This window comes from Wolbachia endosymbiont (group A) of Hylaeus communis (assembly GCF_947251915.1).
Classification (GTDB): domain Bacteria; phylum Pseudomonadota; class Alphaproteobacteria; order Rickettsiales; family Anaplasmataceae; genus Wolbachia; species Wolbachia pipientis.
In genome coordinates this window covers 519,043-749,728 of sequence record NZ_OX366396.1, presented here as the reverse complement: position 1 = coordinate 749,728, position 230,686 = coordinate 519,043, and the positions used below count along the sequence as shown (strand labels likewise).

Sequence of the window (230,686 nt, the reverse complement as noted above, 5' to 3'; positions counted from 1 at the left end):
CAATATTGTACAATATATTATGTTCTTCTTGTTTTTTTCTTCTTCTTTCGGTCTCTCTTAATGCACGGTCCAGAGAACCAGTGATTTTATCTGCATACAAAATTACTCTACCTTCAGCATTACGCGCAGCACGACCAATCGTTTGAATTAATGAAGTTTCCGATCGCAAAAATCCTTCTTTATCAGCATCCAAAATTGCAACCAACCCACACTCTGGAATATCAAGACCTTCCCTCAGCAAGTTAACACCTACTAAAACATCGATTTCTTTAGATCTCAATTTGTATATAATTTCTATTCTCTCCAGCGCAGCAATATCAGAATGCAAATAACTCACTCTCATATTCAATTCACTCATATATTCAGCTAAATTTTCAGCCATTTTTTTCGTCAATGTAGTGATTAAAACACAAAATCCCTTCCCTATTGTCACTTGTGCCTCGTGAATTACATCATCAATTTGACTCTCTATTGGTTTTACAATGCAGATTGGGTCTGTAAGCCCTGTTGGACGGATAACTTGCTCTATAAATACATTATTGGTCTTTGCCAACTCATACTTTCCTGGAGTGGCTGAAATGTAAACAGTCTGCGGCCTAACTCCCTCCCACTCTTCAAATTTTAATGGACGATTATCAAAAGCGGAAGGGAGCCTGAAGCCATAGTCGATCAATTTCTTTTTACGCGCCTCATTACCACTGTACATCGCACCAACCTGAGGAACGGTGACATGACTCTCATCAACAAATAAAATTACGTCTTTAGGTAAATATTCAAACAAAGTAGGTGGTGGATCCCCAGCTTCCATTCCATAGAGATACCGCGAATAATTTTCAATACCTTTACATATTCCTGTTGTTCTCATCATTTCGATATCAAAATTAGTGCGTTGCTCGAGGCGCTTTGCTTCAACAATCTTGTTTCGCGAGTAGTAATAATCCAAGCGTTCATGCAGCTCTTTTTTGACTAGTTCAATTGCCTGCAACAAAGCCTCACGTGGGGTTATGTAATAGCTATTTGGAAAAATGGTGATTTTATTTACGCCTTTGGTAACATTGCCCGTTATAGCATCAACATCAAAAATTTCTTCTATTTCATCGCCAAATAACGATAAACGCCAAGCTTTATTTTCATAATGGGAAGGAAATATATCAATAATATCGCCGCGCACTCTGAAATATCCTCTCTCAAACCTGGCATCAGAGCGCTTGTATTGAAGATCAGTTAAGTTGCTCAGGAAATCATTAATACGAATTTTATTTCCAACACTAAGCGGTATGATCATGCTGCGGTAGCTCTCAGGCGAACCAAGACCGTATATGCAGGAAACACTGGCAACTACGATCGTATCCCTGCGCTCCAAAAGGGAGCAGACGGTGGAATAACGCAGCATCTCAATTCTTTCGTTAATTGCAGAATCTTTTTCGATATAAGTATCAGTTTGTGGTAAATAGGCTTCAGGTTGATAATAATCATAATAAGAAATGAAGTATTCAACAGCATTATGGGGAAACAATCCTTTCATTTCCTCATAAAGCTGTGCTGCTAAAGTTTTATTGTGTGCCATAATTAATGCAGGCCTGTTTGTCCTTGCAATAACATTTGCCATAGTAAAAGTTTTCCCAGAACCAGTAACTCCAAGCAAAACCTGATCTCTTTTATTGCTATTTAGCCCTGCAATTAAGCTATCGATTGCCTGTGGTTGATCCCCAGCCGGTTGAAAATGTGTAGCGATTTGAAATTCCATAGACTTTACTTACTATCTTTGATTCATTGTATAGTAAACACTATATTGCTTTTAAGATAAGTTGTATAGCTATCGTAAAGCCATAAAACATTAACCAACAATGTCATGCAAGTAGCTGACACTGGAATCTTGTTTCAATGTTAAACAAAATACCATAGAATTCAAGAAGACAATTCCTAAAAAATCCCTACATCCAAAAAAAGGCAAAATGCTGCTTGAATAAGCTAAATTTTTTTAGATGCAAAAACAATAAAACATAGTTGATACTAAAGTTATAGTACTCCTATGACAACGTTACAAAAATTAAGGAAATGGATAGCTCTGATCAATTGGAATAGTATTTTCAGGTACCGGTGGTCAATATGACATTTTTAAAATAAAGATTTAGAACCTGCTTAAAATCTTCTCAATAGAAGAGAAATGAAGGAAAGAACGACCATTTGTAGGCTAGTGTTAAGTTTTCGCTCGCAATTTTTCCACAATCGTCTGCATTTTTCTAACCAAGCGAAAGATCGCTCTACAACCCATCTTTGTGGCAATACAGCAAAGGAATGTAATTCACTTCGTTTTATTACTTCTACAGTTGCTCCAATAATCGTTTTTATTTTAGTTGCAAAATTTTCTCCTGTATAACCTGCATCGACCAGTATATTTTTAACTTCCGAGAGGTTTTCTTTTGCGCTTTCAACCATTCTCACAGCACTGCTAACCCCAGTTGTAAATTAGAAAAAATAGAAAAGGTAAGGAAATAGGGTAAACTCCGAGGTATTTGATATTCATTCCTAAAATAGGAGGTTACCAATGAAAGAAAAAGTAACAGAAATCTTTTGTATAGTCGATGATTTTTGCAATACAGTCGATGAAAATTTTGCAGAAAAACTTCTACCAAGTGGCAAAAAACCAACCAGGACGCCAGAGATTACGCATTCAGAGATTTTTACCATAATATTGCTATATCAAGTGCGACAATTTAAAAATTTTCTATGTGCATTATTTGAAATTATTATACGAATCAGCGTTTCCAAAATTGCCATCCTATAGTAGGTTTATCAGGCTAAAATCGCGGGTTTTATGGTATTTAGCGCTCTTAATGCAATGGTTTTGCGAACAGTCAAAAGTGACAGGGATTTCGTACATAGATGCAACATCTATCGCTGTTTGCCATCCAAAAAGGACCTCGAGAAACAAAGTTTTCAAAGGGTTGGCAAAGATTGGAAAGACTACTTATGGGTGGTTTTTCGGTACATCTAGTAATCAATGAAACTGGCGAAATTCAAGGGGTTACGGTGATAAAAGGCAACGTTGATACCTGTGCCAAATTTAACTAAGAAATTGACTGGATTATTGTTTGGAGATAAAGGATATATCAAAAAAGATCTTTTTCACGAATTATTCGATAGAGGGTTAGAGGTTGTCCGGAAACAAGTAAAAGGCTATAATATCTGAAATTTTAGTACGGGGTAAAGATGAGAAAAAAGTATCCAACAGATCTAAGCGAAAGGGAATGGGCAAGAATAGAAAAACACTTCAGAGTATCATACAAGAAAGGAGGAAGGCCGCCAAAGTATAGCAAAAGAGAAATATTAGAAGCAATTTTCTATGTATTGCGTACAGGGTGTCAATGGCGGTATTTACCAAATGATTTTCCGCTATGGAAGACTGTGTATGAGCAGTTCAGGCAATGGAAGAAGCAGGGAATTTTTGAGAAAATGAATTATGAAATTACAAAATATAGTAGAAGAAAAATAGGAAGGAATGAGCAGCCGAGTGCCTGTATAGTAGATAGTCAATCTGTAAAGACTACAGAAAAGGGGGGATCAAAGGCTATGATGGAAGTAAAAAAGTAAAGGGTAGAAAAAGGCATATAATTACAGACACTCAGGGTTTTATACTAGGTTGTTACGTAGGCGCTGCTAACGAAAATGATAGAGATGGTATTAAAATAGCATTAAACAATATGAGAACAAAATATACTAAAGTTAAAAAAATGTGGGCTGACATGGGATACCAAGGAAGAAATTTAAAGAATCACATAAAGGAAGAATATGACATAGATATTGAAATTGTTAAAAGGCCTACATGTAGATTTTGGGTGCACAAAGATACGCCACCTGAGCTACTACCAACAAGAGAACAAGGGTTTAAAGTACAGCCAAGAAGATGGGTTGTAGAAAGGACTTTTGCTTGGGTTAATAGGAATAGAAGGCTATCGAAGGAGTATGATTTACTCACAACATCCACTGAGAATTTCATATACCTAGCTATGAGTAGGGTTATGTTAAAGAGGGAATATGCTTGAATTTACTTGTTTCCGGACAACCTCTAAAGCTTGTAACCAGTATAAAAAAGGGTATGAAAAACTCATTAATGGCGCTAAATGAGAAGATTTTGTTAAGAAAAAGATCGATTATTGAGACAGTTTTTGGCTCTCTGAAAAACAAATTTGAGATTGAGCATACTCGCCACAGATCACCGATAAATTTTTTGGTACACATTTTTTCCACGCTTGTTTCATATTCCATGCAGCCGCTGCATTTCTAAGCTTTACTTCGTTGGCTAATCCGCAACTGGGGTATATAGGGTTGACACCAAGGCAATATTCTTCTGGAGAAGTTGATCGGCATGGCAGCATATCAAAGATGGGACCAGCGGAATGTAGAAGTATGTTATATGAAGCTGCACAAACAATGCTTACAGTGACCAAGAGGACATTTAAATTAAAAAACTGGGGTTGCGAAGAAAAAAGGAATGAAAAAAGCAATTGTAGCAGTAGCAAGAAAATTAGCTGTAATTATGCATAGGATGTTGGTTGATAAAACAGAATTTTATTATCAATAAACATCAAAAGAGCATAGGACAATAATTTTATTGAAAATAAAGATAGCAATGCCGATGGAAGGGACAAGCAAGAACTTAGTTAGACTTCGTGGTAAATATGTTGCCGTCCACTTCCGCCTAACAAGTATAATGCGGCTTGACAAATTTATTGTCATCTCAGACCGCGGAGAGAACCATATGCTACTTTTAACTTATGTAAAATTACCAAGGATTATGGAGAAGATATGCTGTTTTGATTTGTGTGAAAATTATTGTTGACTTATGTGCAATTAGAGAACCTAAGTCACTTTAGCTATATATAAAAGGTTTAAGTGGTTGTATTGATGTATCTTTGTATTAAAAAACACCCAATAAGCAGAGTTGTAAGTGGAATAAACCACAAAATGTAAGTGCTAGATTTTATAGGCGGTACGATTATAATTGAATTGCCGTAAGAATTTTTTAACTCTGAGATTATCTCTTCATCTGTGTATCCATCATTGATTTTTTTACGAATTGCTTCTCGCATATCATACGCGATCTGAGATCCAGATTCAGACAATGATTCGCCAGAACATATTGGACACCTTATTATTTCAAATAAACTTGTTGCTCGTTTTTCCATGCTTTTATCTCTGAGTTTATTATCCAGAGTAAAAGCGTTTACGCCTGAGTGGAATATCAATATGAAAAGTAAACTAACTACTGCTCTCATCCTTGGTTAATTGGGTTATTTTACTGAGCTGGTTCATAAAATCAGTGGTGGATAACTTTCCAATAAAACTTGACCCTACATCATCATCGTACTTTATTGAAAATTGAATGCCATCATCAGTTGTTTTTTCTGATAAGGAAGACATTAATTTTTCAAACGCATCTGAAGTTTTTGAGTCACCAATCATAAACGAGATTAATTCTTTATAATTTGATATAGCCACGTTGATTTTGTCTTTAAATGAATATGTAACTAAGTTGTAATTGTTTACCCCACCATCTGCAGCAAAAGAAAAATTATTACTTTGAATCAAAAATTTCTCTATATTGAAATTAATTCTGGAAGCCGAGATGTCGTTTACAAATTCATAATCAAATTTAGTGTCGATACTAAGGTAACTTTCAGGACTTGCAGTATTTTTATACCGATAAGTATACAAATCAAATCCTAGCTTAGCATTTCCACTCAGTTCTTTATCGAGGTAAAATTGAATGTAATTACTTTTATCATTCACTTCAGTTATAACACTTTGCTGATTTTCTGAAACATCACATTTTAATTCATAATCTTCGTAACGAAGTGTATCTATATAGTCTATCACGGTACTATTTTTGTTGAATCGCAATGAAGATGGTAAATCGTTTAGTCTAACAACAAAGTGGCTGCTATCGTTTGTGTGGCATTTTATATTCTTTTTCTCATCACCATGAACAGCAATATTGACTTCATTGCTTGGTATGTAGATATATACTGATTTATCAAACAATCTATTTTTTATCAATAAAGCATCAGATGAGATGGTTAATTGCTCATTGGAAAATTTTGGGTTTGTCACACGGAAAATTAGGTTAGAAGGAAATCCACTAAAATCATGTGAAATATCAAATTTTTCGTCGTTAATGTATAGTATTGTTTCAGCTAAAAGATTTTTTACCTTACATGCAGAAAAATACCAAAAACCACTATACGCTACAGGAATAAACAAAAGTAAAGAGACGATAATATAGATAAAAATCTTACGCATGATTCCCCTGTTTATCTAATGATATGTTTCTTGTACCCCTTGGTATGGTTACACACAAGCCGTCGATATCTTTTGTGATTTTTATTTGGCATCCAAGCCTCGACGTCTCTGTTAAGCCGAAAGCTAGGTCTAACATATCATTTTCCTCATCAGATATAGGGTTATGTATTTCTACAGCATTATAAAACTTTGGATCAACAATTACATGGCATGTAGAGCAAGCAAGAGAACCTTCACATGCACCTTCAAGCAGATCTGGAGCACTTCTATGGGCTAAATTGAGCAGAGTTTCTCCCTCTGCAGCTTCATAGCTTTTCTTACTCCCATCAGGTAAAATAAAAGTAACAGATGGCATATTATTCCTATTAAAATCCTTACTAATTTCTCTATATCCTACAGGTAATAACTAATATTTGCAAACTCTTTGCAATTCCAGTGCCTATATTTCTTGTTATCCAAGTAGCTCTTTGTTGTCATCCGAGTAGCTGACACTGGTTCCTTTATGACAGCAGTGCCCTCTTCTTGTCATCCCAGTGCCCTGATTACTTGGATCCAGAAAAAAGAATGGTGTCATGCAAGTAGCCTCCTTCTCCTGTCATCCGAGTAGCTGACACTGGGATGACACCCCACTTAACCGTCATACTGCCGCGGTATCTCTTAGCCGCTAACAAGCAGCGGGATGACGATTGTCGTTTAGCCATAAATATTAAGAAATTTACCAAATGAAAAAAAAAGGCAAAAGAAACCCCGTGGTGGTTGGCTATTTACCATGTACTAAAATATCGGCGTTTTTTTATTCTAAAACGCTTGATTAAGAGCGATTTAGCTGCTTTTAACTTGCAACTAACCTACACCGCAAGTGTTTAAGAAATTTACTAAGTAGGAAAAAAGGCAAAGAAACCCCGTAGTAGCTAGCATTCAAATTCTCCCTTGTCAATTTGACGTTTTTTGCTGTCTTAAACGCTTTGTAAGCGCGTTTCGGCTTATATAGGTAAAAACCCAGAAATTTTTAAAGACATGCGATGCACGTAGTGCGAAAAATTAAACATGAGACGCCAAATACCCTAAGTTTTTGTCATTAACCTGCACAGATTGCGAAGATAAATAAATAGCTTCAGTTTCATGATAAGGGGGCTGGCGGAGTTTGTCAAGGAAGTTTTTTGTTTCTATTGAATGACAGTTGTAACCTACGAAAGAAGTCTGTTGTAATTTGTACGATATCTTTATAAAATGGTTCGCATAAGTTATCTAGCAGTGCAACTAAACAAATACAAAAATCAAAACGTCGCGGTTTTTGGTCTTGGTAAAACTGGTTTATCCGCCATTAACGCTCTAACAAAGGGTGGTGCAAGAATATATGCATGGGATGATCATGAAGAGCAAATAGCAAATGCAAAAATGATGTATAAAAAATGTAATTTTATTCATCCCAAGGAATACAATTGGCATGAGATCAGTGCATTGGTTTTAAGCCCTGGAGTGCCAACAGAGCCACATTGGATAGTAAAACTTGCAAGGAGATTTGATTGCAAAATAAAATCAGACATTGAGCTATTTCTTGAAGCTAAAACTACGAACCAGAAGGTAATAGGCGTCACAGGAACAAATGGTAAATCAACCACTACATCACTAATAGGGCACATATTAAAATCTGCAGGGAAAAAAGTAGCTATTGGTGGAAATTTAGGCGTTCCTGTTTTGGATCTAGAAAGAGATGCAGAAATTTATGTAATCGAACTCTCCTCTTTTCAATTGGAGTTGATGAATGAAATTAACGTGGACATTTCAGCACTGCTCAATATTACACCAGATCACATAGATAGGCATGGAAGTATGGAGAACTACATAGCAACTAAATTAAAACTGATAAACGGTAGTGAGGTTGCCGTAATAGGATGTGACAATGAGATTACTGCTGATATATTCAACAAATTCACTGGAGACAAAATTCCAATCTCAGTAACATATTCCCCGATGTCATTCCAGCGCGTGACGCTGGAATCCAGAAAAGAAAAACCATTGCCAACTACTCAGATGACAGAGGGTGGTGCAAGAGATCTAATATCATTGGCAGGTAACAATTTGCTTGATTATAGTGAACAGATTACTGGTATAGATCGAAATTATCTGGATCCCAGTGTCAGCTACTTGGATGACAAAAGGGGCACTGGGATCCAGAAGATCTCGTTAAAACTAGAGAATCATAGCTTATCAGTAAGCGACGTGAAAATAAACCTAATATCCAACGCAGAAAACATAGCAGCCACATATGCCGTATGTAAGGTACTTGGAGTAGATAGCAACACTATTATCAATGGAATCAAGTCCTTTTCAGGACTGAGGCATAGGAATGAACTGCTTGGCAAAATAAGAAATGTGTTTTTCGTGAACGATAGCAAAGCAACTAATGCAAAATCGAGCGAAAAGGCGATCTTATCTTATGAAAACATAAATTGGATCGCTGGTGGAAGAAGCAAAAAAGGTGGAATAGAATCATTAAGCAAGCATTTTACAAGGGTTAGAAAAGCTTTTCTTATTGGAGAATCAACCGAAGCTTTTGCAAATGTTATGGAGAATAAAGTAGATTATGTTAAATGTTGCAATCTAGAAGATGCATTCAGATTGGCTTTTGAAGAGGCCTTAAATAGCGCAGAAGAAGTAACAATATTACTTTCTCCCGCGTGTGCTTCTTTTGATCAATGGAAAAATTTCGAGGAACGTGGTGAAGCATTTTGTAGAATGTTTGAAAATCTCAGGTACAATCACACATGCTGTTTAGTATGATGTTGCGTGGAACAAAAGTTAATAATAGATAAGCTAATTAGGGTTATTCCATTTGAAGGGATAAGCGATGAAACCCTATTAAAGGTGTGCACTGACCTTAATCTAGCTAATAGCTTTTGCAAATTTCAGAATGGAATATATAGCGCTTTGGAGCACATAGCAGAGGACTTAAATAGCTCAATGGAAGCTGAACTAAGGAATTCTAATTTAGAAGATATGAAAGTGCGAGAGCGAGTAAAGTTAGCCATTCAAATACACCTTTCAAACTATGCTAAGCTACCGAATTATAGAGAACTTTTAAAAAATGTTTTATCATTCTCCGTATCACCAAAAAATACATATTTTTCTAGTAAACTTTTATACAGAACTATTAGTGCGATTTGGTATGGCATTCATGACCAATCAACAGATTTTAACTACTATACAAAAAGAGCAATATTAGCTGGAGTGTACTTAAGTACGATACTTTTTTTTATCAATGATTATTCAGAAGATTTTGCGGATACTTTATCGTTTCTTGATAACCGTATCAACAATGTCATGACATTTCAAAAATTCAAAACTCGCTTAAAAGGAATCATAGGAAATTTCTTATAAGCTATTGATTGTTGGTAGAAAAGTATAGCATTTCTCATAATAGTCCGAACAGGTCATAGGAAGGCAGAATCAACAGCACGACGAAAGGATTCGAATAGAGGAATGTTTTTCCTGGCTCTGTTTTTTATAGCAAACCAATGATGCTCAATTTTGTTGAAATCTGGAGAATAAGGCGGCAGATACAAAATTTCTGCACCAACCCCTTTAGCAAGCTCGATAATCTTATCAGACTTATGAAAAGTAGCATTGTCAAGAATGACAGTCTGTCCAGGTTCCAAGATCGGTGTCAAAAATTGCTCAAACCATCCATTAAAAACATCCATATTACAGTGGCCTTCAAAGGTTAACGGAACAACTATCTTTCTTCCACTTAAGGCTGCAACCATACTGATTCGTTGAGTTTTCTTTCCAGATTTTAAGGCATAAAACCGCTGTCCTTTCTGGCAATATCCGTAGGGGTAGTCTTCGGTGTTATCAATGCCAGACTCATCTATATACACTAAGTTTTTAGGTTCTTTTGTCGCTATAATTTTCAAAAATTCAGCACGTTTTTCTTCGTTTCTTTCCTTGTATCCATATGTCTTTTTTTGCGCGTAAATTCAATTTTTTTAAGGGCTCGATAGATCGTTTGGATACTAACGTTGTTCCAAAGTTTAGCCATTTCCGATAGAGTCTTTCCTCCGTGTTCTCTGGCAAATTTGGCAAAGGTATCCCAGTCGGTAATTTTGTGATTGTAACCCCCATTTCCAAGTTTTTTTGATTGAAAGTCTCCTGTTTCTTTTCTTCTTTGCTGCCACTCCCATAAAGTAGTTCGTCCAATCTTAAATCTTGCTGCCACTGTTTCTCTGCTTTCTCCTTCGTCTAGCGCTTCCATTGCTTTTTTTCTTAAATCATAACTATATGCTGCTGGCATTCAACCTCCTTATCATCATCTACCCTTATCCTATCACATCCGGACTTTTATGGAAAGAGCTATACTATATTTGCTTGTGGTGGAGGTGAATGTTCTATCAATACTCCATTTTCAATATTGTAAATTGGGTAAAATTCGCCATTTGTAGAGTTAACAGTAACACTTTCTACTTGGTATCCCCAAATGGTGGAAACTTTAAGCCTTACAGCTCCAATTTCCTGATAGTTTCTTGTACCAACAGCAGGATCACGAAGATTTTCATCCTCAAGCTCTGTAATGGTAGACTCTAGATAATAAACACCTATACGCACTGTGGTACTCAGTGGAATAATAAATTCTTCTTTTTCGACTTTTCTAACTGCTCCACGAAGATAGATTTTTCCTCCCTCAAGTGTAGCTTTACCAGTTTTTGCATCTATAATACAATTGCTTCCCGTTATAACATCACCATCACGAAATATTGCATCACCTATGCCTTTAAGCTTAGAAAGAGCATACTCCTGAGTCTCGTTTAATTCTGCAGATTGCAAACCTCTTCCAGCAAGAAACAAGCTTTTTTCGTATTCTTTGTCAGGATTAAAGCGGTTATAATAGGCGTTTAAAGTCATTTTATGCTAGAAAAATTCAAAAAGTTACAACAAATGAAAAAGTTTCCCGGGTGGCAGCAGTTCTGATAAGCGGCACTGTATGCTCAAGGACCAATAAAATTCCAGGATCTTCTATATCTTGTGGTTCAAAATATCTCTGTCCTTCAGGTAATCCTTCTTTTATTTTAGTACCAACCATAACCCCTAATTCCCGTATAACTTGATTTGCTGCGTCCGTGAAATCGAAAGTAAATTTAAGGTAGAGATTGTTGGTTGGTACAGCGGAAGATTTAAACCTTCCAGAAGGAGTTATAAGTTCGCCGTTTTCATCACCTTTGCAGAAGAGAACTTCGTCTGCAGTACGTCTGCCAAGTTCATTGAGTAGTTTTTGAGAAGTAATAGGCTCCGGTGGTGTGCTTTGAACGTACTCTATAGTAACTGTACTATTCTCTACAATAGAGCTATTTTCTGTGCGCTGAATAACACCAGTACTACTCTCAACTATATAATCAATACTTGGCTGATAAGTTGTTTGTCCTGTAAAAACCCTTACATCTTTAATAGTATGGTGATCTAGAGCTATTTCATCCTCAACAAAAACTTTTTCGACTTGATGACTACTTTCCCAATTGGCATCACCACTGCCCCAAGCAAGATGTAGAGATTGCTTTTTTATGCTTGCTGCTATTGCTGCTCTTCCTGACTCTGTGAGTATTGACATTTCCCTTTTTACGCAGACCTATTACTTAATATATACATTTTTCATTGTTGTATGTTTAAGTGAAAGAAAAATATTTTTATCGATTTGTTTTCTTAAATCTTTGTTATAATTTTTACCGTTGACTAGTTTTTGAATTATGTTAAATGTAGCGTATTATATTACACATAATATATGGTTAATCTTTATCCTAGTAGAGAATTCTGGGAGAGTAGTTTGGAAATGCCAGTAGATCATTGGCTGCCTAGCTTTCAAGATGAAGAAATACGTAAAAATTGGCTTAATTCTCTTTCAGGTAGACAACTAAATGTTATTTTTCAGTATTCCTTTACACATAAGCAAAATGGCCAATTATTTGAATTTCAGAAACATGACGATATTTCAGTTCAAGAACAACGCAAAATTCTTATAGGTTGCTCAGACTCTTTGTTCAACTATTATCTACTTAGCCACTTCAACCATTCTAAACTTGAGTCTGCTGTTGTTGAAGTAGCAAGGTCTGTTTTGACTGAAGAGTTGATCACAAACTTTCTATGTAAAAATAACAAACATGATAAAAAATCCTTAATTTTTGTTTTATTCCATAGTGACCCAGAATTAATCAAATGTGTTTACCACTTTGATAAAGTACAAAAGAGAGGATTTTCATCTTTTACTTTACAGAACTCTCCAAGGCAGATGAAAACTCCATTTAAAAACTTTATATCAAAAGAAGTTACTTACCGATTACTAAAAGAATACGATGCTGAAAAAGATGATGGCTTTGAAACTCAACTACAAGGTTTTTTCTATCATCAAAATCGTATATATGTGTTTATACGTCGAGCTAGCGATAAGGACTTACTTTTTAATTCAAATCGTATTATCCATGGATATAGACCAAGTTGGATTATTCTGGATTTTTCACTTCATGGTAATCAAGTAAACCTGTGTGCTAAGAATTTTAATGAAAGCCTAAAAATAGCAAATAGTATCGTAAGTAATTATTTTGAATGTGAATGCTTATTTATCGACATGAAAGACCAGAATTGTACACTTCTTGTTGCAACATTCTTGAAATCTTCCATAGAAGGTACTGATCCTAATATTTGTCTATTTGAGGTAAAGTTTCGTTCGACTCAGCTCAAGAAAGACACGTACTTAGTTGTAGTCACCAATCCAGTTAACTCAATTGCTCGGGAATTACAAATGCTAAAACTAACAATCGAGCAAGATAATTCACTTGTTGAATCTATTCGTATTGTATTTCAAGAGAAGAAAGTGACTCTGTTCTTTAAAAGGAATCAACATTATACTACTATTTATTACTCAGAGCACATACTCAATAAAAACGGGCGAGAAGATTTTAAATCATTAATGAAAGAGACCTATGGACTTACAATTCTCCCAAAAGCAAGCTGTTGCAGATATTCTGAGATCTCATGACTCCTGGATTGATCCTAGTAAAGCTTATTTAGAAACTGCATTGTGGTTGTCTGGCCTTGGTTTTATTAAATTAAAAGAAGTTGATTTTGTTATTTGCTCTCGCGAAGAAGATCATCTAGATTGGCCTCACGTATTTTACCCAGATTGTAATAATGAAATTCCTATTAGTCCAGATTTTGATGAAGAGTGTGATGACATGCTTTGTGAAGATTGTTGTCGCTATATTTTACCCAACACTCATCAAAAGCAACGATTTCACCTACTATCAACCAATCTTAACCTAGAAAAAATTGCACATTGGTTTGAGAGTCTATTGAACAACTCAAAGTTCATCTGGCAAAAAGCAACAGAAGGAGTTTACCACGTAAGTAGCCAAGGTAGCATCGTAAGCCTAATTATTCTCGACCTTTGCACTGATGCAGTACATTTCACCATAGATAAACTTAGAATTCAGCCCACTACCCTTATTACCGTAAGAGAAAATGTACCAAACTTGCCACTTGTTTTGCCTATCGTAAAAATGTCTGATCTTTTTTGTGAGAATAAGAGTTTACATGAAATAATTCTTGAAGCAGCTATACCAGAGTTAATTGCTAATGTTTCTACGCAAATCTTTCCCATTATTTCACTAAAGGAAGTTAAACCTAAATTACCAAAAAAGGTTCTACAACTAAAGTTTTCGCATGGTGTGGTTTATATTAATGATATTAAAGTAGTAAATAAACGAGCTACATTATGTGTTAGTATTTTTCGTGTTTTATTCAAACAATTCCTTAATGATTTTGAAAATGATGTACCGTTAGAGAAACATATACCCCTTAGCATTGAAAAAATAGCAGACCGTTTAACTTTTCATTCAGAAATCACAGATTTAGAACAACAAATAAGATATCCTCTGAATAAAATGCAAAGAACGATAAAAGAAAAACTAGCCAATCAATTGGGATTAAACATTAAACGTGATGATGTTATTCAAACCATTGGTTGGCCAGAATTAACTTGTAAAGAACACGGTTATCGTCTTAATCCCTTTACTCTTATGTTAAAAAGGTAAATTTCTGCTTCGCCTCTTGTATTTCCTTATTCTCAGTTAAACACACAAATGTATCTGGTTCATTCATTACACCAAACTCCGAAAAACCTTCTTCTTTAAACCCTATTCTTTTGCATACTAAATACCGCAAACTTGTGAATACCAACTGCATTAACCTTACTGATAAACTTTGTTGGCAAGGACTGACCATTTTTTGACTCAAACATTAACTGGCGAATATTTTCCTCTTCGATTGGTTTTAACATGAGCATACCAGAAGTATAAACATTTCTTAAACTGCTTGCACCACTTAAACTTTGAAAAGGATTTTCCTTAGGAAGCTTTTTATTAACATTGTGAGTTAAGATAACTCCTGCACTTGGATTAATTGTAGAACGTAACTTTTCGACTTTTTCCTGCAAAAAGGAATACATAACATTATTGTCATTTTCATTTTTATAGTTAAAGACATTGCGTAAAGAGTCAATAACGATAACATCTACCTCTGCTGGGTTGAAAAATTGTTTCACGGTATTATAAACTTTACTCTCGTCAAGTAGTAAATTAGTATCAGATGTAATAGCAAAGTTATTGACAACTAAGTTCAAAAGTTTGCTGTCAATCTTAAGTTGTTGTAGTCTCTCACGCATATAGTGATAGCCAACATCAGTTTGTAGATAAAAGATTTTTAGAGGTTTTACTGGTACCATATCAAAAAATGGAACACCTGCTGACATATTAGCGAGCCAAGAAATCAAAAAATCAGTTTTTCCCACTTTAGGAGTACCACCAAATACTAATAATCCACCTGGTATTAAGATTCTTGGGGAAATTATATCTTTTGGTATTGGTGACTTATCGTTTAAATACTGCTTTACAGAAAAAGCTGAGATGTTTTCTTTAACTACTGGATTGGCTGATATTAACAGCCGGTTTATATCTATTTCTTCTGCAATAGCATCAAGAGCACTCCATCCACTCTTTTTACCTTCTGGAATGTTGAGAATAGAGCACTTTAGGTTACTCAGCTTATTAGCTATTTTTTCAGCATACTGCTTACCTACTTCATTATTGTCTGGCCAAATGATGATCTGCTTTCCATTAAGAGGTGAAAAGTCTGTCTGATCAATTGAGTCAAACATTACTGTTGTTGCTGTGATACCATGATTTGTTAATTTTTCAGCACATTTTTCGCCTTTTACTATAACTACTCTGTCTGATTTTATGATTTCAGGAATGTTGAAAAGTGGCTTTGAATTACTACTGCGCGTTTTAGTATTCCAAGCATAACAACTGTTATCATTATAAAGATAGACATAAATAATGTCTTTGCCGTTTTCATCACGGTAAATGAATCTTTCAGCATTGAGCCATTTTGATATTAAGCCAATAACGTCAAAAAGTTTAGTTTTACCAGTAACAAATGCCCAAAGACTGATGATATCTCCACTTTTACCGGTAACTAGGCTAGACCAATTTCCTGCCTTCATGTCGACTACGATTTGGTCCTTTTGTAGATCAGCAATACAAAACTTCTTTTTATAGAATTTGCCATTAGGAAAAAGATGAGAAATGCATGCTTTAATATTATGAAGTAGCAGTGATCTAATTCCTAAAACATCTTCAGAATCTTTCCACAAAAAGTTTTCTGTAATACTCCAAAAATCCATATATCCCCCATATTTACTATTTTTTTTACTTTTAAATTTTTTAATTCCAATTAACTGTTGCCTTCATAAAACTCGCGTAACTACCATATTCTGGAGTAATCACTGAGATAATCTTATTTTTTTCACCATATCCACTAGTTTCTGTGCCAATCTTAACTAAACATTCCAGGCCATTTAGTTCCGAAATAGATTTAATTTTACGGGCAAGATTTGCTTCTTCTCGATCATCATGAGGATAGATATTGCGAGCTGACTCCAAAATACTCCTAATCATCGAACGACCCATTTCTCCCCAGACATCTTCTCCATTTTCGTTGAGTTTACTCCCTTGAATACCAAAGATTTGATAGATCTTACGTTTTGAGTATGATCCTTCTACCACAGTAAATTCGAGATTTAAGTAAATGCTGCCAGTATTTTTACTTTTCGTCAGTAAGCCATTTGGTTCATAGCCTCCAGGACAAATTTTAACCAATACTTTTGCTATGGTACCCGCTGGTATTAAGCTACTCCTTGGTTTCGCAGTATTAAAATCAGTTAAAAAATCTGTTAGCATATTGTTCCCCATAAATTAAGTAAAAAAAAGAATCAGCTGCTCCATTGGTCTACAAGCTCCCAACGACCATTTATCTTATCGACAAGCTTGCTTGCCACACGTTCACCATTACGCAGTTCAAATACTATTTGACGGGTAGTACTTTCTTCATCATGAGCAAACATTACCATGCCAGTACTATAAAATCCCCTCAAAGAACCAGCTCCGCTTAAACCCTGAAATGGATCTTCTTCCAGCATCTTTTTCGATAATTTTTTTGTATGATGAGTGAGTACAATACAAGCATCTGGATTGACAGCACTGTGTAGCTTTTCAAGAGTCTTTTGCAGAAAAAACAGCATAGCACTATTATCATTTTCATTTCCATACTCGCTGCTAAAGATGTTACGTAATGGATCTATGGCCAAAACATCAGGTTTAAAGAGTTCATTCACAATTTCCTTAATTTCACTTATTTCATCATGATTAAATGATAAGTGCACCTTTGGCGTAATGATTAAGTTGTTAGCAGCTATATCCAAAGGTTCGTTATCAAGTTGAAGTTGTTGCAAACGTTCTTTCATATATTCATATTCAATTTCAGTTTGCATGTAGAAAATTTTCAAAGGTCTATTTGGTGTCATGCCAAGAAATGATCTACCAGCAGCCATGTGGACAAGCCAAGAGATCAAAAAGTCACTCTTGCCAATTTTAGGTGGGCCACCTAGTACTAACAAACCTCTTTTAGTTAGAATTCTAGGGGAAATTATATCTTCTGGTATTGGCGATTGATCATTCAAGTATTCTTTCACACTGAAAAAGGGAATTTTTTGACCGATATTGAAAAAGCTTTGTTCCATAATAATTTCTCCAATTTTTAATTAAATAATAGAAGCCAAGGTTTTGGCTTTAATTTTCGCAAGTAATTTACCTAAATGCGGTTCTTCAACCATATTCAGGCAGCCACTGCGATCTTTAGCAGGGTATCCCCAAGTATTAATAGTCTGACAGACAAATGAGCGAACCTCTGTGCCATCATCTTTCTTGATTCCAACCATGCTAATTACTTCATCAACTATCCCTGGAATCTCACTAGCAGTTTTAGCCCCTTCACATTGAGGTAGCCAGGTTGAACGATTACAGTCATCGAGATATTGACCTAGTGTGCCAACTATGATGATGTCTTTATCTCTGATGTGTTGAAATTGATTGAGCCAAGCCATCATTTCTTGAGCAAGCATTCCGTAAGCAGCTCTCATGTCTTGCTTTCCACTTCTTTCAGAAAAAGCTTCAGGTTGCATTTTTGCCCATAATAGACATAAACGTGAAGCAACAGTTATACTATCTACAAAGATGCATCGGTATTTAGAAACTTCAGAAAGAAGATCTTTATACTTGCTAGATACATGTTCATGGTGTCTTTGGCTGTATGCTTGATCAGATTTTAGTGCAGGGTTTGGCCCACCAATAAGACAAGCAATATCTCTGGCCTCATTCCAAGTGCGCATATTGATAGAATCCCCTTTCCAGTCTTGTACAGCTAAAAGTCCTGCTTCAAAATCAAGACAAAGTGTTGGTTCATTCAAAGTTTTAAGCAGACTGGTTTTGCCGATTCCATAAGGTCCAAAGATTACTACCTTTACACCTGTTACTATTTTTACCCTTTCTTTGCTGTTTATTATTTTTAAAGTCATATATCGCGGCCCTCCTATAAGAGTTATACTAGAACTGTTACTTGTTGTTTGATTTGCTAAAAAAAATTTTTTATGTGCCGTCTTATTCGTTGCAAAGTGTTATAAACTGTTGTGCGTGGTATTCCATTTATTTCAGCTATTTCTGGAACACTGAAAAATTCCAGTTGTCTGCATAGTACTTGCCATTCTTGGGGTAGTGTTGAGATAACATCGTTCACATCAATACGAGTTGTTATTTCAGTGATAGAACGACATTTATCATCAACCACTTCATGTAGATCATCAGGATCAACATAGAATATACCCTGTCTGCCACCGCGTTTTTTACAGATTTGCTTATTGATTAAATTAATAGCTCGACACTTGGTAAGTTGACATACAAAGGTAGAAAAAGAGCTTCTACTTTCATCATATTTCTCAATAGCAGGCCAAATCATACAGAAAAGTTCTTGCTCAATATCTTCAAGACTTTCATGAACAAAACACTTTAAGTTTTTTATACATTTTGCGTAATGTCTAACGTACTTGACAATTATGGGATCAATTCCTGAGTAAGAATTCTTTGATTTCATTGGAGCTCCTTGAATAATTAACTATCAAGGATGACCTTTATAGACGGTTAATTGCAGGTTCGGAGAAATTTAAATAATTGCGGTGCGATTTTTAACCTATTGATATTCGCTTGCTTTTTTCTGAGAATAATTACGGTAGGATTTAAAATAATGTCGATGTAAACATTAGCCTTCAAAACTTGAATAACCCTTATATAAGGTTGTTTATGGTTTTATTATGAATATCGATTCTAAATCTTTAAATGATAAAGCAGAACTATTGCTTAACATAAGATCTTGTCTTTTTTACCTTTTACCAAGAGGAACTTTTCGTGGTGATAAGTTTTACGTAGGTGATGTGCATGGTAATAAAGGAAAAAGTCTGGTAGTAGAATTAAGTGGCAGTAGAGCTGGGTTATGGAATGATTTTGCAACTGGAGAAGGTGGTGACATTATCGACCTTTGGGCAGCTGTGCATAGAAAGAATGCAAGGACAGAGTTTCCTGAGGTAATAGCTTCAATAAGTGAATGGCTCGGAAATAATAAAAAATACAGAGAGAAACAATATGTTGATGAAGACTTCGAGAAATTTATTACCCACAGTTGGAATTATTATGATGAAAATGGCCAGGTAATTGTAAAAGTTTACCGTTCTGATCCTCCAGGAAAGAAAAAAGTATACAAGCCTTTTGATGTTAAACAATCTAAGTTTGCAGCACCAGAGATGAGGCCACTCTATAACATTCCAGAAATCTTAAAGTCTGATAAAGTTGTTCTAGTTGAAGGAGAAAAATGTGCAGAAGTGCTGATAGAGCAAGGTATCACAGCTACAACAACAATGTCTGGAGCAAATGCACCTATTGAGAAAACAGATTGGACTCCACTTAAAGGTAAACACATTATTATATGGCCAGATAATGATGAAGCAGGTAATAAATACGCAAAAAATGCTGAAAAAAAGCTTTTAGAGATCGGAGTTGCATCACTTGTTAAGCTTAAGATACCACAAGATAAGCCAAAAGGTTGGGATGCTGCAGATTGTGTACAAGGAGGTATAAATGTCAAAGAATTTTTAGCTTCAACTACGCTTACTACTAATACTCTAAGCACAAAAAGTTTGATTTCATTTTCTGCAAGGCAATATTTTAACGATAAATCACCGATGCCGGAAGATATAGTTGCTCCTCGAATTTTAACTCCAAGTGGACTTTTAGTGTTTGCTGGAGCACCTAAAGTAGGAAAAAGTGACTTTTTAATTTCTTGGCTAATTTACATGGCAGCAGGAGTTCAATTTCTTGATATGGTACCTAAAAGGCCTTTAAGGATCTTTTATCTTCAAACCGAAATTGGCTACCACTATATGCGTGAACGTCTACAGCAACTAAAAATCAACGAAGAAATGCTTGAGATTGCTTTGGATAACTTAGTCATTACACCGCAAACGAAATTACTCTTAAATGATGACAGTATAGATGAAGTTCTTGATGAAATAAAAAAATCATTTGGTTCAAATACCGTTGATGTTATAGCTATTGATCCACTACGTAACGTTTTTGATGCCGGAGAGAACAGTAGTGAAAATGATAATAATGCTATGCTATTTTTCCTGCAAGAAAGAGTTGAAAAATTGAGAGCATTAGTTAACCAGAATGCAGGAGTTATTTTAGTACATCACACGAAAAAGATGCAAAAGAAATCATTGGAAGAAGACCCATTTCAGAGTTTTAGTGGTGCAAGCAGCTTAAGGGGATTTTATAGTACAGGAATAATTATGTACAGACCAGATGAACAACAAAGTAAACGTCAGCTAATCTTTGAGTTACGTAATGGCCATGCTATTGCATCAAAATGTGTCGATAAAATCAATAACTGCTGGCAAATACTTGATTATGATTCACAGAGACTGATACATAAAGATTATGGCCAAAAATTAGATGCAGAGCGTTCTCGTAGATATGATATTATACTGCAATTGATTTACGATGAGGCGAGAAATAGAGGAAAAGTATATACAATCAATACATTCTGTGAGGTATTTGAAAATAAAGCAGGTCTTGGTAGTAAAAACTCTATTCGTGAACGCATAGATGTGCTTGCTGCAAAAGGTTACATTAAGTTTAACAGGAATGATAAAAATGCTGAAAGAAGTAAATATGGAATACTTTGTGTTGAGGATATGGAAAAGAAAGTTACAAACCAACTAAATAAGGATATTACGGTATATGAGAAGATTTTACCAACCGATTACAAATCGCCAGAATATGGAAGTATTATGCCAGTTGAAGATTCAAATATTTGGCTTTACTATAATTAGATCTCAGCTACGATATCAGACTCCAGAACTCTTCAGTCTTGGCAGAATCTGGTGCAGTTTATGAGATCTGGTACTTTCTGGTAGCAAAGAAATGCTAGATTTTCAATGATTTAATGGTTGACAGATTTCTGAGCTGTAATCTGGTTTAGATGGGAAAAAGCTTAAGATTATTGCGGGTTTTTGACCAGTTTCCAGTTTCCAAAATTTTCTATTATTATATAATAATAAGTAGTATGAATTAACACATACTACTTTCTTCACTGTCATCTTGCTACTTAAAAAACTTAACTTCCGCAAAAAGGTAAAAGCCATTATAATCAAGTTTTAAAGCGACCTTACGACTTTAGAGTAGTTTGTTATAGTACTAACCTAAGAAACACTTATAATAGCCCTTAAAACTCGATTATGATGCGCCTCTAAGTCATCCACTACTCCTAACTTAGTCTATCACGGTTTTTATTCGTTGTAAAATATTTTTTCAAAGTAGTCGTCAACTGATGTTTGAATTACGTATGCTATTCCATCAAAATATATAGATAAAATCAATAACTGCTGGCATATCAGAGGCTTATAAATATGGTCAGAAGTTAGATGCAGAACGTTCGCGTAGGTATTCTACAATTGATTTATACGGAAGGGACGTCTATATACAATAAATTCGTTCTGTCAGGCATTTGAGAATAAAGCAGGTCTTGGTAGTCAACATTAGATCCGTGAACGATTGATACTTTAGCTACAAAAGGCTATATAAAATTTAATAGAGAAGGTAAAAATGGAGCAAGAACTAGATATGGGGTGCTTTGTGTTGCAGGCATGGAAAAGAAAAGTAAGGTAAGGTAAGGTAAGGTATTTGATCATCAACTGAATAAAGAAGTGATAATTTATGAAAGGATTTTACCGACCGACTATAAATCACTGGAGAATGGTAGCATCTTACCAGTTGAAAATCCGAATACTTGGGTTTATCATAGCATCTGCAATTAATAAAGTTTTCATAGAAACTATGAGTTACTTCAGTCTTCGGATTTGCTCAGTTTGTCTTTAGAATTTGCTTAGTCTATGCAGACTGAATTTAGTGAAGGCAAAAGAAATGCGAGATTTTCAATAACTTAGAGGGATTATCGAATTTTACAGCCGCAGACTGAATAATAGGGAAAAAAGCCAGGATTATAGAGGGTTTTGTTCAATTCTCAGTTTTCAGAATAACTCCTATTATTATACAATAATAATATAGTAGTATAACCTTAAAGCATACTACTTGTACCTAACCTTTGCAACTAAAATAAATATAATTTCTTAAAATTAAAGGAAGTCAGAAAAATAGGTGCAAATAACTTAATCAACAAAAACTCTATGTGCAATTGAAGTGTATAACTTTGAGTTTTCGTAGTTAAACTAGAAATTTGAGTCTAATGCTTTAAATTTTTTTAGAGAAGGTAAAAACACATTTTTAAGCTAGGTGTAATTTAGGATAGGGTTTTATCTAAGCTTATAACAGACCTTAAAGCTCAAATAAAAGCTATTCTTAAATCACCGTAGAAGAAAGAAATTTTTTCAAAAAAACTGTTAACGCAAAGAGGAGACGAAGATTTAAATTTTGGGTTTTATGTCTCCATGTTGATGGGCAAAACTAGAGCTGTACCTTTTAACGTTTATACTCTGGCTTTAAAAAATAGTGCCTTTTACCCCAAACTTTTATTTATTAAAAAACTGTAGTTGCAAAGAAAATTTCTGAAACCTAAAGAACAAATAGATTTTTTTATGATTTCTTTACCTTTACAAGATTCAGCCCTAAGCTTTTACACTTTTTTGATCAAGACTTTTCTTTTCTTCTACCAATTTATCAAAGTCTGACTTGTATGACTTATCCTGTGTTTTTCTAAACACCTCATATTCTTTTGTAGCTAGGGCAATTGCTACTTCATGAGAGGTTTTGCCATAATTCTGTAATATATCTTGCTCATTAAATCTTAAAAATGCATCGAGTTTCTCTTTCCAATCCTTCATATACATTACTTTACCCCTGGCAGCTTGAAACTCTGCGTAATCTATATACATATTTACTATTCTGTTTAGCTGAGCAATTTCATTTTTATCTAAATAGTTTTTTGCTACTTGCGTGTCAGAAAGAAAGATTTTTCCCTTAGGTGCCTTACGCCAATTTGTTAATCCCATATTAGGTTTACTTCTATCCACTCTGTTTGCAATAATTTCTGCTGCTGTATTTCCAGTAAATGCAATTTATTCTGCACTATAGCAAAGAAATTTTTCGTTTCGGTTGAACAACTTACATAGTCTACTGAAGTTGCATAAATGTCTGTGATTTTCTGATAAGCCACACGTTCACTTGCACGAATTTCTCTAATTTCTTCAAGTAACTCATCAAAAAATCGAGTATCAAATCTAGAGCCATTTTTAAATCTATTGCTATCAATCACGAAACCTTTGAAAATATACTTCTTTAGCTTATCAGTTGCCCATGTATGAAATCACGCTCTGAATTGACACGATAACCAACTGATATCACAGCCTCTAAATTGTAGAAAATCACATCACGTTTTACTTCTCTTTCTCCCTCTTTTTGAACTATCGAGGATTCCTCGGTAGTTGAGTTTTTATCTAGTTCTTTACATAGATAAATGTTCTTTAGATGCAATGAAATATTATCAATTGAACAGCCAAATAACTCAGCCATATGTTTCTGAGTAAGCCATAGATTTTCATTTTCAAATCTAACTTCAATACATACCTTTTCGTCATCTGTTTCATAGAACAAAATTTCATTATGATTATTTCTGTTCATACACTTCCTTTAACACCCTTTAAAAAGCAAATAAAAAGTACTACTAATGATTGGATTGATATAAATAAACTTACAAGTAAGTTTAACATCGTTTTTATTCATTGTAAAGAAAAAATTTGTATGAAGGAGAAAACTCATTTTGCAATAGCTTTCATAAGTTCCTTGTATCTCTCATCTTTTTTTATTGAGTGTTCCCAGAAAGCCTTTAAATTAGCTGATAGCAAGAGAAACAAAGTGTTTGCTAAGTTGCGTAATTGAGAAGAAATAACTTAACTCAAACAAAAAAAATTTAGTGCAAATCAAATTTCCAACCTCATTTCTAGTATATATCTGTTAAGAGGTAGTTGAAAGAGCTACTATAACGTAGACAACATTAATCCATATACTTCTTAGGAGTAGCACATGATTCTCGAATTTCCGTTGTTGGCCAACAAAAAAACTATAAACCGCTTTTTGATAGTACGTTCGAGGAACCAAACGATATTTTGGAATCAGTGCTACTTATAGTTTTAAATAATGTCAATCCTAACACTGGACCTCGGTAAACAGACAGGCTGGGCAATTCTAACAGATGGAGTAATTGAAAGTGGCAGCAAAAGCTTTCATGGTAGCCGTTTCAGTGGAGGTGGAATGTGTTTCTTAAACTTTCGTAATTGGCTTAATTCTTTGAAACATGAGTTCACTGCAGTGTATTTTGAAGAAGTGAGAAGACATCTAGGAACTGATGCAGCTCATTGCTATGGTGGTTTTCTTGCAGTGCTGTCTGCTTGGTGTGAAGAGAACAATATTCCTTACCAAGGTGTTAATGTTAAAACTATCAAACGCTTTATAACGGGCAAAGGCAATGCAAGTAAGAGTGAAATTATTGAAGCTGTAAAGGAAAAAGGATTTTCACCTAGAGATGATAATGAGGGGGATGCTTTAGCTTTGATGTTCTATGTTATGAATTTTAGTAAAGATATTAATAAGACGGAAAATCGATAAAAAGTGGGTCCTTTCAGCCATACTGGCGGGTTTAGTGGTGCTAACCTCAGGCCTTTTCTAGTGTTAGACATATTTTGAATATTAACTTTTTAATTATTAAGAATTTAAACATATATGAATTTAGCAATCCACTACTATCCTACTCGAGATCTAGTCGAATATGAGCGTAACCCACGTAAAAATGATGACGTAGTAAATAGAATGTGTGCTTCTATTCGGGAGTTTGGTTTTCGTATACCAATAGTTGCAAAAAGCGATGGGACTGTGGTTGATGGCCATTTAAGACTTAAAGCAGCAAGAAAACTTGGTATGGAGAGTATTCCAGTGGTCTTAAGTGATAATTTAAATGAACCACAAACCAAAGCTTTTCGGTTACTGGCAAATCAATCAGCTAATTGGGCAAAGTGGGATGATGATCTTTTGAAGGTGGAAATTCAAGAGTTAGAAGATTTACAATTTGATCTTAAAATGACTGGATTTGAGCTAGAAAAAGTTCAACATTTCCTTGATGACTTAGATGGTGAAAAAGAAGATTTTTCTGACTTGGTTGGTGATGAAAAAAGGGTAGAAATAACAAAACCAGGGGATTTATGGATTTTAGGTGATCATAGAATCTATTGTGGTGATAGCTCTGTAGTTGAATCATATAAAGCGCTGTTAGATGATAAAATGGCAGACATTACTGTTTGTGATCCTCCATATAACGTTGATTATGGTAGCAGTCAAGAAAGAGAGGATAAAAAGATACTAAACGATAATCAAGGTGAAAAGTATGAGCTTTTTCTCTATGACATCTGTTCCCATATTTTAGCATATACGAAGGGAGCAATTTACATTTGCATATCATCATCAGAGTTTTCAACGTTGAAAAAAGCATTTGAGGAGGCAGGAGGAAAATGGTCAACATTTATCATTTGGGCAAAGAGTCACTTTACGCTAGGAAGATCAGATTATCAAAGACAATACGAAGCAATGCTCTATGGATGGAAAAGCGGTAATAAACGTGAGTGGCATGGAGGAAGAAATCAAAGTGATCTGTGGTTTTATGATAAGCCAACACATAACTCATTACATCCAACAATGAAGCCAGTAGAGCTAATGGAGAGAGCAATAGTTAATAGCAGTAGACCTGGAGATATAGTATTTGATCCATTTAGTGGTTCTGGAAGTACACTGATTGCATGTGAGAGAACAGGAAGAATCTGTAGGACAATAGAGCTAGATTCAAAATTTGTAGATGTAACCATAAAACGTTGGCAAATATATACCGGAAGAGATGCCCTTTTAGCCAGTACTGGTAAAACTTTTGCGGAAATTCAAGAAGAAAATTCGTAAAAAGGAGCGAAAAGAGAGGAGGAAAAGAGTGGAAAAAATCACACAAACAGAATGGGCAAGAGAGATAGGAGTATCAAAGCAATATGTCTGTTCTTTAGTAAAAAAAGGAATAGTTGAGCTGGAAGATGGACTCATTGACCGAGAACAAGCAAACAGGGCTATAGAAACAATCAGAGATCCAAGTCAACCACTGAGAAGAAAAAACTATTCAGAAAGCGGAGAAAAACTTTCAACGATATTGCTAAAAACGCGAATAAAAAATGAAATGGAGCGAGGTAAACTTCTTGAGGCGAAAGCTAAGGCTGAGATAGGAGAACTTGTAGCAGTAGAAGAAGTAAAGCGCGATGCGTTTAATGTAGCAAGAGTTGTCCGTAATAATTTGCTTAATATTCCAAATAGAGTTTCAGCACTGCTGGCATCACTGAGCGACACTGAAAAGATTCATATGGCGCTAACCGAAGAGATTACAAACTCATTACAAGAATTATCTAATACTAAATTTCAAATATAAAAAAGATTTTGAATATAAAATGGCTGATAACTTAAGTTTAGAGTTAATAAAATGCCTCATTAATCAACCTGGATTAGATGTTAATGTCAGAGGGTTAAACGGAAAAACTCCACTGCATTGCGCTATAGAGTTTGATGAATTAAGTATGGTAGATCTGTTACTCACGAAAAAGAACATTAATCCTTTTGTTGAGGACAATGAAGGCAAAACCTCCTTAGATTATGCCAAAGAAGGTAAAAAAGCAGAAATATTACAAGCATTAATCAATCACAAATACGGATCAGAACAAGATAGCTTACTTCATTTAGCTGCAATGATAGGTGAAATTAATGCAGTTAGATATTTGATCAGAAAAGGTATTGACGTTAATGTACGAAATGCTCTGCATCATACTCCATTACATCTAGCAGCAGGCATAGGACATGAAAATGTTGTCAAAATTTTAGTGGAAGAAGGAAGCGCTGAAATAGATGTCTTTGATGCACGAAATCAGACACCAATGCACTATGCAGTTAATAACAAGAAGTTGGAGATAGTAAAGTTATTACTGGAGCTAGGAGCAGATGTAAATAGCGCACGTGTAGGACAAAACTCGATGAAATTATCACCTGTGCATATAGCTGTAAGTAATACTAATTACGATGAAAGGGATTTATGTCTTGATATTCTCAAATGCTTAATAAAGGAGCCTAATGCTCAAGTCAATTTGCAGGACTACGAAAATAGAACACCTCTACATTACGCTGAAAGACTTAAAACAATAGAGGTCTTACTAACGCGAGAAGATATAGACCCTCTGGTAAAAGACGATAGGGGCAAGACACCATTTGATTACGCTAAACCTGAGATAAAGAAGGCTTTGATGAGTAATAAATACGGTTCTGAAAAGAATAGTCTACTCCATTTAGCTGCACAAAGAGGAGAAATTGAGCTTGTAGATGCAATCTTAAAGGAAGAAATTGATATTGATATTGTAAATAATAAAGGTTTATCACCTATTTACCTTGCTGCAGAAAAAGGACATTTAGAGGTTGTCCGGAAACTAGTAAATTCAAGCATATTCCCTCTTTAACATAACCCTACTCATAGCTAGGTATATGAAATTCTCAGTGGATGTTGTGAGTAAATCATACTCCTTCGATAGCCTTCTATTCCTATTAACCCAAGCAAAAGTCCTTTCTACAACCCATCTTCTTGGCTGTACTTTAAACCCTTGTTCTCTTGTTGGTAGTAGCTCAGGTGGCGTATCTTTGTGCACCCAAAATCTACATGTAGGCCTTTTAACAATTTCAATATCTATGTCATATTCTTCCTTTATGTGATTCTTTAAATTTCTTCCTTGGTATCCCATGTCAGCCCACATTTTTTTAACTTTAGTATATTTTGTTCTCATATTGTTTAATGCTATTTTAATACCATCTCTATCATTTTCGTTAGCAGCGCCTACGTAACAACCTAGTATAAAACCCTGAGTGTCTGTAATTATATGCCTTTTTCTACCCTTTACTTTTTTACTTCCATCATAGCCTTTGATCCCCCCTTTTCTGTAGTCTTTACAGATTGACTATCTACTATACAGGCACTCGGCTGCTCATTCCTTCCTATTTTTCTTCTACTATATTTTGTAATTTCATAATTCATTTTCTCAAAAATTCCCTGCTTCTTCCATTGCCTGAACTGCTCATACACAGTCTTCCATAGCGGAAAATCATTTGGTAAATACCGCCATTGACACCCTGTACGCAATACATAGAAAATTGCTTCTAATATTTCTCTTTTGCTATACTTTGGCGGCCTTCCTCCTTTCTTGTATGATACTCTGAAGTGTTTTTCTATTCTTGCCCATTCCCTTTCGCTTAGATCTGTTGGATACTTTTTTCTCATCTTTACCCCGTACTAAAATTTCAGATATTATAGCCTTTTACTTGTTTCCGGACAACCTCTTATAGCATTTCTCATAATAGTCCGAACAGGTCATAGGAAGGCAGAATCAACAGCACGACGAAAGGATTCGAATAGAGGAATGTTTTTCCTGGCTCTGTTTTTTATAGCAAACCAATGATGCTCAATTTTGTTGAAATCTGGAGAATAAGGCGGCAGATACAAAATTTCTGCACCAACCCCTTTAGCAAGCTCGATAATCTTATCAGACTTATGAAAAGTAGCATTGTCAAGAATGACAGTCTGTCCAGGTTCCAAGATCGGTGTCAAAAATTGCTCAAACCATCCATTAAAAACATCCATATTACAGTGGCCTTCAAAGGTTAACGGAACAACTATCTTTCTTCCACTTAAGGCTGCAACCATACTGATTCGTTGAGTTTTCTTTCCAGATTTTAAGGCATAAAACCGCTGTCCTTTCTGGCAATATCCGTAGGGGTAGTCTTCGGTGTTATCAATGCCAGACTCATCTATATACACTAAGTTTTTAGGTTCTTTTGTCGCTATAATTTTCAAAAATTCAGCACGTTTTTCTTCGTTTCTTTCCTTGTATCCATATGTCTTTTTTTGCGCGTAAATTCAATTTTTTTAAGGGCTCGATAGATCGTTTGGATACTAACGTTGTTCCAAAGTTTAGCCATTTCCGATAGAGTCTTTCCTCCGTGTTCTCTGGCAAATTTGGCAAAGGTATCCCAGTCGGTAATTTTGTGATTGTAACCCCCATTTCCAAGTTTTTTTGATTGAAAGTCTCCTGTTTCTTTTCTTCTTTGCTGCCACTCCCATAAAGTAGTTCGTCCAATCTTAAATCTTGCTGCCACTGTTTCTCTGCTTTCTCCTTCGTCTAGCGCTTCCATTGCTTTTTTTCTTAAATCATAACTATATGCTGCTGGCATTCAACCTCCTTATCATCATCTACCCTTATCCTATCACATCCGGACTTTTATGGAAAGAGCTATACATGTAGTAAAATTACTACTGAAAAAAGGAGCAAACTATACACCTGTTTTGCACTTAGCAATCAAGTCAAATAATTTAGAGTTACTTAAAGTTTTATTTACTGAAAAAAATGGAGCGTTACTCTGCAGAGATACCGTTGTTAATTTTCCAACCCTTCATAATAAATATATAGCACAGAGAGAAATAGCAGATAAAAGGATGAAAAAACATAATAATATTATCTGCATCTGTATTACAGTTAGCGCAGTAGCAATGGCAGCATATATAGGTTTAACAGCAACAACAATAAGCAGTACAATCATTTTTGCAACAACAACAGGAATACTTGCGCTTATTATAGCAATAATGATAAGTGAGATGAGCAAAAGATACATAGAAAAGGAATTTCAGAAAAAGATGTTTATGGAACTGGAAGAGTGTAGTTCTACTGTTAATGATGTTGAGATAGAGTCAATTATGAGTAGATGCAGACAATGATATACGCTAGAGCTTTTTCTGAAGGTTTAAGACCAGATCCAGAGCTTAAAGTATCAGAGTGGGCAAATGAGTATCGAGTTCTAGCACCAACTGCAGCATCAGAGCCAGGGAAATGGAGAACAGAAAGAACTCCTTATTTAAAAGAAATAATGGATTCACTTTCTCCTTCTTCACCTGCAGAAAAAGTAGTATTCATGAAAGGAGCGCAGATTGGGGGAACAGAAGCTGGTAACAATTGGATAGGCTATATCATCGATCAAACACCAGGGCCAATGCTAGTAGTACAGCCAACAGTTGAAATGGGAAAACGTTGGTCAAAAGGAAGATTTGCGCCACTGATTGAAAGTACACCATGTTTAAAAAGTAAAGTAAAAGACCCAAGATCAAGAGATTCAGGGAATACTGTACAAAGTAAGGAATTTCCAGGTGGAATAGTAGTAATAACCGGAGCAAATAGCAGTGTAGGTCTCCGATCTATGCCAGTAAAATATCTCTTTCTTGATGAAATAGATGCCTATCCAGGAGATTCGGGAGGTGAAGGAGATCCAGTTTTACTCAGCATAGCCCGTACTAATACATTTGCACGGCGAAAGATTTTTTTAGTATCAACGCCAACGATTCATGGAATAAGCAGAATTGAGAAGGAATTTGAAGCTACAGACAAGAGATATTTTTTTGTACCATGTCCGCATTGTAATTATTACCAAATTTTAAAGTGGTCACAAATAAAATGGGAAGATAAAAATCCAAATACAGCACACTATATGTGTATAGAATGTGGTGAAAAGATAGAAAATCATCAAAAGACAGAGATGCTAGACCGTGGAGAATGGAGAGCTACAGGGGCAAAAGAAGGGGAGAAAAAAGGATTTCATCTTTCAAGTCTTTATAGTCCAGTAGGCTGGTATAGTTGGCAACAAGCAGTAGAGGACTTTCTCCATGCAAAGGAAAGCGAACAATTACTGAAGGTTTGGATAAATACTACGCTTGGAGAAACCTGGGTAGATAAAGGAGAAGTACCAGATTGGAAGCAATTATTTAACAGGAGAGAATTTTTTCCCGTAGGCACAGTACCAAAAGGTGAAGTGGTTCTCACAGCAGGAGTAGATGTCCAAAAAGATCGGTTAGAAGTAGAAGTTGTAGCATGGGGAAAAAGCCGTGAAAGTTGGTCAATAGACTACCGAGTATTTGAAGGAGATACAGGAGGAGGAGAAGTATGGGGAAAGCTTTCGGAGCTCCTCAATCATCATTTTATTGGTGAAAATGGTCTTGAATATATGATAAGTATGATGGCGGTTGATGCAGGGTATGCAACGCAGGAAGTGTATAATTGGGTAAGGAGTCATCAAGGCTCTGGAAGAGTAATGGCAGTAAAAGGTGTAAATAAAGCACTAGTGCCACTTAGCAGCCCAAGTAGAGTAGATATAACAGTTGGTGGTCAAAAGCTAAAGAGAGGAATAAAGCTATGGCCAGTAGGAGTATCGATATTAAAGTCAGAGCTTTTTCAATTACTTAATGTTTTAAAAGAAGGTGAAGAAGCTCCAGCAGGATATTGTCATTTTCCCGAATATGCACCTGAATATTTTAAGCAGCTAACAGCAGAGCAATTAGTCAGCAAAGTGGTAAAAGGATACACCAAACAAGAGTGGCAGAAGGTAAGAGAAAGAAATGAAGTACTGGATTGCCGAATTTATGCGAGAGCAGCATCTATTGCGCTTGGAATTGATCGTTGGCCAGAGAGTAAATGGAATAGTTTGAGTGGAAAAATGGAAAGCAAAAAGCCTAAAAAAGTAAGGCAAAGCCAATGGTTGAATGAGAAGTGAAATGTATAACGAAGAATATTTAATTCAAGTCGAAGAAGCGATAAAGAAACTACAAAATGGAGAGAGAGTAGTATCAATTGCATATGGTGACCATATTGTACGGTACGGGGAAGTTCAAATAAAGGATTTATTGGAGCTCAGGCAACGAATAAAAGCGGGGTTAAAAGTTGCGGGCATGAAGCCAAAGAGGAAAATTGTTTTTTCAACGAGTAAGGGGATCATATAATGATGAAAATCGTTGAAAGGAACCGTATGACAAAAATTATAGCAAAAGAATATACAGAATTTTTAGAGCAGCTGAAAGAACAGATTGCTATTAGTCGTTATAAAGCAGCAAGAACAGTAAATAAAGAGCTACTACTACTTTATCATTATATTGGAACACAGATTCTAGAAAAACAAAAGAGCCAAGGTTGGGGATCCAAAGTAATTGAGCAGTTAAGTAGAGACTTAAAGGCTGAGTTTCCAGAAATGAAAGGTTTTAGCACAAGAAATCTAAAATATATGAGGCAGTTTGCAGGGGAATATCAAGATATTGAATTTGTGCAACAACTTGTTGCCCAATTGCCATGGGGACATAATGTATTTCTGATGGACTTAGTTCGGGACAAAGAAGCGAGGCTATTCTACATAAAAGAAGCTATAGAACATGGCTGGTCAAGAAACATCATGGTAATGCAGATTGAACTTGGGTTACATAAACGTCAAGGAAAGGCTATCACTAATTTTAAAGAGAAGTTACCTTCACCTCAATCAGATCTAGCGCATTACACGTTAAAAGATCCATATATTTTTGATTTTTTAAGTATAGGAAAGGATGCTCATGAAAGAGAAGTAGAAAAAGGTCTTGTAGGACATATGGAGAAGTTTTTGTTAGAACTTGGTGAAGGCTTTGCATTTGTAGGTAGACAATTTCATTTAGATGTTGGTGATGAAGACTTCTTTGTCGATCTATTATTCTACCATCTAAAATTACGTTGTTTTATAGTAATTGAATTGAAAGATAATAAGTTTAAACCAGAATACGCCGGTAAAATGAATTTCTACCTTTCAGCAGTAGATGACTTGCTAAAACACGAGACAGATCAACCATCTGTAGGGTTGATTTTATGTAAATCTAAAAATGATGTACTAGCAAAATACACTCTAAAAGATATGACAAAACCAATAGGACTAGCAGAATATCGAATAACTGAAAGTCTACCAGAGAATATAAAGACAGCTTTACCAACGATAGAGGAATTAGAAGCTGAGTTATCTAAAGTTTCAGATAAAGAGAAGTAATGCTACTCAAATCATTCAAACAACTATTTAGTAAGCCAAAAATCAAAAGCTCAGCCTGGGATGCAGCAGGCTCAGGAAGAAGATTTTTTCACTTTCAACCAGAGTTAGGAAGTATAAACAATTTGCTGTCTCAAAGCCTTGAAACTTTACGTAGTAGATCACGTGATATGGTGAGAAAAAATCCATATGCAGCAAATATTATTGATACAATAGTAAGTAACTCTATTGGAACAGGAATAAAGCCGCAATCAAAAGCAAAGAATGCAGAATTTCGAAAGAAGGTGCAAGAATTATGGCTAAAATGGACAGATGAAGCAGACAGTAACGGAGTAAGTGATTTTTATGGATTGCAAGCTCTAGTGTGCAGAAGTATGATAGAGGGAGGAGAATGTTTTGTACGTTTAAGAACGAGAAAGCTGGAAGATAGATTTTCTGTACCATTACAACTACAAGTACTTGAGTCTGAACATTTAGATAATAAAACAAATCAAACTTTAGGAAATGGTAATGTAATAAGAAACGGGATTGAGTTTAACAGGCTTGGGCAAAGAGAAGCATACTACCTATTTAAAGAACACCCTGGTGAAAGTATGTTTGGAGAATCAGTGAGAGTGCCAGCAAATGATGTTTTACATATTTATAGACCATTAAGACCTGGGCAAATCAGAGGGGAGCCTTGGCTTTCTAATATACTGCTGAAGCTTTATGAGCTTGATCAATATGATGATGCAGAGCTGGTGAGAAAGAAAACTGCAGCAATGTTTGCTGGATTTATTACGAGACTCGATCCAGAAGCAAATATCATGGGAGAAAGTGAAAGTAATGAGCAAGGAGTGGCACTATCAGGTTTAGAGCCAGGAACAATGCAGCTTTTAGACCCAGGAGAAGACATAAAATTTTCAGAACCGTCAGATGTTGGAGGAAGTTATGAAGCGTTTATAAGACAGCAACTCAGGGCAATAGCGATTGGTACAGGGATAACATATGAGCAACTAACAGGAGATTTAACCGGTGTTAATTATTCATCAATTAGAGCAGGATTAATAGAGTTTCGTAGGAGATGTACAATGTTACAGCATAACATAATGGTATTTCAGTTTTGCCGTCCTGTATGGGATAGGTGGTTAGAGTTAGCACTACTTTCTGGAGAGCTAGACATAGGTGAAGAATGGACAAAGGGAAAAGAAGGAGCAAAAAAAGAAGTAAAATGGATACCACAGGGATTTGATTGGGTCGATCCGCTAAAAGATCAGCAAGCACAGCAAATGGCAGTAAGAAATGGATTCAAGAGTCGAGCGGAAGTAGTATCAGAAATGGGTTACGATGTAGAAGAAATTGACCAAGAAATAGCAGAAGATCAAAGACGTGCAAGTGAACTGGGCTTAAGTTTTGATTCTGACGTTACGGCCAATCAAGAGGTGATATGAAACAACAATGGCTAAACAGATGTGTAATGGTAGAACCAAGGAGTTTTGAGTTACTGTCACTACAAACAGGAAAGCAGCCTATCTTTAAAAATATAAAACATGCAGTAAGAAATAGTGAAAGAGGAATAATACCGATACATGGCATTTTAACTAAAAAACCTGGTGCATTTGATGAAATGCTCGGAATGACATCATATGAGCAAATAGAAGAACAAATTACACAAGCATTAGCAGATAGTAGCATAGAGACAATTATACTGGAAATAGATAGCCCCGGAGGAGAGGTAAACGGTATATTTGACCTAGCTGACTTTATTTATGAATCAAGAGGAAAAAAGAGGATAATAGCGATAGCAAATGATGATGCATATTCTGCTGCGTACGCTATAGCTTCTAGCGCTGAAAAGGTATTTGTGAGTAGAACTTCAGGAGTAGGAAGCATAGGAGTAATAGCAAGTCATATAGATCAAAGTGGGTTTGATGAAAAACAGGGAATAAAATATACGACAGTATTTGCAGGAAGTAGAAAAAATGATTTAAATCCACATGAGCCAATAACTTCTGAGAGTTTAGAAAACCTAAAAAGCGAAGTGAATCGTTTATATGGAATGCTGGTTGAGCTAATAGCACGCAATAGAAACCTTTCTGTAGAAGCAATCAAATCAACAGAAGCAGGGCTATATTTTGGCGAGAAAGCAGTAGAGATAGGTCTTGCAGATGGAATTACAATTCTTTCATCTATTAATCAAAACAGGAGTATTATTATGAATGAACAAACTACAAATGACCTAAAAACTAATAATTTAACTAAGTATCGTACTGAAGTTGTTGAATTAATACGTTTGTGTAACTTATCACGAATGCCAGAGAAAATAGGAGAATTTATTGAGCAGGGTGTAAGTGTTGAGCAAGCAAGGGAGGTTTTAATGGAATTACTTGCAGAAAGAACAAAGAAGACAGAGATAATAAGTACAATACCACAGAATTCAGGAGAAGAGTTGATGATGCAGGTAGCGAAAAGTCGTAGGCATTTAAAATATATAACAAAAGGAGAAAAGCAAAATGAGTACTATAACCGAACAAAATAATCTGAGTGACTTATTAAAGTATGAGGCATCAAGCCTGTATTCAAGAGATCAAATAACAGTAGCAAAAGGGCAGAACCTAAAGCTTGGTACAGTAGTGGCTCTCGATAAAGATAGCATGGTTAAGATAATAAATCCAACTGCCACAGATGGTACACAAACAGCGATAGGTGCAATAGTAAGTGATGTAAATGCGACAGAAAATGCCAAAGCAGTAATCATTACACGTATAGCAATGCTAGCAGATCATGCAGTTGTATGGCCAGCAAATATCACTGAAGAGCAGAAAGCTGCAGCAATAAAGCAACTTGAAGGACGAGGGATCATTGTCCGCAAGGGAGTGTAACTTAAATTAATAAGGGGGAAAAAGAATGCAAAATCCATTTACAAATACAGCATTTAGTATGACGGCACTAACAAATGCGATGAATATATTGCCGATAAATTATGGACGAGTTGAAAATTTAAATTTGTTTCCAAGTAGGTCAGTAAGATTTAGACATATTACCATAGAAGAGCAAAACGGAGTATTAAGTTTACTACCAACGCAGTTACCCGGAGCACCAGCAACAGTAGGAAAAAGAGGAAAAAGAAAGGTAAGAACATTTACGATTCCACATATTCCACATGATGATGTAGTGTTACCAGAGGAAGTACAGGGAATAAGGGCATTTGGATCAGAGAGTGAACTTAAAGCGCTGGCAGATGTAATAACCGATCATTTGCAATTGATGAGGAACAAACATGCAATAACATTAGAGCATTTGCGAATGGGAGCGCTGAAAGGAATAATTTTAGATGCTGATGGGTCAGAATTATTAAATCTGTACAACGAATTTGAAATCACGCCAAAAGTAGTAAATTTTGCACTGGGAACAGCAACAACAGATGTAAAACGTAAGTGTCTGGAAGTATTGCGGCACATAGAAGATAATCTAAGTGGTGAATATATGACCGGAATTCATGCCTTGGTAAGCCCTGAGTTTTTTGATGCACTAACTTCACATACTAAAGTGAAAGAAGCATACGAGAGATGGCAAGAAGGAGCAGCGCTTCGAAATGATATGAGGTCAGGATTTACGTTTTGTGGTATAACATTTGAGGAATATAGAGGGCAAGCAACTGACCCTGAAGGAACCGTGAGAAGATTTATTGAGAAAGATACAGGGCACTGTTTTCCACTAGGAACAGCAAGCACATTTACGACATATTTTGCACCAGCAGATTTTAATGAAACGGTAAACACACTAGGACAACCACTTTATGCAAAACAAGAGCCAAGAAGATTTGATAGAGGAACAGATTTACATACGCAGTCAAATCCATTGCCAATGTGCCATAGACCTGGCGTATTAGTAAAAGTCGCTATAGCATAACATACTGGTAGAGTAACTACAAGGTGGTGAGGCACAGAACGACTCTACCGGTATGCGCTTTCTTAGCATGTAAAGGTTAGAGGTTGTCCGGAAACAAGTAAATTCAAGCATATTCCCTCTTTAACATAACCCTACTCATAGCTAGGTATATGAAATTCTCAGTGGATGTTGTGAGTAAATCATACTCCTTCGATAGCCTTCTATTCCTATTAACCCAAGCAAAAGTCCTTTCTACAACCCATCTTCTTGGCTGTACTTTAAACCCTTGTTCTCTTGTTGGTAGTAGCTCAGGTGGCGTATCTTTGTGCACCCAAAATCTACATGGAGGCCTTTTAACAATTTCAATATCTATGTCATATTCTTCCTTTATGTGATTCTTTAAATTTCTTCCTTGGTATCCCATGTCAGCCCACATTTTTTTAACTTTAGTATATTTTGTTCTCATATTGTTTAATGCTATTTTAATACCATCTCTATCATTTTCGTTAGCAGCGCCTACGTAACAACCTAGTATAAAACCCTGAGTGTCTGTAATTATATGCCTTTTTCTACCCTTTACTTTTTTACTTCCATCATAGCCTTTGATCCCCCCTTTTCTGTAGTCTTTACAGATTGACTATCTACTATACAGGCACTCGGCTGCTCATTCCTTCCTATTTTTCTTCTACTATATTTTGTAATTTCATAATTCATTTTCTCAAAAATTCCCTGCTTCTTCCATTGCCTGAACTGCTCATACACAGTCTTCCATAGCGGAAAATCATTTGGTAAATACCGCCATTGACACCCTGTACGCAATACATAGAAAATTGCTTCTAATATTTCTCTTTTGCTATACTTTGGCGGCCTTCCTCCTTTCTTGTATGATACTCTGAAGTGTTTTTCTATTCTTGCCCATTCCCTTTCGCTTAGATCTGTTGGATACTTTTTTCTCATCTTTACCCCGTACTAAAATTTCAGATATTATAGCCTTTTACTTGTTTCCGGACAACCTCTAAGTATGTATTTACTGCCTACCTTATTTTGATTAACATATGCATAAGACTTTGGGCTTAATATGTATCACATTTTAAAATACAAAGATTATGAACCAAAAATAGACGAAAGTGCTTTCATCGCAGGTGGTTCGCATATCATAGGCAAGGTTGAAATAGGAAGAGATGCAAGCATCTGGTTTAATTGTGTGGTCAGAGGGGACGTTGGATCAATAAAAATAGGTAATGGAACAAATATTCAAGATGGAACGGTAATTCATGTGGATAGAAACCCAGGTGGTGACACAATTATTGGCAGCATGGTAACAGTGGGACATTTTTGTGTGTTGCACGCATGCACGGTGCATGATAAGGCGTTTATTGGTATGGGCTCTACCGTGATGGACCATGCAGTTGTGGAGCCTGAAGCTATGGTAGCTGCTGGCTCACTGGTAACACACGGAAAAGTGATAAAAAGTGGTGAAATATGGGCTGGTAGGCCAGCAAAATTCTTCAAAAAAATGTCGAATGAAGAAATTAAACATATTGCACAATCAGCACAAAATTATATTATGCTAATAAAAGAATACAAAAACTGAAGTTCGCGTCAAGTGTTTTACTTGACACGTACATTTCGGCTTAACCCTTGTTACTTCTTTTTCCCATTCTCATTTACTTCTTGTGCTTTTGCCCCATCTACTTAAGTACTAGGTAATACTGCATATGTAATACCACCGGCTACGAGTGCAGATGCTACTGCTATACCAATCATTACTAACATCTCTAACTTAACTGTACGTTCAAGTGCAGTAAATGCTATCAGTCCAGCAGCAAGACCCATACCAACAGTAGCAGTGTACCGTGCTCCATTGCCTTGTTTTAGTTGTTGAATTTTTTTGTTTTCAGCTTCTAATTCTTTATTTTCCTTCTTTAGCTTGTCAACTTCTTTCTCTTTAGCTGTTAAGTCTGCCTTCAGTTTGTCAACTTCAGCATTTGGCTGTTGTTGTTTTAGTTGTGCTATTTCTTTCTCTTTATCTGCTAATTGTTGCTTTAAGTCTGTAACTTCTTGTGTATTTTGTTGAGCTTTTAATGCTGTTATTTCCTCGTCTTTAGCTTGTAACTGTTGCTGTAAGTCCGCAACTTCTTGTGTATTTTGTTGAGCTTTTAATGCTATTATTTCCTCGTCTTTCTCTTTTAACTGCTGCTTACTCCGTTGTCGTCTTTCACTTATTGATCCTTTTCCTTTTTTTGACTTAGTAACACCTTCTTGCTCATTAACAGAACCTTCACTTAATGTCGTGCTATCACTAGAAACAACACTTCGATTACCTTTATTGCCCGACGTAACCTCATTATCACCGGCAACCTGCATTGTATCATTAATCCCTTCAGACACAGGCGTGCTACTCGCATCAACATAATCATTTAAAGAATCTTGATTACCAACTGAAGAACCTTGTAACGACTGCTCTGTTCCTGATTCAATAGAGTTTTTATTTATAGTTCCTTCTTGATCAGATGTTATATCAGTTGGTGAAGTTGCTCCAGGTGAAAGATTTTGATTTGAATTATGCATATTTAACCTCAATATATATAATTAACATTACATAATACCCTTAGAACCTAAGGTCAAGTAATATTTTTATCATAGCATAGAAAATTTATGTTCGTAAACAAAAAATTTTGGCGTAAAATTGCCGTATTTACTTAATTGTGCTATAGCTAAAGTAATTTAGGTTTACCGACCATCGTCATTCCGCTGCTTGTTAGCGGGATCTAGAGATACCGCGGCGGTATAACGTTGCTAGCTTAAGGTTTAAAATTGAGAAATATTTATGTTAAAAGAAAAATACGGCTTTAAAGAAGTTGAAGACAAATACAACATATTATGGGAAGGCAGTAAAGTTTATAAATGGAATGGTGAAAAGGATAACACTTTCACTATAGACACACCTCCACCGACAATATCGGGTAAATTGCATATTGGCCATATATTTAGCTATTGCCACACGGACTTTATTGCAAGGTTTCAACGCATGCTGGGAAAAGATGTTTTCTATCCGATTGGGTTTGATGATAACGGGCTTCCCACCGAAAGATTGGTTGAACAAACCTATAAAACCCGTGCAAAAGAAGTTGGCAGAGAAAAATTTATAGAGATGTGCCATGAGGTTATTGAGAAATCAAAGCAAGAATTCAAGGAATTATTTAAATCAGTTGGCATTAGTTATGACTGGGATTTGGAATATCACACGATCAGCAAGGAAACTGTGACGCTTTCACAGATGTCGTTTATTGATCTATATAATAAAGGGTATGCATATAGAAAAATGCAGCCCATCCTTTGGGACCCGGTTGATAAAACAGCAATTGCGCAAGCAGAAATAGAAGATAAAGTTTTTGAGTCATCCTTAAACACGATAGTTTTCTCTACTCAAGAAAATGAGCAGATCAATATTGCAACTACGCGACCTGAACTACTTCCAGCATGCGTTGCAGTTTTTTGTCATCCAGAGGATACGCGCTACACTCATCTGATCGGAAAAACAGCGGTAGTGCCAATAACAGAGGAGAAAGTTCCAATAATAGCAGATGATAAGGTTAAAATAGATAAAGGCACCGGGCTTGTTATGTGTTGTACATTCGGTGATGAACTCGACATATATTGGCAGCAAAAGCATAATCTACCGATGAAAATTATCATCGATCAGGATGGAAGGATGGACCTAGATGATGTCATTCCAGTGCTTGACACTGGAATCCAGGAAAAAGAGCCAATGCCAGCGATGACAGAGGAAGATATCATGTCAGCGTATGGTCAGAAAAAAGAAGAATGGATCCCAGTGTCTGGGCACTGGGATGACACCATAGGGGCTACTGGGATGACAGGAGAAAGGGCTACTCAGATGACAAAGGAAGGTGGGTGTGATCAGAAAGAAGAATGGATCCCAGTGTCAGCTACTCGGATGACAGACGATATACTAAATGAAATAAATGGATTGAAAGTTACAGCAGCAAGAAAGAGGATGATCGAAATCCTAACTAAAAAAGGACTTTTGATAGAAAGCACTAGCATTTCTCATTCTGTTAAGTGCGCAGAAAGATCTGGTGCACCACTTGAGATATTACCTACTTATCAATGGTTTATCAAGACCTTAGAGCAAAAAACTCAAGTATTAGATAAAGTAAAAGAATGCAATTGGCACCCAAGCAATATGCGTAAACGTATGGAAGTGTGGATAGAAGGGCTAAATTGGGACTGGTGCATTTCAAGGCAGCGCTATTTTGGTGTGCCATTTCCAGCATGGTATTCCAAACGTAAGGGAGAAGAAGGTAAAATTATTCTAGCTGAGATAAAGGACCTACCTATAGATCCACTCAAAGATTTGCCAAAAGGGTATAGCAAAGAAGAGGTTATCCCAGATCAAGATGTAATGGATACCTGGGCCACAAGTTCAATTACTCCTCAACTGAGTGCACTGGCAGTAAACAGTGAGTTTAGTTTACCAAATCATCGCTATGATACGATATTTCCTGCAGATCTGCGCAGCCAGAGCCATGAGATAATCAGAACTTGGGCTTTTTATACTATTTTAAAGGCACATTATCATGCAAATTCTTTACCTTGGAAAAACATTATGATCAGCGGTTGGTGTTTAGCAGATGATAAGAAAAAGATGAGTAAATCAAAGGGTAACATCATCACTCCTCATGTAATACTTGAAACTTATGGAGCTGATGTAGTGCGCTATTGGGCAGCGAACTCAAGGCTTGGAGTTGATACAGTCTACTCTGAAAATACATTCAAAATTGGCAAGCGCCTCGTTACAAAACTTTGGAACGCTAGCAAGTTCGTTTCCATGTTCATGGAAAAGCATCAAGTGATGAGCATAAATTCTGCTCACGAGACAATGGATAAGTGGATATTGTCTAAGTTATACAAAGTTATAGAAAGAGCAACGAACAACCTATTACAATTTGAATACTGCGAAGCTTTGGGCGTAATAGAGGAATTTTTTTGGAAGGATTTTTGTGATAGTTACTTGGAGTTAGTAAAAAAACGTGCGTACGGAAGCAGTTTAAGTGCAAAACAAAGCTTGGCGTATGTACTGAATATTATTTTGCGGTTATTTGCACCTTTCTTGCCTTACATTACAGAAGAGATATACCACCAGTTTTATAGTTATAATTCTGTACACAATCAAAGTAATTGGCCGAGCAAAGAAGAACTTATCTACGATAAATATTCAGAGGAAATGGGAGATAATGTTATTCAGATATTAAACATTATCAGAAAGATAAAGGCAGATAATAATGTATCAGTTAAGCATTTGATAAAAAAATTGGTGATAAAAGCGAGCGTACAAGAGGATAAATTGAATCAATCCGCACAGAATGATTTGCAGGCAGTTTGCAATGCGGAAACGATAGAGTGGATGCAGTCTGAGCTTGAAACTGAAGACGGAAAATACATAGTGAATATAGACTTATACTGATTTTTATAGCTTTACTTCCTTTAATATCCATGCTATTGTAATCATTATTAGTATGAGGGAATAATGAGAGATTTGTATAGTAAAACCAATGCACCATATCTTATAGCTGGTGCTCTTGCTACTTTGGTATTGCTTGCGTCTGGGACACTTGCTGTTGCCCCTTATGTTAAGTTCTTGTCTTCAGTTGCAGCTTTTAATGTAGCTCTTCCTGTTGCTTTGAGTTTGTCTATACTTTCTGTTCTGGTGCTTGTACTTTCATGTAAAATGATCAGCCAGAATAAAAAGCTTGATGCACAAAAAGCAGAACCTAATGAAAAAAATGGATTAGCTAAAGAGCAAGAAAATATAATACAAAGCTTAGAGCCTCAAATCAAAGAGCTAAATAAGAGGCTTAGTAGTCAATACAATGAAATTGTAAAGCTAATTGGTAGTGCTGCAAAAAAAGATGAAGTGGAAGAGCTAATTAGTAGTTTCACGGCAAAATTAGATGAAATTTCAAAGCAAGCTAATAATGCTACAACAAAAGGTGAAATGGAAGAGCTAAGTAAGAAGCTTAGCGATGAAATGGAAAAGCTAATTGGTAGTCTCATAACAAAAGAGGAAGCTGCGGATGAAGTTTTATGGAAAAGATGAAGAAAGAGGAAAGATAACATTTGATGATGTTATACTTCAAAACGATATAAAACAAAAGTTGATAAGGATTTGTGAACCAAATGCTCTAGAAAAAGGAGAAGGATACATTTTGTATGGTCCACCAGGAACTGGTAAGACTATGACTGCTAAGGCGATTGCAAGTGAAACTAGATTCAAATCTGCATTTATAAGTGTTTCAGGATCTGATTTGCTTAATGTGTCAAATATAAATAAGGTTTTTGAGAAAGCAAAAAAAAACACTCCTTGTATAATTTTTATAGATGAAATTGATAGCATTGGCAAAATACGCAGTGATAATAATGTAGAATCTTTAAATAATTTATTAGCTGAATTGGATGGATTTGAATTTAGAAAAGGTGTGACGGTGATTGCTGCAACTAATCGTATAGAAGAGTTAGATGAAGCAAATGGTTTAATTAAAAATCAATCTTTTGAGTTAGATGGGATAAGAAAAGATTGTAATAATGAAGTAAAAAGTTTAAGAAATTCACTTTTAGAACGAGACAGTCAAATAGAAGATTTTTTGAAAGAGAAAGAAAAACAAGTGAATTTTGCGCAACTGTTGATAAGATGCGTAACAGACAATATAGAAGAACCAATAAGAAATAATGATGGAAAAGCAATATTAGATACGATTCAAATATTAAAGTCTGCGTTACAAGGAGAAATTGCACGGCTTTTGCCAGACGAAACGCCTTCTTCTTCGCTGGAAGATCTTGGATATGAATCATTATTTGTCAGTCGCTCATCCACCCCGACCAAGTTGCCAAATTCACTATTGACAGAATCTTATGAACGCAGTCAGTTCAATCAGAGTGAAAGTATTTGCAAAACACAACAATGAGTCTTATTATAAGATAAATCATGCAAGATAATGAACCAATAATATGCGCACTGGATACACAAGACTTAAATAAGGCTATTTCTCTAGCTAATGCTCTGCGTGGTAAAGTTGGCATGGTAAAGCTGGGATTAGAATTTTTTGCTGCTCAAGGTCTTTCTGGAGTGCAAGAAGTTGCAAAATGCAATGTACCAATTTTTTTAGATCTGAAATTGCATGACATTCCAAACACTGTAGCCAAAACAGTTGAAGTAATAAAAGTTCTGAACATTGAAATGTTAACTCTGCACATCAGCGGTGGAACAAAAATGCTTGAAGAAGCGCTAAGTGTAGTGCAAGGCACAAAAATAAAGCTGATTGGAGTGACAGTGCTAACTAGTATGAGCAATGAGGATTTAAACGAGCTTGGAGTAGCAAGAGAGGCAAAATCACAGGTAATTTTGCTTGCAAAGCTTGCAAAAAAGATTGGACTCCATGGAGTAGTCTGTTCTGCACTAGAAGCTCAAGAAGTGCGCCGAGAATGCGGTGAAGACTTTAAAATTATTACTCCAGGAATTCGTATAGATCCAGGTCATGACGACCAAAAAAGAACAGCAACACCAAAAGAAGCAATAAATTCAGGAGCTGATTATATCGTCATTGGCAGACCCATTACAAAAACTACAAGTAGTGCGGAGCTAATATTGAAATCCATGAAAGAATTTTAATATAATAACTTAATTTATAAAAATACTAACATATTAATTAGGAATAAGCATGAGTAATATCAATAGAATAATACGCGAAGTAATGTTCGGTAGAAGCTGTAGCTTTACTCCTCTCGTTTGAGTTTTATTACTACAACTCCCCCTAAAGAACCGTGCTTGCAGATTTCCCGCACACGGCTCATCAATATTAGTTTTCACAGTCGTCCCTCTTATGCATATAAAGAAAAATGTATTTTTGGCTTTGGTAATGGATTTACTTCTACGTAGTGTACAAACTGTTCCCAGGTCATACTCTTTTTCTGACTACGCCGATTTATCCATTTAAATGCTAGCTTTCTTACTGATGTGTAAAATTGTTTCAAACACCAATAATTTCCGCTAATACCAAAGTAGTTATAGTGTCCTGTTAATTTAGCCTTCAGTACTTGCCACCAATCTTTAAGTCGAATACTTCCGCGGACTATTTTCAACCACTCCTTGATTTCTTTTAGTTTTCTGGCTAGATTTAACTTAGAGGTTTTATGTCCCATCATTAATCTACCACGACGACTTTTTGCACCATAGTGCGTAAACCCCAGAAAATTGAAACTTTCCGTCCTTCGTTTCTCTCTTATCGCTCGTTGCCACTCCCTCTTGCCAAACTTTACTACTCTGGTCTTGTTTTCAGATACTTCCAACCCAAATTTATTTAGCCTTTGTTTCAGTAATTCCAGAAATTCTTCCGCGTCTACCTTACTTTCGCAACAAACCACAAAATCATCGCAAAACCTTATTTGTTGTATATATCCTCTGGATCTTGATTTAAATTTCTTTTCTATCCATAAATCCAACACATAATGTAAGTATATATTTGCTAATACAGGACTTACTATACCGCCTTGTGGTGTACCTTGTTTTGTTGCTTCATAATTTCCAGCTTCGACTATCCCTGCCTTGAGAAACCGCTTTACTAACCACAGCAAATTTGGGTCAGTTATTCGTTCCCTTAGACACCTCATTAGCCATTTATGCTGTATATTATCGTAGAACTTCTTGATATCCACTTCTACAATGTAGTTTATTGGCTTGTACTTAACTGCTTTATCTAGTGCATTTACCGCTTGATGACAGTTTCTTCCAGGTCGAAATCCATATGAGCTGTCCAGAAAGTTTGCCTCGTAAATATTTTCTAATATCTTCTTCAGCATAATCTGTACTAATTTATCCTCGGTCGATGGTATTCCGAGTCCGCGTTTCTCTTTACTTCCAGCTTTCGGTATATATACCCTCTTTACTGGTTGTGGTTGATATTGCTTCCTCTTCATACTTTCTACTAGCACTTCGAGTTTCTCATTCAGATTTTCTCCGTATGATTCCACTGTTATCTGGTCTACTCCACAAGCCTTGTTACGCTTCAGTTCTTTATAACATCTCGCAAGATTCTCTGTATTTATCAGATGGACTAACGATGTGAATTTTAGTCGCTTATCTTGCTTTGCTCTTACTGCTATCTGGTTTAGTTTATATCGCATGTTATTCCTACCTCCGTTGTATTGGCATAGCAATCCCTATTCCAGTTACTATATTGCTGATCGCTTCCCCTTGTACGTGGCTTTCCCACATTCTGAGTACTATCAATCAGTCCGACTTCCCCTGCATCTTCCGCTAGTTCTTGCCTTTGTTGACTTGTTCCAACGTACCTTAATAGGAATGCATGGGATCTCCCAAGTTCACTTGAAGTCCATTTCAATACATGGCACGGTCTCAGATCCCGATAGAGTGAGTGATAACTTGCCTTTACGTTATCCTTCATGCTGTCTTCCATGGCCATGAACATGTCGACCTCTATGTCTTCAGGTATTTCGGGACTCCACTCCTTCACTTCCGTTGTGCCCTGCATTGTCCATCCCACTAGCTCTATTACACTCGTTACCTCATGCAACATAGTGGTCTGTTCCAAACTTTTGGCTAGACTTTGTTTGTGTTGGATTTTCACCAACTGTTCTCCAAGCACTTCTTGGCGCACCATGCATACGCCCATCAATTCCTTTTCTGCATTATTGATCTTTATTCATAAATTGTCAATAAAATACTTCTTCAGGGATGAATAGAATATTTTTTCTTTTTGAATTGCTATTGATAGTTTAATTTTTATATGTATTCCATTTCACAACCGTTTGTCATCCCAGTGTCACGTGCTGGGATGACAGTAGGAGAGCTGCTTGCATGACAAGAGGAGGGTACTGGAATGACAAGAGGAAGACACTGGGGTGACATCAACTAAACTTGTCCAAATATGAGCGATGCATTAGTGCCACCAAAACCAAACGAATTAGAAAGTGCATATTGAATTTTATGCTCCTGAGCTTTAAACGGTACAAAATTTAAATCACATCCTTCTGAAGGCTTGTGTAAATTTAAGGTTGGCGGAATAATTCCATTATTTAACGCAAGAATACTGAATATTGCTTCAACGCTCCCTGCAGCACCAAGTAAATGTCCTATAGAAGATTTAGTTGAAGAAACAGGTGTTTTATAAACGTAGTCACCGAATAACTGTTTCATTGCTATTACTTCAATTTTATCTCCAAGTGGCGTTGAAGTTCCATGTGCATTGATATACCCTACTTGATTGGGATTAATTTGTGCGCTCTTTAAAGCAAGCTGCATTGCCTTAAATGCGCCTCTTCCTTCTGGATGTGGTGCTGTAATGTGGTGCGCATCTCCTGTGAGTCCGTACCCAACCAGTTCAGCATGTATTTTTGCCCCCCTTTTTTTCGCATGTTCGTATTCCTCCAGCACCAATATACCTGCTCCTTCACCCATAACAAAACCATCGCGTTCTTCATCCCATGGCCTTGAAGCTTCTTCCGGTTTATCGTTAAATTTAGTTGATAACGCCTTCATAGATGCAAAACCTGCAATTCCAACTCTACACAGTGCACTTTCTGCTCCACCTGCAATCATAACATCCGCTTCACCAAGTTTTATAGTTCTTGCTGAGTTTATGATTGCATGCGCACCTGTTGCACATGCGGTTACTGCTGAATCGTTTGGACCTGTAAATTCGTATTTAATAGAAATATGGCCAGATATCAAATTTATTAGACTTGCAGGGACAAAAAATGGACTGACACGTCTGGGCCCTTTTTCCTGCATGGTAATAACATTTTCCTGAATTGACGGAAGACCACCTATACCAGAGCCAATAGTCACACCAACACGTTCCCGATTGATATTTTGGCTTTCCAAAATTAATGAATCATCTACTGCCTGAATAGCTGCTGCAATACCGTAATGGATAAAACGATCTGTCCTTTTTGAGTCTTTCTCAGAAATATAATCTAGTGGATTGAAATGGTGCTCAATGTTGTCTGATTGCAACGGCACCTGCCCTGCAATTTTGCAAGCAAGATCAGAAGAGTCAAATCTATCCGTATTGATTGCTTTTATGCCAGACTCACTTTTTATTAGCCTTGACCAAGTGTTGTCAACATCTGCCGCTAGTGGAGTGATTAAACCAACACCAGTGACTACTACTCTTCTGCTCATTTAACACTAACTATTAGCCTTTTTTATTATTAATGTACTCAACTATTTGCTCCATAGTTTCCATTTTTTGTGCGTCTTCATCTGGAATTTCTATTCCAAACTCTTCTTCTGCTGCCATGATGATTTCAACTGCATCTAAGCTGTCTGTACCATGCTCCGAAAGCTTTGAAGAGCTGTTGAATTTCTCTACATCCTTACTAATATGCTCTAGTATAATCTTTTTCACTTTTTCTTCTATGTCTTCTCTAGTGCTCTTTGCTAGTTCGCTATTCACATTTCTTACCAAAAAAATAACCTATTCTTTGATGTTATAAAAAATTTTTATGTTTGCAATATCTTTTATAACTGGTAAACTACAGTAAAGTTTTCTACTGCCCTAGCTGGCTAGCGTTACGTGCTAAACAATTAACAATTCAAAAATGCTAGACGAAACAACAAAAAATTTGCTTATTGTAGAAGTAAATAAACTCTTACCCGAAAATAGCGAGAATAAGCTTATATCAGCTATGCGTTATATACTCCTTGCTCCTGCAAAACATATACGCTCCTTTTTAGTCGTAGCTTCATCGCGAGTGTTTAACGCGGAAGCTAAAAAAGTAATATCAGTTGCTGCAGCAATTGAATTTGTTCATGCTTACTCTCTAATTCACGATGATTTACCGTGCATGGACAACAGTGATACTCGCAGAAGCCAGCTAAGCTGCCATAAAAAATTTGATGAAGCAACAGCAGTGCTTGCCGGAGATGCACTACTTACTCTGGCTTTTGAGGTATTATCTTCGTTAAATGAGAAACGCTGTGAGATCATAAAAGTTCTTTCTCAGGCAATAGGAATTAGGGGAATGGTGGGAGGACAGGCTTTAGATATTAACAGTGAGCATATAGATTTTAGCCCCCAACCCTCTGTCATTCAAGTAGCGGACACTGGGATCCAGAAGGCTTTGCCTACAAGCATTTCGTGCAAAAAGCCATGCGATAGTGGAGCTGAACATGAAATGGATTCCAGTGTCAGCTACTTGCATGACACCCTTTCTACCTTAAAACTACAACATTCGTACGGCTGTATGTATGACGCTGGAATGACGTCGGGCCAAGCTGATAAAATAAAAGAAATTCATTTGATGAAAACCGCAAAACTATTTGCAGCTTCATGTGAAATAGGTGCTATAATCGGGGGTGCTACAGACAAGCAACGTAAAGCGTTATATAACTATGGAATAAATCTAGGGCTTATCTTTCAAGCTAAGGATGATATTGAAGACTACGAACAAGATAAAACAAATAATCTTATGTCTGTGCTTGGTAAAAGTGAAGTAGAGGACTATATAGACGGCCTCTTTAAACAAGGCTTGGATAATTTGAGTGCGCTTTCAGGGGATACTAATTATTTATATGATTTATTGAATCAAGTAAAGAAAGATGGTTAGAAAAATTATATTACAAATGCTTATTTCCGTAGTAATGATTCTCACTTTAACTTCTGCTTTTGTGTTTACTATTGTCTATATAAACAAAGGTAAACCGGAAAAAAAGGACAAGCTTTATGAGATAAATGCCACGCATGGTGGTTTGATACAGACGATAGCACATTACCTAGTGAAGCCAATACTTGAATCAGCACTTGACCGCTATATTGAAAAGCATGGGCTGACAGAATATTTAGAAGAAATAACGCAGCAAAAGGAAGAAGATTCAATAAATTTTTATGAAATTACTGAAGGCAGTGGCAGCAAGGCTTTTTGTGGCCTGGAAGTCCTATTGCAAATATATAAAATTTCTAATAATAACTCAGCAACACTCCCTAGCAAAGTTTCTGATGTTACTTTGAAAATAGGTCAAGATGACCTAAAAGAAGTGAGTTTAGGGGTAATAGGTATGAAAGAAGGCGGAGAGCGTGTAGTTACTATTGCCAATGAGAACAAAATGAATTTTAATTCTTATTACGTCAAACTGATCGAAGTAAAGGATAAATATCCCGACTCAGTAAATAATCTGATGGTTTTTAATGACTTAATTAACAAGACTGGAAAACAAGTAAGGTGCGGTGATGAGATATCGGTTAAATATAGCGTAAAGGAGCATAATGGGGAATATATAGTCAAAGATCAAACAGTGCAATTTAGGGTTGGCGATAAAAAAATACCACTTGCTATAGAGCTTGGAGTTGTGGGAATGAGAGCTGGTAATAAAAGAACTATTCTTTCTCCGCCTGACCTTTTGACTATTACTGACGATATGTTAATAAAAGACATAGATTATGATGAAGAAAATATCTCAATAATTGACTTAAGCTTAGATGTTAAGCAAGAGGTCGCAGCACACCATTCTACTGTTGAAAAACAGCCTAAAGAATATAGCTGAAATTTTAGGTCTACTGGCTAATCTTCTGAACACTCTCTATACTACTTAAAGTAGGCTTTTCGTTTTTCCTAAAGTATAAACTTAGATAAATCAAGCTGCTTCGAAATTGACTCAAGTTTATCTTTTACATACTTGCTGTCTATAATGAATTTTTCGCTATTTTTCTCAGAAGCAATGAAACTTATTTCATCTAAAAGCTTCTCCATGACAGTGTGAAGCCTTCTTGCGCCTATATTTTCCACTTGCCTATTAACTGTAAACGCTATTTCAGCTATGGTTTTTATACCATCATCAGTGAACTCAAGTGTCACATTTTCTGTTTTCATTAAAGCTATGTACTGCTTTAACAAACTAGATTCTGGTTCCTTTAATATTCTTATTAAATCCTCTTGAGTAAGTGCCTTAAGTTCTACCCTGATCGGTAATCTGCCCTGCAATTCCGGTAAGAGGTCAGATGGTTTAGACTGATGAAAAGCACCAGATGCAATAAATAATATATAGTCTGTTTTTACATGGCCATACTTAGTTGTAGCAGTTGTTCCTTCAAGTAATGGTAACAGATCGCGTTGCACTCCTTCTCTGTTTACTTCACCTTTTACTTCTGTACGCGCTGCAATTTTGTCTATTTCATCCAAAAATACTATACCGTCATTACTAACAAGATCAATGGCTTCTTTGATTATCTTATCTTCATCCATTAGCCTTTCACTTTCTTCATTAATTAATATTTCACGCGCTTCTTTTACCTTCACCGTAATAGTTTTTGTTTTTTTGCTCCCGTTAAACATCTTGCCCATTATTTCTGTTACATTCATCACACCAACTTGCCCACCTGGCATGCCTGGTATATCGAAAGTAGGTAACATACTCTTGCTCTCTCTGACGTTAATAGAAACTTCTCCGTCCTCAAACTCTTTATTCCTCAACCTTTCTCTAAAATTTTTTTTACTCTCTTCGGTTGCATTTTCGCCTACCATAGAGTTTACTATTGTTTTCTCAGCTAAAATTAAAGCCTTTTTAGCTAAGGCTTTACGGGCTTTCTCTTTAACTAAAACTATTGCTGCATCAACTAAATCGCGTATTATCGAATCAACGTCACGTCCAACGTACCCTATTTCAGTAAACTTCGTTGCCTCAATTTTTATGAACGGTGCACCGGCAAGTTTTGCTAAGCGACGAGCTATTTCAGTTTTACCAACCCCTGTATGACCGATCATCAATATATTCTTAGGTATGATTTCATCACGCAATGGAAATGGAACCTGATTGCGACGCCAACGATTTCTGAGCGCAATAGCAACAGCACGCTTTGCATCATCCTGTCCGATTATGAATCTGTCCAATTCTTTAACTATCTTCTGTGGTGGCAGGTCATCTAACAAAACTTGAGTGCTGTCATTAACTTGAACATCGCTGTCATTTGAATCAAAACCACTCTTAGTATCTTTATAGAGGTTATCTTTTTCATCGTAGGTGTCACTACTACAAGACCGCCCTTCTGAAAGGGTTATGGGCTGATTGGAAAAATTGGTGCATAAAGTTTTTTGCTTGGAAGACATATCACTCCTCTATCTTTTCAATAACTACATTATGATTTGTATAAACACATATATCGCCAGCTATCTTCATAGCCTTTTTCGCAATTTCCTCTATTGATATTCCTTTAATGTCAATTAAAGCTCTTGCTGCAGATAGAGCAAAATTTCCCCCAGAGCCAATAGCTGCGACTCCATCTTCAGGTTCAAGAACATCACCTGTTCCCGTAATTACTAATGAAATAGATTTATCTGCAACGATCATCATAGCTTCTAATTTCCTCAGATATTTATCCATTCTCCAGTCTTTTGCAAGTTCAACACATGCTCTCATTAATTGCCCTGGGTGCTTGTCAAGTTTAGATTCTAATCTTTCAAAAAGAGTAAATGCGTCGGCTGTTGCCCCGGCAAATCCAGCAATTACGGAATCACCAGAAAGACGCCTAACTTTTTTTGCTCCAGATTTTATAACAGTGTGGCCCAGTGAAACTTGTCCGTCACCTATTACTACTACACTTTTATCTTTTCTAATTGATAATATAGTAGTGCCATACATTTTATTGTTATCGTGTTGAATCATTTTTCTATCACTTTAAATAAGAATCTCATTATACTTTAATCTTTAGTCAAATTTACTAAATATGTTCAACTATAGCTTATAATATAATACCTTCCTTATAACATTTAAAGTGCAGATGCAAAACATAATTCACCCAGATTTGGAAAAAAGTATAAATAATTGGTTCGAAGCAAAATTTAATGGCCTTACATCGCCATTTTATAGCTCTATAGATCTTAGAAACTCTGGCTATAAAATCGTTCCAGTAGACGCTAATTTATTTCCTGCGGGGTTCAATAACTTAAGTGAAGAATCAAGAACGATGGCAGCAAGATTGATAAAAAGCTATTTTAAAAGACATCAATACAAAAAGGTTCTTATAATACCGGAAAATTATACACGCAATAAAATGTATATAGAAAACGTATTTGTTATAGAGAAAATACTACAACTCGCAGGTTTTGAGACTAGAATTGGCCTTTTATATAATGAAGTATACAATTTAATAGAACAGTATGAAACTGTTGTGAAAGAAAACTCTCTGCTAAAGACAACTTCAGGATTTGTGCCTGATGTTATTATACTGAACCGTGATATGACGAGCCACATTCCAGACACGCTGAAAGACGTAAAGCAAGATATAGTACCAAGCCCACTATACGGTTGGCATAGCAGGCAGAAATTTAAGTATTTTGAAATCTATCAAGAATTAGCATCTGAGTTTTGTGGCAAATTTAAAATAGACCCATGGCTAATTTCTGTGCTTACAGAGAGCCGTGATGGAGTTGATTTTGATGATGATTTGTCACTAGGAGCAGTAGCAACTAAAGTTGACCAAATATTATCTCTAGTGCAAAAAAAATATGAGGAATATGAAATAAAAACACAACCTTACGTTTTTATCAAAGCAAGCAATGGCACATATGGGATGGGCATTATAACAGCAACAAGTGGAGAGGAAATATTAAACCTCAATAAAAAAAAGCGTCATAAAATGAAAAAGATAAAAGAAGGAATAGCAATCAATAGCGTTATTATACAAGAAGGTGTACCAACCATTGACATGTTTAAAAGCAGTTCTGCAGAACCGCTAATATACTATATAGGAGATACTCCAACATGTTACTTATACCGATGTAATAGCAGAAAAGATGTATATTCTAGCTTGAATGCCACTGACTGTGAGTTTCATGATGTTAGCCAGGTTGTAGAAGGTAAAATTCTATCACTTTGGAGTATTGTTAGCAAATTAGCAGTACTAGCGTTGGCAGTAGAAATAAAATCTTTTCATCCCTAATTCTTATACCTCTACAGTGCTGTCATTAGAATGACCGTTTATATTATGAACATCATCAAGTTCAGTGGAAGGATCATCATTGACAGGTTGTTGAAACAATTTGTCAAGCTGAACTGCAAGAAATACTGCACTATATATTATGCTGACTGTTACGCTTAAGTTGAAATTATAGATTATACCATTACCTAAGTTTATTGGTATAGTTGGAGTCTCTATCCTTCTTAATATGAAGTTTAATAAACCTAACGACAAAGTTAATGTGCTAATAATAAGGTTCTTCTTACACTCAGCAGACTTTTCAGGATCCTTATTATCCAGATATTCCTTGCATGTATAATAATAGCTTATAGGTTCTGAAATGAACAAAAATAGGATCGTTGAGGTTAAGTTAATATAACTTATTATGTCTGTATTGCTTCCAGTGCAAAAATGGATGATTTTCAACATCATTAGCGCTTCTATGGTGCTGCTTGCAAGATTAGCCGATTTACCCACAATTTTTGCCAGCTCTTTTTTACTCTCAGGGTTTCTGTAATCCTTAATTAGATCCTGTAGAGTAAATGCAGAATGGGCAATGTATAGAATAGATGTCGGAAACTTTACTAGTCGAGCAACATTCCGTATAAGAAAGATATTGGATCTATTATTGTCAATGAACTCGCAGCAAAATTGCAGTGAAATCTTACACAATAGGGCTGTTAAACCTGTTGTGATGCAGATTACCTTCCTGAAATCATGATCATAAATATCATGCACCCTTTGTGCGAGTATGTTAGATTTCTTTTTTAGCTTGTTTGGCATGAAATAGTTAATAACTTCCTGTTATTCTATCACATAAAATCCTAAAAGAAAAGCCCTATGAATCAGGACTTTAAGGGAGATTTATGCACAAATCGGCTAAGCATTTTATAAACAAGGGATCGGTACTGAGAGTTGGCACACGAAAGTAATATCCATCCTTGATAATTGCTTTATATTCTATATCAAGTTCAACTAGAGTTTCTGAATGCTCAGAAACAAAAGATATAGGTGATAGAACTACAGGTACACCATCAGCTTTTGCGCGTAATAGCTCACTTTCAGTGCTTGGCTCTAGCCATTTTACAGGACCAATCTTACTCTGATAACATATTGACCAATCTAAGTTATTGATAGCTAACTTTTCTACTATTAACTCTACGCTTCTTTCTACCTGTGAAGCGTAAGGGTCGCCCTTTTTAATGATACTAAGAGGTAAGCTATGTGCTGAAAATAGGACTCTTGGTTTACCGATTTTTCTAGCCAATTTATAGTACTTAGCTATCAGATTAGTGTGAGCTTCAATAAAATCTTGGTTATCATAATAACGGTGAATCATTTTTGTATTGCATTTTAGGCCATACCGTTTAGCATTTTTTTGCCAATTCTCGATGGATGACAGAGTTGTGGTAGTTGAATATTGTGGATACAGTGGCAGCAGAATTACTTCGTCAGGATCAAACTGTTTTACACTTTCAATAACTTCGTCAGCAAATGGACGCCAATAGCGCATGCAGATGAATACCTTGTGTACATGGTTTCTATTTTCGTTTAATTTTAGTTCTAAAGCATTAGCTTGCATTTTTGTATTCTCTAGAATTGGCGATTTACCTCCAATTTCCTCGTATATTTTTCGTGCAGTATTTTCTCGTTTCGCAGATATAAACTTTGCTAAAAGAAACCGAAAGGGATTCGGTAGATTGATTATTCTCCTGTCATAAAAAAGGTTGAATAAAAAAGGACGGACCGCATTTAGTGAATCAGGCCCGCCAAGATTAAATAAGATAACTGCCTTTTTCACCTACGCACTACTACAACAAGTTACTTCTGGGGTGCCTATAAAATTAGCTACACACTCATCAAATTTAGTTATAGGCACTAAATTTCTTACACTGGCATACAATAAGTGGCCTGATCTCTTCAGGTTACTCTTGGTGGATGTGAAGTTCCAATCGAAAAATGTATCGACAAAAAGACTTGGTACCGTTTCAAGAAGTTCAACAGCAGCTAAAGATAGCATTATACAACTTTGCAGGACATTCAGAAGAACCTTGAGGGGAAAAAGTAAAACTTTAACGAAAAGAGAGGTGCTACTTGTTTCATCCAGTAGTCGCCCTGAGTTAGGCGAATTATACTCGGTGTGTTTTCTATTTTGATCAAAGATAGGAAATTTTATAGTATCTTTCTTAAATTCCGCGTCTATTTCTTTTCTACTATGGTTAGTGATTTTTTCCATTAACTTCTCACGCAGATGAAAAGTTCTGACAATAAAACATGTGGCAATCATTAAGGAAGCACATAAAAGTGCGCATTGCATGAGGCTCATACTGCCTAGCATAGCTGGCAGTGCAAAACAAACAAATGGCACTATGATAGCCATTTCAAGCAATGGAATAGTATTCCTTTTCATTGCAAAGGCAGCACCTTTTTTTAATTCTGTATTATGATGTGAACTATATTCCAAATAACTTAAAAAGGCCAAATTAAAAGTTAAAAATCCTTTTGTTCCACAAAAAAGTGATGACTTAAAGTTACTTACTAATTTTTTAGTAGTAGATTTAGCTTGTTTTTTAGTGGTAGGCTCAGCTTGTTTAGTAGTGTTATTTTTACAACATTCACCCATACAATACCTCCTTGATGGTTTATTCTTAACTATAAATAAAAAACTGCTTTTATCAAATCAAAATTTACAATAAAATAAATCTATAAATATACTATTTTATATAAGGAAATAATATGGCAATTGAGAAGACACTTTCAATCTTAAAACCTGATGCAGTAAAAAATAATATTACAGGCAATATAAATTCCTACATCGAACAATCTGGGCTGAAAATCACAGCACAAAAAATGATGTTACTAACAAAAAAACAAGCAGAGCTGTTTTATGAAATTCATAAAGATAGGCCTTTTTTTGGGGAATTAGTAGAGTTTATGACCTCTGGTTCTGTGGTAGTTCAAGTTTTAGTTGGTGAAAATGCAGTAAGTAAATACAGACAAATCATGGGAGCTACCAATCCAAAGCAGGCAGATAAAGGCACAATCAGGGGTGATTTTGCTGATGATATTAGTGAAAATAGAGTCCACGGCTCGGATAGTCTAGAAAATGCTCGTAAGGAGATAGCTTTCTTTTTTGCTGAATGTGAGTTGGTGTAGTTAGAGGTTGTCCGGAAACAAGTAAAAGGCTATAATATCTGAAATTTTAGTACGGGGTAAAGATGAGAAAAAAGTATCCAACAGATCTAAGCGAAAGGGAATGGGCAAGAATAGAAAAACACTTCAGAGTATCATACAAGAAAGGAGGAAGGCCGCCAAAGTATAGCAAAAGAGAAATATTAGAAGCAATTTTCTATGTATTGCGTACAGGGTGTCAATGGCGGTATTTACCAAATGATTTCCCGCTATGGAAGACTGTGTATGAGCAGTTCAGGCAATGGAAGAAGCAGGGAATTTTTGAGAAAATGAATTATGAAATTACAAAATATAGTAGAAGAAAAATAGGAAGGAATGAGCAGCCGAGTGCCTGTATAGTAGATAGTCAATCTGTAAAGACTACAGAAAAGGGGGGATCAAAGGCTATGATGGAAGTAAAAAAGTAAAGGGTAGAAAAAGGCATATAATTACAGACACTCAGGGTTTTATACTAGGTTGTTACGTAGGCGCTGCTAACGAAAATGATAGAGATGGTATTAAAATAGCATTAAACAATATGAGAACAAAATATACTAAAGTTAAAAAAATGTGGGCTGACATGGGATACCAAGGAAGAAATTTAAAGAATCACATAAAGGAAGAATATGACATAGATATTGAAATTGTTAAAAGGCCTACATGTAGATTTTGGGTGCACAAAGATACGCCACCTGAGCTACTACCAACAAGAGAACAAGGGTTTAAAGTACAGCCAAGAAGATGGGTTGTAGAAAGGACTTTTGCTTGGGTTAATAGGAATAGAAGGCTATCGAAGGAGTATGATTTACTCACAACATCCACTGAGAATTTCATATACCTAGCTATGAGTAGGGTTATGTTAAAGAGGGAATATGCTTGAATTTACTAGTTTCCGGACAACCTCTTATAGCTCTTTCCATAAAAGTCCGGATGTGATAGGATAAGGGTAGATGATGATAAGGAGGTTGAATGCCAGCAGCATATAGTTATGATTTAAGAAAAAAAGCAATGGAAGCGCTAGACGAAGGAGAAAGCAGAGAAACAGTGGCAGCAAGATTTAAGATTGGACGAACTACTTTATGGGAGTGGCAGCAAAGAAGAAAAGAAACAGGAGACTTTCAATCAAAAAAACTTGGAAATGGGGGTTACAATCACAAAATTACCGACTGGGATACCTTTGCCAAATTTGCCAGAGAACACGGAGGAAAGACTCTATCGGAAATGGCTAAACTTTGGAACAACGTTAGTATCCAAACGATCTATCGAGCCCTTAAAAAAATTGAATTTACGCGCAAAAAAAGACATATGGATACAAGGAAAGAAACGAAGAAAAACGTGCTGAATTTTTGAAAATTATAGCGACAAAAGAACCTAAAAACTTAGTGTATATAGATGAGTCTGGCATTGATAACACCGAAGACTACCCCTACGGATATTGCCAGAAAGGACAGCGGTTTTATGCCTTAAAATCTGGAAAGAAAACTCAACGAATCAGTATGGTTGCAGCCTTAAGTGGAAGAAAGATAGTTGTTCCGTTAACCTTTGAAGGCCACTGTAATATGGATGTTTTTAATGGATGGTTTGAGCAATTTTTGACACCGATCTTGGAACCTGGACAGACTGTCATTCTTGACAATGCTACTTTTCATAAGTCTGATAAGATTATCGAGCTTGCTAAAGGGGTTGGTGCAGAAATTTTGTATCTGCCGCCTTATTCTCCAGATTTCAACAAAATTGAGCATCATTGGTTTGCTATAAAAAACAGAGCCAGGAAAAACATTCCTCTATTCGAATCCTTTCGTCGTGCTGTTGATTCTGCCTTCCTATGACCTGTTCGGACTATTATGAGAAATGCTATATGAGGTTGTCCGGAAACAAGTAAATTCAAGCATATTCCCTCTTTAACATAACCCTACTCATAGCTAGGTATATGAAATTCTCAGTGGATGTTGTGAGTAAATCATACTCCTTCGATAGCCTTCTATTCCTATTAACCCAAGCAAAAGTCCTTTCTACAACCCATCTTCTTGGCTGTACTTTAAACCCTTGTTCTCTTGTTGGTAGTAGCTCAGGTGGCGTATCTTTGTGCACCCAAAATCTACATGTAGGCCTTTTAACAATTTCAATATCTATGTCATATTCTTCCTTTATGTGATTCTTTAAATTTCTTCCTTGGTATCCCATGTCAGCCCACATTTTTTTAACTTTAGTATATTTTGTTCTCATATTGTTTAATGCTATTTTAATACCATCTCTATCATTTTCGTTAGCAGCGCCTACGTAACAACCTAGTATAAAACCCTGAGTGTCTGTAATTATATGCCTTTTTCTACCCTTTACTTTTTTACTTCCATCATAGCCTTTGATCCCCCCTTTTCTGTAGTCTTTACAGATTGACTATCTACTATACAGGCACTCGGCTGCTCATTCCTTCCTATTTTTCTTCTACTATATTTTGTAATTTCATAATTCATTTTCTCAAAAATTCCCTGCTTCTTCCATTGCCTGAACTGCTCATACACAGTCTTCCATAGCGGAAAATCATTTGGTAAATACCGCCATTGACACCCTGTACGCAATACATAGAAAATTGCTTCTAATATTTCTCTTTTGCTATACTTTGGCGGCCTTCCTCCTTTCTTGTATGATACTCTGAAGTGTTTTTCTATTCTTGCCCATTCCCTTTCGCTTAGATCTGTTGGATACTTTTTTCTCATCTTTACCCCGTACTAAAATTTCAGATATTATAGCCTTTTACTTGTTTCCGGACAACCTCTAACTCAGATTGGCGTCATCCAAGTAGCTGACAACATAGAAACGAAAAAACTTACTTGACACCCTTCGCCAGCGCCCTTATCATGATAGTGAAGCTATTGTATTTGCTTTCGCCAATCTGCAGATTAAAAGGTAAGGATTACTTAATGTATCGGCGTCTTATGTTCAATTTTTTGCAGTATATAGATACTGTATGTCTTTACAAAACTTCATCTACATCTAGATTTTTATCTAAATAAGCTGAACGCGCTTATAAAGCGTTACAAGACATCAAAAAATGCCAATACTCGACAGAGATAGTAAAAGACTAGCTAACTCGGGGGTTCTTTGTCTTTTTTTCTGCTTAGTAAATTTCTTAAACATTTGCAGCGTAAGTTAGTTGCAATTAAAAGCAGCTGAATTTCGCTTGTCAAGCGTTTAAAACATAAAAAACGCCAATATTTTAAAGCGGATAATAACCCCAGGGCTTCTTTTGCCTTTTTTTTCATTTAGTAAATTTCTTAATATTTATAGCTAAAGTAATTTAAAAGTCCGTGAAGGGTGTCATGCCAGTGCTTGACACTGGCATCCAGTTTTCCATATAATCTCATCAAAAATGTTTATTTTCTAGCTACTTTTATACTTATCAACCCAGTATGCTTACTTACAATTAAAATTTCTGGATCCCAGTGTCTGGGCACTGGGATGACAGCTAGCCTGACAACCGTCATCCCGCTACTTGTTAGCGGGATCTAGAGATACCGAGAATGAATCGCGGTATGACGTAGGACTGCTGTCATTCCAGTCTGGAATCTAGTTCTTATTGTACATTTACTTGGTAGAGTTAAATTTCCTGGATCCAAGTAGTCGGCTACTCGGATGACAGGAGAAGGTACTGCCGTCATAAAGGAACCAGTGTCAGCTACTTGGATGATATAGCATTTCTCATAATAGTCCGAACAGGTCATAGGAAGGCAGAATCAACAGCACGACGAAAGGATTCGAATAGAGGAATGTTTTTCCTGGCTCTGTTTTTTATAGCAAACCAATGATGCTCAATTTTGTTGAAATCTGGAGAATAAGGCGGCAGATACAAAATTTCTGCACCAACCCCTTTAGCAAGCTCGATAATCTTATCAGACTTATGAAAAGTAGCATTGTCAAGAATGACAGTCTGTCCAGGTTCCAAGATCGGTGTCAAAAATTGCTCAAACCATCCATTAAAAACATCCATATTACAGTGGCCTTCAAAGGTTAACGGAACAACTATCTTTCTTCCACTTAAGGCTGCAACCATACTGATTCGTTGAGTTTTCTTTCCAGATTTTAAGGCATAAAACCGCTGTCCTTTCTGGCAATATCCGTAGGGGTAGTCTTCGGTGTTATCAATGCCAGACTCATCTATATACACTAAGTTTTTAGGTTCTTTTGTCGCTATAATTTTCAAAAATTCAGCACGTTTTTCTTCGTTTCTTTCCTTGTATCCATATGTCTTTTTTTGCGCGTAAATTCAATTTTTTTAAGGGCTCGATAGATCGTTTGGATACTAACGTTGTTCCAAAGTTTAGCCATTTCCGATAGAGTCTTTCCTCCGTGTTCTCTGGCAAATTTGGCAAAGGTATCCCAGTCGGTAATTTTGTGATTGTAACCCCCATTTCCAAGTTTTTTTGATTGAAAGTCTCCTGTTTCTTTTCTTCTTTGCTGCCACTCCCATAAAGTAGTTCGTCCAATCTTAAATCTTGCTGCCACTGTTTCTCTGCTTTCTCCTTCGTCTAGCGCTTCCATTGCTTTTTTTCTTAAATCATAACTATATGCTGCTGGCATTCAACCTCCTTATCATCATCTACCCTTATCCTATCACATCCGGACTTTTATGGAAAGAGCTATACCTTTTTTCTACTTAGTTTGGGTTATGCAAGAAGTCTATTATAATCAGGCTTTAAGTGTGCGGAAGTAATTTTTTTCGTTAAAGTAAAAAATTTTTTCTATAGCTGATCAAAGTGGGATCAAGAGAAACTTACCACTTTCTTTACAAAGGGTTTGATGTTACCATTTGACTACCTATTCTGAATTTATTGGATGAACATTAACATAAAAAATCTAGTTCATGCTTTCTCTAAATTGCCAAGTTTAGGGCCATCATCATCACGCAGGTTAGTTATACATTTACTCCAAAACAAAGAAAAAGTTATGCTACCACTTGCATCTTTGATTAAAGAGCTAGCAGATCTTATAATAGAGTGTGAAGTTTGCGGAAATCTAGATACTAAGTCACCTTGTTCTATTTGTACTAACCCAAAACGTGACACTAAGTTACTGTGTGTAGTAGAAGAATTAGGTGATCTATGGGCGTTTGAAAAAGGAAATATATATTCAGGTTTATACCATGTTTTGGGTGGCAGATTGTCTGCAATAAATGGCATAGGTCCAAAAGAACTCAACCTTGACACTATTCTGAAAAGAGTGACAGAGTCTAAAATTGAAGAGATAATTATCGCAATTAATCCGACATTAGAGGGCCAAGTTACTGCACAATATATAATTGAATTGCTAAAAAATTTGGATGTGAAAATATCACGCCTTGCTTGCGGCATACCAATGGGCGGAGAAATTGACTATCTTGCTGAAGGAACGCTGAGGATAGCACTTACTTCAAGACAAGAATATGAGTTAAATATAAAATAAGACATGTGCTTAAAAAAACTTATATCGCTCATAACATTCAAAAAGAAAAAAATAGTGCCACCACTTAAAGTGGTGGCTTGGGAAAATGACCGCCTAAACTATAAGCAATTTTCAGGTAAATTCAACACTATAATTAAAACAATTGATCAGTCTTTTACAATAATATCTTTAGAAGGATATGATGGATGGGGCAAGACGTTTTTTTTGAAAGAATGGGTAAAAGAGTTAAAACAGCAAAATGAAATTGTAGCTTATTATAGTGCATGGGATATCAATGCATTGGACCAACCACTTCCTTCTTTTTTAAATTTTCTATTTGAAGATTTATTTGCATCGTATGAAGTAAAAAGAAGCGTTATACAACAGTTCAAGAACATAAACCAAGAGCTATTTTCTCTAAACACACTAGGAAAGCTGATCAGTAAATCTCCACTTGCTATGCTTTCAGTATTTCTTGATGCTGCAAAAGAGGCTGATAAAAAAGACATAGGTTTTGTCTTGAGTGAATTAAGTCTTCTCCAAAGAAGAAAAGAGAGTACTAGAGATTTCAAAATACAGTTAGCGGATGTGGTTAATAAAATCAGAAAAGACAAAAACATTTATATAATGGTGGATAATCTTGATGTGTGCCGTCCTAAATTCGTTGTCGATTTTTTGGAATCTATAAAGTATATGCTTGATGTGGAGGGGCTGGTTTTCATTATTTCTGTAAGTAAAGATAAGAGTAATGTACAAAGAGCAATCAGCACAATACTTGGACCAAATTTTGACCTAAAATCTTTTACTGATCTCTCTTTACATTTGCCAAAACAACCGATAGAAAAATTTACAAAAGAACTATTTGAAAATATTAAATTACCGAAAAAGTCAAAAAATTTGATTGTAGATAGTTTTATATTTTATGCAGAAAGCCTGTCACTATCGTTAAAAACAATAGAATACTGCGTAAAAAAAATAAAGCTGTGTCTTCTGAATCACACAAGAGAAGAATTACCTGATCCGAATTTGTTTGCATTTTTGGTAATACTGCAATCAATAAATATTGATATATATGAGGAACTAGATTCCTCATGTCAAAGATCCTTGGAAAAAATTGAAAATGAATATAAATCTTTAGTTCTAAATGGTCAAGAAGAATGGGAAAAACTTAAAACCTCTCTAGAAACTGCTTTTGCAGAGAGGGAGTCAAAAATTAACAAAGCTATAAAGGATATACTATTTTGAAAAGATACCCTACCTTCACATATACAAAGATAGGGTAACATTTGATTAACGCCCTTTTACTATGTCATTACCTTGTTCAAACTTTCTGATTAATTCGCTTACATTGACATTAGATAATTTTTTACCTGCAGATTTGTCATTATGTGAAGCATCAGGTTTACGAAGGTCTTCCTTACTGTTACTCCTAGTAATATTACATCTAACAATGTTTGAATTATTAGACTTATCGCTTACATCTGAAATATTGCTTTTTTCACTACATGAAGACGAATTACTCGACATATTGCCTAAGCTAAAGAGCTTTTTACCTTGATAGATTGGATTCCAATCAAGTGGATTATAAGTTTTTTTGCTAGTCTCAACCTTTTGGTTATTTTGCTGTTTAGGAGAAAAACCAAGTTTTTCTCTTTCTTTCTTGCTTAGCGTTTTGAGAAATTTTACGGTTTCTAATTCATCAGTTGCTTGTACTTTATGTAAATCAAAGCTTTTTTGATGGTTATCCTGCTTAACATTTTCCATCATTTTATCTTTTATTGTTCTATCCTCATCATCAGAAGTGCTGCTACTAATATCACTGATACCACTATCCCCTGAATTGCGGCGTTGTTTGTTAGGAGTGCTATGAATGTTGTCTTCCATGAGTTTTTGCATTGTTGGGCCAAATGTTCTTCCAAGATTGCTACTCACTGTTTTATTACTATCATTTGCTTGAGAATGAGGTACATTTCGCTCAAAAATTGCTTTTATTCCAGCAAATTTAGCTTGGGAAGATTTCGGAGGAACAGGTGGGGCAACCATGCCTTTTGAGTTAATCTTTCCTTCATTTTGAGGAAAAATTTTTGGATTATTTTTTTCTACTGTAGTATTCATTTTTTTACCTCTAAACCTATTAACTAATAAAAGTATAAACTTAGAGGTATTAATTTTGTAATAACAATGCTAATAGATTACCGCAGTTTCAATAAGCATCACCAGAGGATTCTCTATATAATGCTTAAAGGCATTTAAAAACTTTGCTCCGAGTGCCCCATCAACTGCTCTATGGTCAACAGAGAGCGTTACTGTCATTATTTCTGCTATTTCTATTTTCTCATTCATAACAATTGGTTGTTTTTTAGATGCACCAACTGCCATAATGCAAGATTGCGGCGGATTGATTATAGCACTGAAGGCTTTTATACCAAACATCCCTAAGTTGGAGATAGTAAACCCTCCTCCTTGAAACTCTTCAGGTTTCAATTTTCCAGATCTTGCTCTGCTTACTAAATCTTTCACTTCTTTTGATATAGATAAAATACCCTTTTTATCAGCATTTTTTACTATAGGAGTAATTAGCCCATCTTCAAGTGCCACAGCGATTGAAATATCTATATTTGAATATCTCAGTATTTTATTATCTATCCACGAAGAATTTATATCAGGAAATTTTTTCATGCTGAAAGCTGCAGCTTTTATGATTAGATCATTAATTGTTACTTTATTGTTTTCATCTGCTGAGTTAATCTCGTTTTTTAACGATATTAACTTATCAACCTGGCAGTCTACAGTTAAATAAAAATGTGGAACATTCTGTTTTGATTCAGTCAGGCGCTGTGCTATCACTTGGCGCATGTTGCTTACTTCAACTATGGTATCTTTCTCAGGACTTTCAGTATGTATACCACTGCCTAAAAACTCCAACACATCAGCCTTAATTATGCGACCATATGGTCCTGTACCTTTTAATTGCTGCACATTAACCCCTTCATTTTGAGCTATTTTCTTAGCTAATGGGCTTATTTTTGTTCTACCTTCTGCATAACCCTCTGTCATCTGAGTAGCTGACACTGGGATCCATTCTTCTTTTCTAGATCCCAGTGTCAAGCACTGGGATGACATTGAGGGGTTGGATTCCAGCGTCACGCGCTGGAATGACACCGAAGAATGACTTATTGGCTTTCCGTTTAAATCTTGGTGTTCTGATTTTTGATTATCAACAGCACTTTTTGTCACTTCCTTTTTAACTGCACTATTGATGGAAGTTGAAGTATAGTTGTTAAGTGCACTTTCATCTTCTCCTTCTTCCAGCATTAAAGCTATTGGTTGATTTACAGGCACGCCACTTGTTCCTTCTGTTACTAAAATTTTTGCTAAAACTCCTTCATCTATAGATTCAAACTCCATTATGGCTTTATCAGTCTCTATCTCAGCAATTACGTCGCCTACTTCAACTTTGTCTTGTTCTTTTTTATGCCACTTTACAATTTTTCCTCCAGTTTTGCTCATTGTCGGTGAAAGAGCAGGCATTAATATTTCTATAGGCATTGATTTTGCATTTAAAGATCTATTCAATTTTTAATTTACTCTTTATCTTATGTCAACCTAATCGTGAATTATGATGAATAAGTCTGTTACACTATCCCTCACGTTATCCCAGTGCGTGACACTGGGATCTTGGTTCAGTACTATTATCCTATTGTTTTTATTATTTAGCCATAGCTTGTTTGCTAACAACTTTGTTTCAACCAAATCAAATAAGATCAACATGAGAACGGGGCCAGGGTTTCACTATCCTGTAAAATGGATATACACTTGCAAAAATCTGCCCCTGAAAGTGATAGAAGAGTTTGAGAGTTGGAAAAAGGTCTGCGATATAGATGAAGACTGCGGATGGATAAAAGGCAATCTTCTTAGTGATAAGCGCTACGCGATTGTAAAAGAAGATACTTATGGATATCAAAAACAGAGTGTAGACAGCAAGATTACTATGAAAATAGACAAGTTTGTTGTGATGAAGATAGAAAAATGCAACGAAGAATGGTGCTTTCTTTCCACCCCAAAACGCAAAGCATGGGTACAAAAAAAACATATATATGGGGTTGATTAGGTTGACAAAAGATCTGAATTAACACTAGTTTCTGGGCCTTCTGTAGCATGCTCTTCAGATGAAGCAGAGGGTTCTTGAGGCTCTGGAGACTGTACAGGGCTATCACAGAAACTCCTTAACATCTCCTCAGCGGATGAATCTAAAATTTGTACAATAGACTTTTCACTCTGCTCTTTTAGCGATTGATCCACTCTAGAAATCAACTCAGAAAACTCGCTACCTGATTTTTCAGCTTCACTTTTTATTTTACTTTCTATGCTTGCAATATTACCTTGGTCAATTTCTTCTTTTGTTATGTTGAATGACTTTGCAACATCTTGATATCCAATCTTGCAATTTCCACAACCAATTATGCAAAAAGTAATAGAATCAGATATTTCGCTTGCAGCCCAATTATGTATAGTGTAAGCCAAATAATTGTCATGGTATTTAATGCTAAATTGTTGTTCTATTAACTCAGAAATTTTATTCTTTAGAGACATAAAGCACCCTCCTCTTACATTCGTTATACCTTTTTGTTAAGATACAGCAATTACACCATTTACTACATGCTTTACTTTAATTAATTATTAAAACAAGAGCATCATTCCCAGAGCTATATCTTTTTACCTTGATAATTCTTTTTTGACTTCCTCTTTAATTATCCCACTTATATTCACGTTAAGATCCCCTACCCAAAAATCAGTCATAGTTTCAAGATCGTATAGATCCTCTATTACTTTTTTAATAGCAGCATTTATTTCTTCTTCGTCAAATTCCTTTATAATAGGTCTAATCTTCACATACCCTGGAGAGCCTTTACCATAAATTCCTTTGCTTTTATTAATGCAGCCACCTGCACCAGATCTACTGCTTCTCAAACCACTTCCACACTCTACTGTTTCATACTTGATTTCACCATTTTCTATATATGCTATTTGATTGTCTTGTGTAGACTTCAGTTTATCTGCCTTTACAATTTTCTCCTCTAGCTTTAAATCTTGCTTATGAATTACTGTTTCCTCATAACCCTTACCACCGTATGTTCTATACTCACCTCCACCTGCAACAGTAATCAGTTGCTGGCAATGTTGCTTCTGCGAATTGCACATTTCTATGAAAACAGGTCCCCCGTCCTTATCTGAGAAGTTACTTTCCTGGTTACCCCCTCCCTCTGTGACTTGCACCTTAATTATAGGATAATTAGGATCGATTTTCAGTTTAGCTTTAATATAATCTCCTGGCATCCCTACTCTGCTTTCAGTAGAATGGCATTTTTGATTGTCACAGCCACTACCTTGTATATGACCTGCTTCACCACTTCCCCACGCTTCTATTTTAATACGATCAAATTTTATTGATAAGTCATCTGTATAAACATCTTTATTTTTATGATCATAGGATTTTGCATTATTTTTTTCAAGATCTGGTTTCTTATTTTTCAGATGTTCCTTGATTATCTCTTTTAATTTTTCTTTTAATTTCTTTTTGAGACCTTCTAAATCGAACCTACACAATTTATCAGCGTAAAAGACCTCCGTTCTGTTTGCTTTAATTGGTGCTTCTTGTTGTGTGACAACGCCATTTGTATTTTGTGAAATCTTTGTATAAAAAGGTTGAGTGTTTTCTTTGTCTACATATCGTGTTGAACGGCTGCATGTTCCAGTAAAGCAGATACAACCATCATCACCTTGATTACATTTTTCTCTATGCTCTACATCCGTCAATTTGTATACTACTTTCAGTCCTTTACTAGATTTAAATGTATCGTCTATCTCATCATTTCTTTTTACACAGTAACTGCATTCTCCCTTCTTCTGCTCATTTTCATCAGGGAAGAAAACATACCCTTGTTTATTGAATATTATTTTATCTAACTCACTCTGATCTCTGTTTAAGAGATCGGCTCTTTTATTTTCCTTGCTTGGAAGATAATAGAACTGATTTGATTCCTTGGAGTAAACAGCATTGTATTTAGTATATCTTGTTCCCATTAATTTTAGTGGTATTATTTTATTTTCTCTTTTAAGAACAAACTCCTCTGGTTCTGGCTGCCATCCAGAAAGACAAAGCATTTTACTGTTAGAATTTCCTTTATACTTTACTTCTATTTCCGGCTGCCTAGAGTTATTAAATTCACATTGAATAGATTTGTCTTTTAACTTTTTCTCAAAATCATTAAAACTATAAAAACTTCCGCCTTTAGAACATTTAATTTGCACATCAGGAACATAGCCATATTCTTTCAGAACTTTAAATTGTTGCGGATTACTTTCTAATATACCTTCTATAATATTATCAATATTACTATCAGTTGTTTTTGCTACTATTGCTGGTTTTACTACTTTTAAAGATAGGGGGCCAATGTTTATAGGATGGTTGAGGTCAGTATTAACATTAAAAGTACAGGAACCATTACTATAGGTTCCATGTGCTTTAGCACAAGTGCTCTCACTCATCTTCATTTCTACTTTCAATGTATTTTTATTTACTATCTCCACTATCTCAGGTTCTGGAGCAGGTGGTGCAGGAAAACAGCGGACGAACTGTGGATTTTGTTCATTTATACTTTGAGTTCCAAGGTATTCAGCGCAGAGCTTATCTTTTTCTCTATAGGTTTTGAAGTCATACGTGGTGCCATATTTGTCTGTAATAGGGTGTTCCTTAGCTTTATCTTTTCCATACTCTTTAGGGAAATCTAATTTTTCTCCAATCTTTCCGTCTTCTTCTATTAGATCACCAGCTATTACCTTAACCTTAGGGTCAAAGTAATCATTGTCTTCATGTGTTATAGGGATAATTCTAACTTGTGGAGGTGACATCGCAAGTTGTTCACAGAATGGAGGGGGGCTAGGTGCAAGTGGCACGGGAGCACATTTTACTGCCGTTTGGTAGCAGGTATCACAGACTTTTTCCATCTCCCCAGGACGAAAAATATTCTCACCCGAAAATACTCTAGAACCCCATGAAGAAATTCCTGACATACAAGCCCCTTTTTGACTGCAAGCACATATTCTAGGAGAGTTAGCGAATCTTCTTTTTTCCTCATCAGTAACACCGTCTGCCCATTCCCATTTAAGACCCCGAGCAATTTCTCCTCCAGCTTTTGTTTTATCCCCTTCCCAATCAATAAAAGCTGCAGCAGAAACTCCAGCTCCTGTACCTTGCGTTCCATATATCTGGCGGCAGGATTCCCCACTTTGTAAGTCATAACAATAACTTTGTCCATCATAAGCACATACTCTAATTTTGGGATTAAAGTAACCATCAACTCCTTGATCTTTTATTGCTTGCACCTTAATTTCCTTTACCCAATCTCCACCAACTATTGCTTCCCACCAAGTATTACTTTCTACAAATGTTGGACAATCAGCATATCCTTGATACGAAAGACCAAGTATCAAAAAAAATATCAATAAGAAATTAAGCTTTACACTTCTCATAAAATACCGGTAACCACTCATTAACTTCTTCTCCTTTTTCTTTTATTGCCTCATACATATACTTTATCGTCTCTTTGTTAGCTGAAAGTACATGTATTTCTTGCATATTCTTTAAATCTAAATTTAAAGTTACTAATCCTTTATACTGTTTTATCAAAAATAAACCTTCCTGCGTTGGCGTCTGCAGAATTATATTCAGCTCCTCTTTTGATAAAGAAAATGCTTTCATGTATAATCTATTTGCATTGACGTTCGGCATCAAGATTCTTGTATCAACATGTTTATCTAAATATTGAGTAAATTTGCTAGCAAATGCGAGATTTAAATTTTCAGTACTTAGGATTACTACAACATTTAGTTCCGTCATTCTTTGCATCCAGTTATCAAACTCTTTCTCTGTAGGAAAAATATTACTTATCTCCCATGCTTCATCCAAAACAAGTATTGCAGGCGAGCCATCACATTTTGCCTCAAAAGAATATAAAAAATAGTAAAGTATCACGGACATACATTCCTTTTGTTTTGTAAGGTTTGCGGTGTTGAGAGATATAATTTTTGTTTCCCAGTCAATATCTGATTCATTACCATCTTGAAATAAGTAAGCAAAGTCACCATCGTCACACCATCTACTTATCTTACCCCCAAGGAGCAAGAGCACCTCAGAAATTTGTGAAATAGAACGTGATTCCTTGGGTATAGCAAATATAGAATCCACAATTTTTCTTATCTTTTCTTCTACGTCCACCAAGCTCGTATCGGCTACCATTCTTCTGATCAGTTCAACCAACATATTGCGATTGGAAGCACTATCTTCAATGTTTAGTGGATTAAATTTTAGGCTTTTGTCCTTATATTTTGGATCGATTATGTAATATTTACCACTCACTGCTTTAGTAAAAATTATTGATTTTCCAGTGTTATCCAATATGACAATTCTTGGGTTAAACTTTCTTGATTCTGATAATAGAAAATTAATGAGTGAAGTTCTGCCTGAATTTGGAGCTCCGAGTATCGTAGTATGGCCATTATTTCTTTTTCCATGAAAATTAAAGAAGTAAGGATTTCCTTTTTTTGAGAAAAAAATCATTACCGCTTCTTTCCACCTTCTTCCTTTTAATGTACCTGACGTAAAATCGTGCAGCATAGCAAAGCTGCAAGCGTATTTTGTTAAGATATTTTTCGGTTGCGTAATAAAAGCAAAATTGCCTGGAAGTTGTGCCCAAAAATGACTTTCCATATGTAAATCAGTTCTAAACATCATGAAGCCAACTAATGACATTATAGAAGATAAATCACTAATACTTTCAGCTAACTTATTCCTATCATCTGCAAATATTGTAAAAATAATTTTCTGTTGGCAGAAGTCTATACTAGAGGTCTTTTCAAGCTCTATTATTTCTTCAATTCCTGAGCTTTTAAGTAAGGTATTATCCTCACTAATTTGCAGCATGTTGATTTGTTTTTTAAATTCTTTTATTGCTTTGTTATTACTAGTAAATATCATTATTTCTGTAATGATAAATTCAGATTCAAGCTGCAAGCATCTATCTATATTACCTAAAGAGATTTCCCGGTATTCTTTTATGCTGAAAATAGAGCCAAATTTCTGTTGATTTTCAAATATTGTTTGAAACGTATTGAAACCAAAAGCTATTTTAAAATTTCTAATATATTGCGACAGGTCCCTTTCATGTATTGGATAATCTTTGTGCGTTAATGTAACAATATAGTGGAGAAATTCTATCATTTCAGAATATATTTTACCTTCACTAAACCTTAGACTCAGTTTTTTAGCTCCAAAAGGTCCTAAATCATTTTGAATTACGTCAGTTATCTTTTGCAACTCCTGATGGCTTTCTTGTAAAGACAACTTATGCTTATTCTTTATTCTATTGAAAAAAAACGAATTATTAGTATGCTTGCCAAAATCGCTAAACAATATTACAATGTATAGTTCATTTATATACTGTAATTTACTATCAGTTAGTTTATTAAACCACGTTGAATGTAGGTTGTCAGAGAAGTCTTCAGTTTTATTCCATTTCAAGCTCAGTTTATTGCGCTTTCTAACGGTATGAATCCAAACGGTAAAATACAGGCTATTAATATTTTTTGATATGCTTTTTCTAATTTCAGTTCTGAGGTCGCTGTAGTTATCAACAGAAGAATAATCTTCTAACTTGATTATTTTTAACAATTCTCCCTGTTTTGTTAGTATGGTTTCTTCATCGTAATGACAAGCATAAGGAACAAAATCTAAATCAATGCTTTCTAGTAATGCTAAGTTGTTCTTTTTTTTAATCTTAGAGTTAACTGTTGGTACTTTTAACTGCATATGCGTATTCAATAAAGATAATTAAAAAAGATAAAAATACTATCTTAATTTTTATCTTTTTTTTCGCTATCGGATTGTAATTTTATATCTTTTGCAAAGTTAAATTTTTCTTTTAAGTAGTCTGTTGCCTTTTCTGTACTACCGAACATCAGGACCAGTACACCAAACATTATCATAAAAAAGATTAGACCTCTGAACACTACTGCAAGTATCACTGCAGCTATACACAACCCTATGATTGTTGAAGGACTCATATTTTCTACAGTATCTTTAACTGAAAATGAAGAAATAAAATTTTTTACCGTTTCTTGTATACCCTTTAATTCATCACTCGCCGAACTTGCTTCGCTAGAATATGATGCAAAAACGAAACTTAATAAGGCTATAAAAACCAAAACTTTATTCAATTGAATGCGCATCAACTAAACACCTTTTAAACATTCCTCAAATATAACAACTTTTATATCAATAGGCAAGAACTGAATTCACTTATCCACTACAAGTAACACATATTTAATTTTTACCGCTGCGAACATGCTGTAAGCTCTTATCATCAACAAGAGGACTCACATTAATGGATGTTAATTTACTTGATAGGAAGTTTGAATGCAATTCAGCTACTGCTGCTATAGCAAGCACTGCAACCATAGCAAGTAGTCCTGCTCCTATCAATCCTGATGTCATTGCTCCTGCAACAATGCACCCTATTGTGGAGAGAGCACAACCTGCTACAAGTGCAACGTGAAGATTTCTGTTATTGGGTTGGTTTTTAAGTAGGATATCTTTCTTAACTTGATCTGGATTTGCTTGACCATCTGAGTTTTCATTTTCTTGCATTTTTGGCTCTTTTTTTACAGTCTGCTCTGGCTGCACTTGAGTCTCGTTTTCTTTTGGGGATTCCAAATTTGATTCTAATAACTCAGTTTTTTCTCCACCCTCTGGTTGTAAGCCATTATCTTCTTCAACAGAGCTCAATGTTGAGTTTAAACTTTCCTCAGATGAAGTGCTTGCTATTGATGTTAAACTGTTTTTTCTACTATTTATTGGTGATATCGAGTTTTTTTCACTCAGTCCAGGTGAGTCTATTCCACTATCTGAGTCATTGCCACTACTGAGTTTAGAAGTTTGCTTCTCCTCTATTTCTTTCACAACCTTGCTATATTTTTCAAACACTTCCTCTGTAACATCTGAATTACTAAGTATTTTATTATCACCACTTTTTTTCTCAGCTACATTCAAGGGTGTTTCTTGTGTGTTGTTTTGCTCTTCAATATGTTTTAGCTGCATTTGATCTTCAATATTTTCTTCAACAGCATTTGGTATTGAGCTTACACTGCTGCTCCTGTTAGTAATATCCAAAATTGTTTGTACTATTGCTGCCTTTTTTTTTGAGTCTAGTTTTTTTGACTCTGTTATTTCTGCTTTCAACGCTGGAAGAAAGTGTTGGATATAATTATTATAATGTTCTCTTTTTTTCCCCACTGATTTTTCTAACTCAGCTAATGCTTCAGGACTAGTTCCTTGCTTGGATGACTCTAAGTGTTTTGCAATAGCCTGCTCATTTTGTCGTTCTCTCAGTATTTTTTCCAATTCAGCCAATGTTTTAGGACTAGCTCCCTGCTTGAACAACCTTTTGCATTCTTTGGAAGTCTCATCTTGATTTTCTTGATAATTTTCTGCTGTTACCTTTCTGTATATAGTGTTGCTCAATTGTTGGTTAATATCTCCTTCCTTACTCTTAGGTTTTTTAAAAGGACTGTGCATAACATTCCTCCATACATAATAAAATGTATAGATACCTCTTTAGCGTTAATTTTACATTAAAACTGGGCAATTATGCCATATTATAAATAATTGCGACAACTTGCTTATTGGAAGGTCGTTTAACTATTTGCTTTCTGGGCTTTCTACTTCTACAGATTTGCTATTAATATGATTCTTTGCTTGTTGAACTAACATATCCACTACTTCTTTTACAGGCTTTTCCCTATCAACCATGCCAACACTTTGGCCGGCCATTAAAGATCCTGTTTCAACATCTCCTTCAATCACTGCCCTTCTTAAAGCTCCAGCCCAGAACTTTTCTATTTCAAGCTGCCCATCTTCTTTTGAGATCTGTCCCTTTTGGTATTCATCAATAACTTCTTTTTGACGCTTCATGAAGTCATCGCTTGCTTTGTTGGCTATAGCTCTTACAGGAATTACAGGAAAATCAGCACTTATCTGTACAGAAGGTATTGCATTACGTGCGGCCGATTTAATAAACACTTCCTTAAAATTTTTGTGGGCAATTGACTCATTAGTGCAGACAAATAATGTACCTATTTGACAGCCACTTGCTCCCATTTCCAGGTAATTAACTATCATTTCACCTCTTCCTATTCCACCTGCAACAAACACTGGTATTTGTTCATTTTTAAAATGAGGCAATATCTCTTGTGCAAGAACAGAAGTGCTAACTGGACCTATATGCCCACCTGCTTCCATTCCTTCTATTATTAATGCATCTACTCCCATTTTTACTAACCTTTTCGCAAGGCTTAATGCTGGTGCAAAGCACATAACTTTAATGCCTGCACCCTTGATTTTTTCTATATTAGGCTTTGTTGGCAGTCCACCGGCAAGCACTATATGGCTCACTTTCGTTTCAATACACACATCTATCAACTCACTCAACTTTGGGTGCATAGTAATTAGGTTTACACCAAATGGCTTGTTAGTTAATTTTTGTGTCTCTATGATTTCTTTTTCCAGTAAGTATGGGAACATTGCACCACATGCAATCACACCAAAACCACCAGCGTTTGAGATTGCTGAGACCAAGTTTCTCTCTGAAACCCAGCTCATAGCACCACCCATTATAGCAAACTCACTGCCAAGAAAATCTGTTCCTTTTTTCCAGAGGCTACTTAACATATAACCTATATCATACGTTTAAAAATGTTTTGTTTATCTATAAATGTGTGTTTTAAGGCGCCAAGTATATGTAAGATTATAAAGAGTACCATAAAATATGCAAGCATCGAATGTAGCTCGTTAGCCGTGTTAGCTAGATCTTTGTTTTGATTAATCAACAAAGGGATATGAAAAAAATATTTGATCTGTTTGCCAGAAGCAGAAGACATGACATAGCCAGATAGTGGCATTAGCACCATTAAAGAATATAAACCAAAGTGTACTGCTTTACTTATATTGATTACAAACCGAGAAAAATTTGCTGGAAGTGGTGGAACATAAGTAAAGACGCGAAAAAATATGCGTACTATGATTAATCCAAGAATAGTGATACCGCAAGCCTTATGAATAGCGTATATGTTGAACTTAATTTCATTGCTAAGTGGCAGGCTTTTCATATAAAGTCCAGAACAAAGCATACCGATAATAAAAACAGCCATCAACCAATGGATAACTCTTAAACCTAGGCTATATTTATCGTCTTCCATTTTGATTACCCTAAAGTAGCATTTATATAATAGAAAAACTATTTTTCAATCAAAATCATTAAAGCAATTTAGATTTACCGACAATGTAGCTATACAAATTCGACCCAGCCGGAAGTCAAGGGCACCTAAATCAAGAAACGGATTAAACGAAAAACTTACTTGACAAACTCCGCCAACCCCCTTATCATGAAACTCAAGCTATTTATTTATCTTCGCAATCTGTGCAGGTTAATGACAAAAAACTTAGGGTATTTGGCGTCTCATGTTTAATTTTTCGCACTACGTGCATCGCATGTCTTTAAAAATTTTTAGATTTTTACCTATATAAGCCGAAACGCGCTTACAAAGCGTTTAAGACAGCAAAAAACGTCAAATTGACAAGGGAGAATTTGAATGCTAGCTACTACGGGGTTTCTTTGCCTTTTTTCCTGCTTAGTAAATTTCTTAAACACTTGCGGTGTAGGTTAGTTGCAAGTTAAAAGCAGCTAAATCGCTCTTAATCAAGCGTTTTAGAATAAAAAAAACGCCGGTATTTTAGTACATGGTAAATAGCCAACCACCACGAGGCTTCTTTTGCCTTTTTTTTATTTGGTAAATTTCTTAAACATTTATAGTTACAATTTAAGAGCCCGTAAAGGGTGTCATTCCAGTGCCCCTCTGATGTATTCCAGTGCTTGACACTGGAATACAGTTTTCCATATAATCTCATCGAAAATGTTGTAACCACTTTCCATGCTAGTTTGCTTGTGAACAAGCAAACTTTTCTGGATCCCAGTGTCTGGGCACTGGGATGACAAGAGAAGGTACTAGCCTGACACCCTGACAACCGTCATCCCGCTGCTTGTTAGCGGGATCTAGAGATACCGCGAATGAATCGCGGTATGACGGTTCGTGGTGGCATGACGATAAGGTTCCAGTGTCAAGCGTTTGGCGTGCAAATTTCCTTAAACGTTCGTATAACTCAAAACTTTACTTTAGGTCAAACTGCTGTATAGTGGCTTTATAGCTTTAGTTTTACAATGAATATACCCAGTATAGAAAATTGTGATCTTCACAATAAAACCGTCTTACTCAGAGTTGACTTCAATGTTCCTATAAAAGATGGAGAAATTCGTGATGTCACTCGTATTTTGAGAGCATTGCCTACTATTCATTATTTAGTGAATGCGAGTGCAAAGATTATTATTATATCGCATTTCGGACGCCCAAAGGCTAGAGACGATAATCTGTCACTAAAAAATATAATTGACACTTTATCACAGTTACTAAATAAAAAAGTGAAATTCATTGATGATTGCGTTGGTGAAAAAGTGCAAAAAGCAGTGAGTGCTATGGATGCAGGAGATATAATATTACTAGAGAATCTAAGATTTTATGAAGGTGAAAAGGAGAATGATGCAAACTTTGCCAGACAATTAGCATCTCTGGCGGATACATATGTCAATGATGCATTTTCTTGCTCTCACAGAGCTCACGCTTCTATTTCACGCATTACAGAGTTTTTACCTTCCTACGCGGGATTTTGCTTACAAGATGAGCTAAAGTGTCTTGAAAAAGCTGTATCGTTTAAAGCTAAACCTATTACTGCGATAGTTGGGGGAGCTAAAATATCAACTAAAATAAAAGTGCTTATGAAGCTAACAGAAAAGGTTGATTACCTAGTTCTAGGTGGTGCAATAGCCAATAATTTTTTGTCATTTAGCAAAGTAAATATAGGGAAATCTTTCTTTCAAAATGGTGTTGACGACCTTCTACATAATATTGTTGAAACAGCAAATAAAAACAATTGCAAAATAGTTGTGCCAGAAGACGTTCTGGTTGCAGTAAACTCTGATTACAGCACTAGTATTTCAAGAAAAACTGAGTCCATTTTGGACGGTGATATAATTTTGGATATCGGATCACAAACTTTGAGTACAATAAGCAGTATAATAGCGAGCAGTAAGACTCTGCTGTGGAATGGACCTATTGGTGTTTTTGAACATTCAGCTTTTGCAAATGGTACAATAGGGGTAATGAAAGTCGTAAGTGACTTAACGCACAAAGGAAAGTTAACCAGCATAATAGGGGGAGGTGATAGTCTATCTGCAATAAGCGCTGCAGGCCTTACCGATAAGGATTTTACATGTGTTTCCACTGGTGGAGGAGCGTTTTTAAGTTGGCTGGGTGGTGACGAAATGCCAGGAGTTGCTGCTCTGCAAAAATGATTAGATTAAAACTTTTTTAAATTGTTTCTTGTAAGCTAGCTTTTTTGTGAACGTGATTATGTCGAAGACAGTTAAACTAATTTTGTGTTTAATAATACCAATAATAGGGTTTATTTTTTATATTATGGATCATTATTTTCACACCGGCTATGTAGAAGAAAATGTTGAGGTCAATTTTGAACCATTTTTCAGTTCACAACCAGGTTATATACCACCGTTTCCAGAATTAACTGACTTCGATAGAGGAGTGTTGAAAGTTTGTGGAGATTGGGGAGCACATCCAGATAAAGAAGATTTCAAAATTTTACTTAGTTGTCCGCAGCATCAAGAAGTAGTGAAAGGAATATATGATGAGCTTGATCATCAAATTGTCACACCAGATGCGGATTTGGAGTTATTTAAAGATGAGCTGGCTAACATTTGGTTTACAAATAGTGGAAGTGAAAAAGAAACTGTAGGGTTTGGACATATTTTTTGTGGTGAGCCAAACGATAAATTAGGTGGCATGCATTTTGTAGGTAGATATGTTGAAGCTCAAGAAGATAAATGGGCAGGTGCAATTTGGAATGATAAGTCCCTATGCAATAAATCAGATATTAAGCCGCCAGTTTATACATTTGGAATGAAATATTTAGGTAAGGATGGGGAAGTGAAAGTTAAATGCCCAAATGGATACGCATATAACCTTCATGCTGATGATATTTTAATTTCTGCAACTAAGGCGTTTAAGGAATCAGGAAAGGATGGAATGTGCCTGTATAAAATGGAAGATGACGATTATCAATCAGTGTTTGTAAGAAAGAATGATGCTATACTCATGTTCTATCCCGACTTAACACCAAAATGTGATGATAAGAGTACTTATTGTAGTTGCAGTAAATCTTAATTTCAAAACCAATAGGGTGAACAAATGATAAAAATGTTATAGGGTGTAGCAAATCCAAATGAGTTAAAATTTTGATTAAAGGGTTTTGTGAATAATAATGAAGAAGGGCATTATTCGTCTAATAAAAGCAATTCAATACTCTTGTGAAGGAATAAAATCAGCTTTTATATCAGAAATTGCGTTCAGACAGGAGTTACTGCTTTTTATAGTATGTGTCTCAATTTTGTTTGTTTTGGATGTAAGTAATCTAGAACGTGCAGTAATGATAAGCAGTCTATTCCTGGTGTTAATTGTGGAAATTGTTAACACTGCTTTTGAAACGACAATTGAGCGTATTTCCAGTGAACAACACATACTTTCAAAAAAGGTGAAAGATCTAGGTAGTGCAGCAGTTTTTCTTTCATTAATTAGAGGTTGTCCGGAAACAAGTAAAAGGCTATAATATCTGAAATTTTAGTACGGGGTAAAGATGAGAAAAAAGTATCCAACAGATCTAAGCGAAAGGGAATGGGCAAGAATAGAAAAACACTTCAGAGTATCATACAAGAAAGGAGGAAGGCCGCCAAAGTATAGCAAAAGAGAAATATTAGAAGCAATTTTCTATGTATTGCGTACAGGGTGTCAATGGCGGTATTTACCAAATGATTTTCCGCTATGGAAGACTGTGTATGAGCAGTTCAGGCAATGGAAGAAGCAGGGAATTTTTGAGAAAATGAATTATGAAATTACAAAATATAGTAGAAGAAAAATAGGAAGGAATGAGCAGCCGAGTGCCTGTATAGTAGATAGTCAATCTGTAAAGACTACAGAAAAGGGGGGATCAAAGGCTATGATGGAAGTAAAAAAGTAAAGGGTAGAAAAAGGCATATAATTACAGACACTCAGGGTTTTATACTAGGTTGTTACGTAGGCGCTGCTAACGAAAATGATAGAGATGGTATTAAAATAGCATTAAACAATATGAGAACAAAATATACTAAAGTTAAAAAAATGTGGGCTGACATGGGATACCAAGGAAGAAATTTAAAGAATCACATAAAGGAAGAATATGACATAGATATTGAAATTGTTAAAAGGCCTACATGTAGATTTTGGGTGCACAAAGATACGCCACCTGAGCTACTACCAACAAGAGAACAAGGGTTTAAAGTACAGCCAAGAAGATGGGTTGTAGAAAGGACTTTTGCTTGGGTTAATAGGAATAGAAGGCTATCGAAGGAGTATGATTTACTCACAACATCCACTGAGAATTTCATATACCTAGCTATGAGTAGGGTTATGTTAAAGAGGGAATATGCTTGAATTTACTTGTTTCCGGACAACCTCTAAATTCCTGATAACATGGATGATAATATTGACAGGTTAATACGAATGTTATTAAGATATGTTGTCAAACTCACCAATTAAAGTTTTTATATCTTGCGGTAAATCAGAGACAAATTCCATGTATCCCTTACTTTTGGGGTGATATAAGCCCAGTGTATAAGCATGTAGTGCTTGTCTATTGAAATTACGAATAAAACTAGAGTTTTTAGCATATTTTGTGCTTTTACTACTATTTTTCCCATAAACTTGATCACCAACTATAGAATGTCCTATGTGGCTCATGTGGACTCGAATTTGGTGCGTTCTACCTGTTTCTAAAGTGCATTTAACGAGGCTTGCTTGTCCTATAACTTTCTCTACTGAGTAATGAGTGATTGCTAATTTGCCCGTTGTTTTTGTAACACACATCATTTCTTTATTACCACGCTTTGGAGCAATGTTAGTTTCTATAGTTCCCTGCTGGGAAGATAATATTCCCCAAACTACTGCTAAGTATTCCCGCTTTATTTTGCGATTCGATAACAATTCAGACAAAAAACTATGGGCTGCTTCATTTTTTGCAATTACCATTAGCCCACTAGTATCTTTATCGAGTCTATGAACAATTCCTGGTCTTACATCAAGGTGAGCGATAACTGCGTTCAAAAGCGTATCATTGTTTGTCCCAGCACCTGGGTGCACTGTTAATCCACTTTGTTTACTCAGAACTATAATGTCCTCATCTTCATAGACGATATCAAGTTTTATGTCATAATTAGGCTCAATTGATGTGGATATGTCAGGTTGAACGAGATGCACCACATACTCTTCATCTGGTTTTACTATGTAGTCATTATTAATTATCGGTGTGCCAAGTAATTTCACCTGCTCATTTTGTATCAATCTTTGCGCTTTGCTGCGTGATATGTTGCATTTTTCAGCTATATAGGTGTCTAACCTTAATTTCTCTTTATCATTATTAACACTTAAGGTTACTTCTAAGTGGTCTATAACAACTACCCCGCGCGAGCTACTGCAAATGCTGCTTGAATATTTTGATCTACAAAATCAACTTTTGTACTAGGAAGATCACCTTGTTTTTTAATATGGCAAATTGTTTGAGAGCCATCTTTCCAGTGAATTATTATTTTGTTATCAAAATCCCGTAATGTTGCCCAACCTTTTTTTCTTTATTATCTTTTTCTTCCAGCTTAATAGACTCTAATAAATAATATAGAAAGTCACTTGGGTTGCCATTGATTTTTTCTTTCCATTCATCTGTTTTTTCTTGTTCAGATTTTTTTTGCTCTCACTTTTCCTTCTTTTGCTGCAGCTTATTTTGTTCTGCTTCCAGCTCTAACTTTCTAACTTTGTCACGTAGTTCTTTGACTTTATTTTCTAATGTTAATAAATTATTAGTACTATTTTCATTTTTAGCTCCTGAATCAGGCGTACTTGGTTGAGTTTGTTTATTTTTTAACTTTTCTAGTTCATCGGTTACTTTTTTTAATTGTTCTTTCAATTCTATTTTCTCCTTTTCTGCATCCTCTTTTAACTTTTCTAGCATGCTAAGGAACTCGTTATCATTAGACTGCGTAGTTGATCGAAGCCAGCCTACAAGGCGGCTTGGTTCAAATCGTTCAATTTTATCTTCAGCAATTTTAATAGCATTCTCTAACCTAGAAAAAGTACCTTCAATATCTAGTGAATGTGCTTTTTTTGTCAATTCTTTAGTGTTGTTTAAAACTTCTGAAATTTCTGCATGTAGCCAATCTAAATCTTTTTTGATGTCTTCTCTGATTTTTTTTAGGTGATCAAGCGTTTCTTTAATGTTAATATTTGCAGGCTTTAAAAGACTATTATCAAGTAAATCGCAAGCTTTTTTAAGGTTACTGTCAAATGAGTTGCAAAGCGGACTAAGTAGTTTTTTCATTAGAGATATTAGTTCATTTTCCCTTTTACCAAGCTTATTTTCTACTACTGATACAACCATGCCCTTTCCAGACCAGTATGGAAATAGAAGACCTAAAGAACTGTGTTTTCTAATAGTATGATTTTCATGATCCACGCTATTACTTATTAGATTGCTAAGTGTTGATATGATGCATAAAAGAATAGCGACTAATAAAGCTATTAATATTATTGGAGCATTAATGGATTGTGATATTGCTGAAACTGCTATAATAGTACCAAATACATATGATCCAGTAAACAAGAGAATCCTATTTCTATTTTCTGCTTCTATATCTTCTGGTATTTCTCTCTGCGTCTTAGAAATTGGTAAAACTATTGAAAGCTTTTTCCTCTTACGATCTAAATTTGTTACAATTTCAATTTTTTTAGCTTCTTGAGCAATCTGGCTGTACTGTTCATCAACTTGATAGTTTCCTATTTTTTTATCTATTTCATTCTCTTTTATTTTTTGTGTATTTATAAAGTTTATAACAGCAGTAAATAAGAGAACTATAAGAGGAATAAAGGCAAGAGGTGCTGGCGTGAACGCAAACCCAGCAATACTTACTGTAACAGGATGAATAGAAAAGGCAGTAAATGCTATAAGAGTAGCAATGGTACTTGCTATCGATATAGTACCAGAATACTTTCTTATAGAGCTCAAAATTCTACTGGGCTGGTCAGAAAGTTTTCTAAATCCTAAAAAATCAAAATAGTCTTTGAAAGGATCTTTAGTGTCTGTAACCATAACATTTTTCTAGTTTTAATTTATTTAGGTATACATTAACCAAACCTTAAAATCAAGTTTCTTAATTTTTCAACATGTGCCAAGGCCTATTAGAGCGCACTTTATTAATCTTTACGTAACGATTTGTTAACCAAATTGAATGTGTGCCATATGTTTTTAAATTGGTGTATTTAATAGTTCTAGTATTACAAACTGAATAGTCGAATTCACTTAATTGAATTATTAAATCAACTTTATCACAATTTTCTGAAATATCTTCTTTTTTATAAGCAAGCAGTACTGATTTATTATTTCCTTTATTATATATGCAGCCATAATCGTTACACTTTAGCCTTTTATCTGGGTTGCTATATTTTGTATGATTCAAAATTTGGTTCTGCCCATTTTGTTTCGCCCATGTTTTGACAACAAAGTTCCTATTTTTTCTGGTGAGAGAATATAGTAAGTTATCACTTTCTTTTACAGCAATATTGTTGCTACTCACTAAAATATTAGGAGTTTTATATGTGGCACTAAAACAAATACCCAGTACAATAAAGAAAATTCCGAAGAAACGCCAATTTCTTTCCCACAAGCACAACCACAATAAACCAAGTGTTATTATAATAATTGATGATGCAGGAAAAGTACGAATGGGAATAACCAAATACTGAAGACTAGCGATTGCATTTGTTATATACAAAATACTGTCAATTGGGCGCTCTATAAATGGCGCTATAATCCATTCAATACCCAAAGGAATCAATAAGACATAAATTATTCCAAGTGGAATAATAATTAATGTAACTATTGGTATAGCAACTAAGTTTGTGATAATGCCACTAATTGAAAAATAATTAAAATTGTATATCGTGTACGGAACAGTTGCTAAACTTGCTATTACTGAGCTAATCATTATCGACACAAAATATTTCATTATTTTTATTTTGAACAATTTATTAGCATTAATTTGATAACTGGCAACCAGTGCCAAAACAGCAAAAAATGACATCTGAAAGCCAGGCTTTAAAATTACTTCTGGTTCTATGATAAGTATCACTGCAGCAGCAAACGCAATTGCTATTAACCCTCGATATTTTCTCTCTATCATTATTGCAACGAGTACTAAAATCACCATGATGTAGGCACGCTGAGCAGAAATTTGCATACCGGTAATCAACAAATAAAACGTGGTTGGCAAAATGGTAAGAAATGCAGATATTTTCTTGGTGTTATACTTAAGAGTCAAAGTTTCAGATATTGCGAATAAATTACGAAACACTACAAAAAACAGACCAGCAACGAATGATAAATGCAAACCAGATATGGCAAACAAATGTGCTATACCTGAATCTCGTATCGCGTCCATAGTTTTTTGATCTATGCCGTCTTTTTTACCGATCAGTAATGCAGAAATTATGTCTACATGTGGTTTTTTGATATTTTGCTGCAGGTTTTCATAAATGTATTGACGGAAAGATTCTATATACTCTAGAAATTTCCTTGCTTCAGCCTTTTTGTGCAGGGTTATTTTGCTTGTTGCAAAACCTGTTGCACTTATTTTCTGGTAATATGCTATTCTTGCAAAATCGTATGCATACTCCGAAGGCGCAATTTTTGGAGGGAAGAGTTTTGCTGATAATTTTACTTGATCGCCTATTTTAATGCCTTTTTCCACTTTGGTTCTAACTGATATTCTGATGTTATCTAGAGCTCTATCCGGTGTCATTCCAGCGCGTGACGCTGGAATCCATATCTTTTTTTTCTGGGTAAGGTCAAGTACTGGGATGACAAAAGGGGGCGCTGGGATGACAGGAGAGGATTTTGAGATAGTAGGGGATTTTTCAACAGAAAGCAGAAATTGTTTATATGAGCCCCTGTCGTTAATATCCTTCACTGTGGCAACGATATCTTTTACATATCTCTCTTTATCAAGAATTTGAGTATCAACTAAAGCTGTTCTTAATTTACTAGCTGTAAATCCTATGAGCACTGCAATTAAAGCGATACACAATATCGCGTACCTTTTATACAATATTGCAATCAAAATTAGTGTGGGTAAAAGCAAAAGAAAAATAGATATGCAGCTTGGTTCAAAACTTAGGGAAAAATAGGTTAGAATTCCTACACACTGAAAAACAGGAAACCACAGTATCAAGTTATATTGTTCATTGCGCAGATTGTTACGTATATAACTAACTATTATGTCAAGAAAAGTTAATAAGTGTGTCGATATTTGCATGTGGTGAAATTTTATTTTTCTTTTTTCATTATTTGTATATATAATAACTAAATAAGCAACGACGCGGGATGGAGCAGCTCGGTAGCTCGTCAGGCTCATAACCTGAAGGTCGTAGGTTCAAATCCTACTCCCGCAACCATTTTTAAGGATATAGTTGTTCCACTTTCCAATCGCTTCCCTCAATAAGAGTGTATCTAAATCTAATATGCTTCCTATATTCACCTTCTTGCCAAAATTCAATTACTTTTGGGATTACGCAAAATCCCACCCAAAAATCAGGACGAGAAACTTGTGTATTGTGAAATTCTTTTTCCTTCAATTTTATAGCTTGCTCAAAATCTTGCCAATCTTTCAGAATGCTCGATTGTTTTGAGCACCATGCGCTAATTTGACTACCCAGCGCTCGAGAAGAGAAGTATTTGTCAGTTCTTTCATCGTTTAGAAGTTTAACCTCTCCTTCAATTCGCACTTGCCTAGCAAATTCTATCCAATGAAACACTAACGCAGCTTTGGGGTTCTCAGTCAATTCTTTCCCTTTTTTACTGTTTACGTTAGTGAAAAACACAAAACCTTCTTTGCTATATTCCTTTAGTAATACCACTCTTGCAGATGGAATACAGTCTTTGCTACAAGTTGCTAGCGTCATTGCAGTTGGTTGTTCACACGGAGAATTAAGTACTGCTTTGTACCACTTTGAAAACAAATCAAATGGATCTTTTTCAAGTGAAAATATCATATCAAAAAATAAAATCTTAATTCTGGCACGCGTTGCAAAAATAAGTGCTACGGCCATTTTGTCGTATAAGTGTTATGATATTATTGCAAATCTTGCAAGGTTTTTGAACTTTACCATATACGTAAAAGTTATTTTGAAAGTATCCAGCAGATCCAGATGGCTGTGCATAATCTTTCAGTGTTGAGCCACCTGCAGCAATTGCATCACCCAGAGTATTTTTTATTTCAGCAGCAAGTTTTTCGCACTCTCTATAGGTCAAGTTTTTTGCTGACCTGAGTGGTGATATACAGGCTCTAAACAAGCTCTCAGAAGCATATATGTTGCCTACGCCAACTATTGATTTATTGTCCATTAACGCTGATTTGATATTCACTTCTTTGTTTTTCAGCAACTCCTGTAAATAGTCTCCACTGAATTCATCCGTGAGGGGCTCTATTCCAAAATCGCTAAAAAAATCCGTTTCTTGTTCTTTATTTAAAACGATAACTAATCCAAATCTTCTTGGGTCATTAAAAATTATTGAAGTATTGTCAGAAAATAAAAATACCACGTGATCATGCTTATTCCGCATTTGATCGTGGTCAGCATATATAAGCTTTCCGCTCATGCCAAGATGTATGATTACAGCCACACTACCATCTGTATTCCAGATGGTATACTTACCTCTACGCTTGATGTTGCGTATGACTTTGCCCTTTAGCATATCATCAATATTTTTTGTTATTGGGGCACGTAAATTCCAATTATTCACTATAACATTACTGATTTGCTTGTTTTTAATTTTATCAAGCAAAAAATTAGAGATTACTTCCACTTCCGGTAGTTCTGGCATGATACCTCCTTCAAAACTTAAGTTTCTGATGGTAATTTTGTCGTTCTCAAATACATTCGAGTATTCTGCGGTGCTTTCTCCTAAAAATTCCTCACCACAAACGAGTTTTGAAAGGGTTCTCTGTCTACTCTGTTGCTGCTTTTTTCTTTTCAAAATATTTTGCTTTAAAGCTTTCGCTAATCTTTTTTTCTCCTCTTCTTTTTCCTTATTCTTTTTTGTGTTATTCATTATCATAATATATAAACTTGCCGTTGTAGCTCAGGTGGTAGAGTACGTCATTGGTAATGACGAGGTCCCAAGTTCGAGTCTTGGTAACGGCACACTGATTATACTTATAATATTGCATAACTTGTAAGCAAGGCTTAGAAGAAAGTTACAGAGGTAAGTTGTCATGCTTTTTCCATATCCTTTCTACCTTCTTGTTTTTGAGTAGCTCTAATGCTTTACAAAAGTGATACCTTGTTTTACTTGGCACTATAATGTCATCAATGTATCCATATGATGCAGCAAAAAATGGGTTAGCAAATTTTTCTTTATATTCTTTAATTAACGTTTGCTGATCTTTTTCGTGTCGAAATATAATCTCAACTGCACTTTCAGGGCCCATCACAGCTATTTCAGCAGTTGGCCAGGCATAATTTATATCACCTTTTAGATGTTTCGAATTCATAACAATGTATGCACCACCATACGCTTTTCTAGTGATAAGGCTAATTTTCGGCACGGTCGCTTCAGCGTAAGCGTAAAGCAGTTTCGCTCCGTGTTGTATTATATTATTGTATTCTTGATTTGTACCCGGCAAAAATCCTGGAACATCAATAAGTGTGATGATCGGAATGTTAAATGCGTCACAAAACCTTACAAACCTCGCAGCTTTTCTTGAAGAATCAATATCCAAACATCCTGCAAGGTGCATAGGTTGATTTGCAACAATACCGACAGTATTTCCTCCAATTCTACCAAAACCAGTTATGATATTACGAGCAAAATCAGGTTTCAGTTCAAAGAAATTCCTTTCATCACAAACTTTTTCAATGAGTTCATACATATCATAAGGAGTATTAGGATTGGTAGGAATTAGAGTGTTTAAGGATTCATCAATGTCGTCAACATCATTACAGATTGGTGCAGATTTTGGTGATTCTTGATTATTTGCTGGTAAGAAAGTAAAGAATTCACGCATTTTTAGCAGCATTTCAACATCATTATTGAATGCAAAATCCGCTACTCCTGTTTTGCTTGTATGAATTTTTGCTCCACCGAGGTCTTCGAAACTTACATCTTCGTAGGTAACCTTTTTTACTACATCTGGCCCGGTTATAAACATATATGAACTGTTTTTCACCATGAAAGTAAAGTCAGTTAATGCTGGGGAATAAACTGCACCTCCTGCACATGGGCCCATAATTAAAGAAATTTGTGGTATAACACCCGATGCATTTACGTTTCTTTGAAAAATTTCTCCATAACCAGCAAGAGAATTTACTCCTTCCTGAATTCTGGCTCCACCAGAATCATTTAGTCCGATAATTGGAACTCTGGCATTAATTGCCATATCCATAATTTTGCATATTTTTTTTGCATGTGACGCACCAAGTGAACCACCAAAGACAGTAAAATCCTGAGAATAAACAAAAACTTTTCTGCCATAAATAGTACCATGACCAATCACTACCCCATCACCTAAAAAATTAGCATTTTGCATGCCAAAATCATTTGCATGATGTTTTACGAATTTATCGTATTCTGCAAAAGAACTTTCATCGAGCAATATACTGAGCCTTTCTCTAGCAGTTAATTTCCCTTTTTCATGTTGTTTGGTAATCCTGTCAGAACCGCCTCCTTTTTCAGCTTCTAGTGCTTTGGTTTTTAGATTTTCTAGTATTTTAAAGTCTTGCATACAATAAAGTAGTTTTCAAATTAGTTGTAGACTTTATTAAGTTTACAAACCCTACTAACTATACACATACACTATTGCTATATGCAACAATGTATGTATGATAATTGTTAATGCTCTGGTGATTCATGGTCACTACTTTGAAAATGTTGCGATGTGTCAACACTTTTCATATTAGAAAGAGGTGGACTAACTGCACTGCTTTTTGTTTGTGCAAAACTTTTAGCAGCTTCAACAACCTTGCTTATACGAGGTTCTTTTTCTAGTTCTTTTAGATACTTTGAGAAGATTTCACAACTTTTGTCATCCATATGTACCATTATTTTACCAAAACTTTCAGCTTTTTCAGAAGATAAAATCATTTCGATCTTTTCATCGCCTACCCTAAAGGTCATTTTTACTTTGCCTTGCATATCATGATATTGCCAGCTTTTTATTCAGATTAGATTATCTCCTTCTCCTATTCGCAATGCACCATATCCTAAGTCCTTAAATTCCGGGGAGTTCATAAATTTTGCAGGAGTGATCACACTTTTTTCTGGACACTGTACATAATAAAATTTATTATCTCTTTCTACTACAATTTCTTTTTTTTTGTCATTTTCAATACTATCACTTACAATTTGTTTTAGACGTGACAAATATTCGCCGCGTTCTTTCAGTATATCTTCTGGCAATAATCTCCGAACTTCTTGGCTCACATCAGTGCCTGTTGAAACTAGATTAAACATTTCTAACATAAGAGGCCGTAGTTTTTCTTTTCCAGTCTCAGTAACATTTTTATCTTGCTCCATGAGGTGGTATAAGATCAGTATCGAATAATCTATTATTGATGACTTTTTTCTCCTTGGAATACATCAACACTAAACATGACCTTGTGCTTTTTTGCATCGTCTATAGATTTTTGAAGTCTCTTTGCTATGTTTTCGATAGCTTCATCATTAGGTAAGTGTTCAGGCAATGGCGTCAACTTAAGGAAAAATGTCAGAGATTGTGTATAAAATTTCTCTCCAAATTTTTTATCATTAAATTATCCAAAGAGTGCAAGGGACAGCACTTTTGTTTCTATTTTATTGCAACAAAAAAGTTTAAAATGTGTCTTTTTTAGGTGAGGCATGCAAAAAGGAAAAGATCTTATCTTACAAATTAAAAATGCAATATACTCGAAAACTTTTCAGAAAATCCATTGTGTTGAGTTTTACACGAACAAGAAAACTTCCTTTTTCGACAGTATTTTCTATGATTTTAAAGTTAGTTAAAAAAAGTTTGGGAATAGAATGTGAACTTATGGAGCCATTGACATGTACCCTCAAAGCAAGCTTTTTCTAAAGCAAGGTATAAGATTTGCCATACAGGCTTTCAAGAATTTAAGCATCCAAACAGCCTATCAGGATGAACCTGAGTTGGAGAGGCTATAGACTTATTGCAGCAGATGGTTCTGGTATGAGATTACCCAGCTCTGGGGAAATTGTATCCGAGTTTGAACCAAATGGAACAACAGGCACCATTGGCAATTTGTTTGTTGATTTGTGTACTTCATTGATTTGCAGTGCTCGTCTTGCAGCTTGGAATATAGGTGAACAAACGTTGGCGGCAGAGCAATTACCCGAAGTTATCACTCAAATGCGTTTATTAAATCAAGAGAAATTATTATTTAGAGGTTGTCCGGAAACAAGTAAAAGGCTATAATATCTGAAATTTTAGTACGGGGTAAAGATGAGAAAAAAGTATCCAACAGATCTAAGCGAAAGGGAATGGGCAAGAATAGAAAAACACTTCAGAGTATCATACAAGAAAGGAGGAAGGCCGCCAAAGTATAGCAAAAGAGAAATATTAGAAGCAATTTTCTATGTATTGCGTACAGGGTGTCAATGGCGGTATTTACCAAATGATTTTCCGCTATGGAAGACTGTGTATGAGCAGTTCAGGCAATGGAAGAAGCAGGGAATTTTTGAGAAAATGAATTATGAAATTACAAAATATAGTAGAAGAAAAATAGGAAGGAATGAGCAGCCGAGTGCCTGTATAGTAGATAGTCAATCTGTAAAGACTACAGAAAAGGGGGGATCAAAGGCTATGATGGAAGTAAAAAAGTAAAGGGTAGAAAAAGGCATATAATTACAGACACTCAGGGTTTTATACTAGGTTGTTACGTAGGCGCTGCTAACGAAAATGATAGAGATGGTATTAAAATAGCATTAAACAATATGAGAACAAAATATACTAAAGTTAAAAAAATGTGGGCTGACATGGGATACCAAGGAAGAAATTTAAAGAATCACATAAAGGAAGAATATGACATAGATATTGAAATTGTTAAAAGGCCTACATGTAGATTTTGGGTGCACAAAGATACGCCACCTGAGCTACTACCAACAAGAGAACAAGGGTTTAAAGTACAGCCAAGAAGATGGGTTGTAGAAAGGACTTTTGCTTGGGTTAATAGGAATAGAAGGCTATCGAAGGAGTATGATTTACTCACAACATCCACTGAGAATTTCATATACCTAGCTATGAGTAGGGTTATGTTAAAGAGGGAATATGCTTGAATTTACTAGTTTCCGGACAACCTCATATAGCATTTCTCATAATAGTCCGAACAGGTCATAGGAAGGCAGAATCAACAGCACGACGAAAGGATTCGAATAGAGGAATGTTTTTCCTGGCTCTGTTTTTTATAGCAAACCAATGATGCTCAATTTTGTTGAAATCTGGAGAATAAGGCGGCAGATACAAAATTTCTGCACCAACCCCTTTAGCAAGCTCGATAATCTTATCAGACTTATGAAAAGTAGCATTGTCAAGAATGACAGTCTGTCCAGGTTCCAAGATCGGTGTCAAAAATTGCTCAAACCATCCATTAAAAACATCCATATTACAGTGGCCTTCAAAGGTTAACGGAACAACTATCTTTCTTCCACTTAAGGCTGCAACCATACTGATTCGTTGAGTTTTCTTTCCAGATTTTAAGGCATAAAACCGCTGTCCTTTCTGGCAATATCCGTAGGGGTAGTCTTCGGTGTTATCAATGCCAGACTCATCTATATACACTAAGTTTTTAGGTTCTTTTGTCGCTATAATTTTCAAAAATTCAGCACGTTTTTCTTCGTTTCTTTCCTTGTATCCATATGTCTTTTTTTGCGCGTAAATTCAATTTTTTTAAGGGCTCGATAGATCGTTTGGATACTAACGTTGTTCCAAAGTTTAGCCATTTCCGATAGAGTCTTTCCTCCGTGTTCTCTGGCAAATTTGGCAAAGGTATCCCAGTCGGTAATTTTGTGATTGTAACCCCCATTTCCAAGTTTTTTTGATTGAAAGTCTCCTGTTTCTTTTCTTCTTTGCTGCCACTCCCATAAAGTAGTTCGTCCAATCTTAAATCTTGCTGCCACTGTTTCTCTGCTTTCTCCTTCGTCTAGCGCTTCCATTGCTTTTTTTCTTAAATCATAACTATATGCTGCTGGCATTCAACCTCCTTATCATCATCTACCCTTATCCTATCACATCCGGACTTTTATGGAAAGAGCTATAGATTTCAAACTACTTGGGTGACAGATGTTCTTGACTTACGTGCTTTGTACTGCTAAGATTTTTATTTTCAGCCCTATCTATAATGTCAGTAGCGGTATTAAGTATATTTCAAATAATACTGGTTGTTGTGTTAGTAATTTTAGTGCTCTTGCAGCCACCTGGGAGTAGTTCGTTAAGTGGTTTTAGTAATACACAACAGGGGGTCAACTCGATGATTCCAGTGAAATCTTCTGAAAACCCGCTCAGCAGAGTAACGGCTATTGTTGCTGGATTGTTTATTATAAATACATTGCTATTGTCAGGATTATGTTCAAAAGACGTACATAAAAAATCGATCGCAGAAAAAATTATATTAGAAAAAAAGCAAGAAAGTGAATCTACTTCTGTTCCATTTGAAAATTAATGAAGGAAGCTAAATTTATCTTTGTCACAGGTGGAGTTGTGTCATCGCTTGGTAAAGGCTTAGTTGCTTCAAGCGTTGGTGCGCTTCTTCAAGCTCACGGTTTTAAGATCCGTATCAGAAAACTTGACCCGTATCTCAACATTGATCCTGGGACAATGAACCCAACTCAGCACGGAGAGGTATTTGTTACCGAAGATGGTGCTGAAACTGATTTGGATCTTGGGCATTATGAGCGTTTTACTGGAATTAAAGCAACAAAAGATGACAATATAACAACTGGTAAGATATATCATGAGTTATTGAAGAAAGAGAGGCGTGGTGATTATCTGGGCAAAACTGTGCAAGTCATTCCTCATGTGACAGATTTGATCAAATCGTTCATTTTTAATGGTACGGAAGGTTTAGATTTTGTAATATGTGAAATAGGCGGAACTGTAGGTGACATTGAAAGCCAACCATTTTTGGAGGCTATACGTCAAGTTAACTACACATTAGGAAAACAAAGAGTTATCCTTATTCACTTAACTTTAATACCATATCTTACTGCAGCGCAAGAATTAAAGACAAAACCAACGCAGCATTCAGTTCGAGAGTTAAATTCCGCGGGGTTACAACCAGATATTATATTATGCCGCAGTGAGAAAGAAATTTTCGATAATCAAAGAGAGAAAATAGCTAAGCTTTGCAATGTTTCTTTATCCAATGTGATACCTGCTCCTGATGTGAGTCATATATATGAGTTACCGGTGTTGTATAGCCAATGTGGGCTTGATACGCAAATTTTGGAGCACTTTCATTTAAGTAAGCCAAAACCAAGCTTGACTGAATGGGATCAAATAGTGCATTCCATAAGGCACCCAACACAGGAAGTTACTGTATCTATAGTGGGAAAATACACCGAATTCCCTGATGCGTATAAATCACTAGTTGAAGCATTAAATCATGGTGCGATTAGTAATAAAGTCAAAGTAAGGATAAATTGGGTTAACTCAAGAGAGAAGGAAGAAAAACCTATAAATGAAAAACTTATAGGAGAGAAATTACAGAATTCTCATGCAATCCTTGTTCCAGGGGGGTTTGGTGATGACGGAGTAGAGGGTAAAATATTAGCAATAAATTATGCCCGTACAAATAATATCCCATTTTTCGGAATTTGCCTTGGTATGCAGCTTGCAATTATTGAATTTGCTCGTAATGTTGTTAAGCTTGAAGATGTACACTCTGAAGAATTTCGTAACTGTAAACATCCAATCGTTAAGTTAGCTGGCGATCAAGATGACGATCTTGGTGGAACCATGAGACTTGGGGCATACAAATGTAATATAAATGCAAACTCTAAAATGATGGATGCATATAGTAACACTACTATTTCAGAAAGACACAGGCATAGATACATAATCAATTCAGATTATAAAGATGATTTGGAAAAAAAGGGGCTGCTATGCAGTGGCATATCAGAAGATGGAACGTGCATAGAGGCAGTGGAGGTAGAGAGTCATCCGTGGTTTATTGGTGTGCAGTTTCATCCAGAATTTCAATCAAAGCCGTTTTCTCCTCATCCTCTTTTCGTGTCGTTCGTTAAAGCAGCAATTGATAAGAAATAAGTGCCTAGTGTTTAAGTATCAATATATGGAGCTTGCCATAGAGCAAGCCAAACTCGCTCAAAAAAATGATGAGGTGCCCATAGGTGCTGTAATAGTGAGTGGAGACAATATCATTTCTTCTGCACACAATATATCCAGCGATCCAACTGCACATGCAGAGATGTTAGCGATCAGACAAGCATTTTCAACTTCCACGCTTTGTGATGCTGATATGTACGTAACATTAGAACCATGTCCGATGTGTGCTCAAGCTATTTCCTTTGCCAGAATTAAACGATTGTACTTTGGAGCTTATAATCCAAAAGGTGGAGGAATTGAAAATGGTGCTAAGATATTTCAATTTTGCAGCCATATACCTGAAGTTTATGGTGGGATATTAGAAACAGAATGCTCTTTTTTGTTAAAGGATTTTTTTGAGAAATTGAGAACATAGTTTAAGTCTATCAATTGTCATTTGCTTGCTTATCTCTGAAACTATCTTCACTTTTTTCCATATAGCCGCCTCTAGTCTAACTGTGCAGATCGATTTGCTGCCACGTGCGTAATAAGTACAACATTAGAGTTGCTAGATAAATTATTATTAGTACCAGCTTCAGCGGCCAAATAACGACCATCTTCAGTACATGTGAGTATATAATTTAATAGTGTTGCGGCTGCTTCCCTATCATTCAGTTTTGGGTCCAAACAATAATCTATCAATTTACTAATTGACTGTTTATTTGTAACTCGACCCTCAAACTCCCTGAGAGATCCTACTCTCTCTCCCAAGTTTATAACGAATTGCTGCGTTTCTTCAGGTGTAAGTTTACCTACTCTGTAATCTAACTCATTTGCGGTTCTTGCACGTTCTACTTCTTCGTGTCCATAGCAGCCTAATAGGTTACTTATTGCCTGTACCATACCATTTAGACTATTTGCAAGTTCTACTCCTAATATCCTATACAATGACTCTTGTACCGATGTCGTATAAACTTCATCAATCACTTCTTTCAGGCAGACCAGAGTATAGATTATAAATTTTCTTTCTTCTCTTGATTCTGATAGGCTCTTTAAAATATCAGTAAGAGTTGGTACTATAACATTCCGCACAACTTCTTGATTTCTTATTAAGTTTGGTACTGTATTTTTTAATACCTTAGCCCACTGCTTATCTTCAGGCAATTTTCTTTCACTTATGGCAGTTAAAATTGTACTTCCAAGAGTTGGATCAGTTATTGCCTGAAAAATAGCATATGATACTTCCAATGATAAATGGTAAACAAGCGATAATAGATGTAAATTGGAAATAGGAATGCTGGAGCGTATCTTTAGAACATCTTTAACAGCAGCATAGAATTTCTTTAAAGTACTAGAATCTCTAGCACCTTGAAGTTCTTCAAAATTACTTAACTTATTAATGAAATTTTCTTGTATATTTTGAAATCTTGCTTCAATTAATTCCTTTTTGGATGTCATTTTTTTAGCTACACTTTCAGTCTTTTCCTTTACTTCCAGGTATAGTGCACCTGCTTCTGCTCCTCTTTCTGCTATAGTTGATAACCCGCTAAACAAATCATTAGCTGCTTCTTCTAGACTTATGTTAAATACAGCATTATTAACAATTACCTCGTGTTTGCGTTCCCCTTTTACTTTTTTATATAATACAAACAGAGACATAGATGCTATTGCAGTCAAAAAGAAGGTCACAGCTACTATTACTAACACTAGCGGAGACATTTTAATTAGAGTAAACGTGGCTGCAGCTCCCATACCAAGCGAAAACATCGCTACACATCCAACCGCTACTTGGAAATACAACTTACAGTTTTTCTTATTATTTGAAATGTTTGCGTTATTTGGAATGTCTGCTCTGTTTCGTAAAAGAAACCCGATACCTTCTATATCTCGATTCTGAAGAGCTTGTATCAGTAAAGATGACCCATTATGCGAAACATTTGCTCCTAGATCTATACAAGATTGAGCACTATCAAATAATTTATTGTTGAAAAAATACTCCAATAGTGTTTCACCAGAAGGCAATTTGAAATTTTTTACTAACTGCATGTTTTCACTCTGATCACCTCTTTCTATATATAGCTTGAATAAATAAACAGCTTCCCTAGGAGCTATTCTTGCGTGAAAAGCATATTCAAATGCTGTAAGGTTATCATGGTGCGCCAAGAAGTGCTTGGAGAACAGTTGGTGAAAATCCAACACAAACAAAGTCTAGCCAAAAGTTTGGAACAGACCACTATGTTGCATGAGGTAACGAGTGTAATAGAGCTAGTGGGATGGACAATGCAGGGCACAACGGAAGTGAAGGAGTGGAGTCCCGAAATACCTGAAGACATAGAGGTCGACATGTTCATGGCCATGGAAGACAGCATGAAGGATAACGTAAAGGCAAGTTATCACTCACTCTATCGGGATCTGAGACCGTGCCATGTATTGAAATGGACTTCAAGTGAACTTGGGAGATCCCATGCATTCCTATTAAGGTACGTTGGAACAAGTCAACAAAGGCAAGAACTAGCGGAAGATGCAGGGGAAGTCGGACTGATTGATAGTACTCAGAATGTGGGAAAGCCACGTACAAGGGGAAGCGATCAGCAATATAGTAACTGGAATAGGGATTGCTATGCCAATACAACGGAGGTAGGAATAACATGCGATATAAACTAAACCAGATAGCAGTAAGAGCAAAGCAAGATAAGCGACTAAAATTCACATCGTTAGTCCATCTGATAAATACAGAGAATCTTGCGAGATGTTATAAAGAACTGAAGCGTAACAAGGCTTGTGGAGTAGACCAGATAACAGTGGAATCATACGGAGAAAATCTGAATGAGAAACTCGAAGTGCTAGTAGAAAGTATGAAGAGGAAGCAATATCAACCACAACCAGTAAAGAGGGTATATATACCGAAAGCTGGAAGTAAAGAGAAACGCGGACTCGGAATACCATCGACCGAGGATAAATTAGTACAGATTATGCTGAAGAAGATATTAGAAAATATTTACGAGGCAAACTTTCTGGACAGCTCATATGGATTTCGACCTGGAAGAAACTGTCATCAAGCGGTAAATGCACTAGATAAAGCAGTTAAGTACAAGCCAATAAACTACATTGTAGAAGTGGATATCAAGAAGTTCTACGATAATATACAGCATAAATGGCTAATGAGGTGTCTAAGGGAACGAATAACTGACCCAAATTTGCTGTGGTTAGTAAAGCGGTTTCTCAAGGCAGGGATAGTCGAAGCTGGAAATTATGAAGCAACAAAACAAGGTACACCACAAGGCGGTATAGTAAGTCCTGTATTAGCAAATATATACTTACATTATGTGTTGGATTTATGGATAGAAAAGAAATTTAAATCAAGATCCAGAGGATATATACAACAAATAAGGTTTTGCGATGATTTTGTGGTTTGTTGCGAAAGTAAGGTAGACGCGGAAGAATTTCTGGAATTACTGAAACAAAGGCTAAATAAATTTGGGTTGGAAGTATCTGAAAACAAGACCAGAGTAGTAAAGTTTGGCAAGAGGGAGTGGCAACGAGCGATAAGAGAGAAACGAAGGACGGAAAGTTTCAATTTTCTGGGGTTTACGCACTATGGTGCAAAAAGTCGTCGTGGTAGATTAATGATGGGACATAAAACCTCTAAGTTAAATCTAGCCAGAAAACTAAAAGAAATCAAGGAGTGGTTGAAAATAGTCCGCGGAAGTATTCGACTTAAAGATTGGTGGCAAGTACTGAAGGCTAAATTAACAGGACACTATAATTACTTTGGTATTAGCGGAAATTATTGGTGTTTGAAACAATTTTACACATCAGTAAGAAAGCTAGCATTTAGAGGTTGTCCGGAAACAAGTAAATTCAAGCATATTCCCTCTTTAACATAACCCTACTCATAGCTAGGTATATGAAATTCTCAGTGGATGTTGTGAGTAAATCATACTCCTTCGATAGCCTTCTATTCCTATTAACCCAAGCAAAAGTCCTTTCTACAACCCATCTTCTTGGCTGTACTTTAAACCCTTGTTCTCTTGTTGGTAGTAGCTCAGGTGGCGTATCTTTGTGCACCCAAAATCTACATGGAGGCCTTTTAACAATTTCAATATCTATGTCATATTCTTCCTTTATGTGATTCTTTAAATTTCTTCCTTGGTATCCCATGTCAGCCCACATTTTTTTAACTTTAGTATATTTTGTTCTCATATTGTTTAATGCTATTTTAATACCATCTCTATCATTTTCGTTAGCAGCGCCTACGTAACAACCTAGTATAAAACCCTGAGTGTCTGTAATTATATGCCTTTTTCTACCCTTTACTTTTTTACTTCCATCATAGCCTTTGATCCCCCCTTTTCTGTAGTCTTTACAGATTGACTATCTACTATACAGGCACTCGGCTGCTCATTCCTTCCTATTTTTCTTCTACTATATTTTGTAATTTCATAATTCATTTTCTCAAAAATTCCCTGCTTCTTCCATTGCCTGAACTGCTCATACACAGTCTTCCATAGCGGAAAATCATTTGGTAAATACCGCCATTGACACCCTGTACGCAATACATAGAAAATTGCTTCTAATATTTCTCTTTTGCTATACTTTGGCGGCCTTCCTCCTTTCTTGTATGATACTCTGAAGTGTTTTTCTATTCTTGCCCATTCCCTTTCGCTTAGATCTGTTGGATACTTTTTTCTCATCTTTACCCCGTACTAAAATTTCAGATATTATAGCCTTTTACTTGTTTCCGGACAACCTCTTATAGCATTTCTCATAATAGTCCGAACAGGTCATAGGAAGGCAGAATCAACAGCACGACGAAAGGATTCGAATAGAGGAATGTTTTTCCTGGCTCTGTTTTTTATAGCAAACCAATGATGCTCAATTTTGTTGAAATCTGGAGAATAAGGCGGCAGATACAAAATTTCTGCACCAACCCCTTTAGCAAGCTCGATAATCTTATCAGACTTATGAAAAGTAGCATTGTCAAGAATGACAGTCTGTCCAGGTTCCAAGATCGGTGTCAAAAATTGCTCAAACCATCCATTAAAAACATCCATATTACAGTGGCCTTCAAAGGTTAACGGAACAACTATCTTTCTTCCACTTAAGGCTGCAACCATACTGATTCGTTGAGTTTTCTTTCCAGATTTTAAGGCATAAAACCGCTGTCCTTTCTGGCAATATCCGTAGGGGTAGTCTTCGGTGTTATCAATGCCAGACTCATCTATATACACTAAGTTTTTAGGTTCTTTTGTCGCTATAATTTTCAAAAATTCAGCACGTTTTTCTTCGTTTCTTTCCTTGTATCCATATGTCTTTTTTTGCGCGTAAATTCAATTTTTTTAAGGGCTCGATAGATCGTTTGGATACTAACGTTGTTCCAAAGTTTAGCCATTTCCGATAGAGTCTTTCCTCCGTGTTCTCTGGCAAATTTGGCAAAGGTATCCCAGTCGGTAATTTTGTGATTGTAACCCCCATTTCCAAGTTTTTTTGATTGAAAGTCTCCTGTTTCTTTTCTTCTTTGCTGCCACTCCCATAAAGTAGTTCGTCCAATCTTAAATCTTGCTGCCACTGTTTCTCTGCTTTCTCCTTCGTCTAGCGCTTCCATTGCTTTTTTTCTTAAATCATAACTATATGCTGCTGGCATTCAACCTCCTTATCATCATCTACCCTTATCCTATCACATCCGGACTTTTATGGAAAGAGCTATATATGTGTCGAGTTGGGTAAAGTTGAAGGAGGTTCTTAAATGAGCAACTATTAATTTGGTAGTGTATAACATTAATAAATTTAAACGATGCAACCATTTCCAGCAACAAAAAACAGCTAGCGTGAGAACAATTTTTTTTTGGAATGGGTAGGTCTTGCAGCACACTACCCCTAGATTTTTCACTTTTTCATATAGCTTAAACAAACTTTTTCTAACTCATTCATGTTTGTACTTTAACATATTTAATAATTGAAACGACGTCTATGAGTCACATATCGCCCATACCACCAGACTTTGGGAATGCACATCAAGCCGATAGTATAGCTCTTTCCATAAAAGTCCGGATGTGATAGGATAAGGGTAGATGATGATAAGGAGGTTGAATGCCAGCAGCATATAGTTATGATTTAAGAAAAAAAGCAATGGAAGCGCTAGACGAAGGAGAAAGCAGAGAAACAGTGGCAGCAAGATTTAAGATTGGACGAACTACTTTATGGGAGTGGCAGCAAAGAAGAAAAGAAACAGGAGACTTTCAATCAAAAAAACTTGGAAATGGGGGTTACAATCACAAAATTACCGACTGGGATACCTTTGCCAAATTTGCCAGAGAACACGGAGGAAAGACTCTATCGGAAATGGCTAAACTTTGGAACAACGTTAGTATCCAAACGATCTATCGAGCCCTTAAAAAAATTGAATTTACGCGCAAAAAAAGACATATGGATACAAGGAAAGAAACGAAGAAAAACGTGCTGAATTTTTGAAAATTATAGCGACAAAAGAACCTAAAAACTTAGTGTATATAGATGAGTCTGGCATTGATAACACCGAAGACTACCCCTACGGATATTGCCAGAAAGGACAGCGGTTTTATGCCTTAAAATCTGGAAAGAAAACTCAACGAATCAGTATGGTTGCAGCCTTAAGTGGAAGAAAGATAGTTGTTCCGTTAACCTTTGAAGGCCACTGTAATATGGATGTTTTTAATGGATGGTTTGAGCAATTTTTGACACCGATCTTGGAACCTGGACAGACTGTCATTCTTGACAATGCTACTTTTCATAAGTCTGATAAGATTATCGAGCTTGCTAAAGGGGTTGGTGCAGAAATTTTGTATCTGCCGCCTTATTCTCCAGATTTCAACAAAATTGAGCATCATTGGTTTGCTATAAAAAACAGAGCCAGGAAAAACATTCCTCTATTCGAATCCTTTCGTCGTGCTGTTGATTCTGCCTTCCTATGACCTGTTCGGACTATTATGAGAAATGCTATACTATATAAAAAAATATTTTACTCTTTTTGACTGGCCAGGGCTTTTTTTAAAATGTCTCTTTCCCTTGTTACTCTTGTTTTGTAAATCAAACCTCTCTTTGTCGTAAGGAGCCATGTTACCTCTACCTGGAAATGCATCTGCTGCCGACTTTTTTTCGTTGTGTTTCTTTATCCATTTTCCTAATAAACCACCCTTTATTCCTAAATCCTTTGCTATTTTTGTAATTGTTTGACCTGCCTTTCTTTGTTCATTTGCCAGCTTAACAGCTTCCAATTTGAATTCTGCCGTATATTCTCTTGCCATTTCTAATCCTCCAAAATTTTATTTTACCCGAAAAAACTCCTTTCTTTCTCTCCACTTTTTCTGGGTAAGGTCAAGAAGCCTATTGTCTAATTATGTACCTAAATTTTATTACGGCACTTTCACTACTACTTTAACGAGTGAGCTACCTTTCTATAAAAGACCTATCGACTGTTGCAATTATAGGCGTAAACAAGAATGATAAAAGAGTACGAGATTGAGTAACTATGTACACTTCTGCTGGCATACCAGGGTATAGGTATACGTTTTTAAACTGAGCAAGCTCTGGTTTTGGTATCACTACACGTACTGAATAATAACGCCCTAGCCTTGGATCATCAAGGGCATCGGGAGAAATATTGCTTACTATACCATTAATTAAACTTAAACGACGTGCACTGTAAGCACTTAAACGAACTTTAACCTTTAGCCCTTCTAGCCCATCAATAGAGACTATGTTGCTATCTTTCTTTTGTGCTGACAGTATCTCTTCTATGTTTCTGGTCTGAATTTTAGCATCTATTATTAGGTCATCATCCGATGGCACTACGCTCATGATCGGAACTCCAGATTGTATAACACCACCTTCAGTATGGTATCTTATATCTGTGACTATCCCATCTTGAGGCGATTTAATTATTGTACGTGCTAATGAATCTTCAGCAACCATCAGTCTCTCTTTCAAGTCTGCAATAGACGTACTAACTTCCTTAAGTTCAGCGTTTGCTCTTTCTTGAGAATCATTTCTCACGTTTATAATTTCTAATTCGTTCTCTCCAATTTTTTGCTGCACTTGAGATATTGCAGAACGGTAATGTCCAACTCTGCCTTCAATTTCAGCAAACTGCTTTTCTAAAGCTAAAATGTGTGGTTTGCTTATATGGCCACTATCAAGTAATTGTCTTTTTGTTTCCAACTCCTCAGTTATCAAGTCATATTGCTTATGAGCTGCATTTAGTTGAAAGTTTAGCCCCGCTAATTCATCATTTAACTGCTTTATACGTTGTTGCAGTATGTCTGTTTTTCCCAATATGCTCTTTCTCTGAGAGTTGAACAACTTTACTTGATTCTTTATCGCTTTATTTACAAGTTCATCGTGAGATAATTTTTTAACCTCATCAGGAAACTCGAGCGTGTCCAAATCTACTCTGATTGCAAGAAGCCTTGCTTCTGTTGCTAAAAATGATAAGAGCTTCTCTTTGATGATACTTAAATTCGCCTTCTCGTTAACATCACTCAACAAAACTAGAGGCTCATCTTTTTTAACTGCTTGACCCTCTTTTACTAAAATTTTGCTTATTATTCCTCCGCCCAAGTGTTGAACTATTTTTCTATTTGAAGATACAATAACTTCTCCACTTGCATGCACCGCACCGTCAATTGGAGCTATAGCCGACCAAATACCACCTATCCCAAAAAAGATAAGTATTACTACCAGACCAAAAAATAGTGGTCCCCATGTTACTCTCAGAACTTCATTTACGTTATTACTTTCGCGTTTTAAAATAAAATTTATCACTGCATCAATCAATGCGAACGTCTTATCCAAAAACTTTGGGTACTTCTTCTTTTTATTTTTTGCTCCTTGCATATTTATATTATCACTATGGCCAATCAAGCCTGTCAAAGAAAATCCAGTGCTAAGCTTTTTTAACTTACTGATCATAATACTACTGTGAATTTGTGTTAACTCAAGATAACACACAAAAACAAAGAATCTATAATTTAAGCATTCCATTTAGACTGTAGAGCACCAGAATAAACTATTTAGTAACAATTCCTGCATCAACTATGTTTTTAAAATTTTTTGACGTTTAACCTTATTATAACTTTTTCTTTATTTTGTGAATATCTGAGTTACTTATATTATGTAAGAAATCTATTGCCAACCAGTCAATATTCTGTTAGGAATTAAGATAATATAAAGTTATTATGTTTGGATTGGAAAGCAGAAAGTTCCTGATCACTGGCGCATCAGGCGGAATAGGGCAAGCAATTGTAAAAATTATGCACAAAGCCGGAGCAACTTTATGTATTTCTGGCACAAAAAAAGAAGTGCTCGGAGAAGTTGCTAAACAATATGAAAAAAACATGCATGTACTCCCTTGTGATTTATCAAATGCTGAGGAAGTAAATCAACTAGTAAACAGAGCAAGTGAGTTGATGGAAGGCTTTGACGGGCTTGTATGCAACGCGGGCATTACGCAAGACAGTTTATTATTGAGAATGACAGATGAAACATGGCAAAAAGTAATTGATATTAACTTGAGTTCTACATTTAAGCTGAGTAGAGAAGCATGCAGGAAACTAATTAAGAATAATTGGGGAAGAATTATAAATATTTCCTCAATAATAGGGCTGACAGGAAACGCCGGGCAAGCAAATTATGCAGCGTCTAAAGCTGGAATAATAGCTATGAGCAAATCTATAGCAAAAGAAGTTGCAAGTCGTAATATAACAGTAAATTGTATTGCTCCTGGATTTATAGATACTAAAATGACTGAAGTTTTAAATGAAGGACAAAAGGGAAAAATATTAGATAATATTCCAATGAAAAGAATGGGAACAGGGGAAGAAATAGCAGCAGGGGTCTTGTTTTTAGCAAGTGATGAAGCAAAATATATAACAGGGCATGTGCTCAATATTAATGGTGGGTTATTTATGTAGCAACACTTATGTATGGACAAATTATAATTTTTACTTTAAAATAAAAAATGTGTAGGTTTAGGTTTACGTTAATTTATTACTTAGAGGCAAAAAAATGAGCTCTATAATGGAATTTTTTAGTGTTTTTTGCGTAGTATTGCTTTTCTCTTTCTCAGGTTATGCAGCTGACCCTGATATGGATGACACAACTAAAGTAATATGCAATATTATTGGTTATGTTTGGGGGATAGGCGGTCCACTTATGACGGTAGTAATAATTGGTGCAGCTTTGCTTGCAATATTTGGCAGGATGCCGTGGCCAGCCCTCTTTGCTCTTGGCATGTTCTGTGGTGTATTTTTTGGCGCTAAAACTATCATAACGAAAATTATGCCCAACGTAAGCGATGAAGCAAAAACTATGTTGGAAAAGTGTGGACAAAAATAATCCAAAAAGTGCAGAAATGCTTTTTTGTTATCCATTAAACCGCTTCATATCTTCAATTTGCAACAAGTAAGGGCTATTCTTTGGTAGAGTTTTAACAGCTAACTCAGCGTATTTCATAAATTGCTTTGAATTACCTTCAATACAAGCCTTTTTTGTCAAAGCAAAATAATGCATTGCCGTATCAGCGTCACATTTATATGCAATGCTTAAATATTTCCAGACAAAAGCGTTATTTGGTTCTACATTCAAAATCTGCTCCAGGTAAAAAATCGCCTTTTTTGCATCACCGTGTAATAATAAAGTATGAGATAATGCAAGTTTCACTAAATAACTGTTTTTCTCAGATAAATACCTAAGCAATTCTTCATACATTTTTATTGCTTCACTTAAGTTTCCAGCTTTGTATAGCATTTCTGCTTTTAATTCATATAGGTATGGGTCATTGCGTGACTCTTGAATCAATGAATTCATTTTAGCAATAGCCTCTTCTATCTTTCCTTGCCTATAGCAAACTATAGCATTTACATACTCAGAATTATTTTCATATTTATTAGATAACACATGAATAGGAGCAAAGAAAGAGTCTAGCTTGGCAACCACACGCTCAAACTTTAGTAACTTATCCGCAAAAATTGGTTTTACGTTGTTTTTAACCTTATAATTTTGTACAGCAAATATACGTTTCTCACTAAGTGGGTGAGTGCGGAAATATTCCTCGGTGTTCTCATGCTCAATACTTTTAAAATAATCAAAAATCTCTTTCATACCTGAATTATCATAGCCAGATTCATCAAGATACCTTAAAGCATAGCTATCTGCTACACTTTCTTGCTCTTGAGAATAGTTAAAAAATAGCCTTGAACTAAACGCTACACCACTAAGCAAAATTGCACCAGCAACCTGAGGGTTAATGATAATACTAGAAACTAATCCTACCATATAACTAATCATTGCTATCGATTGAAAATAACCCATAGCACTACTCATTTGCAATATATGACCAGCAGATATGTGAGCAATCTCATGTGCTAATATACCAAGCAGGACATAAGGTTTAGCCGAATATTGTAAAAGTCCTAAATGAATGAAAATACTGTTATTGTTAATTACAAAAGCATTAATCGAATTGTCATTAATTATAAAAACTTTTATTTGCTCATGATCAATATCCGCAGCAGAAAATAAAGGTTGCGCTAGCTCTTTCACTATTGCTTCCACTTCACTATCTCTAATAATGTTAATAGAGTAAGCATTATTACAATATGCAAAAAAGAACAATAAGGTCAAAAACTTAGCAACTCTAAACATGAAAATTCTGTGCTTGTATAATTTATAGAAATTCTATATTTTAACACTTAAATTATACAAATTTATAAACGCTAGTTTAAATTTTTAACGTAACTGATAAGTTTGTCGATGGTAGTTAACTTAATTTTATGTTGTTCAGCAAATTTAAGTAACTGAGGTAAGCGCATCATAGAGCCATCATCATTCACTAATTCACAAATAACTGCTGAATGATCAAACCCTACTAACTTCGCCATTTCAACACTCGCTTCAGTATGACCAGCACGTTGTGCCACCCCACCTTTATGTGCAATTACAGGAAAAACATGACCTGGAGTTATGATGTCATCCTGAGTACCATCCTTGTTGATAGCAGCATGTATAGTTTTCGTTCTATCCTCTGCTGAAACACCGGTTGTAATGCCATAACGTGCATCAATTGATGTAGTAAATGCGGTATGATTTTCACCAATATTTTTCTTTTCCATGAAATTAAGGCCCAACCTTTTCATGTGAAATTTAGTCATTGCTAAGCAAACAACCCCTGTACCGTACCTAACCATAAAAGCCATATGTTCCGGCTTTATTTTCTCAGCTAAGACAATCAAATCGCCTTCATTTTCTCTATTTTCATCATCAACTAAAATGAATAATTTACCGGAACGAGCATCCTCTAATACATCTTCCACAGAAGAAATACCTGGTAGACTCATTGAAGCATAAGTGGCCTGTACCATAATAATTTACTTAAATTCAATCTTAACTATTTTATACAATTTCTCTCCATTTGGCACTGTCACTTCCACATATTCACCGACTTTTTTGCCGATTAAGGCACTCCCAAGTGGTGAACTAGTAGATATTAACTGCTTTGAAACATCAGCTTCATATTCGCCTACAACCTTATAAACATATTCCACTTCACCGTTATTATCACTTAACATGCTTAATGTCACAGTTGCACCAAACATTACTGAATCACCAGACAAATTTTTTACTTCTATTACTTCCGCATGTGAGAGCTTACTTTCTATCTCCATTATACGGCCTTCAATAAAACCTAACCTTTCCCGTGCTGCATGATACTCTGCGTTTTCAGACAAATCACCTTGATCACGAGCATCAGAAATAGCCTGTATCACAGAAGGTTTTTCTTCCTTTAATTTTTCAAGTTCGGCTTGCATATTCTCAAAACCTTCCCTCGTCATAGGAAATTTATTAATAATGGATGAAGCCATAATCACCACCTAAACGCAATTAAATTGAGTAACGAAATTACTCACAATGTTAAAAATATCACCTTTTATATCATCACTCATGTCATTTGACAACTTTTTTAAAACCCCAGGGTGTACAGTATGAAAATAATTAATAAGATCATGTTCAAATTTATTAATGTAACTTATTTGTATTTTACTTAACTGATTATATAGGTTAGAAAAAATATACATCAGCACTACTTGCTCTTCTATTGACATAGGTAAATGTTGTTTTTGCTTTAATAACTCGACAAGATATTTACCCTTATTCAAGGATAATTGAACACTAGCATCAAGATCAGAACCAAATTTTGCAAAATCTTCTAATTCTCTATACTGAGCTAAGCTTAGCTTTATAGAACCAGCAACTTTCTTCACAGACTTTAGTTGTGCAGCAGAACCAACCCGTGAAACTGACAAACCTATATTTACTGCAGGTCGAAATCCTTTATAAAATAATTCAGACTCAAGAAAGATCTGCCCATCGGTAATTGAAATAACATTTGTTGGCACATATGCAGATACATCACCAGCTTGAGTTTCGACAATTGGCAAAGCAGTTAAAGAACCCTGCCCTTTTTTATCAGACATTTTAGCAGCTCTTTCAAGCAAGCGAGAATGTACATAGAATATATCTCCAGGGTAAGCTTCACGACCAGGAGGACGTCTGAGCAATAAAGACATCTGCCTATATGCCACAGCATGCTTAGATAAATCATCATATATAATCAAACAATGCATTCCATTGTCACGGAAAAATTCCCCAATAGTGCAACCAGCATAAGGTGCTAAAAATTGCATAGGCGCGCAGTCAGATGCACTAGCCACAACTACAGTTGTATACTCTAATGCTCCGCTTTCTTTCAGCTTATTTACCACTTTTGCTACTGTTGAAATTTTTTGCCCAATAGCAACATAAACACAGTAAACTTTTTGATTTTCGTTTACCTCATCGTTAATCTTCTTCTGATTGATAATAGTATCAAGCGCAATAGTAGTTTTACCAATTTGTCTATCACCAATAATTAATTCACGCTGCCCTCTACCTATTGGAATTAGCAAATCTATAATTTTAATTCCTGTTTGCAGTGGCTCATGCACAGACTTACGATCAATAATGCCTGGCGCTTTAGATTCTATATCCATTCTGTTTTTGGCTCTAATTTCCCCACCGTCGTCCATAGGATGGCCCAACGCATTTACAACTCTCCCTAACAATTCATGCCCTACAGGCACCTGCACAACATCACCACTACATTTTACAACGTCCCCTTCTTTCACATCACGGTCATTACCAAGCACAACTATTCCAGCCGTATCATGATCTAAATCGAGAACTATTCCTTCTACACCACTTGCAAAAAATACCTTTTCACCGAATTTTGCTTTTTCCAGCCCATAAACCAATGCGATACCATCTGTTACTGAAATTACTTCACCTATATTTTCCCGCTTTATAGGATTATCAAACGTCTCAACCTTTTCTCTTATTATACTTGCTATCTCAGAAACATTCATACTGTTCTTCATACAAAATTCCTTACTTTTAATATTTCCATTTTACTTAAGTCAACTAACCTATCCAAGTAACTTTTTAGCGAAGCATCGATCAAATTAAAACCATACCTAACTACGAAGCCACCTAGTATAGAAGGGTCAACCACATTGCTTACTTTTATTATTTTACCAAGAAAGCTCAAAGATTCAGTAATTATTTTTATATCAGATTCCTTTAAAGTTTCTGCTGACTTTATAGTAATTTCGAATTCATTTTCATTTTCTCTTGCAAGACTTAAGAATTTTTCTAATATAAGGATCAATAAACTAGAGCGTTTATTTGCAAATATAACCATAATAAATTTTACTAAATTCTCACTCAAGTGCTCATTTATAGAAAGCATCACTTCTTTTTTGTGTGCAAAAGAAATCATAGGATGAGATAGGTACACAAAAACATCACGTTGATCCTTAAAAAAAGCCAACAAAAATTCTACTTCTTTCCTTATAATACCTAACCTGCTTCCTGAGACATGAAATAGCACTCTAGCGTAAGATGAAACTAAATTATTGTATTGGGTCTTTTTCATATTAAATCCAGTAAATCTAAATTAATTCAGCTACAAATCTTTCATTCTTCAATCCAAGCATTTTTTATATAAACAGGTCTTCTCTTTAAGGAAAGAAAATATAAATCATATCTGACTGAATAATCTAAAAAACTAAGGTTTTTACTTAAGAAATACTTAGAAGAATTTATAATAGACTGACATTGAAGATGAGATATCGGTATTTCTTTTCCAAGTAAACTTGTTTTAACTTCTATAAAAATCAGCTCCTTTTTTTTAGATACAATTAAGTCAATTTCACCGAACTTACAACGGTAACGGCGTTTTATAACATTATACCATTTCAGTTTTAAATATACTAAAACTAATAACTCGCCAAAGTAACCTACAAAGTAGCGTAACCTACTTACCACAAGAAGAACAACTATGATAACAATTAACTTTGTGTAACTACTTTGCCTCCTTCTTTATTTTTACTATAAACCTTACCTCTTGCTGCAATATCCCTATCAACCAGTTCTATCACTGCCATTGAAGCGCAATCACCCTTTCGAGTGCTAAATTTTATTATTCTAGAATACCCACCTTTACGATCTTGATAACGGCTGGCTAAGACGTTTAATAACTTATCAACTGCTAACTTACTATTATGAAGGCGTGAAAGCAAAAGTCTTCTACCATGTAAAGTATTCTTATTCTTAGCAATTGTAATAAACTTTTCGACATATGGACGAAGTTCCTTAGCTTTTGGTAAAGTAGTTACAATCTGCTCATGGTTAATTAATGAGATAGATAGATTCTTTAACGTCGATAATCTATGTTCAGTACAACGAGATAGTTTACGTTTTTTTATTCCATGTTTCATATATCACCTAATCTTCATCAGTATGTTGTTTAGCCAACTCATCTATATCCTTAGGTGGCCAGTTTAGCACATTCATACCCAAAGACAAGCCAAAATTAGTCAAAATTGCCTTAATCTCATTCAAAGACTTTCTGCCAAAATTAGCAGTTCTTAACATTTCACCTTCTGTCTTTTGCACAAGATCACCTATATAAGTGATGTTTTCGTTTTTCAGACAGTTATGAGACCTGACAGATAATTCCATTTCATCTACCTTACGCAATAAGACAGGGTCATAACCCAAATCTTTAGCACCACTAGACGAAGAAACCTGCGATTTTTTATAACTTACATCAGAACTAATAAAGGGCTGAAGTTGCTCCTGTAATATTCTTGCAGCAGAGTCAACAGCTTGACTCGGAGAAATTGTACCATCAGTTTCAATTGACAATATCAGCTTATCCTTATCAGTCACTTGGCCAACACGACTGTTCTCTACCCTGTACGAAACCCTGTTGACAGGGCTATACAAAGCATTAACTGGAATAAAACCAATTAAATCCTGTTCACTCATAAGCTTCAAAAGTTCGTTTTCTTTATACTTAATTACAGGAAGATAACCTTTTCCGCTAGCCACATATATGGTCATGTTAAGCTCTACATTTTGCCCCAGCGTACATATTAATAAATCCTTATTAACAATAGAGCATTGATCATCAGTTTCTATCATCCCAGCTAATACCTGGCAAGGCCCTTTAGCGTTTAAATTTAAGTATTTATTAGAAGCACCATTTAATTTACACCTCAACATACCCATATTTAATACTATATCAGTTACGTCTTCTCTCACCCCTTGAATTGAAGTGAACTCATGAGTTACACCTTCAATTTTTATTCCATAAACAGCACTACCTTTAAGAGAAGATAACATTACACGTCTTAATGCATTACCTAATGTTAAAGCAAAACCACTTTCCAACGGTTCTAGCACTATATCACTTTTTTCACTTGAATCATCTGATATTACCTTAACTGAACTAGGTTTAATCAATTTATCTAAATTGCTACAGAGAGAAACATCATTATTATAATACATAAAACAACCTTTTCAAATATCCTATACTCTTCTTTTTTTTCTTAACCTGCACCCATTATGAGGAATTGCGGTTTTATCTGCAATTGAAGTCACAGTCAACCCACAGCTCTGAAGTGCTTTAACCGCAGCTTCGGTACCAAAGCCAGGACCGCGAATTATTACAGAGACAACCTTCATACCAAATCTCTCCATTGCGTTCTTCGCAGCAGACTCCGCAGCCTTACCTGCAGCATAAGGTGTGGATTTTCTCGAACCTGAAAAACCACATGCACCCACAGAAGTTTGACATAGCGTATTACCATGAACATCAGTTACATTTACAAAAGTATTATTAAAAGTTGCACGAATATGGACAACACCAGTAATAAACTCCTTCTTACTCTTACTAACCTTTTTGACTTTTTTCATTAAAACTCACAATAATAATAAATTTTATTTTTTCCCAGCAATAGGCAACCGAGATCTACCTTTACGAGTCTTAGCATTAGTATGAGTCCTTTGCCCTCTCACAGGTAAACCTTTTCTATGTCTCACCCCTCTATAGCATCCCATTTCCACTAAAGATTTTATGTTCATAGCCACTTCTTTTCTGAGCTCACCTTCTATAACATAATTTTGTCTAATGAAACCGCTGATCTTTTCTATATCTTCATCTCGTAATTCTGAAACACGTTTGCGCTTATCAACTTCGCAAGCGTGACAAATTACATTCGCAGTAGCAATACCTATACCATATATATAAGTTAATGCAAAAGGAACACATTTCCTCACTGGAATATTTATGCCTGCAATACGTGCCACTGGTACCTCGATACTTTATTAATAACAACTCTTAATTTATACCATAAAACAACTCAGAGTCAAACCAAATTACAAGAAATTTTACTTTCAATCTCTTGCGTTACCTCATCAACACTCAAATTAGCGTCAATTGTTAATAATTTGCCTTTATAATACTCGCGTAAACCTTTCATTTGAAGGTGATATTCACTTATTCTCTTATTAATTGCAGACATATCAGCATCATCAATTCTTTTCTCTAACCTCGTACTTTTACATTTAGCACAAGTAGTACTCTTAAAAGAAGATACACTATATATGCTTTTACAGTCCAAACACGCGAGACGATTTTTTAACCTATCGATTGCAATATTATCGTCAAGCTGCAGCTCAACTACAATGTCAACATCCCTATTATATTTTTCTTGCAAAACTTGAGTCAAAAAATGAGCCTGGTTTAAATTTCTCGGAAAACCATCTAATAAGCAATTATCATCCACTAATGCAATCTGGTCACGTAATAATCCACATATAATTTCATCTTGAATTAAATTACCAGATTCCACGGTACCCTTTATTTTTTTACCTAACTCACTACTGCTAGATATAATATTCCTTAATAAATCCCCTACTGAAATTAATTTTAAATTATATTTTGCTATTAACAAGCTTGACTGAGTACCTTTACCAGAACCTGGAGGACCAAAAATCGTAATGATCATCTTACTTTCCTCGTTTTAGACTCATATTTCTTTATCCAGTTGTCGTACCTATTTGAAAAAATATAAGATTGTATTTGCATAATAGTATCAGTAATAACGTTCACTATAATCAGTAAGCTCGTCCCACCAAAAATAAATGGTATATCATAATAATATCTCATAACTTCAGGTACAGTACATATGACTACCAAATACGCAGAGCCAATGAATGTCAACTTAAAAACTATATCTTGAAGGTAATCAGAAGTATGTTTCCCAGGCCTTCTACCAGGTATAAAACCACCATTTTTTTTAAGAAAATCTGCGTTTTCCTCTGGATTAAATATAAAATTGGTATAGAAAAAATTAAAAAATACTATCAGCACCAAATAGGCTACAATATATACTACTTTATTTGCCATAAAGTAATTCAAAATAAAATCAGAAAAAGCGTGCCCCTTATAGAAATTTGCAATTGAAATAGGTGTCAATAAAATTGCATTAGCAAAAATGGTTGGTACTACACCAGATAAATTAATCTTCAATGGAATATAAGTAAAATCGTCATTATGTAATCTTTTAAATTGCTTTTTAGGATGTTGAACAATAACCTTTCTATAAGAAGACTCTACAAAAATGACTAAGAGTAGCAGCAAAAAAAACAATACCAAAACAAAAAGGATAATAAATAACGATACGCTACCGTTTTTATTTAACGTTAACAAAGATGACAAAGCGCTGTGTAACTCTGATATTATACCCGTGAAAATGATTAATGAGATACCATTGCCTATACCGCTAGCGCTGATTCGTTCACCAAGCCATATTAAAAGCATAGTTCCACCTAAAAGGCTGAAAACACCTATTGTACGAAACATAACACCAGGTTCGATTACAACCAATACCCCTTCCCTATTCATCCCTTCCAATCCAACCAAAATTGGAATTGATTGAAATACACAAATTACTATGGTCAGATAGCGTATATAAGAATTCATCTTTCTAAGGCCTGACTCTCCATCATTCTTAACTTCCTTCATTCCTTTAATCGCAGAAGAAAGTAACTGAATAATGATAGAAGCCATTATATATGGCATAACGTTCAATGCTAGAATTGTCATTCTAGCCAATGCACCACCAGAAAATAAATTAAATACTCCAAAAACGCCTGAGCCATCTTTGGGAAATATATCATTAATTACATCAAGATTAATTCCAGGAATAGGCACATAAGTACCCAAGCGATAGCAAATTAAAGCTATTAGCGTAAAAAATATACGCTTTAATAAATCGCCTTTATATAACAACGTAGGATCCAAGCTATTAAATACTGATTTATTGCCCATGACTTACGATAGTATTTCCACACTACCACCAACTGAAGCTACAGATTTTTTTGCAGCTTCTGACGCAAAATCAACATGAAACACAAATTTTTCGCTCAACTTACCTTTATTAAGAAGTTTAATTTTATCCTTAATAGACTTTATAAAACCTAATTTATACAGCCTCTCCTTATCTATAACAGAGTCTTTCACTATTTTTTTAGCTTCCATTAAGCGCTGTATATCGCCAACATTAATTATAGAGTATATGCTCCTACGTATAGGCTTAAAACCTCTTTTAGGCAAACGAGTATATATAGACTGTTGTCCACCCTCAAAACCATTTATAGAAACTCCACTTCTAGCCTTCTGCCCTTTATGCCCTCTACCGGATGTTTTACCTTTACCACAACCGATACCTCTACCCAGCAACTTAGGCTTCTTTTTCTTAGATAATTTAGTAAATATAGAGTTTAATTTTACAGCATTATTCATACTTTACCTGTTTCCAACTATCTCGCTAATCTTTTTGCCTCTTTTGCTTGCTACCTGACGAGGAGATAACATACTATCAAAAGCCTTAAACACCGCACATATAACGTTATGAGGATTATTTGATCTAGTGGATTTAGCTACCACATCCTTTATACCTAACACCTCAAAAACTGATCTAATCGCTCCACCAGCAATAATACCTGTTCCGGCTCTTGCGGTTCTTAAAACTATCTCACCAGAACAAAATTTAGCTTTAATATCATGATGCAAAGTTCTACCTTCACGCAAGTACACTCTAATCATTGATTTCTTTGCAGCATTTACAGCTTTGACTCTTGCTTCAGCAACTTCTGCGTGCTTACCTATTCCACACCCTACCCTACCCTTCTCATCGCCAACAACAACCAAAATTGAAAATGAAAATCTTCTACCACCTTTGGTAACCGTTGTCACTCTTCGTACCGAAACTAAAAGCTCTGATAAATCATTATTATTTTGTAAATTCTTTATAGCCATATTCAAAACCTTCTAAAATTCAAATCCAGAACTTCTTAAAGCCTCAGCAAATTGAGAAACTAATCCTGTGTATTTATACGCTCCACGATCAAACGTAAGCTGCTGCTCTAATTTCATGCCAGACAGACGCTCAACCATTAAAGAAGAAACCTGTTTTATAGTTTCAGCGTTGACTTTCCCTTTACATACATCCTTAATTTTAGCATCCAAAGTAGAAGCTGAAGTGAGAGTTATTCCTTTTACATCATTAATTAACTGGACATAAAAATGCCTATTAGATTTAAATATGGATATACGTAAACGTTCAGCGCTCTTGTCAAGCTTCGCTCTATTACGTAACTTCCTTTTTTCAGAATTACTTAAAAAATTATACGATCTTTTCATTTTTATTACTTCTTTTTACTTACAACCTTACGCAGCATAAATTTGCCTTTTATTACAACACCCTTACCTTTATAAGGATCATATTTTCTAATTTTGCATATATCAGACGCCACCATATAGACCTTCTGCTTATCCATACCACTAACTACTAAGTGAGTTGGCTTTATGCACTTAATCTCAACATCTTTAGGCACTTTATATTTAACATTATGGCTATAACCAAGATATAAAGTCAAATACTTACCATCACACTCTGCCTTATATCCCACACCGTTAATCTCAAGATTAACAGAAAAACCATCAACCATGCCGTTAATGATATTATTAATATTACTCCTATAAGTGCCCCACATAGGCTTTATTTTATCATAATTATCTTTATCTTGATCAACAGAAAGCAATAGCTGATTATCAATAATCTGACACACAACATCCCTGATCAAGCTAACTTCCTTTTCAGCCTTAGCACTCTTTATTAACATACTACCATTATTATATTCAACTGAAACACCAGCAGGAATATTGATAGGAGCAGCACCTATACGAGACATGAATTTCTCCTATTATTTAAAACACACGACACAAAACTTCTCCACCAACCTTTAACTTATGTGCATTATAATCAGTCATCACTCCTTTGGGTGTCGATATAATAAAAATACCAAGACCATTATATGCTTTAGAAATGTCCTTATACTTAGAATAACGACGACAACCAGGCTTTGACACCCTAACTATGTCACTAATTACAGGTGACTTCTCATAATACTTCAATTTTACAATGAAAGAAGGTAAATTATCTACAACTTGCTTTTCATAATCAAGGATATACCCTTCCTCTTTTAAAATCTCCAATATAGAAGAATTCATCTTAGAAAATAGTACCCTTGTTGCCCTATGCATTGCCAATTGAGCATTACGTATCCTTGTTAAAAAATCACCAATACTATCAGATAACGCCACAATATACTCCTTATATTATATTTACCAACTAGACTTTGTAACTCCTGGAATTTGCCCAAAAGAACATAAATCACGCAAAACAATTCTACATAAACCAAATTTTCTATATACTCCTCTTGGTCTCCCAGTTAAAGCACACCTATTTCTAATTTTGGTTTTAGAAGAATTTCTAGGCAATTTTTTAATTAATTTATTTTGAGCTGTAAACCTTTCTACAATAGACAAATTCTTATTATTTATTATAGATTTCAATTTTTCTCTTTTTTCTTTATATTGATCGCACAACTTTATTCTGCGAAGATTTCTTTCTATCATAGATTTTTTTGCCATATATTTCTCCTCTCAATTAATCAAAAAAAGGAAATTTAAGAGCCAGTAATAATTCCTTTGCTTCCTTATCACTAACTGCACTTGTTATAATATTAATATCCATACCTCTAATTTTACTTATTTTATCATAGTCTATTTCTAAAAACGAGATATGTTCCTTTATACCAAAGGAAAAATTACCATTACCGTCAAATTGCTTCACACTAAATCCTCTAAAATCTTTTTCCCTTGGCAAAGCAATATATATCAATCTTTCTAAAAACTCATACATTTTATCTCTACGCAAAGTTACTTTGCAACCTACTGTAGCACCTTTTCTGATCTTGAAGCCAGAAATAGATTTTTTTGCAAAAGTTGATAAAGGCTTCTGCCCAGCAATCAAATATAGGCTATCAAGTGGTTCATTTATTGCTTTACTATCTGTAGCAGCATCTCCAACGCCCATATTGATACACACCTTGACAAGTTTAGGCACTTGCATTATATTGCCGTAATTAAACTTATCCTTCAAGGACTTTACTATGCTATCTTTATACAATTCTTTAAACATATCAACCTAATCTATCACTTCTCCAGAAACTTTTGCAAAACGCACTTTTCTACCGTCTATAACCTTAAACCCCACTCTAGTTGGAGTTTTATATTTAGGGTCCAATGTTGCAACGTTGGATATATCAATAGCTAACTCTTTATTTAATATACCACCACTACTACCAGCTTTTGGTTTAGTATGTCTCTTATGCACATTCACTCCAGAAACAATTACTTTCTTTTTAGCATCACGTGCTATAACTTTGATTACCTTACCAATTTTTCCCTTATCTTTACCAGTTAAAACTATAACGTCGTCACCACTTTTTATTTTAGCACTCATTATAAAACCTCAACAGCTAATGACATTATCTTCATAAAAGAACCAGATGATAACTTTTTTACCGGACCAAACACCCGAGTGCCAAGTGGTTCACCTTGATCGTTAATCAAAACTACAGCATTGCTAGAAAAACGAATTACAGAACCATCAGATTTTCTAATAGGGCTTTTCACCCTCACCACAACTGCTCTATATACTTTTCCCTTCTCAACTTTCCCTCTTGGAGTAATAGATTTAGTAGATACAATAACTGTGTCACCTATAGATGCAGACTTTCTACCACCCAATAAACCAATACAAAGCACTGCACGCGCGCCAGAATTATCAGCTACTTCCAACAATGTATTTTTTTGAATCATATAAATATCCTATTCAATGTGAGCTATTAACAATAACCCATTTTTTAGTAGTAGAAATAGGCTTGTGTTCTTGTATTAAAACCTTGTCCCCTTCTTTACAACTATTATTCTCATCATGTGCTGTATACTTCTTGTATTTTTTTATAACCTTTTTATACAGCTCATCCTTATACACTTGTAATACCGAAACCTTTACAGTCTTATCACACTTAGCCTTAGTTACAGTACCACAAAAAACCTTTTTAGGCATTCTTTTCCTCTCTTCTTCTTTTATTTAATGTAGTTAAAATACGAGCTATGCTCTTTCTTATTAAGCTAAAACGCGAAATATTGTTGCACTGGCCCAGCTTCTTTTGAAAAACCAAATTAACAAACTCTTTTCTCAAATTCACAAGAATTTCATGCAATTCTTGCGAGGACCTCGATTCAATGTCAGCTATATCCATTGCAACTCCATTTAATTATGATTAGATACAAATTTACACTTCATAGGAAGCTTAGCAGTTGCCTTTTCAAGCGCCAATCTTGCTAAATGCATGGGAACATCACTGCTAATTTCAAACAACATTCTACCGGGCTTAGCTTTAAATACCCAAAACTCAACACTACCTTTCCCTTTACCCATACGCACATCCGCCGGCTTTTTACTAACAGGGGTATCAGGAAAAATTCTTATCCACACTTTACCAGAGCGTTTTAATGTTCTAGATATTACACGCCTTGCAGTTTCAATATGCTTAGATTGAATCCTACCTGCTTCCATAGCCTTTAGACCATAATCTCCAAAAGATAATGTGCTACCACCTTTCGTGTTACCCTTAATTCGTCCTTTAAATACTTTTTTATATTTACTTTTTTTAGGAATAAACATTTCAATATACCTAATTAGTTACCAATATAAACCCAGACCTTAACTCCTATGATGCCATATATAGTTTTTGCTTCAGCAAAAGCATAATCTATATTAGCACGTAAAGTATGCAAAGGCAAACGGCCTTCTTTATACCACTCAGTACGAGCTATCTCAGCTCCGCCAAGGCGCCCAGAACAACTTACTTTAATACCTCTAGCACCCATCCTCAAACAACTTTGAATAGCTTTTTTCATCGCTCTTCTAAATGAAACCCTTTTTTCTAACTGCTGTGCAATGCTGTTTGATATTAAAACTGCATCTATTTCAGACCTTTTAACCCCTACTACATTCACTTCCACATTATTTTTTACTTTTTCAGCTATCTTTTGCTTTATCTTCTCAATATCCGAGCCTTTCTTACCTATTATCACTCCAGGTCTAGAAGAATGTATTATTACAGATACCAAATCGATCGTACGCTCTATAATTACTTTAGAAACACCAGCATGCTTAAAAGATTCATTTATATAACTGCGAATAGATAAATCTTGATGCAACCCTTGTTTATAACCCTTCTCAGCATACCAAATAGATGACCAAGTATTAATTATTTTTAACCTAAATCCTTTAGGATTAACGTTTCCCATATTTTTGCACTTTCCTTATTAATTTTCTATTTTTATGAATCATATAATTTCCCCCAATTTTACAGTTATATTACTATAACGTTTACTAACTCTATTAGCTCTACCCATAGCTTTTGGACATACCCTACGCAAAGTAAGAGACTTACCTATTAAAATTTCTTTTATATATAAATTATCGATATCCAATCCATAATTTTGAGCATTAGCAATCGCAGAATTTAATACCTTCCTTATAAGACCTGCAGCTTTCTTTTCACAAAATCTTAATTGCACAGTGGCAAAAGAAACTTTTTTATTACGTACTAAACCAGCAACCAAATTCAATTTACGAGGAGTTGATTTTAAAACCCTAGAACCAGCTTTAACTATTACATCTCTGTTTTTCATATCAATTACCTTCTTGTCGCCTTTTTATCACCACTATGCCCAGTAAATTTACGAGTGGGTGAAAACTCACCAAACTTATGACCTATCATATTCTGATCATTAACATTCACAGGAATGTAATCCTTACCATTATAAACAGCAAACTTTAAACCTAAACAATTAGGAAGAATTACAGAAGCCCTGGAATGAACTTTTATAGCCATGTTAACAAACCCCTTGTTTAAAGCATTATTCACCGACTTTAATATAGAAGGATGACAAAAAGGAGGCTTCCATGCAGATCTACTCATAAACTAACCTTTCAATTGTTTTATATACTTATCACTAGATTTATTTCTCCTTCGAGTTTTCTTTCCTTTTGTTGCAACACCCCAAGGAGTAACAGGATGACGACCACCAGAGGTTTTTCCTTCCCCGCCTCCATGAGGATGGTCAACCGGATTCATTGCAACTCCACGTACAGTAGGTCTAATCCCAAGCCACCTACTTCTCCCAGCTTTACCCAACTTTCTATTCTTATGGTCAGGGTTAGATACTACACCAATAGTAGCCTTGCAAGAAGATAAAATCAACCTAATTTGACCAGACCTGAGTCGTAATAAAACATATTGGCCATCACGACCAACGATTTGTGCATAACAACCAGCAGCTCTAGCAATCGCAGCACCATTACCTGGCTTCAGCTCAACATTATGAACGAAAGAACCAACAGGTATATGCTTGAGTAGTAAACAATTCCCTGGCAAAATATCAGCATCATTCCCAGCTGTAACAACATCACCTGGCTTCATACCTTGAGGAGCTAATATATAAGACTTAATATCATCTTCCTTATATGATATTAACGCCAAAAACCCACTTCTATTTGGGTCATACTCTATTTTTTCAACTATACCTTGACCACTTCTATTACGCTTAAAATCTATCACTCTATACTTCTTTTTGTGACCACCACCCCTATGACGAGTTGTAATTCTACCATGATTATTTCTTCCACCACTGGACTTTTTACCGGATGTAAGAGACTTTTCTGGCTCATCTTTTGATAAACCAACTTTACTTACTAACACAGTCCCACGAGAAGACGGAGTAACAGGATTAAAAAATTTCATACCCATACTAAACGCTCATTATATCTAATTTTTGACCATCCATCAAAGAAAAATAAACTTTCTTTTTCTGTTTTTCACAACCAATCACACCCCTAAAACGCCTATATTTAGGCTTAATTCTAACAACATTTATAGAAGAAATTTTAACATCAAATAGAGACTCTATTGCCAACTTTATTTGACGCTTATTTACATTTACAAAAACATACAAAGAATATTTATTAAACTTCTCCCTCAAAAAAGAGGCCTTTTCTGTAATTATAGGAGATTTTATTATATTATTATATTTGATCATAACAATCTACCTTCAAGATGCTTTAAAGTATCCTTTGTCAACATCACGCATTCGTGATTCAATATATCAAAAACATTTAACCCAATAGGTTTGATTAAGTCTACATAGTGCAAGTTTTTAGCCGCACGCAACAAATCATCTCCATAATCACCAACTATCAAAAAGGAAGAAAATTTAAAATTTTTAATACATTTACACATTTCAGACGTTTTCTTCACATCAATATTTAAATTATCCAGAATAATTACTTGATTATTTAAATACTTTAGAGATAAAGCAATTTTTAAACCAAATTTGCGTACCTTCTTATTAAGAGAATAAGTATGACTCCTCACAACAGGGCCGAAAATAATCCCACCACCTCTAAATTGAGGAGATCGCAAGCTCCCTTGTCTTGCCCTACCGGTACGTTTTTGACCATAAGGTTTAGCTGTTGTACCAGAGACATCACTAATACCTTTTGTTTTATGAGTACCAGCTCTTCTCTTCGCTAATTGCCATCTCACTATATCATGCAAAATACTCAATTTTTGCTTAGCAGAAAATATCAAAGGATTGAGCTGAGCAGTACCTACATTATCATTAGATAGATTAACTAAATTACATTCCATAACTAACTTACCAAATTACTAGCATCATCATTTACATCTAACAGTAAACCTACCGGAAAAGGAACATCTTTATGTAAAGATTTTTTAACTGCATCTCTTACAAAAACATAGGAATTTTTAAACCCAGGAACATTATTACCCTTCACAGCAATTATACTATTTTCATGATCAATGGATAATATCTTCATATTTTGTGCAGTTATCCTGCTGTTACCTAAATGACCAGCCATTTTCTTTCCTTTGAATACTCTACCAGGATCCTGACATTGGCCAGTGGAACCTTGTGATCTGTGAGCAATAGAAACACCATGAGATGCCCTAAGCCCACTGAAATTATGCCGCTTCATCACACCAGCAAATCCTTTACCTATAGAATAACCCGTAATATCAAGATATTGACCAACCACAAAATGATTGATTCCCACTTTTTTACCACATTCTATTCCCGACAGGTCATTTAATCTACTTTCGTATAACTTACATTTATTATTTATACCCTTTTTCTTTAAATATTCCAACTGAGGTTTTGCTATATTTTTAAAATCTCCTGTGCCTAAAATGACTGAATTATAGCCACATTTATCTTGTCCTTTTATATCAATAATATAAGTTTCGCTGAGATGCAATAAAGTTACAGCCATGCGACTATTGTCAGAATACATAGCAGTATGACCAATATTCATCATTAGTAAACCAATTCTCCTCAGCGAATTTATTCTCTTCATTTCCTTCTCCTAAACCTTAACTTCCTTGACTTTTAAATCCACTTCTACGCCAGCAGAAAAAGATAAATCTGTAAGCATCTGCATCATAGTAGGAGTAAGATCATGTAAAACAATCAAACGCCTAGAAGTTCTCATTTCAAACTGTTCACGAGATTTTTTATCAACGTGAGGAGATCTATTAACAATAAATTTAGAATCTTTCCTTGGCAACGCAATCGGACCAGATAATTTTGCACTGGACCGCTTTAATTCATCAACAAATTTTCGAACACACTCCTCCAATAAAGAACAATCGAAAGCCTTAATGTTAATATATATATCTTGCTTCATCTTAGTTACTACTCTCACTCCAAAATTTCAGAAACAACACCAGAACCAACAGTTCTACCACCTTCTCTTATCGCAAAACGCAATCCCTTATCCATCGCTATCGGTACTTGCAATTCTACTTCTATACTCACATTATCTCCTGGCATTACCATCTCCTTCCCATCTAGCAATTTTACGCTCCCAGTTACATCTGTTGTCCTTAAATAAAACTGTGGCTGGTAATTCGCAAAAAATGGTGTATGCCTTCCTCCTTCCTCTTTCTTTAATATATAAACCTCCGCCTTAAACTTTCTATGCGGTGTTATCGTCCCCGGTTTCGCTAATACTTGCCCTCTCTCCACTTCTTCTCTTTTTGTTCCTCTTAACAATATTCCTACATTGAGTCCTGCACTTCCCTTATCCAGCAACTTCTTAAACATCTCAACACCTGTGCATATCGTCTTTTGCGTCGCTTTCAGACCTATTATCTCTATCTCTTCTCCCGTCTTTATCTCTCCCTTCTCTATTCTTCCTGTTACCACTGTTCCTCGCCCCGATATCGAAAATACATCTTCGATTGGCAATAAAAATGGTAAATCCACAGGCCTTGGTGGAACCGCTACATATTCATCTAACTTTTCCATCAATTTGTCTATTGATTTCTTTCCATATTCGCTGCTGTCATCCTCCAGCGCTTTCAATGCAGATCCCACTACCACAGGAACTTCATCCCCTGGAAATCCGTATTTATTCAGCAATTCCCTCACTTCCATTTCTACTAAATCCATCATATCAGCATCAGCAACATCAGCTTTATTTATATACACCACGATATATCCAACACCTACCTGCTTCGCCAGCAATATATGCTCTCTCGTTTGTGGCATTGGCCCATCAACCCCTGACACTACCAATATCGCCGCATCCATCTGTGCTGCACCTACTATCATGTTCTTTACATAGTCAGCATGTCCAGGACAATCAACGTGTGCATAATGCCTTTTTTCCGTCTGATATTCAACATGCGCTGTTGCTATCGTTATCCCCCTCTTCCTTTCTTCTGGCGCCTTATCTATCTGATCATACGCTACAAAATTTCCATAATGCTTTGTTATCGCCGCTGTTAACGTTGTCTTCCCATGATCCACATGTCCTATTGTTCCCACATTTACATGCGGCTTTCCAAATGCTTCCACTATTGCTGTCATAATTTAAACTTTTCTACCTAAAATACAAATACATCAATAAATAATATGTTGATTTTATAAAAATACAACAAAAAAAAGAGCGGATAGTGGGAATCGAACCCACGTCACTAGCTTGGAAGGCTAGAGCTCTACCATTGAGCTATACCCGCACAATGGAGGAGGTAGGATTCGAACCTACGTACGCTCACGCGGACAGATTTACAGTCTGTTACCTTTAACCACTCGGTCACTCCTCCGCAAAAATTTGTTAAGAGAATACTATTTTAGCATCTTAACTTAAGCTCTTATTGTATTTAATACTAAACGCCTAAAATTAAAAAATCAAGCAATAAAACCTACCCTGATTAAAATCACGCAGATTTCATTTTATACAACACAATATTGTCAATAAAACGTTTAAACAAATAATGCGAATCATGCGTACCTGGCGCTTCTTCTGGATGGTATTGCACAGAAAAGACTGGGTAATCCTTCATCATTATTCCCTCTACACTATTATCAAATAGAGAAATGTGAGTAATTTCAACATTACTTAGAAGAGAAGCTGAATCAACAACGAAACCATGATTTTGGCTAGTGATCTCAACTTTTCCACTAATTACATCATAAACTGGATGGTTACTCCCTCGGTGACCTATATCCATCTTGATGGTCTTTGCCCCCAAAGTAATCGCAAGTAATTGATGGCCCATGCATATGCCAAAAATTGGTATTTTAGATTTTATAATAATGTCTATTTCTGAAACTACACTTTCTCCTATTTCTTGCGGATCACCAGGACCATTTGAAAGCACTATCCCATCTGGATTCATACTCAACACTTTTTGAGCAAAACCTGTGCTTGGTCTGATTAATTCAACTGTACAACCAAGTTCTATTAAGCGTGAAATTATACTGATTTTTACGCCAAAATCAACGATTACAACCCTATATTTTGCATTAAGGTCACTTTTAAAATTACTATGCAAGCTGACTTTATTGGTTATTTCTATCCCATTTACAGATTTGTATTCCTTCAATTTGTCCAACGCATGCGCCTTACTCGATGAGCATATCATTCCATTTTGAGATCCATGTTCTCTCAAATGTCTCGTTAAAGCTCTAGTATCAACTCCTGATATCCCAATCACGTTACTTTTCTCTAACCAATCATTTAAACTGATATATGAAGAAGGGTGGGACATAGAAGAAAGTTCACGCATAACCACACCACTTGCAAAAATTTTCTTTCCTTCATTATCCTTATGGTTTATTCCAACGTTACCAATATGAGGAAAAGTGAACGTTATAATTTGATCGGCAAAAGAAGGATCAGTTATAGTATGCTGATAACCGTTCATACCAGTGGTAAAACAGACCTCACCTATGCATTTGCCTTTTTTACCTACTGATTTTCCCCAAAAGCACTTGCCATCTTGTAAAATTAAAACTGCGTCCTGCACTTCATTATCTATTTAACTGATTCAAAACAGTATACAAGAATTTCAAATAATACGTAACTCTTTCTAAAATTCCAAATTTAACCACGAAGCAGCAAAAAATAACATGAAAAACTTTTAATACAATCTTTCATATAAAATATATAGTTGACTACCTTCATATTTCGTATTAGATATAGGTAAATCATAAGTAAAGTGGAGGGTAATAATGAACACTGGTACAAATCAATCAAAAAAAATAAATGAGAAGTGGTTAGCTGGAGGAATTGGCGCGCTATTATTTGTAATGATGCTACCGTCGATTCTTCTTTTAGCAAAAATAGCTATAGGGCTAATTATGGTTTCAGTTGCAGCAATAGCGATAAAAGTTGCCTTAAAAACAATATCGAATGCTTTAGAGGATAAACAGGCAGATCAAAGCCAAGCGACGCAACAAACAACACAAAGTAAAATTATAAACCTGGCTATTGGATTAACATCTATATTCGTAGGAGGATTATCACTATTCATTATAGCACAAACTGGCTTAATTGCAGCATGTGCAGCTATAACTGCTTTAGCTCTACACGAATATGTTAAAAATCAAGAAATAGGAAAAGAGATAAATGATAAATTCGATAAGGTAGCTGACGATACAATCAATTTTATTGTTAGCAGTGTTGAAAAACTTATTCCAACAAAGCCGCCAGGCATAACAGCCTAAACTGTCTCCGTTCAGGGCATAAGTGTTACAAGTAGCATTATATAAAGCGATTAATGGCATCCTCCTGATAATAGAATAATTGTATCTGTTCAGGGGCATCGCAAATATTGAAGCAAAAGTGGTCAGTGCTTACTATACGAATATTGTGATTTGAATCCACTAGGGAGGATGTCATCCCAGTGCCCAGACACTGGGATCCAGGAATTTTGATTAGAGATTAAATTGGTGAGTATAAAAAGTAGCTAATCCTACGTTAAAATACAACGTTTTTAATGGGACTGCGTAAAAGGGCCGGATTCCAGTGGGCTTTGTTGCATCGCTACTTATGAAAGGCTAACTATAGTTAGGATTATAAGCAACCTATTGAAAATCTTGTTTTTTTGCAATCAATCTGATCAAATTTAAGAATAGTAATTTGTTATTTATATTAATAAATTTAATTCTATTGAAAATAGCTAAAGCATTGAAATTCTTGAATTTTAGCCGGATTGGTAAATGGTAGTGAAATTTCTTTTACTCAAATTTAGGTATTCATTGACCGTTCTTGTTATAAATACCAGAATAATAAGCTACTGATATTCCCTATCTTTTTTATCTTTAATCCATCATAGCTAGCGATGCAACAAAGCCATTCCAGTGTCAAGCACTGGAATGACACCTTTGTGTTTGAGGCAAAACCTGCTATAACATTTCTTCGCAAACAAACGTTCGTACAGTTATGTATCAGCTACTTTCATGGCACCATTTGTTGTAAACTCACATTTCTCTATGATTATCTTTATTTGCCGCTTTCCCGAACGGATGCTCTACAGTTATTTCCTCATTAATAGAGCGAGGTGCACCGGAACCAGGTACAACGATATTCTCGTGCGATTGCATATCCTTCTTTTCCTCACATGGTGTTTGCTTAATGAAATGTGCTGCTAAAACTTCATGTAAAGCTTTACCTTTTATAAGCACAGCCTCGTTTTGCTTAGCTAACTCTAAAATTTTCTTTGGTTCAACATCTTTACCGTCAATAGTTGATTTTTTAATACTAACTTGACCTAAATTTATATTTAGAACAACAGTACAGTTAAGGTCTTTTCCAGATTCATCTTTTGCACCCCAACTAATTTCGATGTCACATATTGCAAATTTTGTAAAGGAGTAGTTCCTCTGTTGTTTCTCATTCTTCTCAATTGTTACTATTCTTTCACCATTGCTGTATATTTTTGCTCTTTTTACCTCGCTTTTCTCTTCTTCCATTCTTTTAGTTTTTTCAGTGAAAAGACGACTGGTTTCTAAACTTTGTTCAGGTTTAGTAATGTTGATATTAAGATGGTCATAATGATTAAGAAGACGGTTTGCATATGGACATGGCACATAACACCCATCAAAGAAAGCAATTGCACTACCAGTTTTTAGAAATTCTTGTCCATCGCTCATTCCTTCACCAATTCGAATAAGATATCTACCCAACCTCTTTTTAAAATTTTCTTTTAACTCCTCCTGATCTTTAGAAGTAAGCTTCTTATCCAATATACCCATTATTTCTTTTCGCTTACTCAATACCACATAATTGAAAAGGAAAATATCATCCTCTCGATAATAATTTGCTATCTTGTCAAATGGATCTGCCGGCCAACCGTTATTATAATTTACGAAATCAGAAGAATCTTCACACTTATTATCCTTAAAATCAAAATTCAATCTTTCAAAATCTGATAATACTTTTTCTGCCCTATCTTCAAAAGACCGAAGTCCATCTTGAAGTTCTTTTCCATAACTCATTCCTTTGTCAATTTGAAGAACATATTGACCATATTTCTTTCTAAACTCCTCCTGTTTCTCGAGGAGAGGAAGATTCCTATCTAATATATCGATTATTTCTTTCCGCTTATTCAATATTACATAGTTAAAAAGGGCACTCTCCCCCTTCTTTTCATAATCGTCTGCTATTTTGTCAAAAGACTTATTATCCTTAAACTCCAATTCCTCAAAATCTGAGAGCACACTTTGTACCTGAGTCTCATCGAATTGAAGATTTGCTTGAGGAGATAGAAGAGTCAACTTTTCTTCACTTTCCTTGGTACTCGAATTTTTGTACAAACCATTAAATAGATTTATAATACTAGAAAACATTTCACACCTCTATTGTTATAAGTAAACTTGATTATATCTTAATGCTAAATGTTGTAAAGCTAAAATTAGAAACTAAAAAAGCTAACATAAGTTCTGCATTGTTTGCAGCTTTATCAGCCTATTAGGCAGAATTATTAAAGAATTAGTTGAATAGGTATTATGATTCAATTTAACTCCATCCACAAGTTCTCCGCTTGTTACTCCAGTTGCAATGAACACTGATTCACCTCTTGCCATATCTTTTACGGCGTAGACTTTTTCTGGGTCATCAATATTTAAATTTTTTGCTCTTTCTCTTAACTGATCCGTATCAAGTACTAATCTTCCCTCCATCTGTCCGTCGATAGAGCTTAGCGCTGCAGCCGCAAGCACTCCCTCTGGTGCTCCTCCTATACCGATATACATATCATGATTGCCATTTATTAGTGAAACTATGGCCGCGACATCACCATCATCTATTAGTTTAATTTTTGCTCCTAATTTCCTGATTTTCTCTATTAATTCACTATGCCTTTCACGTTTAAGTACAGTTACCACGAGATCATTCACTTTGCACTTTTTTGCCTTGGCTAAATTGTCTAGATTCTTTTCAATGCTATTTTTTAGTGAGACTACACCCTCTGGAAGATTTTTTCCTACCGCTATTTTTTCCATATAAACATCAGGTGCATGTAAAAAATTACCTTTTTTCGTTGCAGCAAGAACAGACATTGCCCCTGGTTTGTAATGAGCACAAATCGTAGTGCCCTCAAGTGGGTCAACGGCAATGTCGATTTCAGGACCATTTCCAGTGCCAACCTTCTCGCCAATATATAGCATCGGCGCTTCATCTCTCTCACCTTCACCAATTACGATAGTACCATTTATTTCCATTGAATTTAATACTGTACGCATTGCATCAACTGCAACCTGATCAGCCCTTTTTTCATCACCAAAGCCTGCCAATTTATACGCAGCAAGTGCTGCAGCTTCGGTCACTTTAACTAATTTATAGGCTAAATCTTCCATCATTTGCTTTAAGAACTATATTCAATATATATCATGCTGCTTGAAACTGCAATATGTCTTGACTGGTTGTGGGAAAGTTGCTATAATAAACTAACATATAGTAGTAGGGTTAGTTATGGTGCGCCAAGAAGTGCTTGGAGAACAGTTGGTGAAAATCCAACACAAACAAAGTCTAGCCAAAAGTTTGGAGCAGACCACTATGTTGCATGAGGTAACGAGTGTAATAGAGCTAGTGGGATGGACAATGCAGGGCACAACGGAAGTGAAGGAGTGGAGTCCCGAAATACCTGAAGACATAGAGGTCGACATGTTCATGGCCATGGAAGACAGCATGAAGGATAACGTAAAGGCAAGTTATCACTCACTCTATCGGGATCTGAGACCGTGCCATGTATTGAAATGGACTTCAAGTGAACTTGGGAGATCCCATGCATTCCTATTAAGGTACGTTGGAACAAGTCAACAAAGGCAAGAACTAGCGGAAGATGCAGGGGAAGTCGGACTGATTGATAGTACTCAGAATGTGGGAAAGCCACGTACAAGGGGAAGCGATCAGCAATATAGTAACTGGAATAGGGATTGCTATGCCAATACAACGGAGGTAGGAATAACATGCGATATAAACTAAACCAGATAGCAGTAAGAGCAAAGCAAGATAAGCGACTAAAATTCACATCGTTAGTCCATCTGATAAATACAGAGAATCTTGCGAGATGTTATAAAGAACTGAAGCGTAACAAGGCTTGTGGAGTAGACCAGATAACAGTGGAATCATACGGAGAAAATCTGAATGAGAAACTCGAAGTGCTAGTAGAAAGTATGAAGAGGAAGCAATATCAACCACAACCAGTAAAGAGGGTATATATACCGAAAGCTGGAAGTAAAGAGAAACGCGGACTCGGAATACCATCGACCGAGGATAAATTAGTACAGATTATGCTGAAGAAGATATTAGAAAATATTTACGAGGCAAACTTTCTGGACAGCTCATATGGATTTCGACCTGGAAGAAACTGTCATCAAGCGGTAAATGCACTAGATAAAGCAGTTAAGTACAAGCCAATAAACTACATTGTAGAAGTGGATATCAAGAAGTTCTACGATAATATACAGCATAAATGGCTAATGAGGTGTCTAAGGGAACGAATAACTGACCCAAATTTGCTGTGGTTAGTAAAGCGGTTTCTCAAGGCAGGGATAGTCGAAGCTGGAAATTATGAAGCAACAAAACAAGGTACACCACAAGGCGGTATAGTAAGTCCTGTATTAGCAAATATATACTTACATTATGTGTTGGATTTATGGATAGAAAAGAAATTTAAATCAAGATCCAGAGGATATATACAACAAATAAGGTTTTGCGATGATTTTGTGGTTTGTTGCGAAAGTAAGGTAGACGCGGAAGAATTTCTGGAATTACTGAAACAAAGGCTAAATAAATTTGGGTTGGAAGTATCTGAAAACAAGACCAGAGTAGTAAAGTTTGGCAAGAGGGAGTGGCAACGAGCGATAAGAGAGAAACGAAGGACGGAAAGTTTCAATTTTCTGGGGTTTACGCACTATGGTGCAAAAAGTCGTCGTGGTAGATTAATGATGGGACATAAAACCTCTAAGTTAAATCTAGCCAGAAAACTAAAAGAAATCAAGGAGTGGTTGAAAATAGTCCGCGGAAGTATTCGACTTAAAGATTGGTGGCAAGTACTGAAGGCTAAATTAACAGGACACTATAATTACTTTGGTATTAGCGGAAATTATTGGTGTTTGAAACAATTTTACACATCAGTAAGAAAGCTAGCATTTAAATGGATAAATCGGCGTAGTCAGAAAAAGAGTATGACCTGGGAACAGTTTGTACACTACGTAGAAGTAAATCCATTACCAAAGCCAAAAATACATTTTTCTTTATATGCATAAGAGGGACGACTGTGAAAACTAATATTGATGAGCCGTGTGCGGGAAATCTGCAAGCACGGTTCTTTAGGGGGAGTTGTAGTAATAAAACTCAAACGAGAGGAGTAAAGCTACAGCTTCTACCGAACATATATAGTAATGATGATATTAGAGAGTTGTATCTAAATATAAATGAGACTGTAAAACAGAAGCCTCAAGCAAGTCTTGAAGAATTAAGTAAAGAGCTAAATGCAAGAATTGATCTAAAGCAAAAATTTCATAATGGCTGTGTGTTGGGAGATTTACTATTAGCACTTGCAATTGAAAAAAGTAATCTAGATTTTATAAAATTTCTCTTTAAAAATGAGCTAAAAATTATTAGTATCATTTCCCAACAAGAAGAAACATGCCATATTCCCAAAACTATAAATGGTCAATCTATATTAAATTATGCTGTCCATTTTGGTAATACCGAAATTTTAGATCTACTCTTACAAAATGTTAACGCAGAACAATCAAAGCTAATACCTAAAAGCAAGCTGTACAAGTTGTGTCAACAATTAAAGAGTAATGCGTTAGATAAGGCTATAGACAAAAACAATGAAAAACTTGTTACGTTACTCGTGTCAGCGATAGAGGAGAAACAAGAAAAGCAAAAAATATCTAATGAGGAAATTAAAGTAGGATCTGGCAGTAATAGTAATGCCACTAGTAAATCTATAGCAACATCAACAAAAAAAACAAATCCAACTACTGTACCAAATAGTGGTAACGGTAGGAGTGTTATTAATAAACCAGTATCTCCTGTAGTATCAACAAACGCCGGCACATCCGCTATGTCAAGCGGTAATGATAAGTCTAGTAATATAAGAACTCACGGCGATGGTCTATCAAATCATACTACTACACCAAATAGTGGTAACGGTCAGCATCATAATAACAAAAATGAAACGCCTGTAGTAACAGTGCCTTCTATATTAACAAAGAAGACAAATACCAATCAAACTGTTACACCAAATAGTGGTAACGGTCAGCATCATAATAACAAAAATAAAACGCCTGTAATACCAGAGGAAACAAATACTAAGCAAACTGCCACACCAAATAATGATAATAAAGCTAACGGCTTTGTAGATGCTCAATTTTCTATGCAAAATGAACAAGAAACTAAATATAAAGAGAGCAAAAAGGATTTTTACACCTCATTGACAAAAGATGTTGTTGGAGTTGTTATTACAGGATTATTCATTACTGCTGCTGTGATGGTTCCATTTGTAGCTGGTGCAGTAGTTTGCAGTGTCATAGCTGCTTTGATTGCAATATATACCGGGTTGCATGTAAAAAATTCTACATTACCAAGTTATAGGGAGATGAGAGAGAATGAAGTTGAACGTGTAACAGGATGTCATCCCAGTGCCCAGACACTGGGATCCAGAAGGTCATAATAAAAACTAGATTCCAGCGTCACGCGCTGGAATGACACCCTCTGGTGGGCTCAAACCATATGAGTAGCCAACACTGCCACTATACTTACCTAGCAAATTTAGATCTAACACTAAACTGTGCTGCCACTAACTTTGCAATCGGTACTCTATAGGGTGAGCATGAAACATAATCTACCCCTGATTCGATGAGAAACTCTATAGATTTTGGATCTGCTCCATGCTCTCCACATATACCCAGTTTTATTTCTTTTCGGTTTTTTTTGCCTCTTTCAATGGCTATCTTGATTAACTCCCCTACCCCTTCGATGTCCAGCACTTCAAATGGATCATTGTCAAATATGTTGTTTTTCTTATAGGAATCGAGGAAATTAACTGAATCATCTCTTGAAAGTCCCATGGTTGTTTGCGTTAAATCATTAGTGCCAAAACTAAAGAACTCTGCATGTTTTGCTAACTTATCAGCAATCAGTGCCGCTCGTGGTAGCTCTATCATTGTTCCAATTGAGTACGCCTTGTCTGATGTCATTCCAGCGCGTGACGCTGGAATCTGCGTCTGTGAGATGACAGAGGATTCTTTCTTTGCTAGCTCGCATATCAGAACAAACTCTTTCTCATTCATTATAAAAGGAATCATGATTTCAGGCTCCACTTCTATCTTCTTTTCTTTCTTTAATTCACTTGCAGCACTAAGTATTGCCCTAATCTGCATGCTATATATTTCAGGATGAGAAATAGCAAGTCTACAACCTCGATGGCCAAGCATTGGGTTCTTTTCTGATAACTGTGCTATTTTATTTTTTACTGACTCAACTGACTTACTAAGTGATTTGGCAATTTTTTCTATAGTAGACTGATCATTGGGTAAAAATTCATGCAAAGGTGGATCAAGCAACCGTATAGTGACTTCCCTGCCCTCCATAATAGAAAATATTTCTTTGAAATCAGACTTTTGCATTTCTTCTAGTTTAATGAGCGCATTTGCCCTTTCATTTTCATCGTCAGCTATTATCAACTTTTGAATGAATTCGATTCTATCACTAGCGAAAAACATATGTTCTGTGCGACATAAGCCTATACCTTCTGCACCGAATTCTTTTGCAATTTTTGCGTCTTTTGGAGTATCAGCGTTCGCTCTCACTTTGACCGTTTTGATTTCATCTATCCAGTTGATTACCGTTTTGAATTCTTGCGATAATTCAGGTGAAATTGTAGGGAGAATGCCAAGCATAACCTCCCCTGTTCCTCCGTTGATGGTAATTGGTTCACCTTTATTTACTTTTGTATCCCCTACAGAAAAGAAAGTTCCATCTTTATCGATATAAAGTCCACTCACACTGCAAATGCATGGCTTACCCATTCCACGGGTTACAACAGCAGCATGCGAGGTCATCCCTCCCCGTGCTGTTACTATGCCACTTGCAGCATTCATTCCATTAATATCTTCAGGACTCGTTTCTGACCTTACTAAAATCACTTTTTTACCCTGCTCTGCAGCTTTTTCAGCATCACTTGCACTAAACACTACATATCCAGAAGCAACACCTGGAGAAGCAGGTAGCCCCTTCCCTATTACTTTTTGGTCACTCTCAACGTCAAGAACTGGATGCAATAAATTGTCAAAGGTTTTTGGATCAATTCTCAATATTCCTTCTTCTTTTGTAATCGTTCCTTCGTTTACCATATCAACTATTATGCGAATAGCAGCTTCAGCCGTGCGCTTGCCAGACCTAGTCTGCAAAATCCATAATTTACCGTCCTGTACAGTAAATTCGATATCCTGCATGTCTTTATAATGCCTTTCAAGTTTTTCACATACCACACATAATTCTCGGTAGACACTTGGCAGCAACTTCTCCATGGTGTTTTTTTGCTCTCCGTCAATTGGCATAGGAGTATAAACACCAGAAACCACATCCTCACCCTGAGCATTAATCAGAAATTCACCAAAGTATTTTTTTTCTCCAGTTGAAGGATTTCGTGTAAATATCACACCAGTTGCAGAATTATCATTTAAATTACCAAAAACCATTGCTTGCACGTTGACCGCTGTTCCAAGGTTTTCAGGAATATTATGTATTCTTCTATAGGAAACAGCCCTATCATTTTTCCAAGAGGCAAATACTGCATTAACTGAGTTTAACAATTGCTCTTCAACGTTCTGCGGAAAATGTTTTCCTGTTTTTTCATGTACTATCCTTTTGAAATTGTTAACAATTTCTTTTAAAACATCAACATCAAGATCAGCTAAGCTTTTTGCTCCACTCTTTTGCTGCTTATTATCAATAACATCTTGAAATAGGTGATGATCAAGCTGTAGTACAACATTGGAGTACATCATGATGAAACGGCAGTAGCTATCGTAAGCAAAACGTTCGCCACTTTTTTTTGCAAGCCCAACAACGGTTTCATCATTTAGACCAACATTTAAAATAGTATCAAGCATGCCCGGCATTGAACTAACACTACCAGAGCGTATGGAAACTAATAAGGGATTATTTAAATCCCCAAATTTACAACCGATGTCATTTTCGAGCATCGTCATGTAGTTTTTAATTCCACTACATATGTCATTCCAGTGCGTGACCACATTTTTTTCTGGATCCGAGTAGTCAGCTACTTGGATGACAGAAGATCTATTGTCTTGATAATAGACTTTGCAAGCAGAGGTGGAAATTGTGAAACCAGGTGGAACAGGAATGCCAACATTGCACATTTCTGCTAAATTTGCCCCCTTTCCTCCCAGCAGATTTTTCATTTCTGCATTGCCTTCGCATTTACCCTGGCTAAAGTAATGTATTAACTTTTCCCCCATCATTTTCTCCGGATTTTCACTGATAAACACATTGTACATATAGTTCCAATAAACCTGTGAGGACTTGAAACCTTAGGATAATAAATTTTACAAAATTTTGCAACAACGTTCCCTCTGGCAACATCAGTAAAGTTAACAAAAAAGATGACAAATTATTGAATTATTATCAATAAGAATATATAATATAAAGATACATTTAAAAATTTTTTTATGGCTCTTTCTAAGTTTCTCGACCCCAAGAATGATGTATCGTTTGTGCGACGTGAAAAGTCGCTTATTAAATTGTTTAGCAGGTCACCCTGACTAAACCGAGTGTTTTGCCGCTCGTACCCTACTAGACTGTACAAAAGCAGTAATGCTTTGTGCAAAGCGTTTAGGACAATGAACCCGCCTGAAAAGGAGAAGTTCGGTCTGCGAAGAAAGAACAATGCTATAAGTGTCGAGTTGGCACGGGGGCTAGGGTTAATGGTATGGATAGCGCAAGCAAATGATCCTAAGCATCGTTACGTCGAACAAGCCAAAGACACTGATAGGCTTGAACCAAAAGGTAAGTAGACTGGTTATCAAACTGAACGCATTTGATACGCAAACATCAAGGTCACCGGTGTAGAGATCAATCCTAACCCGTTGTTGTTTAATAGGTGGAACACGGAAACCCCATATATCTCTGGGTACCAATATTGGATATTCAGTAAGGTCGATCGTGAGAAAGGCTTATGGGTATGTGGGATTGGGAGTGTGGAAAAAGTGAACGCTCATCTGTAATGGATGTGATACAGGTTTAACGTTACCTGGCTCGAAAGAGAACTGACGTCCACAATGGTCATCTTGGATAAGATTGTTTGTAAAACTTTTAAAGAGAGGAAAGCAGATGGTTACAGGTAAAATTGTAAGTGCACCTTTCGGTACTGCCGAGCACTGGAACCAAATTAATTGGTCTCAATGTAAGAAAAAAACCAGGAAGCTACAAGCTCGTATTGTTCAGGCAACAAAAGATGGGAGATGGAATAAAGTGAAAACTTTACAACATCTTCTCACACGTAGTTTTAGTGCTAAAGCATTAGCAGTGAAACGCGTAACTTCGAACAAAGGAAAATACACGGCTGGTGTTGATAATCAGTTGTGGCAAAGTCCTTCAGCTAAATCTCAAGGAATTGCTAGCCTAAAGCGACGTGGATATCGCTCTCAACCTATGAGACGCATTTATCTAATCAAGCCTGAGGGCGGCAAGCGGCCGATTAGTATTCCAACTATAAAAGATCGTGCGATACAAGCCTTATACCTTATGGGCTTGGACCCTGTTGCAGAAACAATAGGAGACACTCACTCATATGGATTCAGGGTGCATCGTTCAGCAGCAGATGCGGTAAGTCAAATTTTCATAACATTGGCAAGACGTGATGCTCCGCAATGGATTTTAGAGGGGGATATTAAGAAGTGTTTCGATGAAATAGACCACCACTGGTTGAAAAACTCAATTCCAATGGAAAAGAGTATCCTAAATAAATGGTTAAGGTCTGGATTCGTAGAAAGACGAATGCTACATCCCACAATAGCAGGAACTCCACAAGGTGGAATTATATCTCCTGTACTTGCTAATTTAACTCTCGACGGTCTTGATGATGTTTTCAATAAACATTTCGGAAAAAAGGGAACCAAAAAACGCAAGAAATATGGTGTACACATGATCCGCTATGCGGATGATTTTATAGTAACTGGAAAATCGAAAGAAATTCTAGAGACTAAAGTCAAACGGCTTGTAGAGGATTTCCTGAGCCAAAGAGGGCTATCTTTATCGGCAGGAAAGACAAAGATCACACATAGAACAGGGATTCGATTTTCTCGGTCAGACAGTACGCAAGTACAAAACAAAACTAATCATCAAACCTTCAGAAAAAAGTGTAAACAGACTTCTGAAGCGCATCCGGTACCTAATTCGCAAGAAGAACGCAGAAACCCAAGAAAAAGTAATTGATATGCTTACACCTCAAATTCGAGGATGGGCCAATTACCATCGAGGAATATGTGCGAGAAAAGCTTACGAAAAAGTGGACCATGAGATCTTCAAAGCCTTATGGCACTGGTCAAAACGCAGACATCCTAATAAAGGATTACGTTGGATTAAAGGTAAATACTTTAAAGTCAAGGAATCTCGAAAATGGTGTTTTGCAGTACTGGCTAAGAATAAAAACATAATTGAATGGAAAGAACTCTTCCAAGCGACAAGTGTACCAATTCGCCGCCATAAGAAAATTAGAGCAGTAGCTAACCCCTATGATAAAGAGTGGTATGCTTACTTTAAAGAACGTCAATCAAAAAACTCTTCTCTTTGCAAAAATGGTAAGGTATGATTAATGTTAGTTCTAAGAAGGAATTTGATATGTCCAAATATTCGATAAAAACTGTTGCCGGTTCTAAAGAAAAGGACTTAAGGTGGCTCGAGCCGTATGAAGGGAAACTTTCACGTACGGTTCCTAGAGGAGGGTTCGATGGGTAAATATCTTAGTCCATTGAACTCTTACTCTTTCAAGCGTATCTTCGGTACTGAAAAAAATAAAGATATCCTTATTCACTTCCTCAATGATATTCTTGGCTTTACTGGTAAAAATGAAATAAAGGATATAGAGTTTTTAAGTACTATTCAAGACCCTGATATCGTCGCTAAAAAGCAAAGTATTGTTGATGTTCTCTGTAGAGATTCTACAGGTGCTCAATACATTTGCGAGATGCAGGTCGCTAAAACTAAAGGCTTTGAAAAACGTGCCCAATACTATGCCGCTAAGGCCTATTCAAGTCAAGCTGATGTAGGTGATCAGTATCATGATCTTAAAGGCGTTATCTTTATTGCTATAGCAGATTGTGTGCTGTTTCCTAATAAATCTGAGTATAAGTCAGATCATGTAATGTTAGACAAAGATAGCTATGAACATGATTTAAAAGATTTTTATTTTACATTTATTGAGTTACCAAAATTTCCTAAAACTAAAGAAGACCAATTGGAGAGTATAGTTGAAAAATGGATCTATTATTTTAAATATGCAGATGAAACTAGCGAAGAAGAATTGGAAAAGATAATAGGTAGTGATGTAATAATTAAAAAGGCATATGAAGAACTAAATAGATTCAACTGGTCAGAGAAAGAATTTATTGCCTACGAACAGGAAATAAAACGTATTCGTGATGAACGGGCTGTTCTTGAACAAAAACTTGATGATGCTAAAAAGGAAGGAAAAGTTGAAGTTGCAAAAACAATGCTAGCTAATAATGTTGATGTCACCACTATTGTTAAGTTTACTGGCCTCTCCATGAGTGAGATCAAAGAATTGCAGAATTAAGTTGACCCGCAAACGGTTACACGAAATAATGCTGCAGCCTGACCAGATGATAAGTACATTTAGCCTATTTATCTTTATACTTTCATGCCAATTTTATAAATCAAATTTATTTCTGTGAGTAGCTACAATTTAAAGACCTTGCTTCATCAATGTAATGGAACAAAACCTTTTTAGTAAGTTCAAAACCTTCTAAAGTCTCTCCTTCGCATCTTGCTGTAATGCAGTTTTGCGTATTTGATACCCTAAGAAGCCACCAACCTTTATTATCGGTTACCTTAACACCATCAAGATCTGAAAATACAATATTTTGCTTCTCCAGTGTTTTCTTTATTGATTCAATTATTTGAAATTTTTTCTCATCTTTCACTACAATCTTTACTTCATGAGTGATATATAACTTCGGTAAATCCTCAATTACCTGAGATAGGCTTTGGTTTTTCTTAAGCAAAATGTCAACTGCTTTAACAGCAGAATATAGCCCATCATCAAAACCTAGCTCAGAAAAGAAGAAGTGCCCGCTTAATTCACCAGCAAACTTTGCCTCTTCCTCTACCATCTTCTTCTTAACTAGTGAATGTCCAGTAGCGCAGGTAATAACTTGCCCTCCTAACTTACTAACAAAATCATGCACTTTCATACTCATTTTTACGTTAGCAATAACTTTGCTTTCTGGATATTCCTCCAACACTTCACGTGCAAAAATTATAAATAAATGGTCATTGGAAACAACGTTGCCTTTATTATCAATTAAGCGCACCCTATCGCTATCGCCATCTAGCGCAATGCCAAGATCACATTCACATTCCTTCACAATGTCAATTAATTGAGCGAGGTTCTTTTCCTCTATGGGATCTGGATCATGCAGTGGAAATGCCCCATCTATAGAGTTATTGGTTACGATATGCGTATGACCAGGCAAGATCTTTTCAATATACCTTATAATTCCACTTGCTGGACTATTTCCACAATCCCAGGCTATTTTTAATTTCTGTGTAGTATTATTCTTCACTGCACTTTTCAATATGCTAATGTACTCACTATATATATTTATGTTAATTAAGCTTCCAATTCTTGTGCTGTTTTTAATTGGACTGCTTATAATTTCCTTCATTTCTTGATCTGAGAAGACTTTTTTATTACTAAAAAATTTAAAGCCATTATATTCGCTGGGGTTATGAGAGGCAGTTATTATGATACCAAGATCCGCCTGTGTGATTTGTGTTGCAGCGTAAAGCATAGGTGAAGAGCATAGTCCAACGCGTATAACATTTGCACCGGATAAAGTTAAGCCCCTAATTAATTCTCTTTCTATACCTGGTGAATCTATTCTGCTGTCGTAGCCGACACAAACACTAACTACGGTTTGGCCAAACTTTCTACCTATCTCGTACCCATCATTAATCTGCAAGTCTTTGCCTATTATACCTCTAATATCGTATTTTCTTATAATGGTATTGTCCATACTGTACTCCTTGAAGTGACTACTATATAACATTTTGGCCAAATGCTCAAGTTTATTTATCCAACAATTAGTTGACTTTTTAAAGAAATCTGTTAATATTATAGTATATTTTTTAAAATGTAAAATTATGCCACAGGAAAACGAAAATGTATTTATAGCTGAAAGTCAAAGTTTAGATGTAGATGAACAGAAGAAAAAGGATATTTTAGATGTGATTGAATCTTGTAGCAGCTTTCAAGAGACTATAAAACAATTGGAGGAAAAAAATTTAATCTGGTATTTTATTGGCCCTTTACGCAAAGATGAGAACATTACAGGACAGATAAATTTAAAGTGGGAAAAGGAGTTCCAAAAATTTGAGCAATCAATAAATGAAACACATAGAGAATTTGAAGCATCTTTACCAAATCAAAATTTCTTAGCGTATTCAACAAAAGATGATGACTTCAAAATTAGATTTGAAAATGAAGAAAAACCAATAGAAATTAGCAATATTTTAAGAGCTAGCAGTGAAGGTAAGGTTTATAACATATCTTTAGGGAAAGATAGTCAAATAACTGCAACCAAAAAAGGCAGCGAAAGGCACTATGATTTTACTGGTTCAAGCTCATGTGAAATGACCATTAATTGGCAGGCTAAGGATTCTGAAGGTAACAGCATAGACTGTAGCATGACCGTAAAATTGGATTCTGGTGGTATACAGAGTGTTATTGGTGAGCCAAAATTTGGAGGAATAACGAGTTCAGAAGAAGTATTAAAGTTAGTTGGACAAAATAAAGAAGTTTTTATCAACGGAAAAACTCTGTATCAAGCTTTTACTGGCATATCCAAGAGTGTAGACGATCAGCAAGTACCAGCAGAGGAAATATTTACAAAAGATCTACATATATCACCACAGTCACCTACACCAAGCAGCAGTGGGTATTCCTCTCCTAGCACACCTTCTTCACGTAGAAGTTCTATATCCACCAGCAGTGAATTTAGTGATGAAGATGAAATATTTGAGGATGATATGTCTGGTGATGAAGAAGAGTATGAGCAAGAAGGATTAAAAGATGAAGTTGAGGAATTAGAGGAAGAAAAAGAAACATTTGCTAAATATTTTGCAGTGCAGGCAAAGCAGCTTGAGGATCTAAGATTAGAACGTGACTCCTTGAGAGATAAAGTCAATGAACAACAGCGAGCGATATTTGAAAGAGGTCAAAGAATAAAGGAACAAGAGGAAGAACTACAGGATAAAAATGATGTAATAAAGAACTTAAATGATCAGTTGAAAGATAAGGAAGGTGAAACAAATGAGGCAAATAAAGAATTACAGAGAAAATTGAAGCAAAGTGAAGCTAATTTAACTGTACTAAAGGAAAAGAATGCAAATTTGGAGAATGACCTGAAGAAAATAGTGGAAGGTTTAAACGATGATCATAAAAAGCAGTTGGCAGAACAGTTAATGGAAACAAAAAAGGAAAACAATACATTGGCTGAAACGGCGAACCAATTGTCTAAAGAATTAAATGAATTACAGAGAGAAAAGGAAGACTTAGAGAGGAAAATTCGACAACTTGAACCTGGAAGATCACTTGCAGATGAGCTAAGCGAAGAAAATACGAAGGGGGAAATAGAAAAGCTTCAACGTCAGCTTAAGGAAAAGGAAGATATGTTACAAGAAGAGTTGAAATCTGCCAAAGAGAGTCTAGAGCAACTGCAGAACATATTACAGCAGGAAAAAGGTCTGGCAGCTACATCAACTCAAACTGAAGTTGAATATGAAAGTAGAGGAACAAGCATGCAGCAGCAAGACCAAGGTATACAAGCTGTAAACAACAACTCAAGCAGAACAGCTAGTGGGTTAAGACAAGAAAACAAAAAATTGACTAGAGACAAACTAACTATATCTGAACAATTAAAACAAAAAATAAGAGAGATTGACGAGTTAAAGAAAAATTTAAAGCAATTACAAGAAGAAAATAAACAACTCAAACAAGAAGTTACTAAAAATGCAGGAGTTGATGCATCATCTTCAACAGGTCAAAAAGAAGCTAAAGAAGCAGAAGTTATACCGCAAAACATTATGGATTGGCCTGTTCCAATTCCAGATGATAAACCGGAAGAGCAGAAAACTCCATTAGAGCCAATCAAGGTAAATACAGAATTATCAGATCCAAAATCAATCCCTGCTGAGGGTCCGGAAAAATCTCCTCCTCTTTCAAAATGATGAGTTTTGCTTCTATAGCTGACCCAAGCAACACGTCATCCCGCGATTTATTCGCGTTATCTCAGCCGCTAACACGTAGCGGGATACTTAACCGTCATACCGTGATTTATTCACAGTATCTCTTAGCCACTAACAAGCAGCGGGATGACAGCAATCCTACGTCATGCCGCCGCGGTACCTCTAGATCCCGCTAACTAGTAGCGGAATGACGAATTTTTGTTTTTCAAATTATAGCTAAACATACTGTAATTGCTATTGAATGATGGAGAGACATACTCCATTATTTTAGTACGAAGTAACAAATTCAATGAATTGGTTCTTCAAAAATAATTTAAACTTTTACAGTAGGTCATGAAATATTATAGCGATCTCATTAAAAGAAACTTTTATAAGTATCGTTGATGAGAAAGGAAAAGTTGTTAAGGAAGAAGTTGTTGCAAGCGAAAGTAAGGCAATAGCAGATTAGCCAAGGCAAAAAATACGAACCCATAGGAATAGAAAGTGGATAGTTGTCAATATCAATGTGCAAAGAGTTAAGGAGTTTTGGATTACCAGTAATTTGTGTAGATGCAAGGCATATGGCAGCAGCGTTGTCTGCAAGAATCAATAAGAATGATAAAAACGATGCGAGGGGTATAGCGCAGATGATGAGAAGTGTTAGTAAAATCAGTTGTCAAATTAAAATAGCGCTTGGAAGCAGAAGACAGCTAATGTGTAGCAAACAGCAGGTTATTGGAACAATAAGAGGGTTGTTGAAGATACATGGTCGATAAAGGATCAAAATTTGAAACTTTCGCTTTAAGAATACAAGAGGCAATAAATAATTTGGATGAAATCAGTAGGAGTTCAATTGAAGCGTTAGTTTGTAGTTTGGAAGCAATAGAAAAGTCATTAAGAAAGCTTGACAAAATGCTTTCAGAACAAGGTGAAAAAGACGATGATTGTAAATTGTTAACTACTGTTCCAGGAGTGGGGATTATAGTAGCAATGACGTATAAAGCTGCAATTGATAACCCACATAGGTTTGAGAAATCTGATACAGTTGGAGCATATATAGGGTTGACACCAAGGCAATATTCTTCTGGAGAAGTTGATCGGCATGGCAGCATATCAAAGATGGGACCAGCGGAATGTAGAAGTATGTTATATGAAGCTGCACAAACAATGCTTACAGTGACCAAGAGGACATTTAAATTAAAAAACTGGGGTTGCGAAGAAAAAAGGAATGAAAAAAGCAATTGTAGCAGTAGCAAGAAAATTAGCTGTAATTATGCATAGGATGTTGGTTGATAAAACAGAATTTTATTATCAATAAACATCAAAAGAGCATAGGACAATAATTTTATTGAAAATAAAGATAGCAATGCCGATGGAAGGGACAAGCAAGAACTTAGTTAGACTTCGTGGTAAATATGTTGCCGTCCACTTCCGCCTAACAAGTATAATGCGGCTTGACAAATTTATTGTCATCTCAGACCGCGGAGAGAACCATATGCTACTTTTAACTTATGTAAAATTACCAAGGATTATGGAGAAGATATGCTGTTTTGATTTGTGTGAAAATTATTGTTGACTTATGTGCAATTAGAGAACCTAAGTCACTTTAGCTATAATTCAGAATTGAGAGCTTTTAATAACTCTCTAACTCCCACTTAGGTCTTGGTGCAAAATTAAGTGGATCTATATAATTTTTCTGTAACCTTTCAATTCCTGTCCATCCAACCATAATTGCATTGTCTGTACATAGGTCGTTAGGGGGAAAAAATATGTTTAAGTTTATGTGTTGTTTTAATTTTTCTCTCAAGAAATTATTTGCTGCAACTCCGCCGGTAATCACAAAGTCATTGATTTTGATATTTAAAGATTCGGCCATAATAATCGCATTACTAACCCTGTCCAGCAGTATGTCACTAATACACTCTTGAAACGAAGCACATACATCACACACATCTTGCTCGCTCATTTTAAGTTCTTGCACTAAGTTTTTTACTGCTGTTTTAATTCCAGAAAACGAAAAGTTACATCCATAACGTTTTATCATTGCCCTTGGCAATTTAAATCTTGCACCATTGCCTTTTTTAGCTAACTTTTCAATTAATGGCCCTCCGGGATAGCTTAAACCCAGCATCTTAGCAACTTTATCAAATGCTTCTCCTAGTGAATCATCGAGCGTTTCTCCAAGTTTAATGTATTTACCTACATCCTGTGCAATTAAAAATTGACAGTGACCACCTGATATTAGTAGGACTAAAAATGGAAATTTTACCTCATGCAGTAACCTAATAACCAATGCATGCGCTTCTAAGTGATTCACTGCAATGAATGGTTTTTGTGCTACATGCGCAATTGCTTTAGCCATCATTGTACCAACTATTAATCCACCTATGAGTCCTGGTCCTGATGTTGCTGCAATTGCATTGAGGTCACAAAAGTTAAGGTTAGATTTTTCCACGGCGCTTTTTATTAGACCACTTAAATGCTCCATATGAGCACGTGAAGCTATTTCAGGGATCACCCCACCACGTTTTTTGTGTTCTGCTTGGGAGAGAATTTCGTGAGCAAGGACTTGCTTGTCACTATTTACAATCGCTACTGCAGTTTCGTCGCAGCTTGTTTCAACAGCTAAAATGGTTTTCATGTATATTCGAGCACTTTATTATCAAAACTATATCTTGAAACGCTGTAGAAGTTAACTGCAAAGTTAACTTCTACAGCTAAAAGATTTACCGACAACCGTCATCCCGCTACGTGTTAGCGGGATCTATACCGCGAATGAATCTACAATCGTATGAACATTGCGCTATTGAGATGGAGCACTTTCTTGTTATTCCAGGTCTCCTCTCTCGTCATCCCAGTGCCCTGACTACTTGGATCCAGAAAAAAGAATGGTGTCATGAAAGTAGCTGACACTGATTCCTTTATGATGGTGTCATCCCAGTGTCACGCACTGGGATGACAGGAAGAGGAGACTGAGATGACAAATGTGAGTGCTGATGTAACAAATGTAAATGCTCGAATGACATCAATAGTTATATACATTTTATCACTAAACTAGACGTTCGTACAGTCGTGGAATGAATCGCGGGATGACGTAGGAAAACCTGCACTATAAGCTAATCATCATCTCCAAATATAGAGCTAATTTTTTTGCCCCCAGGAGAAAATTTATTAGTCCAACTGCTTTGCACTTTGGTTACGTCTTTAGTGGCAGTTTTATTGCTGTATTCCTTGATTTCCTTATCTATTCTCTCCATCATTTGTGAATCAAGGTAGCTCTTTTTCCATTGGCCAGTAGCAAGGAACACTTTGTTTAAGTCTTGAGTGCGGATTAAGTATTCTTTATCTTTAGGGTAAACCTCCTGCGCCCAAGCAAACAGCTCAAAATAGCGTGCAAATAATTCAGATGCACGTGATTTTGCAGTTTGATAAGCCTGTATCTCCTTAAATATAACTTGGCCGATAATTTTCTGCACAAGAATATTTGCTTGCTTTAGGTTCTGCTCAATATCCTGGTAAACTTTATGGAGAAATTCCTGTTCCAAACTTAAGTTCAGTTCATTTTCAACCATGTGTGAAAGTTCATGCACTATAATGTATGGGTTTGACTTCCTCAGTATAGCTCTTTCCATAAAAGTCCGGATGTGATAGGATAAGGGTAGATGATGATAAGGAGGTTGAATGCCAGCAGCATATAGTTATGATTTAAGAAAAAAAGCAATGGAAGCGCTAGACGAAGGAGAAAGCAGAGAAACAGTGGCAGCAAGATTTAAGATTGGACGAACTACTTTATGGGAGTGGCAGCAAAGAAGAAAAGAAACAGGAGACTTTCAATCAAAAAAACTTGGAAATGGGGGTTACAATCACAAAATTACCGACTGGGATACCTTTGCCAAATTTGCCAGAGAACACGGAGGAAAGACTCTATCGGAAATGGCTAAACTTTGGAACAACGTTAGTATCCAAACGATCTATCGAGCCCTTAAAAAAATTGAATTTACGCGCAAAAAAAGACATATGGATACAAGGAAAGAAACGAAGAAAAACGTGCTGAATTTTTGAAAATTATAGCGACAAAAGAACCTAAAAACTTAGTGTATATAGATGAGTCTGGCATTGATAACACCGAAGACTACCCCTACGGATATTGCCAGAAAGGACAGCGGTTTTATGCCTTAAAATCTGGAAAGAAAACTCAACGAATCAGTATGGTTGCAGCCTTAAGTGGAAGAAAGATAGTTGTTCCGTTAACCTTTGAAGGCCACTGTAATATGGATGTTTTTAATGGATGGTTTGAGCAATTTTTGACACCGATCTTGGAACCTGGACAGACTGTCATTCTTGACAATGCTACTTTTCATAAGTCTGATAAGATTATCGAGCTTGCTAAAGGGGTTGGTGCAGAAATTTTGTATCTGCCGCCTTATTCTCCAGATTTCAACAAAATTGAGCATCATTGGTTTGCTATAAAAAACAGAGCCAGGAAAAACATTCCTCTATTCGAATCCTTTCGTCGTGCTGTTGATTCTGCCTTCCTATGACCTGTTCGGACTATTATGAGAAATGCTATATGTGTCAGCTACTTGCATGACACCCTGGCAATCGTCATCCCGCAGCGGGATCTAGAGATACCGCGGCGGTATGACGGTTAATTGTTCCGCGCGGGATGACAGGAAAAGGAGGCTACTTGCATGACGAGCTGGGATAACACCTATAGCCCTAGCGCGTAAAAGTATTTGCAAGTTACACAGTAGTGTGAATTTTTTACTTTGGTAGTTTTTTTATTACAGTTATAATCATAAAAGTAGTTGAGTTTAATTGATATGAAAACTTTTACGAAAAATTTTAAAAATAACGAAAAAAAGCTAGAGGAGTTTAATAAGGAAATTGAAGATATAACAACTATAGCTCAAGATAAATTTGCACATGAACTTGAAAATATCGCATATGACAGTGTGCAAAAATTTCGCAGTCTGCTTGCTAAAGAGTTAAACTCCACCTTTAATAATATTCATTCTCAAAATGTCAATCTACTAAAATCTAGCCTAGTTGAATACGCTATAAGTTCAAATTTTATCAATAAAAAAGGAGAAACAGCTTTAATACGTTCTCTTTTCAATATATTCATACGATAAAGCACTCAGAGTTGTTGCTGCGCCAATTTAATTTAATGTTGAATGCAAGCTGCATAGCTAAAGTAAGTAAGATTTGCCCCACGCTGTCACGAGGTAAACCTTACTTATTCTAGCTATATCAAAAAGGAGGGTTATTATGTCAATAAGATCTACTTCACCAAGAATATCTGTGCAACGTAAATCTAAGCCTGAATCTTTTCCAGTTACTTTAGAAGAGGTTAAATCTTTTTTACGCATTGAGAACGACCAGGATGATAAGTTGATTTCAGATCTAATTTTTATGGCAACTGATTACGCTGAATGGCATATGGAAAAGTCACTGGTGAAACAAACATGGCAAGTTTCATATGAAGATTATGTACCTCGTAGGATCTATTTAAGCTATGGCCCTGTGAGTAAGATAGTATTGGCTACTGCAATGATGTCTAAAAATCAAGAGAAGAGTACACTTAAGTATTATTTTAGTGGTGTAGGGGGCTACGTTGAGTTTTTCAATTGTTTGAATGCAATAAGAGTTGATGTTGTATACGAAGCTGGTTATGACAATGTTCCTGAGCAGATAAAACTAGGTATTATGCGGCATGTTTCTGCTCTTTACAAAAATCGTGAATCGGAGGTAAGTAGCCATTTATCTGAAGTGAAGAAGGTATATTCTCCATTTCGCGAACCAAAGGTTGTTTTGTAGATAAGGATGAAATATAGCTAAAGTAAATAAGACTTGCCAACGTCATACCGCGATTCATTCGCGGTATCTCTTAACATAGATCCCGCTAACAAGTAGCGGGATGACGAGTTTCTATATATCTTTCGAGGGTTAATTATGAAAAAAATTCAAGCTATAAACGAGTTGTACAGTAGCATTTATGAAGCACTAAAAGCAAACTCTGATTTAAGGAAATATGTTACTAACATTTATGACTACTTACCTAAACAGGTCACCATTCCTTACCTGAGATTGCGTGTAGTGAATTATAATAACCTGCATATGCTGTCCAATTTTGCTACAAAGGCAAGATTTTCATGCGACATATATACTTATCATATAGACAGTATGTTTGCCATTATAAGGCATATTAACTTGATACTTAAGAGCATTGAAGGTTTTAGTAGTGAGGTCATTTTAGAAAGTAATTGTGCTATGGATCAGCACGATGAAATTTTACATTCAACAATTAATTTTGATATTTTAATAAAAGGAGGTGATAATGAGCAAATTACAGCTAAAAATTAAAGATCATGACAATAATTTTATTGTGTTAAATAATATAAGAAACCTAAGGTTTACTTTGCGTAATAACAGAGAAGAGGTGAAAGATATTTCTTCTTTTGGCTGGAGGAAAGTGCTCGATTGTGCTGGAAGCAGACACATTACGATAAAAATTAATGGAATTTTAGACTCTGTATTAGCTGATGAATTATTACGTAATTCTGCTATGCTAAACTCTAATAATGATTATGAAATTAGTTTTAATGCTAAGGAAAAGATAAGGCTTAGGTGTTCAGTTGAATTGTATGAGAGGTATTATGATCCTGTTACTTTTGACAGCTTTACTGTAGTTTTAACTAGTGCTGAAGTTGTAAACGCTTTTCATTAATGTTAATTTAATTTTTTCATATACAATAGTAACTGGTGAGAATTTTAACTAAATTAAAAAAAATCATGAACGACAAAGACCTTTTCGAGGAAGACGGTGATGATATTGAAGAAAATAACGATGATAAAAGAGAGAAAAGTTTAGAAAATGAAAATCAGCAAAATCAAGAAGAACAACACAAAGAGGAAGATAAGCAATACATAATACAGTATATTCAAGACTATTTGAAAGTTTTTGAGGATATTCTAAATCAAATCGACGAAGGAATTGATAATTCGGATAGTTACGAAAGGACTATGCAAATAAAGCGAAGCATAGACAGGCTCATAGAGACTTTATATAGTCAGGCTGCGTCCGAAGATATTGATGCAGAATTTGAAACTACCAAACACACTCGCGATAAATCAGAATCTATGAAAAGAGTTAGAGAGAAGAGAAGAAAGCAAGTGATAGAAGAAGTATTAAGTAGCATGTTTGCCCAGCAACAAAAGGAGCTAATGAACGCTAAACACTTAAGTCATGGACATGAAACAGCAAAAGATGGGGATGTCCACGAAGCAAAGGAAAAAGTGAAGTCTTCAATCAGGGGAGTGTTGTTTTCGGTGATTGCTCATAGGATGGATCCAAGAAGGAGGGCAGGGGAAACTGCTGACGGTAACGAAAAGCAAGCTCATATACATGGCAGGGAAGCAGTTGGTGGAGCTTTAGGTGCATTGTTAAAAACGTTTTTAACAGCGGTTGCTGCTATTGTGCATGAAATTGCTAAACCACTTCAGAAACAGGAAACATCTTTTGCAAAACAAGTTGAAGAAAGCAGAAACGCAGATCCACAAAAGGGTCGATCTGTGTAGATTTCTCCTTGTAATAATCTTTCGATTCTACTGTCTGTTAATTCAAATTAGGGTTATAAAATTTTAGAAGCCAGCTCTTATATAACCAATTTATAGCAAGAAATTACGATACAAAAATCAGCGTCCGTTAGAAAATAAACATAACACAGGGTGATAGAGTTGCCCCTATCCATAAGCGTCAGTTAAGCTCAAAATTGTAAGCTTAAAATATGGTTGAATAATTATTAACGTTTTTCAGGCATTTTTGTTATGGGTGCGCCAAGTAAGCGTTTAGAATACAATTGGTGAAAATCCAACTGACCTTACCCAGAAAAAGTGGAGAGAAAGTGTGGAATGTTTTTTACAAAAAGAATGATGCATCAAATTGTTCTGGAATGCAATAGTTAATAGTGACGTTGTTTGTTATAAAAAATTTCTATGTATTCAAATATTGCAGTTCTAGTGTGTTGAGCAGAGTGTTGTGAAGTATCAATAAGTATTTCTCTTTTCAATGAGCTAAAGAAGCTTTCTGCAACAGAATTGTTGTAACAACAGCCTTTATTACTCATCTATATTCTTTACAGCTAAGAGATATTGATACCCTTGCGCAGTATATTGTGAACCTTGGTCACTGTGCAGCAGTAGATTTTTAACAGGTTTACGCCTATTAATGGCCATTAATAAAGAGTTCATAACCAATTGTTTATTTATTGCACTACTCATTAACTACCATACGTGAGAATTATTGCTGCCAAATATAGCCATCCCTCCTTGGTTTTGATGTAAGTAATCCCATACTTTATTTGGTTGATCAACAATAAAGTTTTGATCTAGTATATTGGGAGCTACGACTCTACTGTCCGTTTGTTGTTTCTTAATTTTAAATTTTCTTCTCAATATAGCCTGAATACCATTTTTCTGCATAATATAGCATTTCTCATAATAGTCCGAACAGGTCATAGGAAGGCAGAATCAACAGCACGACGAAAGGATTCGAATAGAGGAATGTTTTTCCTGGCTCTGTTTTTTATAGCAAACCAATGATGCTCAATTTTGTTGAAATCTGGAGAATAAGGCGGCAGATACAAAATTTCTGCACCAACCCCTTTAGCAAGCTCGATAATCTTATCAGACTTATGAAAAGTAGCATTGTCAAGAATGACAGTCTGTCCAGGTTCCAAGATCGGTGTCAAAAATTGCTCAAACCATCCATTAAAAACATCCATATTACAGTGGCCTTCAAAGGTTAACGGAACAACTATCTTTCTTCCACTTAAGGCTGCAACCATACTGATTCGTTGAGTTTTCTTTCCAGATTTTAAGGCATAAAACCGCTGTCCTTTCTGGCAATATCCGTAGGGGTAGTCTTCGGTGTTATCAATGCCAGACTCATCTATATACACTAAGTTTTTAGGTTCTTTTGTCGCTATAATTTTCAAAAATTCAGCACGTTTTTCTTCGTTTCTTTCCTTGTATCCATATGTCTTTTTTTGCGCGTAAATTCAATTTTTTTAAGGGCTCGATAGATCGTTTGGATACTAACGTTGTTCCAAAGTTTAGCCATTTCCGATAGAGTCTTTCCTCCGTGTTCTCTGGCAAATTTGGCAAAGGTATCCCAGTCGGTAATTTTGTGATTGTAACCCCCATTTCCAAGTTTTTTTGATTGAAAGTCTCCTGTTTCTTTTCTTCTTTGCTGCCACTCCCATAAAGTAGTTCGTCCAATCTTAAATCTTGCTGCCACTGTTTCTCTGCTTTCTCCTTCGTCTAGCGCTTCCATTGCTTTTTTTCTTAAATCATAACTATATGCTGCTGGCATTCAACCTCCTTATCATCATCTACCCTTATCCTATCACATCCGGACTTTTATGGAAAGAGCTATACTTTGCACCGTTTTCAAATTGCAACTTTTACCCAAAGCCTTCAATTCAGCATGAATTTTAGGAGCTCCATATCTACATTTAGAAACTTGATATATTTTTTGAATAGCTTCGAGTAGCTCTTTATTTGCTGATTCTCTACTGCTTATTTTTCTTGTAGTCCACTTATAGTAGCCACTAGCAGAAAATCCTACATAATTCCTGTACTTTATAGCAGTTACTATATAAAAAAATATTTTACTCTTTTTGACTGGCCAGGGCTTTTTTTTAAATGTCTCTTTCCCTTATTACTCTTGCTTTGTAAATCAAACCTCTCTTTGTCGTAAGGAGCCATGTTACCTCTACCTGGAAATGCATCTGCTGCCGACTTTTTTTCGTTGTGTTTCTTTATCCATTTTCCTAATAAACCACCCTTTATTCCTAGATCTCTTGCTACTTTTGCAACTGGTTGACCTACCTTTCTTTGTTCATTTGCCAGCTTAACAGCTTCCAATTTGAATTCTGCCGTATATTCTCTTACCATTTCTAATCCTCCAAAATTTTATTTTACCCAAAAAAACTCTTTTCTTTCTCTCCACTTTTTCTGGGTAAGGTCAGTCTTTAGGCACCCAAACAAAGGGAAATGCTGGATAAAAAGAAAATACTTTAAAAAGTATAATAACGATAACTGGCGTTTTATGACAAGTAACAAGATACATCTTATTATACACAGCGATCATGTTATTAAACGACATATCAAAGTGCAAAAAACCAGATCTCCATATGATGGTGATTGGGTATATTGGGGTAAACGTCTGAGAAAAATACCAGATAAGCCATTAAGAGTAATAAAACTATTGAAGTTACAACAAAGTAAATGTGATAATGTAGACTATGGTTTGAAAGTGATGATATAATAGAAATACATCATAAAGACCGGAATAGACGAAACAATATGATCAAAAACTTATCTTTGTTACATGGACATTGTCACGATGAATTACACAGGAGGTGTGCATGAAAAGCACCAAATTGGAGAGAAGCCGTATGAGGCGCAAAGTCTCACGTACGGTTTTGAAGTCGAGTGAGGAGGGGCGACCTTCTTCACTTAGACAACAGTATGCAGATGAAACTACAGATGAAGACCTAAGGAAAATAGCAGAAAAAGCACCAATAATAAAGTTAGTCTACGATGAATTAGACAGGTTTAGCTGGAATGAAAAAGATTTAGTAGCTTACGAAGAAAGAATAATGGATCTGCGGAAAGAAGAAGGCATCCTCGTTCAAAAACTTGATGAGGGAAAGATTGAAGGAAAGATTGAAGTAGCAAAAAACCTACTTAAGGCTGACATCTCTATTGATATTATCTCTCAGACAACCGGCCTTCCTCAAGCTGAGATTAAACGACTTCAGGAAGAAATCACCTAAAAGGCTAATGATCAACGAAGAAATTGTAAGAGAGAGCTTAAAAAAAGTCGTAGAACAAGAAAGTGGTAAAACTCTTGGTATAATATCCTCAATCATTATTAAAGGTGGGGACGTTGGTTTTGCGCTTGAAGTTGCCGGTAACACGCAAGCAAATGAAGAATTAAGAAGAAATTGTGAGCAAGCTGTTAAAGCTATACCGGGGGTGACAAAAGTGACCGTGGTTGCTACTTGTCAAAAACAAACTGGGCAACAAAAAGCTAAATTACATATCGAAGGAGTGAAAAATATAATCGTTGTGGCCTCTGGTAAAGGCGGTGTGGGCAAGTCCACAGTTGCGCTAAATCTTGCTCTCTCATTAGCAAAGTTAAAACACAAAGTTGCGCTGGTTGATGCAGATATATATGGTCCTTCAATTCCTAAAATGCTTGGCGCTGAAAAATTAAAGCCAGAAATACAGGATAGTAAAGCAATGCCTATAGAAAAGTATGGACTGCATACTATTTCAATTGGCTATTTTATCGATAAAGATCGTGCAGCAATATGGCGCGGACCTATGATTACAAAAGCACTTTATAGTCTGCTAATGGGAACAAAATGGTCCGATATAGAGTATTTGATAATTGATACACCACCTGGAACTGGCGATGTGCATTTAAGTCTTATGGAAAATTTTAACTTAACTGGGGCGATAATAGTTTCAACTCCACAGGAGCTCTCTTTAATCGATGCTCGCAAAATTTATGATATGTTTACAAAGCTCAGCGTACCGGTTATTGGCATTGTAGAAAATATGAGTTATTTCATTCAAAGCGGCTCAAAAATATACATATTTGGAAAAGACGGTGCAAAAAAAATGTCTGAGGAGCTGGGCATCAAACTTCTAGGCAGAGTTCCTCTAGATCCACAAATATGCCATGCTTCTGATTGCGGAAATCCTTTAATGTTAAGTGAGGATTTGGCAGAGATTTATGAAGACATTGCTCAAAGTATAGTTAAACAATAGAATAAGCGTGAGAAACATGCGAATCAAAGTCCTCTTTTGTTAGTTACAAAATAGACTGCTTGCATAACCATTATTTACATGAAAAATTAGCAGCTTTTGTCATTCCAGCGCGTGACGCTGGAATCCAGAAAAAAAGAAGAATGGATCCCAGTGGGCTTTGTTGCATCGCTAGCTATGATGGATTAAAGATAAAAAAGGTGGAGAATATCAGTAGCTTATTATTCTGGTATTTATAACAAGAACGGTCAGTGAATACCTATAGCTCTTTCCATAAAAGTCCGGATGTGATAGGATAAGGGTAGATGATGATAAGGAGGTTGAATGCCAGCAGCATATAGTTATGATTTAAGAAAAAAAGCAATGGAAGCGCTAGACGAAGGAGAAAGCAGAGAAACAGTGGCAGCAAGATTTAAGATTGGACGAACTACTTTATGGGAGTGGCAGCAAAGAAGAAAAGAAACAGGAGACTTTCAATCAAAAAAACTTGGAAATGGGGGTTACAATCACAAAATTACCGACTGGGATACCTTTGCCAAATTTGCCAGAGAACACGGAGGAAAGACTCTATCGGAAATGGCTAAACTTTGGAACAACGTTAGTATCCAAACGATCTATCGAGCCCTTAAAAAAATTGAATTTACGCGCAAAAAAAGACATATGGATACAAGGAAAGAAACGAAGAAAAACGTGCTGAATTTTTGAAAATTATAGCGACAAAAGAACCTAAAAACTTAGTGTATATAGATGAGTCTGGCATTGATAACACCGAAGACTACCCCTACGGATATTGCCAGAAAGGACAGCGGTTTTATGCCTTAAAATCTGGAAAGAAAACTCAACGAATCAGTATGGTTGCAGCCTTAAGTGGAAGAAAGATAGTTGTTCCGTTAACCTTTGAAGGCCACTGTAATATGGATGTTTTTAATGGATGGTTTGAGCAATTTTTGACACCGATCTTGGAACCTGGACAGACTGTCATTCTTGACAATGCTACTTTTCATAAGTCTGATAAGATTATCGAGCTTGCTAAAGGGGTTGGTGCAGAAATTTTGTATCTGCCGCCTTATTCTCCAGATTTCAACAAAATTGAGCATCATTGGTTTGCTATAAAAAACAGAGCCAGGAAAAACATTCCTCTATTCGAATCCTTTCGTCGTGCTGTTGATTCTGCCTTCCTATGACCTGTTCGGACTATTATGAGAAATGCTATATGAGGTTGTCCGGAAACAAGTAAATTCAAGCATATTCCCTCTTTAACATAACCCTACTCATAGCTAGGTATATGAAATTCTCAGTGGATGTTGTGAGTAAATCATACTCCTTCGATAGCCTTCTATTCCTATTAACCCAAGCAAAAGTCCTTTCTACAACCCATCTTCTTGGCTGTACTTTAAACCCTTGTTCTCTTGTTGGTAGTAGCTCAGGTGGCGTATCTTTGTGCACCCAAAATCTACATGGAGGCCTTTTAACAATTTCAATATCTATGTCATATTCTTCCTTTATGTGATTCTTTAAATTTCTTCCTTGGTATCCCATGTCAGCCCACATTTTTTTAACTTTAGTATATTTTGTTCTCATATTGTTTAATGCTATTTTAATACCATCTCTATCATTTTCGTTAGCAGCGCCTACGTAACAACCTAGTATAAAACCCTGAGTGTCTGTAATTATATGCCTTTTTCTACCCTTTACTTTTTTACTTCCATCATAGCCTTTGATCCCCCCTTTTCTGTAGTCTTTACAGATTGACTATCTACTATACAGGCACTCGGCTGCTCATTCCTTCCTATTTTTCTTCTACTATATTTTGTAATTTCATAATTCATTTTCTCAAAAATTCCCTGCTTCTTCCATTGCCTGAACTGCTCATACACAGTCTTCCATAGCGGAAAATCATTTGGTAAATACCGCCATTGACACCCTGTACGCAATACATAGAAAATTGCTTCTAATATTTCTCTTTTGCTATACTTTGGCGGCCTTCCTCCTTTCTTGTATGATACTCTGAAGTGTTTTTCTATTCTTGCCCATTCCCTTTCGCTTAGATCTGTTGGATACTTTTTTCTCATCTTTACCCCGTACTAAAATTTCAGATATTATAGCCTTTTACTTGTTTCCGGACAACCTCTAATATGGAAGATATCGAAATTGCTATAGACAGTACAGGAATTAGTATATACAACAACACTCCTGGTCACAGCAAGGAAAATAGCACTGACAGAAAATATCGTGGCTATGAGCAAACGAGAAAATTGCACGTAATGTTGAATATAAACAACAAAAAAGCCATAGCTGTAAAATACAGTAACGGCTGATCACTATGGAGCTTGTGATTTGCTAAAAGAAGTTGATTTTCAGCATGCCATAAAAGCACTATATGCAGATAGAGCATGTGATAGGCACAAATTTTATAAGTTGTGTAACGAATATGATATAAAGACAAAAATTCCACCAATAAACAATGCGGCAGAACATCCAGAAATAGATTATATGTCTGACAGGAATGCTGCTATTAGGTTAATAAAATTATACGGTGAAGATGGCATGAAAGAATGGAAAAAAGAAGTAAATTATGGGAAAAGATCTTATATTGAAGGGTTTTTCTCAAGATTAAAGCAAATATTCGGATTTAGTTTTAGGAATAAATCTGAGATAAATCGAGAAAAAGAACTGCTAATCAAATGCTATTTGCTTAATAAATTCACTGATATTGGTATGGCTAAATTTGAGATAGTTACATGAATTTACCATAAATCACCATCTCATAAAGTGTGATGCAACAAAGCCATCCCAGTGTCAAGCACTGGGATGACACCATTTACAACCACTCTCCTACCCTTTCTAGCTGTTTATAACTGTTAAATCTCAGGAATTTATCAAAATATGGAGAGGCAATAAAGGGTGTGGAATTACTTAAATAGTTAGATAAAAAACCAGGCAGATCATTTTTTAATTCTTGCATTTTGTATCTATAATTTTGTATAGAAATAACTTTTATTTTATCATAATCAAGTTTCCAATAAGCAAGTTCTGAGACTTCTCTTTTTGTTATATGTTCTACCGCTAAGGCTTGTAAAATTAATTGCGGAAAAAATCCCGACATTACTTCTTCATTGGAAGGTGGTGTACCAAGCTTATAGTCTATAATTGCCACTTGCCCACTTGGTAGATACTCAACTCTATCACATCTTGCTATCAGTGAAATTTCTTGTGGCTTATTTGTCATCCAAGCAGTTTCATACTGATCACAAGAACCAGTGTCACGCGCTGGAATATGAAATATCGGACAGGAAAAGTTCTTTTCCAACTCAACATAATTGCTTCGAGTTTCATCAAATTCGACAAAAGATTGAATTATCTTTTGTAGTCTTACCCACCACATATTTGAAAAATTAAACTGACTAGTCGAGAATGCTTCTCGTGCAATGCTCATTGGAGATTTTTTGTTGCGTAAATATCTTGCAAGAATGTTGTGTACCATAGTGCCAAATTCCAATATCGATGGCTTAAAATTCAAGTCTCTTAATTGTTTAAGGCCCAGTATATATTCAACGTAAAATGAATAAGGATTACGAATTAGCTTTTCTATTGCACTGCAAGACATCACCTGCATTTTTTCTTTTCTAACTTCGGTTTGAGGTTTTGGCATAGGCTGAGTACATGGAACAGTACATTCAGGCGTATTTAATATCCTTAGCCAATCACGATACGGCTGCTTCCCCTCCTTGAGTAGAATTTCCAAACGCTGCAATAGAATTGGTTTTCTATGGCTTAGCGATCTTGTAATATAAACCTTACTTGCACAAAATAAATTGTGTAAAGTATAAAAAAAATACCCCTGCTCTTCTTGCACGGAAGGAAGATTAAATTTTTCTCTCGTAAATGCATTCAAAAGCGGATTTTGAAAGCTTGGCGCTTCATTAAATCCAGCAAGTATTACAACTTTGTTGTGATATAAGCTGAATTTATTCAAGTCACTTGCTACAGAGAAAAACTCTTTCTCTAAAAATAAGGTCAGAATTTGGCTATATAACTCTAAGGAGCACTTAATTTCTACACCCTCACATGCATTCAAGAAATTACAGGTGAAATTACCTATTTCACTATTTAGCTCTGAAAAATTTATACCAGATAATATATTAATACACTGCAAATGAGTTGCTACCACATCAGAAATAGAGTAATTTATAGAATTAAGCAAAGGATTAAATATAGCCTCTAACTTATTGATAATAAGTAATATATCTTCTTTATGTTTTAGCTTTTTATGGGCATTGATAGCATTTATAATATCGCTCAGGCCATTTGTACTAAAGTTGCGTAATATCTCTATTTCAAATTCAGATAAAATCCGAGTGTACTCTTCTTGAGTGTAACCAAAAGTCACTAGCCTATGTTTAAGGAGCGAAAGTAATGACACACTGCTCCAATTTGAGGTCAAAACTTCGATACTATAAAGCAGAAGCGTTATATAAGGGTAATTTTCCGGTATGGCACTGTGTTGCCTTGATAAACATGCTATACGAGCTGCAAGTAATTTATCAAAGACGACCAAAGAAATGTTTTCATAACCTTCATTTTCTATAATTAATGATGTCACTTGTGCTTCTTCCTCTCTGGAATCACAAGTGATGACTTCAATATTGCCAACATGTCCACTACTAACTTTGCTTAGATCGGCAGTTGTATCAAAGACGTAATCTAGATATTCCTCAGGACTTCCTGTTATCCCAGCCCTTTCTTCTGTCATCCCAGTGCTTGACACTGGGATCCAGTTTTCATTATACAGCCACCTGGTGCGCTCATTTAAAGTTAAGTTTTCTGGATCCCAGTGTCTGGGCACTGGAGAACACGCTTCTGGCAGAAAACTTACATCCTCTCTGCCTATACTTAAATAACCTAGCAGATCTTTCAGACAATATTGATAGTGTTTTTTATCAAGCAATTTCCAGTCTTTCTCTTTAATTTTCAAATTCAGGTTAGGCAAAATTATTTCTCCAAACGGCAGGTCATATATAGCCTTAATTAACGACTTATCCTTTCCAATTCCAACAAAGATTATATGTTGGTCTTTTTGTAAAGAGATTATCATATTGTTTATGTAATCACTCTTATGTTTTAATATATCTACTACTTCTAAATCTTTTAAAGTTTTACTCCAAGTCTCAGTGAGTAAGCTTATAAAATTCTCTATTTTTTTTGAATGTTCATCAAATTGATAACAATCCGTTGTTTGGGTAGATTGAATTTTATCAAGCAGTGATGGCAGGCTATAAGCTAAATCAATTGGAAAATTATCATTATTTTTTCTATTCCACTCCAATATGAATTGAATGAGTAGCAGTGTCCTTTTTGTTGGCTTGATAACTTTAACCCTATCAAGATTTAATATTAAATCTTCCTCATCAATATTCTCTAGCGAAACTATCTCTGGCAAAATTATGCATTTTTTAGCGTTATGATTCTTGAATGCACTCAGCAGCGCTATCACATCCCTCTTGCAAGGAAGTATGATTTTTACTTCAGGAATTTTTTCTCTTTCATATTCAGAAAATATGTGCTGAACCAGCACATCAAAAAGAGATTCATCCACATTAACGGTAAAAACTCTTCCCACTAACAGTAACAATTAATACAATATTTTATTGTATAGAAATTATTCAAAATATAAACGTGCTTGTATGCTATTATATATTAAAATTTTTTATAACATTACATGGCAAACATTAGAATAGAAGTTTTAAATAAATGCGAGCAAATTGGCCGCAGATGGTTAGTCAACGTTTACTCGATTTACATACGCAAAGGATTACCATCCAAATTATATGAAGAAATTTGCGGGCTATTTTATAATAAAGTCATACAAGATTGCCGTTATTATTCCTACAACGAAAACCTTGAAGAAGTTCAATATGATTTCATAGAACCACAAGCTGAGTGGGGCTTGGAAATAAGCTTTTTACCTGGCATGACCGATAATGTAGGCAACACAGCGAAACAAATTGTTAGGGAGTATTTAATAAGCAAAGGCTATATCGATCCATCTGTCATGCAAATTCCCCCCTCTGTCATTCCAGCGCGTGACGCTGGAATCTATAGATCCCAGTGTCGGGGCACTGGGATGACGGACGAAAAGGCTGGAATGACACCAATTGAGATCAAAGCAAGAAGTTCAAAATTGATTTTGGGTAAAGGAAGCATGCCAACCGAAGATTATATAAAGCAAGAATTCAACCCTATCACTGAGTATTGCACGCTTGTTTATAAAGAAAACGGCAATTGCTATTGGAGGCATTACGGTAAGTTAAAAGGCGTCATCCCAGTGCTTGACTACTTGGATCCAGAAAATTTCAAGCAATTGTATAATGAAAACTGGATTCCAGCGTCAAGCACTGGAATGACAGAGGGAGAAACAGGAATGACAAAAGAGAGCACTGGAGTGATATCAAGTAGTAATGGGGCTAAGTCTGTTGACCTCAATGTAAGTGACCAAGAACTTGAGAAAATCAGCAGAGATGGAATTGATGGTAACGGCACTTTAGGGCTCTCGCTGGCAGCAATGAAAGCTATAAAGGATTACTTTAAAAAACTTAATAGAAATCCATATGATATTGAACTTGAGTCCCTAGCACAAACTTGGTCTGAACATTGTAAGCACAACATTTTCTGCTCTCCTATTGATGAAATAAAAGATGGCCTATACGCACATTATATCAAGCGTGCAACGCGTGAGATAAATTCTGACATATGTGTGTCAGTTTTCTCCGACAATGCCGGAGGAATAATCTTCGATGACGATTACTTAATCGTAGATAAAGTTGAAACTCACAATAGCCCTTCAGCTCTCGATCCTTTTGGTGGAGCAATGACCGGAGTGCTTGGAGTAAATCGTGATATAGTTGGTTTCGGTAAAGGCGCAGAGCCTATAATGAATACCTATTACTTTTGCTTTGCCAAAGAAGCAAAAGGCAAGTTTTATAGGGATAAAGAGCGCACTGATGAGATCTTACCGCCAAAATATATAATGAAAGAAGTGATCCATGGCGTTAATGTTGCTGGTAACTGCTCTGGTATTCCAACACAACTTGGATCGGTATATTTTGACGATAGATTTTGTGGAAAGCCGTTAGTCTTTGTTGGAAGTGTAGGAATTATTCCACGCAACATAAATAACGCACCTTCACACATTAAAGGACCAAAAAATGGCGATAAAATCGTAATTATTGGTGGAAGAGTTGGAAGGGACGGAATTCACGGCGCAACTTTTTCTTCAGAGGCTTTGTCGGGAAACAGCCCTTCAACAATTGTACAAATTGGTGACCCTATAACACAAAAAAAATTATCCAATGCCGTCTTGGAAGCAAGAGATCTTGGTCTTTATAATGCAATAACGGATAATGGAGCAGGCGGTCTATCATCGTCTATTGGTGAAATGGGAAAAGACGGATTTGAAGTTGATTTGAGCAAGGTTCTCCTTAAAAACGATGGTATGGCTCCATGGGAAATATGGATATCAGAATCACAAGAGAGAATGACCTTAGCAGTGCCAGAAGAAAATCTCCCTACGTTCAAGCAAATCATGAAAAAACACGATGTGGAGGTTTGTGTGATTGGAGAGTTCAGTGATAGCAAGAGGGCTAAGGTTCAACTTTCTTCTGCTCCACCAATAATGGACATCGAAACTGAATTTCTGCATGATGGTAATCCCAAAGTGCATTTACAGACAAAGCCGTGGTCTAAGGGGCTTCTAGCGCCATGCACTGGAATGACAACAAATCCAGCATCTTTAGAAGTCGAGCTAAAAGAAATGCTGAGCAGACCAAACATATGCAGCAAAGAGTTTATAGTGGTGCAATATGACCATGAAGTTCAAGGATCGTCAGTGCTAAAACCATTGCAGGGCAAGGGAAGAGTGTGCAGTGAAGCTATTGTTTCAAGGCCAATCTTTTCTTCAAACAAAGGTGTTGTGAAATCACAGGGGTTTGGCTCGAGTTATGGAGAAATTGACACCTACCACATGGCAGCATGTGCAATTGACACCGCGATACGCAACTATGTAGCCGCAGGAGGAAATATAAATCATCTAGCGTTGCTCGACAATTTTTGCTGGTGTGATGCTTATAATCCAGAAAGGCTGTGGCAACTAAAGAGAGCTGCAGAGGCTTGTTACGACTTTGCAACTGCATTTAAAACACCATTCATATCCGGAAAAGATAGTATGTTTAACGACTTTAAGGGATATGACGAAAATGGCGAGAAAGTGATGATCTCTGCACCACCTTCATTACTCATCTCAGCAATTGGAGTTATAGAGAATATTGAAAATGCGGTATCGCTTGATGTGAAAATGCCGGGGGACTTGATATATGTGCTTGGTACAACCCACGATGAGCTTGGTAGATCTGAATATCAATTATACAGTGGAATAGGTAATAACAACGTACCAAAAGTCGATGCAAAGAGCGCTAGGAAGTTGTATGAGCGTTACAACCAAGCAATAAAAGATGGCATAATTGCCTCTGCAATTGCACCAAACTTAGGCGGATTAGTTATTGCTCTGGCAAAATCGCTAATTGCAGGAGACCTTGGTGCTGAAATCGATCTTTCACTAGTGCCAATAGGAAAAATACAAAATACAGACATAATAAACAAGATAATAATGTTTTCTGAATCGCAAAGTAGAATTTTGGTTACTATTGCACCACAAAATCAGAAGAGGTTTGAAGAATTGTTTGAAGGTGCAGTTTATTCATGTATTGGCAAAGTAACAGAGAAAAAGGTGCTAAACATAAAGGATGTTTTAAAAGTAGATCTGAAAGATGTGGCATGCTAATATAAAATATTTTTCTTATTATGCTAAATAACTCTTTTACTATATGTAATGTTTATTTAGAATGAATGTATGTTATTAATTTTGGGTAGGTAATTATGTCTATTTTATCGATACTCCTGTTTATCAGTCTTTCTTTACTCAACACTTCAAATAAATTGATGATATGTGCTGCCTTATTTGTGGGAGCTGCTTTAGTTGTAAATTCAATGGTTGAATTTTATGGCAGAAGCAAAGCTACGTACAACTTAATAGTGTGTACAGCGCTATGTTGTGTTTTTAAATGGCAAAGTTTTAATTTGATGATATTGATTTCATATACTGCAATTTTAGTATCTCTTCTCTCAAGCATAATTATTTTTGAAAAATTGAAGTCCAAGTTGAATTTTCATATGGCAAATTTCATTACTTTAATTATAGCATCAGTGGTTGATAGTGCCGTTGTATGTGTTGGATTACTATACAAATTTTCTGCAGGTAAATGCTTATCAATATACATTAGAGATTTAATTTTTAAGTTTTCTTATGTGTCAGTATTGAGCATCTGCTTGTTTGTAGGAATGTATTTATTTTGCTTGGCGAACAAGAAGTATTTTAAGATTTCCACATAACCTGTTTTCTGATATAGCTAAACTGACTTTGGGTCCTGGTGGTGTATTTGGTGGTCCTAATACGTAACAACAGTTTAGAATTTATAGGTAGCCTAAACCCACAACTGTACAAACACTATGATTTGAGCCTATCAGGGGGGTGTCATTCCAGTGCCCAGACACTGGAATCCAGAAAAAAGAATGGTGTCATCCCAGTGCTTGACACATAGCTGTACGAACATTCATTTTTGAAGGTAAATTGCACAGCAAATGGTGTCATTCCAGTCTGGAATCCAGAAATTTTGCTTATAACTGAGCTGATGAGCTAAAGGTAGTTGTCTTACGCTAAAACAAACGTTTTTAATTAAGTTGCATAGAACCAGTGTCTGGGCACTGGCCCACTGGTGGGAATTGCTCCTAAACTACAACGTTCGTACAGCTATGTGCTTGACACTGGGATGACATCATAGGGGCACTGGCCTACTTAACCGTCATACCGTCGCGGTATCTCAGCCGTTAACAAGTAGCGGAATGACGATTTATCAAACGCTGCTTAATTTTCCGTAACAGTTGAAAAAATCAATAGAAAATCAATATATCACTATAAATTCACGTATTTTGAGGCTATAATGATTAATACGCTATATGGTATAATATGGACGATTTTATCAGAGTTAAGGGCGCAAGGGAACATAATCTGCAAGGTGTAGACGTCAATATACCGAAAAATAAGCTAGTTGTTATAACTGGGCTAAGTGGTTCTGGCAAGTCTAGTCTCGCTTTTGATACAATTTATGCGGAAGGCCAACGCCGGTACGTTGAAAGCCTATCAGCTTACGCGCGTCAATTTCTCAATATTCAGGATAAACCAGATGTTGAGTCGATTACAGGTCTCTCTCCTGCAATATCTATCAACCAGAAATCGATCTCAAAAAATCCAAGGTCAACAGTTGGAACTGTTACCGAAATTTACGATTACTTGCGCTTAGTGTATGCACGAATAGGAGTTCCTTATTCACCTGCAACTGGATTACCGATAACAAAGCAAACTGTATCTCAAATTGTAGATACTATAATCGCGTTACCTTTAGAAACTAAAATATATATACTTGCCCCTGTTGTGCGTGGTAGAAAGGGAGAACATCTCAAAGAGATATTGGAAATTAAAAGACAAGGTTACGTAAGGTTCAAAATAGATGGTGAAGTATACAATGTAGATGACTTGCCTAAACTCGATAAGAACAAGAAACACGACGTTTTTGTGGTTGCAGATAGAATATCAATATTGGACGATATAGGAAATCGACTACCAAGTAGTATAGAATCCGCACTAAAACTTGGTAATGGTCTAATGTATGTAGAAATAGTAAACCTACCTGACAACCATAATTCCGAGTATAAAAATGGTCAAATTCTGACTTTTTCAGAGAATTTTGCATGCCCCGAGTCTGGTTTCACTCTTGAGGAAATAGAACCAAGATTATTTTCTTTTAACAGCCCTTACGGTGCATGTGGTTCGTGTAATGGGCTTGGTAAAAAGCTGGCTATTGATGTGAAGCTGATAGTGCCAGATGAAACTCTTTCAATATCTGAAGGCGCTTTAAAGCCAGTGGGATCAATGTTCCGTCAAGTGCACACAGGTTATGGATTTTTAAAAAGTGCAATTCTATCACTGGCTGAAAATTGTAAATTTAGCCTTGATGTTCCGTGGAAGAACATAGATCAAGAAGTAAAAGATATGATACTCTTTGGCTTCGGTAAATTTCAAGGTTTGGTCAGTATCTTAGAAAACCATATGGATTATGATGAAACGCTTGTTGAGCGATATTGCTCTGTTACTCACTGCAGAGAATGCACTGGCTATAGATTGAGAAAAGAAGCGCTTACAGTAAAAATTGATAGCAAACATATAGGTGAAATATCAGGGCTTAGTATCGATGAATCCCTTAAGTGGTTTGAAAATTTGCCAGACAAGCTCACAGAACAACAGAAGCAAATCTCAAATAAAATACTAAGTGAAATAATCAAGAGGCTAACATTTTTAAAGAATGTAGGGTTGAATTACCTAACGCTTGATCGAGAATCTAGCACTCTCTCTGGCGGCGAGAGTCAGAGGATCAGACTTGCTTCGCAAATTGGCTCAGGATTAACGGGGGTTTTATATGTTCTTGATGAACCCTCGATTGGCCTTCATCAATGTGATAATGATCGGTTAATTGCCACACTAAAAAACTTAAGAGACATGGGTAACACTGTAATCGTTGTTGAGCATGATGAAGATACAATAATGGCTGCTGATTATGCGATTGATATTGGTCCTGGAGCTGGCGTAAATGGTGGAAAAGTTGTTGCAGAAGGAACACCAGACCAGGTGCAAAGAAATTCGGGGAGCATAACAGGGCAATATTTGAGTGGAGAGAAAAAAATTTTAATTCCAAGGAGAAGAAAGCAAGCAACTCAGTTCATAAAAGTAATAAATGCATGTGAAAATAACTTAAAAAATGTGAACGTTAAATTTCCTATAGGGAATCTTATTTGTGTTACTGGAATATCAGGAGGGGGAAAATCAAGTTTAGTCATAGAAACGTTATATAAATATTCAGCACATAAGATACATCATTCGTCTGCAAGGTATGGTCAGTGTGATAGAATAGAAGGCCTTGAATATATAGATAAAGTTATAGAAGTTGATCAGTCGCCAATTGGTAGAACTCCTGCGTCAAATCCAGCAACATATGTTGGTATGTTCACTCATATAAGAAATTGGTTTGCAGGTCTTTCGGAGTCAAAAGCAAGGGGATATAATATAGGCCGGTTTTCATTTAATACCAGAGGGGGAAGGTGTGAGGCTTGTAAAGGTGATGGGCACTTAAAGATAGAGATGCATTTTCTACCGGACGTTTATGTGAAGTGTGAGCAGTGTAAAGGGCGAAGGTATAATCGGGAAACATTGGAAGTTACTTATAAAGAAAAATCAATCTCTGATGTCCTTGATATGACGATAGATCAAGCTTGTGATTTTTTTGAAAACCTTCCAATGGTAAAAGAAAAGTTGATTTCTTTGCAGGAAGTGGGGCTTGGCTATATAAAACTCGGACAGTCGTCAACAACGTTGTCTGGGGGTGAAGCACAACGAATAAAGCTGTCCAAAGAGCTATCAAAACGATTTACCGGAAGAACATTGTATATTCTTGATGAGCCAACAACTGGATTACACTTTGAAGACATAAATAACTTACTAAAAATACTCCATAGATTAGTCGATTTGGGAAACACTGTTATAGTTATCGAGCACAATTTGCACGTTATAAAAACTGCAGATTATATAATAGACATCGGACCAGAGGGCGGAATAAAAGGCGGAGAAGTGATTGCTACTGGAACTCCAGAAGAAGTGGTAAAAATTCCAGAAAGTGTTACAGGCAGGTATCTTAAAACGTATTTATTATAAACTATTTCTTAATTATATTAGGCTAGGTTGCATATTTATGATTTGGAGATAAGAATGTCAGTATATCGATACTTTAGAAGGTACGTTGAATATGGAGTTGTACCTGCTAAGAAAGCAGAAGATAACACACTAGTTCCAGAAAATAGTTTCTATAAATCTGTACGTTACGTTGATAATGTGCTAGGACCTGTGAAAGATGTAATTTGTGGAGCTGAGAGTAAAGACAATTATAACAAGTATTATCAAGATAATGATAAATGTGAATACGTGGGCCACAGAGCAGAGGGAGTGTATTCATTGTGTACATTGGGTGCTGTTTTAGCAGCCAACATAATATTGCAACCTTTATTTTTGATAGTGGCATGTTTGTCATACTTTCCAGTCAAGTTATTGTCAAAAATAACAGGGGACTATTGTTTTAAAACGGATACAAAATCATTCGTTAATTATTCAAACATATTTTTAGAAATGGGGCAAGATTGTGCTAATGCAGTAGCTAGAGTATTTAACAAGATTGTAAGTTATGCTTGCGCTGCTATCATTTGGGCTGCCGCGTCAATCATAACGCCACTTGTGTGGGCTTGTGACAAAGTGCAAAGTAAGTTGAGTGAAGTACAGAAGCCAGAAAAACATCAATTTTTATCTAAGGATAATTCAAAGACTACTTCAGTCAATGGTATACCACAAACTGAGTTATAAGTTCTGCTTTTCAGCAGCATGAACTATATTGAAATGGAATAAAAAGTGAAAGAGTGTAAGCTTAAGTTACTTTAGCTATACTATATAAATTATTTTATAATATATTTAATGAGTTGTGAACCTTCTCTTACTAAAAAAAGCTACAAATCTCATATTTCCAAGCGTATGCGTAAGTTGCGAATGTATCATTGATGAAAATCTTAATCTGTGTAGTGAATGCAACAAAAAAATCAATTTTCTAACTAAGCATTACTGCAATGTTTGTGGCGTAGTAATCTCAGACAATATTTATACGTGTGGTAAGTGCATCATCAATCCTCCACCGTTTAAAGTATTAAGATCAGTTTTTGCTTATGATCAACATAGTAGAAACATGATTATAAATTTCAAATTTTTTGATAATTTGAATTACGTAAAAATCTATGCAAAGTGGATACACCAAGCTAATCAGGATACATTTCAGAACGCAGAGATCATAATTCCTATACCGTTACATAAAATGCGCTTGTTTAAACGTAAATATAATCAAGCAGCACTGCTTGCAAAAGAATTGAGTAAGTTGTCCAATTTATCCTATACGCCATTTGCAATAAAACGCCTTCGCCATACTGCGCCTCAAGCTGGTCTTTCACTTAAACAGCGTGAAAAAAATTTAAAGAAGGCTTTTAGTATAAGCAACAAAGAAATTATCGAAAATAAAATCGTGATATTAGTTGACGATGTGGTAACAACCGGAGCAACTGTAAGATCTTGCTCTCAGGAAATTTTAAACTCCGGTGCAAAAGAAGTGAGAGTGCTATCACTTGCAAGAACGGTGAATGATTGGACCTCTTGCATAAAAAATTAGCAGTCAGTATCATCCAAGTAGCTTGACTACTTGGATCTATTTTTTTCTAGATTCCAGCGCCAGCGTCACGCACATAGCTGTACGAACATTGTTTGCCAAGGAGGGTGTCATCCCAGTGCTTGACACTGGGATGGCTTTGTTGCATCGCTCTTCGGATAGTAGGTAACGCACAATAAATTTATGAAGCTATCTCAAATTTAGCCATACCAATATCAGTGAACTTATTGAGCAAATAGCATTTAACAAGTAGTTCCTTCTCTCTATTTGTCTCAGATTTATTCCTAAAACTAAACCCGAATGTTTGTTTCAGTCGCGAGAAAAAACTTTCTGTATAAGATCTTTTTCCATAACTCATCTCTTTTTTCCACTTCTTTATACCATCTTCATCATATGACTTTATGAGCTTGACTGCAGAATTTCTTTCAGCCATATAGTCTAACTTTGGATGCTCTGCTGCGTTGTTTTTCGGAGGAATTTTCGTTTTTATACCATATTGATTACACAGCTTATAGAGCTTTTCTCTGTCATATGCCCTATCTGCATATAGTACTTTTATGACATACTGAAAATCGACTTCTTTTAGCAAATCACAAGCTCCATAGTGATCAGCCGTTACTGTATTTTACAGCTATGGCTTTTTTGCTGTTTGTATTCAACATTACATGCAATTTTCTTGTCTGTTCATAGCTGCGATACTTTCTATCTTCGCTATTTTCTTTGCTATGACCAGGAGTGTTGTTGTATATACTAATTCCTGTACTGTCTATAGCAATTTCGATATCTTCCATATTATTTTTATCAATTCTGCAATCATTGATCTTAATATTGAGTTTCTTAAACCTTCTTGATGATTGTGAATAGCTGATAACTTGCAAATTTTTCCCAATTTGCTCAAGGTATCCTGCTATAAACCCAACTGTTTGCCTCAGGCCTATTCTAAATAAACAAGTTACTATGTGCACCAAAATTACAACTTTATCGCTATAAATATTGTTGCCACCTGGTATTTTTGGACCATTCTCGTACCACTTTTCTATGGCTTCGTTGATATAATGAAAAATATTTCCTCTTTTTTCTAGAAATTTGTTATATTCGCTATGGTTACTGACCCTCATTTTTTGTGGCATATTTTTTCTTTCAAGGTTAAATGGCTATTTTATAATGAATTTTGTCAGTAGCCACCAGATTTTTTCAGTTGCTATGCAACAAAGCCATCCCAGTGTCGGCTACTTGGATGACATCGTAGGGGTGCTGGCCTGATAACCGTCATCCCGCTACTTGTTAGCGGGATCTAGAGATACCGCGAATGAATCGCAGTATGACGGTTCGCGGCGGCATGACGATAAGGTTTATACCTTGTCATCCCAGTGCTTGACACCGAGATTGATTTATCTTGTCTACCTTATTTTGCCACTCCGCTGAACGGATACCATATTATGCAGGTTTAGAATTATGCTTTATTCTTACGTTTATGTCTTGGCCCAATACAATCAATAAGTTAAGCAAGTATTCTAAGGAGAACCCTTCGATTTTTGACCTATTGATTTGAGATACTTTAGGTTGATCAATCTTTAGAGCGTTTGCTGCTTTTTTCTGTGTTGTGTACTTCTTACTTATTAATTGTGCAATGACCTTTATTAATTTCAGTTTTGTATCTTTCACATCCCCCAACTCTACTATTATAGGATAACTTAATTGTAAATTTTGCATAATAATAAAGTTCCTTATAAAAAAATTACTTTAGTTTTTCTTCTTTAAATAACACATGCCTTCTGACTACTGGGTCATACTTCCTAAACTCCAGTTTTTTGGTGAGCTTTTTTGGATTACGCTTTTTTACATAAAAATAGCCAGTTGATTTTTCTTCACCAGTTTTTGTTATCTTGATTGCAGTGCTGACTAACTTAACGAGCAAAGAAGCATTTTTTTTCGCCATACTTATAATGATATAATAAATTCTATGCGAGTTTATTACGCAAAATACTAAAAGTCAATCGAATAATGCAGATTGCAAAATCCTTGACAATCAACAGTGCATTAAGTAGCATAAAGTTAACTTCAGAATAAAAAGCAAACGGTAAATAAGTGACAAATAGTGGTAAAAGGGTATTATTGATAGAAAATTCTATCTGTTCTAATGAGGTAAGAGTTGCCTTGTCAATTAATAACAAGGTTGTAGAATTTGAACAAGAATTCAAGGAAAAAAAACAATTAAGAGGTAATATATACGTTGCTTATATAAAGCGTATAGAGCCTTCTTTGCAAGCCGTATTTATTGAATATGGGAAAAATAAGCAAGGTTTTTTGTCTTTTTCCGAGATATCTCTAGATTACTTCAACATTCCAGAAAAAGAAAAGGAAACTATCTTTGAGGGCTACTCAAATGACGATTGTATAGAAGAAGCCTCAGCAAATGTTTCTTCAGATTCTGCAGCTAGTAAGAATGTCAACGGATCAGGTAGTGGTTTTGTAAGAGAGGTACCTTTATATAAAAAATACAAATTACAAGATGTTATTTCAGTAAATCAAAAAGTATTGGTCCAGCTAACTAAAGAGGAACGAGGCAATAAAGGAGCTTCATTTACAACATACATAACTTTAGTGGGTAGATACTGTGTTTTCATGCCAAATTCCATGAGCAAAGGTGGAGTGTCCCGCAGAATTGAAGATGCTAATGTCAGAAAGCAGTTAAAGGAGATACTGAGTTCAATAAACTTGCCAAAAAGATCAGGTTTAATAGTAAGAACTGTTGGTTCAGGAAAAAATAAGAAAGAAATTGAGCAGGATTACAATTACTTATCCTCATTATGGCAGAGCATTCAAAAAAATGCCTTCTCTGTAAACGTTCCATCATTAATTTACAATGAAGCAGATGTAATTATGAGATCTGTTCGTGATTTTTGTAGCGATGGTATAGAAGTTATAGTGTCTGGAAAGGAAGCTTTTGAGGCAGTTAGGCAATATGCTAACAATGCACTAAAAGGTAGTAAGTTGCGCTATAGATTGTATAGAGGTTATGCTCCGATCTTTACTTACTACGGAATCGAAGATCAAATTTCTGAGTTATATAGCAATAGAGTAGAATTGCCATCTGGTGGGTCTTTGATAATAACTTTAACTGAGGCGTTTGTTTCAATAGACGTAAATTCAGGAAAGATGACAGGAGAAGATAGCATAGAAGAAACAGCTTATAGAACCAACATGGAAGCAGTACCTGAAATATCAAGACAGGTGAATCTTAGGGGCCTATCAGGATTAATAGTAGTCGATTTTATTGATATGTTGAAATATCAGTATTGCAGAGCTGTTGAGTCTGCTATAAAGCAAGCGTTTAAAGATGATAAAGCTAAAGTTCAATTTAGCTACATAAATGACTTTGGTTTAATGGTATTTTCAAGACAAAGAATTAAACCAAACATACAAGAAATTAATACTACAGAGTGTTTACACTGCAAAGGTACTGGAAGAGTAAAATCAAACGAAGTAATTGTTTCATCAATACTAAGGGATTTACAACATATTGCTAACAAGAATCGAAATAAGTCTTTTGATTTAGTAGCACACAGTGCAGTTATAGCGCACATTTTTAATAACAAACGCAATACAGTTTCTACAATCGAAAAAGAGTTTAATATTACATTGAACGTTAGTATTGATAACAGTTTAGATGTAAATACATTTGTTTTAAAACAAGGAGATGATGTTAATTTAAACGGTTATAAGCCATTACAGAACTCTGGATACCAAATTGGGGATAGCAGCAATGAAGAAGCTGATAATTCAAATAAACTACGAGGCAATTTTTGGGTGACTAAGTGGCTTTCGCGCCTTTTAAGTTCTAATAACTAATTAGAAACCTAAATTGGGCTTGTAATTAATGAGCCCTATACTTATATATTCTTATATCAGATAATATTTACAATGGGGTACTCATTATGGGAAGAGCAATAGGCATAGATCTCGGAACAACAAATTCTTGTGTTGCAATAATGCAGGGCAAGGATACAAAGGTAATAGAAAATAAAGAAGGGGCAAGAACTACTCCATCTATAGTTGCATTAACTTCTTCAGGAGAAAGGTTGATTGGTGCTCCAGCAAAAAGGCAAGCAACCACCAATGCAAGTAATACCTTTTTTGCTACTAAGAGATTAATAGGCCGTCAATATAGTGATCCTGAGATGAAAAATCTAAGTGTACCATACAAAGTATTTGCAGCAAAAAGTGGTGATGCATGGGTTAAAACAACTGATAATAAAGAATATTCTCCTAGTCAAATTGGTGCATTTATACTACAAAACATGAAAGAGGCAGCAGAAGCTTATCTTGGAGAGGAAGTAAAAGATGCTGTGATAACAGTGCCAGCATACTTCAACGACTCTCAACGTCAAGCAACAAAAGATGCAGGAAAAATTGCCGGATTAAATGTACTCAGAATAGTAAATGAACCGACTGCTGCAGCACTTGCTTATGGTCTTGATAAGAAACATGGGCACACAATAGTAGTATATGACCTTGGTGGTGGTACATTTGACGTTTCAATACTTGAAATAGGTGATGGAGTTTTCGAAGTGAAAGCAACAAACGGTGATACCCATCTTGGAGGTGAAGACTTTGATAATGGAGTAGTGAGTTATTTACTAGATGAATTCAAGAAAAGTAATGGCATTGATTTGAAAAATGATCCAATGGCTATGCAAAGAATCAAAGAAGCTGCTGAAAAAGCGAAAATTGAATTATCAAGTGCAATGGAAACGGAAATAAATCTACCGTTTATTACAGCTGATGCAAGTGGTCCAAAACACTTAAATATGAAATTAACGAGAGCAAAACTTGAAAGCTTAGTGAATGATTTAATCGAAAGAACTATGGCTCCTTGTAAAAAAGCTCTTGAGGATGCTGGTTTATCTGCTAGTCAAATTGGCGAAGTGGTTCTTGTTGGTGGCATGACTCGTATGCCAAAAGTCATAGAGAAAGTTAAAGAATTCTTTGGCAAAGATCCACATAGAGGAGTTAACCCTGATGAAGTTGTAGCAATTGGAGCTGCAATACAGGCGGGGATCATTCAAGGTGATGTAAGAGATGTGTTACTACTTGATGTGACCCCACTTTCTCTTGGTATTGAAACTCTAGGAGGAGTATTCACTCCACTTATTGAGCGTAATACTACAATTCCTACTAAAAAATCTCAGGTGTTTTCAACTGCAGAAGATAACCAAACAGCTGTTACAATTAAGGTGCATCAGGGTGAAAGAAAACTGGCAGTTGATAATAAGCTACTCGGTCAGTTTAGTTTGGAAGGGATACCTCCTGCTCCGCGCGGAAGGCCACAAATTGAAGTGACATTTGATATAGATGCAAATGGAATAGCACACGTTTCTGCAAAAGATAAAGCTACTGGAAAAGAGCAAAAAATACGCATTCAATCTTCAGGTGGTTTATCTGATGATGAAATAAATCGCATGGTAAAAGAAGCTGAAGAAAAAGCGCAAGAAGATGAAAAGCGCAAAAAGTTTATTGAAGTGAAGAATCAAGCGGATAGCTTAGTCCATTCTACAGAAAAGTCTCTGACAGAGTATGGTGATAAAGTTTCACCAGAAGATAGATCTGCTATTGAAAATGCAGTTAACGAATTAAAAGAAGTTAGTAAATCTGATAACATTGATGACGCTGATTCAATACAGCAGAAAGTCACTAATCTTTCTCAATTATCTATGAAACTTGGAGAAGCTATGTATCAAGCATCTCAACAAAATAGTGCTGAAAATGGCTTTTCATCAGAAGGAAATCCAAATGATAAAGAGGAAAAAGTAGTAGATTCTGATTATCAAGACATAGATAATAAAGAAGAGAATAAGTAATTGCGATTGTCATCCAAGTAGCTGATACTAGGATGACAAGAGGAGCATATTGTTGCTTAAAGAAACCATTATGGATATTATTAAAACAATAGAAGAAAAGATACGCGATTCGATAGATGTAATTGATATCAACATTATCGATGAATCAGCAAAGCATGCTGATCATTATTTTGCTTCATCTTCAACATTACCTTCGCACATTAAATTAATATTAATATCTGACGGCTTTATTGGAATGAGCGTTCTAAAAAGACACAAGTTGATTTATGAGTTATTGAAGGGTGAGATAGAGCTAATACATGCAATTTCTCTTCACTTGTATACGCAAGATGAGTACAATTTAAAAAATAAATAATAAAAATGTGAAGGAAGAGTCTATATTAGTTAAAGCAGGAAGAAAATTTAATGACTATAAAGGTTCCATGAACCCGCCAGTTTATCATTCTTCTACCATATTATTCCCTACTTACAAGGACTACTTAAATGCAGCAAATGGAGAAAGTATATACGATGTAATCAACGATGGTGTTGCAAGGGATTATAGCTACAGTAATGTTGGTACTCCTACTGTTCATTATCTTTCAAATGCACTGGCTGAAATTGAAGGGAGTGGACAAGCGCTTATTTATCCTTCCGGACTATTTGCACTTACTTTTGCTATTCTAACTTTCGCTAAAGCAGGCTCGCACGTTTTAATTCAAGATAATAGTTATTATAGGCTTAGGAGGTTTGCAGAAAATGAGCTACCAAAAAGAGGAACAGAAGTAACTTTTTATGATCCAACACAGGATATAACTGATTTAATTCAGAGTAATACTTCATTGATAATGATCGAGACTCCTGGTTCTGTAACGTTTGAGATTTCGAATATAGAGCATATAGTAAAAGTTGCTAAGGAACATAAAATTGTGACCGTTTGTGACAATTCATGGGCCACTCCTTTGTTATTTAAGCCGCTTGATTATGGAGTTGATGTTGCACTATATGCGGTGACAAAGTATCTAGCCGGTCACTCAGATTTAGTGATGGGAGCTATGGTTGCTGAAGGTGAAACTTTTAAATTGCTTTATGAGAGCCATAAAAATTATGGGGTAACCATTCAATCGCACGACTGCTACCTTGCACATAGGGGACTAAGAACACTGCACACACGTATAAAAAGGCACCAAAATACAGCAATGGAAGTGGCAAAGTGGCTAGAAAAACATTTAAAAATCAAAAAAGTTTTGTACCCAGCACTTCCCTCCCATCCTCAACACGAATTATGGAAAAGTTACTTCAAAGGAGCAAGTAGCGTATTCAGTATAATACTGGATAGAGAATATTCATGTGAAGAACTAAGCTGCATGGTTGATCATATGAAAATTTTTAGTATTGGTGCTTCTTGGGGAGGGTGCGACAGTTTGATATTACCAATAGATCGTAGATCTATGTCAAGATCTGTAATGAATTCAGATTATGGTGGAAGTTTCATGCGGATATTTTGTGGACTAGAAGATTCTGAGGATTTGATCTCTGATTTAAATGCTGCACTAGCAAGACTGCCATGTTTGAATATCAAAGCTGGCAGATGAAACTGAGAGAATTACTGCTTAACATTATTGATGTTAACTTTGATATTGAAATCAAGGGCGTTACATGTAATCCCAAGAGAGTCAAGGAAGGTTATCTTTTTGTTTGTGTGTCAGAAAGGAGTAAAGAATACGCAACATGCGATACTGGAATCCATATCCTTCCTACTGAATCACAGTGTTACGTACACAACTGTGTAGACGTTGTGATACAAGGGGCCAAGAAAGATGTCATCCCAGTGCTTGACTACTTGGATCCAGAAAATTTAATTGCAAATGAGCACACTAGGCAATTGTATAATAGAAACTGGATTCCAGTGTCACGCACTGGAATGACAGATACTTCGAGCTTTGCAGTGCTTGAACACCCAAACCCTCAAGAAATATACAGCGAAATAGTCAGCAGGTTTTATCAATTCAAACAGCCCAAATATGTTGCGGCTGTAACTGGTACAAATGGTAAAACTTCAGTAGTAGAATTTTGTCGCCAGATCTGGCAAAACTCTGGCTACAATGCTGCGTCTATTGGAACACTTGGAACATGCATCAATAATGGCAGAAAAGGTAATAGCAACAGCCTTACCACTCCAGGTGCAGAAGACCTTTACGCAACATTGCGTGGTATAAGTGTAGAACACTTAGTGTTGGAATCATCAAGTCATGGGATTGATCAATACAGAATCCATGGATTAAAGTTGAGTGCTGCAGCTTTTACTAATTTCTCGCAAGATCATTTAGATTACCATAAAAATCTTGGTGAATATTTAGAAACTAAAAAAAGGTTATTTTACGAGGTATTACCAGAAGGAAAAACAGCGATTTTAAATGCGGATATAGATGAATACTGCGCATTGCTTAAAATAGCTGAAAAACGCAGCAATAAAATTATCACCTATGGAAAAACAGGCTCTGATATTACTTTATTAGAGCAAACACCAACCCCTAATGGTCAACATCTTACAGTAAAAGTTGATAACCAAATTTACAATACATTTTTCCCAGTTTTAGGAAAATTTCAAGCATATAATCTGCTATGTGCAATTGGTATATCTGGATTAAATTACAGAGAAATATGTGTGGATAAACTCATTTTCCCGTCAGGAAGAATGGAGAAAGTGAAACCTTTTGCATTCGTGGATTACGCTCATACTCCAAGTGCGCTTAAACAAGCCCTATTGTCTTTAAAATGGCATATCAACAAAAAAATAATTCTAGTTTTTGGATGCGGTGGAAATCGCGATCAGACGAAACGTTCAGAAATGGGCAAAATAGCACAAATGTATGCAGATAAAGTAATAATTACAGATGATAATTCGCGTGATGAAGATCCGGCAAAAATTCGCCATGATATTTTGCTACATTGCCCTGATGCACTGGAGATAGGAGGTAGGAGAGAAGCTATAGAGAAAGGCGTAGATATTGCCTATAACGAGGGTATGATTCTGCTAGTTGCAGGAAAGGGAAATGAGAAATTTCAAATTATAGGCAACCAAACTTTTGAATTTAGCGATGTTGAGGTTATTAAAAATCATGCCTTAACATACTGATTTTCGCAATGGGCTTACCTCCGCTAATGTGCGAATATTGAAGCAAAAGTGATGTCATCCCAGTGCTTGACACTGGGATGGCTTTGTTGCATAGCAACTGAAAAAATCTGGTGGCTACTGACAAAATTCATTATAAAATAGCCATTTAACCTTGAAAGAAAAAATATGCCACAAAAAATGAGGGTCAGTAACCATAGCGAATATAACAAATTTCTAGAAAAAAGAGGAAATATTTTTCATTATATCAACGAAGCCATAGAAAAGTGGTACGAGAATGGTCCAAAAATACCAGGTGGCAACAATATTTATAGCGATAAAGTTGTAATTTTGGTGCACATAGTATAGCATTTCTCATAATAGTCCGAACAGGTCATAGGAAGGCAGAATCAACAGCACGACGAAAGGATTCGAATAGAGGAATGTTTTTCCTGGCTCTGTTTTTTATAGCAAACCAATGATGCTCAATTTTGTTGAAATCTGGAGAATAAGGCGGCAGATACAAAATTTCTGCACCAACCCCTTTAGCAAGCTCGATAATCTTATCAGACTTATGAAAAGTAGCATTGTCAAGAATGACAGTCTGTCCAGGTTCCAAGATCGGTGTCAAAAATTGCTCAAACCATCCATTAAAAACATCCATATTACAGTGGCCTTCAAAGGTTAACGGAACAACTATCTTTCTTCCACTTAAGGCTGCAACCATACTGATTCGTTGAGTTTTCTTTCCAGATTTTAAGGCATAAAACCGCTGTCCTTTCTGGCAATATCCGTAGGGGTAGTCTTCGGTGTTATCAATGCCAGACTCATCTATATACACTAAGTTTTTAGGTTCTTTTGTCGCTATAATTTTCAAAAATTCAGCACGTTTTTCTTCGTTTCTTTCCTTGTATCCATATGTCTTTTTTTGCGCGTAAATTCAATTTTTTTAAGGGCTCGATAGATCGTTTGGATACTAACGTTGTTCCAAAGTTTAGCCATTTCCGATAGAGTCTTTCCTCCGTGTTCTCTGGCAAATTTGGCAAAGGTATCCCAGTCGGTAATTTTGTGATTGTAACCCCCATTTCCAAGTTTTTTTGATTGAAAGTCTCCTGTTTCTTTTCTTCTTTGCTGCCACTCCCATAAAGTAGTTCGTCCAATCTTAAATCTTGCTGCCACTGTTTCTCTGCTTTCTCCTTCGTCTAGCGCTTCCATTGCTTTTTTTCTTAAATCATAACTATATGCTGCTGGCATTCAACCTCCTTATCATCATCTACCCTTATCCTATCACATCCGGACTTTTATGGAAAGAGCTATAAGAGGTTGTCCGGAAACAAGTAAATTCAAGCATATTCCCTCTTTAACATAACCCTACTCATAGCTAGGTATATGAAATTCTCAGTGGATGTTGTGAGTAAATCATACTCCTTCGATAGCCTTCTATTCCTATTAACCCAAGCAAAAGTCCTTTCTACAACCCATCTTCTTGGCTGTACTTTAAACCCTTGTTCTCTTGTTGGTAGTAGCTCAGGTGGCGTATCTTTGTGCACCCAAAATCTACATGTAGGCCTTTTAACAATTTCAATATCTATGTCATATTCTTCCTTTATGTGATTCTTTAAATTTCTTCCTTGGTATCCCATGTCAGCCCACATTTTTTTAACTTTAGTATATTTTGTTCTCATATTGTTTAATGCTATTTTAATACCATCTCTATCATTTTCGTTAGCAGCGCCTACGTAACAACCTAGTATAAAACCCTGAGTGTCTGTAATTATATGCCTTTTTCTACCCTTTACTTTTTTACTTCCATCATAGCCTTTGATCCCCCCTTTTCTGTAGTCTTTACAGATTGACTATCTACTATACAGGCACTCGGCTGCTCATTCCTTCCTATTTTTCTTCTACTATATTTTGTAATTTCATAATTCATTTTCTCAAAAATTCCCTGCTTCTTCCATTGCCTGAACTGCTCATACACAGTCTTCCATAGCGGAAAATCATTTGGTAAATACCGCCATTGACACCCTGTACGCAATACATAGAAAATTGCTTCTAATATTTCTCTTTTGCTATACTTTGGCGGCCTTCCTCCTTTCTTGTATGATACTCTGAAGTGTTTTTCTATTCTTGCCCATTCCCTTTCGCTTAGATCTGTTGGATACTTTTTTCTCATCTTTACCCCGTACTAAAATTTCAGATATTATAGCCTTTTACTTGTTTCCGGACAACCTCTAAGAGGTTGTCCGGAAACTAGTAAATTCAAGCATATTCCCTCTTTAACATAACCCTACTCATAGCTAGGTATATGAAATTCTCAGTGGATGTTGTGAGTAAATCATACTCCTTCGATAGCCTTCTATTCCTATTAACCCAAGCAAAAGTCCTTTCTACAACCCATCTTCTTGGCTGTACTTTAAACCCTTGTTCTCTTGTTGGTAGTAGCTCAGGTGGCGTATCTTTGTGCACCCAAAATCTACATGTAGGCCTTTTAACAATTTCAATATCTATGTCATATTCTTCCTTTATGTGATTCTTTAAATTTCTTCCTTGGTATCCCATGTCAGCCCACATTTTTTTAACTTTAGTATATTTTGTTCTCATATTGTTTAATGCTATTTTAATACCATCTCTATCATTTTCGTTAGCAGCGCCTACGTAACAACCTAGTATAAAACCCTGAGTGTCTGTAATTATATGCCTTTTTCTACCCTTTACTTTTTTACTTCCATCATAGCCTTTGATCCCCCCTTTTCTGTAGTCTTTACAGATTGACTATCTACTATACAGGCACTCGGCTGCTCATTCCTTCCTATTTTTCTTCTACTATATTTTGTAATTTCATAATTCATTTTCTCAAAAATTCCCTGCTTCTTCCATTGCCTGAACTGCTCATACACAGTCTTCCATAGCGGAAAATCATTTGGTAAATACCGCCATTGACACCCTGTACGCAATACATAGAAAATTGCTTCTAATATTTCTCTTTTGCTATACTTTGGCGGCCTTCCTCCTTTCTTGTATGATACTCTGAAGTGTTTTTCTATTCTTGCCCATTCCCTTTCGCTTAGATCTGTTGGATACTTTTTTCTCATCTTTACCCCGTACTAAAATTTCAGATATTATAGCCTTTTACTTGTTTCCGGACAACCTCTAACTTGTTTATTTAGAATAGGCCTGAGGCAAACAGTTGGGTTTATAGCAGGATACCTTGAGCAAATTGGGAAAAATTTGCAAGTTATCAGCTATTCACAATCATCAAGAAGGTTTAAGAAACTCAATATTAAGATCAATGATTGCAGAATTGATAAAAATAATATGGAAGATATCGAAATTGCTATAGACAGTACAGGAATTAGTATATACAACAACACTCCTGGTCATAGCAAAGAAAATAGCGAAGATAGAAAGTATCGCAGCTATGAACAGACAAGAAAATTGCATGTAATGTTGAATACAAACAGCAAAAAAGCCATAGCTGTAAAATACAGTAACGGCTGATCACTATGGAGCTTGTGATTTGCTAAAAGAAGTCGATTTTCAGTATGTCATAAAAGTACTATATGCAGATAGGGCATATGACAGAGAAAAGCTCTATAAGCTGTGTAATCAATATGGTATAAAAACGAAAATTCCTCCGAAAAACAACGCAGCAGAGCATCCAAAGTTAGACTATATGGCTGAAAGAAATTCTGCAGTCAAGCTCATAAAGTCATATGATGAAGATGGTATAAAGAAGTGGAAAAAAGAGATGAGTTATGGAAAAAGATCTTATACAGAAAGTTTTTTCTCGCGACTGAAACAAACATTCGGGTTTAGTTTTAGGAATAAATCTGAGACAAATAGAGAGAAGGAACTACTTGTTAAATGCTATTTGCTCAATAAGTTCACTGATATTGGTATGGCTAAATTTGAGATAGCTTCATAAATTTATTGTGCGTTACCTACTATCCGAAGAGCGATGCAACAAAGCCCACTGGGATCCAGGAAGTTTATTAAGTTAGTAAGCATAAAAGCAGCCATTTTATGTTAAAATACAACGTTTTGATGATTATGAAAAAGCTGGATTCCAGACTGGAATGACACCATTTGTTGTAAACTCACTTCTTCTTGATTTGTAGAACAATAAAACAGTAAGCTAAAAGGGAACTTATTACTCAACAAAACAAGACTTAAAATTTTGTGCAATGCTATTGATTATAGCTAGATATGCATCTTTTCCAGGCTCTATGTCTGATCCAATAGGATCAAGAACTACCATTTTTGCGTCATTAGAAAGGGCGTTAGGCTTTATGCTATCTTCCTGTGAATGAGCAAATATACATTTAACGTTTTCTTCCTTCATTATCTTTTTTAGCTTCATTAAACTCTTCATACCTATGTAAGAATCCTCTTCTATGGAAAGAATAGCGCTTGGATGATTTAGACCGAAATATTTTTCAAAATATTGATAAGCATCGTGAGTGACGATATATTTTTGATTTTTAAAATCATTCAGTTCTTTCATAATTTCTTTTACTTCTTGGTCTATTTTTTTTATAGCTTTTGTTGCATTAGAGTTGTATCGATGGGAATTTTCTTTATCTATGTTAGACAATGTTGCACTTACAGAAAGTATCATGCTCTTTGCATTTTCGGGACTCAGCCAAATGTGTAAATCTTTTTCATCTTTAATGTGAGTAATTTTTCTAGAAAATGAATGTGGCCGAGTAGGAAGTAGGTTGATTGCCTTTGACAATTGCACTAGTTCTTTATTATTTTTGGCGAAAGTTTGAACAAACGTCTCTAAGTTATCGTCAACATAAAATATAACGTCACTTGATTCTAAATTACTCGCATCAGATGGCTTTAATATATAATTATGTGCAGATGTTGCATAGCCAAGCAATTCCGGTTCTAAAATCCATTCTGTAACAGAAGCTACAAGTGAGTGGATAGGTTTGACTGTAGCTACAACTTTTAAATTGGATGAAAAGGCGATATTATAGTATAGTGTAAATGAAAGTAATAGAAAAAAAGTCAGTAAATGTCTCATATAAACGTTGAGAAGAAGTTAAATTTTGTCAATAAATTGAATAATGTCAATAATCGTGTTCTAAAAATAGAAAATCTTGCTCTCGCATATGATGGTAAAAGAATCCTTGACAATATCAATATGTTCATGGAAAGAGGAGACATAATTACAATACTTGGTCCAAATGGTGGAGGTAAAACCTCTTTAGTGAAAGCAATTGCTGGCATAAATAAAAGCTGTACCGGTAATATCGTATTTGCTGACAACATAAAAATTGGCTATATGCCGCAAAATTTTAGTATTAGTAATTTGATGCCAATAACAGTTGAATATTTCCTTTTAAATAGCTCCTTGAAAAGACTAAAGAAAAATCAATCCATTATTACAGAAACGATAGAGTTGGTTGGTATCGGTAACATTTTGAAGAATCAAGTGTTAGAAATTTCTGCAGGGCAAACACAATTATTGCTACTTGCACGTTGTTTAATTGCAGAGCCTGACTTGATCATTCTAGATGAACCAGTTAGTGCAATGGATATTAACGCGCGGGCTAAATTTTATGATATTATAAATAAAATAGCAAAAAAACGATTGGTATCGATTCTTATGACTTCTCATGATCTTAACTCTGCTCTACCATCCTCAGATTACATAATTTGTATAAATAATACTATCTATTGCCAAGGCAAGCCTGATGAGATTATGAAAAATAGAACCCTAAATGAAATATTTAGCAGTTACGCAGCGAAATGATTCAAAATATTTTGCGTCTTCTGCACATAACTACGGTGCTGACGCGTTACAATATATTACCTTATTTACTCCCACCATCAAAAAAATCAATAAATAAAATACAAGGCCACAAGCTAAAGTGTGCTCTTGAAAAATTAGGTCCGGTGTTCATTAAGTTTGGGCAGTCTATCTCATCACGTACTGATGTTTTAAATGAAGATATAACAAATAACTTGTTATTGATATGTGATAGATTGCCATCATTTTCACATAAAATAGCAGTTAAAACTATAGAAAGTGAGTTTAATTGTAAATTGAGCGACATTTTTTCAAGCTTTTCTGAAAAGCCAATTGCAGCAGCATCGATTTCTCAGGTGCATAGAGCGGTTACAACTGAGGGTAAAGAAGTTGCTGTGAAGGTTTTAAGGCCAAATATTGAGAAAACATTCTCAAGGGATATAAAGATGCTTTCTTGGCTTGCGGAAATTGCAGAAAAATTTAGCGAACAATCAAAAAGGCTGAAGCCGATTGAATTAGTCAAAACTTTTGCTGAAATTTGCCGATTAGAGTTAGATCTACGTTTTGAAGCTGCTTACTCTTCGGAACTAAAGGAAAACACAAAAAATGACAGAGGTTTTTACGTACCTGAAGTAGATTGGAATAGAACTTCGAAAAAGGTTTTAACATTAGAATCGATAGAAGCAACGCCAATATACGAAGTTGAAAAACTGAATAATCATAAGCAAATAGCTATCAATCTTATAGAATCGTTTTGTAATCAGGTATACAGGGATTGTTTTTTTCATGCTGATATGCATCCTGGAAATCTAATGGTTGATAGTAATAACAATATTATTGCTCTGGATTGTGGAATCATGGGTAGAATAGATCGTGAGACATGCTATTACGTTATAGAGATACTCAAAGGCTTTTTAAATCGGGATTATGATCACGTTGCAAAAATGCACTTTAAAGCTGGTTACGTTTCATCACAGCATAGAAATTTTGTCACAGCTTGCAGGGCAATAGGTGAACCCATTATTGGGCAGCCTATACAGAAGATTTCATTTGCTAGTTTACTTGCTCAGCTATTAAAAATAACTGGTGATTTTGATATGAAAGTTCAAACACAATTGTTATTGCTGCAGAAAACTATGATTTTACTGGAAGGGACATGTAGAAAGATCTACCCAGAAATCAATATGTGGAAAGTAGTTGAAGCGTGGATAAGCAGTCAACATGAAAGTAAAATAGGGTATAGGGAAAAAATTAGAAGTTCTTATCCTGTAAAAACAATCCAAGGGATATTTAGCCTTATAGAAAAATTAAACCTAATAGCTGATAAAAAATTAGAAAACATCCAAATTAAAAATAAATCAAATGGAAAAGTCTATTTTTTATTGTGGTTTGTAATTATAATTCTAATCGTCAAACTTTTAATTTCTTAAACTATGGGAAAAAACTGCGTCAAATCCAATTTTTATTCAACTTAATTTTTAATCTGCAGGAGCCGAGTTGAGAATGTCCAATTTTCCACTTTCTTTATGTATCTGTTCAGCAGAGTGGCAAAATAAGGTAGACGAGAAAAGACAACTATAGGAACAAATGGGTGTCATGCCAGTGCGTGACACTGGCCTCTTGTTTCAATGTTAAACAAAATACCATAGAATTCAAAAAGACAATTCCTAGAAAATTTCTACATCCAAAAAAGGCATAAGTTATGTTAATGCTGTTTGAATGAGATGATATAAAGATAAGCCAAATTTTTACAAAGAAAACATTTCAAGCAGCAAGACACCTTTGATTGAAAGAGAGCACCAAATTTATGGGGTGAGTAACTGCGCTATTTCAACTATAGTATTTTCTAAAACGAATGATAAACGTCTAAAATGGTATTACCAACTAAAAGGTGTAAGTCTGTACATTGATGCATTAGAGGTCTGAGGCAACTTTTGATGGTGTGCCAACAATGCTCTATCGGATTTAGATCAGGTGAATATGTTGGAAGATAAAGCAAATGACAGCCAAAAGACTCTATTAATGACTTTGTTTTGGGAGTTTTATGGAATGTAGCATTATCCATAACTATGGTTGTATCACGCTGTAATTGTGGAAGTAATCTTCGCTCTAACCATACATTAAATATATCTTTATTACACCCTCCTGTGAAGGTCATTGGTGCAATAAACTTCTCATCCACCTATTATACTCACTCTTTCCCGCTTTTTTCCTGGAACATCAGCATATATTTTTTCTCCTCTTGGAGCTCGTGCATATTCTCGGTATAGTCACTCCTGCTTCATCTATATATAAAATGCTACAGTGGTCTATTTTTGAGACTTTATCGATAAATTGCTGCCTATCTTCTTGATTGCGCTCTTGATAGAATGTGACTTTTTTTTAAGGTTATTTTTAGCTGTCTTAACCTATACCAAATTGCACTTATCCCAAAGCCAAGGTTTTGTTTCATTTCTGCTAGTGTGTGATCTGGGTGTTTTTTGACATATTCTTTGAGTATTTCTGGATCTATTTTTCGAATAAAACCAGTACTTTTTACCGCTTTGAGACCTTGGCCAGTAGCTTTCTTTTTTAGCCATCTATATAGTGTTGCTATCCCTATCTCAAAAACCTCTGCAACTTCAACCTTTGACTTGCCTTTTTCTACCAAAGACACTGCTTTTTCCCTTAAATCTACACTATATACCATCGCTTTCCCTACTTTAAAAAAACATATTATACCTTTATCATTCGCTTTTGAAAATACTATAGTTAGCGGAATGACGGTTTTTCAAATTGTCGGTAAATCTAAGTCAGTTTAGCTATAATTTCCTAAATTTGCTCACAATCTCTTGACTTGACACATATGTTTTTTTCCCAAATGTTACTATCTTCCTCCTTTTCCTTTCTCAATTTGTGCAACCATTTCCTTTACATTTGCATGCGTGAGAAGGGAATTTTTGCTGACATGAGATTTTGGATCAGATTTTGCTGTTACGTGTTTCGTTGCAGATCTTTTATTCTCTGTTAGAAATGAATGAGATTGTTTTTTCTTCACACCGATATCCGCTTGTGCTGCTGGAGTGGTTTTGCTTTCAGCAAGCTGTACATTAGCATTTCCTTTTGCTTGATTTTGCTCAAATTTTTCTTTTAATGCCTTTACTTTACTGCCCATCTCGCGATTAGCTCCTCCTTTCATAGTAGCTGCTGCTACTTTTGGTATCGCCTTACCAGCAGCTTTTTGTGCTGATTTCCTATTGTCTTGATTTTCAGATTTTAGTGGTACTCTTTCAGCTGATTTTTTAAGAATTACTCCTACTACTTTTGGCTCTGTGCTTACTTTTTGATTAGCACGGCTTAGATTTTTAGGCTTTGGCGGTACTGCAGGTTTATCTTTGATTACCACTTTCGATTCTTGTCTAACTTCTTGACCAGTAGTAAACATTTTTTTTGGCACTTGCGGTGGTTTTGGTGGTACGAGGGATTGAGGTTGTTGTTTCTGCTTACGTTCTCTTTTTGCTTCTATATGTTCTTTAGGAACTGTTGCATAAATTGGCTCTTCTTTGGGCGATTTTGAACTCTGCGAATTTTCTATTAAAATTTTACTCTTCTTCTCTTGATAATTTGATATCTCTTTGTATACAGACTCTTCATTTAATGAACTTCCATAGCCTGAATCTTCTCTCTGCTCATATAAAGGATTTTCCTTTTGCTTTTTCTCTTGATAATTTGATATGTCTTCATATTCAGACCCCTGATCTAATGAACTTTCATAGCCTGAATCCTCAGAAGGATTTTCCTTAGCATCAGGCATACTAAAACTATTAGCTCCTTTTAGTAAAGAAGATGTAGACTTTGCCTTGCTTTCTCCATCTGAGGATATTTCTGATTTAAAGCGTACCTTCCTCGAATCTGGAGCAGCCGGAGGTGCTGTTGTTGGTCGCTTTATTTGCCTCATGCGATTACCACCTAATTTTTCTTTCGGCTGTTCTTCTTTTCGCAGCTCAAAAGTACCTTCCTTTTGCTTTCTACCTTCCAAACTCACTTCGTGTGATCTATCTTTTCCTTGACTCTTTTCACTTTGTTCTAAATTTAAAGAATCTTTTAAAATATTATTTTTTCTGAAATCTTTTTCTAATTGTTCCAAGAGATCAATTTTTTTTAAAATTCTTGTATACTTAGCTGCTGTTTCTAAAGTGAAACTTGACAACTCATCATTTACAAAATTACTTATACTACTGTTCTTGGTTGGAAAATTTTTTCCCAAAATTCTATTCATTAATGTTTTAAAAAGACCTAATGGCTGTTCTACATAATTGTTCAAGTCAGTATATATAACAAACTCAGCTATACCTTTTGCCTCACCTGTAAAACCTTCTAATGCATGAGATAAATCCCTTAACGTTTTGTTATATTGTTTCTCTGCATTTCCTAGCTTTACAGCTTTGATCAGAGAATCGAGATTTTTTTTATAGTTCTCACTTTTAAATGGATTATTCATACTAATTACAGCTCATTATTTATTAAAATATAGATCTAAAATATTAAGATCTAGTAAATATTACTTTTGTAATTCATGTAGAACTATAGCTATAATAAGTAAGATTTCCCTACGTCATACCGCCGCGGTATCTCCAGATCCCCCTAACAACTTACTATTACCCACAAATATAAAGTTCGTGAGCAAGTCGCCATCCTTCTGCTAAATCAAAGAGACGTTTATATCCTTTCCAAAGAACATAAGGTCCTGGTTCTGGGTCATTTTTTCCTGCTAAATGGCCTCCAAGTTCATGAAACAGCTTCTTTTATGTTGGGAACTACACTTGGACATGGTTTTCTGTGTATTTTAACGTATAAAACTTTCCATTCTTCTTCAGCTAATAAGGTAGTACATGGTAATGTTGGGTTAGCTCTTGCAATTGATGTAATAAAGAAGATCCTCCAAGCAATAATACTCACAACTGTTAGATATCTCATTAGTCTTTCTGCTATTCCAAGCCTACATTCTTCAACTTTGAGACCGAATTTAAAATTTTATGTAATATCTCTATTTTCCATCTAAGGCAATTGTAAGTTAAAAACGTGATATAAAAGAGATAAGAGAGAAAGATAACCCTGCTCACTAGGAATAGCGGGCGTGCGCGACCGAAAGGAAATTGGTATTACAACCGTTGGTATCAAGGTACGCTAGCCCTATCTCTCGATACGTTTGAATAGTTGCTTGGGACATATATATGCACCCGTTTACAATCTTAAATTAACTAAAACTATCGAGGTTTATTATGGTTACATCTTATCAAAATTTTATTGGCATTGACATCGGAAAATTTAAAAATGTCGTTGCAATTCACAAACAGAAGAATGCTGTCGAATTTGATAATAATGCTTCTGGTTGGCAACAATTATTTCAAGAGTTTTCAGATATTCTACCTAATGCTTTAGTGACTTTAGAAAATACAGGGAAATATGAGCTTGGCTTATCACATTTTCTTACCGACAAAAATATTGCCGTGCATCGAGCTAATACTCGTAAAGTAAAAAGCTTTATTTTATCTCACGGAACTTTAGCAAAGTCTGATAGATCAGATGCAAGAGCTCTTGCTCAATATGGATTTGAACGCCATAGAACTATCTCTCTATTTGTACCTACCTCTACAGAACAATCAACTTTGGCTGCACTTTGTCAACGTCGTGATGATATTACGCAAATGAGAACTCAAGAAAAATGCAGACTTGAAGCACCGGAAAATGATCATATAAAAGAAAGCTGTCAAAAGACCATTGAGTTTTTCGATAGTCAAATAAACGAACTCAATGATACTATACAAAAGATTATTGATGAAAGCAGCGAATTACAACAACGCCAAAAAATTCTTAAAACAGTTCCTGGAATAGGTAAAAAGTTATCACAAGATTTTTTGTGTTTAATGCCAGAGCTTGGTTACTTAAATAGAAAAGAAGTAGCAAGTCTTGCCGGAGTTGCACCGCATCCAAAAGAAAGTGGTAAAGCTGTTGGTTACCGAAGGATTACAGGTGGTAGAAGTAACGTTCGTTCAAAGCTCTTTACAGCCGCTATGGCTGCTACAAGGTCAAAATCTATACTTGGCGCCTTTTATTCTAAGCTTGTTGAAAGTGGTAAGAAGAAGATGGTGGCTATAACAGCCCTAATGCGTAAAATTATAGTAATTGCTAATACAAGACTTAAAGAAGCAATTAATTTGCATACTTAAAAATCTTCACAACGGTAACTGAAATTGGCTAATGAATATGTGCGTCCACACAGACTTAAAGCACATATTCATTAGCTTAAGCAGAAATTGCTGTGGTAGCTGTTTGATATAAAATTCTATTTCTATGACAAACGGGTTTTTATTGCCCATATAATTTGCAAAATTACACAAATAAAAAAATTTTTAAAAAACATAGTTGATACCATTAATTATTAAAAATGCAATTGATGTGAAGGATACTAAAAGAACTCCTAAGAGATTTGAATAAGAAGAATATTTTACATAAGCAGTTACATTATTGTTAATTGACTGCTGCTTATTATAGAGTTTATTTCTGCACTTATCATCTAAGTATTTTTGCAATTCTTCATAACTGCGACTCCACAACTTACCGCGTAATTCTTTTATTAAATTATTTCTTTTATTGAGACCTTTCTCCAATGGCTCTATTATAAATTCTTCAAAAAATGGCTTATTTAATGCAATAACCTTAAATTTCTCCTCCGCTTCTTTATTGTTTGGGTTTTTATCTGAGTGATATTTTAACGATAATTTACGGTATTGTTGACTAAGCTTTTTCTTAATATTCTTAATGTCAGAATTTACCACATCCTCCTTTTGAATATTAAATGTTAAAAACAACTGCTTTAAAGCGTGGTACTCATTTTCATTCAAAACATTTCTAGCCACATTACACCTACAAATTAACTAACTATTAATGTTCTATAATATACATATTTCCAAACTATGTCAATTATTTCATAAATATCTTTGGTAAAAATTATTTCTGTTATGACTAGCATGATAAGTGTATGAAGCGACTAAAATTGTCATTACAGCGCTTAGTGTACGACAGTGCTCCAACATTTAGGGTTGCAGTTTTCATGGCAGATCTGAGTAGCTGACCCATCTAAGAGGTGTCATTCAAGTAGCTGACACTGGAATGGCTTTGTTGCATCGCACCTTATACGGTAGTAATTTACAATAAATTCATGTAGCCATTTCGAATTTAGTCATTTCAGTGTTGGCTACTTGGATGACACCACCTGCTATGCTGCAAATTGCAACGTTCGTACACTAAAGTATAGTGTGTTACTAACGAAGGCAAACAAATATCTGCTTTATGAAAACGTTAATATTTTTCATTGAAATAATACATAAATACTAGAAAAACCTTGGCAGGTTATTCGCGTTTGATTATCATAGAGAATTATATAAATTAATAAATGATCTATGGCAAGTAACCCAGAAGAAAGAAATAGTGATAAACAAAAAGCGCTAGATAACGCAATAAGCCAGATTGAAAAAGCATTCGGTAAAGGTGCAATAATGAAGTTGAAGCAAAACCCTGTAGAAAAAATAGACACAATATCCACAGGATCAATTGCGCTTGATTCGGCTCTAGGTGTTGGAGGTCTGCCAAAAGGGCGTATAATTGAAATATTTGGCCCCGAGAGTTCTGGTAAAACCACTCTTGCCTTGCACGTGATTGCTGAAGCACAAAAAAAAGGAGGATCATGCGCATTTATCGATGCAGAACATGCATTGGATGTCTTATATGCTCGTAAACTTGGGGTAAGCACTGATGATTTAGTGATTTCACAACCAGACACTGGAGAGCAGGCGTTGCATATTGTTGAGTATTTAGTGTGTTCTGGTGCGGTTGATGTGATAGTTATTGACTCTGTCGCAGCATTAACTCCAAGAGCTGAAATTGAAGGTGATATGGGTGATCAACATATGGGGCTGCAAGCAAGGCTTCTAAGTCATGGGCTACGGAAACTAACCTCTGCCGTTTCAAAAGCGAACTGTATATTGATATTTATTAATCAAATTCGTATGAAAATAGGAGTAGTGTATGGAAATCCTGAAACTACCACGGGTGGAAATGCATTAAAATTCTATACTTCTGTAAGGCTTGATATAAGAAAAGTTGGTGTAATAAAAGACAAAGAAAATATTACAGGTAATGAAACAAGAGTTAAAGTTGTAAAAAATAAAGTTGCTCCTCCATTTAGAGAAGCGAAATTTGATATAATGTACAATGAAGGTATATCAAAACTCGGAGAAATAATAGATATGGGAGCAAAGCTTGGTGTGCTTGAAAAAGCAGGCGCTTACTATTCATATAACAACACACGTCTTGGGCAAGGAAGAGAGAATGTAAAAACTTACCTAAAAACAAACAAAGAAGTCGCAAATGAAATAGAAACGAAAATCAGAGATTTACTCAGAAATCATGATAATTCTATCATAATAGACGAGGATAGTGAGCAACTTTTAGAAGAATCAGTTTTCTGATCTAAACTTAGGCATTAGATTTTGTGTTGGACGGGTTGTTACAGTATGACGGTAATTCTATGTGCTAATATAACAATCTGTAATGTTACCTTGTATCAAAAAGACTTTGCTGAAGCAGTTAAAAAAAGCTTTTCATGAGAAATTATAAATGATAAATTGTTAACAATAGGTTATTGTTAATAAGATTATGTGTTTTGGTTTACCTAATATAAACAGGGAAGGTTATTCATTTATAGTAGTTTCCTTTATAGTAACGTGTATAGCATTCTCTATATCTTGGGGGTTTGGCGTTACGTGCTTGTTTCCGACATTATTGTGTACTTATTTCTTTCGTGATCCAGCAAGAGCTGTGCCAAACAATAAGAATCTTATATTAAGTCCTGCTGATGGTGTGATTTCAAAAATTGAAGAAGTTAATTATCCTTTATCAGCAGAAAACGGAGAGGAGAAGAAGTTTACGCTTGTTAGCATATTTTTAAGTGTTTTGAACGTCCATGTGAACCGTATACCAATATCTGGTACGATAAAGGAAATGAGTTATAAAAAAGGCAAGTTTGTATCCGCAATGAGCAATAGGTCTGGTAATGAAAATGAAAAGCAGGTTATTGTAATTGAATACGAAAAGGGGAAAGAAATTATTGTGGAGCAAATAGCTGGATTAATTGCACGTCGTATCGTTTGTAATTTAGGAATATCCCAGAACGTAAAAGCAGGTGAAAGGTTTGGAATTATAAGGTTTGGCAGTAGAGTGAATATCTATGTTCCTGCTGATACAGAAGTCAGAGTTTCAGAAGGGCAAACTGTTATTGGTGGTGAAACAATTATAGCAAACTTAAATAAGGAAAACGTTCAAGAGAAGCTTACTTTTGACGTTATATGAATAACGATGGAAGTAACAGTAGATTCTTACCTATTACTAAATTATTCCCAAACTTTATAACTTTATTGGGTTTATGTTCTGGTCTCACTTCACTTAAATTTACATTTAATGAACAATGGGAATTCTCAGTAATTTTTATCATCATTGCAGCAATAATAGATGGAATGGATGGCAGAATAGCTAGAATTCTAAAATCAACTAGCGATTTTGGAGCCCAGCTTGATTCTTTTGCAGATTTTCTAAATTTTGGTGCAGCGCCTGCATTTCTTTTGTATTTTTGGAAGCTAAACGAAATCAAAGTCATAGGTTGGATTTTAGTAATGATATACGTAATCTGCATATCAATAAGACTTGCAAGATTTAATGTTTCGCTACACTCAGAACAACCATACTGGGAAAAATTTTTCTTTTCTGGTGTTCCAGCTCCAGTGTGTGCTTTACTTTCTTTGTTACCAATAATTATTACCTTTCAATCTCATGAGAGTGAATACTTACTTCTCATAGAGCGATTTTTTAACACAAGAAACGTAGCTTGTTACTTTCTGGCCATTTCATTTTTTTCGATAAGTCACATTCCAACTTTCTCTGCAAAATATATTTATATTCCCAAAAGCCTATCCTATATATTTGTGTCATTTTTTGGAGTACTTATTGTATTTTTCATCAGTAAGCCCTGGATGACTCTACCAATTTTAGGTATAGTGTATACACTTACTATTCCAATAAGCATCGGGTTTTACATATATTTTACATATAAAACTCGTTAGCTAACAAAAAATAGAAAACTGCATGATTTTGAAGATAAGTGAACTATTAAATTCATTTCTGTATATAAAGATATTCAACATTCCATTTATAATTATTTGGGTAATTGCAACTGGAATCTTTTGTACTGCCCAGTTCAAATTCATTAACTTTAGGTTACTTAAATATGGAATACAGACGCTATTCAATCTAAAGTGTAATAACAGCAACAATGGCATAATCACTCATATTCAAGCGTTTGCAACAGTAATTTCAGGAACAGTTGGTCTTGGAACAATATCAGGAGTTGCAATAGCTATCACAATAGGGGGCCCAAGTGCAGTTTTTTGGATGGTATAGCATTTCTCATAATAGTCCGAACAGGTCATAGGAAGGCAGAATCAACAGCACGACGAAAGGATTCGAATAGAGGAATGTTTTTCCTGGCTCTGTTTTTTATAGCAAACCAATGACGCTCAATTTTGTTGAAATCTGGAGAATAAGGCGGCAGATACAAAATTTCTGCACCAACCCCTTTAGCAAGCTCGATAATCTTATCAGACTTATGAAAAGTAGCATTGTCAAGAATGACAGTCTGTCCAGGTTCCAAGATCGGTGTCAAAAATTGCTCAAACCATCCATTAAAAACATCCATATTACAGTGGCCTTCAAAGGTTAACGGAACAACTATCTTTCTTCCACTTAAGGCTGCAACCATACTGATTCGTTGAGTTTTCTTTCCAGATTTTAAGGCATAAAACCGCTGTCCTTTCTGGCAATATCCGTAGGGGTAGTCTTCGGTGTTATCAATGCCAGACTCATCTATATACACTAAGTTTTTAGGTTCTTTTGTCGCTATAATTTTCAAAAATTCAGCACGTTTTTCTTCGTTTCTTTCCTTGTATCCATATGTCTTTTTTTGCGCGTAAATTCAATTTTTTTAAGGGCTCGATAGATCGTTTGGATACTAACGTTGTTCCAAAGTTTAGCCATTTCCGATAGAGTCTTTCCTCCGTGTTCTCTGGCAAATTTGGCAAAGGTATCCCAGTCGGTAATTTTGTGATTGTAACCCCCATTTCCAAGTTTTTTTGATTGAAAGTCTCCTGTTTCTTTTCTTCTTTGCTGCCACTCCCATAAAGTAGTTCGTCCAATCTTAAATCTTGCTGCCACTGTTTCTCTGCTTTCTCCTTCGTCTAGCGCTTCCATTGCTTTTTTTCTTAAATCATAACTATATGCTGCTGGCATTCAACCTCCTTATCATCATCTACCCTTATCCTATCACATCCGGACTTTTATGGAAAGAGCTCTAAGAGGTTGTCCGGAAACAAGTAAATTCAAGCATATTCCCTCTTTAACATAACCCTACTCATAGCTAGGTATATGAAATTCTCAGTGGATGTTGTGAGTAAATCATACTCCTTCGATAGCCTTCTATTCCTATTAACCCAAGCAAAAGTCCTTTCTACAACCCATCTTCTTGGCTGTACTTTAAACCCTTGTTCTCTTGTTGGTAGTAGCTCAGGTGGCGTATCTTTGTGCACCCAAAATCTACATGTAGGCCTTTTAACAATTTCAATATCTATGTCATATTCTTCCTTTATGTGATTCTTTAAATTTCTTCCTTGGTATCCCATGTCAGCCCACATTTTTTTAACTTTAGTATATTTTGTTCTCATATTGTTTAATGCTATTTTAATACCATCTCTATCATTTTCGTTAGCAGCGCCTACGTAACAACCTAGTATAAAACCCTGAGTGTCTGTAATTATATGCCTTTTTCTACCCTTTACTTTTTTACTTCCATCATAGCCTTTGATCCCCCCTTTTCTGTAGTCTTTACAGATTGACTATCTACTATACAGGCACTCGGCTGCTCATTCCTTCCTATTTTTCTTCTACTATATTTTGTAATTTCATAATTCATTTTCTCAAAAATTCCCTGCTTCTTCCATTGCCTGAACTGCTCATACACAGTCTTCCATAGCGGAAAATCATTTGGTAAATACCGCCATTGACACCCTGTACGCAATACATAGAAAATTGCTTCTAATATTTCTCTTTTGCTATACTTTGGCGGCCTTCCTCCTTTCTTGTATGATACTCTGAAGTGTTTTTCTATTCTTGCCCATTCCCTTTCGCTTAGATCTGTTGGATACTTTTTTCTCATCTTTACCCCGTACTAAAATTTCAGATATTATAGCCTTTTACTTGTTTCCGGACAACCTCTAACTATCCACATCTAAAAAATATGGTGGAAAACCTTAAGACTATAAAAGGTATAGGATATCTTACTGCTGTTGCTGTTGTCGCAGAAATGCCATCAGTTGATAACTTTGACAATGCTAAACAATTTACAGCTTTTGCTGGTCTAAATCCAGGACATTATCAATCGGGATCGTCAGTAAGTAAGAGAAGTTGCATATGCAAAATAGGATCTGAGCGTATTCGAAAAGCTCTTTATATGCCAGCTATAGTAGTCAAAAACCATAATAATCATTTTCAAAAGTTTTGTCAGCGTCTAGCAAGTAAAGGCAAATGTCCAAAAGTCATAGTTCTTGCGTTAATGCGAAAATTAATGCATGTCTTTTTTGGTATTCTTAAAAATAATCAACCATTTAATTGTAATTTTGTTGGATAATTTGTTTGACAGCAGAGACAGTATCTGGGATCTCGTTCCTTAACTTTATAGGTAAATTATTTCAAATTGTGTCTAGCTGCAAGTATAATAATTTCCATTTATAGATAAAGTATGTTGCAAATGTTATGCCAAAGAATATAATAAAATCTATATCAAATATTTTACAAGAAAAAGTGGTGGTAGAGGCAAAAGTGAACACTAATAAGAACCAATTTAAGGAAAGCGCGTGCTAGAGCTTGAAAAAGCAGCAAGAATAAAAATATTATTGAAAGGTTAAATGGCGTATGATATAATATATATAGTGTAAAAATGTAAATAATTTTATTGACATCTTTACATTAATAGTTCTTAAATATTTAGTACTGTAGAATTAAATTATTAAGTTTTATGAAGGAAGTAAAAATGGTGGAAAGCTTTTCATGTAACAACAAAGGCAGTAATTTTATTGAGGAGGCAAAAATAATGGAAAATTTTTCAGATAATAACGGAAACGGTAGCTCAATCTTCCAAGGAAAAATCAGGGAGCAAGATTTCTCTGCAGAGCAGAAGTTAAATGAACTAAAAGCAGCCATAGAGGAGCCCACCAGACAAGATTTGCTCAGGAGGCTCGAGTGTGAGCGTCAGGCTTTTAGTTGTATCGATGAAATCCCATCTCAAGCAGAGCTACATATCGGAGAAGGTGATGATGAGGATTACTTCACTGGTGAAAAAGGAAGAGTACTCGGAGATTTCTGGAATTTCTTTGAAGCTCTCTTTAACCTTTTTGAAGTAAATGTAGATGATCCGAAAATCTACCAAATGCTCAAGGAGAAGAAAGAAAAAAATTGGCTTCTTTCGATAATTAAATTTATGCGTGACAAGCTTAAGGAGTTAATCAAGAAGATTTTTGCACGCGATTTAAGTTTCAATCAGAGGTTGGACAAAGAGATAAAAGAATTGCAGGAAAAATTAGGCAGTGGTGAGTTATCAGAAGAAGAGTTTGCAAGGGCGTTAGAAAGATTAACTGCATTGCAAGATCTGAAACTCAGGTTACAAATGGCCGTTGTCGGATGGATTGTTACAATGTTCGCAGAGATGTTTGGAGTTGAGTTGGCGGCTGCGGTAGCGGCATCTACAGAAAAAGAAGATAAAAAAGCAGAAAAAACATCATTAAAGGAAGAAGCAATTAAAGAAGTTCATAAAGACGTAGAAATCAAGGTAGATGAAAGAGAAAAGCCTAAAGTGCCAGTTTTCCTTTTTGAAATTTCACCAGGATTTGTAAGGCCAATTCCTCTGAGCAAACCAGAGCTTGATCTTTTGTCGAATTCTCTGAAAGATCGAGTGCCTTTTGTGCAAACACATGATAGAGGTAAGGAGGATATTGAGAATTTGCCAAAACAAGAAGTAAATAAAGAAGACAAAAAAGCGAAGCCGAAGAAAGGGGTGTGTCCACCTGATCCAAAGACTGCAACGAATACGACAGGGAAGGTACAAAATCGGAGAGTGCAAAGATGCGATAGTGATTGGCAAATAAGAAAAAACCTAGAGACCCACGGAAGCACTCCAAGCCGGCCTGCTCAAAGCTCTATTTCCAGCAAAGAAGCTTCGAATCAATCTGCTGAGAGTTCTATTCCTAGCGGAAGTGCTTCAGGACAATCTGCTCGGGAATCTGCTTCTAACAGAGAAGTCCCAGAGCAATCTAATCAAGCTAACAGAAGAGCTCCGAATCAATCTGTCAAAAGTTCTGTTGCTGATTATGAATACGATTTTACAGTTGGTGTTTGGAATGATGCTGAGAATGAAGGTTCTGTAAGTAATGCTCAGCCAGCAAGCGAATGTAGTAATGTAAAAGTTAATAATCATGTGGATTCAATGGGAAAGGCACCAGAAAGAGCACCATCAAGGGGATACTAGTGTAGCTTTAGATGACAAAAAGACTAGATCCCAGTGTCTGGGCACTGGGATGACACCCTTCTTAGTTGGGATGCCATTCTATGTTAGAATGGCTACTAAGGCGACAAGAAAAAGGAATTTTACTCTTTTTGGTACCTCTTTCTTGTCATTCCAGCGCGTGACGCTGGAATCTAGAAAACTGAATTTTATGAAAAAGAGTGAATAAAATTTTTTGAAAAAAAATATAAAAAAGTGCTTGCACTTAATTTTATTTTGAGTATATTAATTACATAATATTTTTACTGGAGGGCAATATGCCAAATGATAATGGTAAGGAAAGGTTCAAGGGAGAAAAAGAATGGGATGAGCGGAATGAGGGACCAGGTGGTGGACAATTGCTGGGAGTTAAAGGAGCAAGGCTTGATGATCATCGTGAAAAAGCCAAGGAGATAGAAGAAAGGAGGCGTCAGTCTGAGCAAAAAAATAATCCCGGTGGTCCTAGACGTTAAGTAAAGAGTAGCTGTTGTAATTTAAAAATGGGGAGGTTGGTATGCCTAATACAAAAACAGTAAGAGCATTGGTTAGTGCTTTTAATGTACATAATTATGCTCGTAATACAGTTAAAACTAATTTTACGCTGCAAAGCAGGTACGGGAAGGACTGTATCGTAGTCTCATTTGATAAAGGTATGGAGGATTATCAGTGTAGCAAATATCTTTACAATATAAAAAAGAAGATAGTAGGTGAGTTCTACGGTATTGAAGAAGGAGATACGGATGAGGTAGTGTTAAATACAGCCAAGTTAATTTTTGATGTTAAATCTTTTCCATTTAACGACTATAAAGGAGACTGGTCTGTAGGTAAACAAGGTAGGATTGAGTTTGTAGCACCTATAGATCAAGGTGTAATTTTTAATTTGAAGTCTCATTTGGCTTCTTCACTTGTAAAGGATGTTTTAGAAGATATGCCAACTTGTAGCATAGTTACTAACTCATTCAACAAGGAAAAATATTTGTGTCATTCTAAATTTCCTAATAAAAAATTACGCAAGGAATTTGAGCGTGAGTTTTTATCAAGGATGAGGGAAAGATATGAGAATGCTCCTAAGAACCCTCTGGAGGGTGGAGACAATAGTGTATATATCAGGGACGTTTTTGATGACGCTCGTTTTATTGATAGTGTAACACGGCGTGCCGCATGGCTTATAGGCCGTGATCTTCAAGCTGATAGCAAAAGTCGTAGTGATGTAAGGGCATTTAAAGATTTGATAATGGAAGTTCTTGATCCATCAACACGTGTGGTGACAAGTGCCTTTTTGTGTGCCTCTCCTTTGAATAGAGAGGAAACCTCAATTCTTATACCTGTTATACTAAGTAATAGAGGAACTAGGTTTTTAACAAAGGAAGAAGCACGTGATATAAATCATAAATTTAATAATCCTGTACTTGATGATATGAGTAATAAAACTCAAGCAACATTCAAAGTAAATGGAAGCAGTGGGGTATATGGCATAGACTTTTCTAATAAAGAAATTTCTCACTGTATGATAACTAAAATTATAGAAAGCTCTGTAATCAATGCAAAACATGAACTGTCCATTGACCATGAGCTTCCTCGAACGCTATTAGCTGAAGCATCACCGACACGGGAGTTTCCCGAGCGAAGTCGTGGTGAAGAGTTAGAGAAGCATCCCAGGCGAAGATCAAAAAAAGAGGAAGAAACAGGGAGGCTGTTTCGGGTGCTTCGGGAGGGGATAGGTCAGGCTAGTACTTCTTCTCAGCAAACGGACGATATGCCACGCAGGTCATACACGAGCAGATGTAGACGGAAACCGTTAATGTCACAACCGTCGATGCTTAGAGAACTTTCATTATCGGAAGGTGATTATGAAAGTATGCTAATAGAGATTCGGGATCAGAAAATGACCTGTAGATCATCATCGATTCCTTCTCCTATAGCATGGAATGATTCAATGTCCTTAAATTCTGGGATTTCTGAAGATTCTCCAAAAGATACGGCGAACATTTGTAATAAGGAACCTGAAAAACAGCAAGTTACTAAGGAAAAGGAAGAAGAAAAGTTGTTTAAAGCATTGCTTTATTGGTTTAACTTAAATAATTATGCTTTGGATCCTCCTCATACTAACTTTATTGTAAAAAATGGGAAGATTGCTAGTTTAATTGATGATAGTGTTGATGTAAAAGAGTATTTAGAGGAGATAATAGATAAAACGAAAGAAGAGTATCGTGTCAATAAGAAAGAAGCCTGTGATCTCAATGAGTTTCCATTTAAATTTCTTTCTAGTTGTGAGGAAAACCAAGAAACAACAGTTGTTGCTAATATAAGTCGTGGTGCCTTACTTAACTTAAAAGAACTTTTTAGTCGGGAGCATGAGGGAAAAGTAGAAATAAAAGATATCGACATTAACATCGTCGAAAAGGCAGTGAAATCTGAAAAGGACAAATGGGTAAATTTTCAGGTGCAAGAACATGGGTTATCCCCTAAAAAAGCAATTAACACCTGTTATCCCGATGAAAGCGTATTAGAATATATTTCAATTACAAAAGACAAAGGTGGATACTGGATTAACCGTGATTATGATGGTTCGGAAGTAGAGTCGTTTAGGAAAGAGCAATGGCCTGCTAAAGGTACTAGAAATACTACTACTACCTTTAAAAAGATAGAGGAGAGTAAAAAGGATGACAGCAGCAGCGGTTACTCTTCCGGGTTCGTAACTGATGCTGAAAACGTAAGCTCTAAAGCTGAGGCAACAACAAGTGGTTATGAGTCTATGGATTGTGAGAATACTGGAGAAAGATTGCCAAAACGTAAGTCTCCAGAACCTTTAGCTGGAAGTAGTACAAGAAAATCTCCGAAAAGAGATTCTTTACCACTTTCAAGGCTGGAGTCGTTAAGTTTGAGTAGTTCCTCTCATCAAATAGGTAAGTGTTAGGCTTATTAATTTCACTGCTCTCAGCCACCCAAGTTCTCTAATTGCATGAAAGTCAATAATAATTTTTTGTATCATGAAAAATATTTTTTGATGTAAAATTCAGCTCTAATACAACCTTTTATTTACTATCGTATTATCTTATTCAATCAAAAGGGGTTTTATTGGCAATAAAAACACCAGCACTAAATTTCTAATTAATCCCTTTTAAATTATGCAGCCAATGAATATGTGGATAAATACGCCACACACATTTAAAGTATTTATCCACATATTCATTAAGCTTATAAAAACTAAGGTATCATTCTTTCCCTCCATAGTCTTAATATAAGTTAAAATAGCATGCTTCCATGGTTCTCTCCGCGGTCTGATATGGCTAATTTGTATTTTAGCCAAGCCGCACTATACTTGTTAGGCGGAAGTGGACGGCAACATGTGTCTTACGAAGTCTATGCTTCAACCTAGGATCTTGCTTATCCCTTCCATCGGCATTGCTATCTTTACTTTACATCAAATTATCTACTTTTTGCATTTATTGATAACAAAATTCTGTTTTACTAACCAATATCCTATGCATAATTACAGACAACTTCCGCGCTACGGCAACAATTGCTTTCTTCATACCCTTCTTTTTTGCAAGCCTCAATCCCCAGCTTCTCAATTTAAATTTCCTTTTACATTTTACCAGTAAGACTTGTGCTGCTTCGTACAACACATTCCTACATTCTACTGGTCCCATTTTTGATATACTTCCATGCCGATCAATCTCTCCAGAAGCGTACTGTCTTGGGCTCAATCCCATATAGGCTCCAACTGCATAAGATGTTTCAAACCTATATGCATCATCTATCGCAGCTTTGTATGTCATTGCTACTATAATACCAACTCCTGGAACAGTAGTTAATAATTTACAATCCTCATCTTTTTTACCTTGCTCTGAGAGCATTTTGTCAAGTTTTCTTATCGATTCTTCTATTGTTTCTAAGCTATGTACTAATACTTCAATTGAGTTCTTGCTAATTTCATCTAGCTCATTAATTATTTCTTGCACTTTTAAAACGAAACTTGTAGATCTGGCACGCTGATCAATTTTTATCCCGTATATTTTTAATAATCCTCTTATTGTTCCCTCAATTTTCCCTCTGCTACGTGTTAATTGTCTTCTGCTTCCAAGCATTATTTTAATCTGACAAGCTTCATCTGACTTTACTAATACCTCTTTAAATAGCCCAACTCTCATCATTTGTGCTATACCTCTTGCATCATTTTTATCATTCTTATTGATTCTTGCAGACAATGCTGCTGCCATATGCCTTGCATCTACACAAGTTACTGGCAATCCAAATCTCCTCAATTCTTTGCACATTGATATTGATAGTTGTCCACTTTCTATCCCTATTGCTTCATATTTTTTGCTTTGACTAAGCAAATACTCCGCTATTGTACTGCTTTCACTTACAATAACTTCTTCTTTAACAATTTTTCCTTTCTCATCAATGATACTGATAAAAGTTTCCTTGAGTGAGACATCTAATCCACTATAATATTTCATGAGGCTGCTCCTACTGTAAAAGTTTAAATTATTTTTGAAGAACTAATTCTATTGAACTTGTTACTTCGTGCTAAAATAATGGAGTATGTCTCTCCATCATTCAATAGCAATTACAGTATGTGTTTTATTAGGGTTGGGGCCAAAGCCCCTGACCCTGGGGATGCTGTCGGTGGTTTTTCTTGTCCATTGTAAATATTGTACCGTACTGTCCACTTGATCATCATAACGGGCTTCTGGGAACATTAAAATCTCATACTCAAAATCATTGAGCCATATTGCTTGCTGTGGCAGAAAAACCCTGCCAGACTCTATCACCGGAACAATTTGATAAAATCGAGTGAGTTTGTCATTGTGTGGAATTATTTCGATAATGGGTAGATCACTGTTTGCTTTTAGCTCTTGTGTTAATTGCTGACCACTTGTTTTTGCTTCAATCAAAATTGCGTGTGGCGTCCATCTTGCAGCTAGTGACAGAACTTGCTCTTTAAGCTTTGGGTACTCAAGCTTTGCTCGATATACATCAAGTAAATAGAATTTATTATCTATTTTTGCCCAGGTGGTGCAGACGTTAAAGTCGCTGGAATCGTTTGTTGAAACTGCAGTGTTCCAGCTTTGAGTTACATGTGAGAGATTATCAGGGAAATTTTTATAGCGCTTTAGCCACTCTTGTTTTATTATACCACTTGAAAGCGGCAGGGGGGTTTGTTGATATTGAGCAGCAAAAGCGTAACTCCCGAGTTCAACTTTTATCATCTCAACTTCTTCTCTTCCTCCCTCCAGGGGATATAATAACTCATTCTCTTCTCTTGAGTATAATACTCTTGCAGGTAGTGTCATTCCAGCACTTGATGCTGGAATCCAGTCTTTTGCGGTTGAATTTTCTGGATCCCAGTGTCTGGGCACTGGGATGACAGGAGGGGGGGTTGGAATGACACCAGTATGGTTATTAATTGAATAAATAACCTCCTTATTTTCAGAAATCATTGGCAAACAAATGTGATGCCATATGTTTTTTGGCTTGGATAAGAGGTGCCCAGTTAAGTCTTCCAGGTGGAGCCTATGCATCACAAGCACAATTACTCCTTTTTTTCTATCGTTGAGTCTCGTTACTAAAGTCTGATCGAACCAGTTTGTGGCACGTTTTCTAAATGTTTCACTCAAAGCTTGAGCAGGGTTAAGCGGATCATCCACAATAATAAAGTCACCACCTTCACCGGTTAATGTTCCTCCAACTGATGTTGCGATTCTAAATCCTCTCTGCACTGTTTGGAATTTATATTTAGTGTTCTGGTCTTTGGATAGTTCTACTTCTGGAAATAGCTTTTTATACCAATCAGATTGCATTATGCACCTCGTATCAAGCGAATGTTTTTCACTAAGCAACTTAGAATAACTTGCAACTATTATTCTTGCAGTTGGCTGATTTCCCAGTATCCATGCGGGCCACGCAACACTCATACATATGGACTTCATTGAACGCGGAGGCATATTGAATATTATGCGCCTTACTTCGCCAGCATTCGCTGCTTCCAGCCTGTCTGCTATGACTTTTATGTACTGATAATCATTATACTCACATCCCGGCACCACTGTTTGAAAGCACAGTTCAATGAATTTTAGAAAGTTCATGTTAGACCTCCTATAGTATCACCCAAGTAACCCCTATGGTGTTATCCAAGTGGCCGACACTGGTTCCTTTATGACGGCGTCATGCAAGTAGCTGACACTGGAATGACATCCTTTGATTTTTTATATGGTTATGCAAGAAATCTAGTGTAGATTTTTATTTATTTTATAAGATTGAAGTGTTACAGTAGCGAGCTTACAACACTACTGTTTTGTAAATTTAGTGAATAAAATTACTTCTTCAACTTTATCGAAGTAAAGAATTGATTTCCATTGCGGTAAATGAGCAACATTATTGAATCTTTACCGTTTTTCTTTACTGCTGAATCAACTTGTTTTTGAAAATCATTAGTATTTTCTATATCGGTTCCATCTAATTGGATAATAATGTCTCCTTTTTTAATACCACGCAACGTGGCATTACTGTTACTATCTACATTGGTAACTATCACACCTTTTGTAGGTACATTATTTTTACTTTCTTTTGATTCTTTTGGCAGATTTGAAACAGTTAAACCGGTTACATAATCAGATGTTGATTTATTTTCTTCTTGATTGTTATCTTGGCCATCATTTGTAGATTCTCCGATCACAACTTTAATATTAACCTCTTTGCTCTTTCTAAGTAACTTAACTTGCACTTTTTTCTCAGGTCCAGCTCTTGAAACCATTTGAGGTAATTGTGTCATTCTATCGATTTTTTTACCGTCAAATTCTAATAATATATCACCTACTTTAATCCCACCTTTTTCTGCAGGACTATCCTTTACTATACTTGCAACCAATGCGCCTTTTATATCTTTTAAACCCAAGGACTCAGCAAATTCTTTCGTTATAGGCTGAACTTGCACACCAAGCCAACCATGTTTTATTTTTTTGCCACTTTTTAATGTGTCAATAATTGACATAGCTAAATTAGATGGTATGGCAAAACCTATACCCACGTTGCCGCCAGACTCAGATGGAGAATAGATAGCAGTATTAATACCTATAACTTTTCCATTTAAATCAAATAACGGTCCTCCAGAGTTACCCCTATTAATTGCAGCATCAGTTTGAATAAATTCATTCATAGTGCCAATACTAATGTCCCTGGACCTTGCAGATATAATTCCTGTGCTTACAGAGCCACCCAAACCAAATGGGTTACCTATTGCCATAACCGTATCACCAACCCTTGCTTTATCAGAATCACCAAATGCAACAGAAGAAAGATCTTTATCAGAATTAATCTTAAGCACAGCAAGATCAGTTCTTGCATCATAGCCTAAAACTTCTGCTTTGAAATAAGTATTATCGTTCATAGTAACTGTGATATCTTTGGCGTTTTTAATAACGTGATAATTGGTTACTATAGTTCCACCTTTATCTATAATAAACCCAGAACCAAGCAACACCACCTCTTTGTTAACACTAGGGCCCCTATCCATAAAAAACTGATCAAAATGCTCAAAAAACTCTCTAAAATCATCAAAAAAATTATTTCCTGGCATAGATGGAACTCTAGTTCTGCTGTTATTTTCTTGTTTGATTATTTGTTCGCTTGAAATATTTACAACCGCAGGAATGAGTTCTTCCACTAGATCGGCAAGTCCTTGATTACAGTTACATCCAGTAGTGCTAGCATTAACAACTTTTTTTGCGTTCCAGTCGAACACATTAGCGTATGAAGAGAATGAAATCAAAAAACATGCAAATATAGATAAAATAATTTTCATAGACTATTTCCACCCCTTATTTAAAATATCTAAAAAGTTATTGTTTGGTGAAAGTACAAATTTAGTATTATTTTCGGCAAATGATTTACTGTAAGCGCTCATAGAGCGATAAAAGTTAAAGAACTCTTCATCAACCTTAAATGCCTCATTATAAATTCTAGTTGCTTCAGCATAACCACGGCCCCTTATTTCGTACGATTCTTTTACTGCACTGGAGATAATTTCCCTTTTTAATTTATCAGCTTTTGATCTAACTTCCTGCCCAGCTTGCTCTCCTTCTGCTCTAATTTCTTTTGCTTCTTTTTCCCTTTCAGTTTGCATACGGCGAAATATTGCAGAACTATTTTCTTCTGGTAAATCTGCTCTCTTAATTCTTACATCTATTATTTCTATGCCAAATTTTTCAGCTTCAGAATAAACTCCACGCTGAATCAATTGCATAACCTCTGATCTTTTTTCATTCAACAAGCTAATCAACGAAAATCTGCCTATATTTTCTCTTATGTGAGCTTCTATAACCGGATATAATCTTCTAACCAGACCTGATTCATTCCTCACAGCCTGGTAAAAAGTAACAGGATTTGTTATTTTATATTTTGCATACGCATCTACTATAATACGTTTTTGATCCGCTGTTATCACTTCCCTTGGGATCTTATCAGGACTTAAATCTAAAACTCTTTTATCAAGAACCTCTACACTATTTATGAATGGCAACTTAAAATATAAGCCACTTTCCCTAACATCCCTTACAACTTTACCCAGTTGTATAACTATTGCTTGCTTTGTTTCTTGCACAACAAATATTGAATTAGGTAAAGCAATCAATAAAACAACAAATACAGAAACAAAAACAATTTTAATATTACTACTCATGGTTATTTTCCTAAATTTGTAAGAGGTAAATAAGAAAACATACCTTTCAGATCATCAGTTACAACAACTTTGTCTACCTTACTGAAAATATTTTCCATAGTTTCAAGATAAATACGATTCTTAACGAGAGAAGGATTCTGTCTATATTCCTCATAAAGAGATAAAAAGCGATTTGCATTACCTTTTGCTTCATTTATTATTTCATTTTCATATGCTTGTGCATCTAATTTTATCTTTATCGCTTCACCCTTTGCTCGAGGTATAATATCATTATTATAAGCATATGCTTCGTTTATAGTACGCTCTTTGTCTGCACGAGCACTTTGTACATCTCTAAACGAACTGATTACTTTTTCTGGTGGATCAATTTTTTTCATTTGAACAGATAAAATCTCTATACCCATTTGGTATCCATCAAGAATCTGCTGCAATAGAATTCTAGTATCTCTAGAAATTTCTGGTCTGCCTTGACCAAGTGCAAAAGAGATCGTATTTTTACCTATTATTTCTCTCATGGCACTTTCAGCAGCATTTTTAACACTGAAACCGGGTTTGTAATCCCGCACTTTGAATAAATAGTCCTTAGCATCTCTAACGCGCCATTGAACCTCGAAGTTAACGTTGACTATATTTTCATCTCCAGTTAGCATCACGCCTTCACCGCGATCTGTATCTCGCCCATAAGAACTACTTACCCCAATTTCTTCACGATTTACTTCCTTAACGTTCACTTTAAAAACCTTGCCAATAGGGTAGGGGAAGTGATAACGCAAACCAGGTGTTTCTGTATTAGAATATTTACCAAAGGTAAGTTCTATACTTTCTTCACTAGGATGGACAATATAAAAGCCAGTGCAAGCATAGAACAGCAAAATAATGAAAATGATGAAATAAGGTTTTTTGCCCCTGTTTCTGGTTAATCCATTAAGAAAGAACCTTATATCAGATACAGCTTTACTTAAAATATCTTCATTATTAGGAGTTTTGTTCCCTACCGGTTTCTTTCCCAGATTCCAAGGATTATTATCATCAAACATAATGATTGATTCTATAATTAATACGCTAATATTACTTCTTTAATAAGAAAATGCAAACATAAATTGCTATTTTATTTACAAATTAATCATCAGGATGGAAAACATGATCGTACACTTCCTTTTCTCTATGTAATATGGTCGACTCTATGGAATTTTCTGGCTTTTTTTTGAATTCTTTGTTGTCACTCTTTAAGTGCACTACGTCTTTGTGAAAATGGGAATTATACCTAAATAGTAAAGCTATTATTATTAAAGTTATAACAGCCAAAAAGATGAGTGTTCTTTTTCTATACTTCATAAATGCTGCAGCTTCTTGACCTAATTTTCTATGTTACCACAAAACACGTCAAGCGAAATTATTTGAAGACAAATAAATACTGGCAATCAATTTAACACTAACTTAAGAATCAAGGAATACAATTATAATATATTTAATTAATAGTGAGGTTTAAAATGTTACATAATGAAAAAAATTCAAATTCTGTTGGAACTCAACAAAACCAACCAGAAGATAGTTTTGATTTGAATAAAACGATGCAAAATCTACCAAATTCAGATATTGCTAATGATCCCAAGAAGCTAAAAGAAAGAATTACTGACCTGTTAAAAGGGGATACAAAATTCTCTAAGATGAAACAAGGAGATAAGATTCTTGTAGTAAGTGCAGCAAGTGGATTATTTACGGCAGTACTACCACTTTTGGCAGTTGGTGCAACACTTGCTATACCAGGTGCTATAGTTGGTCTTGCTTTATATTTCGCTGTAAAAGTCGCTGTAAAAACAGTTCAATCTGGATATAAAGGGCTCAAGTGGTCAGCAGAAAAAACAGTTGATGGGGCGAAATATACTGCTGGGAAAGTTAAGGACGCATCAACATACGCTGCCGGAAAAGTTAGAGATGGTGCTGTGCATGTTAAAGATAAGGTGAAAGAAGGTTATGAACATTCAGTAGATTCACTGAAAAAAGGCGCTAGTTTTGTAGGCGAAGGAGTGGCAAATAAGTTCCATAAGGCATCTGGTGAGACGGACTATTTAGATAAGGTAAAAAGGTTTACTCCAGATGCAATTAAGAAATCTGACGAAATAAGAAATGATATGAAAGCAATTTTTGCTGATAAAGGAAATAATTCTGGGTTAGTGAAAAATGTACTTTCTGGAATATCGTCAGAAATTGATTTAAAAATGGCAGAGAAGGCAAAATCAGGGGGGATTGAACATACTTCTGGATGGCAAGTACAGAAAAAATTCATTAATAATTTAAATGAAAAAAGCTTGCATAACTTGTTAACACAAAGGTCATTACCTAAAGGTTGTTATTTCATCGACAGTGTTTTCTCTGAACATTACGATGAAATTAAGAAGGTTATTAAAGAATGTAGAGAAAATCATTTGTACTCAAGCGTAAGCAATATGTTTGACAGAGCAGAGAAAAAAGCTAACAGGCCTTCTGTCAAAAGTTTAACTAGGTCTGTGTCATCATCATTCTCTTCACTGGGAAGAAAAGGCTCTGAACAATCTAACAGCTTGTCAAAAAGCAATTCACTAAATTCTATAGGAACTGAAAGTACTGCTACTGTCTCTGATTCAGATTCTCAGAACTTTGCAACAGTCCGTAGAAGCAATTCATCTAGTAGCTTAACTCCTAAGCTTACTCCAGTTGCTCCACCAGAACTACCTAGAAGCGCCTCATTGACTAACTTAAATGGACAAAGTTCTTTCAGTGAAGATGTTCTCAGTGATCCTATTGTGGAGCAAAACCTGGATAGTTTGAGTAACAGAACTCTCACTCACAGTAATTCTACTGATAGTGGAATGGGTTCTGGTTCTTCTACGCTAACAAGAAAACAAGTTCTTCCTTTAAAAGAAGAATTTGACAGAGAACTCGAAGAAAAGTTGGCAAAACGACGCGCATCTCTAGATCAACCTAGTGCAGAACCTGTCAACTCAAGAGCTACAGCAACTCCAGGAACAGTGTAATAAGTAAAACTTCTACCTTCTCCAAAAGGATGTTACTCAATGAGTAACGTCCTTTTTTTGTTTTTAAACTATAGAAAAATCCTAGATCCCAGCGGTATGCGTACAACCGTATGAACATTGTGATTTCTCTGCTAGGAAAGGTGTCATCCGAGTAGCTGACACTGGGATCCAGGAAAGTTTGCTTGTAAACAAGCAAACTAGCATAGAAAGTGGTTACAACGTTTTCGATGAGATTATATGGAAAACTGGATTCCAGTGTCAAGCACTGGAATGACATCACAGGGGCACTGGGATGACACCTTTACGTTTGAGGCAAACTAGCTATAACACTTAACATACTACCTTTGCAAACAAATGTTCATACAGTACGCGCTGGCGTTATTTTCTCTTGATGAATAAATCTCGGTAGAGTATAGTAGCAATGCATTTATGTAGCTACTAATGAATAATTTAGTTTTGGTTTATACAACTTTTTCAAATTTTGAGGAGGCTAAAACTGTTTCTGAAGAATTGTTAAACGAGAAATTAATTGTATGTGTAAATATATTTCCCGAAGTGAATTCTCTGTATTTATGGGAAGGTAAAATTAGTAATAGTTGTGAAGTAGTGGCAATTATGAAGAGCAGGAATGATCAAGTTGATAAAATTGTAGAAAAAATCGAAGCAATGCATTCTTATGATCAGCCAGCTATTGCTGTGATGCCCATAGAAAAAGCAAATAAATCTTTTACTAATTGGGCTAATAGTGTTATTGATGTAAGTAGTATTGGGGTGTAGCCAAGTGGTAAGGCAGCGGTTTTTGATACCGCCACGCGAAGGTTCGAATCCTTCCACCCCAGCCATATTGAAGTGGGTGTGAAATGATATCACTTTTCTATAAATTAAGATTATTGAATTATATATTAGGTAGTCTAAAAGATATAATTGTGAAACTGTTTCTCTTCACAATGTATCTTTACACATTCAGCATTGTGCTCATGTTTCTCAGCAATGGTTTTTGGTATGCTGTAGAATTTTGCTCTTTCAAAAATGCGTTTTACCGTTTGTTTCAATATTGCAAGTGGTATTATGAAAATAGGGAAGATCTCGGTTACGGAATTTCTATTCGAATATTAGTGGCGTTTCTTACTCCGCATTTTCTCTATAAATTATTACTTGGCACAGGCTGGAAGTCCTTTTTAAAGGAAAAGATAATACAGATACTCAACACAAGAAGAAAAAAGGGTAGTGAGTTCAGTAACAGTAGCAAACCAAGTGGCAGTAGTTATAGTGATAAGAATAATTACAGCAATAACAGTGGTAACAATGAGCGTCAAGCTCAAGATGCAAAGCGAAAAGTAAACATGATAAAGCAGCTATTAATCAAAGATATAGAGGCAACTATAGATAGGAGATTGAATTATATTTTTTTCGGTAAAAGGAGTAAACCTCATTAAGAGGTTGTCCGGAAACAAGTAAAAGGCTATAATATCTGAAATTTTAGTACGGGGTAAAGATGAGAAAAAAGTATCCAACAGATCTAAGCGAAAGGGAATGGGCAAGAATAGAAAAACACTTCAGAGTATCATACAAGAAAGGAGGAAGGCCGCCAAAGTATAGCAAAAGAGAAATATTAGAAGCAATTTTCTATGTATTGCGTACAGGGTGTCAATGGCGGTATTTACCAAATGATTTTCCGCTATGGAAGACTGTGTATGAGCAGTTCAGGCAATGGAAGAAGCAGGGAATTTTTGAGAAAATGAATTATGAAATTACAAAATATAGTAGAAGAAAAATAGGAAGGAATGAGCAGCCGAGTGCCTGTATAGTAGATAGTCAATCTGTAAAGACTACAGAAAAGGGGGGATCAAAGGCTATGATGGAAGTAAAAAAGTAAAGGGTAGAAAAAGGCATATAATTACAGACACTCAGGGTTTTATACTAGGTTGTTACGTAGGCGCTGCTAACGAAAATGATAGAGATGGTATTAAAATAGCATTAAACAATATGAGAACAAAATATACTAAAGTTAAAAAAATGTGGGCTGACATGGGATACCAAGGAAGAAATTTAAAGAATCACATAAAGGAAGAATATGACATAGATATTGAAATTGTTAAAAGGCCTACATGTAGATTTTGGGTGCACAAAGATACGCCACCTGAGCTACTACCAACAAGAGAACAAGGGTTTAAAGTACAGCCAAGAAGATGGGTTGTAGAAAGGACTTTTGCTTGGGTTAATAGGAATAGAAGGCTATCGAAGGAGTATGATTTACTCACAACATCCACTGAGAATTTCATATACCTAGCTATGAGTAGGGTTATGTTAAAGAGGGAATATGCTTGAATTTACTTGTTTCCGGACAACCTCTAAGTATATAAAAAGGCTTTATCTAGTAAGGCTTTTTAAGGTTGGCTGTATTTTATTTTTTACGTATACCGGATCACAATCAGCCAATATACATGTGTGCACAAAATCTTGACTAAAGTCTGACAACCAAGAAATTGCCTTACGTTTTTCTACCAAGCTTTCTGTTTTTTTACAGTTACTTGCTGCATCAATCATTGCCTGCGCTATTACTGATTTCCACAGCAAATAATACCTTTGTATATCATCTGACGTACTATTTGTTTCATAGTGGTTAAAAAATTCTTTAAAATTGAAGTTGTTTGACATAATGATACCTCTTTGGATTGAAATTTGAAATGATTTGAGTTTATGTCGCCACAGCAGATTCCGCTAACACGTAGCGGGATGACGATTGTCAGGGCAGCGCCCCTATGATGTCATTCAAGTAGCTGACACTGGGATCCAGCCTTTCTGCAATCTCATCGAAAACGTTGTAACCACTTTCTATGCTAGTTCGCTTGTGAGCAACCTGGATTCCAGTGTCAAGCACTGGAATGACACCCTTTACGGGCTCTTAAATTGCAACTAATCTAAATATTTAAGAAATTTACCAAACGAAAAAAAAGGCAAAAGAAGCCCTGGGGTTATTATCCGCTTTAAAATATTGGCGTTTTTTATGTTTTAAACGCTTGACAAGCGAAATTCAGCTGCTTTTAATTGCAACTAACTTACGCTGCAAATGTTTAAGAAATTTACTAAGCAGAAAAAAAGACAAAGAATCCCCGAGTTAGCTAGTCTTTTACTATCTCTGTCGAGTATTGGCATTTTTTGATGTCTTGTAACGCTTTATAAGCGAAATTCAGCTGCTTTTAATTGCAACTAACTTACGCTGCAAATGTTTAAGAAATTTACTAAGCAGAAAAAAAGACAAAGAATCCCCGAGTTAGCTAGTCTTTTACTATCTCTGTCGAGTATTGGCATTTTTTGATGTCTTGTAACGCTTTATAAGCGCGTTCAGCTTATTTAGATAAAAATCTAGATGTAGATGAAGTTTTGTAAAGACATACAGTATCTATATACTGCAAAAAATTGAACATAAGACGCCGATACATTAAGTAATCCTTACCTTTTAATCTGCAGATTGGCGAAAGCAAATACAATAGCTTCAGTTTCATGATAAGGGGGCTGGCGAGGTTTGTCAAGGAAGTTTTTTCGTTTCTGCGGGCTACCTGGTTTTCCTACTGAAATTTTGAAAAATGTAATCTACTCCTATATTCAAATATATCAAGCAGTAATTCAAAATCAGCCATTGCGCCTTTTGCGTTATTATACGCGAGATTGAGCAGCTCTTTGTCCTGATATAAATCAGCAAATTTAAATTCCATACATCCTGATTGTTTTGTGCCTAAAATATCTCCACTGCCTCTTAGCATCATATCCCTTTCAGCAATGTAAAATCCATCTTGTGACTCACACATGATCTTTAACTTTGAAGATGAGCTTTTACTTAAATTATCGTATAATAATACACAAAAAGATGGCTTGTTTCCTCGCCCTACTCTGCCTCTTAACTGATGCAATTGTGATAACCCAAATTGCTCTGCATTTTCTATAATCATGATGGTTGCATCTGGCACATCTATACCAACTTCTATCACAGTGGTTGCAACAAGCAGAGAAAATTCATTCCTTTTGAAGGAAAACATAACTTGATCTTTCTGCTCCTGAGTCAATTTTCCGTGTATTATCCCGACTTTATCAAGAAATGGTTTTTGTAATTCCTGAAAACGCATCTCTGCTGCAGCAATATTGGTCTCTTCGTTTTCTTCTATATATGGACAAATCCAATATGCTTTTTCGCCCCTGTTTATAGCACCTTTTAGCTTTTCAATAACATCTGGCACCCTACTAATGTTCATAGTTACAGTTTTTATTGGCAATCTGGATTTTGGTTTTTCTTTCAAAATTGAACATTCAACGTCACCATACATAGCTTGCTGCAAAGTTCTTGGAATGGGAGTTGCAGTAACGAAAAGTATATCGGCATTTTCTCCTTTCCCTACCAAGCGATTTCTCTGCATCACTCCAAATCGCTGTTGCTCGTCTATGACTGCAAGCCCTAAATTTTTAAATGTAACGTTAGCTTGAAATAGTGCATGAGTGCCAATCACTATATTTAAAACACCACTTGCAAGTTCGTTCATGATAATCTTTCTTTCCTTGCGCGAAGTTTTACCAGTAAGCAGCGCAACTTTTATATCGGTACAGGATAAAACTTCCTCAATCCAATTATAATGTTGCTCCGCCAAGATAGTAGTCGGTGCCATTAGAGCTGCCTGCATGTTGTTTTCTACCACATTTATCATCGCAAAAAGTGCAACTACGGTTTTGCCACTACCAACATCACCTTGCAGCAAGCTTATCATGCGATACTTGGATTTTTGTCTCTCTGAGATCTCATCTATTGCACGAGTTTGATCATTTGTTAATTGAAACGACAATTCATTTAAAACTTGCTCTTTGTATTTACTCAATATTATAAATTCTCTTCCCCTTTCTTTCACATGATTTTTTCTTGCAAGTTTCAGCGCTAGCTGATACGCAAACAATTCATCATAAGCAAGCCTTTTTCTACAAACCTCAGCTTCCACCAATGAGCTTGGTCTGTGCAACTTTATGATGCTTTCCCTCCAACTTAACCATTTTTTTTGCTTGATTAATGTATCATCTATCCACTCTGGTAAATCAGGCAATTCCTTTAGATTAGAGCTTATTATGTTCCCAATGCGCTTATTGGTAATGCCACGGCATAATTGGTAAACTGGCTCTATGCAAGCTATTTTTTTAAATTGGTTGATGTCAAGCGACACGTAATCTGGATGAGTAATTTGCCAATGTTCAGCAAATTTTTCGAGTTTGCCACTGATGATCACATTCGCTCCAATTGGAAATAGTTTATATAAATACTTAACTGAGTAATTAAAAAAGACTATGAATATATACTGACTCTCACTTTCAACGACTATTTTATATGGTCTACCTCTAAAAGTGGGCGACTGATGTTCATAAACTTTTGCAATGAAAGTTGTAAATTCTCCAACTCGAGCATCAGATAGTAACTTGCTTCTATCCACATAACTAAGTGGCTTATAAAACAGCAGATCCACCACCTTGTCCCCACCACAAAGTTTAGGCAATATTGCGGAATGGAACTTAGGTATATTCTCCAGCCTGCTATTTAGAAAAATCTGATTGCTCATTGAGATTCATACATGTGTAAAACTGTTATAGAGCCTTTTTAAAATCTTGTCACCTTATGGTCAGGTATGCACTATAGCTAGCACAGCTCTCTAACGTTATACCGCGATTCATTCGCGGTATCTCAGCCGCTAACACGTAACGGAATGACGAATTTGTTGTTTTTAAAATCGTCGGTAAGCCTAAGTTACCCCTAACTATATTTGCTGTCATAGAACTTGCGTTTATATAAAGTATTTTATTGACTTATTAATCATTTTCATGTATTATTATACAGTAGTCTATATTGAGGTACTAATAATGAGTAGCCCTATATCAGAAGAAAAGGAAAATCCAATAGTTACACTAAGAGCTCAAGCAGAAAAGTTTGATTTTAGTAAGTTAAGAGCTGATGAAAAGGATATCTCAGCGAACTCTGGTAAACAGATGTATGAGGATTTTGACAGAATGAATTTTGTTATTAACAAGAAAAATATAGACACAATTTTGATTAAAGCACTAATAAATAGAGATAAAGAAGAATTTGACAAATTTTGGGAAAAGTATTGCGAAGGTCTGAAGGTTTCTAATGATAAAGAAACTGATCGGTATAAAGAGGAAGTTGAAAAATTCTACAATATAGGTAAAGGATATACTAACCTATTACCGAAAGAAGAAGATGAAAATAAGAGTTATCGTGTGTTTGCAAAAGAAGTTTTTAAGGAAATATTTAAATATGCTGAAGCTCAAGTTCCAAGTGATTCTATTTTGGAAGAACTGGTTATCAATTGTAATCAAGCAGGGTACGTAGGTGCATTATACGCTGAAGATAAACCTCTTTTTCATGTAGCTATGGCATATGAGTTAGTTTTCGGTTCTAGTCATACAACACATATTAATTGTAGTGATCCAAGTCATGCAACAATCAGAATTGAAGAAAAAATTGCAGTTTGCACTTTAGCAAAATCAGAAGAAGAATTATGTAAATTGGATAGCTCGCTAGAATTCACACTTAAGTCTCAAGGTGATAAAAATGTAACATATGAAGATGGTAAATTGTCACTTACTGTTCCTAAGAGACTGAAGGACTATAATATAGGTGATAAAAACTTGTTTGACGTTATAAAAGAGTGTTTTCAGAAATTTTGCGAGAGGCTTGGATTTTTTAAAATAAAAATAGAGCATGGTTTAGGCAATCCACTAGAAGTAAGCGACCATCTGGAAAATATGGAACCCCCTATTCATAGTAATGAGCACGGCCTGAATTAAAATATCTTGAGCTTGTTTGCACAATCAATCACTTCAGCATTTAGAAATTGGTTTTTAAACCAGGTATACTGACGTTTCGCGTAGTGTCTTGTGTTTGTTTGAGCAATTTGTATCGCTTCGTCTAAAGTAATCTCACCTTTCAAGTACTTTATAATTTCTGGCACTCCGTGTGCTTTCATAGCTGGCAAATGTGGGGCTAGGTTCATGCTAAGTAGCTTTTTTACTTCATCAATTGCTCCATTTTCAATCATTGTAATGAAACGAGAATTTATTTTTCGGTATACATCTTCACGTTTAGGCAGAATTGTATATATCTTAAAATTATTGAATAAAGGAGGCTGTCTATTCTCTTGCCATACAAAAATTGACTTGCCAGTTTCAGTGATAACTTCAAGTGCCCTTGAAAGGCGGTGCGAGTCATTCATGAACACTTTACCTTGAATCCTTGGATCTTTGCTTAGCGCTAATTTGTAAAACTCCTCTTTACTTAAATTTTTCCTTAATTCGCTTACATTTTTCCTCACTTCCTGACTTATTTGTGGCATTGATGATAAGCCTTTGATTAAACTGCTAATATAGAGCCCACTTCCTCCAGTGATGATAGGTATTTGAGCATTTTCTAATGCGTGATTAACTTCTTTTTCTAAATCCTCTAACCATAGACCCACGGAATAATTTTCTTTTGCTGAAACATAACCATATAGTTTATAAAATTCTTCTTGCTTTGGCGGTTGAGCAGTAATTATGGGAATTTCTTCATATACCTGCTTTGAATCACAATTTATTATACTAATATTTCCATATTTTTCTATCAGGTTATCGCATAATTCTGATTTACCTGAGGCCGTAATTCCTGTAATAATTACTATATTATTTTTCATTTATATTAATTTAATTAACATATGATAAAGTGTAGTAAAAGTTTGGATTCTACAATCTAAAGTTTGGAGATTTTTATGGCAGAAAACAACGACAATAATTCATTTACTAAGCGTTTCACAAACAGGACTCCTGGCGGTACAGGGGAAGGTTTTTCCAGTAAGTATTCGTCTCAAAACACCAAAGAACGGGCATTAGGGGAAAAAGGAAAAATTTCTGAATTAGCAGGCAAAAAAACCGAATCCAAGGAAGCTTTTTCTGAAAGTGGCGGCATAAAAAGTAAAAGCAGAACTGTCAATGAAAGATCTTTTGCTGATGCAACAAAAAGAAGTAGGTCAGATCTTATATACTTAGTCCGTGGTAAAGATCGTGGAAAATCAGCGTGGCATTATGTATTAGTTGATAAAGAGAAAAGAGAAATGTTTCTAGCAAAAAGCAGAACTGGCTCTATAGATGTTGCAGACTATGGAGAGATTTTGTATTCAGGATGGGGAGAGGATCCACCACAGGCAATAATTGATAAAGTCAATGAAGAGTTTGGGTTGTAGCAAATCTGCATAACAAATGGTAAGCTGCGTTGCATTACGTTTACAAAAACTAGCAGTTACTATATAAGATACAGTGCAACAAAACTGATCTAGTTGTTATGAATAAGTTTTTAGCTATATGGTATCTAAAATAATAAATGGAATACAGAACAATTTATTAGTGTGTTTTCCAACAGAAACAGTGTATGCTCTTGCTTGTAATGTACTAGATAATGAATCTATAGGAAAAATATATCAGATAAAGAAACGCTCTCAAAATAAACCACTGTCTATATTTGTTAGTGATATTTACAATTTGACAAAAATAGCAAAGGTAAAGGAAAGATATATTGATTTAATAAACCACTTTTCTCCTGGACCAATTACCTATATTTTACCACTTAAAAACAACAACATATTGCCAAACGAATTCTTTAAAGATAGTATAGGTATCAGAATTCCTGAGCATCCTATTGCAATTTCAATACTAAACAAACTGAAAGTTCCAATAGTTGCAACTAGTACAAATATTTCAGGAAAAGAAAGTGTATGTAAGGCAAACGATATACCACAATCCATTAAGCAACATTTATCTGTAGTGATTGAAGATGACGAACTAGTTTCTGGTATAGAATCTACTATTATTGACTTAACCGAAGATAAGATTAAGGTTTTAAGGGAAGGTGCAATTTCATTACAAACAGTAAACAACGCATTTTCAAACTAAAATCTATAGGAGAAAGAATGAAAAAAGTAATAGGCCACAACCAAGCCAAAAAAAAAATAATGAACAACTTATCTGTTCAGTCTTGGCTGATCTGTGGTAAAAAAGGTATAGGAAAAGCAACACTTGCAAAATCCTTCTCCAATTGGTTACTCATAAAAAACTATAATGAAGTAGCATTGGACTTACACATTGTTGAAGGTGATACTATCGGAATAGAAAAAGTCAGAGAAATGAAAAACTTTCTACACTTAAGTCCCATTCAATCAGAACACAAAATAGCTATAATAGATAGCTTAGAGGCAATGACTAATAACGCTAAAAACGCAATATTGAAAATATTAGAAGAGCCGCCAAAAAATTCTAAGATATTTATAATTAGCCATAAGCCATATGATATACAACCCACTATCTTGTGTAGGTGCTTTCAGCTAAATTTACTCCCATTAACTTATGATGAAACAAAGCAAGTTGCTTCATCTCAATGTAAATTTGATAATCAAACGTTTGACGAAATGATTACTTTATTTCCTGGAATGCCAGGAATGATAATAAATACAATAAGTAGTGATGCTTATGAAGCATACAAATGCTTTTATAAATTTCTTCATGATTTAAAGAATCCCAATATGATTAATAAAGTAATTAATAGCGAAATCGAACTAGAACTAGCATCATATATAATTCAGGCCTTCATTTTAGAAAGCATAAAGAGAGAGGTAAATGGTGTTGAAATTCTGCTAAGTCAGTGGAAAAAAATAGATGAACTTTTCGTTGCCGCAAAGCAACTCCACTTAGATAAAAAGCATGTTTTAGCTAATGTAGTTAATATCATGACATAAGTTTACAAAGTATAATACTTTTAACATAAATTCATGATAAAATTCTGTTAATTTAATACTCGAAGTATATAATTTGACTGATAATAAATTAACTGTATGGCAATCAATAGAAGTTTTGACGAAAGCCATATTGAACATGCAGAAAAAATTAAGCTTAATTAAGAATATAGCTTCAGATCAAGACATAACCCTAGAAAAAGGAAAGGAGTTGTTAAGTGGCATTTATGAAGCAAATTTTAAGCTAAACAAAACAATCAATATAGCTACTTTGCCAAAAATTGGCTATCATATGCTAAATGGTGAGCTTGTTGTACGTAATCATATTACGGAAGAGGAAGTAAAGATTCCTGGAGATTTTCATTACCTTAAAGTCGTAAAATCCGATCATGATAATTATAAATTAACGTTTTGTAATTTTTTAGGTAATGAGTTTTTTGAATATAAAAAGTATGATCCACAATATTCTGGTATTTCAGATGAATATAAATTTGTGGATTTTGGTAGTGTAAAAAAGACTCATAATCTAAAATTTAAGGAATACATTGGTCATGCACCTAAATTTTTTGCTGCAGAAGGGCCTATTGAGCCTGGATCCCAAAACCATGTAATTGATCTATTTGAGCTAGTCAAAAGTGGTAAAGGTAGAAAAGTGGGAACCTTTGCTGATGAATTTGGTTATTTTGATGATCAAAATAAATTACATTATTATAATTATCACAAAAGTGTAGAAAGTAATACTTATGATCCTGAAAATTTCAGTGTAAAAATGATAAATATAGATGTGAGCAAAATCGATAAATTCTACCTCATTGCAGAACAAGGTGATATAATCATTCATCCTATTTGGGAAAATTTAGACATATTTTAAAGTTTTTTTTAGAGTATCTAAGCTTATTGTTATTATAATGATCCGATTAGGTCTGGTAGTATTGTGTTATGGAAGATAAATTGCTTGAATCAGTAAAAAACAAAAGTTATTTCAGTAAAGCAGTCGAATGGTACTGCCATAGGTATCTGTTTTGTGTAGCAGAAAGATCTTGGATGGCATTAATAGTATCGCTTCTCCTAGTATGCTTATGTTTATTAACATTAAACATATACCTGTTATTTCCTATTAAAAAAGATTTAAATTTTGTGAAGTATATGAACCACACAGAAGATGAGTTCTCTGCAATGCATAAGCTTAGTTTCAGTAAAAAGGAAGATGAATACACTTCCACAGCGAGGTACTTAATAAGTAAATACATTGAAATATACGAGTCCATTAAGATCGTTGAACCGAAGTACCAAGAAAATTTTATAAGAAACAATTCTATACATAAAATCTATCAAGGCTTTCAGGAAAAAACGAATAATGAAGCTGGTAATTTGTCTTTATCTAAAAGAAAAATCGCCAACATAAATGTAATAACATTATCTATTGATCGATCGACCAAGGACTTAGTTACATTTGCTGGAAATGCTACTGTAGTTTTTACAACCGAGCAAAATAAGGAGGATACTGTGGAGATTAGCTTCACTTTGTCGAATATAAAAGCAACTCTGGCTGGTATAATACCATTTAAATTTATTGTTAATGGTTATAAATACAGATTTTAAAATATTACTTGGTAGCTAAAAAAAATAACCAAAGTGCACATAGCAGTAATAACTGGAGGTAAAACTAGAAGAATTGGTGTTTTTTTAATAAAGTAATTCTGAGAAGGTTTTAAGAAAAAGGCGTTGTAAATTATCGGTAAAAAGTACAGAGCGTTGAGTATAGTACTAACAATTAACACTAGAGTTACAAACACAGAAAGTATTACATTGCCAGAGTTGAAAACAGCTTGAAAAATGAGAAATTTACCCCAAAAAGTCGGAGCAGGCGGCACCCCTATCATAGACAATGCACCTATAGCAAATGCTGTCATGCTAATTGGCATACTGCGTCCTATACCGTAAATCTTATCTATATATTTCTCACCTGCTCTCGTTATTATTGCTCCGGCAACGAAAAACAAAGTGATTTTTGCAAATGCGTGGCAAACTAATTGAAAAATTGCAACCCTCATGCTGAGATCACTAAAAATTGAAGCGAATAATATAATATACGACAATTGAGAGATGGTAGAGTAAGAGAGCAATTTCTTTAATTCTTTTTGCTTTAGTGCAATCAATGATGCAGTAATAATAGTAAATCCAGCAGTGTACGGAAGCCACCCTCCAGCAAACCAATTTTGCTGCACAAAACGTTGCATGTTATCGACGCCGAAAGTGTATAATATAACTTTTATGATGATGAAAACTCCGGATTTCACAACAGCAACAGCATGCAGTAGTGCGCTTACAGGAGTTGGTGCAACCATTGCTTTTGGTAACCAAAAATGCATTGGCATTAATGCAGCTTTTCCTATTCCGTAAATCAGCATAGCAAAACACACTGCAATGAAAGTGATGAGTGAAGTATCAAATTTGAATATTCCACCGCTTACAAAGTCTAAAGTATGAAATTCATTATATAAAAGGCCTATTGCAGGAAAAAACAATACCAAAGAAGAGAAAAATAGCACGCCAAAGTAATAGCGTCCTGCAATCATTGATTCATTTGTTGAGTTGTAAGTAACCAGAGGGTATGTACTAATAGTTAGAAGCTCATAAAAGACAAATGTAGTGAGCAAGTCTCCAGAAAAAGCAATAAACATTGCACAGCTAATCGATATTGAAAAAAAGCATAGAAAACTTGAGTGATTGCTATCAGCATAGTTATTCTGCATATAACATATTGCATATACACTGGTTAGTATCCATAAAAACGATATTAATAAACTGAATACTACTCCAGTAGACTCTAGCTTTAAACTAATGTGCAAATTATTACCAAAATCCATGAGAATAAATTGAGAATGATCACCATATACCCAATATAAAGTGCACAGACACGTATACGTAAACAGAAGTACAGAAGAAGTGACAGTAATACTATTGTTCACTCCGGGCCATTTACCAGTAAAAAAAATAGCTAACCCACTCAAAAGTGGAATCAATGCAGTAATTAATAAATAATTCTCGGTAATTGAAAATGGTAAGGAAAGAGACGTTAAAACACAGTCCATTAAATAATTCATCTTTTTGTTTAGGTAAAGCTAGAATTATACTAAAATCATAGAAAAACCGCTATGTTTTTTTGGCAAACTAGTTGTTTGTGTATGCTATAGCTATACTGCGATTCATTCCACAACTGTACGAACATTTGTTTTTGTTAAACACAACAAAGATGTCATCCCAGTGCCCTGACTACTTGGATCCAGGAAAGTTTGCTTGTGAGCAAGCAAACTAGCATAGAAAAACGTTTTCGATGAGATTGCAGAAAACCAGTGTCTGGGCACTGGGATGACAAAGGAGGACAGTGTCAAGCACTGACCATTTGCTGTGCAGTTTACCTTTAAAAATGAATGTTCATACAGTAAGCCATAAGATGACAAAAGAGTAAACTTTATCTGTGTGAGCTATAGACGCAAATTACAACAAATGCAGTAGCGTAATCTCCATCGTCACTTAAAGAAAGATGAATTTTGGAGATAAAATCCTTGCTAACGGTAAGATATGGCTTGCCTCTTACATCATTGTATATTTCTATATCTTTCATTGTAATACCCTGACCACTACCTCGTGCTTTAACAAAAGCTTCTTTTGCTGCAAAGCGTTTAGCAAAATACCTTGCTCGCATTTCTTGACTATTATACTTTCTACTTAGCTCTATTTCCTTTTCAGTGTAGATTCTATTGAGAAATTTTTCCCCGTATTTTTGTAATATTCTCAATATTCTTGGTATATATACTATGTCAGTGCCGATACCGTGTATCATTTTGCGCTAAAGTGATTTATTGCTTCCTCAATCTGCATTTCCTTTACCTCTCCAGTTGCTCTATTTTTTACTTCAACTATATTTTCACTTACTGCTTTCTTTCCGACAATTATTTGCCACGGCAAGCCTATCAGATCCATTCTAGAAAATTTTACTCCTACACTCCCTTCCGTATCATCGTAAAGCACTTCATCGCTCTTCAAAGCTTTGTATATTTTATCTGCAGCCTCCGTTACTTTCGTTTGTAAATTGATTAAACCAATTCTGAAAGGAGCTACCTCCTCCGGCCAGATAATTCCCTTATCATCATGAAAAGCTTCTATTATCGCACCAACAAGTCTTGAAACCCCAATGCCATACGAACCCATATGTATATTGACATTTTTTCCATCTTGAGAAGTAACACTTGCCTTCATAGGCTTTGAATATTTGTCGCCAAAATAAAAAATATGCCCTATTTCAATACCTTTACTAACATTTAACTGCTCTTGTGATATGGGGCAAGTCTCAGGATCATGCATATCATCTGCAACTGCGTATATACTCTTTAAACTTTCAATATCTTCACTCTCTAGTAGTTCAGAAAATTTATTGTCATAATATAAAGTGCTCTCACCAGTGTTTGCCAATATATGAAACTCGTGGCTCAAATTTCCTCCAATTGGCCCCGTATCAGCTCGAACTCCAATTGGAGTAAATCCCATGCGTTTGAAGATTTTTATGTAAGTTTTGTACATCAAATTATATGAATTCAGTGCACCTTCGTAATCTACATCAAAACTGTATGCATCCTTCATCAAAAATTCCCTGCCCCTCATAACACCATAACGTGGTCTTACCTCATCACGGAATTTCCATTGAATTTGGTATAAACAAAGTGGCAAATCTTTGTAACTTTTTACCACATCTCTAATTAAATCAGTTGCTATCTCCTCATGCGTTGGACCAAAAAGCATATCTTCCTCATGCCTATCCTTTATGCGTAGCATTTCCTTACCGTAATCATCGTAACGCCCTGATTCTCGCCAAAGACTTGCTGGTTGCACACAAGGCATTAATGCTTCAATAGCACCGGATTTGTTCATTTCATCTCTGATAATATCTTCAATATTCTTAAGCACTAAGAGACCAAGTGGTAACCACGTATAGATGCCAGATGCTATCTGCTTTATTAAACCTGCACGCAAAGAATATTGATGGGAGATAATTTTAGCATGGGCAGGCTTTTCCTTTAGAGTTGGCAGGTAATATTTGGATAAACGCATATAATAGGTCTGATTGTATTAAGTAATCTTAATACAATCAGACCTGTAGGTAAACTTATTTTGAAAAGGAAGGGAAGTGCATGGCTGACCATTTCATAGTTATCATAGTCCTTGTACAACATTTTCCTTTTGGCATCGTAACGCTTTTCCACCAAACTGTGCTATGCGATCCTCAACAGAAAGAGGAGGTGAATCTTGCACCTCATTATCCACTGAGTCAACATTATTTACTTGTGGTGAATCAACACACGAACTTGGCGGTACCGGTGACTCCTCTGTTTCTTGTTCAGGATGTATCGGAGATGTGGCTCTAGATCCTATACCACTGTCAAGACCCCCGCTTCCTTCTTCCTTGCTTGATGGGGAATTTGTGTGTTTTGTCTGCTCCTCTTTTTCCTGTTCTATCTCTTTCTGTTTGTCTTTGCTTTCATCTGTAGTCCAATCTGAATCGCTAATAGAATCAGAATGCTCACTTTCACTATCTGAGAATCGCATGACTGTTACTCTCTCCTTAAGTCTCTTTGTCCAATCTGAATCATTATCATCCGACTTCTTTCTCTCTGCTTGCTCCCTATCTATTCTTGCAGCAAACTCTTCTGGTGTTTCTTTTTTGTCAGTGCCCCCACTACTTTCTAATTTTGCTTTCAATTCATTTGTAAAATTTTGTTGCTGCCCACTCTTTTTAACGTAGTACCTCCTCTTATCTGTTCAAACAGAGTAGAATGATTATTATTCTCAGGTTCACCAGCCTTCTTCGGTGCATCATTCTTAGGTTGCTCCGTACGCTTGGAAGCTGTAAAAAAATGCGGAGGCGGAGGTGGTAGTGCAGCATCTTGTGGCAATGGAGGAGGTGGCGGCGGTGGTACACTGACACTTGTATTTGGTTGTGTACCCAATGTTACTGGAGGCGGTGTAGGAGTAGGCACACTTGATTTATTCTCCAGATTAGTACAATTTTCACACACAAATTTTTGTGGTTCTTCTTTCTTATTGTCAGCTCTAGAAACGGCCAGTCTAATGAGATATATTTTTGAAATCAATGCAACAGCCGTAGAAACAGCAAAAATTGCTAAAGGAACTGCTGCAATAGGACCAGAACCAGAAACTGCTATAATAACATAAGGAAGATATTGACCAGATATGAAACTAAATATAGATAATAATGAAACAGCAATTAAAGGTTTCCATATAGTCTGCTTAGTTTTAGTAAGCTCCTGACTATCTTTTAGCAATGAAGAATTATTGGATATCATCATTTCTTTGCCTCACTTGTTAACGATAATTTAATAATAACCCAATTAATAATTTCTGTCAATAATTAATTATGAAAAACAAAGTTGCAATTTGAATAGATAAGCTATAAGTAATATACGACCAGCAATAGCCATACAATAGACTTCTTGTATAACCCACACTAAGTAGAAAAAAGGTGTCATCCAAGTAGCTTACACTGCTCTCCTTTGTCATTCCAGTGCTTGACACTGGAATGACACCGAAGGGGCTACTGCCGTCTTGGATGGAAACCAGTGTCAGAACTAGTTAACCATGGGGCTTCTTTTGCCTTTTTTTCCATTTGGTAAATTTCTTAAATATTTATGGCTAACATGAAGCTAAGTACGAACTTTGTTAAACATAACAAATGGCACCCTGACAATCGTCATCCAGCTACTTGTTAGCGGCTAAGAGATACCGCGAATGAATCGCGGTATGACGGTTCGTGGCGGCATGATGATAACCTCGTCTCACTGCCATTAAGTTAAGGAAAAAAGATAGATTTTATGGGATAATGATGTATACCAATAAGTTTAAAGGTAGTATGAGTAAAAAAGGCAGTAATAAAATTTATTCAAAATGAATTGGCAAGTCTAGAATTTATAGAATCCCATAAATCATCTTCAAAAGATTTTATGAGAAAGAGGAAGTTATCTTTTATTGACATATTTATCTTAATTTTAAGAAAAAGTGTAAAGTCGCTGCAAGTAATACTAAACGAATTTATTTTATATAGGAAAAAAGACTATACCGTTACTGCTAGTGCTTTTAGTCAAGCAAGAAAAAAAATGAAACACAGTGCATTTTCAGAAATTAACGAAGGTGTGGTTTCCTTGTACTACCAAGACCAAAAATTTAAAACTTGTTTTGGCTTTAGAGTGTTAGCTCTTGATGCCTCCAAAATCATTTTACCAACAAGCGTTGAAATAAAAAATGAATTTGGCTCAAGAAAAATACGTAACCAAAAACCAAAAGATTTAGGTGATTATGCAAGTGCAACCTTTGCGGTTTGTTAAGATGTGCTAAATAATGTTGCCATAAGGTCAGTGTTAGATAGAGGTAACACTCATGAAATTAGAGGTTGTCCGGAAACAAGTAAAAGGCTATAATATCTGAAATTTTAGTACGGGGTAAAGATGAGAAAAAAGTATCCAACAGATCTAAGCGAAAGGGAATGGGCAAGAATAGAAAAACACTTCAGAGTATCATACAAGAAAGGAGGAAGGCCGCCAAAGTATAGCAAAAGAGAAATATTAGAAGCAATTTTCTATGTATTGCGTACAGGGTGTCAATGGCGGTATTTACCAAATGATTTCCCGCTATGGAAGACTGTGTATGAGCAGTTCAGGCAATGGAAGAAGCAGGGAATTTTTGAGAAAATGAATTATGAAATTACAAAATATAGTAGAAGAAAAATAGGAAGGAATGAGCAGCCGAGTGCCTGTATAGTAGATAGTCAATCTGTAAAGACTACAGAAAAGGGGGGATCAAAGGCTATGATGGAAGTAAAAAAGTAAAGGGTAGAAAAAGGCATATAATTACAGACACTCAGGGTTTTATACTAGGTTGTTACGTAGGCGCTGCTAACGAAAATGATAGAGATGGTATTAAAATAGCATTAAACAATATGAGAACAAAATATACTAAAGTTAAAAAAATGTGGGCTGACATGGGATACCAAGGAAGAAATTTAAAGAATCACATAAAGGAAGAATATGACATAGATATTGAAATTGTTAAAAGGCCTACATGTAGATTTTGGGTGCACAAAGATACGCCACCTGAGCTACTACCAACAAGAGAACAAGGGTTTAAAGTACAGCCAAGAAGATGGGTTGTAGAAAGGACTTTTGCTTGGGTTAATAGGAATAGAAGGCTATCGAAGGAGTATGATTTACTCACAACATCCACTGAGAATTTCATATACCTAGCTATGAGTAGGGTTATGTTAAAGAGGGAATATGCTTGAATTTACTTGTTTCCGGACAACCTCTTATAGCTCTTTCCATAAAAGTCCGGATGTGATAGGATAAGGGTAGATGATGATAAGGAGGTTGAATGCCAGCAGCATATAGTTATGATTTAAGAAAAAAAGCAATGGAAGCGCTAGACGAAGGAGAAAGCAGAGAAACAGTGGCAGCAAGATTTAAGATTGGACGAACTACTTTATGGGAGTGGCAGCAAAGAAGAAAAGAAACAGGAGACTTTCAATCAAAAAAACTTGGAAATGGGGGTTACAATCACAAAATTACCGACTGGGATACCTTTGCCAAATTTGCCAGAGAACACGGAGGAAAGACTCTATCGGAAATGGCTAAACTTTGGAACAACGTTAGTATCCAAACGATCTATCGAGCCCTTAAAAAAATTGAATTTACGCGCAAAAAAAGACATATGGATACAAGGAAAGAAACGAAGAAAAACGTGCTGAATTTTTGAAAATTATAGCGACAAAAGAACCTAAAAACTTAGTGTATATAGATGAGTCTGGCATTGATAACACCGAAGACTACCCCTACGGATATTGCCAGAAAGGACAGCGGTTTTATGCCTTAAAATCTGGAAAGAAAACTCAACGAATCAGTATGGTTGCAGCCTTAAGTGGAAGAAAGATAGTTGTTCCGTTAACCTTTGAAGGCCACTGTAATATGGATGTTTTTAATGGATGGTTTGAGCAATTTTTGACACCGATCTTGGAACCTGGACAGACTGTCATTCTTGACAATGCTACTTTTCATAAGTCTGATAAGATTATCGAGCTTGCTAAAGGGGTTGGTGCAGAAATTTTGTATCTGCCGCCTTATTCTCCAGATTTCAACAAAATTGAGCATCATTGGTTTGCTATAAAAAACAGAGCCAGGAAAAACATTCCTCTATTCGAATCCTTTCGTCGTGCTGTTGATTCTGCCTTCCTATGACCTGTTCGGACTATTATGAGAAATGCTATACTTACATTATACTTTCAAGTATGGCGTTTTTTTATTCTAAACGCTTAATAACCGCGATTTAGTTGCTTTTAAGCCGCAACTAATCTAAATTATAAACATTAAGAAATTTACTAAACAGAAAAAAAGGCAAAAGAAACCCTAGGGTAGCTAGTTATTCACTATCCATTTTTTAAATCGGCGTTTTTTGATGTTTTAAATGCTTTATAAGCGCATTTCAGCTTATATTAGGTAAAAACCTAGAAATTTTATAAAGACATAAGATGCACATAGTGCAAAAAATTAAACATGGGACGCCAGATACGTGAGTTTTTTGTCATTTAATCTGTACAGAGAAGATAAATAAATAGCTTCAGTTTCATGATAAGGGGACTGGCAAGGCTTGTCAAGCAAGTTTTTTGCAATATCAGGGGATAATTTCGACCATAAATCCCTATCAATAAATTTTAACAAAAATACTTTAGTGCATTTTCAAATATAAGCATTCCATCGCCATATTTTGGCACAGCAACACCTAAACGCTTGCTCTTTTCTTTTTCAAGGGGCCAATTATCTTGCTGGGTAAAAAATATTCCCCTTTCTGGATGGGGCATTAAAGCTAGCACTCTTCCACTTTTATCTGATAAAGCTGCTAGGTCGTATGTAGATCCATTCGGATTGTAAGGAAATTGTAGGTTAGCATAGTTGCCATTTTTATCAATGTAACGTAATGCGGTGGAATTGCTCTCAATCAATTGGTTCAAAATATCTTGATCCATAAAAAATTTGCCTTCCCCATGAGCAACAGGGAGATATAGTTCACTCAGACCCCGTAGCCAAACAGAATTACTCTGCGGATTAACTCTCACTCTAATCCAGCGGCATTGGTAATTGCCTATATCATTATGGATTAAAGCTAGATTAGAGAACTCTGGAATTAATTTTACTAATATCTGACAACCATTACATATTCCTATAATCAGCTTGTCCTGAGATAAAAACTCTTGAAACTCATCCAACAAGTTGTTTTTAATACGTAAAGCAAACGCATTACCAGCACCAGTGTCATCACCATAGGAAAAACCCCCTGGAATTGCAAGTATATTGCTTAATTTCAGTTCACCTGGATTATCTATGATATCGTTAATGTGAACGATTTTTACTTCAATATTACCAATACCAAGTTTTCTGCTGCATTCCATAAATGCAAATGCAGTTTCTTTTTCGCAATTTAAGCCATAACCAGATAGGACTGTGATTTTCATGAATTGCTAAAAATTAAAAAATTCGAATTTCCTTTTTACAAAATTTGCTACTAAATTTAACGCAAATAACATCAATAATAAAGCTATAATTGCAATAGCAGCAAGTTCAATAAATGCAATTTCAGGACTACTTGACCATATGTATATTTGTACAGGCAGAACAGTCGCCGGATCGAAAAAGGACGTAGGTGTATCAGCAATAAATGCCACCATACCCATCATAAGTAAAGGAGAAGATTCACCTAAAATCCTTGCAATTGCAAGCACAGTACCATGTATTATTCTTGGTAACGCAATCGGTAAAGAGTGATCTAATATCACCTTGATGTGAGGTGCACCGAGCGCAAACGCTGCATCTTTTATCGTAATAGGAACATTCGCAAAGGCATTTTTTGTTGCAATTATA

206 protein-coding genes, 5 tRNA genes and 29 pseudogenes (2 of these 240 running past the window's edge) are annotated in these 230,686 nt (G+C 35.6%); 109 read left to right on the top strand and 131 right to left on the bottom strand.

Translation table 11 applies throughout. The features are described 5' to 3' along the window. Nucleotides 1-1,747, bottom strand: the 5' portion of a protein-coding gene (gene uvrB, locus OPR52_RS03825) for an excinuclease ABC subunit UvrB (RefSeq protein WP_265038457.1). It extends 167 nt beyond the left edge of the window; the window shows 1,747 of its 1,914 coding nt (coding positions 1-1,747); it begins with the start codon at nucleotides 1,745-1,747; its stop codon lies beyond the left edge, outside the window. A gap of 395 nt (nucleotides 1,748-2,142) precedes the next feature. Further along, nucleotides 2,143-2,415: pseudogene (locus OPR52_RS03820) on the bottom strand (transposase); the annotation flags it as partial. Nucleotides 2,416-2,548: 133 nt separating this feature from the next. Here OPR52_RS03820 and OPR52_RS03815 point away from each other — a divergent pair. From OPR52_RS03815 to OPR52_RS03800, 4 genes and pseudogenes are all read left to right on the top strand, one after another. Beyond that, nucleotides 2,549-3,181 (top strand): annotated as a pseudogene (locus OPR52_RS03815) (IS982 family transposase); the annotation flags it as partial. Between the two features lie 32 nt (nucleotides 3,182-3,213). After that, nucleotides 3,214-4,046 (top strand): IS5-like element ISWpi1 family transposase gene (locus OPR52_RS03810; RefSeq protein WP_265037890.1). Its coding sequence is split into 2 segments (ribosomal slippage): nucleotides 3,214-3,583 and nucleotides 3,583-4,046, totalling 834 coding nucleotides; the frame shifts between segments, so codons are not numbered across the junction. 23 nt (nucleotides 4,047-4,069) lie between these two features. Then, nucleotides 4,070-4,307: pseudogene (locus OPR52_RS03805) on the top strand (transposase); the annotation flags it as partial. Next, on the top strand, nucleotides 4,300-4,548 hold the full coding sequence (locus OPR52_RS03800; RefSeq protein ID WP_182309100.1) for a transposase: 249 nt from the start codon (nucleotides 4,300-4,302) through the stop codon (nucleotides 4,546-4,548). The pseudogene OPR52_RS03805 and the gene OPR52_RS03800, both read left to right, overlap by 8 nt. A 344-nt stretch (nucleotides 4,549-4,892) precedes the next feature. Here the strand turns inward: OPR52_RS03800 and OPR52_RS03795 are convergent, their stop codons facing one another. From OPR52_RS03795 to OPR52_RS03785, 3 genes are read right to left on the bottom strand one after another with little or no spacing between them, the layout of a single operon-like run. After that, nucleotides 4,893-5,279 carry a cytochrome c-type biogenesis protein gene (locus OPR52_RS03795; protein ID WP_015589263.1) on the bottom strand — a complete coding sequence of 129 codons (387 nt, stop codon included), beginning with the start codon at nucleotides 5,277-5,279 and terminating at the stop codon, nucleotides 4,893-4,895. After that, nucleotides 5,263-6,303: a hypothetical protein gene (locus OPR52_RS03790; RefSeq protein WP_265038456.1), complete on the bottom strand. Its 1,041-nt coding sequence runs from the start codon at nucleotides 6,301-6,303 to the stop codon at nucleotides 5,263-5,265. Before OPR52_RS03790 ends, OPR52_RS03795 begins: the two co-directional genes overlap by 17 nt. Next, a complete protein-coding gene (locus tag OPR52_RS03785) occupies nucleotides 6,296-6,658 on the bottom strand; it encodes a ferredoxin family 2Fe-2S iron-sulfur cluster binding protein (RefSeq protein ID WP_264722965.1) in 363 nt (120 codons plus the stop codon). Before OPR52_RS03785 ends, OPR52_RS03790 begins: the two co-directional genes overlap by 8 nt. Nucleotides 6,659-7,533: 875 nt before the next feature. Here OPR52_RS03785 and OPR52_RS03780 point away from each other — a divergent pair. After that, nucleotides 7,534-9,087, top strand: a complete 1,554-nt coding sequence (locus tag OPR52_RS03780) for a Mur ligase family protein (protein WP_264722966.1) — start codon at nucleotides 7,534-7,536, stop codon at nucleotides 9,085-9,087. A gap of 6 nt (nucleotides 9,088-9,093) precedes the next feature. Next, entirely contained in the window at nucleotides 9,094-9,684 is a 591-nt protein-coding gene (locus OPR52_RS03775) for a COQ9 family protein (RefSeq protein ID WP_065106633.1), read from the top strand. 53 nt (nucleotides 9,685-9,737) lie between these two features. Here the strand turns inward: OPR52_RS03775 and OPR52_RS03770 are convergent. The 3 genes and pseudogenes from OPR52_RS03770 to OPR52_RS03760 form a co-directional block, all read right to left on the bottom strand. After that, nucleotides 9,738-10,597 (bottom strand): IS630 family transposase gene (locus OPR52_RS03770; RefSeq protein WP_265037751.1). Its coding sequence is split into 2 segments (ribosomal slippage): nucleotides 9,738-10,273 and nucleotides 10,273-10,597, totalling 861 coding nucleotides; the frame shifts between segments, so codons are not numbered across the junction. Nucleotides 10,598-10,659: 62 nt separating this feature from the next. Next, nucleotides 10,660-11,205, bottom strand: a pseudogene (locus OPR52_RS03765) (DUF4815 domain-containing protein); the annotation flags it as partial. 16 nt (nucleotides 11,206-11,221) lie between these two features. Then, a complete protein-coding gene (locus OPR52_RS03760) occupies nucleotides 11,222-11,905 on the bottom strand; it encodes a hypothetical protein (RefSeq protein WP_214303309.1) in 684 nt (227 codons plus the stop codon). Nucleotides 11,906-12,124: 219 nt separating this feature from the next. Here OPR52_RS03760 and OPR52_RS03755 point away from each other — a divergent pair, with 219 nt between their 5' ends. Both OPR52_RS03755 and OPR52_RS03750 read left to right on the top strand, forming a co-directional pair. After that, nucleotides 12,125-13,327, top strand: coding sequence for a hypothetical protein (locus OPR52_RS03755; RefSeq protein WP_246485264.1), 1,203 nt, complete (start codon nucleotides 12,125-12,127; stop codon nucleotides 13,325-13,327). Continuing rightward, nucleotides 13,272-14,381, top strand: a complete 1,110-nt coding sequence (locus OPR52_RS03750; RefSeq protein ID WP_214303311.1) for a hypothetical protein — start codon at nucleotides 13,272-13,274, stop codon at nucleotides 14,379-14,381. Before OPR52_RS03755 ends, OPR52_RS03750 begins: the two co-directional genes overlap by 56 nt. A 95-nt stretch (nucleotides 14,382-14,476) precedes the next feature. Here OPR52_RS03750 and OPR52_RS03745 read toward each other — a convergent pair whose 3' ends face one another. From OPR52_RS03745 to OPR52_RS03725, 5 genes are read right to left on the bottom strand one after another with little or no spacing between them, the layout of a single operon-like run. Beyond that, nucleotides 14,477-16,030: an AAA family ATPase gene (locus OPR52_RS03745; protein WP_265038455.1), complete on the bottom strand. Its 1,554-nt coding sequence runs from the start codon at nucleotides 16,028-16,030 to the stop codon at nucleotides 14,477-14,479. A gap of 40 nt (nucleotides 16,031-16,070) precedes the next feature. Continuing rightward, entirely contained in the window at nucleotides 16,071-16,586 is a 516-nt protein-coding gene (locus tag OPR52_RS03740; protein WP_265038454.1) for a hypothetical protein, read from the bottom strand. Nucleotides 16,587-16,618: 32 nt separating this feature from the next. After that, entirely contained in the window at nucleotides 16,619-17,425 is an 807-nt protein-coding gene (locus tag OPR52_RS03735) for a helicase RepA family protein (RefSeq protein WP_265038453.1), read from the bottom strand. Between the two features lie 21 nt (nucleotides 17,426-17,446). Continuing rightward, on the bottom strand, nucleotides 17,447-18,259 hold the full coding sequence (locus OPR52_RS03730; protein WP_214303314.1) for an ATP-binding protein: 813 nt from the start codon (nucleotides 18,257-18,259) through the stop codon (nucleotides 17,447-17,449). A gap of 56 nt (nucleotides 18,260-18,315) precedes the next feature. Continuing rightward, a complete protein-coding gene (locus OPR52_RS03725) occupies nucleotides 18,316-18,831 on the bottom strand; it encodes an RNA polymerase sigma factor (protein ID WP_265024154.1) in 516 nt (171 codons plus the stop codon). 217 nt (nucleotides 18,832-19,048) lie between these two features. On the opposite strand from OPR52_RS03725, the gene OPR52_RS03720 reads away from it, so the two are divergent. Further along, nucleotides 19,049-21,124, top strand: a complete 2,076-nt coding sequence (locus OPR52_RS03720) for an AAA family ATPase (RefSeq protein ID WP_265038452.1) — start codon at nucleotides 19,049-19,051, stop codon at nucleotides 21,122-21,124. A 1,791-nt stretch (nucleotides 21,125-22,915) separates the two neighbouring features. Here OPR52_RS03720 and rhuM (OPR52_RS03715) read toward each other — a convergent pair. Together rhuM (OPR52_RS03715) and rhuM (OPR52_RS03710) are read right to left on the bottom strand one after the other, a co-directional pair. Further along, a pseudogene (rhuM, locus tag OPR52_RS03715) lies at nucleotides 22,916-23,562 on the bottom strand (RhuM family protein). 23 nt (nucleotides 23,563-23,585) lie between these two features. After that, on the bottom strand, nucleotides 23,586-23,927 hold the full coding sequence (gene rhuM / locus OPR52_RS03710; RefSeq protein ID WP_265038451.1) for a RhuM family protein: 342 nt from the start codon (nucleotides 23,925-23,927) through the stop codon (nucleotides 23,586-23,588). Nucleotides 23,928-24,443: 516 nt separating this feature from the next. Here rhuM (OPR52_RS03710) and OPR52_RS03705 point away from each other — a divergent pair. From OPR52_RS03705 to OPR52_RS03690, 4 genes and pseudogenes are all read left to right on the top strand, one after another. Continuing rightward, nucleotides 24,444-24,911 (top strand): crossover junction endodeoxyribonuclease RuvC, encoded by a 468-nt coding sequence (locus OPR52_RS03705; protein ID WP_265038450.1) that lies wholly within the window; start codon nucleotides 24,444-24,446, stop codon nucleotides 24,909-24,911. A 114-nt stretch (nucleotides 24,912-25,025) separates the two neighbouring features. Further along, complete coding sequence (locus tag OPR52_RS03700; RefSeq protein ID WP_264377086.1) at nucleotides 25,026-26,246, top strand: DNA modification methylase; 1,221 nt, start codon at nucleotides 25,026-25,028, stop codon at nucleotides 26,244-26,246. A gap of 28 nt (nucleotides 26,247-26,274) precedes the next feature. Beyond that, on the top strand, nucleotides 26,275-26,757 hold the full coding sequence (locus tag OPR52_RS03695; RefSeq protein ID WP_265038449.1) for a hypothetical protein: 483 nt from the start codon (nucleotides 26,275-26,277) through the stop codon (nucleotides 26,755-26,757). Nucleotides 26,758-26,776: 19 nt separating this feature from the next. Next, nucleotides 26,777-27,805 (top strand): annotated as a pseudogene (locus tag OPR52_RS03690) (ankyrin repeat domain-containing protein); the annotation flags it as partial. Nucleotides 27,806-27,808: 3 nt separating this feature from the next. Here OPR52_RS03690 and OPR52_RS03685 read toward each other — a convergent pair. Beyond that, nucleotides 27,809-28,641 (bottom strand): annotated as a pseudogene (locus tag OPR52_RS03685) (IS5 family transposase). A 90-nt stretch (nucleotides 28,642-28,731) separates the two neighbouring features. Continuing rightward, a protein-coding gene (locus OPR52_RS03680; protein ID WP_265037751.1) for an IS630 family transposase occupies nucleotides 28,732-29,591 on the bottom strand; the annotation gives its coding sequence in 2 pieces (ribosomal slippage) (nucleotides 28,732-29,267 and nucleotides 29,267-29,591; 861 coding nt in all). A gap of 61 nt (nucleotides 29,592-29,652) precedes the next feature. Between OPR52_RS03680 and OPR52_RS03675 the strand changes: the two are divergent. The 8 genes and pseudogenes from OPR52_RS03675 to OPR52_RS03640 all read left to right on the top strand — a co-directional run. After that, nucleotides 29,653-30,132: pseudogene (locus OPR52_RS03675) on the top strand (ankyrin repeat domain-containing protein); the annotation flags it as partial. Next, entirely contained in the window at nucleotides 30,129-31,955 is a 1,827-nt protein-coding gene (locus OPR52_RS03670) for a phage terminase large subunit family protein (RefSeq protein WP_265038466.1), read from the top strand. The pseudogene OPR52_RS03675 and the gene OPR52_RS03670, both read left to right, overlap by 4 nt. A 1-nt stretch (nucleotide 31,956) precedes the next feature. Next, nucleotides 31,957-32,181 (top strand): hypothetical protein, encoded by a 225-nt coding sequence (locus tag OPR52_RS03665; RefSeq protein WP_211908700.1) that lies wholly within the window; start codon nucleotides 31,957-31,959, stop codon nucleotides 32,179-32,181. 26 nt (nucleotides 32,182-32,207) lie between these two features. Then, on the top strand, nucleotides 32,208-33,239 hold the full coding sequence (locus OPR52_RS03660) for a PDDEXK nuclease domain-containing protein (RefSeq protein ID WP_012482036.1): 1,032 nt from the start codon (nucleotides 32,208-32,210) through the stop codon (nucleotides 33,237-33,239). Beyond that, nucleotides 33,239-34,666: a phage portal protein gene (locus tag OPR52_RS03655; protein ID WP_265015218.1), complete on the top strand. Its 1,428-nt coding sequence runs from the start codon at nucleotides 33,239-33,241 to the stop codon at nucleotides 34,664-34,666. Before OPR52_RS03660 ends, OPR52_RS03655 begins: the two co-directional genes overlap by 1 nt. Further along, on the top strand, nucleotides 34,663-35,754 hold the full coding sequence (locus OPR52_RS03650; protein ID WP_264707848.1) for a S49 family peptidase: 1,092 nt from the start codon (nucleotides 34,663-34,665) through the stop codon (nucleotides 35,752-35,754). Before OPR52_RS03655 ends, OPR52_RS03650 begins: the two co-directional genes overlap by 4 nt. Then, nucleotides 35,729-36,097: a head decoration protein gene (locus OPR52_RS03645; protein WP_262986414.1), complete on the top strand. Its 369-nt coding sequence runs from the start codon at nucleotides 35,729-35,731 to the stop codon at nucleotides 36,095-36,097. The genes OPR52_RS03650 and OPR52_RS03645 overlap by 26 nt, the downstream gene beginning before the upstream one ends. Nucleotides 36,098-36,122: 25 nt before the next feature. Further along, on the top strand, nucleotides 36,123-37,127 hold the full coding sequence (locus tag OPR52_RS03640) for a major capsid protein (RefSeq protein WP_265038447.1): 1,005 nt from the start codon (nucleotides 36,123-36,125) through the stop codon (nucleotides 37,125-37,127). A 103-nt stretch (nucleotides 37,128-37,230) separates the two neighbouring features. Here the strand turns inward: OPR52_RS03640 and OPR52_RS03635 are convergent. Continuing rightward, nucleotides 37,231-38,063, bottom strand: a pseudogene (locus OPR52_RS03635) (IS5 family transposase). A gap of 121 nt (nucleotides 38,064-38,184) precedes the next feature. On the opposite strand from OPR52_RS03635, the gene OPR52_RS03630 reads away from it, so the two are divergent. Beyond that, the gene (locus tag OPR52_RS03630; protein ID WP_264723319.1) at nucleotides 38,185-38,700 is read left to right on the top strand and encodes a gamma carbonic anhydrase family protein; all 516 of its coding nucleotides are present in this window, start codon (nucleotides 38,185-38,187) and stop codon (nucleotides 38,698-38,700) included. Nucleotides 38,701-38,801: 101 nt separating this feature from the next. Here the strand turns inward: OPR52_RS03630 and OPR52_RS03625 are convergent, their stop codons facing one another. Beyond that, nucleotides 38,802-39,677, bottom strand: coding sequence for a hypothetical protein (locus tag OPR52_RS03625; protein ID WP_265038446.1), 876 nt, complete (start codon nucleotides 39,675-39,677; stop codon nucleotides 38,802-38,804). Between the two features lie 259 nt (nucleotides 39,678-39,936). Between OPR52_RS03625 and OPR52_RS03620 the strand changes: the two genes are divergently transcribed. The 4 genes from OPR52_RS03620 to pyrF all read left to right on the top strand — a co-directional run bounded on the left by OPR52_RS03620 (nucleotide 39,937) and on the right by pyrF (nucleotide 44,799). Next, the gene (locus tag OPR52_RS03620) at nucleotides 39,937-42,597 is read left to right on the top strand and encodes a valine--tRNA ligase (RefSeq protein WP_265038445.1); all 2,661 of its coding nucleotides are present in this window, start codon (nucleotides 39,937-39,939) and stop codon (nucleotides 42,595-42,597) included. Nucleotides 42,598-42,660: 63 nt separating this feature from the next. Next, complete coding sequence (locus OPR52_RS03615) at nucleotides 42,661-43,230, top strand: hypothetical protein (protein ID WP_265038444.1); 570 nt, start codon at nucleotides 42,661-42,663, stop codon at nucleotides 43,228-43,230. Next, nucleotides 43,208-44,095, top strand: a complete 888-nt coding sequence (locus tag OPR52_RS03610; RefSeq protein WP_265038443.1) for an AAA family ATPase — start codon at nucleotides 43,208-43,210, stop codon at nucleotides 44,093-44,095. The genes OPR52_RS03615 and OPR52_RS03610 overlap by 23 nt, the downstream gene beginning before the upstream one ends. A gap of 20 nt (nucleotides 44,096-44,115) precedes the next feature. Next, nucleotides 44,116-44,799 (top strand): orotidine-5'-phosphate decarboxylase, encoded by a 684-nt coding sequence (pyrF, locus tag OPR52_RS03605; RefSeq protein ID WP_265038442.1) that lies wholly within the window; start codon nucleotides 44,116-44,118, stop codon nucleotides 44,797-44,799. Nucleotides 44,800-44,832: 33 nt separating this feature from the next. Here the strand turns inward: pyrF and OPR52_RS03600 are convergent, their stop codons facing one another. The 5 genes from OPR52_RS03600 to acpP form a co-directional block, all read right to left on the bottom strand. Next, nucleotides 44,833-44,997 (bottom strand): hypothetical protein, encoded by a 165-nt coding sequence (locus tag OPR52_RS03600; RefSeq protein WP_265038441.1) that lies wholly within the window; start codon nucleotides 44,995-44,997, stop codon nucleotides 44,833-44,835. A gap of 11 nt (nucleotides 44,998-45,008) precedes the next feature. Then, the gene (gene ltrA / locus OPR52_RS03595) at nucleotides 45,009-46,310 is read right to left on the bottom strand and encodes a group II intron reverse transcriptase/maturase (protein ID WP_265037833.1); all 1,302 of its coding nucleotides are present in this window, start codon (nucleotides 46,308-46,310) and stop codon (nucleotides 45,009-45,011) included. Continuing rightward, nucleotides 46,295-46,723 carry a hypothetical protein gene (locus OPR52_RS03590; RefSeq protein WP_264722787.1) on the bottom strand — a complete coding sequence of 143 codons (429 nt, stop codon included), beginning with the start codon at nucleotides 46,721-46,723 and terminating at the stop codon, nucleotides 46,295-46,297. Before OPR52_RS03590 ends, ltrA (OPR52_RS03595) begins: the two co-directional genes overlap by 16 nt. A 335-nt stretch (nucleotides 46,724-47,058) precedes the next feature. Then, nucleotides 47,059-48,330: a beta-ketoacyl-ACP synthase II gene (gene fabF / locus OPR52_RS03585; RefSeq protein WP_264723027.1), complete on the bottom strand. Its 1,272-nt coding sequence runs from the start codon at nucleotides 48,328-48,330 to the stop codon at nucleotides 47,059-47,061. A gap of 13 nt (nucleotides 48,331-48,343) precedes the next feature. Beyond that, nucleotides 48,344-48,604, bottom strand: coding sequence for an acyl carrier protein (gene acpP, locus OPR52_RS03580; RefSeq protein ID WP_006279836.1), 261 nt, complete (start codon nucleotides 48,602-48,604; stop codon nucleotides 48,344-48,346). 145 nt (nucleotides 48,605-48,749) lie between these two features. Here acpP and OPR52_RS07780 point away from each other — a divergent pair, with 145 nt between their 5' ends. Both OPR52_RS07780 and OPR52_RS03570 read left to right on the top strand, forming a co-directional pair. Continuing rightward, nucleotides 48,750-49,757, top strand: a complete 1,008-nt coding sequence (locus OPR52_RS07780) for a polyprenyl synthetase family protein (RefSeq protein WP_010082029.1) — start codon at nucleotides 48,750-48,752, stop codon at nucleotides 49,755-49,757. Further along, a complete protein-coding gene (locus OPR52_RS03570; protein ID WP_010963087.1) occupies nucleotides 49,750-50,691 on the top strand; it encodes an FKBP-type peptidyl-prolyl cis-trans isomerase in 942 nt (313 codons plus the stop codon). Before OPR52_RS07780 ends, OPR52_RS03570 begins: the two co-directional genes overlap by 8 nt. Before the next feature lie 68 nt (nucleotides 50,692-50,759). On the opposite strand, the gene hslU is transcribed toward OPR52_RS03570, so the two are convergent. Both hslU and hslV read right to left on the bottom strand, forming a co-directional pair. Further along, entirely contained in the window at nucleotides 50,760-52,250 is a 1,491-nt protein-coding gene (hslU, locus tag OPR52_RS03565; protein WP_265038440.1) for an ATP-dependent protease ATPase subunit HslU, read from the bottom strand. A 1-nt stretch (nucleotide 52,251) separates the two neighbouring features. Then, nucleotides 52,252-52,806, bottom strand: a complete 555-nt coding sequence (gene hslV, locus OPR52_RS03560) for an ATP-dependent protease subunit HslV (protein WP_006280198.1) — start codon at nucleotides 52,804-52,806, stop codon at nucleotides 52,252-52,254. Between the two features lie 115 nt (nucleotides 52,807-52,921). Between hslV and gshA the strand changes: the two genes are divergently transcribed. Beyond that, nucleotides 52,922-54,082: a glutamate--cysteine ligase gene (gene gshA / locus OPR52_RS03555; RefSeq protein WP_265038439.1), complete on the top strand. Its 1,161-nt coding sequence runs from the start codon at nucleotides 52,922-52,924 to the stop codon at nucleotides 54,080-54,082. Between the two features lie 3 nt (nucleotides 54,083-54,085). Here gshA and OPR52_RS03550 read toward each other — a convergent pair whose 3' ends face one another. From OPR52_RS03550 to OPR52_RS03540, 3 genes are all read right to left on the bottom strand, one after another. Continuing rightward, complete coding sequence (locus OPR52_RS03550; protein ID WP_265038438.1) at nucleotides 54,086-54,883, bottom strand: hypothetical protein; 798 nt, start codon at nucleotides 54,881-54,883, stop codon at nucleotides 54,086-54,088. Between the two features lie 70 nt (nucleotides 54,884-54,953). After that, on the bottom strand, nucleotides 54,954-55,901 hold the full coding sequence (gene hemH, locus OPR52_RS03545) for a ferrochelatase (protein ID WP_007548918.1): 948 nt from the start codon (nucleotides 55,899-55,901) through the stop codon (nucleotides 54,954-54,956). Beyond that, nucleotides 55,902-56,723, bottom strand: coding sequence for a hypothetical protein (locus OPR52_RS03540; RefSeq protein WP_264719055.1), 822 nt, complete (start codon nucleotides 56,721-56,723; stop codon nucleotides 55,902-55,904). It lies immediately after the preceding gene. Nucleotides 56,724-56,836: 113 nt separating this feature from the next. On the opposite strand from OPR52_RS03540, the gene ndk reads away from it, so the two are divergent. The 3 genes from ndk (at nucleotide 56,837) to OPR52_RS03525 (ending at nucleotide 59,100) form a co-directional block, all read left to right on the top strand. Continuing rightward, the gene (gene ndk / locus OPR52_RS03535) at nucleotides 56,837-57,256 is read left to right on the top strand and encodes a nucleoside-diphosphate kinase (protein ID WP_182309846.1); all 420 of its coding nucleotides are present in this window, start codon (nucleotides 56,837-56,839) and stop codon (nucleotides 57,254-57,256) included. Between the two features lie 62 nt (nucleotides 57,257-57,318). Further along, nucleotides 57,319-58,151 (top strand): IS5-like element ISWpi1 family transposase gene (locus OPR52_RS03530; RefSeq protein WP_265037890.1). Its coding sequence is split into 2 segments (ribosomal slippage): nucleotides 57,319-57,688 and nucleotides 57,688-58,151, totalling 834 coding nucleotides; the frame shifts between segments, so codons are not numbered across the junction. Between the two features lie 89 nt (nucleotides 58,152-58,240). Next, a protein-coding gene (locus tag OPR52_RS03525) for an IS630 family transposase (RefSeq protein WP_265037751.1) occupies nucleotides 58,241-59,100 on the top strand; the annotation gives its coding sequence in 2 pieces (ribosomal slippage) (nucleotides 58,241-58,565 and nucleotides 58,565-59,100; 861 coding nt in all). A 55-nt stretch (nucleotides 59,101-59,155) separates the two neighbouring features. Here OPR52_RS03525 and OPR52_RS03520 read toward each other — a convergent pair. Next, nucleotides 59,156-59,988 (bottom strand): annotated as a pseudogene (locus tag OPR52_RS03520) (IS5 family transposase). Nucleotides 59,989-60,989: 1,001 nt separating this feature from the next. Beyond that, nucleotides 60,990-61,849 (bottom strand): IS630 family transposase gene (locus OPR52_RS03515; protein ID WP_265037751.1). Its coding sequence is split into 2 segments (ribosomal slippage): nucleotides 60,990-61,525 and nucleotides 61,525-61,849, totalling 861 coding nucleotides; the frame shifts between segments, so codons are not numbered across the junction. Between the two features lie 261 nt (nucleotides 61,850-62,110). Here OPR52_RS03515 and recR point away from each other — a divergent pair. Then, complete coding sequence (gene recR, locus OPR52_RS03510; protein ID WP_458694411.1) at nucleotides 62,111-62,710, top strand: recombination mediator RecR; 600 nt, start codon at nucleotides 62,111-62,113, stop codon at nucleotides 62,708-62,710. Between the two features lie 3 nt (nucleotides 62,711-62,713). Next, nucleotides 62,714-63,934: a KAP family P-loop NTPase fold protein gene (locus OPR52_RS03505; RefSeq protein WP_155969219.1), complete on the top strand. Its 1,221-nt coding sequence runs from the start codon at nucleotides 62,714-62,716 to the stop codon at nucleotides 63,932-63,934. 45 nt (nucleotides 63,935-63,979) lie between these two features. Here the strand turns inward: OPR52_RS03505 and OPR52_RS03500 are convergent, their stop codons facing one another. Both OPR52_RS03500 and OPR52_RS03495 read right to left on the bottom strand, forming a co-directional pair. Further along, entirely contained in the window at nucleotides 63,980-64,804 is an 825-nt protein-coding gene (locus OPR52_RS03500) for a hypothetical protein (RefSeq protein WP_007550761.1), read from the bottom strand. A gap of 69 nt (nucleotides 64,805-64,873) precedes the next feature. Further along, the gene (locus OPR52_RS03495; RefSeq protein WP_006280214.1) at nucleotides 64,874-66,238 is read right to left on the bottom strand and encodes a pyruvate dehydrogenase complex dihydrolipoamide acetyltransferase; all 1,365 of its coding nucleotides are present in this window, start codon (nucleotides 66,236-66,238) and stop codon (nucleotides 64,874-64,876) included. Nucleotides 66,239-66,311: 73 nt separating this feature from the next. Here OPR52_RS03495 and OPR52_RS03490 point away from each other — a divergent pair, with 73 nt between their 5' ends. Continuing rightward, entirely contained in the window at nucleotides 66,312-66,800 is a 489-nt protein-coding gene (locus OPR52_RS03490) for an SH3 domain-containing protein (RefSeq protein ID WP_006280060.1), read from the top strand. Here OPR52_RS03490 and OPR52_RS03485 read toward each other — a convergent pair. The 7 genes from OPR52_RS03485 to OPR52_RS03455 form a co-directional block, all read right to left on the bottom strand. Further along, nucleotides 66,797-67,282: a WBM0748 family T4SS-associated protein gene (locus OPR52_RS03485; RefSeq protein WP_010082090.1), complete on the bottom strand. Its 486-nt coding sequence runs from the start codon at nucleotides 67,280-67,282 to the stop codon at nucleotides 66,797-66,799. The two genes, OPR52_RS03490 and OPR52_RS03485, sit on opposite strands and share 4 nt — an antisense overlap. Before the next feature lie 123 nt (nucleotides 67,283-67,405). After that, nucleotides 67,406-70,222 (bottom strand): hypothetical protein, encoded by a 2,817-nt coding sequence (locus OPR52_RS03480; protein ID WP_265038436.1) that lies wholly within the window; start codon nucleotides 70,220-70,222, stop codon nucleotides 67,406-67,408. Then, a complete protein-coding gene (locus OPR52_RS03475) occupies nucleotides 70,203-72,557 on the bottom strand; it encodes a VirB4 family type IV secretion/conjugal transfer ATPase (protein ID WP_265038435.1) in 2,355 nt (784 codons plus the stop codon). Before OPR52_RS03475 ends, OPR52_RS03480 begins: the two co-directional genes overlap by 20 nt. 44 nt (nucleotides 72,558-72,601) lie before the next feature. Beyond that, the gene (locus OPR52_RS03470; RefSeq protein WP_265038465.1) at nucleotides 72,602-72,976 is read right to left on the bottom strand and encodes a hypothetical protein; all 375 of its coding nucleotides are present in this window, start codon (nucleotides 72,974-72,976) and stop codon (nucleotides 72,602-72,604) included. 94 nt (nucleotides 72,977-73,070) lie between these two features. Next, nucleotides 73,071-74,321 carry a hypothetical protein gene (locus OPR52_RS03465; RefSeq protein WP_265038434.1) on the bottom strand — a complete coding sequence of 417 codons (1,251 nt, stop codon included), beginning with the start codon at nucleotides 74,319-74,321 and terminating at the stop codon, nucleotides 73,071-73,073. A gap of 123 nt (nucleotides 74,322-74,444) precedes the next feature. Next, nucleotides 74,445-75,473, bottom strand: a complete 1,029-nt coding sequence (locus OPR52_RS03460; protein WP_265038433.1) for an NAD(P)H-dependent flavin oxidoreductase — start codon at nucleotides 75,471-75,473, stop codon at nucleotides 74,445-74,447. Nucleotides 75,474-75,478: 5 nt separating this feature from the next. Continuing rightward, entirely contained in the window at nucleotides 75,479-76,000 is a 522-nt protein-coding gene (locus OPR52_RS03455; RefSeq protein WP_010082022.1) for a cytochrome b, read from the bottom strand. 1,019 nt (nucleotides 76,001-77,019) lie between these two features. Between OPR52_RS03455 and OPR52_RS03450 the strand changes: the two genes are divergently transcribed. The 4 genes from OPR52_RS03450 (at nucleotide 77,020) to OPR52_RS03435 (ending at nucleotide 80,395) form a co-directional block, all read left to right on the top strand. Continuing rightward, on the top strand, nucleotides 77,020-78,207 hold the full coding sequence (locus OPR52_RS03450) for a phosphoglycerate kinase (RefSeq protein ID WP_265038432.1): 1,188 nt from the start codon (nucleotides 77,020-77,022) through the stop codon (nucleotides 78,205-78,207). A gap of 58 nt (nucleotides 78,208-78,265) precedes the next feature. Beyond that, a complete protein-coding gene (locus tag OPR52_RS03445; protein ID WP_458694410.1) occupies nucleotides 78,266-79,093 on the top strand; it encodes an EndoU domain-containing protein in 828 nt (275 codons plus the stop codon). Nucleotides 79,094-79,190: 97 nt separating this feature from the next. Then, nucleotides 79,191-79,535 carry a diacylglycerol kinase gene (locus OPR52_RS03440; protein ID WP_265038430.1) on the top strand — a complete coding sequence of 115 codons (345 nt, stop codon included), beginning with the start codon at nucleotides 79,191-79,193 and terminating at the stop codon, nucleotides 79,533-79,535. Nucleotides 79,536-79,562: 27 nt separating this feature from the next. After that, nucleotides 79,563-80,395 (top strand): IS5-like element ISWpi1 family transposase gene (locus OPR52_RS03435; protein ID WP_265037890.1). Its coding sequence is split into 2 segments (ribosomal slippage): nucleotides 79,563-79,932 and nucleotides 79,932-80,395, totalling 834 coding nucleotides; the frame shifts between segments, so codons are not numbered across the junction. A 75-nt stretch (nucleotides 80,396-80,470) separates the two neighbouring features. Here the strand turns inward: OPR52_RS03435 and OPR52_RS03430 are convergent. From OPR52_RS03430 to OPR52_RS03420, 3 genes are all read right to left on the bottom strand, one after another. Continuing rightward, nucleotides 80,471-81,343 (bottom strand): RluA family pseudouridine synthase, encoded by an 873-nt coding sequence (locus OPR52_RS03430; RefSeq protein WP_264723477.1) that lies wholly within the window; start codon nucleotides 81,341-81,343, stop codon nucleotides 80,471-80,473. A gap of 364 nt (nucleotides 81,344-81,707) precedes the next feature. Continuing rightward, nucleotides 81,708-83,099 carry a hypothetical protein gene (locus tag OPR52_RS03425; protein WP_265038429.1) on the bottom strand — a complete coding sequence of 464 codons (1,392 nt, stop codon included), beginning with the start codon at nucleotides 83,097-83,099 and terminating at the stop codon, nucleotides 81,708-81,710. Nucleotides 83,100-83,160: 61 nt separating this feature from the next. After that, nucleotides 83,161-85,320: a ComEC/Rec2 family competence protein gene (locus OPR52_RS03420; protein ID WP_265038428.1), complete on the bottom strand. Its 2,160-nt coding sequence runs from the start codon at nucleotides 85,318-85,320 to the stop codon at nucleotides 83,161-83,163. A 62-nt stretch (nucleotides 85,321-85,382) separates the two neighbouring features. Here OPR52_RS03420 and OPR52_RS03415 point away from each other — a divergent pair. After that, nucleotides 85,383-85,459 (top strand) — tRNA-Met (locus OPR52_RS03415). A gap of 3 nt (nucleotides 85,460-85,462) precedes the next feature. On the opposite strand, the gene pdxH is transcribed toward OPR52_RS03415, so the two are convergent. Further along, complete coding sequence (gene pdxH, locus OPR52_RS03410; protein ID WP_265038464.1) at nucleotides 85,463-86,056, bottom strand: pyridoxamine 5'-phosphate oxidase; 594 nt, start codon at nucleotides 86,054-86,056, stop codon at nucleotides 85,463-85,465. A 16-nt stretch (nucleotides 86,057-86,072) separates the two neighbouring features. After that, complete coding sequence (mutM, locus tag OPR52_RS03405; protein WP_264723476.1) at nucleotides 86,073-86,888, bottom strand: bifunctional DNA-formamidopyrimidine glycosylase/DNA-(apurinic or apyrimidinic site) lyase; 816 nt, start codon at nucleotides 86,886-86,888, stop codon at nucleotides 86,073-86,075. Between the two features lie 247 nt (nucleotides 86,889-87,135). On the opposite strand from mutM, the gene OPR52_RS03400 reads away from it, so the two are divergent. After that, nucleotides 87,136-87,208: transfer RNA gene (locus OPR52_RS03400), tRNA-Thr, on the top strand. 53 nt (nucleotides 87,209-87,261) lie between these two features. Here OPR52_RS03400 and OPR52_RS03395 read toward each other — a convergent pair. The 3 genes from OPR52_RS03395 to OPR52_RS03385 form a co-directional block, all read right to left on the bottom strand. Beyond that, the gene (locus tag OPR52_RS03395) at nucleotides 87,262-88,788 is read right to left on the bottom strand and encodes an acyl-CoA carboxylase subunit beta (RefSeq protein ID WP_015589410.1); all 1,527 of its coding nucleotides are present in this window, start codon (nucleotides 88,786-88,788) and stop codon (nucleotides 87,262-87,264) included. A gap of 107 nt (nucleotides 88,789-88,895) precedes the next feature. After that, nucleotides 88,896-89,198: a hypothetical protein gene (locus tag OPR52_RS03390; protein ID WP_231115838.1), complete on the bottom strand. Its 303-nt coding sequence runs from the start codon at nucleotides 89,196-89,198 to the stop codon at nucleotides 88,896-88,898. 24 nt (nucleotides 89,199-89,222) lie between these two features. After that, nucleotides 89,223-89,579 carry a hypothetical protein gene (locus OPR52_RS03385; protein ID WP_265038427.1) on the bottom strand — a complete coding sequence of 119 codons (357 nt, stop codon included), beginning with the start codon at nucleotides 89,577-89,579 and terminating at the stop codon, nucleotides 89,223-89,225. 321 nt (nucleotides 89,580-89,900) lie between these two features. Here OPR52_RS03385 and OPR52_RS03380 point away from each other — a divergent pair. Further along, a pseudogene (locus OPR52_RS03380) lies at nucleotides 89,901-90,453 on the top strand (transposase); the annotation flags it as partial. Between the two features lie 48 nt (nucleotides 90,454-90,501). Then, a protein-coding gene (locus OPR52_RS03375) for an IS5-like element ISWpi1 family transposase (protein WP_265037890.1) occupies nucleotides 90,502-91,334 on the top strand; the annotation gives its coding sequence in 2 pieces (ribosomal slippage) (nucleotides 90,502-90,871 and nucleotides 90,871-91,334; 834 coding nt in all). 55 nt (nucleotides 91,335-91,389) lie between these two features. On the opposite strand, the gene OPR52_RS03370 is transcribed toward OPR52_RS03375, so the two are convergent. Further along, nucleotides 91,390-92,249 (bottom strand): IS630 family transposase gene (locus OPR52_RS03370; RefSeq protein ID WP_265037751.1). Its coding sequence is split into 2 segments (ribosomal slippage): nucleotides 91,390-91,925 and nucleotides 91,925-92,249, totalling 861 coding nucleotides; the frame shifts between segments, so codons are not numbered across the junction. 146 nt (nucleotides 92,250-92,395) lie between these two features. Here OPR52_RS03370 and secG point away from each other — a divergent pair. From secG to OPR52_RS03355, 3 genes are read left to right on the top strand one after another with little or no spacing between them, the layout of a single operon-like run. After that, nucleotides 92,396-92,716 (top strand): preprotein translocase subunit SecG, encoded by a 321-nt coding sequence (gene secG / locus OPR52_RS03365; RefSeq protein WP_264723320.1) that lies wholly within the window; start codon nucleotides 92,396-92,398, stop codon nucleotides 92,714-92,716. Beyond that, complete coding sequence (locus OPR52_RS03360; protein ID WP_265038426.1) at nucleotides 92,716-94,320, top strand: CTP synthase; 1,605 nt, start codon at nucleotides 92,716-92,718, stop codon at nucleotides 94,318-94,320. Before secG ends, OPR52_RS03360 begins: the two co-directional genes overlap by 1 nt. A gap of 25 nt (nucleotides 94,321-94,345) precedes the next feature. Then, entirely contained in the window at nucleotides 94,346-94,753 is a 408-nt protein-coding gene (locus tag OPR52_RS03355) for a nucleoside deaminase (RefSeq protein ID WP_264719318.1), read from the top strand. 71 nt (nucleotides 94,754-94,824) lie between these two features. Here the strand turns inward: OPR52_RS03355 and OPR52_RS03350 are convergent, their stop codons facing one another. Continuing rightward, nucleotides 94,825-96,516: a hypothetical protein gene (locus OPR52_RS03350; RefSeq protein WP_265038425.1), complete on the bottom strand. Its 1,692-nt coding sequence runs from the start codon at nucleotides 96,514-96,516 to the stop codon at nucleotides 94,825-94,827. A 36-nt stretch (nucleotides 96,517-96,552) separates the two neighbouring features. Between OPR52_RS03350 and OPR52_RS03345 the strand changes: the two genes are divergently transcribed. Both OPR52_RS03345 and ltrA (OPR52_RS03340) read left to right on the top strand, forming a co-directional pair. Further along, complete coding sequence (locus tag OPR52_RS03345; RefSeq protein ID WP_264722787.1) at nucleotides 96,553-96,981, top strand: hypothetical protein; 429 nt, start codon at nucleotides 96,553-96,555, stop codon at nucleotides 96,979-96,981. Next, entirely contained in the window at nucleotides 96,966-98,204 is a 1,239-nt protein-coding gene (gene ltrA / locus OPR52_RS03340; protein ID WP_265038039.1) for a group II intron reverse transcriptase/maturase, read from the top strand. Before OPR52_RS03345 ends, ltrA (OPR52_RS03340) begins: the two co-directional genes overlap by 16 nt. Here ltrA (OPR52_RS03340) and OPR52_RS03335 read toward each other — a convergent pair. Continuing rightward, a pseudogene (locus OPR52_RS03335) lies at nucleotides 98,179-99,011 on the bottom strand (IS5 family transposase). The gene ltrA (OPR52_RS03340) and the pseudogene OPR52_RS03335 sit on opposite strands and share 26 nt — an antisense overlap. Nucleotides 99,012-99,101: 90 nt before the next feature. After that, a protein-coding gene (locus OPR52_RS03330; protein WP_265037751.1) for an IS630 family transposase occupies nucleotides 99,102-99,961 on the bottom strand; the annotation gives its coding sequence in 2 pieces (ribosomal slippage) (nucleotides 99,102-99,637 and nucleotides 99,637-99,961; 861 coding nt in all). 446 nt (nucleotides 99,962-100,407) lie between these two features. Between OPR52_RS03330 and OPR52_RS03325 the strand changes: the two genes are divergently transcribed. After that, a protein-coding gene (locus tag OPR52_RS03325; RefSeq protein ID WP_265037751.1) for an IS630 family transposase occupies nucleotides 100,408-101,267 on the top strand; the annotation gives its coding sequence in 2 pieces (ribosomal slippage) (nucleotides 100,408-100,732 and nucleotides 100,732-101,267; 861 coding nt in all). Nucleotides 101,268-101,297: 30 nt separating this feature from the next. Here the strand turns inward: OPR52_RS03325 and OPR52_RS03320 are convergent. Beyond that, entirely contained in the window at nucleotides 101,298-101,600 is a 303-nt protein-coding gene (locus OPR52_RS03320) for a transposase (protein ID WP_264722809.1), read from the bottom strand. 142 nt (nucleotides 101,601-101,742) lie between these two features. Beyond that, nucleotides 101,743-103,263 (bottom strand): HlyD family type I secretion periplasmic adaptor subunit, encoded by a 1,521-nt coding sequence (locus tag OPR52_RS03315; RefSeq protein WP_264722810.1) that lies wholly within the window; start codon nucleotides 103,261-103,263, stop codon nucleotides 101,743-101,745. Nucleotides 103,264-103,529: 266 nt separating this feature from the next. On the opposite strand from OPR52_RS03315, the gene fabG reads away from it, so the two are divergent. Together fabG and OPR52_RS03305 are read left to right on the top strand one after the other, a co-directional pair. Further along, entirely contained in the window at nucleotides 103,530-104,264 is a 735-nt protein-coding gene (gene fabG / locus OPR52_RS03310; RefSeq protein ID WP_265038424.1) for a 3-oxoacyl-[acyl-carrier-protein] reductase, read from the top strand. A 94-nt stretch (nucleotides 104,265-104,358) separates the two neighbouring features. After that, nucleotides 104,359-104,688: a TrbC/VirB2 family protein gene (locus OPR52_RS03305; RefSeq protein ID WP_155968336.1), complete on the top strand. Its 330-nt coding sequence runs from the start codon at nucleotides 104,359-104,361 to the stop codon at nucleotides 104,686-104,688. A gap of 27 nt (nucleotides 104,689-104,715) precedes the next feature. On the opposite strand, the gene OPR52_RS03300 is transcribed toward OPR52_RS03305, so the two are convergent. The 36 genes from OPR52_RS03300 to carA form a co-directional block, all read right to left on the bottom strand. Further along, on the bottom strand, nucleotides 104,716-105,996 hold the full coding sequence (locus OPR52_RS03300) for a M48 family metalloprotease (protein ID WP_265038423.1): 1,281 nt from the start codon (nucleotides 105,994-105,996) through the stop codon (nucleotides 104,716-104,718). 71 nt (nucleotides 105,997-106,067) lie between these two features. After that, nucleotides 106,068-106,712, bottom strand: coding sequence for a 3,4-dihydroxy-2-butanone-4-phosphate synthase (gene ribB / locus OPR52_RS03295; RefSeq protein WP_007549343.1), 645 nt, complete (start codon nucleotides 106,710-106,712; stop codon nucleotides 106,068-106,070). A gap of 6 nt (nucleotides 106,713-106,718) precedes the next feature. After that, a complete protein-coding gene (greA, locus tag OPR52_RS03290) occupies nucleotides 106,719-107,213 on the bottom strand; it encodes a transcription elongation factor GreA (RefSeq protein WP_007549342.1) in 495 nt (164 codons plus the stop codon). 9 nt (nucleotides 107,214-107,222) lie between these two features. Then, nucleotides 107,223-108,764 (bottom strand): F0F1 ATP synthase subunit alpha, encoded by a 1,542-nt coding sequence (gene atpA / locus OPR52_RS03285; RefSeq protein WP_012673176.1) that lies wholly within the window; start codon nucleotides 108,762-108,764, stop codon nucleotides 107,223-107,225. After that, entirely contained in the window at nucleotides 108,761-109,321 is a 561-nt protein-coding gene (gene atpH, locus OPR52_RS03280; RefSeq protein WP_010962742.1) for an ATP synthase F1 subunit delta, read from the bottom strand. Before atpH ends, atpA begins: the two co-directional genes overlap by 4 nt. A 41-nt stretch (nucleotides 109,322-109,362) precedes the next feature. Beyond that, nucleotides 109,363-109,713 (bottom strand): YraN family protein, encoded by a 351-nt coding sequence (locus tag OPR52_RS03275; RefSeq protein WP_012673177.1) that lies wholly within the window; start codon nucleotides 109,711-109,713, stop codon nucleotides 109,363-109,365. A gap of 23 nt (nucleotides 109,714-109,736) precedes the next feature. After that, entirely contained in the window at nucleotides 109,737-110,165 is a 429-nt protein-coding gene (gene rplQ, locus OPR52_RS03270; RefSeq protein WP_007550873.1) for a 50S ribosomal protein L17, read from the bottom strand. A gap of 7 nt (nucleotides 110,166-110,172) precedes the next feature. Then, on the bottom strand, nucleotides 110,173-111,240 hold the full coding sequence (locus tag OPR52_RS03265) for a DNA-directed RNA polymerase subunit alpha (protein ID WP_265038422.1): 1,068 nt from the start codon (nucleotides 111,238-111,240) through the stop codon (nucleotides 110,173-110,175). Between the two features lie 21 nt (nucleotides 111,241-111,261). Continuing rightward, nucleotides 111,262-111,648 carry a 30S ribosomal protein S11 gene (rpsK, locus tag OPR52_RS03260; RefSeq protein ID WP_265038421.1) on the bottom strand — a complete coding sequence of 129 codons (387 nt, stop codon included), beginning with the start codon at nucleotides 111,646-111,648 and terminating at the stop codon, nucleotides 111,262-111,264. A 24-nt stretch (nucleotides 111,649-111,672) separates the two neighbouring features. Beyond that, nucleotides 111,673-112,041 carry a 30S ribosomal protein S13 gene (rpsM, locus tag OPR52_RS03255; protein ID WP_010962745.1) on the bottom strand — a complete coding sequence of 123 codons (369 nt, stop codon included), beginning with the start codon at nucleotides 112,039-112,041 and terminating at the stop codon, nucleotides 111,673-111,675. Between the two features lie 59 nt (nucleotides 112,042-112,100). Then, nucleotides 112,101-112,742: an adenylate kinase family protein gene (locus tag OPR52_RS03250; RefSeq protein ID WP_077188177.1), complete on the bottom strand. Its 642-nt coding sequence runs from the start codon at nucleotides 112,740-112,742 to the stop codon at nucleotides 112,101-112,103. Further along, nucleotides 112,739-114,067 (bottom strand): preprotein translocase subunit SecY, encoded by a 1,329-nt coding sequence (gene secY, locus OPR52_RS03245; protein WP_265038420.1) that lies wholly within the window; start codon nucleotides 114,065-114,067, stop codon nucleotides 112,739-112,741. Before secY ends, OPR52_RS03250 begins: the two co-directional genes overlap by 4 nt. Before the next feature lie 3 nt (nucleotides 114,068-114,070). Beyond that, on the bottom strand, nucleotides 114,071-114,541 hold the full coding sequence (gene rplO / locus OPR52_RS03240; RefSeq protein WP_006279863.1) for a 50S ribosomal protein L15: 471 nt from the start codon (nucleotides 114,539-114,541) through the stop codon (nucleotides 114,071-114,073). A gap of 3 nt (nucleotides 114,542-114,544) precedes the next feature. Next, a complete protein-coding gene (rpsE, locus tag OPR52_RS03235) occupies nucleotides 114,545-115,057 on the bottom strand; it encodes a 30S ribosomal protein S5 (RefSeq protein ID WP_010962748.1) in 513 nt (170 codons plus the stop codon). A gap of 12 nt (nucleotides 115,058-115,069) precedes the next feature. Beyond that, nucleotides 115,070-115,441: a 50S ribosomal protein L18 gene (gene rplR, locus OPR52_RS03230; RefSeq protein WP_006279867.1), complete on the bottom strand. Its 372-nt coding sequence runs from the start codon at nucleotides 115,439-115,441 to the stop codon at nucleotides 115,070-115,072. A gap of 5 nt (nucleotides 115,442-115,446) precedes the next feature. Then, nucleotides 115,447-115,992 carry a 50S ribosomal protein L6 gene (rplF, locus tag OPR52_RS03225; RefSeq protein WP_007551152.1) on the bottom strand — a complete coding sequence of 182 codons (546 nt, stop codon included), beginning with the start codon at nucleotides 115,990-115,992 and terminating at the stop codon, nucleotides 115,447-115,449. A 16-nt stretch (nucleotides 115,993-116,008) separates the two neighbouring features. Continuing rightward, on the bottom strand, nucleotides 116,009-116,404 hold the full coding sequence (gene rpsH / locus OPR52_RS03220) for a 30S ribosomal protein S8 (RefSeq protein ID WP_007551150.1): 396 nt from the start codon (nucleotides 116,402-116,404) through the stop codon (nucleotides 116,009-116,011). Between the two features lie 21 nt (nucleotides 116,405-116,425). Next, on the bottom strand, nucleotides 116,426-116,734 hold the full coding sequence (gene rpsN / locus OPR52_RS03215) for a 30S ribosomal protein S14 (RefSeq protein ID WP_006279345.1): 309 nt from the start codon (nucleotides 116,732-116,734) through the stop codon (nucleotides 116,426-116,428). Nucleotides 116,735-116,750: 16 nt separating this feature from the next. Then, complete coding sequence (gene rplE / locus OPR52_RS03210; RefSeq protein ID WP_010962750.1) at nucleotides 116,751-117,284, bottom strand: 50S ribosomal protein L5; 534 nt, start codon at nucleotides 117,282-117,284, stop codon at nucleotides 116,751-116,753. Nucleotides 117,285-117,290: 6 nt separating this feature from the next. Beyond that, the gene (gene rplX / locus OPR52_RS03205; protein WP_006279347.1) at nucleotides 117,291-117,608 is read right to left on the bottom strand and encodes a 50S ribosomal protein L24; all 318 of its coding nucleotides are present in this window, start codon (nucleotides 117,606-117,608) and stop codon (nucleotides 117,291-117,293) included. Beyond that, on the bottom strand, nucleotides 117,608-117,967 hold the full coding sequence (gene rplN, locus OPR52_RS03200; protein ID WP_006279348.1) for a 50S ribosomal protein L14: 360 nt from the start codon (nucleotides 117,965-117,967) through the stop codon (nucleotides 117,608-117,610). The genes rplX and rplN overlap by 1 nt, the downstream gene beginning before the upstream one ends. A gap of 13 nt (nucleotides 117,968-117,980) precedes the next feature. After that, entirely contained in the window at nucleotides 117,981-118,217 is a 237-nt protein-coding gene (gene rpsQ, locus OPR52_RS03195) for a 30S ribosomal protein S17 (RefSeq protein WP_007549925.1), read from the bottom strand. Further along, complete coding sequence (rpmC, locus tag OPR52_RS03190; RefSeq protein ID WP_006279350.1) at nucleotides 118,210-118,413, bottom strand: 50S ribosomal protein L29; 204 nt, start codon at nucleotides 118,411-118,413, stop codon at nucleotides 118,210-118,212. The genes rpsQ and rpmC overlap by 8 nt, the downstream gene beginning before the upstream one ends. Before the next feature lie 11 nt (nucleotides 118,414-118,424). Then, nucleotides 118,425-118,838, bottom strand: a complete 414-nt coding sequence (gene rplP, locus OPR52_RS03185) for a 50S ribosomal protein L16 (RefSeq protein ID WP_010962752.1) — start codon at nucleotides 118,836-118,838, stop codon at nucleotides 118,425-118,427. A gap of 14 nt (nucleotides 118,839-118,852) precedes the next feature. Further along, nucleotides 118,853-119,467, bottom strand: a complete 615-nt coding sequence (rpsC, locus tag OPR52_RS03180) for a 30S ribosomal protein S3 (protein WP_010962753.1) — start codon at nucleotides 119,465-119,467, stop codon at nucleotides 118,853-118,855. 39 nt (nucleotides 119,468-119,506) lie between these two features. After that, nucleotides 119,507-119,854: a 50S ribosomal protein L22 gene (rplV, locus tag OPR52_RS03175; RefSeq protein ID WP_007549821.1), complete on the bottom strand. Its 348-nt coding sequence runs from the start codon at nucleotides 119,852-119,854 to the stop codon at nucleotides 119,507-119,509. Between the two features lie 5 nt (nucleotides 119,855-119,859). Next, a complete protein-coding gene (gene rpsS, locus OPR52_RS03170) occupies nucleotides 119,860-120,144 on the bottom strand; it encodes a 30S ribosomal protein S19 (protein ID WP_006279181.1) in 285 nt (94 codons plus the stop codon). Between the two features lie 3 nt (nucleotides 120,145-120,147). After that, nucleotides 120,148-120,972, bottom strand: coding sequence for a 50S ribosomal protein L2 (rplB, locus tag OPR52_RS03165; RefSeq protein WP_015589143.1), 825 nt, complete (start codon nucleotides 120,970-120,972; stop codon nucleotides 120,148-120,150). A gap of 1 nt (nucleotide 120,973) precedes the next feature. Further along, on the bottom strand, nucleotides 120,974-121,261 hold the full coding sequence (locus tag OPR52_RS03160) for a 50S ribosomal protein L23 (RefSeq protein ID WP_015589144.1): 288 nt from the start codon (nucleotides 121,259-121,261) through the stop codon (nucleotides 120,974-120,976). Then, nucleotides 121,258-121,872, bottom strand: coding sequence for a 50S ribosomal protein L4 (gene rplD / locus OPR52_RS03155; protein WP_012673183.1), 615 nt, complete (start codon nucleotides 121,870-121,872; stop codon nucleotides 121,258-121,260). The genes OPR52_RS03160 and rplD overlap by 4 nt, the downstream gene beginning before the upstream one ends. 2 nt (nucleotides 121,873-121,874) lie before the next feature. After that, entirely contained in the window at nucleotides 121,875-122,597 is a 723-nt protein-coding gene (gene rplC / locus OPR52_RS03150; protein ID WP_006279218.1) for a 50S ribosomal protein L3, read from the bottom strand. A gap of 9 nt (nucleotides 122,598-122,606) precedes the next feature. Then, complete coding sequence (gene rpsJ / locus OPR52_RS03145) at nucleotides 122,607-122,927, bottom strand: 30S ribosomal protein S10 (protein ID WP_265038419.1); 321 nt, start codon at nucleotides 122,925-122,927, stop codon at nucleotides 122,607-122,609. Between the two features lie 14 nt (nucleotides 122,928-122,941). Then, nucleotides 122,942-124,114 carry an elongation factor Tu gene (gene tuf / locus OPR52_RS03140; RefSeq protein WP_236514841.1) on the bottom strand — a complete coding sequence of 391 codons (1,173 nt, stop codon included), beginning with the start codon at nucleotides 124,112-124,114 and terminating at the stop codon, nucleotides 122,942-122,944. 78 nt (nucleotides 124,115-124,192) lie between these two features. Then, nucleotides 124,193-124,263 (bottom strand) — tRNA-Gly (locus tag OPR52_RS03135). Between the two features lie 4 nt (nucleotides 124,264-124,267). Next, nucleotides 124,268-124,350: transfer RNA gene (locus tag OPR52_RS03130), tRNA-Tyr, on the bottom strand. A 114-nt stretch (nucleotides 124,351-124,464) separates the two neighbouring features. Next, a complete protein-coding gene (gene carA / locus OPR52_RS03125; protein WP_265038418.1) occupies nucleotides 124,465-125,556 on the bottom strand; it encodes a glutamine-hydrolyzing carbamoyl-phosphate synthase small subunit in 1,092 nt (363 codons plus the stop codon). A gap of 205 nt (nucleotides 125,557-125,761) precedes the next feature. Between carA and OPR52_RS03120 the strand changes: the two genes are divergently transcribed. Next, the gene (locus OPR52_RS03120) at nucleotides 125,762-126,256 is read left to right on the top strand and encodes a hypothetical protein (protein WP_010962761.1); all 495 of its coding nucleotides are present in this window, start codon (nucleotides 125,762-125,764) and stop codon (nucleotides 126,254-126,256) included. 756 nt (nucleotides 126,257-127,012) lie between these two features. Here the strand turns inward: OPR52_RS03120 and OPR52_RS03115 are convergent. Both OPR52_RS03115 and glpX read right to left on the bottom strand, forming a co-directional pair. Further along, a complete protein-coding gene (locus OPR52_RS03115) occupies nucleotides 127,013-128,380 on the bottom strand; it encodes a hypothetical protein (protein WP_265038417.1) in 1,368 nt (455 codons plus the stop codon). 81 nt (nucleotides 128,381-128,461) lie between these two features. Beyond that, nucleotides 128,462-129,388 (bottom strand): class II fructose-bisphosphatase, encoded by a 927-nt coding sequence (gene glpX, locus OPR52_RS03110; protein WP_077188185.1) that lies wholly within the window; start codon nucleotides 129,386-129,388, stop codon nucleotides 128,462-128,464. Nucleotides 129,389-129,421: 33 nt separating this feature from the next. Between glpX and OPR52_RS03105 the strand changes: the two genes are divergently transcribed. The 4 genes from OPR52_RS03105 to OPR52_RS03090 are packed head-to-tail and all read left to right on the top strand — an operon-like array spanning nucleotide 129,422 to nucleotide 132,723. Beyond that, entirely contained in the window at nucleotides 129,422-129,598 is a 177-nt protein-coding gene (locus OPR52_RS03105; protein WP_265038416.1) for a hypothetical protein, read from the top strand. Next, a complete protein-coding gene (locus tag OPR52_RS03100; RefSeq protein ID WP_264722787.1) occupies nucleotides 129,588-130,016 on the top strand; it encodes a hypothetical protein in 429 nt (142 codons plus the stop codon). Before OPR52_RS03105 ends, OPR52_RS03100 begins: the two co-directional genes overlap by 11 nt. Continuing rightward, nucleotides 130,001-131,302 (top strand): group II intron reverse transcriptase/maturase, encoded by a 1,302-nt coding sequence (gene ltrA, locus OPR52_RS03095; RefSeq protein ID WP_265037833.1) that lies wholly within the window; start codon nucleotides 130,001-130,003, stop codon nucleotides 131,300-131,302. Before OPR52_RS03100 ends, ltrA (OPR52_RS03095) begins: the two co-directional genes overlap by 16 nt. Nucleotides 131,303-131,313: 11 nt before the next feature. Next, nucleotides 131,314-132,723: an ankyrin repeat domain-containing protein gene (locus OPR52_RS03090; RefSeq protein ID WP_265038415.1), complete on the top strand. Its 1,410-nt coding sequence runs from the start codon at nucleotides 131,314-131,316 to the stop codon at nucleotides 132,721-132,723. A gap of 85 nt (nucleotides 132,724-132,808) precedes the next feature. Here the strand turns inward: OPR52_RS03090 and ppdK are convergent, their stop codons facing one another. Next, entirely contained in the window at nucleotides 132,809-135,535 is a 2,727-nt protein-coding gene (gene ppdK / locus OPR52_RS03085) for a pyruvate, phosphate dikinase (protein ID WP_265038414.1), read from the bottom strand. An 871-nt stretch (nucleotides 135,536-136,406) separates the two neighbouring features. On the opposite strand from ppdK, the gene OPR52_RS03080 reads away from it, so the two are divergent. The 3 genes from OPR52_RS03080 (at nucleotide 136,407) to OPR52_RS03070 (ending at nucleotide 138,870) form a co-directional block, all read left to right on the top strand. Next, nucleotides 136,407-137,510 carry a reverse transcriptase domain-containing protein gene (locus OPR52_RS03080; protein WP_265037800.1) on the top strand — a complete coding sequence of 368 codons (1,104 nt, stop codon included), beginning with the start codon at nucleotides 136,407-136,409 and terminating at the stop codon, nucleotides 137,508-137,510. Next, nucleotides 137,413-137,886 carry a group II intron maturase-specific domain-containing protein gene (locus tag OPR52_RS03075; RefSeq protein ID WP_320109389.1) on the top strand — a complete coding sequence of 158 codons (474 nt, stop codon included), beginning with the start codon at nucleotides 137,413-137,415 and terminating at the stop codon, nucleotides 137,884-137,886. Before OPR52_RS03080 ends, OPR52_RS03075 begins: the two co-directional genes overlap by 98 nt. 138 nt (nucleotides 137,887-138,024) lie before the next feature. After that, nucleotides 138,025-138,870 carry an Rpn family recombination-promoting nuclease/putative transposase gene (locus OPR52_RS03070; RefSeq protein ID WP_265038413.1) on the top strand — a complete coding sequence of 282 codons (846 nt, stop codon included), beginning with the start codon at nucleotides 138,025-138,027 and terminating at the stop codon, nucleotides 138,868-138,870. A 106-nt stretch (nucleotides 138,871-138,976) separates the two neighbouring features. Here OPR52_RS03070 and OPR52_RS03065 read toward each other — a convergent pair whose 3' ends face one another. Then, nucleotides 138,977-140,365: a phosphomannomutase/phosphoglucomutase gene (locus tag OPR52_RS03065; protein ID WP_265038412.1), complete on the bottom strand. Its 1,389-nt coding sequence runs from the start codon at nucleotides 140,363-140,365 to the stop codon at nucleotides 138,977-138,979. A 94-nt stretch (nucleotides 140,366-140,459) separates the two neighbouring features. Between OPR52_RS03065 and OPR52_RS03060 the strand changes: the two genes are divergently transcribed. The 3 genes from OPR52_RS03060 to OPR52_RS03050 all read left to right on the top strand — a co-directional run bounded on the left by OPR52_RS03060 (nucleotide 140,460) and on the right by OPR52_RS03050 (nucleotide 143,822). Continuing rightward, nucleotides 140,460-142,544 carry a coiled-coil domain-containing protein gene (locus OPR52_RS03060; protein WP_265038411.1) on the top strand — a complete coding sequence of 695 codons (2,085 nt, stop codon included), beginning with the start codon at nucleotides 140,460-140,462 and terminating at the stop codon, nucleotides 142,542-142,544. Nucleotides 142,545-143,065: 521 nt separating this feature from the next. Next, nucleotides 143,066-143,317, top strand: coding sequence for a hypothetical protein (locus tag OPR52_RS03055; RefSeq protein WP_010081945.1), 252 nt, complete (start codon nucleotides 143,066-143,068; stop codon nucleotides 143,315-143,317). Next, entirely contained in the window at nucleotides 143,307-143,822 is a 516-nt protein-coding gene (locus tag OPR52_RS03050; RefSeq protein ID WP_065095460.1) for an IS110 family transposase, read from the top strand. The genes OPR52_RS03055 and OPR52_RS03050 overlap by 11 nt, the downstream gene beginning before the upstream one ends. Nucleotides 143,823-144,174: 352 nt before the next feature. Here OPR52_RS03050 and tsaD read toward each other — a convergent pair whose 3' ends face one another. Continuing rightward, entirely contained in the window at nucleotides 144,175-145,182 is a 1,008-nt protein-coding gene (gene tsaD, locus OPR52_RS03045; RefSeq protein ID WP_006280520.1) for a tRNA (adenosine(37)-N6)-threonylcarbamoyltransferase complex transferase subunit TsaD, read from the bottom strand. A gap of 475 nt (nucleotides 145,183-145,657) precedes the next feature. Next, a pseudogene (locus OPR52_RS03040) lies at nucleotides 145,658-146,161 on the bottom strand (WD_0702 family putative metalloprotease); the annotation flags it as partial. Between the two features lie 61 nt (nucleotides 146,162-146,222). On the opposite strand from OPR52_RS03040, the gene OPR52_RS03035 reads away from it, so the two are divergent. The 6 genes from OPR52_RS03035 to OPR52_RS03010 all read left to right on the top strand — a co-directional run bounded on the left by OPR52_RS03035 (nucleotide 146,223) and on the right by OPR52_RS03010 (nucleotide 150,122). After that, nucleotides 146,223-147,082, top strand: a protein-coding gene (locus tag OPR52_RS03035; protein WP_265037751.1) for an IS630 family transposase whose coding sequence is annotated in 2 segments (ribosomal slippage) — nucleotides 146,223-146,547 and nucleotides 146,547-147,082 — 861 coding nt in all. Because the reading frame shifts where the segments join, the coding sequence is not laid out codon by codon here. Nucleotides 147,083-147,364: 282 nt separating this feature from the next. Beyond that, nucleotides 147,365-147,676, top strand: a complete 312-nt coding sequence (locus OPR52_RS03030; RefSeq protein WP_319803698.1) for an ECH_0659 family protein — start codon at nucleotides 147,365-147,367, stop codon at nucleotides 147,674-147,676. Between the two features lie 136 nt (nucleotides 147,677-147,812). Then, entirely contained in the window at nucleotides 147,813-148,361 is a 549-nt protein-coding gene (locus OPR52_RS03025; protein ID WP_265038408.1) for a head-tail connector protein, read from the top strand. Nucleotides 148,362-148,496: 135 nt separating this feature from the next. Continuing rightward, complete coding sequence (locus OPR52_RS03020; protein ID WP_265038407.1) at nucleotides 148,497-148,907, top strand: DUF3168 domain-containing protein; 411 nt, start codon at nucleotides 148,497-148,499, stop codon at nucleotides 148,905-148,907. Continuing rightward, the gene (locus OPR52_RS03015) at nucleotides 148,882-149,271 is read left to right on the top strand and encodes a phage tail tube protein (protein ID WP_209473189.1); all 390 of its coding nucleotides are present in this window, start codon (nucleotides 148,882-148,884) and stop codon (nucleotides 149,269-149,271) included. The genes OPR52_RS03020 and OPR52_RS03015 overlap by 26 nt, the downstream gene beginning before the upstream one ends. 65 nt (nucleotides 149,272-149,336) lie before the next feature. Further along, complete coding sequence (locus OPR52_RS03010; RefSeq protein ID WP_319803699.1) at nucleotides 149,337-150,122, top strand: hypothetical protein; 786 nt, start codon at nucleotides 149,337-149,339, stop codon at nucleotides 150,120-150,122. Nucleotides 150,123-150,462: 340 nt separating this feature from the next. Here the strand turns inward: OPR52_RS03010 and OPR52_RS07860 are convergent. From OPR52_RS07860 to OPR52_RS02990, 4 genes and pseudogenes are all read right to left on the bottom strand, one after another. After that, nucleotides 150,463-151,028, bottom strand: a pseudogene (locus OPR52_RS07860) (DDE-type integrase/transposase/recombinase); the annotation flags it as partial. Between the two features lie 29 nt (nucleotides 151,029-151,057). After that, nucleotides 151,058-151,917 (bottom strand): IS630 family transposase gene (locus OPR52_RS02995; RefSeq protein ID WP_265037751.1). Its coding sequence is split into 2 segments (ribosomal slippage): nucleotides 151,058-151,593 and nucleotides 151,593-151,917, totalling 861 coding nucleotides; the frame shifts between segments, so codons are not numbered across the junction. 33 nt (nucleotides 151,918-151,950) lie between these two features. Next, nucleotides 151,951-152,076, bottom strand: a complete 126-nt coding sequence (locus OPR52_RS07630; protein ID WP_406833384.1) for an IS3 family transposase — start codon at nucleotides 152,074-152,076, stop codon at nucleotides 151,951-151,953. 122 nt (nucleotides 152,077-152,198) lie between these two features. Beyond that, nucleotides 152,199-152,501: a transposase gene (locus OPR52_RS02990; RefSeq protein WP_265038405.1), complete on the bottom strand. Its 303-nt coding sequence runs from the start codon at nucleotides 152,499-152,501 to the stop codon at nucleotides 152,199-152,201. A 154-nt stretch (nucleotides 152,502-152,655) separates the two neighbouring features. Between OPR52_RS02990 and OPR52_RS02985 the strand changes: the two genes are divergently transcribed. The 4 genes and pseudogenes from OPR52_RS02985 to OPR52_RS02970 all read left to right on the top strand — a co-directional run bounded on the left by OPR52_RS02985 (nucleotide 152,656) and on the right by OPR52_RS02970 (nucleotide 155,569). Then, the gene (locus tag OPR52_RS02985; protein WP_265038404.1) at nucleotides 152,656-152,874 is read left to right on the top strand and encodes a hypothetical protein; all 219 of its coding nucleotides are present in this window, start codon (nucleotides 152,656-152,658) and stop codon (nucleotides 152,872-152,874) included. A 199-nt stretch (nucleotides 152,875-153,073) separates the two neighbouring features. Then, nucleotides 153,074-153,385: pseudogene (locus OPR52_RS02980) on the top strand (nuclease/transposase family protein); the annotation flags it as partial. A gap of 7 nt (nucleotides 153,386-153,392) precedes the next feature. Beyond that, complete coding sequence (locus OPR52_RS02975; protein ID WP_265038402.1) at nucleotides 153,393-154,388, top strand: Mrp/NBP35 family ATP-binding protein; 996 nt, start codon at nucleotides 153,393-153,395, stop codon at nucleotides 154,386-154,388. 321 nt (nucleotides 154,389-154,709) lie between these two features. After that, nucleotides 154,710-155,569, top strand: a protein-coding gene (locus OPR52_RS02970) for an IS630 family transposase (protein WP_265037751.1) whose coding sequence is annotated in 2 segments (ribosomal slippage) — nucleotides 154,710-155,034 and nucleotides 155,034-155,569 — 861 coding nt in all. Because the reading frame shifts where the segments join, the coding sequence is not laid out codon by codon here. 55 nt (nucleotides 155,570-155,624) lie between these two features. On the opposite strand, the pseudogene OPR52_RS02965 reads toward OPR52_RS02970, so the two are convergent. After that, nucleotides 155,625-156,457, bottom strand: a pseudogene (locus OPR52_RS02965) (IS5 family transposase). A gap of 57 nt (nucleotides 156,458-156,514) precedes the next feature. Between OPR52_RS02965 and OPR52_RS02955 the strand changes: the two are divergent. Next, nucleotides 156,515-157,130, top strand: a pseudogene (locus tag OPR52_RS02955) (transposase); the annotation flags it as partial. Nucleotides 157,131-157,206: 76 nt separating this feature from the next. On the opposite strand, the gene OPR52_RS02950 reads toward OPR52_RS02955, so the two are convergent. Then, entirely contained in the window at nucleotides 157,207-160,005 is a 2,799-nt protein-coding gene (locus tag OPR52_RS02950) for a WPE palindromic element domain-containing protein (RefSeq protein ID WP_264723472.1), read from the bottom strand. A gap of 99 nt (nucleotides 160,006-160,104) precedes the next feature. On the opposite strand from OPR52_RS02950, the gene OPR52_RS02945 reads away from it, so the two are divergent. From OPR52_RS02945 to OPR52_RS02930, 4 genes are all read left to right on the top strand, one after another. Beyond that, nucleotides 160,105-163,221 (top strand): AIR synthase-related protein, encoded by a 3,117-nt coding sequence (locus tag OPR52_RS02945; protein WP_265038400.1) that lies wholly within the window; start codon nucleotides 160,105-160,107, stop codon nucleotides 163,219-163,221. Between the two features lie 1,242 nt (nucleotides 163,222-164,463). After that, the gene (uvrA, locus tag OPR52_RS02940; RefSeq protein WP_265038399.1) at nucleotides 164,464-167,259 is read left to right on the top strand and encodes an excinuclease ABC subunit UvrA; all 2,796 of its coding nucleotides are present in this window, start codon (nucleotides 164,464-164,466) and stop codon (nucleotides 167,257-167,259) included. A 54-nt stretch (nucleotides 167,260-167,313) separates the two neighbouring features. After that, nucleotides 167,314-167,958, top strand: a complete 645-nt coding sequence (locus OPR52_RS02935) for a hypothetical protein (RefSeq protein WP_265038398.1) — start codon at nucleotides 167,314-167,316, stop codon at nucleotides 167,956-167,958. 115 nt (nucleotides 167,959-168,073) lie between these two features. Continuing rightward, a complete protein-coding gene (locus OPR52_RS02930) occupies nucleotides 168,074-168,805 on the top strand; it encodes a ComF family protein (RefSeq protein ID WP_151807656.1) in 732 nt (243 codons plus the stop codon). 178 nt (nucleotides 168,806-168,983) lie between these two features. Here the strand turns inward: OPR52_RS02930 and OPR52_RS07855 are convergent. From OPR52_RS07855 to rpmG, 3 genes and pseudogenes are all read right to left on the bottom strand, one after another. Continuing rightward, a pseudogene (locus OPR52_RS07855) lies at nucleotides 168,984-169,932 on the bottom strand (IS5 family transposase). A gap of 307 nt (nucleotides 169,933-170,239) precedes the next feature. Further along, nucleotides 170,240-170,515, bottom strand: coding sequence for a helix-turn-helix domain-containing protein (locus OPR52_RS02915; protein ID WP_010082632.1), 276 nt, complete (start codon nucleotides 170,513-170,515; stop codon nucleotides 170,240-170,242). Nucleotides 170,516-170,540: 25 nt separating this feature from the next. Continuing rightward, entirely contained in the window at nucleotides 170,541-170,741 is a 201-nt protein-coding gene (rpmG, locus tag OPR52_RS02910; RefSeq protein ID WP_010082633.1) for a 50S ribosomal protein L33, read from the bottom strand. Nucleotides 170,742-170,890: 149 nt separating this feature from the next. Between rpmG and OPR52_RS02905 the strand changes: the two genes are divergently transcribed. The 6 genes and pseudogenes from OPR52_RS02905 to OPR52_RS02880 form a co-directional block, all read left to right on the top strand. After that, nucleotides 170,891-172,654: an Rne/Rng family ribonuclease gene (locus OPR52_RS02905; RefSeq protein ID WP_265038397.1), complete on the top strand. Its 1,764-nt coding sequence runs from the start codon at nucleotides 170,891-170,893 to the stop codon at nucleotides 172,652-172,654. 86 nt (nucleotides 172,655-172,740) lie between these two features. After that, nucleotides 172,741-174,663, top strand: a complete 1,923-nt coding sequence (dnaK, locus tag OPR52_RS02900; protein WP_012673300.1) for a molecular chaperone DnaK — start codon at nucleotides 172,741-172,743, stop codon at nucleotides 174,661-174,663. A 70-nt stretch (nucleotides 174,664-174,733) separates the two neighbouring features. After that, entirely contained in the window at nucleotides 174,734-175,018 is a 285-nt protein-coding gene (locus OPR52_RS02895) for a BolA family protein (RefSeq protein WP_077188332.1), read from the top strand. Between the two features lie 7 nt (nucleotides 175,019-175,025). Then, nucleotides 175,026-176,259 (top strand): annotated as a pseudogene (gene metC / locus OPR52_RS02890) (cystathionine beta-lyase). Beyond that, complete coding sequence (murE, locus tag OPR52_RS02885) at nucleotides 176,234-177,781, top strand: UDP-N-acetylmuramoyl-L-alanyl-D-glutamate--2,6-diaminopimelate ligase (RefSeq protein ID WP_265038395.1); 1,548 nt, start codon at nucleotides 176,234-176,236, stop codon at nucleotides 177,779-177,781. The pseudogene metC and the gene murE overlap by 26 nt, the downstream one beginning before the upstream one ends. Nucleotides 177,782-177,946: 165 nt before the next feature. Next, a pseudogene (locus tag OPR52_RS02880) lies at nucleotides 177,947-178,123 on the top strand (IS5 family transposase); the annotation flags it as partial. A gap of 28 nt (nucleotides 178,124-178,151) precedes the next feature. Here the strand turns inward: OPR52_RS02880 and OPR52_RS02875 are convergent. The 3 genes and pseudogenes from OPR52_RS02875 to OPR52_RS02865 form a co-directional block, all read right to left on the bottom strand. Continuing rightward, nucleotides 178,152-179,011 (bottom strand): IS630 family transposase gene (locus OPR52_RS02875; RefSeq protein WP_265037751.1). Its coding sequence is split into 2 segments (ribosomal slippage): nucleotides 178,152-178,687 and nucleotides 178,687-179,011, totalling 861 coding nucleotides; the frame shifts between segments, so codons are not numbered across the junction. A gap of 89 nt (nucleotides 179,012-179,100) precedes the next feature. After that, a pseudogene (locus OPR52_RS02870) lies at nucleotides 179,101-179,933 on the bottom strand (IS5 family transposase). An 86-nt stretch (nucleotides 179,934-180,019) separates the two neighbouring features. Then, nucleotides 180,020-180,852, bottom strand: a pseudogene (locus OPR52_RS02865) (IS5 family transposase). A gap of 58 nt (nucleotides 180,853-180,910) precedes the next feature. Between OPR52_RS02865 and OPR52_RS07850 the strand changes: the two are divergent. Continuing rightward, nucleotides 180,911-181,685: pseudogene (locus tag OPR52_RS07850) on the top strand (IS5 family transposase); the annotation flags it as partial. 225 nt (nucleotides 181,686-181,910) lie between these two features. On the opposite strand, the gene OPR52_RS02850 reads toward OPR52_RS07850, so the two are convergent. Continuing rightward, nucleotides 181,911-182,792, bottom strand: coding sequence for a zinc ABC transporter substrate-binding protein (locus tag OPR52_RS02850; protein ID WP_265038393.1), 882 nt, complete (start codon nucleotides 182,790-182,792; stop codon nucleotides 181,911-181,913). Between OPR52_RS02850 and OPR52_RS02845 the strand changes: the two genes are divergently transcribed. Together OPR52_RS02845 and ubiB are read left to right on the top strand one after the other, a co-directional pair. Next, nucleotides 182,784-183,524, top strand: a complete 741-nt coding sequence (locus tag OPR52_RS02845) for a metal ABC transporter ATP-binding protein (protein ID WP_012673304.1) — start codon at nucleotides 182,784-182,786, stop codon at nucleotides 183,522-183,524. The genes OPR52_RS02850 and OPR52_RS02845 overlap by 9 nt on opposite strands. Next, the gene (gene ubiB, locus OPR52_RS02840; protein ID WP_265038392.1) at nucleotides 183,521-184,951 is read left to right on the top strand and encodes a 2-polyprenylphenol 6-hydroxylase; all 1,431 of its coding nucleotides are present in this window, start codon (nucleotides 183,521-183,523) and stop codon (nucleotides 184,949-184,951) included. The genes OPR52_RS02845 and ubiB overlap by 4 nt, the downstream gene beginning before the upstream one ends. Nucleotides 184,952-185,367: 416 nt before the next feature. On the opposite strand, the gene OPR52_RS07625 is transcribed toward ubiB, so the two are convergent. The 4 genes and pseudogenes from OPR52_RS07625 to OPR52_RS02825 form a co-directional block, all read right to left on the bottom strand. Continuing rightward, the gene (locus OPR52_RS07625; RefSeq protein WP_022626381.1) at nucleotides 185,368-185,679 is read right to left on the bottom strand and encodes a transposase; all 312 of its coding nucleotides are present in this window, start codon (nucleotides 185,677-185,679) and stop codon (nucleotides 185,368-185,370) included. Nucleotides 185,680-185,862: 183 nt separating this feature from the next. After that, the gene (locus tag OPR52_RS02835; protein WP_264338055.1) at nucleotides 185,863-186,210 is read right to left on the bottom strand and encodes a transposase; all 348 of its coding nucleotides are present in this window, start codon (nucleotides 186,208-186,210) and stop codon (nucleotides 185,863-185,865) included. Nucleotides 186,211-186,387: 177 nt separating this feature from the next. Then, a complete protein-coding gene (locus OPR52_RS02830; protein ID WP_010962938.1) occupies nucleotides 186,388-188,001 on the bottom strand; it encodes a hypothetical protein in 1,614 nt (537 codons plus the stop codon). A 157-nt stretch (nucleotides 188,002-188,158) separates the two neighbouring features. After that, nucleotides 188,159-188,566, bottom strand: a pseudogene (locus OPR52_RS02825) (IS4 family transposase); the annotation flags it as partial. A gap of 216 nt (nucleotides 188,567-188,782) precedes the next feature. Between OPR52_RS02825 and OPR52_RS02820 the strand changes: the two are divergent. Then, nucleotides 188,783-189,730 carry an IS110 family RNA-guided transposase gene (locus tag OPR52_RS02820; RefSeq protein ID WP_265038391.1) on the top strand — a complete coding sequence of 316 codons (948 nt, stop codon included), beginning with the start codon at nucleotides 188,783-188,785 and terminating at the stop codon, nucleotides 189,728-189,730. A gap of 480 nt (nucleotides 189,731-190,210) precedes the next feature. On the opposite strand, the pseudogene OPR52_RS07620 reads toward OPR52_RS02820, so the two are convergent. After that, nucleotides 190,211-190,339: pseudogene (locus OPR52_RS07620) on the bottom strand (DnaJ domain-containing protein); the annotation flags it as partial. A gap of 624 nt (nucleotides 190,340-190,963) precedes the next feature. On the opposite strand from OPR52_RS07620, the gene recA reads away from it, so the two are divergent. The 4 genes and pseudogenes from recA to OPR52_RS02795 form a co-directional block, all read left to right on the top strand. Continuing rightward, nucleotides 190,964-192,031 (top strand): recombinase RecA, encoded by a 1,068-nt coding sequence (gene recA, locus OPR52_RS02810; protein ID WP_010963008.1) that lies wholly within the window; start codon nucleotides 190,964-190,966, stop codon nucleotides 192,029-192,031. 187 nt (nucleotides 192,032-192,218) lie between these two features. Beyond that, nucleotides 192,219-192,911, top strand: a complete 693-nt coding sequence (locus OPR52_RS02805) for a phosphatidylserine decarboxylase (RefSeq protein WP_265038390.1) — start codon at nucleotides 192,219-192,221, stop codon at nucleotides 192,909-192,911. Beyond that, nucleotides 192,908-193,678, top strand: coding sequence for a CDP-alcohol phosphatidyltransferase family protein (locus tag OPR52_RS02800; RefSeq protein WP_015589351.1), 771 nt, complete (start codon nucleotides 192,908-192,910; stop codon nucleotides 193,676-193,678). The genes OPR52_RS02805 and OPR52_RS02800 overlap by 4 nt, the downstream gene beginning before the upstream one ends. A 22-nt stretch (nucleotides 193,679-193,700) precedes the next feature. Beyond that, nucleotides 193,701-194,012, top strand: a pseudogene (locus tag OPR52_RS02795) (alanine:cation symporter family protein); the annotation flags it as partial. 28 nt (nucleotides 194,013-194,040) lie between these two features. Here OPR52_RS02795 and OPR52_RS02790 read toward each other — a convergent pair. Beyond that, nucleotides 194,041-194,900 (bottom strand): IS630 family transposase gene (locus OPR52_RS02790; protein WP_265038389.1). Its coding sequence is split into 2 segments (ribosomal slippage): nucleotides 194,041-194,576 and nucleotides 194,576-194,900, totalling 861 coding nucleotides; the frame shifts between segments, so codons are not numbered across the junction. A gap of 89 nt (nucleotides 194,901-194,989) precedes the next feature. Further along, nucleotides 194,990-195,822: pseudogene (locus tag OPR52_RS02785) on the bottom strand (IS5 family transposase). Between the two features lie 57 nt (nucleotides 195,823-195,879). Between OPR52_RS02785 and OPR52_RS02780 the strand changes: the two are divergent. The 4 genes and pseudogenes from OPR52_RS02780 to OPR52_RS02765 all read left to right on the top strand — a co-directional run. Continuing rightward, nucleotides 195,880-196,293, top strand: a pseudogene (locus tag OPR52_RS02780) (transposase); the annotation flags it as partial. 387 nt (nucleotides 196,294-196,680) lie between these two features. Beyond that, nucleotides 196,681-198,186, top strand: coding sequence for a hypothetical protein (locus OPR52_RS02775; RefSeq protein ID WP_320109387.1), 1,506 nt, complete (start codon nucleotides 196,681-196,683; stop codon nucleotides 198,184-198,186). Nucleotides 198,187-198,479: 293 nt separating this feature from the next. Further along, nucleotides 198,480-198,674 (top strand): hypothetical protein, encoded by a 195-nt coding sequence (locus OPR52_RS02770; protein ID WP_264722905.1) that lies wholly within the window; start codon nucleotides 198,480-198,482, stop codon nucleotides 198,672-198,674. A 41-nt stretch (nucleotides 198,675-198,715) separates the two neighbouring features. Continuing rightward, a complete protein-coding gene (locus OPR52_RS02765) occupies nucleotides 198,716-201,118 on the top strand; it encodes a hypothetical protein (RefSeq protein ID WP_265038312.1) in 2,403 nt (800 codons plus the stop codon). 529 nt (nucleotides 201,119-201,647) lie between these two features. On the opposite strand, the gene OPR52_RS02760 is transcribed toward OPR52_RS02765, so the two are convergent. From OPR52_RS02760 to hflK, 5 genes are all read right to left on the bottom strand, one after another. Then, nucleotides 201,648-202,667: an IS110 family RNA-guided transposase gene (locus OPR52_RS02760; protein ID WP_265037747.1), complete on the bottom strand. Its 1,020-nt coding sequence runs from the start codon at nucleotides 202,665-202,667 to the stop codon at nucleotides 201,648-201,650. A 96-nt stretch (nucleotides 202,668-202,763) separates the two neighbouring features. After that, the gene (terL, locus tag OPR52_RS02755; RefSeq protein WP_265038388.1) at nucleotides 202,764-204,296 is read right to left on the bottom strand and encodes a phage terminase large subunit; all 1,533 of its coding nucleotides are present in this window, start codon (nucleotides 204,294-204,296) and stop codon (nucleotides 202,764-202,766) included. A 230-nt stretch (nucleotides 204,297-204,526) separates the two neighbouring features. Then, nucleotides 204,527-206,011, bottom strand: a complete 1,485-nt coding sequence (locus OPR52_RS02750) for a DegQ family serine endoprotease (RefSeq protein ID WP_264722909.1) — start codon at nucleotides 206,009-206,011, stop codon at nucleotides 204,527-204,529. Nucleotides 206,012-206,014: 3 nt separating this feature from the next. Beyond that, a complete protein-coding gene (hflC, locus tag OPR52_RS02745) occupies nucleotides 206,015-206,887 on the bottom strand; it encodes a protease modulator HflC (RefSeq protein WP_265038387.1) in 873 nt (290 codons plus the stop codon). A 2-nt stretch (nucleotides 206,888-206,889) separates the two neighbouring features. Next, on the bottom strand, nucleotides 206,890-207,924 hold the full coding sequence (gene hflK, locus OPR52_RS02740; protein WP_010962866.1) for an FtsH protease activity modulator HflK: 1,035 nt from the start codon (nucleotides 207,922-207,924) through the stop codon (nucleotides 206,890-206,892). Nucleotides 207,925-208,377: 453 nt separating this feature from the next. Here hflK and walE1 point away from each other — a divergent pair, with 453 nt between their 5' ends. The 5 genes from walE1 to OPR52_RS02715 all read left to right on the top strand — a co-directional run bounded on the left by walE1 (nucleotide 208,378) and on the right by OPR52_RS02715 (nucleotide 212,229). Further along, nucleotides 208,378-209,901: an actin bundler gene (gene walE1, locus OPR52_RS02735; protein ID WP_265038386.1), complete on the top strand. Its 1,524-nt coding sequence runs from the start codon at nucleotides 208,378-208,380 to the stop codon at nucleotides 209,899-209,901. A gap of 441 nt (nucleotides 209,902-210,342) precedes the next feature. After that, complete coding sequence (gene cutA / locus OPR52_RS02730) at nucleotides 210,343-210,678, top strand: divalent-cation tolerance protein CutA (RefSeq protein ID WP_006279213.1); 336 nt, start codon at nucleotides 210,343-210,345, stop codon at nucleotides 210,676-210,678. After that, nucleotides 210,669-210,743: transfer RNA gene (locus OPR52_RS02725), tRNA-Gln, on the top strand. The genes cutA and OPR52_RS02725 overlap by 10 nt, the downstream gene beginning before the upstream one ends. Before the next feature lie 201 nt (nucleotides 210,744-210,944). Further along, nucleotides 210,945-211,337 carry a hypothetical protein gene (locus OPR52_RS02720; protein WP_244263371.1) on the top strand — a complete coding sequence of 131 codons (393 nt, stop codon included), beginning with the start codon at nucleotides 210,945-210,947 and terminating at the stop codon, nucleotides 211,335-211,337. Between the two features lie 59 nt (nucleotides 211,338-211,396). Beyond that, nucleotides 211,397-212,229, top strand: a protein-coding gene (locus tag OPR52_RS02715) for an IS5-like element ISWpi1 family transposase (protein WP_265037890.1) whose coding sequence is annotated in 2 segments (ribosomal slippage) — nucleotides 211,397-211,766 and nucleotides 211,766-212,229 — 834 coding nt in all. Because the reading frame shifts where the segments join, the coding sequence is not laid out codon by codon here. A gap of 42 nt (nucleotides 212,230-212,271) precedes the next feature. Here OPR52_RS02715 and OPR52_RS02710 read toward each other — a convergent pair. Together OPR52_RS02710 and recG are read right to left on the bottom strand one after the other, a co-directional pair. Continuing rightward, nucleotides 212,272-212,559 (bottom strand): hypothetical protein, encoded by a 288-nt coding sequence (locus OPR52_RS02710; RefSeq protein ID WP_010962862.1) that lies wholly within the window; start codon nucleotides 212,557-212,559, stop codon nucleotides 212,272-212,274. A gap of 911 nt (nucleotides 212,560-213,470) precedes the next feature. Then, a complete protein-coding gene (recG, locus tag OPR52_RS02705) occupies nucleotides 213,471-215,492 on the bottom strand; it encodes an ATP-dependent DNA helicase RecG (protein WP_264722913.1) in 2,022 nt (673 codons plus the stop codon). Nucleotides 215,493-215,790: 298 nt separating this feature from the next. On the opposite strand from recG, the gene OPR52_RS02700 reads away from it, so the two are divergent. Beyond that, nucleotides 215,791-216,738 carry a hypothetical protein gene (locus tag OPR52_RS02700; RefSeq protein ID WP_265038385.1) on the top strand — a complete coding sequence of 316 codons (948 nt, stop codon included), beginning with the start codon at nucleotides 215,791-215,793 and terminating at the stop codon, nucleotides 216,736-216,738. On the opposite strand, the gene miaA is transcribed toward OPR52_RS02700, so the two are convergent. Next, entirely contained in the window at nucleotides 216,735-217,619 is an 885-nt protein-coding gene (gene miaA / locus OPR52_RS02695; protein WP_264722915.1) for a tRNA (adenosine(37)-N6)-dimethylallyltransferase MiaA, read from the bottom strand. The two genes, OPR52_RS02700 and miaA, sit on opposite strands and share 4 nt — an antisense overlap. 75 nt (nucleotides 217,620-217,694) lie before the next feature. Here miaA and OPR52_RS02690 point away from each other — a divergent pair, with 75 nt between their 5' ends. The 5 genes from OPR52_RS02690 (at nucleotide 217,695) to OPR52_RS02670 (ending at nucleotide 221,309) form a co-directional block, all read left to right on the top strand. Next, nucleotides 217,695-218,165 carry a hypothetical protein gene (locus tag OPR52_RS02690; RefSeq protein WP_010082479.1) on the top strand — a complete coding sequence of 157 codons (471 nt, stop codon included), beginning with the start codon at nucleotides 217,695-217,697 and terminating at the stop codon, nucleotides 218,163-218,165. 118 nt (nucleotides 218,166-218,283) lie between these two features. Beyond that, nucleotides 218,284-218,871, top strand: coding sequence for an L-threonylcarbamoyladenylate synthase (locus OPR52_RS02685; protein WP_265038384.1), 588 nt, complete (start codon nucleotides 218,284-218,286; stop codon nucleotides 218,869-218,871). 17 nt (nucleotides 218,872-218,888) lie between these two features. Then, a complete protein-coding gene (locus OPR52_RS02680; RefSeq protein ID WP_264722917.1) occupies nucleotides 218,889-219,710 on the top strand; it encodes an AAA family ATPase in 822 nt (273 codons plus the stop codon). A 73-nt stretch (nucleotides 219,711-219,783) separates the two neighbouring features. Then, nucleotides 219,784-220,578, top strand: a complete 795-nt coding sequence (locus tag OPR52_RS02675; RefSeq protein WP_022626354.1) for a hypothetical protein — start codon at nucleotides 219,784-219,786, stop codon at nucleotides 220,576-220,578. 68 nt (nucleotides 220,579-220,646) lie between these two features. Then, entirely contained in the window at nucleotides 220,647-221,309 is a 663-nt protein-coding gene (locus tag OPR52_RS02670; protein ID WP_010082435.1) for a hypothetical protein, read from the top strand. Here OPR52_RS02670 and OPR52_RS02665 read toward each other — a convergent pair. From OPR52_RS02665 to OPR52_RS02645, 5 genes are all read right to left on the bottom strand, one after another. Then, the gene (locus OPR52_RS02665) at nucleotides 221,306-222,802 is read right to left on the bottom strand and encodes a proton-conducting transporter transmembrane domain-containing protein (RefSeq protein WP_265038460.1); all 1,497 of its coding nucleotides are present in this window, start codon (nucleotides 222,800-222,802) and stop codon (nucleotides 221,306-221,308) included. The genes OPR52_RS02670 and OPR52_RS02665 overlap by 4 nt on opposite strands. Nucleotides 222,803-223,182: 380 nt before the next feature. Continuing rightward, nucleotides 223,183-223,554: a holo-[acyl-carrier-protein] synthase gene (locus OPR52_RS02660; protein ID WP_010082456.1), complete on the bottom strand. Its 372-nt coding sequence runs from the start codon at nucleotides 223,552-223,554 to the stop codon at nucleotides 223,183-223,185. Further along, entirely contained in the window at nucleotides 223,551-224,819 is a 1,269-nt protein-coding gene (gene proS / locus OPR52_RS02655; protein ID WP_022626352.1) for a proline--tRNA ligase, read from the bottom strand. The genes OPR52_RS02660 and proS overlap by 4 nt, the downstream gene beginning before the upstream one ends. A gap of 102 nt (nucleotides 224,820-224,921) precedes the next feature. After that, nucleotides 224,922-225,467, bottom strand: a complete 546-nt coding sequence (locus tag OPR52_RS02650) for a hypothetical protein (RefSeq protein WP_265038383.1) — start codon at nucleotides 225,465-225,467, stop codon at nucleotides 224,922-224,924. Then, entirely contained in the window at nucleotides 225,464-226,072 is a 609-nt protein-coding gene (locus tag OPR52_RS02645; protein WP_265038382.1) for a hypothetical protein, read from the bottom strand. Before OPR52_RS02645 ends, OPR52_RS02650 begins: the two co-directional genes overlap by 4 nt. Nucleotides 226,073-226,654: 582 nt before the next feature. Between OPR52_RS02645 and OPR52_RS02640 the strand changes: the two are divergent. The 3 genes and pseudogenes from OPR52_RS02640 to OPR52_RS02630 all read left to right on the top strand — a co-directional run. Further along, a pseudogene (locus OPR52_RS02640) lies at nucleotides 226,655-227,167 on the top strand (transposase); the annotation flags it as partial. 60 nt (nucleotides 227,168-227,227) lie between these two features. Further along, nucleotides 227,228-228,060 (top strand): IS5-like element ISWpi1 family transposase gene (locus OPR52_RS02635; RefSeq protein WP_265037890.1). Its coding sequence is split into 2 segments (ribosomal slippage): nucleotides 227,228-227,597 and nucleotides 227,597-228,060, totalling 834 coding nucleotides; the frame shifts between segments, so codons are not numbered across the junction. 89 nt (nucleotides 228,061-228,149) lie between these two features. After that, nucleotides 228,150-229,009, top strand: a protein-coding gene (locus OPR52_RS02630) for an IS630 family transposase (RefSeq protein WP_265037751.1) whose coding sequence is annotated in 2 segments (ribosomal slippage) — nucleotides 228,150-228,474 and nucleotides 228,474-229,009 — 861 coding nt in all. Because the reading frame shifts where the segments join, the coding sequence is not laid out codon by codon here. 473 nt (nucleotides 229,010-229,482) lie between these two features. Here OPR52_RS02630 and OPR52_RS02625 read toward each other — a convergent pair. Both OPR52_RS02625 and pstA read right to left on the bottom strand, forming a co-directional pair. Further along, nucleotides 229,483-230,280 carry a phosphoribosylformylglycinamidine synthase subunit PurQ gene (locus OPR52_RS02625; RefSeq protein WP_182319642.1) on the bottom strand — a complete coding sequence of 266 codons (798 nt, stop codon included), beginning with the start codon at nucleotides 230,278-230,280 and terminating at the stop codon, nucleotides 229,483-229,485. 6 nt (nucleotides 230,281-230,286) lie between these two features. Continuing rightward, nucleotides 230,287-230,686, bottom strand: the end of a protein-coding gene (gene pstA / locus OPR52_RS02620; protein WP_265038381.1) for a phosphate ABC transporter permease PstA. Its footprint extends 851 nt past the window's final position; only the last 400 of its 1,251 coding nucleotides appear in the window; its start codon lies off the right edge, out of view — the gene reads right to left on this strand; it ends in the stop codon at nucleotides 230,287-230,289.

Excerpts from the sequence above, each read along its gene's own strand:
- OPR52_RS03550 (WP_265038438.1), bottom strand. The coding sequence starts at position 54,883 with ATGCCAAACAAGCTAAAAAAGAAATCTAACATACTCGCACAAAGGGTG.
- OPR52_RS03795 (WP_015589263.1), bottom strand. The coding sequence starts at position 5,279 with ATGAGAGCAGTAGTTAGTTTACTTTTCATATTGATATTCCACTCAGGC.
- OPR52_RS03050 (WP_065095460.1), top strand. The coding sequence starts at position 143,307 with ATGGTCGATAAAGGATCAAAATTTGAAACTTTCGCTTTAAGAATACAA.
- OPR52_RS03735 (WP_265038453.1), bottom strand. The coding sequence starts at position 17,425 with ATGGAACAAAGCTTTTTCAATATCGGTCAAAAAATTCCCTTTTTCAGT.
- pdxH (WP_265038464.1), bottom strand. The coding sequence starts at position 86,056 with ATGATATTTTCACTTGAAAAAGATCCATTTGATTTGTTTTCAAAGTGG.
- OPR52_RS02800 (WP_015589351.1), top strand. The coding sequence starts at position 192,908 with ATGAATAACGATGGAAGTAACAGTAGATTCTTACCTATTACTAAATTA.
- OPR52_RS03345 (WP_264722787.1), top strand. The coding sequence starts at position 96,553 with ATGTTGCATGAGGTAACGAGTGTAATAGAGCTAGTGGGATGGACAATG.
- OPR52_RS03730 (WP_214303314.1), bottom strand. The coding sequence starts at position 18,259 with ATGACTTTAAAAATAATAAACAGCAAAGAAAGGGTAAAAATAGTAACA.
- OPR52_RS03660 (WP_012482036.1), top strand. The coding sequence starts at position 32,208 with ATGACAAAAATTATAGCAAAAGAATATACAGAATTTTTAGAGCAGCTG.
- OPR52_RS03670 (WP_265038466.1), top strand. The coding sequence starts at position 30,129 with ATGATATACGCTAGAGCTTTTTCTGAAGGTTTAAGACCAGATCCAGAG.
- OPR52_RS02770 (WP_264722905.1), top strand. The coding sequence starts at position 198,480 with ATGCCAAATGATAATGGTAAGGAAAGGTTCAAGGGAGAAAAAGAATGG.
- OPR52_RS03785 (WP_264722965.1), bottom strand. The coding sequence starts at position 6,658 with ATGCCATCTGTTACTTTTATTTTACCTGATGGGAGTAAGAAAAGCTAT.
- OPR52_RS02690 (WP_010082479.1), top strand. The coding sequence starts at position 217,695 with ATGGCAGAAAACAACGACAATAATTCATTTACTAAGCGTTTCACAAAC.
- ltrA (WP_265037833.1), top strand. The coding sequence starts at position 130,001 with ATGCGATATAAACTAAACCAGATAGCAGTAAGAGCAAAGCAAGATAAG.
- OPR52_RS02835 (WP_264338055.1), bottom strand. The coding sequence starts at position 186,210 with ATGGTATATAGTGTAGATTTAAGGGAAAAAGCAGTGTCTTTGGTAGAA.
- rpmG (WP_010082633.1), bottom strand. The coding sequence starts at position 170,741 with ATGGCGAAAAAAAATGCTTCTTTGCTCGTTAAGTTAGTCAGCACTGCA.
- OPR52_RS02830 (WP_010962938.1), bottom strand. The coding sequence starts at position 188,001 with ATGAATAATCCATTTAAAAGTGAGAACTATAAAAAAAATCTCGATTCT.
- recA (WP_010963008.1), top strand. The coding sequence starts at position 190,964 with ATGGCAAGTAACCCAGAAGAAAGAAATAGTGATAAACAAAAAGCGCTA.
- rplR (WP_006279867.1), bottom strand. The coding sequence starts at position 115,441 with ATGAAAAGATCGTATAATTTTTTAAGTAATTCTGAAAAAAGGAAGTTA.
- OPR52_RS02665 (WP_265038460.1), bottom strand. The coding sequence starts at position 222,802 with ATGGACTGTGTTTTAACGTCTCTTTCCTTACCATTTTCAATTACCGAG.
- OPR52_RS03760 (WP_214303309.1), bottom strand. The coding sequence starts at position 11,905 with ATGTCAATACTCACAGAGTCAGGAAGAGCAGCAATAGCAGCAAGCATA.
- OPR52_RS03615 (WP_265038444.1), top strand. The coding sequence starts at position 42,661 with ATGAGAGATTTGTATAGTAAAACCAATGCACCATATCTTATAGCTGGT.
- OPR52_RS03320 (WP_264722809.1), bottom strand. The coding sequence starts at position 101,600 with ATGGCAAGAGAATATACGGCAGAATTCAAATTGGAAGCTGTTAAGCTG.
- OPR52_RS03485 (WP_010082090.1), bottom strand. The coding sequence starts at position 67,282 with ATGTCTCTAAAGAATAAAATTTCTGAGTTAATAGAACAACAATTTAGC.
- OPR52_RS02805 (WP_265038390.1), top strand. The coding sequence starts at position 192,219 with ATGTGTTTTGGTTTACCTAATATAAACAGGGAAGGTTATTCATTTATA.
- miaA (WP_264722915.1), bottom strand. The coding sequence starts at position 217,619 with ATGAAAAATAATATAGTAATTATTACAGGAATTACGGCCTCAGGTAAA.
- OPR52_RS03060 (WP_265038411.1), top strand. The coding sequence starts at position 140,460 with ATGCCACAGGAAAACGAAAATGTATTTATAGCTGAAAGTCAAAGTTTA.
- OPR52_RS03790 (WP_265038456.1), bottom strand. The coding sequence starts at position 6,303 with ATGCGTAAGATTTTTATCTATATTATCGTCTCTTTACTTTTGTTTATT.
- OPR52_RS03645 (WP_262986414.1), top strand. The coding sequence starts at position 35,729 with ATGAGTACTATAACCGAACAAAATAATCTGAGTGACTTATTAAAGTAT.
- dnaK (WP_012673300.1), top strand. The coding sequence starts at position 172,741 with ATGGGAAGAGCAATAGGCATAGATCTCGGAACAACAAATTCTTGTGTT.
- OPR52_RS03620 (WP_265038445.1), top strand. The coding sequence starts at position 39,937 with ATGTTAAAAGAAAAATACGGCTTTAAAGAAGTTGAAGACAAATACAAC.
- OPR52_RS03015 (WP_209473189.1), top strand. The coding sequence starts at position 148,882 with ATGAGCAAATTACAGCTAAAAATTAAAGATCATGACAATAATTTTATT.
- OPR52_RS02700 (WP_265038385.1), top strand. The coding sequence starts at position 215,791 with ATGAGTAGCCCTATATCAGAAGAAAAGGAAAATCCAATAGTTACACTA.
- rplO (WP_006279863.1), bottom strand. The coding sequence starts at position 114,541 with ATGAATAATGCTGTAAAATTAAACTCTATATTTACTAAATTATCTAAG.
- OPR52_RS03315 (WP_264722810.1), bottom strand. The coding sequence starts at position 103,263 with ATGATCAGTAAGTTAAAAAAGCTTAGCACTGGATTTTCTTTGACAGGC.
- OPR52_RS03705 (WP_265038450.1), top strand. The coding sequence starts at position 24,444 with ATGTCAATCCTAACACTGGACCTCGGTAAACAGACAGGCTGGGCAATT.
- atpH (WP_010962742.1), bottom strand. The coding sequence starts at position 109,321 with ATGAAAAAGACCCAATACAATAATTTAGTTTCATCTTACGCTAGAGTG.
- OPR52_RS03390 (WP_231115838.1), bottom strand. The coding sequence starts at position 89,198 with ATGCAAGGCAAAGTAAAAATGACCTTTAGGGTAGGCGATGAAAAGATC.
- OPR52_RS03740 (WP_265038454.1), bottom strand. The coding sequence starts at position 16,586 with ATGCTAACAGATTTTTTAACTGATTTTAATACTGCGAAACCAAGGAGT.
- secY (WP_265038420.1), bottom strand. The coding sequence starts at position 114,067 with ATGGGCAATAAATCAGTATTTAATAGCTTGGATCCTACGTTGTTATAT.
- fabG (WP_265038424.1), top strand. The coding sequence starts at position 103,530 with ATGTTTGGATTGGAAAGCAGAAAGTTCCTGATCACTGGCGCATCAGGC.
- OPR52_RS03355 (WP_264719318.1), top strand. The coding sequence starts at position 94,346 with ATGGAGCTTGCCATAGAGCAAGCCAAACTCGCTCAAAAAAATGATGAG.
- OPR52_RS03160 (WP_015589144.1), bottom strand. The coding sequence starts at position 121,261 with ATGATCAAATATAATAATATAATAAAATCTCCTATAATTACAGAAAAG.
- OPR52_RS03495 (WP_006280214.1), bottom strand. The coding sequence starts at position 66,238 with ATGCCTATAGAAATATTAATGCCTGCTCTTTCACCGACAATGAGCAAA.
- OPR52_RS03030 (WP_319803698.1), top strand. The coding sequence starts at position 147,365 with ATGAAAACTTTTACGAAAAATTTTAAAAATAACGAAAAAAAGCTAGAG.
- ndk (WP_182309846.1), top strand. The coding sequence starts at position 56,837 with ATGGCAATTGAGAAGACACTTTCAATCTTAAAACCTGATGCAGTAAAA.
- ltrA (WP_265037833.1), bottom strand. The coding sequence starts at position 46,310 with ATGCGATATAAACTAAACCAGATAGCAGTAAGAGCAAAGCAAGATAAG.
- OPR52_RS02820 (WP_265038391.1), top strand. The coding sequence starts at position 188,783 with ATGGTTACATCTTATCAAAATTTTATTGGCATTGACATCGGAAAATTT.
- OPR52_RS07625 (WP_022626381.1), bottom strand. The coding sequence starts at position 185,679 with ATGACCTTCACAGGAGGGTGTAATAAAGATATATTTAATGTATGGTTA.
- OPR52_RS03700 (WP_264377086.1), top strand. The coding sequence starts at position 25,026 with ATGAATTTAGCAATCCACTACTATCCTACTCGAGATCTAGTCGAATAT.
- OPR52_RS03465 (WP_265038434.1), bottom strand. The coding sequence starts at position 74,321 with ATGCACAGTCCTTTTAAAAAACCTAAGAGTAAGGAAGGAGATATTAAC.
- OPR52_RS03655 (WP_265015218.1), top strand. The coding sequence starts at position 33,239 with ATGCTACTCAAATCATTCAAACAACTATTTAGTAAGCCAAAAATCAAA.
- OPR52_RS03450 (WP_265038432.1), top strand. The coding sequence starts at position 77,020 with ATGAATATACCCAGTATAGAAAATTGTGATCTTCACAATAAAACCGTC.
- OPR52_RS03780 (WP_264722966.1), top strand. The coding sequence starts at position 7,534 with ATGGTTCGCATAAGTTATCTAGCAGTGCAACTAAACAAATACAAAAAT.
- atpA (WP_012673176.1), bottom strand. The coding sequence starts at position 108,764 with ATGAAGAACAGTATGAATGTTTCTGAGATAGCAAGTATAATAAGAGAA.
- OPR52_RS03610 (WP_265038443.1), top strand. The coding sequence starts at position 43,208 with ATGAAGTTTTATGGAAAAGATGAAGAAAGAGGAAAGATAACATTTGAT.
- OPR52_RS03445 (WP_458694410.1), top strand. The coding sequence starts at position 78,266 with ATGTCGAAGACAGTTAAACTAATTTTGTGTTTAATAATACCAATAATA.
- OPR52_RS02625 (WP_182319642.1), bottom strand. The coding sequence starts at position 230,280 with ATGAAAATCACAGTCCTATCTGGTTATGGCTTAAATTGCGAAAAAGAA.
- murE (WP_265038395.1), top strand. The coding sequence starts at position 176,234 with ATGAAACTGAGAGAATTACTGCTTAACATTATTGATGTTAACTTTGAT.
- OPR52_RS03745 (WP_265038455.1), bottom strand. The coding sequence starts at position 16,030 with ATGGATTTTTGGAGTATTACAGAAAACTTTTTGTGGAAAGATTCTGAA.
- hslV (WP_006280198.1), bottom strand. The coding sequence starts at position 52,806 with ATGATTCAACACGATAACAATAAAATGTATGGCACTACTATATTATCA.
- OPR52_RS03460 (WP_265038433.1), bottom strand. The coding sequence starts at position 75,473 with ATGTTAAGTAGCCTCTGGAAAAAAGGAACAGATTTTCTTGGCAGTGAG.
- OPR52_RS02945 (WP_265038400.1), top strand. The coding sequence starts at position 160,105 with ATGGCAAACATTAGAATAGAAGTTTTAAATAAATGCGAGCAAATTGGC.
- OPR52_RS03010 (WP_319803699.1), top strand. The coding sequence starts at position 149,337 with ATGAACGACAAAGACCTTTTCGAGGAAGACGGTGATGATATTGAAGAA.
- OPR52_RS03395 (WP_015589410.1), bottom strand. The coding sequence starts at position 88,788 with ATGCAAGACTTTAAAATACTAGAAAATCTAAAAACCAAAGCACTAGAA.
- rplP (WP_010962752.1), bottom strand. The coding sequence starts at position 118,838 with ATGTTTATTCCTAAAAAAAGTAAATATAAAAAAGTATTTAAAGGACGA.
- OPR52_RS03640 (WP_265038447.1), top strand. The coding sequence starts at position 36,123 with ATGCAAAATCCATTTACAAATACAGCATTTAGTATGACGGCACTAACA.
- OPR52_RS03630 (WP_264723319.1), top strand. The coding sequence starts at position 38,185 with ATGTATCACATTTTAAAATACAAAGATTATGAACCAAAAATAGACGAA.
- OPR52_RS03755 (WP_246485264.1), top strand. The coding sequence starts at position 12,125 with ATGCCAGTAGATCATTGGCTGCCTAGCTTTCAAGATGAAGAAATACGT.
- OPR52_RS03020 (WP_265038407.1), top strand. The coding sequence starts at position 148,497 with ATGAAAAAAATTCAAGCTATAAACGAGTTGTACAGTAGCATTTATGAA.
- ltrA (WP_265038039.1), top strand. The coding sequence starts at position 96,966 with ATGCGATATAAACTAAACCAGATAGCAGTAAGAGCAAAGCAAGATAAG.
- OPR52_RS03490 (WP_006280060.1), top strand. The coding sequence starts at position 66,312 with ATGAATAAGTCTGTTACACTATCCCTCACGTTATCCCAGTGCGTGACA.
- OPR52_RS03300 (WP_265038423.1), bottom strand. The coding sequence starts at position 105,996 with ATGTTTAGAGTTGCTAAGTTTTTGACCTTATTGTTCTTTTTTGCATAT.
- rplQ (WP_007550873.1), bottom strand. The coding sequence starts at position 110,165 with ATGAAACATGGAATAAAAAAACGTAAACTATCTCGTTGTACTGAACAT.
- OPR52_RS02895 (WP_077188332.1), top strand. The coding sequence starts at position 174,734 with ATGGATATTATTAAAACAATAGAAGAAAAGATACGCGATTCGATAGAT.
- proS (WP_022626352.1), bottom strand. The coding sequence starts at position 224,819 with ATGCGTTTATCCAAATATTACCTGCCAACTCTAAAGGAAAAGCCTGCC.
- OPR52_RS03650 (WP_264707848.1), top strand. The coding sequence starts at position 34,663 with ATGAAACAACAATGGCTAAACAGATGTGTAATGGTAGAACCAAGGAGT.
- rplC (WP_006279218.1), bottom strand. The coding sequence starts at position 122,597 with ATGAAGAGAATAAATTCGCTGAGGAGAATTGGTTTACTAATGATGAAT.
- OPR52_RS03120 (WP_010962761.1), top strand. The coding sequence starts at position 125,762 with ATGAACACTGGTACAAATCAATCAAAAAAAATAAATGAGAAGTGGTTA.
- OPR52_RS02850 (WP_265038393.1), bottom strand. The coding sequence starts at position 182,792 with ATGAGACATTTACTGACTTTTTTTCTATTACTTTCATTTACACTATAC.
- walE1 (WP_265038386.1), top strand. The coding sequence starts at position 208,378 with ATGTTACATAATGAAAAAAATTCAAATTCTGTTGGAACTCAACAAAAC.
- rpsK (WP_265038421.1), bottom strand. The coding sequence starts at position 111,648 with ATGAAAAAAGTCAAAAAGGTTAGTAAGAGTAAGAAGGAGTTTATTACT.
- rpmC (WP_006279350.1), bottom strand. The coding sequence starts at position 118,413 with ATGGATATAGCTGACATTGAATCGAGGTCCTCGCAAGAATTGCATGAA.
- OPR52_RS03065 (WP_265038412.1), bottom strand. The coding sequence starts at position 140,365 with ATGTTATATAGTAGTCACTTCAAGGAGTACAGTATGGACAATACCATT.
- pyrF (WP_265038442.1), top strand. The coding sequence starts at position 44,116 with ATGCAAGATAATGAACCAATAATATGCGCACTGGATACACAAGACTTA.
- OPR52_RS03080 (WP_265037800.1), top strand. The coding sequence starts at position 136,407 with ATGGTTACAGGTAAAATTGTAAGTGCACCTTTCGGTACTGCCGAGCAC.
- OPR52_RS02760 (WP_265037747.1), bottom strand. The coding sequence starts at position 202,667 with ATGAAATATTATAGTGGATTAGATGTCTCACTCAAGGAAACTTTTATC.
- gshA (WP_265038439.1), top strand. The coding sequence starts at position 52,922 with ATGCAAAACATAATTCACCCAGATTTGGAAAAAAGTATAAATAATTGG.
- rpsQ (WP_007549925.1), bottom strand. The coding sequence starts at position 118,217 with ATGCCTAAAAAGGTTTTTTGTGGTACTGTAACTAAGGCTAAGTGTGAT.
- hslU (WP_265038440.1), bottom strand. The coding sequence starts at position 52,250 with ATGTCTTCCAAGCAAAAAACTTTATGCACCAATTTTTCCAATCAGCCC.
- OPR52_RS03725 (WP_265024154.1), bottom strand. The coding sequence starts at position 18,831 with ATGAAATCAAAGAATTCTTACTCAGGAATTGATCCCATAATTGTCAAG.
- rhuM (WP_265038451.1), bottom strand. The coding sequence starts at position 23,927 with ATGAACAGAAATAATCATAATGAAATTTTGTTCTATGAAACAGATGAC.
- OPR52_RS02765 (WP_265038312.1), top strand. The coding sequence starts at position 198,716 with ATGCCTAATACAAAAACAGTAAGAGCATTGGTTAGTGCTTTTAATGTA.
- recG (WP_264722913.1), bottom strand. The coding sequence starts at position 215,492 with ATGAGCAATCAGATTTTTCTAAATAGCAGGCTGGAGAATATACCTAAG.
- terL (WP_265038388.1), bottom strand. The coding sequence starts at position 204,296 with ATGAACTTTCTAAAATTCATTGAACTGTGCTTTCAAACAGTGGTGCCG.
- OPR52_RS03570 (WP_010963087.1), top strand. The coding sequence starts at position 49,750 with ATGGTTAGAAAAATTATATTACAAATGCTTATTTCCGTAGTAATGATT.
- uvrA (WP_265038399.1), top strand. The coding sequence starts at position 164,464 with ATGGACGATTTTATCAGAGTTAAGGGCGCAAGGGAACATAATCTGCAA.
- glpX (WP_077188185.1), bottom strand. The coding sequence starts at position 129,388 with ATGGAAGATTTAGCCTATAAATTAGTTAAAGTGACCGAAGCTGCAGCA.
- OPR52_RS03305 (WP_155968336.1), top strand. The coding sequence starts at position 104,359 with ATGAGCTCTATAATGGAATTTTTTAGTGTTTTTTGCGTAGTATTGCTT.
- greA (WP_007549342.1), bottom strand. The coding sequence starts at position 107,213 with ATGGCTTCATCCATTATTAATAAATTTCCTATGACGAGGGAAGGTTTT.
- OPR52_RS02915 (WP_010082632.1), bottom strand. The coding sequence starts at position 170,515 with ATGCAAAATTTACAATTAAGTTATCCTATAATAGTAGAGTTGGGGGAT.
- ppdK (WP_265038414.1), bottom strand. The coding sequence starts at position 135,535 with ATGGGGGAAAAGTTAATACATTACTTTAGCCAGGGTAAATGCGAAGGC.
- OPR52_RS03250 (WP_077188177.1), bottom strand. The coding sequence starts at position 112,742 with ATGATCATTACGATTTTTGGTCCTCCAGGTTCTGGTAAAGGTACTCAG.
- OPR52_RS02645 (WP_265038382.1), bottom strand. The coding sequence starts at position 226,072 with ATGATATCCAATAATTCTTCATTGCTAAAAGATAGTCAGGAGCTTACT.
- OPR52_RS03265 (WP_265038422.1), bottom strand. The coding sequence starts at position 111,240 with ATGTATTATAATAATGATGTTTCTCTCTGTAGCAATTTAGATAAATTG.
- rpsJ (WP_265038419.1), bottom strand. The coding sequence starts at position 122,927 with ATGAAGCAAGATATATATATTAACATTAAGGCTTTCGATTGTTCTTTA.
- OPR52_RS03590 (WP_264722787.1), bottom strand. The coding sequence starts at position 46,723 with ATGTTGCATGAGGTAACGAGTGTAATAGAGCTAGTGGGATGGACAATG.
- hflK (WP_010962866.1), bottom strand. The coding sequence starts at position 207,924 with ATGTTTGATGATAATAATCCTTGGAATCTGGGAAAGAAACCGGTAGGG.
- hflC (WP_265038387.1), bottom strand. The coding sequence starts at position 206,887 with ATGAGTAGTAATATTAAAATTGTTTTTGTTTCTGTATTTGTTGTTTTA.
- OPR52_RS03025 (WP_265038408.1), top strand. The coding sequence starts at position 147,813 with ATGTCAATAAGATCTACTTCACCAAGAATATCTGTGCAACGTAAATCT.
- OPR52_RS03440 (WP_265038430.1), top strand. The coding sequence starts at position 79,191 with ATGAAGAAGGGCATTATTCGTCTAATAAAAGCAATTCAATACTCTTGT.
- rplD (WP_012673183.1), bottom strand. The coding sequence starts at position 121,872 with ATGGAATGTAATTTAGTTAATCTATCTAATGATAATGTAGGTACTGCT.
- OPR52_RS02985 (WP_265038404.1), top strand. The coding sequence starts at position 152,656 with ATGACAAGTAACAAGATACATCTTATTATACACAGCGATCATGTTATT.
- OPR52_RS03475 (WP_265038435.1), bottom strand. The coding sequence starts at position 72,557 with ATGCAGTTAAAAGTACCAACAGTTAACTCTAAGATTAAAAAAAAGAAC.
- OPR52_RS03720 (WP_265038452.1), top strand. The coding sequence starts at position 19,049 with ATGAATATCGATTCTAAATCTTTAAATGATAAAGCAGAACTATTGCTT.
- OPR52_RS03115 (WP_265038417.1), bottom strand. The coding sequence starts at position 128,380 with ATGTTTTCTAGTATTATAAATCTATTTAATGGTTTGTACAAAAATTCG.
- secG (WP_264723320.1), top strand. The coding sequence starts at position 92,396 with ATGTCAGTAGCGGTATTAAGTATATTTCAAATAATACTGGTTGTTGTG.
- rplF (WP_007551152.1), bottom strand. The coding sequence starts at position 115,992 with ATGTCTCGTATAGGTGCTGCTCCTATCAATATTCCTGCTGGTGTTTCA.
- rplB (WP_015589143.1), bottom strand. The coding sequence starts at position 120,972 with ATGGGTATGAAATTTTTTAATCCTGTTACTCCGTCTTCTCGTGGGACT.
- OPR52_RS02660 (WP_010082456.1), bottom strand. The coding sequence starts at position 223,554 with ATGATACACGGTATCGGCACTGACATAGTATATATACCAAGAATATTG.
- OPR52_RS02845 (WP_012673304.1), top strand. The coding sequence starts at position 182,784 with ATGTCTCATATAAACGTTGAGAAGAAGTTAAATTTTGTCAATAAATTG.
- rpsS (WP_006279181.1), bottom strand. The coding sequence starts at position 120,144 with ATGAGTAGATCTGCATGGAAGCCTCCTTTTTGTCATCCTTCTATATTA.
- OPR52_RS02935 (WP_265038398.1), top strand. The coding sequence starts at position 167,314 with ATGTCAGTATATCGATACTTTAGAAGGTACGTTGAATATGGAGTTGTA.
- OPR52_RS02990 (WP_265038405.1), bottom strand. The coding sequence starts at position 152,501 with ATGGTAAGAGAATATACGGCAGAATTCAAATTGGAAGCTGTTAAGCTG.
- rpsN (WP_006279345.1), bottom strand. The coding sequence starts at position 116,734 with ATGGCAAAAAAATCTATGATAGAAAGAAATCTTCGCAGAATAAAGTTG.
- rplV (WP_007549821.1), bottom strand. The coding sequence starts at position 119,854 with ATGAAAAACAGAGATGTAATAGTTAAAGCTGGTTCTAGGGTTTTAAAA.
- OPR52_RS03070 (WP_265038413.1), top strand. The coding sequence starts at position 138,025 with ATGGGTAAATATCTTAGTCCATTGAACTCTTACTCTTTCAAGCGTATC.
- OPR52_RS03480 (WP_265038436.1), bottom strand. The coding sequence starts at position 70,222 with ATGAGAAGTGTAAAGCTTAATTTCTTATTGATATTTTTTTTGATACTT.
- OPR52_RS02680 (WP_264722917.1), top strand. The coding sequence starts at position 218,889 with ATGAAAAAAGTAATAGGCCACAACCAAGCCAAAAAAAAAATAATGAAC.
- OPR52_RS03360 (WP_265038426.1), top strand. The coding sequence starts at position 92,716 with ATGAAGGAAGCTAAATTTATCTTTGTCACAGGTGGAGTTGTGTCATCG.
- OPR52_RS07780 (WP_010082029.1), top strand. The coding sequence starts at position 48,750 with ATGCTAGACGAAACAACAAAAAATTTGCTTATTGTAGAAGTAAATAAA.
- OPR52_RS03500 (WP_007550761.1), bottom strand. The coding sequence starts at position 64,804 with ATGAATACTACAGTAGAAAAAAATAATCCAAAAATTTTTCCTCAAAAT.
- OPR52_RS02685 (WP_265038384.1), top strand. The coding sequence starts at position 218,284 with ATGGTATCTAAAATAATAAATGGAATACAGAACAATTTATTAGTGTGT.
- OPR52_RS03105 (WP_265038416.1), top strand. The coding sequence starts at position 129,422 with ATGCTGCTTGAAACTGCAATATGTCTTGACTGGTTGTGGGAAAGTTGC.
- OPR52_RS03055 (WP_010081945.1), top strand. The coding sequence starts at position 143,066 with ATGTGCAAAGAGTTAAGGAGTTTTGGATTACCAGTAATTTGTGTAGAT.
- OPR52_RS03385 (WP_265038427.1), bottom strand. The coding sequence starts at position 89,579 with ATGGAGCAAGATAAAAATGTTACTGAGACTGGAAAAGAAAAACTACGG.
- tsaD (WP_006280520.1), bottom strand. The coding sequence starts at position 145,182 with ATGAAAACCATTTTAGCTGTTGAAACAAGCTGCGACGAAACTGCAGTA.
- OPR52_RS03455 (WP_010082022.1), bottom strand. The coding sequence starts at position 76,000 with ATGGAAGACGATAAATATAGCCTAGGTTTAAGAGTTATCCATTGGTTG.
- rpsC (WP_010962753.1), bottom strand. The coding sequence starts at position 119,467 with ATGGGAAACGTTAATCCTAAAGGATTTAGGTTAAAAATAATTAATACT.
- OPR52_RS03750 (WP_214303311.1), top strand. The coding sequence starts at position 13,272 with ATGGACTTACAATTCTCCCAAAAGCAAGCTGTTGCAGATATTCTGAGA.
- OPR52_RS03100 (WP_264722787.1), top strand. The coding sequence starts at position 129,588 with ATGTTGCATGAGGTAACGAGTGTAATAGAGCTAGTGGGATGGACAATG.
- OPR52_RS03665 (WP_211908700.1), top strand. The coding sequence starts at position 31,957 with ATGTATAACGAAGAATATTTAATTCAAGTCGAAGAAGCGATAAAGAAA.
- OPR52_RS03420 (WP_265038428.1), bottom strand. The coding sequence starts at position 85,320 with ATGCAAATATCGACACACTTATTAACTTTTCTTGACATAATAGTTAGT.
- OPR52_RS02670 (WP_010082435.1), top strand. The coding sequence starts at position 220,647 with ATGGAAGATAAATTGCTTGAATCAGTAAAAAACAAAAGTTATTTCAGT.
- ribB (WP_007549343.1), bottom strand. The coding sequence starts at position 106,712 with ATGGTACAGGCCACTTATGCTTCAATGAGTCTACCAGGTATTTCTTCT.
- fabF (WP_264723027.1), bottom strand. The coding sequence starts at position 48,330 with ATGAGCAGAAGAGTAGTAGTCACTGGTGTTGGTTTAATCACTCCACTA.
- rplE (WP_010962750.1), bottom strand. The coding sequence starts at position 117,284 with ATGTTTAAAGAATTGTATAAAGATAGCATAGTAAAGTCCTTGAAGGAT.
- mutM (WP_264723476.1), bottom strand. The coding sequence starts at position 86,888 with ATGCCAGAACTACCGGAAGTGGAAGTAATCTCTAATTTTTTGCTTGAT.
- OPR52_RS03540 (WP_264719055.1), bottom strand. The coding sequence starts at position 56,723 with ATGGGTGAATGTTGTAAAAATAACACTACTAAACAAGCTGAGCCTACC.
- OPR52_RS03425 (WP_265038429.1), bottom strand. The coding sequence starts at position 83,099 with ATGGTTACAGACACTAAAGATCCTTTCAAAGACTATTTTGATTTTTTA.
- OPR52_RS02775 (WP_320109387.1), top strand. The coding sequence starts at position 196,681 with ATGAAGGAAGTAAAAATGGTGGAAAGCTTTTCATGTAACAACAAAGGC.
- OPR52_RS02710 (WP_010962862.1), bottom strand. The coding sequence starts at position 212,559 with ATGTCAAACAACTTCAATTTTAAAGAATTTTTTAACCACTATGAAACA.
- rplX (WP_006279347.1), bottom strand. The coding sequence starts at position 117,608 with ATGAGTGCTAAAATAAAAAGTGGTGACGACGTTATAGTTTTAACTGGT.
- cutA (WP_006279213.1), top strand. The coding sequence starts at position 210,343 with ATGAATAATTTAGTTTTGGTTTATACAACTTTTTCAAATTTTGAGGAG.
- tuf (WP_236514841.1), bottom strand. The coding sequence starts at position 124,114 with ATGACAGCAATAGTGGAAGCATTTGGAAAGCCGCATGTAAATGTGGGA.
- OPR52_RS03470 (WP_265038465.1), bottom strand. The coding sequence starts at position 72,976 with ATGCGCATTCAATTGAATAAAGTTTTGGTTTTTATAGCCTTATTAAGT.
- OPR52_RS03625 (WP_265038446.1), bottom strand. The coding sequence starts at position 39,677 with ATGCATAATTCAAATCAAAATCTTTCACCTGGAGCAACTTCACCAACT.
- rplN (WP_006279348.1), bottom strand. The coding sequence starts at position 117,967 with ATGATTCAAAAAAATACATTGTTGGAAGTAGCTGATAATTCTGGCGCG.
- OPR52_RS02750 (WP_264722909.1), bottom strand. The coding sequence starts at position 206,011 with ATGAAAATTATTTTATCTATATTTGCATGTTTTTTGATTTCATTCTCT.
- OPR52_RS02975 (WP_265038402.1), top strand. The coding sequence starts at position 153,393 with ATGATCAACGAAGAAATTGTAAGAGAGAGCTTAAAAAAAGTCGTAGAA.
- ubiB (WP_265038392.1), top strand. The coding sequence starts at position 183,521 with ATGATTCAAAATATTTTGCGTCTTCTGCACATAACTACGGTGCTGACG.
- rpsE (WP_010962748.1), bottom strand. The coding sequence starts at position 115,057 with ATGGCTATAAAGAATTTACAAAATAATAATGATTTATCAGAGCTTTTA.
- OPR52_RS03505 (WP_155969219.1), top strand. The coding sequence starts at position 62,714 with ATGTGCTTAAAAAAACTTATATCGCTCATAACATTCAAAAAGAAAAAA.